Origin of the sequence: Sphingomonas sp. MMS24-J13, from assembly GCF_044905095.1 — a bacterium.
Classification (GTDB): Bacteria; Pseudomonadota; Alphaproteobacteria; order Sphingomonadales; family Sphingomonadaceae; genus Sphingomonas_I.
On sequence record NZ_CP173258.1, the window covers coordinates 1,023,078 to 1,253,763 of the forward strand.

177 protein-coding genes, 2 tRNA genes and 4 pseudogenes (2 of these 183 only partly in view) are annotated in these 230,686 nt (G+C 65.4%); 104 read left to right on the forward strand and 79 right to left on the reverse strand.

Going from position 1 to position 230,686, the window contains the following annotated elements; genetic code table 11:
- Positions 1 to 502, reverse strand: partial view of a 2,4'-dihydroxyacetophenone dioxygenase family protein gene (locus tag AB4Z44_RS04860; RefSeq protein ID WP_404712941.1) — the 5' portion only. It extends 14 nt beyond the left edge of the window; the window shows 502 of its 516 coding nt (coding positions 1-502); the start codon lies at positions 500 to 502; the stop codon falls past the left edge of the window.
- A gap of 254 nt (positions 503 to 756) precedes the next feature.
- Between AB4Z44_RS04860 and AB4Z44_RS04865 the strand changes: the two genes are divergently transcribed.
- From AB4Z44_RS04865 to AB4Z44_RS04885, 5 genes are all read left to right on the forward strand, one after another.
- On the forward strand, positions 757 to 3,660 hold the full coding sequence (locus AB4Z44_RS04865; protein ID WP_404712942.1) for a TonB-dependent receptor domain-containing protein: 2,904 nt from the start codon (positions 757 to 759) through the stop codon (positions 3,658 to 3,660).
- A 145-nt stretch (positions 3,661 to 3,805) separates the two neighbouring features.
- Positions 3,806 to 5,176: an MFS transporter gene (locus AB4Z44_RS04870; RefSeq protein ID WP_404712943.1), complete on the forward strand. Its 1,371-nt coding sequence runs from the start codon at positions 3,806 to 3,808 to the stop codon at positions 5,174 to 5,176.
- An 85-nt stretch (positions 5,177 to 5,261) separates the two neighbouring features.
- Entirely contained in the window at positions 5,262 to 6,209 is a 948-nt protein-coding gene (locus AB4Z44_RS04875) for a TauD/TfdA dioxygenase family protein (RefSeq protein WP_404712944.1), read from the forward strand.
- A complete protein-coding gene (locus AB4Z44_RS04880) occupies positions 6,209 to 7,189 on the forward strand; it encodes a 2-hydroxyacid dehydrogenase (RefSeq protein WP_404712945.1) in 981 nt (326 codons plus the stop codon). Before AB4Z44_RS04875 ends, AB4Z44_RS04880 begins: the two co-directional genes overlap by 1 nt.
- Positions 7,190 to 7,197: 8 nt before the next feature.
- On the forward strand, positions 7,198 to 8,457 hold the full coding sequence (locus AB4Z44_RS04885) for a glycerate kinase (protein WP_404712946.1): 1,260 nt from the start codon (positions 7,198 to 7,200) through the stop codon (positions 8,455 to 8,457).
- 160 nt (positions 8,458 to 8,617) lie between these two features.
- On the opposite strand, the gene AB4Z44_RS04890 is transcribed toward AB4Z44_RS04885, so the two are convergent.
- Together AB4Z44_RS04890 and AB4Z44_RS04895 are read right to left on the reverse strand one after the other, a co-directional pair.
- Positions 8,618 to 8,908: a type II toxin-antitoxin system RelE/ParE family toxin gene (locus AB4Z44_RS04890; RefSeq protein WP_404712947.1), complete on the reverse strand. Its 291-nt coding sequence runs from the start codon at positions 8,906 to 8,908 to the stop codon at positions 8,618 to 8,620.
- The gene (locus AB4Z44_RS04895) at positions 8,905 to 9,147 is read right to left on the reverse strand and encodes a type II toxin-antitoxin system ParD family antitoxin (protein ID WP_404712948.1); all 243 of its coding nucleotides are present in this window, start codon (positions 9,145 to 9,147) and stop codon (positions 8,905 to 8,907) included. Before AB4Z44_RS04895 ends, AB4Z44_RS04890 begins: the two co-directional genes overlap by 4 nt.
- A gap of 129 nt (positions 9,148 to 9,276) precedes the next feature.
- On the opposite strand from AB4Z44_RS04895, the gene AB4Z44_RS04900 reads away from it, so the two are divergent.
- Positions 9,277 to 10,518 (forward strand): glutamate carboxypeptidase, encoded by a 1,242-nt coding sequence (locus AB4Z44_RS04900; protein ID WP_404712949.1) that lies wholly within the window; start codon positions 9,277 to 9,279, stop codon positions 10,516 to 10,518.
- A gap of 155 nt (positions 10,519 to 10,673) precedes the next feature.
- On the opposite strand, the gene AB4Z44_RS04905 is transcribed toward AB4Z44_RS04900, so the two are convergent.
- The 4 genes from AB4Z44_RS04905 to AB4Z44_RS04920 form a co-directional block, all read right to left on the reverse strand.
- Positions 10,674 to 12,128, reverse strand: coding sequence for a carotenoid oxygenase family protein (locus tag AB4Z44_RS04905; protein ID WP_404712950.1), 1,455 nt, complete (start codon positions 12,126 to 12,128; stop codon positions 10,674 to 10,676).
- Positions 12,129 to 12,629 (reverse strand): nuclear transport factor 2 family protein, encoded by a 501-nt coding sequence (locus AB4Z44_RS04910; RefSeq protein ID WP_404712951.1) that lies wholly within the window; start codon positions 12,627 to 12,629, stop codon positions 12,129 to 12,131.
- 1 nt (position 12,630) lies between these two features.
- On the reverse strand, positions 12,631 to 14,094 hold the full coding sequence (locus AB4Z44_RS04915; RefSeq protein WP_404712952.1) for an aldehyde dehydrogenase family protein: 1,464 nt from the start codon (positions 14,092 to 14,094) through the stop codon (positions 12,631 to 12,633).
- Between the two features lie 88 nt (positions 14,095 to 14,182).
- Positions 14,183 to 15,106: a MarR family transcriptional regulator gene (locus AB4Z44_RS04920; protein ID WP_404712953.1), complete on the reverse strand. Its 924-nt coding sequence runs from the start codon at positions 15,104 to 15,106 to the stop codon at positions 14,183 to 14,185.
- Positions 15,107 to 15,282: 176 nt separating this feature from the next.
- On the opposite strand from AB4Z44_RS04920, the gene AB4Z44_RS04925 reads away from it, so the two are divergent.
- Together AB4Z44_RS04925 and AB4Z44_RS04930 are read left to right on the forward strand one after the other, a co-directional pair.
- Positions 15,283 to 15,678 carry a YybH family protein gene (locus tag AB4Z44_RS04925; RefSeq protein ID WP_404712954.1) on the forward strand — a complete coding sequence of 132 codons (396 nt, stop codon included), beginning with the start codon at positions 15,283 to 15,285 and terminating at the stop codon, positions 15,676 to 15,678.
- A gap of 110 nt (positions 15,679 to 15,788) precedes the next feature.
- Complete coding sequence (locus AB4Z44_RS04930) at positions 15,789 to 16,274, forward strand: DUF3237 domain-containing protein (RefSeq protein ID WP_404712955.1); 486 nt, start codon at positions 15,789 to 15,791, stop codon at positions 16,272 to 16,274.
- 109 nt (positions 16,275 to 16,383) lie between these two features.
- On the opposite strand, the gene AB4Z44_RS04935 is transcribed toward AB4Z44_RS04930, so the two are convergent.
- Complete coding sequence (locus AB4Z44_RS04935; RefSeq protein WP_404712956.1) at positions 16,384 to 18,519, reverse strand: PQQ-dependent dehydrogenase, methanol/ethanol family; 2,136 nt, start codon at positions 18,517 to 18,519, stop codon at positions 16,384 to 16,386.
- A gap of 178 nt (positions 18,520 to 18,697) precedes the next feature.
- On the opposite strand from AB4Z44_RS04935, the gene AB4Z44_RS04940 reads away from it, so the two are divergent.
- The 3 genes from AB4Z44_RS04940 (at position 18,698) to AB4Z44_RS04950 (ending at position 21,970) form a co-directional block, all read left to right on the forward strand.
- Positions 18,698 to 19,702, forward strand: a complete 1,005-nt coding sequence (locus AB4Z44_RS04940; protein WP_404712957.1) for a TauD/TfdA family dioxygenase — start codon at positions 18,698 to 18,700, stop codon at positions 19,700 to 19,702.
- Positions 19,703 to 19,780: 78 nt separating this feature from the next.
- The gene (locus tag AB4Z44_RS04945; RefSeq protein WP_404712958.1) at positions 19,781 to 20,701 is read left to right on the forward strand and encodes an alpha/beta fold hydrolase; all 921 of its coding nucleotides are present in this window, start codon (positions 19,781 to 19,783) and stop codon (positions 20,699 to 20,701) included.
- Between the two features lie 93 nt (positions 20,702 to 20,794).
- Entirely contained in the window at positions 20,795 to 21,970 is a 1,176-nt protein-coding gene (locus AB4Z44_RS04950; RefSeq protein WP_404712959.1) for an amidohydrolase family protein, read from the forward strand.
- 162 nt (positions 21,971 to 22,132) lie between these two features.
- Here AB4Z44_RS04950 and AB4Z44_RS04955 read toward each other — a convergent pair whose 3' ends face one another.
- The 3 genes from AB4Z44_RS04955 to AB4Z44_RS04965 all read right to left on the reverse strand — a co-directional run bounded on the left by AB4Z44_RS04955 (position 22,133) and on the right by AB4Z44_RS04965 (position 25,905).
- On the reverse strand, positions 22,133 to 22,702 hold the full coding sequence (locus AB4Z44_RS04955) for a MarR family transcriptional regulator (RefSeq protein WP_404712960.1): 570 nt from the start codon (positions 22,700 to 22,702) through the stop codon (positions 22,133 to 22,135).
- Positions 22,703 to 22,767: 65 nt separating this feature from the next.
- The gene (locus AB4Z44_RS04960; RefSeq protein WP_404712961.1) at positions 22,768 to 24,219 is read right to left on the reverse strand and encodes a carotenoid oxygenase family protein; all 1,452 of its coding nucleotides are present in this window, start codon (positions 24,217 to 24,219) and stop codon (positions 22,768 to 22,770) included.
- A gap of 18 nt (positions 24,220 to 24,237) precedes the next feature.
- On the reverse strand, positions 24,238 to 25,905 hold the full coding sequence (locus tag AB4Z44_RS04965) for a GMC family oxidoreductase (protein WP_404712962.1): 1,668 nt from the start codon (positions 25,903 to 25,905) through the stop codon (positions 24,238 to 24,240).
- A 382-nt stretch (positions 25,906 to 26,287) separates the two neighbouring features.
- On the opposite strand from AB4Z44_RS04965, the gene AB4Z44_RS04970 reads away from it, so the two are divergent.
- The 3 genes from AB4Z44_RS04970 to AB4Z44_RS04980 all read left to right on the forward strand — a co-directional run bounded on the left by AB4Z44_RS04970 (position 26,288) and on the right by AB4Z44_RS04980 (position 28,491).
- A complete protein-coding gene (locus tag AB4Z44_RS04970) occupies positions 26,288 to 26,779 on the forward strand; it encodes a methylated-DNA--[protein]-cysteine S-methyltransferase (protein ID WP_404712963.1) in 492 nt (163 codons plus the stop codon).
- 144 nt (positions 26,780 to 26,923) lie between these two features.
- Positions 26,924 to 27,730 (forward strand): hypothetical protein, encoded by an 807-nt coding sequence (locus AB4Z44_RS04975; RefSeq protein WP_404712964.1) that lies wholly within the window; start codon positions 26,924 to 26,926, stop codon positions 27,728 to 27,730.
- Entirely contained in the window at positions 27,727 to 28,491 is a 765-nt protein-coding gene (locus AB4Z44_RS04980) for a M15 family metallopeptidase (RefSeq protein WP_404712965.1), read from the forward strand. Before AB4Z44_RS04975 ends, AB4Z44_RS04980 begins: the two co-directional genes overlap by 4 nt.
- Positions 28,492 to 28,662: 171 nt before the next feature.
- On the opposite strand, the gene AB4Z44_RS04985 is transcribed toward AB4Z44_RS04980, so the two are convergent.
- Together AB4Z44_RS04985 and AB4Z44_RS04990 are read right to left on the reverse strand one after the other, a co-directional pair.
- Positions 28,663 to 29,493, reverse strand: a complete 831-nt coding sequence (locus AB4Z44_RS04985) for an HAD family hydrolase (protein ID WP_404712966.1) — start codon at positions 29,491 to 29,493, stop codon at positions 28,663 to 28,665.
- Between the two features lie 80 nt (positions 29,494 to 29,573).
- Complete coding sequence (locus AB4Z44_RS04990; RefSeq protein ID WP_404712967.1) at positions 29,574 to 30,560, reverse strand: LacI family DNA-binding transcriptional regulator; 987 nt, start codon at positions 30,558 to 30,560, stop codon at positions 29,574 to 29,576.
- A 214-nt stretch (positions 30,561 to 30,774) separates the two neighbouring features.
- Between AB4Z44_RS04990 and AB4Z44_RS04995 the strand changes: the two genes are divergently transcribed.
- The 5 genes from AB4Z44_RS04995 (at position 30,775) to AB4Z44_RS05015 (ending at position 37,331) form a co-directional block, all read left to right on the forward strand.
- A complete protein-coding gene (locus AB4Z44_RS04995) occupies positions 30,775 to 32,046 on the forward strand; it encodes a NupC/NupG family nucleoside CNT transporter (protein ID WP_404712968.1) in 1,272 nt (423 codons plus the stop codon).
- Between the two features lie 71 nt (positions 32,047 to 32,117).
- The gene (locus tag AB4Z44_RS05000) at positions 32,118 to 32,705 is read left to right on the forward strand and encodes a hypothetical protein (RefSeq protein ID WP_404712969.1); all 588 of its coding nucleotides are present in this window, start codon (positions 32,118 to 32,120) and stop codon (positions 32,703 to 32,705) included.
- Positions 32,702 to 33,658 carry a nucleoside hydrolase gene (locus AB4Z44_RS05005; RefSeq protein WP_404712970.1) on the forward strand — a complete coding sequence of 319 codons (957 nt, stop codon included), beginning with the start codon at positions 32,702 to 32,704 and terminating at the stop codon, positions 33,656 to 33,658. Before AB4Z44_RS05000 ends, AB4Z44_RS05005 begins: the two co-directional genes overlap by 4 nt.
- Positions 33,655 to 34,734, forward strand: a complete 1,080-nt coding sequence (locus AB4Z44_RS05010; RefSeq protein ID WP_404712971.1) for an esterase-like activity of phytase family protein — start codon at positions 33,655 to 33,657, stop codon at positions 34,732 to 34,734. The genes AB4Z44_RS05005 and AB4Z44_RS05010 overlap by 4 nt, the downstream gene beginning before the upstream one ends.
- 98 nt (positions 34,735 to 34,832) lie before the next feature.
- The gene (locus tag AB4Z44_RS05015; RefSeq protein ID WP_404712972.1) at positions 34,833 to 37,331 is read left to right on the forward strand and encodes a TonB-dependent receptor; all 2,499 of its coding nucleotides are present in this window, start codon (positions 34,833 to 34,835) and stop codon (positions 37,329 to 37,331) included.
- 131 nt (positions 37,332 to 37,462) lie between these two features.
- On the opposite strand, the gene AB4Z44_RS05020 is transcribed toward AB4Z44_RS05015, so the two are convergent.
- On the reverse strand, positions 37,463 to 38,158 hold the full coding sequence (locus AB4Z44_RS05020; protein ID WP_404712973.1) for a tetratricopeptide repeat protein: 696 nt from the start codon (positions 38,156 to 38,158) through the stop codon (positions 37,463 to 37,465).
- Positions 38,159 to 38,416: 258 nt separating this feature from the next.
- A complete protein-coding gene (locus AB4Z44_RS05025) occupies positions 38,417 to 40,777 on the reverse strand; it encodes a TonB-dependent receptor (RefSeq protein ID WP_404712974.1) in 2,361 nt (786 codons plus the stop codon).
- A 113-nt stretch (positions 40,778 to 40,890) separates the two neighbouring features.
- Here AB4Z44_RS05025 and AB4Z44_RS05030 point away from each other — a divergent pair, with 113 nt between their 5' ends.
- The 3 genes from AB4Z44_RS05030 (at position 40,891) to AB4Z44_RS05040 (ending at position 43,730) form a co-directional block, all read left to right on the forward strand.
- A complete protein-coding gene (locus AB4Z44_RS05030; RefSeq protein ID WP_404712975.1) occupies positions 40,891 to 41,766 on the forward strand; it encodes a carbohydrate kinase family protein in 876 nt (291 codons plus the stop codon).
- 93 nt (positions 41,767 to 41,859) lie between these two features.
- Positions 41,860 to 43,095, forward strand: a complete 1,236-nt coding sequence (locus AB4Z44_RS05035; RefSeq protein ID WP_404712976.1) for an SGNH/GDSL hydrolase family protein — start codon at positions 41,860 to 41,862, stop codon at positions 43,093 to 43,095.
- Between the two features lie 71 nt (positions 43,096 to 43,166).
- Positions 43,167 to 43,730 (forward strand): NUDIX domain-containing protein, encoded by a 564-nt coding sequence (locus tag AB4Z44_RS05040; RefSeq protein ID WP_404712977.1) that lies wholly within the window; start codon positions 43,167 to 43,169, stop codon positions 43,728 to 43,730.
- Positions 43,731 to 43,843: 113 nt separating this feature from the next.
- On the opposite strand, the gene AB4Z44_RS05045 is transcribed toward AB4Z44_RS05040, so the two are convergent.
- The 3 genes from AB4Z44_RS05045 to AB4Z44_RS05055 all read right to left on the reverse strand — a co-directional run bounded on the left by AB4Z44_RS05045 (position 43,844) and on the right by AB4Z44_RS05055 (position 47,241).
- Positions 43,844 to 45,925, reverse strand: coding sequence for a right-handed parallel beta-helix repeat-containing protein (locus AB4Z44_RS05045; protein WP_404712978.1), 2,082 nt, complete (start codon positions 45,923 to 45,925; stop codon positions 43,844 to 43,846).
- A 261-nt stretch (positions 45,926 to 46,186) separates the two neighbouring features.
- On the reverse strand, positions 46,187 to 46,513 hold the full coding sequence (locus AB4Z44_RS05050) for a hypothetical protein (protein ID WP_404712979.1): 327 nt from the start codon (positions 46,511 to 46,513) through the stop codon (positions 46,187 to 46,189).
- Positions 46,510 to 47,241 (reverse strand): hypothetical protein, encoded by a 732-nt coding sequence (locus AB4Z44_RS05055; protein WP_404712980.1) that lies wholly within the window; start codon positions 47,239 to 47,241, stop codon positions 46,510 to 46,512. Before AB4Z44_RS05055 ends, AB4Z44_RS05050 begins: the two co-directional genes overlap by 4 nt.
- Before the next feature lie 52 nt (positions 47,242 to 47,293).
- Here AB4Z44_RS05055 and AB4Z44_RS05060 point away from each other — a divergent pair.
- Positions 47,294 to 48,230 (forward strand): IS630 family transposase gene (locus AB4Z44_RS05060; RefSeq protein WP_404710065.1). Its coding sequence is split into 2 segments (ribosomal slippage): positions 47,294 to 47,623 and positions 47,625 to 48,230, totalling 936 coding nucleotides; the frame shifts between segments, so codons are not numbered across the junction.
- 12 nt (positions 48,231 to 48,242) lie between these two features.
- Here AB4Z44_RS05060 and AB4Z44_RS05065 read toward each other — a convergent pair.
- Positions 48,243 to 48,395, reverse strand: coding sequence for a hypothetical protein (locus AB4Z44_RS05065; RefSeq protein WP_404712981.1), 153 nt, complete (start codon positions 48,393 to 48,395; stop codon positions 48,243 to 48,245).
- A gap of 150 nt (positions 48,396 to 48,545) precedes the next feature.
- Between AB4Z44_RS05065 and AB4Z44_RS05070 the strand changes: the two genes are divergently transcribed.
- The gene (locus tag AB4Z44_RS05070) at positions 48,546 to 49,478 is read left to right on the forward strand and encodes a hypothetical protein (RefSeq protein WP_404712982.1); all 933 of its coding nucleotides are present in this window, start codon (positions 48,546 to 48,548) and stop codon (positions 49,476 to 49,478) included.
- Positions 49,479 to 49,518: 40 nt separating this feature from the next.
- On the opposite strand, the gene AB4Z44_RS05075 is transcribed toward AB4Z44_RS05070, so the two are convergent.
- Positions 49,519 to 50,220 carry a M24 family metallopeptidase gene (locus AB4Z44_RS05075; protein ID WP_404712983.1) on the reverse strand — a complete coding sequence of 234 codons (702 nt, stop codon included), beginning with the start codon at positions 50,218 to 50,220 and terminating at the stop codon, positions 49,519 to 49,521.
- 131 nt (positions 50,221 to 50,351) lie between these two features.
- Between AB4Z44_RS05075 and AB4Z44_RS05080 the strand changes: the two genes are divergently transcribed.
- Both AB4Z44_RS05080 and AB4Z44_RS05085 read left to right on the forward strand, forming a co-directional pair.
- A complete protein-coding gene (locus tag AB4Z44_RS05080) occupies positions 50,352 to 51,968 on the forward strand; it encodes an OFA family MFS transporter (protein WP_404712984.1) in 1,617 nt (538 codons plus the stop codon).
- The gene (locus AB4Z44_RS05085) at positions 51,968 to 52,651 is read left to right on the forward strand and encodes an HPP family protein (protein WP_404712985.1); all 684 of its coding nucleotides are present in this window, start codon (positions 51,968 to 51,970) and stop codon (positions 52,649 to 52,651) included. Before AB4Z44_RS05080 ends, AB4Z44_RS05085 begins: the two co-directional genes overlap by 1 nt.
- Positions 52,652 to 52,735: 84 nt before the next feature.
- Here the strand turns inward: AB4Z44_RS05085 and AB4Z44_RS05090 are convergent, their stop codons facing one another.
- Positions 52,736 to 53,629: a LysR substrate-binding domain-containing protein gene (locus tag AB4Z44_RS05090; protein WP_404712986.1), complete on the reverse strand. Its 894-nt coding sequence runs from the start codon at positions 53,627 to 53,629 to the stop codon at positions 52,736 to 52,738.
- A 91-nt stretch (positions 53,630 to 53,720) separates the two neighbouring features.
- Between AB4Z44_RS05090 and AB4Z44_RS05095 the strand changes: the two genes are divergently transcribed.
- Complete coding sequence (locus AB4Z44_RS05095) at positions 53,721 to 54,596, forward strand: oxidoreductase (protein WP_404712987.1); 876 nt, start codon at positions 53,721 to 53,723, stop codon at positions 54,594 to 54,596.
- Between the two features lie 10 nt (positions 54,597 to 54,606).
- Here AB4Z44_RS05095 and eutC read toward each other — a convergent pair whose 3' ends face one another.
- From eutC to AB4Z44_RS05120, 5 genes are all read right to left on the reverse strand, one after another.
- Entirely contained in the window at positions 54,607 to 55,335 is a 729-nt protein-coding gene (gene eutC, locus AB4Z44_RS05100; RefSeq protein WP_404712988.1) for an ethanolamine ammonia-lyase subunit EutC, read from the reverse strand.
- The gene (locus AB4Z44_RS05105; RefSeq protein ID WP_404712989.1) at positions 55,328 to 56,668 is read right to left on the reverse strand and encodes an ethanolamine ammonia-lyase subunit EutB; all 1,341 of its coding nucleotides are present in this window, start codon (positions 56,666 to 56,668) and stop codon (positions 55,328 to 55,330) included. Before AB4Z44_RS05105 ends, eutC begins: the two co-directional genes overlap by 8 nt.
- A 312-nt stretch (positions 56,669 to 56,980) precedes the next feature.
- Positions 56,981 to 57,358 (reverse strand): DUF1428 domain-containing protein, encoded by a 378-nt coding sequence (locus AB4Z44_RS05110; RefSeq protein ID WP_404712990.1) that lies wholly within the window; start codon positions 57,356 to 57,358, stop codon positions 56,981 to 56,983.
- Positions 57,359 to 57,428: 70 nt separating this feature from the next.
- The gene (locus AB4Z44_RS05115) at positions 57,429 to 59,408 is read right to left on the reverse strand and encodes a serine hydrolase (RefSeq protein WP_404712991.1); all 1,980 of its coding nucleotides are present in this window, start codon (positions 59,406 to 59,408) and stop codon (positions 57,429 to 57,431) included.
- Between the two features lie 13 nt (positions 59,409 to 59,421).
- Positions 59,422 to 61,611: a TonB-dependent receptor gene (locus AB4Z44_RS05120; protein WP_404712992.1), complete on the reverse strand. Its 2,190-nt coding sequence runs from the start codon at positions 61,609 to 61,611 to the stop codon at positions 59,422 to 59,424.
- A 122-nt stretch (positions 61,612 to 61,733) separates the two neighbouring features.
- Between AB4Z44_RS05120 and AB4Z44_RS05125 the strand changes: the two genes are divergently transcribed.
- Positions 61,734 to 62,423, forward strand: a complete 690-nt coding sequence (locus tag AB4Z44_RS05125) for a helix-turn-helix domain-containing protein (RefSeq protein WP_404712993.1) — start codon at positions 61,734 to 61,736, stop codon at positions 62,421 to 62,423.
- Here AB4Z44_RS05125 and AB4Z44_RS05130 read toward each other — a convergent pair.
- Positions 62,406 to 62,849 (reverse strand): hypothetical protein, encoded by a 444-nt coding sequence (locus AB4Z44_RS05130; RefSeq protein ID WP_404712994.1) that lies wholly within the window; start codon positions 62,847 to 62,849, stop codon positions 62,406 to 62,408. The genes AB4Z44_RS05125 and AB4Z44_RS05130 overlap by 18 nt on opposite strands.
- Here AB4Z44_RS05130 and AB4Z44_RS05135 point away from each other — a divergent pair.
- Complete coding sequence (locus AB4Z44_RS05135) at positions 62,815 to 63,471, forward strand: enolase C-terminal domain-like protein (protein WP_404712995.1); 657 nt, start codon at positions 62,815 to 62,817, stop codon at positions 63,469 to 63,471. The two genes, AB4Z44_RS05130 and AB4Z44_RS05135, sit on opposite strands and share 35 nt — an antisense overlap.
- Positions 63,468 to 64,757, forward strand: a complete 1,290-nt coding sequence (locus AB4Z44_RS05140) for a peptide MFS transporter (protein ID WP_404712996.1) — start codon at positions 63,468 to 63,470, stop codon at positions 64,755 to 64,757. The genes AB4Z44_RS05135 and AB4Z44_RS05140 overlap by 4 nt, the downstream gene beginning before the upstream one ends.
- Positions 64,758 to 64,762: 5 nt before the next feature.
- Here the strand turns inward: AB4Z44_RS05140 and AB4Z44_RS05145 are convergent, their stop codons facing one another.
- A complete protein-coding gene (locus AB4Z44_RS05145) occupies positions 64,763 to 66,682 on the reverse strand; it encodes a nuclear transport factor 2 family protein (RefSeq protein WP_404712997.1) in 1,920 nt (639 codons plus the stop codon).
- 207 nt (positions 66,683 to 66,889) lie between these two features.
- Here AB4Z44_RS05145 and AB4Z44_RS05150 point away from each other — a divergent pair, with 207 nt between their 5' ends.
- Positions 66,890 to 67,789, forward strand: coding sequence for an amidohydrolase family protein (locus tag AB4Z44_RS05150; RefSeq protein ID WP_404712998.1), 900 nt, complete (start codon positions 66,890 to 66,892; stop codon positions 67,787 to 67,789).
- On the opposite strand, the gene AB4Z44_RS05155 is transcribed toward AB4Z44_RS05150, so the two are convergent.
- The 6 genes from AB4Z44_RS05155 to AB4Z44_RS05180 form a co-directional block, all read right to left on the reverse strand.
- Complete coding sequence (locus AB4Z44_RS05155) at positions 67,790 to 68,446, reverse strand: HAD-IA family hydrolase (RefSeq protein WP_404712999.1); 657 nt, start codon at positions 68,444 to 68,446, stop codon at positions 67,790 to 67,792.
- 87 nt (positions 68,447 to 68,533) lie between these two features.
- Entirely contained in the window at positions 68,534 to 69,430 is an 897-nt protein-coding gene (locus tag AB4Z44_RS05160; RefSeq protein WP_404713000.1) for a hypothetical protein, read from the reverse strand.
- A 133-nt stretch (positions 69,431 to 69,563) separates the two neighbouring features.
- The gene (locus AB4Z44_RS05165; RefSeq protein WP_404713001.1) at positions 69,564 to 70,898 is read right to left on the reverse strand and encodes an aldehyde dehydrogenase family protein; all 1,335 of its coding nucleotides are present in this window, start codon (positions 70,896 to 70,898) and stop codon (positions 69,564 to 69,566) included.
- Positions 70,899 to 70,964: 66 nt separating this feature from the next.
- Positions 70,965 to 71,942 (reverse strand): alpha/beta hydrolase, encoded by a 978-nt coding sequence (locus AB4Z44_RS05170; RefSeq protein ID WP_404713002.1) that lies wholly within the window; start codon positions 71,940 to 71,942, stop codon positions 70,965 to 70,967.
- Between the two features lie 15 nt (positions 71,943 to 71,957).
- Positions 71,958 to 72,428 (reverse strand): hypothetical protein, encoded by a 471-nt coding sequence (locus tag AB4Z44_RS05175; RefSeq protein ID WP_404713003.1) that lies wholly within the window; start codon positions 72,426 to 72,428, stop codon positions 71,958 to 71,960.
- Complete coding sequence (locus AB4Z44_RS05180) at positions 72,425 to 74,179, reverse strand: MoaF N-terminal domain-containing protein (RefSeq protein WP_404713004.1); 1,755 nt, start codon at positions 74,177 to 74,179, stop codon at positions 72,425 to 72,427. Before AB4Z44_RS05180 ends, AB4Z44_RS05175 begins: the two co-directional genes overlap by 4 nt.
- A gap of 134 nt (positions 74,180 to 74,313) precedes the next feature.
- Between AB4Z44_RS05180 and AB4Z44_RS05185 the strand changes: the two genes are divergently transcribed.
- The 4 genes and pseudogenes from AB4Z44_RS05185 (at position 74,314) to AB4Z44_RS05200 (ending at position 80,829) form a co-directional block, all read left to right on the forward strand.
- Positions 74,314 to 74,673, forward strand: coding sequence for a gamma-glutamylcyclotransferase family protein (locus AB4Z44_RS05185; RefSeq protein WP_404713005.1), 360 nt, complete (start codon positions 74,314 to 74,316; stop codon positions 74,671 to 74,673).
- 287 nt (positions 74,674 to 74,960) lie between these two features.
- Positions 74,961 to 76,154, forward strand: coding sequence for an efflux RND transporter periplasmic adaptor subunit (locus tag AB4Z44_RS05190; protein ID WP_404713006.1), 1,194 nt, complete (start codon positions 74,961 to 74,963; stop codon positions 76,152 to 76,154).
- 12 nt (positions 76,155 to 76,166) lie between these two features.
- A pseudogene (locus AB4Z44_RS05195) lies at positions 76,167 to 79,354 on the forward strand (efflux RND transporter permease subunit).
- Entirely contained in the window at positions 79,351 to 80,829 is a 1,479-nt protein-coding gene (locus tag AB4Z44_RS05200) for an efflux transporter outer membrane subunit (protein WP_404713007.1), read from the forward strand. Before AB4Z44_RS05195 ends, AB4Z44_RS05200 begins: the two are co-directional and overlap by 4 nt.
- Positions 80,830 to 81,190: 361 nt before the next feature.
- Here the strand turns inward: AB4Z44_RS05200 and AB4Z44_RS05205 are convergent, their stop codons facing one another.
- From AB4Z44_RS05205 to AB4Z44_RS05230, 6 genes are all read right to left on the reverse strand, one after another.
- Positions 81,191 to 83,362 (reverse strand): TonB-dependent receptor, encoded by a 2,172-nt coding sequence (locus tag AB4Z44_RS05205; RefSeq protein ID WP_404713008.1) that lies wholly within the window; start codon positions 83,360 to 83,362, stop codon positions 81,191 to 81,193.
- A 55-nt stretch (positions 83,363 to 83,417) separates the two neighbouring features.
- Positions 83,418 to 83,582: a hypothetical protein gene (locus tag AB4Z44_RS05210; protein ID WP_404713009.1), complete on the reverse strand. Its 165-nt coding sequence runs from the start codon at positions 83,580 to 83,582 to the stop codon at positions 83,418 to 83,420.
- The gene (locus tag AB4Z44_RS05215; RefSeq protein WP_404713010.1) at positions 83,579 to 84,739 is read right to left on the reverse strand and encodes a PepSY-associated TM helix domain-containing protein; all 1,161 of its coding nucleotides are present in this window, start codon (positions 84,737 to 84,739) and stop codon (positions 83,579 to 83,581) included. The genes AB4Z44_RS05210 and AB4Z44_RS05215 overlap by 4 nt, the downstream gene beginning before the upstream one ends.
- Before the next feature lie 123 nt (positions 84,740 to 84,862).
- Positions 84,863 to 85,726, reverse strand: a complete 864-nt coding sequence (locus AB4Z44_RS05220; protein WP_404713011.1) for a Type II secretory pathway component PulK-like protein — start codon at positions 85,724 to 85,726, stop codon at positions 84,863 to 84,865.
- Entirely contained in the window at positions 85,723 to 86,277 is a 555-nt protein-coding gene (locus AB4Z44_RS05225) for a prepilin-type N-terminal cleavage/methylation domain-containing protein (RefSeq protein ID WP_404713012.1), read from the reverse strand. Before AB4Z44_RS05225 ends, AB4Z44_RS05220 begins: the two co-directional genes overlap by 4 nt.
- A 451-nt stretch (positions 86,278 to 86,728) precedes the next feature.
- Positions 86,729 to 86,805: transfer RNA gene (locus AB4Z44_RS05230), tRNA-Arg, on the reverse strand.
- A 170-nt stretch (positions 86,806 to 86,975) separates the two neighbouring features.
- On the opposite strand from AB4Z44_RS05230, the gene AB4Z44_RS05235 reads away from it, so the two are divergent.
- Complete coding sequence (locus tag AB4Z44_RS05235; RefSeq protein WP_404713013.1) at positions 86,976 to 87,479, forward strand: hypothetical protein; 504 nt, start codon at positions 86,976 to 86,978, stop codon at positions 87,477 to 87,479.
- A gap of 207 nt (positions 87,480 to 87,686) precedes the next feature.
- Here AB4Z44_RS05235 and AB4Z44_RS05240 read toward each other — a convergent pair whose 3' ends face one another.
- Positions 87,687 to 88,217 (reverse strand): GNAT family N-acetyltransferase, encoded by a 531-nt coding sequence (locus tag AB4Z44_RS05240; protein ID WP_404713014.1) that lies wholly within the window; start codon positions 88,215 to 88,217, stop codon positions 87,687 to 87,689.
- The gene (gene hemB, locus AB4Z44_RS05245; RefSeq protein ID WP_404713015.1) at positions 88,214 to 89,209 is read right to left on the reverse strand and encodes a porphobilinogen synthase; all 996 of its coding nucleotides are present in this window, start codon (positions 89,207 to 89,209) and stop codon (positions 88,214 to 88,216) included. The genes AB4Z44_RS05240 and hemB overlap by 4 nt, the downstream gene beginning before the upstream one ends.
- A gap of 182 nt (positions 89,210 to 89,391) precedes the next feature.
- Here hemB and AB4Z44_RS05250 point away from each other — a divergent pair, with 182 nt between their 5' ends.
- Positions 89,392 to 89,592 carry a hypothetical protein gene (locus AB4Z44_RS05250; RefSeq protein WP_404713016.1) on the forward strand — a complete coding sequence of 67 codons (201 nt, stop codon included), beginning with the start codon at positions 89,392 to 89,394 and terminating at the stop codon, positions 89,590 to 89,592.
- Here AB4Z44_RS05250 and fdhD read toward each other — a convergent pair.
- Positions 89,575 to 90,360, reverse strand: a complete 786-nt coding sequence (gene fdhD / locus AB4Z44_RS05255) for a formate dehydrogenase accessory sulfurtransferase FdhD (protein WP_404713017.1) — start codon at positions 90,358 to 90,360, stop codon at positions 89,575 to 89,577. The genes AB4Z44_RS05250 and fdhD overlap by 18 nt on opposite strands.
- A gap of 946 nt (positions 90,361 to 91,306) precedes the next feature.
- Here fdhD and atpD point away from each other — a divergent pair.
- The 16 genes from atpD (at position 91,307) to AB4Z44_RS05335 (ending at position 109,216) form a co-directional block, all read left to right on the forward strand.
- Positions 91,307 to 92,767 (forward strand): F0F1 ATP synthase subunit beta, encoded by a 1,461-nt coding sequence (gene atpD, locus AB4Z44_RS05260; protein WP_404713018.1) that lies wholly within the window; start codon positions 91,307 to 91,309, stop codon positions 92,765 to 92,767.
- Positions 92,764 to 93,177 carry a F0F1 ATP synthase subunit epsilon gene (locus AB4Z44_RS05265; RefSeq protein ID WP_404713019.1) on the forward strand — a complete coding sequence of 138 codons (414 nt, stop codon included), beginning with the start codon at positions 92,764 to 92,766 and terminating at the stop codon, positions 93,175 to 93,177. The genes atpD and AB4Z44_RS05265 overlap by 4 nt, the downstream gene beginning before the upstream one ends.
- Positions 93,174 to 93,461, forward strand: a complete 288-nt coding sequence (locus tag AB4Z44_RS05270; RefSeq protein WP_404713020.1) for an AtpZ/AtpI family protein — start codon at positions 93,174 to 93,176, stop codon at positions 93,459 to 93,461. Before AB4Z44_RS05265 ends, AB4Z44_RS05270 begins: the two co-directional genes overlap by 4 nt.
- 8 nt (positions 93,462 to 93,469) lie before the next feature.
- Positions 93,470 to 93,727, forward strand: coding sequence for an ATP synthase subunit I (locus tag AB4Z44_RS05275; protein WP_404713021.1), 258 nt, complete (start codon positions 93,470 to 93,472; stop codon positions 93,725 to 93,727).
- Positions 93,724 to 94,413: a F0F1 ATP synthase subunit A gene (locus tag AB4Z44_RS05280; RefSeq protein ID WP_404713022.1), complete on the forward strand. Its 690-nt coding sequence runs from the start codon at positions 93,724 to 93,726 to the stop codon at positions 94,411 to 94,413. The genes AB4Z44_RS05275 and AB4Z44_RS05280 overlap by 4 nt, the downstream gene beginning before the upstream one ends.
- Entirely contained in the window at positions 94,410 to 94,652 is a 243-nt protein-coding gene (locus AB4Z44_RS05285) for a F0F1 ATP synthase subunit C (protein WP_404713023.1), read from the forward strand. Before AB4Z44_RS05280 ends, AB4Z44_RS05285 begins: the two co-directional genes overlap by 4 nt.
- A gap of 8 nt (positions 94,653 to 94,660) precedes the next feature.
- Positions 94,661 to 95,407: a hypothetical protein gene (locus AB4Z44_RS05290; RefSeq protein ID WP_404713024.1), complete on the forward strand. Its 747-nt coding sequence runs from the start codon at positions 94,661 to 94,663 to the stop codon at positions 95,405 to 95,407.
- The gene (locus tag AB4Z44_RS05295) at positions 95,391 to 96,908 is read left to right on the forward strand and encodes a F0F1 ATP synthase subunit alpha (protein ID WP_404713025.1); all 1,518 of its coding nucleotides are present in this window, start codon (positions 95,391 to 95,393) and stop codon (positions 96,906 to 96,908) included. The genes AB4Z44_RS05290 and AB4Z44_RS05295 overlap by 17 nt, the downstream gene beginning before the upstream one ends.
- A complete protein-coding gene (locus tag AB4Z44_RS05300; RefSeq protein WP_404713026.1) occupies positions 96,905 to 97,753 on the forward strand; it encodes a F0F1 ATP synthase subunit gamma in 849 nt (282 codons plus the stop codon). Before AB4Z44_RS05295 ends, AB4Z44_RS05300 begins: the two co-directional genes overlap by 4 nt.
- A gap of 945 nt (positions 97,754 to 98,698) precedes the next feature.
- The gene (locus AB4Z44_RS05305) at positions 98,699 to 99,097 is read left to right on the forward strand and encodes a diacylglycerol kinase family protein (protein WP_404713027.1); all 399 of its coding nucleotides are present in this window, start codon (positions 98,699 to 98,701) and stop codon (positions 99,095 to 99,097) included.
- A 48-nt stretch (positions 99,098 to 99,145) separates the two neighbouring features.
- Positions 99,146 to 99,586, forward strand: coding sequence for a diacylglycerol/lipid kinase family protein (locus tag AB4Z44_RS05310; RefSeq protein ID WP_404713028.1), 441 nt, complete (start codon positions 99,146 to 99,148; stop codon positions 99,584 to 99,586).
- Positions 99,586 to 99,768, forward strand: coding sequence for a DUF4169 family protein (locus tag AB4Z44_RS05315; RefSeq protein WP_404713029.1), 183 nt, complete (start codon positions 99,586 to 99,588; stop codon positions 99,766 to 99,768). The genes AB4Z44_RS05310 and AB4Z44_RS05315 overlap by 1 nt, the downstream gene beginning before the upstream one ends.
- Positions 99,769 to 99,866: 98 nt before the next feature.
- Positions 99,867 to 101,228, forward strand: a complete 1,362-nt coding sequence (locus tag AB4Z44_RS05320) for a multiheme c-type cytochrome (protein WP_404713030.1) — start codon at positions 99,867 to 99,869, stop codon at positions 101,226 to 101,228.
- A complete protein-coding gene (locus tag AB4Z44_RS05325; RefSeq protein WP_404713031.1) occupies positions 101,225 to 103,198 on the forward strand; it encodes a heme-binding protein in 1,974 nt (657 codons plus the stop codon). The genes AB4Z44_RS05320 and AB4Z44_RS05325 overlap by 4 nt, the downstream gene beginning before the upstream one ends.
- Positions 103,199 to 103,394: 196 nt before the next feature.
- The gene (locus AB4Z44_RS05330; RefSeq protein WP_404714355.1) at positions 103,395 to 105,152 is read left to right on the forward strand and encodes a hypothetical protein; all 1,758 of its coding nucleotides are present in this window, start codon (positions 103,395 to 103,397) and stop codon (positions 105,150 to 105,152) included.
- An 80-nt stretch (positions 105,153 to 105,232) separates the two neighbouring features.
- Positions 105,233 to 109,216 carry a multiheme c-type cytochrome gene (locus tag AB4Z44_RS05335; RefSeq protein ID WP_404713032.1) on the forward strand — a complete coding sequence of 1,328 codons (3,984 nt, stop codon included), beginning with the start codon at positions 105,233 to 105,235 and terminating at the stop codon, positions 109,214 to 109,216.
- 102 nt (positions 109,217 to 109,318) lie between these two features.
- On the opposite strand, the gene AB4Z44_RS05340 is transcribed toward AB4Z44_RS05335, so the two are convergent.
- The 4 genes from AB4Z44_RS05340 to AB4Z44_RS05355 form a co-directional block, all read right to left on the reverse strand.
- Positions 109,319 to 110,143, reverse strand: coding sequence for a phosphodiesterase (locus tag AB4Z44_RS05340; RefSeq protein WP_404713033.1), 825 nt, complete (start codon positions 110,141 to 110,143; stop codon positions 109,319 to 109,321).
- A gap of 19 nt (positions 110,144 to 110,162) precedes the next feature.
- On the reverse strand, positions 110,163 to 111,959 hold the full coding sequence (locus tag AB4Z44_RS05345) for a cytochrome c3 family protein (protein ID WP_404713034.1): 1,797 nt from the start codon (positions 111,957 to 111,959) through the stop codon (positions 110,163 to 110,165).
- 4 nt (positions 111,960 to 111,963) lie between these two features.
- On the reverse strand, positions 111,964 to 112,827 hold the full coding sequence (locus AB4Z44_RS05350; protein WP_404713035.1) for a hypothetical protein: 864 nt from the start codon (positions 112,825 to 112,827) through the stop codon (positions 111,964 to 111,966).
- A gap of 120 nt (positions 112,828 to 112,947) precedes the next feature.
- Entirely contained in the window at positions 112,948 to 115,476 is a 2,529-nt protein-coding gene (locus AB4Z44_RS05355) for a cyclic nucleotide-binding domain-containing protein (RefSeq protein ID WP_404713036.1), read from the reverse strand.
- Positions 115,477 to 115,520: 44 nt separating this feature from the next.
- Between AB4Z44_RS05355 and AB4Z44_RS05360 the strand changes: the two genes are divergently transcribed.
- On the forward strand, positions 115,521 to 116,444 hold the full coding sequence (locus AB4Z44_RS05360) for a tetratricopeptide repeat protein (protein ID WP_404713037.1): 924 nt from the start codon (positions 115,521 to 115,523) through the stop codon (positions 116,442 to 116,444).
- Positions 116,445 to 116,459: 15 nt separating this feature from the next.
- Here the strand turns inward: AB4Z44_RS05360 and AB4Z44_RS05365 are convergent, their stop codons facing one another.
- From AB4Z44_RS05365 to AB4Z44_RS05385, 5 genes are read right to left on the reverse strand one after another with little or no spacing between them, the layout of a single operon-like run.
- The gene (locus AB4Z44_RS05365; protein WP_404713038.1) at positions 116,460 to 127,160 is read right to left on the reverse strand and encodes a hypothetical protein; all 10,701 of its coding nucleotides are present in this window, start codon (positions 127,158 to 127,160) and stop codon (positions 116,460 to 116,462) included.
- Positions 127,157 to 128,950, reverse strand: coding sequence for a ShlB/FhaC/HecB family hemolysin secretion/activation protein (locus AB4Z44_RS05370; protein ID WP_404713039.1), 1,794 nt, complete (start codon positions 128,948 to 128,950; stop codon positions 127,157 to 127,159). The genes AB4Z44_RS05365 and AB4Z44_RS05370 overlap by 4 nt, the downstream gene beginning before the upstream one ends.
- A gap of 14 nt (positions 128,951 to 128,964) precedes the next feature.
- Complete coding sequence (locus AB4Z44_RS05375; RefSeq protein ID WP_404713040.1) at positions 128,965 to 129,699, reverse strand: hypothetical protein; 735 nt, start codon at positions 129,697 to 129,699, stop codon at positions 128,965 to 128,967.
- Positions 129,686 to 131,710 carry a CHASE2 domain-containing protein gene (locus tag AB4Z44_RS05380; protein ID WP_404713041.1) on the reverse strand — a complete coding sequence of 675 codons (2,025 nt, stop codon included), beginning with the start codon at positions 131,708 to 131,710 and terminating at the stop codon, positions 129,686 to 129,688. The genes AB4Z44_RS05375 and AB4Z44_RS05380 overlap by 14 nt, the downstream gene beginning before the upstream one ends.
- Positions 131,710 to 134,775 carry a CHAT domain-containing protein gene (locus AB4Z44_RS05385; RefSeq protein ID WP_404713042.1) on the reverse strand — a complete coding sequence of 1,022 codons (3,066 nt, stop codon included), beginning with the start codon at positions 134,773 to 134,775 and terminating at the stop codon, positions 131,710 to 131,712. Before AB4Z44_RS05385 ends, AB4Z44_RS05380 begins: the two co-directional genes overlap by 1 nt.
- A gap of 108 nt (positions 134,776 to 134,883) precedes the next feature.
- Between AB4Z44_RS05385 and AB4Z44_RS05390 the strand changes: the two genes are divergently transcribed.
- From AB4Z44_RS05390 to AB4Z44_RS05440, 11 genes are all read left to right on the forward strand, one after another.
- Positions 134,884 to 135,639 (forward strand): prepilin peptidase, encoded by a 756-nt coding sequence (locus AB4Z44_RS05390; protein ID WP_404713043.1) that lies wholly within the window; start codon positions 134,884 to 134,886, stop codon positions 135,637 to 135,639.
- Positions 135,640 to 135,699: 60 nt separating this feature from the next.
- On the forward strand, positions 135,700 to 136,200 hold the full coding sequence (locus AB4Z44_RS05395; RefSeq protein ID WP_404713044.1) for a DUF3237 domain-containing protein: 501 nt from the start codon (positions 135,700 to 135,702) through the stop codon (positions 136,198 to 136,200).
- Positions 136,201 to 136,708: 508 nt separating this feature from the next.
- Positions 136,709 to 144,271 carry an Ig-like domain-containing protein gene (locus AB4Z44_RS05400; RefSeq protein WP_404713045.1) on the forward strand — a complete coding sequence of 2,521 codons (7,563 nt, stop codon included), beginning with the start codon at positions 136,709 to 136,711 and terminating at the stop codon, positions 144,269 to 144,271.
- A gap of 24 nt (positions 144,272 to 144,295) precedes the next feature.
- Positions 144,296 to 146,077: a type I secretion system permease/ATPase gene (locus AB4Z44_RS05405; protein WP_404713046.1), complete on the forward strand. Its 1,782-nt coding sequence runs from the start codon at positions 144,296 to 144,298 to the stop codon at positions 146,075 to 146,077.
- A gap of 13 nt (positions 146,078 to 146,090) precedes the next feature.
- On the forward strand, positions 146,091 to 147,467 hold the full coding sequence (locus tag AB4Z44_RS05410) for an HlyD family type I secretion periplasmic adaptor subunit (RefSeq protein WP_404713047.1): 1,377 nt from the start codon (positions 146,091 to 146,093) through the stop codon (positions 147,465 to 147,467).
- Positions 147,468 to 147,496: 29 nt separating this feature from the next.
- On the forward strand, positions 147,497 to 149,041 hold the full coding sequence (locus tag AB4Z44_RS05415; protein ID WP_404713048.1) for a TolC family protein: 1,545 nt from the start codon (positions 147,497 to 147,499) through the stop codon (positions 149,039 to 149,041).
- 27 nt (positions 149,042 to 149,068) lie between these two features.
- A complete protein-coding gene (locus AB4Z44_RS05420) occupies positions 149,069 to 150,538 on the forward strand; it encodes a tetratricopeptide repeat protein (protein WP_404713049.1) in 1,470 nt (489 codons plus the stop codon).
- A 144-nt stretch (positions 150,539 to 150,682) separates the two neighbouring features.
- Complete coding sequence (locus tag AB4Z44_RS05425; RefSeq protein ID WP_404713050.1) at positions 150,683 to 151,750, forward strand: hypothetical protein; 1,068 nt, start codon at positions 150,683 to 150,685, stop codon at positions 151,748 to 151,750.
- The gene (locus tag AB4Z44_RS05430; RefSeq protein ID WP_404713051.1) at positions 151,751 to 152,395 is read left to right on the forward strand and encodes a hypothetical protein; all 645 of its coding nucleotides are present in this window, start codon (positions 151,751 to 151,753) and stop codon (positions 152,393 to 152,395) included.
- Between the two features lie 52 nt (positions 152,396 to 152,447).
- A complete protein-coding gene (locus AB4Z44_RS05435) occupies positions 152,448 to 153,545 on the forward strand; it encodes a hypothetical protein (protein WP_404713052.1) in 1,098 nt (365 codons plus the stop codon).
- Positions 153,546 to 153,587: 42 nt separating this feature from the next.
- Positions 153,588 to 154,655 carry a hypothetical protein gene (locus AB4Z44_RS05440; RefSeq protein ID WP_404713053.1) on the forward strand — a complete coding sequence of 356 codons (1,068 nt, stop codon included), beginning with the start codon at positions 153,588 to 153,590 and terminating at the stop codon, positions 154,653 to 154,655.
- On the opposite strand, the gene AB4Z44_RS05445 is transcribed toward AB4Z44_RS05440, so the two are convergent.
- The gene (locus tag AB4Z44_RS05445) at positions 154,656 to 155,585 is read right to left on the reverse strand and encodes a hypothetical protein (RefSeq protein WP_404713054.1); all 930 of its coding nucleotides are present in this window, start codon (positions 155,583 to 155,585) and stop codon (positions 154,656 to 154,658) included.
- A 9-nt stretch (positions 155,586 to 155,594) separates the two neighbouring features.
- Positions 155,595 to 158,894 (reverse strand): glycosyltransferase, encoded by a 3,300-nt coding sequence (locus AB4Z44_RS05450; RefSeq protein WP_404713055.1) that lies wholly within the window; start codon positions 158,892 to 158,894, stop codon positions 155,595 to 155,597.
- Between the two features lie 280 nt (positions 158,895 to 159,174).
- On the opposite strand from AB4Z44_RS05450, the gene AB4Z44_RS05455 reads away from it, so the two are divergent.
- Entirely contained in the window at positions 159,175 to 160,002 is an 828-nt protein-coding gene (locus tag AB4Z44_RS05455; RefSeq protein WP_404713056.1) for a hypothetical protein, read from the forward strand.
- A gap of 30 nt (positions 160,003 to 160,032) precedes the next feature.
- Here the strand turns inward: AB4Z44_RS05455 and AB4Z44_RS05460 are convergent, their stop codons facing one another.
- Positions 160,033 to 162,849 carry a DUF6473 family protein gene (locus tag AB4Z44_RS05460; RefSeq protein WP_404713057.1) on the reverse strand — a complete coding sequence of 939 codons (2,817 nt, stop codon included), beginning with the start codon at positions 162,847 to 162,849 and terminating at the stop codon, positions 160,033 to 160,035.
- Between the two features lie 912 nt (positions 162,850 to 163,761).
- Here AB4Z44_RS05460 and AB4Z44_RS05465 point away from each other — a divergent pair.
- The 3 genes from AB4Z44_RS05465 to AB4Z44_RS05475 are packed head-to-tail and all read left to right on the forward strand — an operon-like array spanning position 163,762 to position 168,154.
- Positions 163,762 to 166,623: a glycoside hydrolase family 99-like domain-containing protein gene (locus tag AB4Z44_RS05465; protein WP_404713058.1), complete on the forward strand. Its 2,862-nt coding sequence runs from the start codon at positions 163,762 to 163,764 to the stop codon at positions 166,621 to 166,623.
- A 51-nt stretch (positions 166,624 to 166,674) separates the two neighbouring features.
- Positions 166,675 to 167,802: a flavodoxin-dependent (E)-4-hydroxy-3-methylbut-2-enyl-diphosphate synthase gene (ispG, locus tag AB4Z44_RS05470; protein WP_404713059.1), complete on the forward strand. Its 1,128-nt coding sequence runs from the start codon at positions 166,675 to 166,677 to the stop codon at positions 167,800 to 167,802.
- A gap of 10 nt (positions 167,803 to 167,812) precedes the next feature.
- Positions 167,813 to 168,154, forward strand: a complete 342-nt coding sequence (locus AB4Z44_RS05475; protein ID WP_404713060.1) for a TfoX/Sxy family protein — start codon at positions 167,813 to 167,815, stop codon at positions 168,152 to 168,154.
- Positions 168,155 to 168,274: 120 nt separating this feature from the next.
- Here AB4Z44_RS05475 and AB4Z44_RS05480 read toward each other — a convergent pair whose 3' ends face one another.
- Entirely contained in the window at positions 168,275 to 169,360 is a 1,086-nt protein-coding gene (locus AB4Z44_RS05480; protein WP_404713061.1) for a PA0069 family radical SAM protein, read from the reverse strand.
- A 159-nt stretch (positions 169,361 to 169,519) separates the two neighbouring features.
- A complete protein-coding gene (gene moaB, locus AB4Z44_RS05485) occupies positions 169,520 to 170,047 on the reverse strand; it encodes a molybdenum cofactor biosynthesis protein B (protein WP_404713062.1) in 528 nt (175 codons plus the stop codon).
- Between the two features lie 202 nt (positions 170,048 to 170,249).
- Between moaB and pqqA the strand changes: the two genes are divergently transcribed.
- The 5 genes and pseudogenes from pqqA (at position 170,250) to pqqE (ending at position 173,321) form a co-directional block, all read left to right on the forward strand.
- Positions 170,250 to 170,333, forward strand: coding sequence for a pyrroloquinoline quinone precursor peptide PqqA (pqqA, locus tag AB4Z44_RS05490; RefSeq protein WP_404714356.1), 84 nt, complete (start codon positions 170,250 to 170,252; stop codon positions 170,331 to 170,333).
- A gap of 78 nt (positions 170,334 to 170,411) precedes the next feature.
- Positions 170,412 to 171,242: pseudogene (pqqB, locus tag AB4Z44_RS05495) on the forward strand (pyrroloquinoline quinone biosynthesis protein PqqB); the annotation flags it as partial.
- On the forward strand, positions 171,239 to 171,979 hold the full coding sequence (gene pqqC, locus AB4Z44_RS05500) for a pyrroloquinoline-quinone synthase PqqC (protein ID WP_404713063.1): 741 nt from the start codon (positions 171,239 to 171,241) through the stop codon (positions 171,977 to 171,979). The pseudogene pqqB and the gene pqqC, both read left to right, overlap by 4 nt.
- Positions 171,976 to 172,236: a pyrroloquinoline quinone biosynthesis peptide chaperone PqqD gene (gene pqqD, locus AB4Z44_RS05505; RefSeq protein WP_404713064.1), complete on the forward strand. Its 261-nt coding sequence runs from the start codon at positions 171,976 to 171,978 to the stop codon at positions 172,234 to 172,236. Before pqqC ends, pqqD begins: the two co-directional genes overlap by 4 nt.
- Positions 172,237 to 172,253: 17 nt before the next feature.
- The gene (gene pqqE, locus AB4Z44_RS05510; protein WP_404713065.1) at positions 172,254 to 173,321 is read left to right on the forward strand and encodes a pyrroloquinoline quinone biosynthesis protein PqqE; all 1,068 of its coding nucleotides are present in this window, start codon (positions 172,254 to 172,256) and stop codon (positions 173,319 to 173,321) included.
- Between the two features lie 108 nt (positions 173,322 to 173,429).
- On the opposite strand, the gene AB4Z44_RS05515 is transcribed toward pqqE, so the two are convergent.
- Entirely contained in the window at positions 173,430 to 175,190 is a 1,761-nt protein-coding gene (locus AB4Z44_RS05515) for a transglycosylase SLT domain-containing protein (protein WP_404713066.1), read from the reverse strand.
- Positions 175,191 to 175,194: 4 nt separating this feature from the next.
- Positions 175,195 to 175,890 (reverse strand): uracil-DNA glycosylase, encoded by a 696-nt coding sequence (locus AB4Z44_RS05520; protein ID WP_404713067.1) that lies wholly within the window; start codon positions 175,888 to 175,890, stop codon positions 175,195 to 175,197.
- Between the two features lie 133 nt (positions 175,891 to 176,023).
- On the opposite strand from AB4Z44_RS05520, the gene AB4Z44_RS05525 reads away from it, so the two are divergent.
- Genes AB4Z44_RS05525 through AB4Z44_RS05550 form a run of 6 tightly spaced genes read left to right on the forward strand, consistent with a single transcriptional unit; the run spans position 176,024 to position 183,468 of the window.
- Positions 176,024 to 177,655 (forward strand): 4Fe-4S dicluster domain-containing protein, encoded by a 1,632-nt coding sequence (locus AB4Z44_RS05525; RefSeq protein ID WP_404713068.1) that lies wholly within the window; start codon positions 176,024 to 176,026, stop codon positions 177,653 to 177,655.
- A 15-nt stretch (positions 177,656 to 177,670) separates the two neighbouring features.
- Positions 177,671 to 179,335 (forward strand): tetratricopeptide repeat protein, encoded by a 1,665-nt coding sequence (locus tag AB4Z44_RS05530; RefSeq protein ID WP_404713069.1) that lies wholly within the window; start codon positions 177,671 to 177,673, stop codon positions 179,333 to 179,335.
- Entirely contained in the window at positions 179,335 to 180,177 is an 843-nt protein-coding gene (locus tag AB4Z44_RS05535) for a 4-(cytidine 5'-diphospho)-2-C-methyl-D-erythritol kinase (protein WP_404713070.1), read from the forward strand. Before AB4Z44_RS05530 ends, AB4Z44_RS05535 begins: the two co-directional genes overlap by 1 nt.
- Positions 180,174 to 180,902 (forward strand): N-formylglutamate amidohydrolase, encoded by a 729-nt coding sequence (locus AB4Z44_RS05540; protein ID WP_404714357.1) that lies wholly within the window; start codon positions 180,174 to 180,176, stop codon positions 180,900 to 180,902. The genes AB4Z44_RS05535 and AB4Z44_RS05540 overlap by 4 nt, the downstream gene beginning before the upstream one ends.
- A gap of 5 nt (positions 180,903 to 180,907) precedes the next feature.
- On the forward strand, positions 180,908 to 182,278 hold the full coding sequence (locus AB4Z44_RS05545) for an NAD(P)H-hydrate dehydratase (protein WP_404713071.1): 1,371 nt from the start codon (positions 180,908 to 180,910) through the stop codon (positions 182,276 to 182,278).
- Entirely contained in the window at positions 182,269 to 183,468 is a 1,200-nt protein-coding gene (locus AB4Z44_RS05550; protein WP_404714358.1) for a class I SAM-dependent RNA methyltransferase, read from the forward strand. The genes AB4Z44_RS05545 and AB4Z44_RS05550 overlap by 10 nt, the downstream gene beginning before the upstream one ends.
- Positions 183,469 to 183,596: 128 nt before the next feature.
- On the opposite strand, the gene AB4Z44_RS05555 is transcribed toward AB4Z44_RS05550, so the two are convergent.
- The gene (locus tag AB4Z44_RS05555; RefSeq protein WP_404713072.1) at positions 183,597 to 184,646 is read right to left on the reverse strand and encodes a deoxyhypusine synthase; all 1,050 of its coding nucleotides are present in this window, start codon (positions 184,644 to 184,646) and stop codon (positions 183,597 to 183,599) included.
- Positions 184,647 to 184,798: 152 nt separating this feature from the next.
- Entirely contained in the window at positions 184,799 to 186,025 is a 1,227-nt protein-coding gene (locus tag AB4Z44_RS05560; RefSeq protein ID WP_404713073.1) for a type III PLP-dependent enzyme, read from the reverse strand.
- 296 nt (positions 186,026 to 186,321) lie between these two features.
- Between AB4Z44_RS05560 and AB4Z44_RS05565 the strand changes: the two genes are divergently transcribed.
- From AB4Z44_RS05565 to AB4Z44_RS05575, 3 genes are read left to right on the forward strand one after another with little or no spacing between them, the layout of a single operon-like run.
- A complete protein-coding gene (locus AB4Z44_RS05565; RefSeq protein WP_404713074.1) occupies positions 186,322 to 187,167 on the forward strand; it encodes a threonine/serine dehydratase in 846 nt (281 codons plus the stop codon).
- A complete protein-coding gene (locus tag AB4Z44_RS05570) occupies positions 187,168 to 187,965 on the forward strand; it encodes a DUF72 domain-containing protein (RefSeq protein WP_404713075.1) in 798 nt (265 codons plus the stop codon).
- A complete protein-coding gene (locus AB4Z44_RS05575) occupies positions 187,965 to 188,162 on the forward strand; it encodes a hypothetical protein (RefSeq protein WP_404713076.1) in 198 nt (65 codons plus the stop codon). The genes AB4Z44_RS05570 and AB4Z44_RS05575 overlap by 1 nt, the downstream gene beginning before the upstream one ends.
- Before the next feature lie 76 nt (positions 188,163 to 188,238).
- Here the strand turns inward: AB4Z44_RS05575 and AB4Z44_RS05580 are convergent, their stop codons facing one another.
- Positions 188,239 to 189,642 carry a sensor histidine kinase gene (locus AB4Z44_RS05580; RefSeq protein WP_404713077.1) on the reverse strand — a complete coding sequence of 468 codons (1,404 nt, stop codon included), beginning with the start codon at positions 189,640 to 189,642 and terminating at the stop codon, positions 188,239 to 188,241.
- Complete coding sequence (locus AB4Z44_RS05585; RefSeq protein ID WP_404713078.1) at positions 189,633 to 190,304, reverse strand: response regulator; 672 nt, start codon at positions 190,302 to 190,304, stop codon at positions 189,633 to 189,635. The genes AB4Z44_RS05580 and AB4Z44_RS05585 overlap by 10 nt, the downstream gene beginning before the upstream one ends.
- Before the next feature lie 130 nt (positions 190,305 to 190,434).
- Between AB4Z44_RS05585 and AB4Z44_RS05590 the strand changes: the two genes are divergently transcribed.
- The 3 genes from AB4Z44_RS05590 (at position 190,435) to AB4Z44_RS05600 (ending at position 192,076) form a co-directional block, all read left to right on the forward strand.
- Complete coding sequence (locus AB4Z44_RS05590; protein WP_404713079.1) at positions 190,435 to 191,004, forward strand: hypothetical protein; 570 nt, start codon at positions 190,435 to 190,437, stop codon at positions 191,002 to 191,004.
- A 128-nt stretch (positions 191,005 to 191,132) separates the two neighbouring features.
- A tRNA-Leu gene (locus AB4Z44_RS05595) sits at positions 191,133 to 191,217 on the forward strand.
- 181 nt (positions 191,218 to 191,398) lie between these two features.
- Positions 191,399 to 192,076 carry a DUF2490 domain-containing protein gene (locus AB4Z44_RS05600; protein ID WP_404713080.1) on the forward strand — a complete coding sequence of 226 codons (678 nt, stop codon included), beginning with the start codon at positions 191,399 to 191,401 and terminating at the stop codon, positions 192,074 to 192,076.
- A gap of 82 nt (positions 192,077 to 192,158) precedes the next feature.
- On the opposite strand, the gene AB4Z44_RS05605 is transcribed toward AB4Z44_RS05600, so the two are convergent.
- The 4 genes from AB4Z44_RS05605 to AB4Z44_RS05620 all read right to left on the reverse strand — a co-directional run bounded on the left by AB4Z44_RS05605 (position 192,159) and on the right by AB4Z44_RS05620 (position 196,286).
- Entirely contained in the window at positions 192,159 to 193,574 is a 1,416-nt protein-coding gene (locus AB4Z44_RS05605) for an amino acid adenylation domain-containing protein (protein ID WP_404713081.1), read from the reverse strand.
- The gene (locus AB4Z44_RS05610; RefSeq protein ID WP_404713082.1) at positions 193,549 to 193,791 is read right to left on the reverse strand and encodes an acyl carrier protein; all 243 of its coding nucleotides are present in this window, start codon (positions 193,789 to 193,791) and stop codon (positions 193,549 to 193,551) included. The genes AB4Z44_RS05605 and AB4Z44_RS05610 overlap by 26 nt, the downstream gene beginning before the upstream one ends.
- Before the next feature lie 93 nt (positions 193,792 to 193,884).
- Positions 193,885 to 195,060, reverse strand: coding sequence for a tetratricopeptide repeat protein (locus AB4Z44_RS05615; RefSeq protein WP_404713083.1), 1,176 nt, complete (start codon positions 195,058 to 195,060; stop codon positions 193,885 to 193,887).
- 584 nt (positions 195,061 to 195,644) lie between these two features.
- Positions 195,645 to 196,286, reverse strand: a complete 642-nt coding sequence (locus AB4Z44_RS05620) for a glutathione S-transferase family protein (RefSeq protein ID WP_404713084.1) — start codon at positions 196,284 to 196,286, stop codon at positions 195,645 to 195,647.
- Between the two features lie 82 nt (positions 196,287 to 196,368).
- Between AB4Z44_RS05620 and dnaE the strand changes: the two are divergent.
- From dnaE to AB4Z44_RS05645, 5 genes and pseudogenes are all read left to right on the forward strand, one after another.
- Positions 196,369 to 199,885: pseudogene (gene dnaE, locus AB4Z44_RS05625) on the forward strand (DNA polymerase III subunit alpha).
- Between the two features lie 45 nt (positions 199,886 to 199,930).
- Positions 199,931 to 200,845 carry a DMT family transporter gene (locus AB4Z44_RS05630; protein WP_404713085.1) on the forward strand — a complete coding sequence of 305 codons (915 nt, stop codon included), beginning with the start codon at positions 199,931 to 199,933 and terminating at the stop codon, positions 200,843 to 200,845.
- The gene (locus tag AB4Z44_RS05635) at positions 200,842 to 201,312 is read left to right on the forward strand and encodes a GNAT family N-acetyltransferase (protein WP_404713086.1); all 471 of its coding nucleotides are present in this window, start codon (positions 200,842 to 200,844) and stop codon (positions 201,310 to 201,312) included. Before AB4Z44_RS05630 ends, AB4Z44_RS05635 begins: the two co-directional genes overlap by 4 nt.
- Complete coding sequence (locus AB4Z44_RS05640) at positions 201,309 to 202,124, forward strand: ATP-binding protein (protein ID WP_404713087.1); 816 nt, start codon at positions 201,309 to 201,311, stop codon at positions 202,122 to 202,124. Before AB4Z44_RS05635 ends, AB4Z44_RS05640 begins: the two co-directional genes overlap by 4 nt.
- A 164-nt stretch (positions 202,125 to 202,288) precedes the next feature.
- Positions 202,289 to 204,095: pseudogene (locus tag AB4Z44_RS05645) on the forward strand (DUF885 domain-containing protein).
- Positions 204,096 to 204,105: 10 nt separating this feature from the next.
- Here the strand turns inward: AB4Z44_RS05645 and AB4Z44_RS05650 are convergent.
- Positions 204,106 to 204,561 (reverse strand): MarR family winged helix-turn-helix transcriptional regulator, encoded by a 456-nt coding sequence (locus tag AB4Z44_RS05650; protein ID WP_404713088.1) that lies wholly within the window; start codon positions 204,559 to 204,561, stop codon positions 204,106 to 204,108.
- Positions 204,562 to 204,637: 76 nt separating this feature from the next.
- On the opposite strand from AB4Z44_RS05650, the gene hppD reads away from it, so the two are divergent.
- The 4 genes from hppD (at position 204,638) to AB4Z44_RS05670 (ending at position 208,744) form a co-directional block, all read left to right on the forward strand.
- Complete coding sequence (gene hppD, locus AB4Z44_RS05655; protein ID WP_404713089.1) at positions 204,638 to 205,696, forward strand: 4-hydroxyphenylpyruvate dioxygenase; 1,059 nt, start codon at positions 204,638 to 204,640, stop codon at positions 205,694 to 205,696.
- Between the two features lie 128 nt (positions 205,697 to 205,824).
- Positions 205,825 to 207,099, forward strand: coding sequence for a homogentisate 1,2-dioxygenase (hmgA, locus tag AB4Z44_RS05660; RefSeq protein ID WP_404714359.1), 1,275 nt, complete (start codon positions 205,825 to 205,827; stop codon positions 207,097 to 207,099).
- Entirely contained in the window at positions 207,096 to 208,385 is a 1,290-nt protein-coding gene (gene fahA, locus AB4Z44_RS05665; protein ID WP_404713090.1) for a fumarylacetoacetase, read from the forward strand. The genes hmgA and fahA overlap by 4 nt, the downstream gene beginning before the upstream one ends.
- Positions 208,382 to 208,744 (forward strand): Rieske (2Fe-2S) protein, encoded by a 363-nt coding sequence (locus AB4Z44_RS05670; RefSeq protein WP_404714360.1) that lies wholly within the window; start codon positions 208,382 to 208,384, stop codon positions 208,742 to 208,744. Before fahA ends, AB4Z44_RS05670 begins: the two co-directional genes overlap by 4 nt.
- Positions 208,745 to 208,867: 123 nt before the next feature.
- Here AB4Z44_RS05670 and AB4Z44_RS05675 read toward each other — a convergent pair whose 3' ends face one another.
- From AB4Z44_RS05675 to ligK, 3 genes are all read right to left on the reverse strand, one after another.
- Positions 208,868 to 209,566: an alpha/beta fold hydrolase gene (locus AB4Z44_RS05675; RefSeq protein ID WP_404713091.1), complete on the reverse strand. Its 699-nt coding sequence runs from the start codon at positions 209,564 to 209,566 to the stop codon at positions 208,868 to 208,870.
- Positions 209,566 to 210,459 (reverse strand): amidohydrolase family protein, encoded by an 894-nt coding sequence (locus AB4Z44_RS05680; protein ID WP_404713092.1) that lies wholly within the window; start codon positions 210,457 to 210,459, stop codon positions 209,566 to 209,568. The genes AB4Z44_RS05675 and AB4Z44_RS05680 overlap by 1 nt, the downstream gene beginning before the upstream one ends.
- Positions 210,460 to 210,614: 155 nt before the next feature.
- On the reverse strand, positions 210,615 to 211,289 hold the full coding sequence (gene ligK, locus AB4Z44_RS05685) for a 4-carboxy-4-hydroxy-2-oxoadipate aldolase/oxaloacetate decarboxylase (RefSeq protein WP_404713093.1): 675 nt from the start codon (positions 211,287 to 211,289) through the stop codon (positions 210,615 to 210,617).
- A 157-nt stretch (positions 211,290 to 211,446) separates the two neighbouring features.
- Between ligK and AB4Z44_RS05690 the strand changes: the two genes are divergently transcribed.
- The 6 genes from AB4Z44_RS05690 to AB4Z44_RS05715 all read left to right on the forward strand — a co-directional run bounded on the left by AB4Z44_RS05690 (position 211,447) and on the right by AB4Z44_RS05715 (position 216,896).
- Positions 211,447 to 212,370, forward strand: coding sequence for a DUF1932 domain-containing protein (locus AB4Z44_RS05690; RefSeq protein WP_404713094.1), 924 nt, complete (start codon positions 211,447 to 211,449; stop codon positions 212,368 to 212,370).
- A 67-nt stretch (positions 212,371 to 212,437) separates the two neighbouring features.
- Positions 212,438 to 213,463, forward strand: coding sequence for an amidohydrolase family protein (locus tag AB4Z44_RS05695; protein WP_404713095.1), 1,026 nt, complete (start codon positions 212,438 to 212,440; stop codon positions 213,461 to 213,463).
- Positions 213,463 to 213,894 (forward strand): protocatechuate 4,5-dioxygenase subunit alpha, encoded by a 432-nt coding sequence (gene ligA, locus AB4Z44_RS05700; protein ID WP_404713096.1) that lies wholly within the window; start codon positions 213,463 to 213,465, stop codon positions 213,892 to 213,894. Before AB4Z44_RS05695 ends, ligA begins: the two co-directional genes overlap by 1 nt.
- 1 nt (position 213,895) lies before the next feature.
- Positions 213,896 to 214,735, forward strand: a complete 840-nt coding sequence (locus AB4Z44_RS05705) for a class III extradiol dioxygenase subunit beta (protein ID WP_404713097.1) — start codon at positions 213,896 to 213,898, stop codon at positions 214,733 to 214,735.
- Between the two features lie 144 nt (positions 214,736 to 214,879).
- Positions 214,880 to 215,821, forward strand: a complete 942-nt coding sequence (locus AB4Z44_RS05710; protein ID WP_404713098.1) for a Gfo/Idh/MocA family oxidoreductase — start codon at positions 214,880 to 214,882, stop codon at positions 215,819 to 215,821.
- A gap of 64 nt (positions 215,822 to 215,885) precedes the next feature.
- Positions 215,886 to 216,896, forward strand: coding sequence for an aldo/keto reductase (locus tag AB4Z44_RS05715; RefSeq protein ID WP_404713099.1), 1,011 nt, complete (start codon positions 215,886 to 215,888; stop codon positions 216,894 to 216,896).
- A gap of 181 nt (positions 216,897 to 217,077) precedes the next feature.
- On the opposite strand, the gene AB4Z44_RS05720 is transcribed toward AB4Z44_RS05715, so the two are convergent.
- Positions 217,078 to 218,358, reverse strand: coding sequence for a citrate synthase (locus AB4Z44_RS05720; RefSeq protein ID WP_404713100.1), 1,281 nt, complete (start codon positions 218,356 to 218,358; stop codon positions 217,078 to 217,080).
- A 13-nt stretch (positions 218,359 to 218,371) separates the two neighbouring features.
- Positions 218,372 to 219,802 (reverse strand): glutamate--tRNA ligase, encoded by a 1,431-nt coding sequence (gene gltX / locus AB4Z44_RS05725; protein WP_404713101.1) that lies wholly within the window; start codon positions 219,800 to 219,802, stop codon positions 218,372 to 218,374.
- A gap of 29 nt (positions 219,803 to 219,831) precedes the next feature.
- Here gltX and AB4Z44_RS05730 point away from each other — a divergent pair, with 29 nt between their 5' ends.
- A complete protein-coding gene (locus tag AB4Z44_RS05730; protein WP_404713102.1) occupies positions 219,832 to 222,084 on the forward strand; it encodes a ComEC/Rec2 family competence protein in 2,253 nt (750 codons plus the stop codon).
- Here the strand turns inward: AB4Z44_RS05730 and AB4Z44_RS05735 are convergent.
- The 3 genes from AB4Z44_RS05735 to purC all read right to left on the reverse strand — a co-directional run bounded on the left by AB4Z44_RS05735 (position 222,029) and on the right by purC (position 225,524).
- Positions 222,029 to 224,077: a M13 family metallopeptidase gene (locus AB4Z44_RS05735; protein WP_404713103.1), complete on the reverse strand. Its 2,049-nt coding sequence runs from the start codon at positions 224,075 to 224,077 to the stop codon at positions 222,029 to 222,031. The two genes, AB4Z44_RS05730 and AB4Z44_RS05735, sit on opposite strands and share 56 nt — an antisense overlap.
- A 64-nt stretch (positions 224,078 to 224,141) precedes the next feature.
- Positions 224,142 to 224,513: a hypothetical protein gene (locus tag AB4Z44_RS05740; RefSeq protein WP_404713104.1), complete on the reverse strand. Its 372-nt coding sequence runs from the start codon at positions 224,511 to 224,513 to the stop codon at positions 224,142 to 224,144.
- Positions 224,514 to 224,747: 234 nt separating this feature from the next.
- Positions 224,748 to 225,524, reverse strand: a complete 777-nt coding sequence (gene purC / locus AB4Z44_RS05745) for a phosphoribosylaminoimidazolesuccinocarboxamide synthase (RefSeq protein ID WP_404713105.1) — start codon at positions 225,522 to 225,524, stop codon at positions 224,748 to 224,750.
- Between the two features lie 168 nt (positions 225,525 to 225,692).
- Between purC and AB4Z44_RS05750 the strand changes: the two genes are divergently transcribed.
- Positions 225,693 to 227,363, forward strand: coding sequence for a M28 family metallopeptidase (locus AB4Z44_RS05750; protein ID WP_404713106.1), 1,671 nt, complete (start codon positions 225,693 to 225,695; stop codon positions 227,361 to 227,363).
- A 98-nt stretch (positions 227,364 to 227,461) separates the two neighbouring features.
- On the opposite strand, the gene AB4Z44_RS05755 is transcribed toward AB4Z44_RS05750, so the two are convergent.
- Complete coding sequence (locus AB4Z44_RS05755) at positions 227,462 to 227,611, reverse strand: hypothetical protein (RefSeq protein ID WP_404713107.1); 150 nt, start codon at positions 227,609 to 227,611, stop codon at positions 227,462 to 227,464.
- 110 nt (positions 227,612 to 227,721) lie between these two features.
- Between AB4Z44_RS05755 and AB4Z44_RS05760 the strand changes: the two genes are divergently transcribed.
- Positions 227,722 to 228,654, forward strand: a complete 933-nt coding sequence (locus AB4Z44_RS05760) for a LysR substrate-binding domain-containing protein (RefSeq protein ID WP_404713108.1) — start codon at positions 227,722 to 227,724, stop codon at positions 228,652 to 228,654.
- On the opposite strand, the gene AB4Z44_RS05765 is transcribed toward AB4Z44_RS05760, so the two are convergent.
- Together AB4Z44_RS05765 and AB4Z44_RS05770 are read right to left on the reverse strand one after the other, a co-directional pair.
- Entirely contained in the window at positions 228,651 to 229,772 is a 1,122-nt protein-coding gene (locus AB4Z44_RS05765; RefSeq protein ID WP_404713109.1) for an alpha/beta fold hydrolase, read from the reverse strand. The genes AB4Z44_RS05760 and AB4Z44_RS05765 overlap by 4 nt on opposite strands.
- Before the next feature lie 4 nt (positions 229,773 to 229,776).
- On the reverse strand, positions 229,777 to 230,686 hold the 3' portion of the coding sequence (locus tag AB4Z44_RS05770; RefSeq protein WP_404713110.1) for a S9 family peptidase. 1,100 nt of this gene lie beyond the right edge of the window; the window shows 910 of its 2,010 coding nt (coding positions 1,101-2,010); the start codon falls outside the window, past its right edge; its stop codon occupies positions 229,777 to 229,779.

Below are 230,686 nucleotides of genomic sequence, written 5' to 3' on the forward strand. Positions count from 1 at the left end.
GCTTTTCATTGATCGGCAGGCCGTTCGTCTCGCAATATTCGGTATAATGCTTGATGAACCAGAAGACGTCGATCGTCTCCAGATGGTTGCCGTCCTCGTCGAAATGCTCGGCACAGCCCTGCATCCAGCCGAACAATTTCACGCCGTCGGGATGATCGGTGACGAGGGTGTGCGCCTGGCCCGGCGTCTCGGTGATGAAGTCGCCCGGGCCGGCGACCCAATCATATTCCAGATAGCGGCAGCTGCCTTCGAGGCACAGCATCAGCACCGTGCCGTGATGCTTGTGCGTGCCGATCATGCCGGGTTCCTTGATCCACAGCACGTTGCCATACCAATTGCCGCGCACGTCGAACGCCATGTGGCGGATCGCGGCCTTGTCGCCATAGGGAACCCACGGCAATTCGCTCTCGCTGGCGCCGAGGCAATCACCCTCGACCCCGAAGCGCTTGGTGATCTCGGCATAGGGATCCGGGATGCTGGTGATCTTGAACGCCGTCGCCATCAATGCTCTCCATTCTCGCGTGTTCGCGGCTATTGCCCCGTAACGACGCCATTCGCTATCCATCGCGGCCGATAAGCGTTCGCCGAGGCGAGGCCAAGCCTCGCAGCTAAGCCATCGCTGTGTGTGCAGAATGCCACGCTCGCAATATTCCGTACCATGCTACAAAAACCTGTAGCGCCCTATCGAAAAATTCTTTAGCCCCCTACCAAATCGAAGCGACGGAAGATCGCGAAACGACCAACAGGGAGAGGGTAATGAGCCTAACCGTCAAGGTGACTCTGCGTCAGGGAGTCGCGCAGCTCGCATTGGGGGCTGCACTGGTGATGCTGGCAGCGCCGACGAGCGCCCAGAATGCGGCGCAACCGGCCGCCACACCGGATGCCGCCGACGCGGCTGAGATCGTCGTGACGGGTTCGCGCCTGGCCACCGGTTTCTCGAGCCCGACGCCGGTCGCCGTGGTCGGCGCTGCGCGCCTCGAGCAACGCGGCATCACCAACGTTGCCGACGCGCTGAACGAAGTTCCGTCCTTCCGTGCATCGAACACGCCCGCCAGCGGCGAACTGGCGCCGACCGCCGGTTATATCGGCGGTCGTATCCTCGATCTGCGCGGCCTCGGCGCGGTACGCACGCTGACCCAGGTCGACAGCATGCGGTTCGTGCCGTCGACGACGCAGGCGACGGTCGACACCAACATGATCCCGTCGATCCTGCTCAGCCAGGCCGAGGTCGTGACCGGCGGCGCGTCCGCACAATATGGATCGGACGCGGTGGCGGGCGTCGTCAACCTTCGCCTCAACCACAAGCTCAACGGCTTCAAATTCTCCGGTACCAGCAGCATCACCCGCTATGGCGACAACAGCGATCCGGTGATCGGGCTGGCCTGGGGCGGGAAGCTTTCGGACACGGTCCACGTCGTGATCGGCGGCGAATATGAGCACGACGCGGGCGTCGGCGATTGCCAGTCGCGCGCTTTCTGCCGCACCAACACGCTCAATTTCGGCCGCAATCCCGGCGTCACCAACATGCCGGCCAACAACATCCTGTCCGGCATCACGCCCTCGACCGTGCCGTTCAACGGCGTCACCACGCCGCCCGCATCGGCCTACACCGGCAAGAATTTCCCGACGCTGCGCCCGATCGACGGCATCACCTTCTCCCCCGACGGTACCCCGCGCCGCTTCCAGTACGGTACGATCTCCAACAATCTGTACATGCAGGGCGGCGAAGGGCAGTCGGACAATATCTATTTCAAGGACCTGTATATCGTCGCGCCGACCGAGCGTTATGCGATCACGGGCATGCTCGACTGGGATGTGACGCCCAGCATCAAGGCATCGGCGATGGTCAATTACGGCCATCTGCGTGCGGAATATACGGCCCAATATTATCGCAATACCGCGATCACGATCCGCAGCGACAATCCGTTCATCCCGCGCTCGGCCGATCCGACGCTCGATATCCCGACGCTTCTGGCGCAAAGCGGGCTGACATCGTTCACCCTCGGCAAGGGCTTTCCCGAGATCGGGCGGACCGGCCTCGTTACCAATGACGATGTCATCCGCGGCGTCGCCAAGCTGAGCGGCGCGCTCGGCGGGAGCTGGAGCTGGGACGCTTATTATCAGTACGGCCACAACAAGTTCCGCGAGGACGTAAACCACGCGATCGTGGCGTCGAAGATCACCAACGCGCTCGACGCAACCAGCGTCAATGGCGTCGCCATCTGCCGCATCAATGCCGATGCGAACCCGAACAACGACGACGCGGCGTGCGTCCCCTACGATCCGTTCGGCCAGAAGGCGGCGAAGAATGCCGCCTCGATCGCCTATTTCACCACCAACGCTTTCCAGACCGCCGTCACCAACGAGCACGTCGTTGCTGCCAACCTGAAGGGCAATCTGTTCAATCTGCCGGCGGGCCCGGTCGCGATCGCGGTCGGCGGCGAATTCCGTTCGGACAAGATTGCAGGCGACACCGACGCCAACTCGAAAAGGCTCGCGCTCTACTCCGCCAACGGATCGATCATCTCGGGCCAGATCCAGGTGGCCGAGGGCTATGTCGAAGGTGAGGTTCCGATCCTCAAGGATGTTCCCTTCTTCGACGAACTGAGCGCAAACGGCGCGGTCCGCCGCACCCACTATAAGCGTTCGGGCACCGGCAATGATTCGTCGGTCAACGTCACCACCTGGAAGGTTGGCGGCGTGTGGGAGCCGATCCCGGCGATCCGCTTCCGCGCGACGAAGTCACGCGACATCCGCGCGCCCAACATCTCCGAACTGTTCGGTCCGACGACGCTCTCCTCGGGCATCGTCAGCGATCCCGTGAAGGGCCAGACCGTCGTCAACATCCATTCGGGTTCAAACCCGAATTTGAAGCCGGAGCAGGCCAACACCTTCACCGCCGGCGTCGTGCTGAAACCGCAGGGCGGGATCCTCGGCCGCTTCCGCGGCTCGGTCGACTGGTACGACATCAACATCAAGGATGCGATCTCGACGCTCGGCCAGCAGAACATCCTGACGCGCTGCTTCCAGGGCGATGCGGTCAGCTGCAGCCTGATCGTGCGGGACTCGAACGGCTTCGCCACCGACGTGACCGACGTGTTGCAGAACGTGAACCGGCTGATCACGCGCGGCATCGACTTCGAGGTCGATTATCGCCAGCCGCTCCAGCAATATGGCAGCCTCGATTTCCGTATCCTCGCCAATTACGTGAAGGACTTCATCACGGTCGACGCGGTCGGCTCGACCAACCGTGCGGGCCAGACCGGCCTGCGCGGCGGCACGCCCCCGGGCCTGCCCGATTGGCAGGTCGACGGGCTCGTGGCGTGGAATTACCAGCGCTTGACCCTCAGCACGCACATCAAGTGGATCAACAAGGGCTTCTACAATGCGGCCTTCGTCGGCCCCGATCAGGCCGGATACAACATCACGCTGACCAACAGCTCCAGCACCAACTCGGTCCCGTCGCGCACCTATGTCGATCTGATGGCGCAATATCGCCTGCCGTTCGGTTCGTCGCACGACATGACCACCTTCATCGGTGTCGACAATGTGTTCAACACCACCCCCCCGCTGAACCCGGGGTCGCATGGCACGGGCAACGACATCCTGTTCAGTCCGCTCGGCACCACCTTCAAATTCGGCGTGCGGATCAATTATTGATGCTTCCTCTCTGGCCGGACACCTTGCAGGGTGTCCGGCCTATTTTTTTGGCCTGCGCAGCGGATGGTTTGCGTGATAACGAGTGTGAGATGCGGAACCGGCGCCAGAACGACCGCGGCAAGATCAATTCGCTTGCAGAGGTAGGATGATGAACAGGCTGTCGCGTACCGTCGATGTCGCCGCGCTGCTCGATCAGCGCAAGCTTTCGTCGTTCAATATCAAGCTCATCCTGCTGTCGTGGCTGATCACCGTGTTCGACGGGCTGGACATGATGATGGTGTCCTACACCGCGCCCTACATGCGCGACGAACTGGGCCTGTCGAAGACGATGCTCGGCTGGGTCTTTTCGGCCGGCACGTTCGGGATGGTGATCGGCGGCCTGGTCTTCTCGAATCTCGGTGATCGCATCGGCCGCCGGCCGACCGTGATCTTCTGCGCCTTCACCTTCGGCCTGCTCACCATCGCGACCGCCTTTGCCGGCAATTACGAGGTGTTGCTCGCACTGCGCTTCCTCGACGGCCTCGCCATCGGCGGCATGCTGCCGCTCGCCTGGGCGCTCAACATCGAATTCGTGCCCAACCGGATGCGCGGCACCGTCGTGGCGGTGATCATGATGGGCTATACGATCGGCAGCGCCAGCGCGGCACCGCTCACCAACCTGATCGCGCCGCATCATGGCTGGGAAGGCGTTTATCTGTTCGGCGGCATCGGGACTTTGGTCTGCGCGACGGCGCTGTTGATCTATCTGCCGGAATCCGTGCGCTTTCTGGTGGCAAAGGGGCTCAAGCCGGACCTGGTGGCATCGACCCTCAAGCGGGTCGATCCGTCGCTCGACATCCTTCCGGGGGATCGCTTCATCCTCGGTGACGAGAGGACCGCCCGCAAGTTCCGGTTCGCCCAGCTGTTCGAAGGCGATCTCGCCGCCATCACGCCCTTGTTGTGGATCGCCTATTTCGCGAGCTCGCTCGCCATCTATTTCGGATCGAACTGGGGGCCGCTGCTGCTCGAGGAACTGCATATCGCGCGCTCCACGGCGGCGATCGTCGCCTCGATCGGCGGCCTGTGCGGTGCCGTGGCCGGCATGGTGCTGATGCGGATCACCGACAAGCATGGCCCGCGCTCGGTCGCCTTGTTCCCGGCGATCGCGGTGCCCGTGCTGCTGCTGCTCGGGCTGGGCTATGTGCCCGAAGCGCTCTTCCTGCCGGTGATCGTGCTCCAGGCGATCCTGATCGGCGGCGAGCATAGCGCGGTCATCTCGATCTCGGGCGTCTTCTATCCCAGCGCGATCCGCGCCAGCGGCGGCGGTGCCGTCGCGTCGGTCGGCAAGATCGGCGGCGTGTTCGGCGGCTTCGTCGGCGGTTACATCCTGGCGAGCGGGCTGCCGATCGTGCGGAGCTACGCTCTGCTCGCGGTGTGTCCGCTGATCCTGTGCATCGCCATCCTCGGCATCGCGACCGTCGTGCGCGGGCGCGTGGTGCATGAGACGCGTCCGCTCGATGTGGTGCCGGCCGGATGAGCGCGACCTTGGCGATCGAATAGGTAGTATGCTATCTTATTGTCAGAATCGCTGATCTGCTGGATGAACTGAAAGGCCTTTTCCGATGTCGCTAACCGTCAAACCGATCCTGCCGCGCTTCGGCGCCGAGGTTTCAGGTGTCGATCTCACCAAGCCGCTCGACGCGGCGCAGCGTCGCGAGATCGTCGACACGATGGATAAGTGGGGGGTCAACGTCTATCGCAATACCGGGCTGAACGACGAGGGCCACATCGCCTTCAGCCAGATCTTCGGCTATCTGGAGCGGGCGCCCGCCGCGACCGGCCGCAAGACGCGCCACAAATATCGCGAGATCTTCGACGCGAGCAATCTGGATGCCGATGGCAACATCATCCAGGACGAGATGCTGATGCTCCACAAGAAGGGCGATCAGCTGTGGCACACCGACAGCTCGTTCATGGAGATGCGCACCTCCTATTCGCTGCTGCTCTGCTACGAGGCGCCGCCCGAAGGCGGCCACACCTGGTTCGCCGACACGCGCTCGGCTTATGACGATCTGCCGCAGGCGATGAAGGACAGGATCGAGCATCTCGAGGTCGAGCATTCGCTGTGGGAATCGCGCAAGAAGGCCGGCTTCCCGCTGACCGACGAGGACGTCGATTCGCGCCCCAAGGCGCGTCAGCCCCTGGTGATGCCGCAGGCCTCGACCGGCCGGAAGTCCCTCTACGTCGCAGCGCACGCGCGCGACATCGTCGGCATGCCCTCGGACGAGGGACGCGCCCTGCTCAAGGAACTGATCGACTGGGCGACCCAGCCGCAATATGTCTTCTCGGTGAAATATGAGCCGGGCGACATGGTGATCTGGGACAATCTCGCCTCGATGCATCGCGGCGGCGAATATGACAGCAAGAAATATCGCCGTGACATGCGCCGCACGACCGTGCGCGAGGGCACGCCGCCTGAGATCGCCGACGATCCGTTCGCCGAATATTTCAAGGCATCGCTCGGCAACGGCGTGATCGGCAGCAAGCCACAGCCGGCGCCGGCCGCCTGATGTCGTCATCCCCGCGGCCGCGCGTGCTCGCCACGCGTCGCTGGCCCGACGCCGCCGAGCAGCGCCTCGACGCGCATTTCGACGTGGTCCGCAACGACAGCGATGTGCCGCTGTCGCGCGCCGATCTCGCGCAGGCGATGCGCGAGTTCGACGCGCTGGCACCGACGATCACCGACAGGATCGATGCCGAGATGATCGAGCAGCCCGATCGCCGGGTGCAGATCATCGGCAGCTTCGGTGTCGGCTTCGAGCATATCGATGTGGCTGCAGCCAAGCGTGCGGGCGTGGTCGTGACCAACACCCCGGGCGTGCTGACCGACGCGACTGCCGACATCGCCTTGACCCTGCTGCTGATGGCGGCGCGCCGGGCAGGCGAGGGCGAGCGCGAATTGCGCGCCGGCAAATGGACCGGCTGGCGGCCGACGCACATGCTCGGCCAGGCGCTCAAGGGGAAGACGCTCGGGCTGGTCGCGCTCGGCCGGATCGGCCAGGCCACCGCCGAACGTGCGCATCATGGCTTCGGCATGAAGATCGCTTATTATGCCCGCCGCGAAGCGCCGGCCGAAGTGGCCGGGCCGCTCGACGCGACCTGGTATCCCGATCTCGCCGGATTGCTCGCGGTGTCCGATTTCGTCTCGCTGCACATTCCGGGCGGGGCGGAGACGCGCCACTTCATGAATGCGGCGGCGTTCGATCAGATGCAGAGCCACGCCATCCTGATCAACACCGCGCGCGGCGATGTCGTCGACGAGGCTGCGCTGGTGGCGGCCTTGCGCGAGGGCAAGATCGCGGGCGCCGCGCTCGACGTCTATCAGGGCGAGCCCAATGTCTCGCCCGATCTGATCGCGCTCGACAATGTCGTGCTGTTGCCGCACCTCGGCAGCGCCACGACGGAGACGCGCAACGCCATGGGCTTCAAGGTGATCGACAATCTGATCGCGTGGTTCGGCGGCGAGACGCCACCCAACCGCATCGCCTGAGCCGCAATATGCGCGCCTGGACCGACAAAGAGGCGCGCGCCTTGCTGCGCCATCTGTTCGATACGGCGGTGGCCGCGGCCGATCCGCGTACCGTGCTCGCCCGCCATCTGCCCGAAAAGCCCAAGGGGCGCTGCATCGTCGTCGGCGCAGGCAAGGCATCGGCGCTCATGGCGGTCGCGCTCGAGGACGCGTGGCCCGATGTCGCGCTGGCCGGGCTGGTGGTGACGCGCGACGGTTATGCCCGGCCGACCAGCCGGATCGAGATCGTCGAAGCCTCGCACCCTCGGCCAGATGCGCGCAGCGAGCAGGCGGCGCGGCGGATCCTGGATCTGGTGAGCGGGCTTGGCCCGGACGATCTGGTGATCGCGCTGATCTCGGGCGGCGGATCGGCGGTGATGGCACTGCCCGCGCCCGGTTTGACGCTCGCCGACAAGATCGCGGTGCATGACGCCCTGCTCAAATCGGGCGCGACGATTGGCGAGATGAACCTGATCCGCGGCACGCTTTCGGCGATCAAGGCCGGCCGCCTTGCCGCGGCGGCAGCGCCCGCGCAGGTGGTGACGCTGACGATCAGTGACGTCCCCGGCGACAACCCGCAGGAGATCGCTTCCGGCCCGACGGTGGGCGCACCCGCTTCGCACGAGGCGGCGCGCGAGATCGTCGCGCGTTACGGCATGGTCCTGCCGCCGGCCGTGATCGAATTGCTCGCCCAGCCGACCCCGTCGATCATGCCCGTGCCGTCCGACATCCGCATGATCGCTACGCCGCACATGGCGCTCGTCGCGGCGGCTGAGGCTGCGGGAGAGGAGGGGGTGACGAGCCTCATCCTCGGCGACGCGATCGAGGGCGAGGCGCGCGAGGCGGGCACCGTCTTTGCCGGCATCGCCCGCTCGGTTCGTACGCATGGACTTCCTGCCAAGGCGCCCTTGCTGCTGCTCTCCGGCGGTGAAACGACGGTGACGATCCGCGACGGCAAGGCCGGGCGCGGCGGGCGCAACACCGAATTCCTGCTCAGCCTCGCGCTCAAGCTGCAGGGTGCCGAGGGCATCTGGGCGATTGCCGGCGATACCGATGGAATCGACGGCAGCGACGATGCCGCCGGTGCGATCATCGGCCCCGACACGCTGGCGCGCGGCGCGGCGTTCGATCCGCGCGGCGCGCTGGAAGGGCATGACAGTTACAGCTTCTTCGCGAGCATCGGCGATCTGGTGATCACCGGGCCAACCTTCACCAACGTGAACGACTTTCGGGCGATCTTGATCGGTTGAACGGGCCTGAAATCAGCCGCGTCGGCCTGCGCGGTTCCTAGAGCATGACGTGTCAAATCTGACGCATACAGTCCGTTCGTGTCGAGCGAAGTCGAGACACGTCGCGCAGCGTCCCTCGACTTCGCTCGGGACGAACGGGTCACATTTTACGCTCAATGCTCTAAAGATGCCGCGCAACATCCATCGACATGTGCAGGATCCGCTGCACGGTGATGCCGTCGTCCAGCACGTCGTAGAAGATGCGGTGACGCCGGTGCGGCAGACTCCGGATCGGCGGGCGGATTTCTGCGTGGACGGCGCCGGCGCGGGGATGATCGCGCAACAGAACGAAGGCGTGATCGAAGCTGGCGACGTAATCCTCGGCGGCATCCCACCCAAAGGTCTCGCCGCCATAAGCGAGTATATCAGTGAGATCGGCTTCGGCGGCGCGGCTTAAGGCGAGCCGGATCATCCCTGGGCGCGGCGCGCGCGCAATTCCGCGATAATGTCAGTGACCGTCTTGTCGCTAATGCCCGAATTACGCCCTTCGTCTATCGCCGCCTGCAAGCGGCGACGCGCTTCCTCCGCTTCCTGATCGCGGCGAACAAGATCGCGGACATAATCGCTCGTGCTGCTGTAGCGCCCTTCTGCCACACGCGCTTCTGCCCAGCTCTTGAGCTTGTCGGGGATCGAGATGTTCATCTGGGCCATGCACGGCTTATAGGATTTTGCACAAAGACTGCCAAGGCATTCGGACAGTCCGGATGTGCCGAAAGGGGCTGGGCAACCTCCGGAACCCCTTTAAAGTGCCACAAAGAGAAGCCACCAAAGGGGAAATCGATGGATCGCAAGCGGGTAAGTCTGGCGCTGGCCGCCGTAACGATGCTCGGGGCCACACCCGCCATCGCCGCCAGGCCCGACGCGCGCATCTTCAAGGCGGCGACCGACGCGCGCCCGGCGCAGCTCGCCTTGCTCGAAAAGATCGTCAACATCGATTCCGGCACCGGTGACGCCGCCGGCGCGGCCAAGGTGATGGCGGTGCTGGTACCCGAACTGAAGGCGATCGGCGCCACGGTGGAGACCTCGCCGGCCGAGGTTGCAGGGCTCGGCGACAATGTCGTCGCGCGGCTGATGGGCAAGGGCAAAGGCCGCATCCTGATCATCGGCCATATCGACACGGTCTTTCCTGCCGGTACCGTCGCCCAGCGCCCCTACCGCATCGACGACAAGCGCGCTTACGGCCCCGGCGTCTCCGACGAGAAGGGTGGCGTGGTCGAGGCGGTGACCGCGCTCAAGATCCTGCACGATCTCAAGGAAACCAATTATGCCAGCATCACCCTGCTGATCGAGACGAGCGAGGAGACCGGTTCGCCGGGCACGCGCAAGCTGATCGACAAACTGGTGCGCGAGGCCGATGTCGAGCTCAACGTGGAGCCCGGCGATGCGCCCGACGCGGTCACCGTGTGGCGCAAGGGATCGGCCTCCATCAAGATTACCGTCCACGGCAAGGCCGCGCATGCCGGCGTCGAGCCGCAGAACGGGCGCAACGCCGCCGCCGAACTGATCCACCAGATCGCGACGCTCAATTCTTTCCCCAAATCGGGTGACGGGCTGACCGCCAACCTCACCACCTTGCGCGCGGGCGATCGGGTCAACGTCATCCCCGATCTCGCCACCGCCGACATCAACGTGCGCGTCCGCACGCCCGAGCAGTTCGATACGATCCTCGGTGCGTTCCAGGCGTTTGCGAAGAAGACGCTCATCCCCGACACGACGGTCGAGGTGTCGACCACACCATCCTTCCCGCCACTGCCGACCAATCCCGCGACTGACAAGCTGGCAGCCCAGGCGAAGACGATCTACGCCGATCTCGGCCTGACGCTGACGATGGCCGGCAACGGCGGCGCATCGGAATCGGCGCTCGCGGCGGCGGCGGGGACTCCCGCGCTCGACGGGCTCGGCCCGGTCGGCGGCGGCTTCCACAGCGTGCGCGAATATCTCGAACTATCGACCGTCACGCCCCGGCTCTATTTGCTCACCAAGCTGCTGATCCAGCTAGGAGCGACGCCGCCGGCCAGATAGGTGCTATTGATCGAGGCGGGTGGGGCCTGAAAAATCCTCCCCGGAACGGGGAGGGGGACCGTTCGGCGAAGCCGAATGGTGGAGGGGGCGGCGGTCGCAGACCGCCGTCTTCGACGGCGGCCCCACCACCATTCCCCGTGCCGGGGAGGATTTTTTTACGCCGCTTCGGTCAGCTTGTACGGATAGGCCCCGCTCGCCAGCGTCTCGGCCGGCACCCAGGTGCCGTGGAAAGTCGAGCGCACCTTCACCGGCAGTTTGAGCAGAGCCACCGGCCCGGCTTCCAAATTCTGCGCATCGAGGATCGCCAGATCGCTCCGGTTCTTGGACACACGCGAGACCGGCATGATCAGCCAGCCGTCGCCCTCCGGCGCATCGGGGCTGCGCGGCACGAACTGGCATTCCTGCACGGCGTCGCCCGGCCCGGGCGCCCACGTCGTCAATTCGCCGGTCTCATGATCGATCCGGCCGATCGCGCTCGATCCGTCGGCGGCGCGATAGACGATCATGAAGCCGTAGCGATAGGGCCGGCCCTGATAGCGATCGTCGGTGCGCGGCATCTCGCACGGCACGCGCAGCAACGGTGTCTGCGTATAGCCGTCGCCATTCGCCTCCAGATCGAAGGTGAGGCGGGTCAGGATCGGCGGCACGGTCGGGCTGGTCTCGCCCGCCGGGGTGGTGAAGAAGGGAAAGCAATTGCCGCTGTAGAAGCATAGATCGAGGTGGACCTTCGATCCTTCGTGCACGGCATTCATCATATGCCCCGCGCTCGCCGCCGGCCCCTTGAACCAGCGAATGCCCTCGGCAGTGCCGTAACGCGGCACGAGTGCCACATGCACCTCCTGATCGGGGTGCCACTGATAGAAGGGCCCGCCCTGCTTCACGACGTCCAGATCGGTGATGAGCGGGAAGAAGGGGAAGACGATCCATTCGTCGGTGATCGCGAAATCGTGGACGCAGGCGGCATAAGGCGCCTCGAACCACACTTCGTTGACCAGTTTCCTGTCCTTGTCGAACAGGTAGAAGGCGACATCCTTCGTCGCGTCGCCCTTCGCCTGATAGGAAAAAGCGAGCAATTCGTTGGTGATCGGATCGACCTTGGGGTGCGCGGTGAAGGTCTGCGCCTTGAACTGGCCGTCGAAATCGTCCTGCGCGCGCGTCTCCAGCGTGTCCGGATCGATCTCGTAGGGGAGGTCGTCCTCCTTCAGCGCGAAGAGCTTGCCCGCATGGAACATCGCGGTGGTGTTGCCGGTGCCCATGTGGACGCCCTCGACCGAGGGATCGTTGGTGTAGCGGTTGCGATAGCGGCCGAAGAGCGAGCGCCTGGCTTTCTTCTGGAGCTTGTAGCGCGTCGTCTCCACCCAGCGGCTGCGATAATCGACCTGGCCGTCATGGAAGCGGAACATGTGGAACATGCCCTCGCCATCGATGAAGATGTCGTCGGTGCGGCCCGACGGATATTGGCGGTCGGCGCCCAGCCGGTAGAGCGTCCCCTCCAGCCCCGCGGGGATCGCGCCTTCGATCAGCTCGAGCCCCTCGATCGTGGATTCGGAGCGCATCGGTTCGCCCCAGCCCTTGTAGAGCGGGATATCGGGAAAGCGGATCTCGGGCATTTAATTCCCCTCCTTTGCGGGCATCTTCGGACGCCCTTTCATCGTGATATCGCCCTTCCACGGCACCTGATCGGCCTCGGTCCAGGCGTTGACGTGGAGCGTCTTGAACAGCCACTTGCCGCTCTCGCGGCTGAGCGTGTCGTCGCGCGTGCCGATGCCGAACACGAAGTTCGTCCGGTAATCGGTGTTGAACTGGAGGATCTGGAAGAAACAGCGCACCCGGGCGGTGCCCTCCTGCTCCAGCGGATCCATGATGAAATGCGTCATCAGGTGCTGGCGGCCATACCACCAGCTCTGGCGATCGTACCAAAGCGACTTGAGGTTCTCGGCGATCGCCTCGTGGCCTTGAACCTTGCCCTGCCAGAGGTGATCGAACCAGGCATCCTCGGCGAAGGTAGAGAGCGCCATGTCGAGATCGGCGAGATCGATGCCCCACGCATAGCGGGCATAGACCTCCTGGATTTCGAGGCGATCGAGCGCGGAGAGTGACCAGTCGGCCATGTCAGGCGGCCCCCGGGCCGGCGAGGTGGTGATCGCTCAGGATCGAGGCAGGCTCGCCATGCTGGGTCATCAGCGCCTTGCGGCGGACGAAGCGCAGGATCGATTCCGGCCCGGTGCGCGATCCGCCGCCGACGCCCGAGAACCCGAACGAGTTCGTCCCGATCGTGCGGTTCTTGCCGAAGGTGAGGAACGTATCCTGGATGAACACCGCGCCGGCATTGATCCGCGCCGCGATCGGCAGCGCCTCGGCCTCGTCGCCGGCGATCACCGATGCGGTCAGCCCGAAGACGGTGTCGTTGGCCAGCGCCACCGCCTCGTCGATCGTCTTGAAGCGCATCACGGGCAGGACCGGGCCGAACGTTTCGTCGCGCATCAGAACCATGTCGTGTGTGACGTCGACTACCACCGTGGGGCGCATGTAGAGTCCGCCATCGATCGTCTCGACCTCGCCCCCGGTCAGGATCTTCGCGCCCTTGGCGACCGCGTCGGCCAGATGGCGGGCCACGATCGCGGCCTGCGGAGCGAAGGTGAAGGGATGAAGGTGGCCGGCGCGCGGATTGTCGCTGTTGAGGCGGACCTCCTGCGCCTTCTTCACCAGCAGATCGACGAACGCGTCGTGGATGCTCTCCTGTACGTAAATGCGCTCGACCGAGAAGCAGACTTGGCCGGTCGCGTGGACCGCGCCGCGCAGCACCGAAGTGGTCGCGCGATCGAGATCGGCATGCTCGGTGACGATCACCGGATCCTTGCCGCCCAGCTCGAGGAAGCAGGGGATCAGCCGCTCGGCGCAGGCGACCGCGATCTTGCGGCCGGTCGGCACGCTGCCGGTGAAGCAGACCAGATCGACATTGGCGATCACGTCCTGCCCGGTCTTGCCGTCGCCCATCACATAATCGAACACGCCGGCCAGTTCGGGCACCGCGGCGACGGTCTCGAACAGGGGCTTGATGAAGCGCGGGGTGATTTCGGACGGCTTGAGCAAAACCGCCGAGCCGGCGAAGAGCGCCGGCACCGCATCCAGCAGCGCCAGCATCATCGGCGCGTTCCACGGGCTGATCACGCCGACGAGCCCGTATGGCACGAGCTGCGATCGCACCTCGACCTGCGGCATCGATTTGGACGGCCCCTCGACGATCGCGCGCTGCAGCGCCGCCTCGGCATCCTCGATCCAGCCGCCGATATTCCCCATGGTGATATAACCCTGGAGATAGGAGGTGTGGCAGCCGCCCGTATCGTCGGCGTCGGCCGCGGCGATATCCTTGTTGCGCTTCGCCACTTCGCCCAGCCAGCGGCGCATCACGTTGATGCGATCGCCGATCGGCATCGCCGCCCACTTTACCTGATTGGCGCGCAGCTTCGCGGCCTTGGCGGCGACCTCCTCGGTGGAGGAGACGGGAAGCGCGAAGTCGATCGCGCCGGTGCGCGGATTGCGCACGGGAAGCGTGCGGATGCCCAGATCGGCCATGGTCTTACAAAGATCCCCTCGACTCAGCCGCGTTCGGCACGGCGCCTTAAATCGTCCGACGTCGTTGTATTTTTAGGCTCGGATCGAGTCAAGCAACTGTTTGAAGCTCGCCGGGGAAGCGCAGGCGGGGGCTGTGGGCGAAGACGAGCCGCTGCAGATGCGCGATCAGGCGGGCGACCTGATCGCTGTCGAGCGACGCGGTCGTCATCCTTTCGCTGCGATCGACCAAGGGTTGCGCGGCGTGGATCGCGTCAAGGCCGGCCGGCGTGATCGAATGGACGCGCTTGCGCCGGTCGTGCGGCGACACGCGATCGACGATCAGCCCGCGCGCGAGCAGGTTGCGCATGATGAGGCCCGTGGTCGAGGGATCGAGCCCGAACAGGCGCGAAAACCCGACCTGCGTCATGCCCGGCCGCGCCAGCAGGATCACCAGCATCGAGAATTGGCGCGGCGTGAGCGACAGAGGCGCCGCGCAGGCGAGGAAATGCGCCTGCGCCACCTGCAGCGCGCGGCGGTTGAGCAGGCTTGGTGCCGTTGCGAGGAAAGCGGGGGCTTCGTCGGATGCCCAGGGCGGGGCCGGGCCCTCGGCTGATTCTGCGATCAGCCGCAACAATATCGTCAGGTCTTCCGCCGCTTCCCGCGTCAGCGGCTCGGTCAGCTCGCCTTGCAGACCGACGAAGGCCATATGCGCGGCGGCGGCGCGGATGCGGCCCGCGGCGGTCAGCCGCGGGCGCGCGCGACGGCGGTCCTGCGGATCGGCAATGCGTTCGATCAGCCCGTTGCCGGCGAGATTGTCGAGGATCAGGGCGGTGGTCGATTTGTCGACGCCCGCCGCGCGCGACAGCGAGATCTGGTCTCGCTCGTCGGACTGGGCGAGCAGCAGCAGCAATTCGGCCTGTGCCAGCGTCTCGCCACCCGAACGCGCCGCATAGAGCGCGGTGCAGATCTGGTCGACGCGGGCCAGCAGGAAGGCAGGCTTGGTCAGGAACAGGTCCATGATCCCGTCCGTCACAGGCGCCGCCATCCGTGTTGCCATCATCTCGTCCGTTTCGTGTCCCCGCGCAAAGGGTAGGGGGCTCACGAAGCGCTGACAATCTTTCTCGAACTGGTTGATTGATCAACAATGCCGGGCTAGCGACCGGTCAAATCCGGCAGGCCACCGGCCATGCCGCAGCCCGGAGAGACGCGATGAATGCTGCCGATTATGCGGACTATATCGATTGCTTCAACCGCAACGACTTCGCCGGCTTCGGCAAATATTATTGCGACGATGTCGTGTTCGAACTGGGTGAGAAGAAACGTATCGTCGGCCGCGAGGCGATCCTCGATTTCTACCGCGAGGTGAAAGCCAGGATCCGCGAGACCTTGACGATCCTGAGCGTGGCGGCGGGCGAGGACGCGATGGCGGTCCATGTCGCCACCGAATTCTACGCGCTGGAGGATTGGCCCGATTTCATCGCCGGCCCGCTCGCCAAGGGCGACGCGCTCAATATCGAGAGCCTCGGCTATTATTACATCCGCGACGGCAAGTTCGCCCGCATCCTCGGCGCGAGGCTGAAGACCGCGTCGGTGGTGAAGGCATAATTCTCCCGTCATCCCAGCGAAGGCTGGGATCTCAGGAGGTTGGGGCGCGCGCTTGACGCCCGAGACCCCAGCCTTCGCTGGGGTGACGATTGAGGTTGGAGACACCCGGAATGACCGAGACCATCGCCCCCGAACTGATGCCCGGCCTTGAATATGTGTTCGAGATGCGCGTCGAATTCACCGCCGATCGCTGCATCTTCGGCCCGCTCCCGGGCGGCGGCGCACAGGGCTATACGCCGACCAGCGGCGGGCTGATCTACGGGCCGCGCCTGCAAGGCAAGATCGTGCCGTTCAGCGGCGCCGACTTCGCCACCGTGCGCGACGACAGGGTGATCGAGATCAACTCGCATTATCTGCTCGAAGCGGATGACGGCACGAAGATCTACATCAACAATGTGGGTTATCTCGTCCCGTCGAAGCCGGGCGAGGCGCTGATGTCGCACGACACGCCGCAGCCGGCCTATTTTCGCTTCACCCCCAAATTCAAGGTGCCGGCCGGTCCGCACGACTGGCTCGCGCGGACGGTGATCCTGGGAACCGGCTCGCGCCGGTCGAACCCGGATCATTCGATTTTCCGCTATTATGCGGTGAAGTAGGGGACCAACTCCCACCGGTCATCCCGGCCTTGAGCCGGGATCCCGCTTCTTCTGTTTCGTTCGCTGAAGGTAGCGGGACCCCGGCTCAAGGCCGGGGTGACGATGGAAACTACCGCAGCGACGGCGGCAACTGCCCCTTCGCCTCGGCCTCTTTCAGCCGCTCCGCCTGCTTCGAGATGTAGGCCCGGATGCTCTCGACCTGATCGGGCTTCAGATAGTCGCGGAAGCTCGCCATGCCGGCGGGCTCCAACGCGCCGTCGATGACGATCGCTTTCCACGCATCCGCGCTCGGCAGCGCGCCCGAACGGCGCAGGTCGGGATTGACCGGGCCGCCATGGCACATCCAGCAATAGGTGCCGAACCATTTGCCGCCCTCGGCGCGCTGCGCATCGGTGAAGCTGTCGGTCGAGGGATTGGCCGGGGGCAGGGCCTGCTGCTTGTAAGCGGGCAGCTTGGCCGTGCCGTCGAGGCGGAAGACGAGGATCTGGCCGTTGGGCATCTGGAACGGCTTGCCCGGCCATGGGGTCGCCATGCCCATCGATCCGCCATAGCCCGCCATCACCGCGAGATATTGGTGCCCGCCGACCGTATAGGTCATCGGCCCGGCACCGATGCCGCGATGCGTCTCGATCGACCACAATTTCTTGCCGTCGGTCGCGCGATAGGCGGCGAACTGGCCCTTGTAGTCGCCTTCGAAGACCAGCCCGCCGGCGGTGGCGAGCGTGCCGCCATTCCACGGGAAGCCGTGCTCGACCTTCCACAGCGGCTTGCCCTTGACCACGTCCCACGCGATCAGGGTGCCGCGGCTCATCGCGGCCATCGCCTTGGCGCGCGCGGCGGGATCCGCGGGCAGGTTGGGGGCCGCACCGCCCATCGATGTCGCGGTGTTCCAGCGGCCCGGATGATATTCGAAATTGGGATCGTTGCCGTAGATCAGGGGCGCCTGCATCGACGGGATATAGGCGATGTGGCGTACCGGATCGTAGGACATCGGCATCCACGCATGCGCGCCGAGCCCGGAGGGCGTCACCATATAGCTGCCCTTATGATAACGCGCCGCCGCGACCTCCTTCGGCCGGCCGGTGGCGAGATCGTAGCCGGTCGCCCAGTTGGTCTCCACATAGGGATTGGCCGAGAGCAGTTTGCCGTTGGTGCGATCGATCACGAACACGAAGCCGTTCTTGGGCGCGTGGACGATCACCTTCTGCGGGCCGTGGCCGAGATCGAGCGTGGCGAGCGTGATCTGCTGGGTCGCGGTGAAGTCCCAGCTTTCGCCCGGAGTCTCCTGATAATGCCACTTATATCGGCCGGTGTCGGGATCCAGCGCGACGATCGACGACAGGAACAGATTGTCGCCCTTGCCGTCCGAACGGATCTGATGGTTCCATGGGCTGCCGTTGCCGACGCCGAGCAGAAGCTGGTCGAGATCGGCATCGTAGACCATCGAATCCCAGACGGTGCCGCCGCCGCCATATTTCCACCATTCGCCCGCCCAGGTGGGCAGCGCGATCTTCATCGCCTCGTCGGAGGCCTCGTGATCGGGGCCGTTCGCCGGGTTGCCGGGGACGGTGTAGAAGCGCCAGACCTTGCGGCCGGTCTCCGTATCGTAGGCGGTGACATAGCCGCGCACGCCGAGCTCGGCGCCCGAATTGCCGATGACGACCTTGTCCTTGAACACGCGCGGGGCGCCGGTGATCGTATAGGCCTGCTTCTGGTCGGCGGTGACCACCGACCAGACTTCCTTGCCCGTGCGCGCATCGAGCGCGATCAGTCGATCGTCGACCGTCCCGACATAGACCTTGCCCTTCCACACCGCGACGCCGCGATTGACGACGTCGCAGCAGGTGTGGACCGCCTTGCCGCCGATCACGTGCGGATCGTAGCGCCACAGCACGCGACCGGTGGCGGCATCGAGCGCCATCACCTTCGACCAGGCGGTCGAGGTGTACATCACGCCGTCGACCACGAGCGGCGTCGCTTCCTGTCCGCGCGCGGTATCGAGGTCGACCACCCAGGCCGGCTTCAGGCGCGCAACGGTGCGTTCGTTGATCAGGTTCAGCGGGCTGAAGCGGGTTTCGGCATAGCTGCCGCCGTAGGTCATCCAGTTGCCGGGTTCGGACGCGGCATTGTCCAGCCGGTGCTGATCGACAGCCGCCGCTCTGGGGCGCGCGTTGGAGGCGGCCAGCGCCGCTGCGGAAACGAGGCCGAGGCCCAGGACGATGTGACGCAACTTGGCCCTCGGCATTCCTCACCCTTCATTCCGCACGTGATTCGGCGGCACCGGTCTAGACGGTCTGCAGGCTTGTGGAGCAATTTGATAGCATGCTAAGAAAATTGCCTGGGCCGGCTGACCGATGGCGAACCTGCGCTTGAATTGCGGTGGCGACCGGACCAGATCGATCGGGACGAACCTGGAGAGACCTATGAGCGAGACGCTGTTTGAACCGGCCAACGATCCGGCCGCCTGGACCAGCGAAGAGGTGGGCGGCAAGGCGGGGCTGCAGCGCACGCTCGACCAGACCGAGCTGGCGGCGATCGACCGCTTCCTCGCCGACATGGGTGATCGCGAGCCGACCTCGATCACGCGCGACGACGTGACCGATCCCGTGCTTCACAAGATCGCCGACGATGTGCGCGAGCAGATCATGCATGGCCGCGGCGCGATGGTGCTGTCGGGCTTCGACATGGCGACGCACGATCTCAAGCAGTTCGAGCGGATCTATTGGGCGATCGGCATCCAGCTCGGCCAGCCCGTGGTGCAATCCTATCGCGGCGACCTGATCGGCTACGTCCAGAAGGAAGAGAATAACCCGACCGGGCGCGGCTATCTGATGGATGTCGAGCTGCGGCCGCATACCGATTTCCACGAAGTGATGTCGCTGTCGTCGGTGCGTACCGCACCCGAGGGCGGCGAGAGCGGCGTCGTCAGCAGCCTGGGCGTGCACGACATCATCCTCAAGGAGCGGCCCGATCTGCTGCCGGCACTCTATGAGGGGTTCTATCACGCATCGGGCGCCGATTCGGTGTCGGAGAAGAAGGTGCCGATCTTCGCCCGCGTGGATGGCAAGCTCAGCTGCTATTTCCACTCGCTGTTCATCCACCGCGCCGCGAAGAATATGGGCGTCGAGGTTCCCGACGATCTCAAGGAAGCGCTTGCCTTCATGGGTTCGGTGACGCTCCGTCCCGAGGTCCGCGCCTTCTTCGTGCTCGAGCCGGGCGAAATGCTGTTCTGGAACAATTTCACCGCGCTCCATTCGCGCGAGACGTTCCACGACGCGCCCGACCAGAAGCGCCTGCTGCTGCGCCTGTGGGTCCATGCCGACGAAGGCCGGCCGATGCCCGATCTGTTCCGCGAGCGCGCCCGGATCATGGATGCGCAGCATCAGGCGGGCAAGGCGGCGATCAACTATGTGGCCGAGCCGGCGTAACGATCCAGCAACCCGTCACCCTAAACTTGTTTCAGGGTCCACCAGGCGTGCCGCACTGTCCTTGAGGATGCATGGTGGATGCTGAAACAAGTTCAGCATGACGGGGTGGGCAGTTTTCGCACAGCGCTGACCGACACCCTCGAAATCGCGTATCACGAACATGGTGATGCGGCAGGAGCGCCGTTGCTGATGCTGCACGGATTTCCCTATGATCCCAGCGCCTTCGACGCGATCGTGCCCATACTGGCGGAAGATGGCTTCCGCGTCATAATCCCTTATCTGCGCGGCTACGGGCCGACGCGGTTCCGTGATCCGCAAGCTTTTCGCGGCGGCGAGCAGGCGGCGATCGCCGACGATATCATCCAGCTGATGGGCGCGCTTCACATCGATCGCGCTTTGATCTTCGGCTTCGATTGGGGCGGACGCGCCGCCTGCATCATAGGCGCGCTCTGGCCCGATCGGGTGCAGGGGCTGGTGGTGGTCGGTGGCTACCTCATCCAGAATATCGCGCAGGCGACCACGCCCGCGCCGATGCCGGTCGAGCATATGATCTGGCACCAATATTTCCTGGCGAGCGAACGCGGCCGCAATGCGCTCATCGCCGATCGCAAGGCGGTGGCGCTCCATCTGCGCACGCAATGGTCGCCGAAATGGCCGCACCACGATGACGCGATCGAGCGAGCGGCGCCTGCCTTCGACAATCCCGATTTCGTCGATGTCGTCTGCAATTCCTATGCCCATCGCATCGGTGCGGCGGCGGGCGAACCGCGCTTTGCGGCGATGGAAGAAGCGCTCTCGGCCGGGCCCGACATCACCGTGCCGACGATCCTGCTGCGCGGCGGGGGCGGGGGGTTGGGCGGCAGCGCCTCGCCCAAATTCACCCGCCTGATCGATCAGCGCGTGGCCGAAGGCGCGGGGCACAATCCCGCGCAGGAAAGCCCTGCAATAACAGCGGCTGCGATCCGCGATCTGTGGCGGGCGACCATACCAGCCGCTTGACGTTTTCGCCAAATTCAATAGGGTGCTAATGTTTCTGGACGAGTTGGGAGAGGAGCCACGCTCGCCGCGGAAGTCTGTTTCGAAAGGCTGCTTGTGATAAATCTCGACCATCCTCTGATCTCCTGCGACGACCATCTCGATATCAACCAGCTTCCGGCCGATCTGTGGACGAGCCGCCTGCCCGAGCATCTTCGCGAAAAGGGCCCGCGGGTCGAGGAACGCGACGGCAAGCTCGAGTGGGTGTGCAACGGCAAGCGTTGGGGCAGCTGGTCCGGCGGCGACAAGGGCTCTGACGCGCCCAAGCCGATCTTCACCGCATTCGATCGCGCCGGCATCAAGGATCTGACCGCACGCCGCCCCGCCGATCCGGTGCTGCGCCTGGAGGACATGGACCGCGACGGCGTCTATTCGCATGTGATCTTCGGCCCCGTCACCTCGATCAACACCGAGGAAGACGATGAGCTGCGCGACGCCTGCTACCAGGTCTATAACGATTGGCTCGCCGATTTCTGCGCCAACGATCCCGATCGCCTGATCGGCGTGCCGATGCTGCCCGAATTCCCGGAAGCGGCGACGGCCGAACTCTACCGCATCGCCAAGAAGGGCGTGTTCAAGCAGGCCAATCTGCAGATCGCGGTCGCAAAGCCGCGCCTGCATGACGAGCGCTGGGAGCCGTTCTGGAATGCGCTGGAAGAGACTGGCATCATCCTGTCCTTCCACGTCGTCGTGTTCATGCCGCCGGCGGACGATCCCGCGCGCGGCAAGGTTCCGGGCGTGTACACGCACGCCAAGACCTTCATCTCGCAATTCATCGATCCCTTCATCGATCTGTTCGCCTGGGGCATTCTGGAGCGGCACCCGAAGATGAAGATCGTGATCGCCGAGAGCGGCGTGGGCTGGCTGCCCTGGCTGGTCGAGGAGCTCGATTACCGTCACTGGCGCCTGTGGGAAGCCAAGGAGTTCTGGAGCAAGCAGGGCCCGATCCCGCTCGTGATGAAGCCCTCTGAAATCTTCAAGCGGCAGGTCTACGCCACCTTCCAGCAGAGCCCGACGGCGCTGGCCTTGATCAACTTCTACGGCCCCGACAATCTGCTGTGGGCGTCGGATTATCCGCACCCCGACAGCATCTGGCCCAATTCGCGCAAGGTGATCGCCGAGCAGATGGCCGGCCTCGACGCCGAGACCATCCGCAAGCTCACCTTCGGCAATGCCGCCAAGCTGTACGGGCTGGAGCAGGTCGGCAACACGATCCGGATGGCCGCGGAGTAGGAACTCAAGCGATCGCTCTCCCAGAGAGGGCGATCGCTTTTCCTTCTTCGTCATGCTGAACTTGTTTCAGCATCCACCGGCCCACGAGCGTGGACAGTGCGGCATTCCCGGTGGACCCAGAAACGCGTTCAGAGTGACGCGTGAATGGGAGTGAGGACTAGCTCACTCGCCCAATATCGATGCGATCGGGCTGACACCCTTCCTGGCGCTCACGTCCGCCAGATTGCGCCGCAAATGTGCCAGCACGTTGAGGCAGGTGCGCAATTCCTCCTCGGACACGCCCTCCAGCACGGCATCGCGGATCTCGCTGACCTCGGCGTCGATCTGCTCGACCACGGGCTTGCCGCGCTCGGTGAGGTGGATCTCCTTCACCCGGCGATCGTCCGCGCTCTCGCGCCGTTCGATCAGATGCTGTCCTTCGAGGCTGTCGAGGATGCGCACCAAGGTCGGGCCGGAGATGTTCATCCGCTCGGCCAGCTCGGTCTGCTTGATGCCGGGCAGCAGGTGCGCCCACGACAATACGCGCCAGCGCGGCTGGGTCTGGTCGGCGGTCTTCAATCGCTCGTCGACGAGGTTGCGCCAGATCCGGCCGGTGCCGAGCAGCCACCAGTGCAGGCTCAGCCGCAATCCGTTGAGCGAATCCGGGTGGTAGGTTTGCGGGACGAACGGATCCGATGTCAGCGGATCGCCCTCGTACCGTACCTCTTCCAGCTTACCCGGCTTGCGCGCCATAATTCTCCAGCCCTGACTATAATGGGGTAGCTCTACGGCCGGCACGCGCCAAGCTATTCCTCCGGTCAGGCCGGAATATCCTCTTCGCGCACCCAGCTGCCATGCACCTGGTTGCGCTGGCGAAATGGCAACTGGATCCGGGCGATCGGGCCGCGCTCGGGATGTTCGGCATCCAGCAGATGCGCTTCCGACGACAGGGTCGGGTGGATATCGACCATGAACAGCAGATAGCCTTCGTGGCCCTCGGTGCGCGAAGCGATATGGATATGCTCCTGCAGGGTCGTGCCCGGTCCGGGCGAGTAGGAGCGGCGCTCGCCGGTCCTGGTGTTCAGCCGGTGCAGGGTGTTGAAGCCGACGCCCACCGGCCCCGCCACCTGCGGCGGTCCGTTCGCCGGATCGAAGCCCTGATAATAAGAGATTTCATAGGGCTTCATGTGGTCCCTGTCGGCCACACGCGGGAAGTCGCCAGGCGGGGCGAGCTGGGTTTCCCGCCAGGTATTGTCCTGGCCGGCCAGATCGAACGTCCAGCGCACCACGCCGCTGCGATTGCCGCCGAGCTTCGGCTCCAGCCCCGAATCGCGCTGCATGAAGGGGAAGGCGACCATTTCGGACAGGCCGAAGTCGATATTGACCGTATCGCCTTCGTCGAACGCGTTCATGAAATGGAAGCTGATCGCGGGTGCCCCGCGAAACCAGCGGATCTGATCGACCGTCCCGTCGCGCGGCATGATCCCGATCACGGTCTCCTCGTCGAAATTCCAGCGCCAGTGCGGTCCGCCCGCCTTCAGCACTTCGAGATCGGCGGTGACGGGAAAGAAGGGGAAGACGACATGGTTCTTGGTGACCGCGAAGTCGTGGACCATGCCGACATAAGGCGCCTCGAACCATTGCTCGGAGACGAGATTGCCCTCCGGATCGACCACCATGTAGGCGAAATCGCGCGTCGCAAGCCCGCCCGCCTCATAGCCGAACAGGTACATATAGCCGGTATCGTGATCGATCCGGACGTGCGCGGTGACGGTCTCGCTGCGCAGCTTGCCGCCGAAATCATATTCGCCGAGCGTTGCGAGCGTGTTCGGATCGAGCTGGTTGGGCCGCCCGTCCTCCTTGGTCGCAAGCAGCTTGCCCGCATGGAAGACCGGCGTGGTGTTGGACGCGCTTCGCCCGGGCAGGAGGCGCACGCTCTCGTCGTCGGTATAGGGATTGCGGTAGCGGCCGTGGAGCGAGCGCCGCACCGCGCGCTCGCGCTTGAGCCGTTCGGTCATGACGTAGCGGCTCTTGAAGTCGACATGGCCATCCGCGATCGTCAGCATGCTGATCATGCCGTCGCCCGAGAGGTAGGTGTCCTCATAATAAGAGGGCGGATATTGCGGGTCGGGGGTCGCGCGATACCAGCGGCCTTTGATCTCCTCGGGGATCGCGCCTTCCAGCACGACCAGATCATAGACGTCAGCCTCGATCCGCGAGGGCGCGTTGAAGCCCTGAAAGTCCATCGTGTCGGGAAATGGGGTGGTCATCGATCCTGCTCCGCCAAATTAGGCTATCGTATAGGGATATTCGGGCGTCACGACGGCGTTGGCCGCGTCTTCGGCCGGCGGCAGACGCTGGCCACGGATCAGGTCCGCCCCGCGCTCGCCGACCATGATGCTGGGCGCATTGGTGTTGCCGCCGGGGACGGTCGGCATGATCGAGGCATCGACGACGCGCAGGCCCTCGACCCCGTGCACGCGCAATTGCGGATCGACCACGCTCATGCTGCCATTGCCCATCGTGCATGTGCCGACCGAATGGTGCGTGGTGATCAGGATGTTGCGCAGATAGGCCTCGATCTCGGCATCGGTCTGGACGGAGGGGCCCGGCGACAGTTCGTGCGACATCAGATTTGCGAGCGGCGGGGTGTCATAAAGCTGGCGCACGATCTTCACCCCGCGCACGAGCGTGTCGGCATCCCTGCGCGTGCCCATGATGTTCAGCGTGATGCGCGGCTTGTCGGCGGGGTTGGCCGAGGCGAGTTCCATCCAGCCGCGGCTGTCGGGCTGGAGCAGGCAGACGACGGCCGACACGCGATGCTCCTGCCGCTTGCCGATGCCGGGAAACCACGGCTTGGCATCGACCCGCACCGGATTGAAGTAGATCTGCAGATCGGGCTGATCGAGCCCCGGAAGCGAGCGGATCTCGGCATGCGCGCTGTTCGATTGCGACGCGAGCAGGCCCTTGCCGAACAGGGCCCATTGGATCGTCGCAACCGCCAGCTTGTCGGCGCGAATCTCGTTGAGCAGGGTGACCGGGCCCTTGGTCTCGAACTCGACCCAATAGCCGGCATGTTCGGAGAGGTTGCGGCCCACGCCGGGCAGGTCGACGCGCGGCTCGATCCCCATGGACAGAAGATGATCGGCCGGGCCGATGCCCGACAGCATCATCAATTGCGGCGTGTTGTAGACTCCGCCCGACAGAACGACCTCGCGTTTGGCGCGCACCTGCTCGGTCTTGCCCTCGCGCTGATATTCGAGGCCGACGACGCGCTTGTCCTCGAACAGCAATTTGGTCGCATAGGCGTGGGTGACGATCGTCAGGTTGCGGCGGGCTGATTTGATCGGATCGAGATAGGCCTTCGACGCGCTCGATCGCCGCCCGCGCCGGGTCGTGGTCGTGTCGCCGGGACCGAAACCTTCGTGGACGCGGCCATGATGGTCGTCCGTCGTCGGGTAACCGAGCCTGCGCGCCGCCTCCATAACCGGCTCGTGCAGCAATTTCTTCGTGTTGATCTTGCTGACCTGCAGCGGGCCCGAGCCGCCATGATAGGGGCCTTCGCCGCGCCAGTTGGTTTCGGCACGCTTGAAGTAGGGCAGGACGTCGGCGAAGCTCCAGCCTTCGCAGCCCATCTGCCGCCACAGATCGTAATCGTGCGGATGCCCGCGCGAATAGAGCATCGCATTGATGGTCGAGGAACCGCCCAGCACCTTGCCGCGCGGAAGCATGATCCGGCGGCCGTTGAGGTGCGGTTCGGGCTCGCTCAGATAGGACCAGCTCGTATGCGGGTAGCGCCAGCTGTGGAAGCCCAGGGCGAGCCTGTAGAAGAACTGGTTGTCCGCGCCGCCCGCCTCGAGCAGCAGGACCGAGACGTTCGGATCCTCGGTCAGGCGGTTGGCGACGACGCACCCCGCCGAACCTGCGCCCACGATCACGTAATCATAAGTCGCCACGCCTGGCCTCTCGAACATTTGTTATCGTCTGCCACTGGCACGGGCAGCGATCGAGGTCGAGTGATTAATCAAGGAATTCGGCGCGGCCCGGCAAAGCGCTGCCGCTCGGGCAGGTGCTGCCGATGACGATGGGCGCCGATGCAACAAAAATGGGCCGGCGAGCGCATCCCACGCTCCAGCCGGCCCCGTCTCACCCGCTGGGAAACTGGAACGCTGCCGGATCGTCTGGGGGATCGTCCGGCAACGCCCAGCCGGTTTAGAAGAGCATGATAAGCCACGGAATTACGGGAAAATACGGACTGTGCGGCTTTGACAGCAAGCGTCGGGAAGCGGGCCAAGCCGTATTTTCCTATCTGCTCGGCACGGATGCGAGGAGATGATGATGACCTACGTTTTCAAGACGACGGAATCCCCGGTCGGCCGGCTCACGCTGGTTGCGAGCGACGCCGGGCTGACCGCGATCCTGTGGGAGAATGACGATCCGAAGCGGGTCCCGCTCGGCGCGCTGGTAAAGGACGATGCGCATCCGATCCTGATCGAGGCGGAGCGCCAGCTCGGCGATTATTTTGCCGGAACACGCCGGACGTTCGATCTGCCGCTCGATTTCCGTGGCACCGATTTTCAGAAGGATGTCTGGACGGCCTTGCTGGCGATCCCGTTCGGGGAGACGCGCTCCTATGCCGAGATTGCCCGTGCCGTCGGTCGGCCCACGGCCGTCCGCGCGGTCGGCGCCGCCAACGGGCGCAACCCCATTTCAATCGTCGCACCGTGTCATCGCGTGATCGGGTCGAACGGCGCGCTCACCGGTTTTGCCGGCGGCCTGAAAGCCAAGGAGCTCTTGCTCGGGCTCGAGGGACGGCAGGCGCCGGCATGACCGGCGCGACACCTGCGGCACCGCCGATGGAATGCACGTCAAGATGCGTTCGAGAAAATGATAGTTTTGTGCCGGGATGATCTTTCGTGCTATAGTCATGTGTGTCGATAGATGTGTGTTAGTTCAAAACCGTGGGGGCGGGTTATGGATCAACAAAGAATACCACCAAGAATGGACCTACCTGCGCTGGCCGCTTTTGCTGCAATCGTCGTTGGTGGGCTCGCAAATATCGGTTTCATCGGTATTTTCCAAAACCATCAAATGGCGGCATGGATCACCACGCTCATTGCCACCATTGTGCTGACGGCGTGCATCGGCAAGGCGATCAACCACCGCTGGGATGGGGTGATCATCAATGGCCGCAACATGCTGAGCCTGTCCAAGCTCCAGATGGTGGCGTGGACGATCTTGATCCTTTCGACGCTGATTACGGCTGCCGCGCACAACATTCATTCCGGCAATCCCGTGAATGCGCTCGATATCAAGATCGACGAACATTTGCTGATCGTGATGGGGATTTCCACCACCTCGCTGGTGGCGTCCCCTGCGGTGCTCAGCCTCAAGGGCGGGAACGATGGCCAGCCGGCCGTCGCGGTGAACGATGCGCCATCGGACGCGAGTTGGCTCGATATCTTCCGCAGCGATATGGCCGATACCGCGGATGCGCCCGACCTTTCGAAGATCCAGCAGTTTCTGGTCACCCTGGTAATATTGTCGGCTTATGCGGTGATGATCGGAAAGACCTTCGCGTCCTTTGCAGAATGTAGATCGCACGCCTGTCTGTTCTCGACGTTTCCGCCGCTCAGCGAACAGATCGTCTGGCTGATCGGCATCAGCCATGCGGGCTATATCGCCTATAAGGCGGCGCCCAAGCCTCCCGCCGCGAGTACCGTGCAGGCAGCCGCGGCCACGCAATCTGATTCCCAATCCGACGATGGAGCGGTTGGATGACCGATATCGCACTTCAGGTCCGTTCGCGGCTGCGGGTCCGGGACGGCGCGCCGAATTCCGCGGCGCCGATTGCGGCGCGGTTCGAGCCGGGCGAGGTCGTCACGGCCTTGCGCGAAGTGCCGGGCGAGGCGGTTGCGGGGAACGCCTCCTGGTATGAGCTCACCGGCAATCGCTTCGTCTGGTCCGGCGGGGTCACCCCCGCCGCGGCGGGGGTCGCGCCGGTCGATACGGCCACGCTGCCGGTGGCGACCTATCCGAATGGCCGGATCAAGGTCCTCGACGATGCGGGTATCCGCGCGGTGTTCGGCACCTTCGCCTACACCGAAGCCCCGCAACGCGGCGCGATCATCATCGACAAGGTGTGGGCCAGCAAGAACATCACGCAGATCGATGTCCCGACGCTGGCGCATACCGGCCATGGCAAACTCTGGGTCCATGTGTTGGCTGCGGCGCCCTTCAAACGCGTCTTCGCCGCCATCGAAACGGCGGGGCTGAGCGATCGCATGCTGACCTGCGGCGGGACCTTCGTGCCGCGCCACAAGACCTGGGATCCGAGGCGCGGCCTGAGCTCGCACAGTTGGGGCATCGCGATCGATCTCAACGTGGCCTGGAACGGTTATGGCGTGACGCCGCCGGCGCTGGGCAAGATCGGTTCGGTGCGTGAATTGATCCCCTTCTTTGCCGCCGAGGGGTTTGGCTGGGGCGGGGACTTCAGCGAGGCTGACGGGATGCATTTCGAACTGGCGCTGAAGCGGATCTGACCAGCGAGCGCCAATTTCGATCTGGATATGAACGGGCCGGCGGAGCGCGTGACTTCTCTTGGCCGGTCCGTCCACATTACAAATAATCGCCGCCGGAGCTTCCGGGGGTGGCAACCCCGACGACTTGCGGTCCCATTAGTCGTGCCGGTGGGGTAACGACACTACGGATTTTTACGGAACGCGCAATTCGGGCGCGGCTTCGGCGGACAGTTCCTCTTCTTCGGACAAGGGCGGCGGAGGAATCGGCGTCTCGGACATGATTTCGGCGTCATCGCCGGGCCGAGGCTCGGCCAAGTCATCGGCGCGCAAGGCCGCCTCGTGCCCGTCCGCGACGACCGGCGGTCCTCCCAACGGCGAACGATCGAAATGGGCGAGCAAGGCAGCGACATCGCGATAGACCGCGATCGCGCCGGCATCGCGCAGTTGCCGCTCGTCGAACGGGCCGGATGTCACGCCGATGGTGACGATGCCCGCCCGCAACGCCGCCGCGACATCGTAGATCGTATCGCCGATCACGATCGCGTCGTCAGCCGCCACGCTTACTTTCTCGAGCGCCACCGCGAAGATATCGGGCTCGGGCTTGGAGGTTTCGACATCGTCGATGCTGCTCGTCGCATCGATGATACCGTCGAGTTCGAGCAATTCGATATAATGATCGAGTTCTTCCTGTTTGGCCGACGATGCCAGGACGACCTTGCGCCCGCTGTGGTGGACATGCCGCACCAGCGCCGCAGCATCTGCGAATGGCCTGATCTGGTCGAGATAGATCGTCTTGAAATGGGCCCCCTGCGCGTCCGCGATCCGTTGCCGGACATCCTCGGATGCCGTCGGCAGCAAGGCCGGCACGAGCAGATCGCCGCCCTTGCCGATCTGCGCGCGGATGTCGTCGCGTTCCTGGGGATGCCCTTCATCGCGAAACGCAAAGGCCCAGGCGTTGACATGCTGTTCGTTGCTATCGACCAACGTACCGTCGATATCGAAAAGGACCGCTCGTATCGGCATGACGCACTCCCGGAGTCGGATCGCGTTGACGCTCCTGGAGTGATAAAGCGTGGCATCGACGGAAGTTGCCGCCGCCGGCCTCAGTGCGGCACCGGCCCCGTCGATCCACGGACCACCAGGGCGGTATCGAGGATGACCCGCCGGCGCAGATCGGCGCTCCCCTCGATCCGGCGGATGACCGCCTCGACCGCTTCGCTTGCCATATCCTCGATCGGCATCTCGATCGTGGTCAGGGTCGGCGTGCTCATTTGTGCCCAGGGGATATCGTCGAAGCCGACGACCGAGATGTCGCCCGGGATAACCGATCCCTGCGCCTGGAGGTGGCGCATGATGCCGAGCGCGATGATGTCGGCGCCGGCGAAGACCGCCGTGGCGCCGTTCTGATCGAGCGCGCGCGTGACGCTGCCGTCGAGATCGATCGAGAAGCTGTTCTCGACCATGAAGACCAGTTCGCCTTCGGCGCGGACGAGCGCGGCGGCGGCGTCGCAGCGATCGCGCATGCTGGCGATGTCGGTCGGCCCGCACACGATGCCGATGCGGCGGTGGCCGAGATCGAGCAGGTGGCGGATCGCGGCGCGGCCGCCATTGGCATAATCGGCCTGGACCGATTCCAGCCGCGGCAAAGTGCGATCGACGACGATCGTCGGGATATCGCTGGTTTCGGCCTCGGCGGTGTTGACGTCGCGGATCGGGAACCAGACCAGCCCGTCGACACCGCGCTCGGCGAGCACGCGCAACGCCTCGCGCTCCAGATCCTCGACGCCTTCGGTGTCGGTGACGAACACGCTGTAGCCGTGTGCGCGGGCGCGCTGGACCACCGATTGCGCGAGATGCGGGAAGAAGGGATTGGTGAGATCGGGCAGGACGAGACCGATCGTGCCCGTGCGCCCGGTCCGCGTCGCGCGCGCGCTCATATTCTGGCGGTAACCCAGCTCTTCGGCGACGCGCAGGATATGCTGGCGCAATTCCTCGCCGAGCGATCCGGTGCGGTTGACCGCGTAGGACGCGCTGGCGAGCGAAACGCCCGCGGTTTTCGCCACCTCCTTCAACGTGATCCGACGCGCCACGGTCTCTCCTGTTCTGGTTTTCTTGCTATCGCGTCCATGACCCCTTGGCCACCCCACTGGCTTTGAAACGTTTCAGGCTGCCTGGATCCGCCAGTGTTTTTCGTTTGCCGCGATAAATTTGCAATCGGATTGCGGGTCGGGGCAGGGAGAGGGGCGATTTGCCGGCGCGTCATAGCCGGTTGATCTCATGAAACGTTTCATATAGGTCAAATTCATGACAAGCGCAGCCATCGGGGAAGTCGCCAGAGCGCTGGTCGGGGTGATGGCGTTCATCGGTCTCGCCTGGGCTTTGTCGGAGGATCGCCGGTCCTTCGCGCCGCGAACGGTCGCGTTCGGCCTGCTCGGTCAGATCGTCATCGCGATCGTCCTGACCCGGCTCCCTGCGATCGCCGCGGGCTTCGGCGCGTTGGCACGTGGAGTCGATGCGCTGCAGGCGTCGGCGGGCGCGGGGGCGACCTTCGTGTTCGGCTATCTTGGCGGCGGGGCGCAGCCATTCGTGATGGCGCCCGGCAACCCATCCACCTTCATCTTCGGTTTGCAGGTGCTGCCGGCGGTATTGCTGGTGAGCGCCATCGCGGCGGTGCTGTGGCATTGGGGCATCCTGCGCTGGATCGTGCGCGGCGCGGCCTGGGCCTTCGGGCGTGCCTTCGGGGTGAGCGGGCCGGTCGGCGTCTCGACCTCGGCCTGCATCTTTCTCGGCATGGTCGAGGCGCCGTTGCTGGTGCGGCCGTTGCTGCCCTTGCTCAGCCGGGGCGAGATCTTCATCATCATGGTCGATGGGCTTTCGGTGATCGCGGGATCGACGATGATCCTGCTCGGCGCGATGCTCGGTTCGCATCTGCCCGATGCCTTCACCCATTTGCTGACCGCATCGCTGATCAGCACGCCGATGGCGATCGTGATGGCACGGATCATCGTGCCGAGCCCGATCGTGCGCGGCGGGGCAAGCATCCCGCTTGCAAGCCCCTATCGATCGAGCCTCGATGCGATGACGCATGGCACGATCAACGCGGTCAAGGTTGCCGCTTACGTGGTGGCGATGCTGATCGTGTTCGTCGGCACGATCGCGCTGGTCGACAAGATCCTCGCGGCGCTGCCGATAGCGAACCACAGCCTGTCGCTCGGTGGCATCTTCGGCTGGCTGTTCGCGCCCTTCGCCTGGCTGATGGGGGTGACGTCAGGGGATTATGTGGCGGTCGGCAGCCTGCTCGGCACCAAGGTCGCGGCCAACGAGGTCGTCGCCTATGGGCGGCTGGTGGCGCTGCCGCCCGGAACGCTCAGCGCCAAATCGGAGCTGATCGCGACCTACGCTTTGTGCAGCTTCGGCAATCTCGGCAGCGTCGCGATCCTTATCGGCACGCTCGCGGCGATGGCGCCTGAAAAGGCCGAAGAGGTCGTCCAGCTCGGCCCCAAGGCGATCGCCGCCGCTTTCCTCACCACCTGCATGACTGGCACCATCATCGGTCTGCTCGACACCTTGTTCTGACGGAGTTTCCCATCGTTCCTCCCAGCTTCATCGCTTTCACCGGCGTCGACGATCCCGCTTTGGCTGGCGGCTTGCGGGCCCTCTCCGCGCGTTACCCGATCGAGTGGGGCATCCTCATCGACGACGATCGTGCAGGCGACCCGCTCTTTCCGTCGCCTGATCAGCGTGCCGCGTTGTTGGCCCAGCCCGGATTGCGCTGGGCGGCGCATGTCTGCGGGGGCGAGGCGAGGGCGATCGCCAACGATCCTGCCGCCGCGCAAGTGGATCTGACCGGCTTCCAGCGGTTGCAGGTCAATCACAGCTTTGCCGGCAGTAGCGCCGCACAGATCGGGAATGTGGTCCGGTTCGGTCGATCGCGCGGCATCCGGACCCTGCTGCAATGTGCAGGCACCTTTCCCGACGATGCCCGGCTCGACTGGCTGTTCGACACCTCGTTCGGCACGGGCGCCACGCCATCGCATTGGCCCGCGGTCGGCACTTTGGCCTTCGGCGGCTTTTCGGGCGGGATCGGGCCCGCCAATGCGCGCGATGTCGTGGCGGCGATCGCGGCGCCCGAGAGCGCGCAATATTGGATCGACATGGAATCGGGCGTGCGCACCGGCGGACGCTTCGACCTTGCCAAATGCGAAGCGGTCTGCCGCGCGGTCTACGGCGCATGACCGAGCATCGCCTGATCCTCGATACCGATCCGGGCATAGACGACGCGATGACCTTCGCGTTCCTGCGCGGGCGGGAGGATGTCACGATCCGGGCGATCACGACGGTCTATGGCAATGTCGATGTCGGCATCGCGACCCGCAATGCCTTGTTCCTGGCCGACCGGTTCGGCATCGACGCGCCGGTCCATGCCGGTGCTGCCGGGCCGCTGGCGACGCCGCGGAGGCCGGCGCCCGCGCACGTCCACGGCCTCGATGGCTTCGGCGACACGCGTGTTGCGGACCGGTTTGCCGCGGAGGCGGCCGAAGGAAATGCTGCCGAAGCGATCGTGCGGCTGGTGCGGGCCGAACCGGGCGCGATCAGCATCCTCGCGATCGGTCCGCTCACCAATCTCGCTCTGGCACTCGCGCTCGATCCGGGCATAGCCGGGCTGGTGCGCGAGGTCGTGATCATGGGCGGATCGCTCGGCTATGGCGAGCGCCGCGGCAACGTGACGCCGGTGGCGGAGGCGAACGTCGCCAACGATCCGGTCGCGGCGGATCGCGTGCTCGGCGCGGCATGGCCGGTGACGATGGTCGGGCTGGACGTGACGGCGCGCTGCATCCTGCCGGCGGTTCTGTCGGCGCGGCTGGCGGGCGAGGGGGCGATCGGGCGCTTCCTGTACGATATCAGCCGGGATTATGAGCAGCTTTATCGAACCCATGACGGGATCGACGGCTGCTGCATCCACGATGTCGCCGCCGCTGTCCGCCTGGTGGCTCCCGATCTGTTCGAGACGGTCTCCGGCCCGATCCGCGCGGTGACGAGCGGGATCGCCGCCGGCCAGACGATCCTGAAGCCCATCGACCAATCGTTCCCGCCGGGCGCCTGGGACGGCCTGCCGGTGCAGCGTGCGGCGATCCACGTCGATGTCGACCGGCTGCTCGCGCTCTACGAGGCCGCGATCGCGCGATGATGCTGGTCGCGGCCCTTTGGCTTGCGCCGCAGCTGATCGGCATGACCAGCTTGCCGCGCGAGGGGCCTGGGGGGCTGCCGGTCGGCGGGCTTTCGGGGGTGGACCGCGATAAGCGGACCGGGGACTATTACCTGATCAGCGACGATCGCTCCGAACATGGCCCGGCGCGGCTGTGGCGGGCAGCGATCGACTATGACGTTGGTCGCGCGCCGGCTGCGCGGCTGATCGAACCGATCCCGCTGCGGACCCGCACGGGCGGCCATTTTCCGCCACCCGGCACCGGCGCCGAGGCGTCCGATGGCGAGGCGATCCGCGTCGCGCCCGACGGGCAGGGGCTGGTCTGGTCGAGCGAGGGCGATCGCAAGGATGGCTTCGGACCGGCGGTACGGCTGGCAGCGCGCGACGGACGCTGGCTGCGCGATGTGCCGCTGCCGCCGATGTTCCGCTATGACCCGGGCGAGAAGGGCGGACCGCGCCTCAACCTCTCGATCGAGGGGCTGAGCTTCGACGGGCGGCACCTCTGGATCGGGCTCGAGGCGCCGCTGTTCCAGGACGGCCCGCTCGCCGCGTCCGCAACGGGGGCCGATGTGCGGCTGTCGCGGATCGATCCGAAAAGTGGCCGGCTGGAACGCCAATATGCCTATCCGGTCGAGCCGATCGGACCAGTGCCGGCCGGCCGGCTGGCCGACAATGGCGTCAGCGAGATCCTCGCCATCGACGCGCGGCATATCCTGGTGGTCGAACGATCGGGTATCCAGCAGCCCGACGGCGACTTCCGCTACCATGCACGGCTGTGGTGCGCGTCGACCGATGGCGCGAGCCAGGTTGGAACGCGGCGATCGCTGCAAGACCGGGCCTACACGCCGCTGCGCAAACGTCTCGTCTTCGATTTTTCGCGCTCGCCCGATCGGATCGACAGCGTCGAGGGAATGAGCTGGGGCAAAATCCTGTCCAATGGGCATGCGAGCCTGGTTTTCGTGACCGATAACGATTTCTCCCCGCAGCGCGAGAACCAGTTGATTTTCCTCGATATCGGCGCCCGCCGCGCGCGTGCCGCTGCCGCGCTCTGCACCTGATCCTCGGCGCTATTGCAATTCACTCGCAAAAGATTCGTTGACAGCGTTGCGAGTCATTATCATTGCGACCCCTAAGCAATATCACTTAGGGGTCATCAGTGTTGGTCACCGAGAAGAATGCGGCGAGCGCCAAGCCCGCCTTCCTGGCACTTGCCTGCGTCGGCGCGATGTTCTGCCCGTCCCAGGCAATGGCCGCGGATGCCAATGGCGCCGCCGCCGATGCTGCTGGTGCGGCTGCGGCAGCGGATGAGTCGGGCCCGACCAGCCAGATCGTCGTTGTCGGTCATTATGCCACGCCGGATGTCGCCTCCTCCAAGGCGACCGCGCCCCTTCTCAACACGCCGCAAACGATCACCATCATCGATCATGCCACGTTGCAGCAGCAGAATCTGCTGTCGCTGAAGGATGCGCTGTCCACGCTGCCGGGCATCACCTTCGGCGCGGGCGAAGGCGGCGGCGGTTTCGGGGATTCGATCAACCTGCGCGGCTACAGTGCCAATACCGACATCACGATCGATGGCGTGCGTGACAGCGCGCAGTATAGCCGCAGCGATACGTTCGATATCGACCAGATCGAAGTCTATAATGGCGCGAATTCGGTGTTCAACGGATCGGGCTCGGTCGGCGGCACGATCAACCTCGTCCAGAAACAGCCGACGTCGCGCAGCAAGACCTTGCTTACCGGCGGCATCGGCACCGACAATTATTACCGCGCGACGCTGGATTCGAACGTGCGGGTCAACGATCTGATCGCGGTTCGGCTGAACGCGATGATCCACCGCAACGACGTGCCCAGCCGCGACGTCGAATATGCGCACCGCTGGGGCGTCGCGCCCTCGATCACCTTCGGGATCGATTCACCGACCAGCATGACGGTGATGTACGTCTACCAGCATGACAACAATATCCCGCAATATGGCGTGCCTTATTACCCGGCCCTCGGCGGCAAGCCGGCGGGCGTCCCCTACGGCGGCTATTACGGCTACGGGAATATCGATCGCCAACGATCGGACCTCAACCAGGCGACCGCGATCTTCAACCATGATTTCTCGGATCATCTCTCGATCCGCAACCTGACGCGCTATGAGAATATCCGGCAGCGTACGATCGTCGATCCGCCGCAAGGCGGAGTCTATGCGCTGAATAACCAGTGCGTCGCGGGCTCCAGCATCACCAGTGCGCTGGCCGCCAACAATTATGCCTGCCCGTTCGTGCAGGGCACGAATACCATCTATGTCCCGCAAGGCTATTATCTGGCGGGCGGCCCGCGCGGCAATCTGCGCAACACGCGCAACCAACTGGGCTACGACCAGATCGATCTGCGCGCCGAGTTCAAGACCGGCATCCTCGAGCATAATGTCGTGTTCGGGGGCGCCGCGACCTGGGAGCATTATGATCTCGACACCGGCCGCGTCGAATTGAACGCGGACGGCAGCAATCCCTATGCCAATACCGGACTGCCGCTCTTCTACATCGGCGATCCCTCGTCGGTCGTGGCTGGGCCGGCCACCGACGGCCATGGCCATGCACTGGCCTATGGCAGCAACACCTATAGCGGCCCGTACAATTATATACGCTCGGGCCTGTCCTATGGCGAACACACCGATTACGCGACCTATCTGTTCGACACGACCAAGATCGGCCAATATTTCGAAGTGAATTTCGGCCTGCGCTGGGAGCATAGCGAGGGCACGTTCCGATCCGACACGGTCGCGACGACCGGCGCGACGCTCGGCCAGATCACGGTCGGCACGCCGCAGAAGAATTCGAACAATCTCTTCTCCTATCGCGGCGGGCTCGTCTTCAAGCCGACACCGGCGACCAGCCTGTATGCCTCCTACGGCAATTCGCGCACGCCCTCGATCACGAGCGTGAACGGCGGGTGCACCTCGGGTTCGGGCGCGACCCTGGTCAATTTCTGCAGCGTGAAGCCGGAGGGTGCGGAAACCTACGAGGTCGGCGCCAAGGCCGACCTTTTCCGCCACCATCTCCAGCTGACCGCCGCCTTGTTCCGCAACATCCGCAGCAACTTCAAGGTCGCGTCGAACGATCCGACCCTGCCATCGCAGCAGGTGCCCGACGGGCGCGCCAGGGTCGACGGCATCGCACTCGGCGCCAGCGGCAGCATCACGCCCAACTGGACGATCTTCGCCAACTACAATTACCTGAAGAGCAAGGTGGAGCGCGGCGTTTCCCAATATTGCGTCGCCAACCCCACCACCACCGCCTGTGCCTCTGCCATTGCGGGGGCGCCCGAAGCCGGCGGCCCGCTCCAGCAGACGCCGACCAATTCGGGCAGCCTGTTCACCACCTACACCTTCCCGTTCAAGCTGCAGCTGGGTTACGGCGCGACCTATCAGGGCTCGTTCAAGCTCGCGACCACGCCGGCGTCCAAGATCAACGGCGCCTACCCGTCGTCGGACGCCTACTGGACGCATCGCTTCTATCTGGCCTACCCGATCATGCGGAAGCTGCTGCTGCAGGTGAACGTCCAGAACTTCACCAACAGCCACTATTATACGAGCATCCGCAACAATGGCTGGGCCGTGCCGGGGGCAGGGCGCTCGGTGACCGGCAGTCTGCAGTACGAGTTCTAGGAGATCTTCATTCGTCATGCTGAACGTGTTTCAGCATCCACCAGGCAACTTGCACCGACAGTGCGGCACGCCTGGTGGACCCTGAAACGAGTTCAGGGTGACGGATGGAGGAGGTGAGCGGTCGCTTCCCCCTAAAGTTGTGAAGCGATCCTGCGCAGTATTTCATGCGCTGACCCGGCAAAATAGCCCCGCATCACCTCCCGGAACGCCTCGCTGCACGTCTCATTTGCCCGCATCAGCCACATGCGCGCCTCCTCGACCCGCCCGGCATCCGCCAGCATGCGTGCATGATTGAACTGCCCGCGGAAATCCCCGCCCTCCGCCGCCAGGCGATAGCATTCCGCCGCCTGCCGCATGTCGCGCGGCACGAGCCGGCCTTCCTCATGATAATCGCCGACGAAATTGATCGACTTGGCGTGGCCGATCGCGGCGGCTTTCCGGAACCAGCCCAAGGCGGCAACCTCGTCCTTCGCCACCCCCGCACCGAGGCCGAGCGCGCTGCCGTAATTGTACATGCCCCAGTCGAGCCCCGCTTCGGCCGCCGCGCGGTACCAGGCGGCGGCAACGGTGCGATCCTCGGCCACGCCCCAGCCTTTCTCGTAGCAGCGGCCGACCATGTTGGCCGCCATCGCATGCCCTGCTTTCGCCGCTGCGCCGAACCAGCGCACCGCCGCCTCCGGATCGCGCCGCACGCCGCGCCCGTCCAGCAGGATCTGGCCATAAGCGGCTTGCGCCTCGGCCAGGCCGGATCGCGCGCCGGCAGCTATCAAAGCCGCTGCCGCCTCGGGGGATTGCGCGAGTTTCGTCCGCATATCGTCAGCGGACATTGTGGCGGGATCATTACTCAAATCGCAGCCCATCGAATAGATTATCGCGAATCATTATCGATAAGTCGGCACGATGGCCAGCGGATGGTCGTGGGGATTCCATTGTGGAGCGCAGACGCTCGCGTCCTCCACACGTCACGCTGAACTTGTTTCAGGGTCCACCGTGTGTGCCGCACTATCGGTGCAAGTTGCCTGGTGGATGCTGAAACAAGTTCAGCATGACGAAGAAGGTAAACGCAACCGCTCGGCCAGCGAACATCAGAACTTGATCTGGAACGACCCCGTCACGGTGCGCGGCGCGCCGACGAAATAGCGGCCGAGCGAGCGCCCGGGCAGGCCGGTTTCGGCTGCCGTCGCGGTCGCGCTGGAAACCGAGCCGATATAGCCCCTGTCGAACAGATTATCGACGTTGATCTGCACGAAAGCGGATTTGAGCGGCAGCCAGCCGACCCGGTAGCGCGCCGACAGCCCCACCAACGTATAGCCCGGAATGCGCTCGATCCCGATTTCCTGGAACGTGGTGGGGGCGACGATGTCGGCGCCGACGCGGCTGCTGATATAGCGGACATTGGCCTGGAAACGCAGGTCGGCGGTCGGTTTCAGCGTCACCTCGCCATAGGCGCTGTGCTTCGGAATATCGCGCACGCCGGTGCCGGGGATGATCGCGACCGAGTCCAGGTTGAGCCGGTCGCGCGAACCGATCGCGGCATCGTCATATTTCGCCTCCTGATACGAATAGGTCGCGTACAGATCGATCCAGCGGAAGCTTGCCATGCCGGTCAGTTCGACGCCGGTGGTCCGCTGCCCCTTGATCGAGGCGGCGCGGGTGGCGACGTTGCCGCGCTGGATGTCGATCGGATCGGTGACGGTCGGATCGTTGGGGACGATGCCCACGCCATTCTTGAGATGGACGTGGAAGGCCTGCAGCGACAGCGCATAAGGACCCTTGGTGTAGCGTATGCCGCCATCGAAATTTTCGGAGGTGAGCGGCTTGAGGTCGCCCGGCTGGATCACCGCGGTCGATCCCAGGAACGCATCCTCGGAGATGCCCGAGAAGTTGCGCGCATAGCCGCCGAACAGCTCGACATGGTCGATCGGCTTGTAGCTGATCGACACTTTCGGCTGGACCGGCGAATGCTGCGCGAAGCTCAGATGCGCCGAATATTCGAGCGGGGACTTTGCGGTGTAGTGGATGCGATACCAGGTCAGGCCCGCGTCGATGCGCAATTTGTCGGGGATGATCGCGATCGAATCCTGTGCATAGGCTTCGAACGTCGTGATCGAGGTCTGCCGCAGATACTGAACGTAGGAAGGCTTGCCCACCTGCCACTCGATCGAGGTGGTCGAGGGGATGATCGCGTAGAAATCGCGCTCCTCATGACTGGTGCCGCCTTCGTACCAGATGCCGGCGCGCAGCGTGTTGCGCGGGATCAGGTCGGCGATCTTCAACTCGGCGGTCGTGCCGTAGCGCTCGCGATCGCGCGGAGTGACGCGCATGTCGGCAGGGCCGCCATAGAGATTGTTGCCGGCGGTGATCGTGGTCAAAGCCGGCCGGATCGCGCCGCCATTGGCGGCATAACCGATGACGGCATAGGGATCGCCGCCGGTCAGCTGGCGATGGCGGTTCTGGTAGCTCAGCGAATAGCCGTCGAGCGTCTGGTAATATGGATTGGCGGTCAGGGTCACGTGATCGCCCAGGACCAGCCCGCCATTCACGTAAGCGAGGAAATCCTTGCGCTTGCCGCCAAACGTGCCGCCGTAGAGCAGATCGGTGTTGGGAATGCCGGTCAGCGTATCGTTGAGCCCGTCGCCATGCTCGTTGGCGCGGAACTGGGGCAGGGTGACGATGTTGAAATCATTGTCGAACTGCCGGTTGTAGACGACCCGTGCCTTCAGGAAGGAGCCGCTGTCGAACTGCTTGGCGAGCTTCCATTCGGCATGACTGCGCGAATCGTGGCGCCCGTTCGGACCGGCCCAGATGTCGTTCCGCTGGTGCGAGAAGCTGGCATAGGAGGTGAGCCCATGTTCGAGCTCGCCGGTATCGATACGGACATATTCGCGCAGGAAATCGTCCGAGCCGGCACCGCCCTCGACCGTCACGCCGAATTTCTTGGCGGGATCGTCGCTGCGGAAATCGATGAAGCCACCCAGCGCGAAGCGTGACGGCGCGCCGATATCGCCCGCGCTCTGCGAGACGAGGATCGTCCCGATATTGCTCGGCTCGATGAAGCGTTGCGGGGGTGAGCCGCCGTTGAAGCGCGCATCGCCGGTGGGGATGCCGTCGAGCGTGAAGCCGATCTGCTCCTTGTTGAGCCCGCGCAGGAAGATCTCGAACGAGAAGGAGCCGCCGCGCAAATCCCCGCTCGAAACCTTCACCCCGGGCACCTTGGCGAGGCTTTGGGTGATGTCGGCGCCGAGCGGGCGATCCTGGATATCGCTGCGATCGAGCTCGAACGTCGCGCGGCCCTTGCCGGCGCCGAGTCTTGCCGCCGTCACGGTGATTTCACCATCGGCTGTAATAGTCTGATCGGGCGCGGCCTGGGCGGTGGCGGCCGTCGGCCAGGCGAGGCTCAGGACGGTCCCACCGAGCAGCGCCGGAAGGGTTGCGCGTCGAATCATGTTGGTCCCCTGCGTTGGCAACCCGACGGGTTGAAACGTTTCACTAAAATGTTCATACAAGATTTGCTGCGGTGCGCAAGAGAGGCTGACGCGATGCAAGGACGGAATTCTCGATGAGCCGGGTGGCGATCCTCGGTACCGCGACCGCGGATCAGGTCTTCCGCCTCAGCGCCGCGTTCGAACAGGAAGGTACGATCGCCGTCCGCCGCGTTACGCAAGCGCGGGCCGGCGGCGCGCCGGTCTATACGGGTGCGGCGCTCACCCAACGAGGCCATGAGGCGTCGCCGGTCTTCGATCTGGGGGACGATGCCGATGGCTCGATGATCCTGAATGCGTGCCGGCGCGCCGGGATGCCGATCGATGCGATCGCGATCCAGCCGGACGGCAGCACATCCTCCTGCCTGCTCGTCTATGCCGCCGACGGGCGCGATTTCTGCCTTTTCGATCCGGGCCGGCTCGCCAGTGCGCCGCTGACCGACGCTCAGGCAAGCGCTGTCGAGCGCGCCGAGATGGTCGTCATTGCCGCGACCGACGCGTCACGCGTCGAACATATTCTCGATCGCTTGCGTCCCGATCAGCGCCTGGTGTGGATCTTCAAGCATGATCCGAACTGCTTCCCGGATCGGCTGTGCCGGCAGCTGATGCAACGCGCCGATATCGTCTTCCACAATCGAGCCGAAGCGGCGCTGGTCGAAGGCTGGCTGTCTCTCGCCGGGCCGGACATGCTCCGCATTCGCACATCGGGTGGCGATGGCGTGCGGATAGCTTATGGCGCGCTCACGATCGACGTGCCGACACGATCGCTGAGGCTGGCCGACCCGACCGGCGCCGGTGACAGCTTCGCGGGCTATATGCTGGCGGCCTTGCTGGATGGTGCCGATCGGGTCGATGCCGCGCACAAGGCGCTGAGCGCGACCGCTGCCTTTCTGATCGACGATAACCGCTGCGCCGATCCGGCAGGCCGGGGCGAGCGGGAGCAGAATGCGTGAACCCCGCAACCGGCCGTTGACTATGTCCTGTTTGTCCTTGCCGGGCGGGGACGGGGCCTCGTATCATCGTCGAAACAACAGGGAAGGATGACGATGGTACGCGGAATCGCGCTTGCGCTGACGACGACGGCGCTGGTTATGGCCACGCCGGCGGAAGCCAAATGGATCACCAGCTGGAGCGCGGCGCCGGTCAATCCGATCGCAGCCTTCGGCCCGTTCCCGGCGACGCCGTCCTACAACAACCGCACCTTCCGCCAGACCTTGCGCCTCTCGGCCGGTGGGGCTGCCTTCCGTCTTCGCATCAGCAACGCCTATGGCGCCGAGCCGCTCGAGATCGGCGCGGCGCGGGTCGCGCTCCTCGACGATGCCGGCAAGGAAGTGGCGGGCTCCAGCCGCATCGTCCGGTTCGCCGGATCGGCCAAGGCGCTCGTCGAGAAGGGGGCGCTGCTCGTCAGCGACACGGTGGCGTTGCCGGTGGCGCCGCTCGCCCGTCTGTCGGTCAGCCTCTATCTGCCAGGCGATACCGGCCCTTGCACCTGCCATCAGACCGCGATGGAGGAGATGGATATCTCCGCGCCCGGCGATCATAGCGCGGCCCCCTTCGTGGCGGAATCGAAGAGCGCGAACCGCATCGGCCTGGCTGCGGTCGAGGTGGATGCCCCCAAAGGCGCGCAAACTGTGGTGGTCCTCGGCGATTCCATTTCGGATGGCGTAGGCTCGACCAGCGGCAAGAACCGCCGCTGGCCCGATTTCCTCGCCGAGCGGCTGGCGAAGCGCGGCGGCACGCCATGGGGCGTCGCCAATCAGGGGATCAGCGGCAATCGCGTGCTGCAGGATGGCCTTGGGGTGAGTGCGCTCGCGCGGTTCGATCGCGACGTGATCGCCATGCCCGGCGTCTCGGCGATGATCCTGTTCGAGGGCATCAACGACATCAACCTCGCCTTCGGCACCTCGGCCGGCCCACTCGGGGCGGCCAAGGGGCTGTTGCCAATGCGCAAGATCAGCGCCGACGATATGATTGCCGCCTATCGCCAGATCATCGTCCGCGCGCACGCGCAGGGCATCCGCGTGTTCGGCGCGACGATCGCGCCTTATAAGGGGCTCGCCACCTGGAGCGCGGAAGGCGAGGCGGCGCGGCAGAAGGTGAATGCCTTCATCCGCACCGGCGGAGCGTTCGATGCGGTGCTGGATTTCGATAAGGTCTTCGCCGATCCCGCCGACCCGGCGGCGATCCGCGCCAATTATCATATGGGCGATCACCTCCACGGCAATGACGCGTCGTACAAAGCGGTGGCGGAATCGATCGACCTCAGCCTGTTCGGCAAATAGCGCAGACAAACCCCGCATGAGCCGATAGGCAGTCCCCGGTGCAGCTCATCGCATCGGGGGCAGGGGGATCCATGGACTTCGAAATCGTCGAGCGGAAGGTCGTCCACGATCGCTGGTCGCGGCTGACCGACGCGAAGGTGCGGCTGCCCAATGGCGTGATCGAGCCGCGCGTGATCGAGGATCATGGCAATGCAACCACGGTCTTGCTCTACAATCCCGATCGCCGCGTGGCGCTGCTGATCCGTCAGCCGCGCGCGCCGGTGCTGGAGGTCGGCGCCGAAATGATGCTCGAAACCGTCGCCGGCCGCCGCGACGGCAAATCCGACGTGGATACCGCCCGCGCCGAGGCGCTCGAGGAGGCGGGCATTGCCGTGCGCGAACTCGAATGGGTCGCGCGGCTGTGGTCGATGCCGGCCGTATCGACCGAGCAGATCGACCTGTTTCTTGCCGCTTATTCGGACGCCGATCGGATCGGTGCGGGCGGGGGTGCCGAGGACGAGAATGAGTGTATCGAGATCCATGAAGTGCCGCTCCGGGATCTCCGCCGGATGGTCCTGTCGGGCGAACTGGTCGACGGCAAGGCGTTCACGCTCGCCCAGGCGCTGATGCTGCGGCGGCCCGAATTGTTCGAATGAAGCTAATGGTACGACGGCATATTCGTCACCCCGGCCTTTGAGCTGGGGTCCGCTTCTTCCGGTCCGCCGAAACGATAGCGGCATTCCGGCTCAAGCATGAGAACGGACAGACTTTAAGGATTGGGCGCCGGATTTGGCGGCGAAAGCTTTGGCCGGCGCTCCGTGATCACGACGTCTCGCAGCGCAGCCATGTCTCCGTGCGGGCCGGCATTCGCCAGGACGCGATCGATGGTTTGCTGGCCGGTTCCTGCGCCACTGACATGCACGTCGAGCAGACCGGGGCCCACGCTCAGCTGCGCGTTTTGCTTGGCACAGCCGCGGCCACAGGTGCCGACGTCCTGACCAGCGGAACCAGCCCCCGCCACCGCATTGCCCTCGAAACTGCTCGTCGCGTTGGTCAGCGCGCCCTGGAAAGGCTTCGATGAGATCGGGAACAGGGTGTTCCTTCGGAAATCCATCGCCTTGCCACCCCTGTCATGCAGCAAGGTAACCTCGGCCTGTTCCCCGCCGGCCAGCACGTTTCCTTCCGCGACGTTGTCGCGGCCATAATTGATGTGGAAGCCGCCCGAATCGGTATTGACCACGACATTGTTTCGCGCGGTGACACCGCTCGTCCCTTCATCGAGATAGATACCGGCGGCACCCGCGCCGAACCAGCCGCCATATTTCGTATAGGAGCGTGCCTCACGAATGAAATTCTCATTGATCTCGGTGCCGGTCATGCCGCTGAGCGTGTAGATCGCGGCGATATCGGACAGCATTCCCTGGCCGATATTGAAGAATATGTTGCGGTTTATGTGATTGCGCGCCGATACGGGGCCGCCGACAGGCCATTTGCCGCCGATGGATACGCCGTCATTGGTGGTGTTGGCGACGAGATTGTTCTCGAGCCGGTTGTCATTCGACCAGCCGACGAAGATTGCGGGGCCGCCCGGGAAGATTTTGCCGGTCTCGGCGAGGACGTTGTTGGTGACCGTGATATTGTGCGTAATAAGAGCGTCCGAGCCGGGCTGGCCCCCGATGCTGAGCCTGACGGCACCGGCGCCGGTATCGTAAACGACATTATCGTCGATCAGGCTGTCGGAGACGCTCGCGCGCATCCAGATGCCGTAGCCGCCGACGTGTGCGATCAGGCAGTTCCGGAAAGCGATATCATGGGCGAAGTCGGCCTCGATCGCCGCCCCGATCGCAGAAGCCCCCTGTAAATCGACGAAATTGCCCGCGTTCGGCGTGCTTGCGGTATAGAGGAACTGCATGCCCGTGAAGGACAGGTAGCCGACGGGATTAGTCGCCGTGCCCTTGATCTGGATGAGGCGGGGCAGCACCGGGATTTGCGCGGCGGGGCTGCCCGCCTGATCGCCCGACGGGATATAGGTTACCTGGCGGCCGGTGCCGATCCATTCGCCCGGCGCATCCAGCGCCGCGGTGACATTCTCCACGAAGAAACGCTGGCTGTTGCCGAACGCGAGTGGTGCCCATTTGGCCGGGACGGCCAGTTGCACGGCATTGCCGTTCACGGTGAAGTGATGCAGGCTCGACGTCCAGGACTGGTACAGGAACAGTTCGGCGCGCGCGCGATCGTCTGCGGACAGGCCTTGCAACCATTGCAGCGCCTTCGCGTCGGGTATCACGGTCCCCTTGTCTTTCGACCCCGGCTGCACGAGCCAGGTCGCGCCCTCGTTGGGCTGGCGCGCGAGCACGGCACGCTGACCATTCACGAACAATTGCTGGGGAACGCTCCAGTCGACCGTCAGGCTGGCGGGCAGATCGAACGTCATTCGGCGGCCGGCCATGCCCGAAGCCGCCAAGGCAACGCCCCCGCTGATGGTGACGTGCCCAGGGTCATCGGCCACATAGCTGACGGGAAACTTCGCATCACCGCCATCGTCCGGACCGAAAAGCAGTGGTTTGGACAGGGTGTAGGTTCCGGTCGCCACATGGACGACGATCGGCTTTGCGGGCTTCTTGCCAGCGCGGATGTCTGCCAGCAGGGCATGAACGCGGGCCTGTGCCTCCACGAAATTGTGAGCGTCGGCCGACGGGCCAACGCCGTTCGGAGCGAGCGCCACGGTCCAGCTATCCTGCGTCGCGCCGGCGCGTTCCCGGGCGCGACCCCAATGGATGTCGATGGCCTGCGTCAACCAGGCAGGATCGCTTTTGGCCACGGCGCATTGCGGCACCATCGACACGGCCATTGCCGTTGCGACGCACCACAGAGCAGCAGAGTAAGGGAGAGGGCGATCGCCATTCACGCGCATCCGAAGAGACCTCCAAGCCATCTACTTGCATACCCCGAGCGAACAGTCCCGGCTCGAAAAAGCCCGGTGCGTGATGCCCCGTTGGACGATCAGGGCGCCGTAAACGTTATCCAGCGAGCAGGTTAACGAATGCGTCCGGAATGGGATGCGTGGCTTACAACGAGCTTACGAGCCGCGCGTGCGGTTAGAATGGCAGGCTCAAGGGATGTTTGGGCCTTGGCTGCGATCAGTTTGCACGCTCGTCGATTGCCGCTGTTTCCAGTGCATGCGGATCCGCCAGGTAAGCCGGCTCTCATGATGGAAGCTGTGGCAACGGCCTTGCGCGAACAGGTTCCTGTAGCTCAGGCCGTGGACCGGGTGGGCCCGGCTCTCGTGACGGCGAGCGTCGGCGAGGGCTTGCTCGCAGGCTTCGGCGGTCGGAAAACTCGCATCGAGCAAAGCGGCGGCGCTGTGCGGAGTCCAGTCGCTTGCCAGGGTGGGCGTAACGAGCAAAGCGCCGGCGATGAGCGCGATCGCGCTCTTCATCGTGCCGCGAGTTCGGCATCGACGCTACGGTCGGCGGGCTCGAGGCACGATGTCACCATGGTCGCGCCGCCGATCGCGCCGAGCCTGCGTGCCTCGCGCGCGAGCGCTTTGCGGTCGATCGGCCAGCCGATAGCAGCGTCGGTATGGCTGCCGGGGAAGACGACATACACGATGCGTCCCTCGGGCAACCCTTCGCCATTGCGCGGGTTGGGCGTGCCGCCGAGCGCCCGCCAGAAGGCCACAGATGCCTCACCGAACGGCTCGACCGGCCCCTCGTCGGCGATCACGAAGGGGGTCGTGCGGCCATTGTCGAGGTTCATCGCCCAGCCGATATCGCCCATCTCGCCCATGCCGTCGGTGCGATAGATCGGGGCGGGGAGGACGAGATACGGGATGCTGGCGGCATCGACATAGCTTGCGGGGCTGGCCGGGCCCGCGAAATCGGTGTTCCGCAGCGACGTCATCGAAACGTAGAAGCCCTTGTACGGCCCGTCGCCCTGAATGGCGGGCCGATCGGGATTGTCGGGATCGGCGACCAATACCGTCTGCCACCAGGATCCATTGGGGTAGCCGGCTGCCGCGAGGCAATCGATGCCGCGGCCCCGATCGGGACAGGCGTCGGGCTGATCGTCGGGATGATAGGCGTTGGGGGCGCCATCGGCATCGACCAACTTGTGATCGGTCGTGAAATAGAGCGGGATGACGTTTGAATGAATTGGGGGATTCACACGGGTCTGATTTTCTGATTCAAGCTTCGTGCTGGGTTGGAGGCCAGCGACGATGAAACCCTATTCGATGGATTTGCGGGATCGCGCGATTGCGCGGGTGCTGGCGGGGGAGACGGTTCGATCGGTGGCGGAGGCGCTGAGTGTCAGCGCCGCGACAGTGGTGCGCTGGGCGCAGCGATATCGCGGATCGGGCAGCGTGGCTCCGGGCAAGGTGGGCGGCCACAAGATCGGCATATTGTCGGGCGGCAACCGCGACTGGTTGCTGGAGCGGGCAAAGACAGACTTCACCCTGCGCGGGCTGGTGGCCGAACTCGCCGAACGCGACGTCACGGTAGACTATGTGCAGGTCTGGCGTTTCGTCCATGCCGAGGGCCTGAGCTTTAAAAAAAAGCGTGCTCCCCGCCGAGCAGCTACGACCCGCAGTGGCACGGCGGCGCGAGCAGTGGAAGAAGTTCCAGAGCCGGCCTGATCCAGCGCGCCTCGTCTTCATCGACGAGACCTGGGCCAAGACCAACATGGCGCCTCTGCGTGGGTGGGCGCCGGTCGGCAAACGGCTCCATGCCAAGGTGCCTTACGGCCACTGGAAAACGATGACCGTCATCGCCGCCCTGCGCTCCGACCGGATCGATGCGCCGTTCGTGTTCGATCAGCCGATCAACGCCGCCAGCTTCACCGCGTGGGTCGAAACCCAGCTCTGCCCAACGCTGCGCGCAGGCGACATCGTCATCATGGACAACCTCTCCAGCCACAAGACACCCGCCGTCAGGGCCGCCATCCGCGCCAGAGGCGCTCGCCTTCTCTTCCTGCCGCCCTACAGCCCAGACCTCAATCCGATCGAGCAGGTCTTCGCCAAGCTCAAACACCTGCTCCGAAAGGCCGCAGAGCGAACGCACGACGCAACATGGCAGCGCGTCGGAGCGCTGCTGGATCGGTTCCCACCCGATGAATGCAGCAATTACCTGCGAAACTCAGGCTATGGTGCAACTTAACGTCATCAAACTCTAATAAGCCGAGCGATCGGCGCTGAAGGTGATCGGCACGCCCATATAATCGAAGCCTTCTCCCGATGAGCAGGCCGGGCTCGCGGCCGCGATCGATGTCGGCAGCAGGCAACAGGATATGGCGGCGGCGAACACCCGCCGGAACACGGACACGATCGAAAAATCCCTGTGACAGGTTGATGCTTCCGCCCTTGAACGTGGCGGATCGGCTGCCGTTCCTCCGCTCGGCGCAGCAAAGGCTTGGCGTGGGCGCACTTATCTCTAATCGGGGGGACGACGATGAAGTTCGTACAGGGGCATGCGATGAAGATTCTTCCTTTGTTTTTCCTCGCCACGGCAGCGGCCGCGGCGACGCCGCCCAAGCCGATCGATCTGCCGAACGACCGGCTGTTCCCGGAAAGCCTGTCGATCACGCCCGACGGCACGGCTTATGTCGGCAGCATGACCGGCGGGGTGCTGCGCGTCTCGATGAAGACCGGCAAGGCCGAGCAATGGATCGCTTCGGGTGCCTATGGCACCGGCGCATTGTTCGGGGTCTTCGCCGATATGCGCAACCATATCGTCTGGACCTGCACCAACGATTTCACCGCCCGCGGGCTGACCGTGGCGGGTTCCGATCCCGGCTCGGTGCTCAAGGGCTTCGACATGAAGACCGCCGCGCTCAGGATCAGCCTCAAGCTGCCGGGCGAGCATCCCGTGTGCAACGATGTGGCGGTGGCCAAGAACGGGGCGATCTATGTCGCCGATACCGGCGCGCCCAATATCCTGACATGGAAGCCGGGCGGGACTGCGCTGGAAATCTGGGTCACGGATCCGATCTTCAACGCCGGCGGGCTCGACGGTCTGGCGTTTGGATCGGACGGCAATCTCTACGTCAACAATGTCCGCAGCGGCGAGTTGTTCAAGGTGGTGATGGGTGCCGACGGCAAGGCGGGGAAGGTCACCAAGCTGACCCTGTCGCGCCCGCTCCAGTCACCCGACGGCATGCGTGCCGCCGGCGGCATGGATTTCGCGCTGGCCGAGGGCAAGGGCCGGATCACGAAGGTGACCGTCAACGGCGACAATGCCGAGATCACGACCCTCGCCGAGGATATCGCCGAGCCGACCGGGGTCGATCTGTGGCGCGGCAACGTGTGGTATTCGCAGGGATCGCTGTCCTACCTGTTCCAGCCCGCGAAGAAGGACATGAAACCGCCGCTGCCGTTTCATCTTACCCCGGTGCCGTGGAAGAAGTGACCTCGAAAATCCTCCCCACCAAGACCGGCGGGGAGATTTTCTATCGCACCAGCAGCCGCTCGTAAAATCCGCCGAACGCGCCGTCGGGCGAGACCAGATGGATTTCCACGATCCAGTGACGCACCCGCCCCAATCTATCGAGATCGCGCATCCGATCGGGGTTGTCGGGGCTGATATGGTTGCGCTGTTTCGGCCCGGGCAGGCGGGCGTGGGGGAATTCGCCGACGATGTGGCCGGCGATCTTGCCGCCGAAACGCCAGCCGGCTTGCTCGGCCAGCCCGCATGCGAAATCGTAGAGCTCGGCTCCGCTGATATCGGGATGCCCGGCGAAATGATCGCACACCGCCTCGAACTGGAGCGGGAGATCGCGACATAGCGCATGCTTGGCGGGATCGTTGCCGACGGCATAGCTGCGCCCGACATCGGCTTCCCAGTGATCGAGCACCGGGCCGAGATCGAGGAACACCATATCGTCATCGCCGATCGTGCGGATCGCCGGATTGTCGCCGGCGACGGCGAGCGTGTTGAGCCCGGCGCGGACGATGCGCTTGTGCCAGTGGCGCTCGATCCCGAATTCGCGTTCGGCCAAGGCATAGATGTCCTGCTCGACCGCGCGTTCGGTGCGGCCCGGAGCGATCAGCCCGGCCGCCTCGATCCGGTCGAGCAGCGCCAACGCCTTGGCTTCGGCGGCAATCAGTTCGGCGAGCCGCGTGGCCTCGTTGACGGGTGTTGCTTGGTCCATACGGCCTTCTGCGTCAGGCCCGGATAGAGAGCAACGCAGCTGATGCCGCCATCTTTCCAGACTCGACGCAAAGGTGCAGGTGAACGGCAGGCCGCAACAGCCCTGATAATGGCAGTGCAGGAGAGAGCGTGATGAACGGTGCGAATGGTGGCGTACTCGATCGGGCGCGGACGGTGGCCGGGCCGGGCTTCAATCGCTGGCTGGTGCCGCCCTGCGCGCTGGCGATCCACCTTTGTATCGGCATGGCCTATGGCTTCAGCGTCTTCTGGCTGCCGCTGAGCCGATCGATCGGGATCAAGGACAGCGTCGTCTGCAAGAGCATGACGCTGATCGACGCGCTCGCCACCACGACTTGCGACTGGCGCGTCAGCGATCTCGTCATCACCTATTCGATCTTCTTTGTCGTGCTCGGGGCGGCCGCGGCAATCTGGGGCGGCTGGCTCGAGCGGGCAGGGCCACGCAAGGCGGGCGTCGTCGCCGCCTGTTGCTGGTGCGGCGGCATGGGCATCGCCGCGATCGGCATCTCGATCCACCAATTGTGGCTGATCTGGCTGGGATCGGGGCTGATCGGCGGGATCGGGCTGGGGCTCGGCTACATCTCGCCGGTCTCGACCCTGATCAAATGGTTCCCCGATCGGCGCGGCATGGCGACCGGGATGGCGATCATGGGCTTCGGCGGCGGTGCGATGATCGGCAGCCCGCTCGCCGACATGCTGATGAAGCATTTCGCGGGCCCGACCGGGGTCGGCGTGTGGCAGACCTTCCTCGTCCTGGCCGCCATCTACTTCGTCTTCATGATGGCGGGCGCGCTCGGCTATCGCGTGCCGGCCGAGGGCTGGGCGCCGGCCGGCTGGGCCCCGCCCGCAACCGCCAGTGCCCGCATCAGCCGGTTCCATGTCCATCTCAAGGACGCGCACAAGACCCCGCAATTCTGGCTGATCTGGGCGGTGTTGCTGCTCAACGTCTCGGCTTCGATCGGTATCATCGGGGTCGCCTCGCCCATGCTGCAGGAGATTTTCGGCGGGCGGCTGATCGACGCACCGCATGTGCTGTTCACCGCGTTCGACGATAGCCAGAAGAAAGCCGCGGCCGCTGTCGGCGCGGGCTTCGTCGGTGCAATCAGCCTGTTCAATATCGGCGGGCGCTTCTTCTGGGCGTCGCTGTCCGATCGGATCGGCCGCAAGGCGCTCTATTTCACGATCCTCGCGCTGGGGGCCGTGCTGTACGGCGTGGCGGCCCCTGCGCTGGCGGGCGGCAGCATCGGGCTGTTCATCCTTACCTTCTGCATCTGCGCGTCGATGTATGGCGGCGGCTTCTCGACCGTCCCGGCCTATCTCGCCGACATCTTCGGCACGCGCTTCGTCGGCGCGATCCACGGCCGGCTGCTGACGGCCTGGTCGACCGCGGGCGTGCTCGGGCCTCTGGTCGTCGCGAATATGCGCGATCACCGGATCGCCGCCGGTATCCCGCGGGTCGAAGTCTATCAGCCGATTTACTGGACCTTGGCGGCGATGCTGGTGGTAGGCTTCGTCTGCAACCTGCTGATCAAGCCGGTCGACGCGCGTTTCCACATGAAGGACGAGGCGCCTGCGCAGGGGGCGGCGGCCGGCGAACCTGGGCCCTCCGTCACGGCCACGCCGTCGGACCGTTTCGGCGGAATGGTCCTGCTGGCATGGGCAGCGGTGTGCCTGCCGATCGCCTGGGGCGTTTACGAAACGCTGATCAAGGCGGCGGTGCTGCTCAAATAATGACGGCGCTCTCGTTTCTGCAAAGCCAGTCCCGCAACGCCCCGCGCGAGATCGCCCGGGCGAGCATCGGCGCTTGCCTCGGCATCCTCCTCACCGGGCTGGTCAGCAGCTGGTGGTTCGGTTCGCCCGTCGCGGCGCCGCTGCTGATCGCGCCGATGGGCGCATCGGCCGTTTTGCTGTTCGGGCTGCCGGCCAGTCCGCTGGCGCAGCCGCACGCGATCATCGGCGGCAATCTGCTCGCTGCCCTGATCGGCGTCTCGATCGCCAAGCTGGTACCATTCCCGCTACCCGCGGCAGCGCTGGCGGTGGCCGCCGCGATCGCCGCGATGGTAGCGTGCCGCTGCGCCCATCCGCCGAGCGGGGCGGTGGCGCTGACCGCCGTTCTGGGTGGGCCGCACATACTGGCCGCGGGCTTTGGCTTCGTCTTCGTGCCGGTCCTGCTCGAGAGCGTGCTGCTGACGCTGGCAGCGCTGGTCTACAACAATGCGACGCAGCGCTCCTATCCGCACCGGGCGCATCCCGCGCCGCATCCTGGCGAGATCGCGATGCCGGTGCGGCTCGCCGCCAATGATTTCGAGGCGGTGATCGCCGACTATGGCGAGCCGCTCGATATCGGCGCAGAGGATCTCGAAGCCCTGTTCGATATGCTCGTCGATCGCGCGCAGAAAATCGGCCGCCGATAATCTCATTGGATGGACTCTCGCCCGCCGGAGCGCGAAGGCGGGAGGTACGGCGATCGCTGAAACCTCGCCCCGGAACGAGTTCCGTTATCGCCGGATGAAATCGATGAAGGCCCGCAACGGCGTCGGCAGATGGCGCCGTCCGGGATAATAGAGAAACGGCCCGGAAAAGCTCTGCCACCAATCCTCCAGCACCGGCTCGAGCGCGCCGCTGGCGAGGTGGGGCTTCAGCCAGTCCTCGAACAGGTGAATGATGCCGAGCCCCTCGATCGCCGCCGTCAGGTTCAGATCGAACGCCGCGCCCTGGCGCACGACAAGCCGTCCCGGCGGATCGAGCCGCACGATCTCGCCGTCGCGTTCGAACTCCCAGACGGCGGTGCCGCCGCCCGCGAAACGACCTGTCAGGCATGCATGGTCCAGCAGATCGCGCGGATGCTGCGGACGGCCATGCGTATCGAGATAGGCCGGCGCGGCGGCGGTCACGATCCGCTGGGTGCGTGGGCCGATCGGCACGGCGATCATGTCCTGCTCCAGCCGCTCGTCATAGCGGATGCCGGCGTCGTACCCTTCGGCGAGGATATCGACGAAGCTGTCCTGGACGGCCACCTCCATGCGGATATCCGGATAGGCTTTCAGGAACGGCGGGACGATCGACGGCAAGACCGTGCGCGCCACATTGGCGGGCACGTTGATCCGCAACGTCCCCGCCGGGCGATCGCGGAAGGCGTTGACCACATCCAGCGCCAGATCGACCTCGCTCAACGCCGGCAGCAGCCGTTCGAGCAGGCGCGTGCCGGCTTCGGTCGGCGCGACGCTGCGCGTGGTGCGGTTGAACAGCCGGACGCCGAGCTTGGCCTCGAGCCGCCGCACCGCCTCGCTCAGCCCGGAGGCCGAGCCGCTGGTGGCACGCGCGGCTTCGCGAAAGCCGCCCGCACGCGCGACCGCGACGAAGGCGGAGAGATCGCTGAGTTCCACATCCATTGTGCGGGATATCGCACGGACCGTGCGGCTTTGCATGGATTAAAGGCGAAGTGGGTCGGGCGCATATGGGTGGCCTCACATGGAGGTTCGCATGACGACCACGCAGAATGACGCCGGCACGTTCAAGCTCGGTGATATCACCGTCAACCGGCTGGGCTATGGCGCGATGCAACTGGCCGGCCCCGGCGTGTTCGGCCCGCCGAAGGACCGCGCCGCCGCCGTCGCGGTGCTGCGCGAGGCGGTCGCGAGCGGGGTCGACCATATCGACACGAGCGATTTCTACGGCCCCCACGTCACCAACCAGATCATCCGCGAGGCGCTCCATCCCTATGAGGGGCTGACGATCGTGACCAAGGTCGGCGCGACGCGCGGTGACGATGCGTCGTGGATCATGCAGCGGCGGCCGGAGGACATGGTTTCGCAGGTGCATGACAATCTGCGCAATCTCGGCGTCGAGCGACTGGATGTCGTCAACCTGCGGGTCGGCGACGTGGATGCGCCGAACGAGGATTCGATCGCCGCGCCGTTGGCGGCTCTGGCCGACCTCCAGCGCCAGGGGCTGATCCGGCATCTCGGTTTGAGCAACGTTAGCCTGAAGCAGATCGAGGAAGCGGCGCCGATTGCGGACATCGTCTGCGTCCAGAACAATTACAACATCGTCCACCGCCACGACGATGCTCTGATCGATCATCTGGCGGTAAAGGGCATCGCCTACGTGCCGTTCTTCCCGCTCGGCGGCTTCTCGCCGATCCAGTCGGGTGCGCTTTCGCAGGTGGCCGAACGGCTTGGGGTGTCGTCGCTGCAACTGGCGCTGGCGTGGCTGCTCAAGCGCTCGCCGAACATCCTGCTGATCCCGGGCACGTCCTCGGTGGCGCATCTGCGGGAGAATCTCGCCGTGGCGCAGATCGAACTGACGGCGGAGACGTTCGGGGAATTGTCGGCAATCGGCGCGGCGGGAACCGCGTAAAAGGTCGCGCTCACGCGCTCGCCAGCAGCGGCCCGCCATCCTTCAAATCGACGCCCGTCATCCGCTGCTGTCGGGCCGCACGGAGCAGGCGCGCGATCACATCCGCAGCCCCCGCATAGCTCAGGCCGTGCGGGGGCCGGATGTTGGAGACACAATTGCGCTCGCTGTCGCGCCGCCCGATCCGCGGCTGCCAGGTGAGATAGGCACCCAGAGAGTCGGGCGCGCTCAGGCCGGGCCGCTCGCCGATCAGGACGACGACCAGTTCGACCCCCAAGGCCTCGCCGATCGCGTCGCCCAGCGCGACCCGCGCCTGCCGCGCCAGTACGATCGGCGCGATGCTCCAGTCGGGCAGGCGATCGATCAAGGTCGTGACGAGCGGGGCGGCATGGGCGTGGATCGCGGCAGCCGAGAGACCATCGGCGACGACCAGGGCGAGCGTGGCGTCGCTTCGGCCGAGCTTCGCCGCATCGTCGGGATTCAGCATTCGGCCAAGATCCGGGCGCCGGAGATAATCGGCGCGATCCCTCGCGCGGCTTTGCACCTCGATCACCGGGCGTCCGATCGCTTCGGCAAAGCCTTCGGTTTCCAGCGGCGTGTGCACCGCATCGCGGGCGCGGGCATGGTCCAACTGGAAATCGAGCAATGCGGCGGTCGGCAATCCTTGTCCGGAACGGCCGAGCGCGACCCGTGCCTGGGTCAGCGCGCCGAGGCGATCGCGGAGCGAGGGAAGGTCAGCCACGTGCGTCCCTCAGCGCGGGGATGCGATCGGCGGCGAGACGCGGCGGCGCGCGATCGAGGATGCGGCCTTCGGATGAAAGCAGGCCGATTTCCTCCAGCCAGGCTTCGAATTCGGGCGCGGGCCGCAGCCCCAGCACCTCGCGCACATAGAGTGCGTCGTGAAAGCTGGTCGACTGGTAGTTGAGCATGATGTCGTCGGCGCCGGGCACGCCCATGATGAAATTGACCCCTGCGACGCCGAGCAGGGTCAGGATCGTATCGGTATCGTCGCCATCCGCCTCGGCATGGTTGGTGTAGCAGATGTCGACCCCCATCGGCAGGCCGAGCACCTTGCCGCAGAAATGATCCTCCAGCGCAGCACGCGCGATCTGCTTGCCGTCGTAGAGATATTCGGGGCCGATGAAGCCCACCACCGAATTGACCAGCAACGGCCGGAATGTGCGCGCAACCGCATAAGCCCGCGCCTCGAGCGTCTGCTGATCGACGCCATGATGGGCATCGGCAGACAGGCACGATCCCTGGCCGGTCTCGAAATACATGACGTCGCTGCCGACTGTGCCGCGCTTCAGCGAAAGGGTCGCCTCATGCGCCTCGGCGAGCAAAGCGAGATCGATGCCGAAGCCGCGATTGGCCGCCTCGGTACCGGCGATCGATTGGAAGCAGAGATCGACCGGCGCACCGCGCCGCACCAGTTCGAGCGTGGTCGTGACATGGGCGAGCACGCAGGATTGGGTCGGGATCGCATAAGCCTGCCGCACCTCGTCGAGCAGGTGGAGGAGGGTGGCGGTCGTATCGACATTGTCGGTCGCGGGATTGATCCCGATCACCGCATCGCCCGCGCCCATCAGCAGCCCGTCGAGGGTCGAAGCGGCGATGCCGGCCGGATCGTCGGTCGGGTGATTGGGCTGGAGCCGCACCGACAGCCGGCCGGGCAGGCCCAAAGTGTTGCGGAAACGGCTGACCACCCGCAGCTTGCGCGCGACCGCGATCAGATCCTGGTTGCGCATCAGCTTGGAAACCGCCGCCGCCATTTCGGGCGTGATGCCGGGCGATGCGGCGGCGATCGTCGCGCCGTCGGTTTCGTTCGACAGCAGCCATTCGCGGAACGCGCCGACGGTCAGGTGCGAAATGCCGGCGAAGGCGGCGGTATCGTGGTTGTCGACGATCAGCCTGCTGACCTCGTCGGTTTCATACGGGACGACGAGTTCCTCGACGAACGTCGCCAAGGGCAGATCGGCCAACAGATAGCGCGCCGCCACCCTTTGCTCGGCGCTCTCCGCCGCTACGCCGGCCAGCACGTCGCCCGAGCGCAAAGGGCTGGCCGCGGCAAGCACGTGGGGGAGACCCGCGAAGCGGTGGCGCGTCCCGGCAATGTCAACGCTATAGACCGGCAGCGCGCATCTCCCCGGATCAGGTTCGGAGCAGAGCTTAACGGCCTTGCCGCATCCTGACGAGTCGCAGAAGTCCTCCCCGTGCCGAGAGGCAATTGCATTTGGCCGCTTGAGCGCAATCGCTCGAATATCCACTCGTCACCCTGAACTTGTTTCAGGGTCTACCAAGAGTGCTGCACTGTCCTTGCGGATGCCTGGTGGATGCTGAAACAAGTTCAGCATGACGAAGAAAAACCAAATACAATTGCTCCCTGCTTACACGGGATTTTGAGGGTTTGCATCCCGCCCCGTCACCTGGATCGGCTGGAAGCAGCCGAGAATAAGCCTTCGGGCGTCGAACGGCGGCTCGCCGGCCGCGTCCATCCGTGGATCCTCGTGCATCTTCTCTTCGGCCAGATAGAAGCTCTCCTTGTCGGGCCAGATCTGCCAAGACAGCACGATCTTCTCGCCGTCCTTGGCCGCAACAGCGCGCCGGAAGTCGGTCTGTTTGCCTTCGGGGATATTATCGCCCCAGGAATTGACCACCTCGATGCAGCCATATTCCTTGAAGAAGGCCGCGCTATTCTCGGCCCATGCGCGATAGGCGTCCAGTCTGTCCTCGGGGACCGGGATCACCAGAGCTGCGACATACATGGTTCAGCCTCCGTCGGATGGTCATGTGCGCCTGACCATCCGACGATAGCATGACCCGTCCCGCGTCACGCTAATAATTGAGCGAGAGCGTCACCGTCCGCATCGTGAAGAGTAGCCAGACGAGGAACAGGCCTGCCAGCGCCACCAGCACCGCCCAGCCATATTTCCACCAGCGCCGGTCGTGCGTGGTGACGGTGGCGTAGGCGTTCCAGCAGGCGAGCACGGTACCCGCCGTCGCCACGAGCGTCAGCAGCTGGAGCAGGCGCATCCAGATATCGAGGCCGCCGTTGAAGGCTTCCAGATTGCTGTCGATCGACATCACGATGATCATCCACCCGGCGGCGATGATCAGGAACAGCCACGCGGTGACACGGGTCGCGCGATGAAGCTGGAGCCCGCGCCCGGCCAAGGCCGGCCGATAGCCGTAGCTGCGGCGGATCAGCGCCACGACGGGCCAGCCGAGCGCGGTCAGCAGCATGATCGCCAGCGCGCCGATCAGCGCCGGGATCAGCCAGGCGGCATTCATCGATACCGGCGCGGGTTCGAACAGGAAAACCTGCGGCAGGTCGCTGCTAAGCATGCTTTCGACCTTGCCGTCCCTGACGACCGCATGGAGCCGGCTGACGCCGCCGACCTCCTGCCATTGCCACGGCGCGACCTCGCGCCATTTCTTGGGATTGCCGGCCGCATCGACGAACGAACTGACCGTGATCGTGTCGTCCGGGTTGAGCGACACCGTGCTCTCGCTGATTACGCCGATGAACTTGAGCCAGTTGGTCAGCGATCCGCGCGTGTTGAGATAATGGCCTGCCATGGCCGCGCCATGATCCCTGGCGGTGGCGATCGTCGTCGCCTGCACGACGGGGGCGGGGAAGTAGCGGTCGGTGAATTCCTCGAACAGGCGCGTGCGCACCAGATGCGCGGCGGCATTCTTGCCGGGGCTGTTGAACGACACGAACAGCCCGACCCCGTCCTCCAGATAGAGGTGGAGATCGGAGTGGAAGTAGATCGTATCGCCACCATGGCCGACGATCGTGCGTCCGTTGCGATCCTCATGATAGAAACCGAGCGCCATCGCCGGCAGTCCCGGGACGGGCGCATTGGCGGGCGCGACCATCTTCGCTTCGGTCGCGGGGCTGAGCAGCGCTCCACCATGATCGAGATGCGCGATCATGAACTTGGCCATGTCGGCCCCCGTCGACGACAGCGCGCCGGCAGGGGCGAGCGGAATGATCTCGAACGGGCGCGCGTCCTCGTGTCCGGCTTCATACCCCTTGGACGACAAAGGCGCGAGCGAGGCCGGCAAGGGCTGGCGGAAACTCGAATGCGTCATGCCGAGCGGGCCGGTGATGTGACGATCGATATAATCGTCGAACGGTTCGCCCGAGACGCGCTCGACGATATAGCCCGCGAGCGACGCGCCGTAATTCGAATAAGCGGGCACGGCGCCGGGCGCGTAGATCCGCGTCGGCACCCAGCGCTTCAGCGTCTTGTCGAGCGGCAGCACGATCTTCGGGTTGGCGGTGATGAGATATTTCACCGTCTCTTCGAAGCCTGCCGTGTGCGTCATCAGGTTGCGCAAGGTGATCGGCTTGCCGAAGGCGGGCGGAATCTTGAAATCGAGGTAGGCGTTGACGTCCTTGTCGAGATCGAGCTTGCCCGCCTGGACGAGCTGCATCACCGCGGTCCAGGTCAGCAGCTTCGATGTCGATCCCGGGCGGAACAGGGTCAGATCGGGATCGACCGGCTTCATCGCCTTGCGATCCGCATAGCCGAAACCGCGCTTGGTCAGCACCTGTCCGTTCTTGACGACGACCACCACCGCGCCGGGAATTTCCCCCGCCGCAATCGCGTAGGGCATGAAACCGTCGAGCCAGGCGTCGACATCCGGCTTGGTCAGATTGGCGGGCCCGGCCGGGGCGATCGCTGGCGACGTCGCCGTGGCCGGCTTCGGTGCCAGCAATGTCGGCCTGAGTTCGGTCGGCGCCTGCGCAAAGGCCGGCAAAGCCAGCGCGGCGAATGCGAGAGCGAGCTTGCGGATGATATGCATCGCTGCGTTCCTCCTAGTAACGGACGCCGACGGTCAGTCCGAACGATCGTGGCCGCACCACCGCCGCGGCGATCGCACCATTGGGTGCGGACCCAAGAGCGCCGACATTGGTGATCCCGCGGCTGTCGGTCAGGTTACGCACGAAGGCGTCGATGCGGAAGCGATCGAAGCTGACCCCGGCATGCGCATAAAGCTGCCCGAACGCGCCGAGCGGATGCTGGCCGATCGACGCGTCGAAATCCGAGCGGCGCCGGCCGGTATAACGCCAGCTCACGCCGAAGGCGGCATCGGCCCTGCTGCCGATCGCATGCATATAATCGGCGCTGAGTGTGCCCGACCAATGCGGATTATAGGGCAGGGGATCGCCATCGAGCCCGCCCACCAGCGCCGGGGCATCCTCGGTCAGATGGGCATCGATATAGGCCCCGTTGGCGGCAAGGCTCAGGCCTGCGAGGGGCGTGAGCGTGGCCGATAGCTCGACACCCTTGCTGCGCGCCTTGCCGCCATTGGTATTGACCCCAAAACCGCCGACATCGGCGAGCAGCTGGATGTCCTTCCAGTCGATCCAGAAGCCGGTCAGCTCGATCGAGAGCAGGCGATCGATCAGCTCCGATTTTACCCCCACTTCATAGTTGAGCGTGGTCGATGGCGCGAATTCGCGCGGCACCGCGTTCGGTGCGGCCGGTGGCAGCGCATTGGGCCCGCCGGGCTGATAGCCGCGCGCGATCCGGGCGTAGATGGTGAGATGATCGTTCGGCTTGAACGCCGGCGCGATCGCATAGGTGAAGACATGGTCGCGCGAATGGCCCGTGACCTGACTGTCGCCGCCGACCAGCGCACCGCCCGACGTCGAGACGTCATTCTGGCGATTGTGGCTGTAGCGCCCGCCGACCGTCAGATCGAACTGACGGGTGAAATGGAAGGTCGCATTCGCGAACGCGGCGAGCTCATGATATTTCGAATGTTCGCCTGCGGTGGCCAGTGGCGAGAACGCATCGACGCGGCTGCCGCTATTCCCGTCGATCGCATCGAGCGTCTGATCGATGGCGTTGCGCTCGCGCGTGTAGAAACCGCCGACGGTCCATTCGAACCTGCGCTTGCCCGATGATGCCAGCCGGACCTCCTCGGTGAAGCGGCGCTGGAGAACGCCCTGGTTGACCAGCGCGCCGAGCGGCTGACCGAATGCGTCGGTGAGCAGCGGGCCGTACAGGCCGCTCGCATCCTGGATCGCGGCCTGATCGAGCGTGCCCCAGCTGGAGGAAGAGATCAGGTTCACGCTGCCGAGGTCGTAGGCCGCCGTGGCATTGTAGATGCGGTAATCGACGTTGTTCGGCTCGGCGACGGTACGGCTGTGCGCCAGCCGGCCAACGATCGGTGTCAGCGTCACCGCATCGACGTCGATCGTATTGCTCCCGTTGCTCCTGATATTTTCCAGGAAGGCGGTCCCGCGCAACGTGAGGCGATCGGTCGGCTTGACCAGCAGGCTGACGCGCCCGCCATAGGTCTTGCCGTCATTGACGTCCGATCCGAGCTTCGGATCGTCGATATAGCCCGGATCGTGGCGGTAGAAGCCGCTGCCGCGGATCGCGATGGCATCGCCCACGGGAAGGTTGAGCGCGGCGCGGCCCGACCAGCCGGTACTGCCATGATCGACGCTCTCGACCCCGGCTTCGCCCGCAAAGTGGATCGCGTCGGTCGATGGCGCCACCGTCACATATTTGACGAGGCCGCCGAGCGAGTTGGCGCCGTAGAGCGTGCCCTGCGGGCCGCGCAGCACCTCGACCCGCTTGAGATCGAACGGATCGATGTCGGGGGTCAGGATCGCCCCGTTGGCCAGGCTGGTGGCCGATCCGTAGGGCGTCTCGTCGACGTAGGTCGCTACCGTCGCGCCGACGCCGCCGGTGTTGATCCCGCGCAGGATGAGGCGGGTCTGGCCGGCCTGGTCCTCGACAATATTGGCGCTGGGCAGGCGGGTGAAATAGTCGGCGAAGCGCTCGGCATGCACCGCCTCCAGCGCTTGCGGGGTCAGCACCGAAACCGATTGCGGCACATCGATCAGCCGCTCTTCGCGCTTCTGTGCGGTGACGACGATCTCGCCTTGCTGGTCGCCGTCGGCGGCGCTCGTTTCGGCGGGCGAGGGCGATGCCAGCGCGATCGCCGCGCCGGATGCCAGCAGGACAGCCCTGACTCGGAAAATCATCATGTGCCCCTTGCGATGAAATCATGGACATAATGACCCATGTTTCTCACATAGCAACTGGTTTCTGAAACAGCCGCGGCAGTTCCTGTTCGCGTCTGTGTGCGCTAGGATGGCTCGAGGAAAACATGAAGAAGACTGGCAGAAACGATCCGCACCCCGGCCTGGCGCTGCGCGATGCCCGCGTGAAGCAGGGGCTGACGCTGCGCGCGCTGGCCGCCCGGATCGGTCTTCCCTTCTCGACCCTGTCGAAGCTCGAGAACGGCAAGATGGCGATGACCTACGACAAGTTGGTCAAGCTGGCGCAGGGGCTCAACGTCGACATCGGGTCGCTCGTTTCGGCCGGGCCGCCGCCCGAGGCGCCGCCGCCGGCAGTGGGGAGACGGAGTATTGCGCGAGCGGGGCTGGAGCCGGAAGCCGCCTCCGACCGCCATACCCACCATTATCCGGGCGCCGAATTGCTCGGCAAGATGATGGTGCCGATCATCATCGAGGTGAAGGCGCGCAGCGTCGATGAACTGGGTGGGCTCGTGCGCCACAGCGGCGAGGAATATCTCTACGTCCTGAGCGGCGCCATGGAGCTGCATTCCGATCTTTATGCCCCGCTGCCGCTCGCCCAGGGCGACTCGGTCTATTTCGATAGCGGCATGGCGCATGCTTATATCCGCACGGGCGACGAGCCGTGCAGGGTGCTGGCGGTATGCGCTGGATCGGGCATGCAGAATGTTGCAAATTCGGCCGGACAGAGCTGGAATCTCGAAACCTCGCGCGGCAAAGCGGCCTCCGCTGGCATGCATGTTTCAGCTATTGAAACATGAGATCGCGTGTGGGATGTGGTGGCGATGGCCGCCATCATCCCCCCTGTCCGTCACGCCCTGTCGCTGACGTATCGCTGCGATCCGCTGCGGATGCGCGAGCCGTTCCGGATCTCGGGCTATCTGTTCGAAGGCATGCCGGCCGTGGTCGTCACGCTGGGGGATGGCGTGCATCGCGGACGTGGCGAAGCGGCGGGCGTCTATTATCTCGGTGACGATCCCGCATTCATGGCGCGGGAGATCGAGCGCGTGCGCAATGCGATCGAGGCCGGCGTGGACCGCGCGGCGCTGCAGGATCTGCTGCCGGCCGGCGGCGCGCGCAACGCGGTCGATTGCGCGCTGTGGGAGCTCGAACTCGCTGCGCGCGGGCGTGCCGGTGTGGCAGCTGGCCGGCGTGCCGGCGCCCCGGCCGCTCGTCAGCACCTTCACCCTGCCGGCCGAGGATCCGGCCTATCTGCTGGAACGGCTTCCCGCATTCAGCCACGCCCGATCGATCAAGCTCAAGCTCGACGGCGATCTCGCGGCGGACAGCGAGCGCGTGCGGACGGTGCGCCGGGCGCGCCCCGATGCCTGGATCGGCGTCGATGCCAATCAGGGTTTCGCCGCCGACGACCTCGATGCGCTGGCGCAGATGCTGGTCGAGCAGCGTGTATCCCTGCTGGAACAGCCGATCCGGCGCGGCGAGGAGCAGGCCTTGGCGGGTTGGACATCGCCGGTCCCGGTCGCCGCCGACGAGAGCATCCTCACGCTCGCCGAACTGGAAGAACGGGGGCACCTGTTCCAGGTGGTGAACATCAAGCTCGACAAATGCGGCGGGCTGACCGAGGCCCTGGCCATGGCGGCACTGGCGCGGCGGATGGAGCTCAAGGTCATGGTCGGCAACATGGCGGGATCGACGCTTTCGACCGCGCCGGCCTTCGTATTGGCGCAGCTATGCGATCTGGTCGATCTCGACGGCCCGGCCGCGCTCGCCGACGATCCGCTCGCGGCGCACATCTATCCGGGTGATGGCACGGTGATGGTGCCGGCGGGTCTGTGGGGGCATGGATGACCAGCCCATCGGCGGAGACCTTGCCGGGCACGAAGCGCTCGCTATTCGGTCATCCGCCGGGGCTGACGATCCTGTTCCTCACCCAGATGTGGGCCGAATTCTCCTATTTCGGTCTGCAGGCTTTGCTCGTTTACTACATGACGCAGCAGCTCGGCTTTCCGCAGGCCAAGTCGTCGATGATCTACGGCATCTATGGCGGTGCCGCATTCTTCAGCCCGTTCTTCGGCGGGATGATCGCCGACAAGTGGCTCGGGCGCACGCGCAGCGTCGTGATCGGCGGGCTGCTGATGATGTGCGGTCATTTCGCGATGGCCTTTCCCGGATTGCTGTTTCCGGCGCTCGCCTTGGTCGCGATCGGCAACGGCCTCTTCATGCCCCCGCTCGCAGTGCAGGTCGGCAGCCTCTATGCCGACGACGATCCGCGCAAGGCGCATGCCTTCAGCGCTTATTACATGGGGATCAACCTCGGCGGGCTGCTCGCGCCTTTGGTGTGCGGGACGCTGGGCGAGATGGTCGGCTGGCATTGGGGCTTTGCCGCGGCCGGGATCGGCATGCTGTTCGGGCTGATCGTCTACCTTGGCTTCCGCCGCCTGCTTCCGGCCGATCCGCGCACCGCAAGGGCAGAAGCGACGGCGCCTGCCATCCCGATCGACAGGCGCAACGTGCGGCTTTTGATGGCGATCGTCGCGGTCGTGATCCTGTTCCGCATCGGCTACGAGCAGAGCGGCAACGTGATCGCGCTGTGGGTCAAGGATTTCACCGATCGCAGCCTGTTCGGCGGCGCATTCACGATCCCGGCGACATGGTTCCAGGCGATCAACCCGCTGCTGATCATCGTGCTCACCCCGCTGCTGATCCGCCATTGGGGCAAGCGCGCGGAACGCGCCGGCCCGCTGGTGCAGATGCGCCGGATGAGCCTCGGCTGCGTCATCGCATCGGCGTCGATGCTGGTGATGGTGCTGGCGGCGATGGTGGCGGCGCGCACCGGCCAGCCGGTCAGCGCCTGGTGGACGATCGTCTATTTCCTGCTGCTGACGATCGGCGAACTGCTCGTCATCCCGGTCGGGCTGGCTCTGGTCGACATGCTTTCGCCGGCCGGCTTCGCCGCGACCGCGATGGGCGCCTGGTATATCGCCAAGTTCCTCGGCAGCGTGCTGGCCGGCATGATGGGCAGCTATTGGGGTGATATCCCCGCGACGTTGTTCTTCGCGATCGGCGCGGCGGCGGTGCTGGTGGCGGCCGGCATCCTGAGATTGATGGGCAAGCCGGCATTGCAGCCGGCTTGAGGCGCCTACGGCTGCGGCAGCGGATATTTCGGCATCAGATAGGGCGGCTCGCGGCCGCTGACCGGGTTGCGATAGTGGAACCACATGTGCGGCAGCTTCGGGAAGGATGGTTCGGTGTCGCCCGCGCCCGGCGCGTCGAACTTGACGCCGGCGACACTGGAGAGCGGCGGCGATCGTTTCGCGCCCTCGCCCTCGGCAATGTGGGTCCAGCCGTCCTTGTAGCTGTGCGTGTAGAGCAGGTGGTCGATATCGGCGCGCTGGATCCGCCACCGGCCATTTTCGAACACGACGTCGTCCTCGTACATGCCGGTGATGATCATCGGCTCGCGGAACGGACCCGTTGCGCCGTTGGGGGCGATCACGAACTGGAGCAGGCGGGTGCGCATCTGGCCCTTCCGGCCATCGGGCGAGAGGTCGATCACCGGCTGGGTGCGCATATGCATATTCTGGGCGATGCGGTGCGGATTGTACGGGCCGTAGCGCTGGCGCGAGAAGGCGGCGATGCGCGCGGGCGTGCGGATGAAGCCGCCGCCGGCTGAATCGCGCTCGCCCTGCGCGGCGAAGAGCTGGCCTAGTTCCTCCCAGTGATTGTCGTCGAGATACTGGCCATAGCCGCCGGCAAGGTTCTCGATCGCGTCATAGGCCGCGGCGACGAAGACCGATTTTTCGGCCTGGGCGAGGCTCATCCCCGCCTGTGGCCGGGCGGCTTCGGTATGCTCGATCTCCCACAGCGGCGGCAATGTCGCGGGAGCCGGGCCGGCAGGCTGCAGCTCGGGCGGGGCGATGCCAGGGCCGGTCCAGCTCTTGCCCCAGCCTTGCGCATAATCGGTCTTCATGCCCACTGCCTGACGCATCGTGTCGAACCGCCAGATGCCGTCCTGCTTGACGAAAAGATTGTCGAAGCTGGTCACCACCCAGTAAGCGCTGCCCTCGTTGCGGCCGATCATGCCGATATCGATGCCGCGCGCACGGGCATGTTTGCCGTCGGGCATGACGTCGACGATCAGATCGGCCTGAACATGATCGTTCATCTCGCCGTATCGGAGACCATCGGGGCCATCGCGTTCGAGCGCCTGGCGGATGCCGACCTTGCCGGCATAGCGACCGACGCCCGATATCTCGATACTGCCATTGGCGGCGAACAGATCGGCGACGTCGACCCACATCTTCTGGTCGACATAATAACCGTAGGCATCCTGCAGGTTGCGGATCGCCTGTTCGTCGCGCAGCGCCCGGATGCGTCCTGCGAGCGCCGAAAGCGTCGCCTTGGTGGCGGGTGCCCCGACTGCCGGCCCGAGCACCGCCGACGTGCCGACATCGTCCGGCTGGAAATGGTAAGGGAACACCGGCAGTTCCGGATAATAAGAATGCCAGCCGGTCTCGTAAGGACCGGTCATCGTCGGCTTGAAGACCTGGCCGCCGATCTTCCACGCACCGTTCTGGCGGACATAGACGCATTCGAACACGCCGCCCTCCCAGCTCGCTTCCCCGCCGAGCGCGCCGCGCATGGCAACGGCATGCCAGCGCCCTTTGGCGGTATTCCCGTCCGCGCTCAGCGTGACGATCGGGGTGACCAGAAAAGGTGTGTGGATGGTGTTGGGGGGCAGGCCTTCGATGCCCTTGCCGATCGCGCGGCGGAAGTAAGCGGCGATCGCCGTCTTTCCGCGGAAACGGTCCTCGGCATGGATCAGTTCGGCATCGTCGGCAAACAGGTCGGCAGCGCGCTGCCATTCGCCCGTGTCGATATAGTGCGCCCACGCCGTTTCGAGGCGTTTGACCGCGCGGATGCTTTCGGCGCGATCCACATCCCGCGCCAGTGCCGCCAACCGGCCCGCGTCCGAAACAGGTCGGGCGGCGATCAGCGCGGACGGCGAACAGGCGATCAGCAGGCCGGCCAGGAGGGCAGGGGGCAGCAGTCCGGCCATCGTCTTCCTCTCCCGTGCGGACCTCTCCTGGATCCGTCGTCTCGCCGTCGGGCGGACGCGCATGGATAAACGGCGATTCTGCACGCGTCTCGCCTTGTTGCAGGCGCGGGGCTTCTCGCGCCATTCCTGGCAAATAAGGCTGCCCTCCCGGTCAAGTTCGGGGTCGGACGGCTTGTACCTGAATCACGTCTTACCCGGAGGATCGAGATGGCGAACGCAGAGGTCCCCGCACGCGCCGTGCGCAACCAGCCCCCGGATCCCGACCCGCGCCCGCCGCGACACGCCGTCCCGGCGCTGGGCTGGGATTGCCACATCCATCTGTTCGGCCCGGCGAGCCGGTTCCCGTTCGATCCATCGAGCCCCTACGTCTCCGACGATGCCTTGCCCGAAGATTATCTGGCGACGCTCGACGTGCTCGGCCTGAGGCATGCCGTGGTCGTGAGCGCGGGCGGCTACGGCAAGGATTACCGCCACATCCAGAGCGTGCTCGAACGCTTCGGCGATCGCCTGCGCGGCATCATCCTGCCGCGCGACGATTTCCGCGCCGACGAGGCGGCGATGCTGGGCAAGCTCGGGGTGCGTGGCGTGCGCATGTTCGGCGCGCCGGCGGGGCATGAATGGAGCCATCTGCCGCGGCTCGACCGACGGATCGCCGCCGTTGCGGAGGATGCCGGCTGGCACGTCCAATATCATAGCGTCACCTGCGACGACATCGCGGATGCGGCAGACAGCTTGCTGGCGCTGCCGTGCCGGGTGGTGCTCGATCATTTCGGCATGTTCGATCCGCGCCTCGGGCTCGATCAGCCGGGTTTCCAGGCGATCCTGCGCTTGCTCGACAGCGGCCGGGTGTGGGTCAAACTGTCGGGACCGATGCGCGCCGCGCGCGACGAGGACTATCCCTACCCCAGTATGACGCCGTTCGCGCGCGCTCTGGCGGCGCATGCGCCCGAACGGTTGGTGTGGGGATCGGATTGGCCGCACGTGCAGATGAACGGCCGGATCATGCCCAATGACGGCGATCTCATCGACCTGCTCGCCGAATGGGTGCCGGACGAGGCGACGCGCTTCCGGATACTGGCCGAGAACCCGGTCGAACTCTACGGATGATCAGGCGCGCCGGAAGCGGAGACCGGCCTCGGTTTCGGCTACCTGCAGCCGTTCATAGTTGCGGGCCGAAATCCGGATGTCCGCCATCGCCTTGGCATGGGTCTCGGTAATCACCAGCACGTCGGCGCCTGCCGCCTCGCCGGCCTGGATGCCCGCTGGCGCATCCTCGAAAACGAGGCAGTGGTGCGAACGGAAGCCGAGTTGCCCGGCCGCCTGGATATAGCCATCGGGCGCGGGTTTTCCCTGCGCGACATCCTCGGCGCAAACCAGGACCGGCGGGATCGGCAGGCCCGCGGCGCGAATGCGCGCAATCGCCAGATTGCGCGGCGCCGACGTGACGATCGCCCACCTGCCGTCCGGCAGCGCGCGCACGAAGGCTTCCGCGCCCGGAATCGGCCTGACATCGGAGACGTCCTCGATCTCCTCCAGCGTGATCGCCAGCGCCTCCGCCTCGGGATCTACGCCGGGCAGAGCGAGGTTGCGGATCGTGTCCGCCGATCGGATGCCGTGGATGGTGGGCAGGAAGGTCGCCACGTCGAGTCCGTGCCGCTCTGCCCAGCGCGACCACACCCGCTCGGCCGATGCGATCGAGGTGAGCAACGTCCCGTCCATGTCGAACAGGAAGGCGGCGTAAGAGCGCTCGGAAAGCTCGATCATTCAGCGGTCCTCGGTGGCATGGAGCCGTCGCGCCATAGCGGCGGGACCGCGGGACCGGAAATGGGGATTGCGGCCTCCGCCGTGCGATTATTCGCCCTTTGCGGCCTTCTTCACCTCATACGCCACCTGCGTGATCTTGGCGCTGCCGGGAAGGTTGGGGATCTGCCCGTAGACCGCGCGCAGATAGGCCAGATCGAACGTCGTCATTTCGAGGGGCGGGATCGCGCCCTTGTCGAACAGGCTGAGGATCGTGCCGACCTTGCCGCGCTGGCCCGGCGGACGGGTCTGGGCGAGCCCGCGCATCGCGACATAATCGGCCACCTGGCGGACATGCAGCCCGTTGAGTGCAGGGATGTCGATCAGGATCACCGATGCGACGATGTCCTGCCTCGCCGCCAGATAGATGTGCGATTGCGCATTGGCGGTCTTGAGCATCGCCGGTTCGTCGCCATCGCCGCGCCCGCTCAGCATTTCGCCGAGGCGGCCACGCGTCTCGGTGCTCACCCAGACGTGGACCGGCCCGGGTTGCGCCGCGAGTTCCCTGAGGTCGGGATCGGTGGCGAGATCGTACAGTTCGGCCCGGTCGATACCTTCAAGCGGCCAAGGACGCTTGTTCCGTATGTCCTGCAATGCCGCCTGGCCGCCGGGGGTGAAGATGACGAGCAGGTTGGCCTTGCACTTCTCCCGGTCGAGCCGAACCTTGGCCATCTGCGCGACGGCGCGGATCCGCGCGATCATCATGGCGGCATATTCGGGCGGCATGCCGATGACGCCGGGGCAGACCGGCGTCTGAAACTGCGCGAGCGGCTCGTGATAGAGATCGCGATGCGGCGTCATCGCCCACGCGGTCTGCTCGATCTTGCGTGGCGTATCGCGGGTGCCGGTGACGACGATGTCGTCGGTCGGCCGCGGCGGTGCCGATGGCGCTTGTGCCAGCGCGGCCGACGCGATCAAGGCCACCATCGGCCATGCGGGCCTGATCATCACCATCTTCTCCGAACGCCTTTATTTATGGCGTCGGTATAGCATCGCCGGAAGTCGGGACCAAGACGCGGTCAGGTGCGTAAAGTCGTGATGGTCGATCGGGCCTGTCCCGATGGACAGGCCCGTAATCGCCTTATTGATGCCGATAGATGGCGCGCTCGTGCGAGAAGGCCTTGAAGCCGAAATAGCCGTGATAGCTGCCCATGCCGCTCTGGTTGACGCCGCCGAAGGGAAGCTGGTTTTCCAGATAATGCGAGAAGACGCCGTTCACGGTCACGCCGCCCGACGAGGTCCGGCTCAGGATCTTATCAACATGCGCCGGATCGTTGCTGTAGATGTACAGAGCGAGCGGCTTGTCGCGCGTCGAGACGTGGGTGATGACCTGGTCGAGATCGTCGTAGGTCATGACCGGCAGCACCGGCGCGAAAATCTCTTCCTGCAGGATGTTCATGTCCGGCGTGACGTCGGTCAGCATCGTCGGATGGATGGTGAGATCGGCCTCGTCCAGTTCACCGCCCACCGCGACCTTCGCGCCCTTGGCGACTGCATCGTCGAACAGTGCTTTGACGCGGGCGAAATTGCCGGCGTTGACGATCTGGGCGATGCTCTCTTTCTTGATCTTGCCGTCCGAATAGAGATTTTCCGCCACTTTCGCCTTGAACGCCGCGACGAGATTGTCCCGCTGGTCTTCTTTGACGAACACATAATCGGGGCAGATGCAGGCCTGGCCGCCGTTGAACTGCTTGGCGCCGGCGAGATCGGCGGCGATCTTCGCGATATCGGCGCCTTCGTCGATGATCACCGGGGATTTGCCGCCCAGCTCCAGCGTGACGCTCGCCAGATTCTTGGCGGCCGCCGCCATCACGAGCTTTCCGACGCGGGTGCTGCCGGTGAAGAAGATGTGGTTGAAGGGCAGTTCGAGCAAGGCGGTCGCCACGCTGACATCGCCTTCGAACAACGCCACCTCATTCTCGTCGAAGACCTCGCGGACGATGATGCCCGCGAGACGCGCGGTGGCGGGGCAGAGATCGGTCAGCTTGACCATGCAGCAATTGCCCGCGGCGACGGCGGCGGCGAGCGGGCCGAAGGTCAGGCCGAGCGGGAAGTTCCACGGCCCGAGGATGAGGCAGACGCCGCGCGCCTCATAGACGATCTGCGCCTTGTCGTTCGGATTGAGCGAGGGCGTGATCTCGGTCGGCGCCATCCAGGCATCGAGATTGTCGATGTTGCGCTGGATGTTGGCGGTGATGTTGAGCACCTCGGTGACGCGGATCTCGCCGGCGGGCTTGCGCGTGTCGTCCTGCACCGCCGCGACGATATCGTCGGAATGCGCCTCGACCGCAGCCTTCAGCTTCGCCAGCTTCGCTTTGCGCACCTCCGCGCTCGACGCTTTGACGTCCCACTGATGCGCCTGCTGGAGCGCGAAAATGCGCTTGATGTCGGAGGCGTTGGGCGATGCGCTGGTCATGGGCTGGTCCGTCTCTTGTGATCGATGGCAATGGTCAGCCCTGTAGATCGTCCGTCCGTACCTAGGCTAGGGACAATGTTTGCGGATGAACCGCGCCACCTCCCGGTCCACCGCGGCGTTTTCGGGCGAGGGGCCAAAGCCGAAGCCGCCGTGCGGCATCGCCTCCCAGACATGGAGTTCGGCTTCGATGCCCGCTTCGCGCAATTTGCGGTGGATCAGCACCGAATTGGACAGGAACAGATCGCGCGTGCCGGATTGGATCATTGTCGGCGGGTAGCCGGCCGTGAAATCGGCGAACAAAGGCGAGAGGTAGGGATCGGTCAGGTCATGCCCCGCCGCGTAGAGCGCGTTGCACTCGGGCAGGCCCTTCTTGAGGATGACGTCCAGCGCGATGTTGGTCTGGAACGTGTCGCCCGCCTCGGTCAGGTCGATCTCGGGCGTCAGCAGGATGACGGCGGCCGGCTGGGGCAAACCTTGATCGCGGATCATCAGCGTCGTCGCCGCAGCGAGGTTGCCGCCGGCCGAGCTGCCGCCGATGACGATCCGCGCAGGATCATGCTCGGCGATCAGCGCGCGATAGACGGCGAGGCAATCTTCGGGCGCGGCGGGGAAGGGGTGGTCCGGCGGCATCCGGTAATCGACCGACACGGTGACGACGCCCAGTTTCTCGGCCGCGAGTGCGCCCTGGGCGCGGGCGAAGGCCCCGCCGCCGAACACGAACGCGCCGCCATGGATGTAGAGATAGACCGGCGCGTCGACCGCATCGGGCGGTGTCGACACATAGCACGGCACCCCGGCGATCGCGCGTGTCTCGATCGAGGCGGTGCAGGTGGCGAGCATACCCTGGGCCAGCACGCCCCAGGTCGCATCGCTCTCGGCGATCGCTTCGCGCCACGCGGGCAGGTCGGCCGGATCGTGGCGGGGCAGGTTGGGCAAGGCGGCACTGTCCGACAAGGCCCGGCGCGCGGCATCGGAAATGGTGGTGGGCGGCGGGATGTCGCGTCCCGGGACGGTCACCGGCACGAGGGTTTCGGCATCGCTCATCGGACAGTCCTCGGATCAGGCAGTGGCGAATTCGACGCGCGCGATCGTCCAGCCGTAGCGCGTCTTCACATAGTCCGCCGCCACCGTGCGACGCTCGGTCCGCCGGACGAAGCCTTCGCCCTGCGCATGCGCCATCTGCTCGAGCGTCGTCTCCTGCGACAGCGCGGTCTCGATCTCGACCGCGCAATCGAACCGGCCGGCGGCGCGGTGACCGTCGCCGGTGATATCGATCGACTCCGCTGCGCCCTCATGATCCGCGGTGATCCGCCGCACCGTCTCGCCCGCCCGGGTCCGGGCAACCTTGCGGCCGCTATTGATGTCCCGCAGCCAGGCCTGGTGAAGCACGCGGATCGCCGCTCTGTCCTCATGCGCGGCCAGCTCGGGATCGCCGCCGATCGCGGCGACAGCGGGAGCCGCCATCGGCGCGGCCAGTACGGCGCCTGCCTTCAGGAAGGAGCGTCGGGTGGAAATCGTCTCCGTGCTCATGCCTCGTCCTTCTTCGTCTTGGGCTGATAATATTTCAGGATGTCGAACTTGCCGGCGTGGCGGGCATGCGCGCCGATCTGGCTCATGTTCAGGCCCTCGGTGCCGCAATGATAGCCGACGCCGGCATCGTGCATGGTGCGCAGGTTGATCGTGATCGTGCCGAGCGTGCCGTTGCAGGCATCCTCCAGCCAGTAAGCGAAATAGAGGCCATCGCGGATCTTCACGAACGCGCCTGGTCCGCTCCACTCCATCCCGCCCGCGCCGCTTTCGGTGAAGATGATCCACGAGACCGTATTCGGGGTGGAATAAAGGTGCATCGAGGTGAGCCCCGGCGCATAATTCCACGTGATCGCGCTGCCGACCAGATCGTCGGTGAAGTGATGGCGCCGCCGCCGCGGCGGGACGATCCCGTCTGCCTCGATCACTCCGAACCAGGTCTTGGCCGCCGCCTCGTTGGCGAAATACGGCGTGTTCAGGGTGCCGTTGAAGCAGGTCGCCAGTCCCTGGTCGAAATCGACCACCACCATATGCCCGTCATGGTTGGGCGTGCCTTCCAGCAGATGACCGAAGATGAAGGCGGCGGGCGCGGCCTCCCACGCCCGATAGCGCGCTTTGGTCCAGGGGCCATCGCCGGCGAAGCGCCAGTGGAGCGTCTCGGCATCCGCGAACCTGTAGTCCAGCGCCGGCCCGTCGTCATAGCGCAGGGTTATGGCCTTGCCGGCCAGTCTGTCCGACGGCGCCGCGCCGTTGGTGGCCATGCCCGCAGCGCCATTGCCGGCGGTGGTGCGGTTCACGAACACGCGGCTGTTCTTAGCGACCGCCGCATCGACCTCGGCCCTGGTCATCTTCGGCATCGTCTGGAGCGGGCGATAGACCCGGCGCGATCCCTTGTCGGGCGAAGGGCGGGGGACCGGGTTGCCGGCGACATCGCCGAACTTCTCGAACTGGGCGATCTGGCCGAGCCATTCGCCGGTGCCGCGGAAGAGATAATATTCGAGCGCGTCGTGCGGATCGAAGCCGAGCCTCAGTCCGATCTGCTCGACCCGGTTGAGATCCATAACGTAGAGCGTGAACGTGCCCGAAAACTCGCATTCGGTACGGGCGTAGAGATAGAGTTCGTCGCTGATCCTGATGTAATCGGACGGTGCGCAATAGCCGAACTCGCCGCCTTGGCGCGACAGCTCGACGAAGTGCGAATAAGCGGCGGAAGGATAGAATTCGAGCGTCTCGGGCCCGGCGTCCTGCTTCCAGAAGAAGCCTTTGCCCTCGATCCGGTTGGTGGTGCCATGGCGTGCGGCAGGTGCATCCTGACCGGGTTGTTCGACATAACCGTACCAGATTTCGCGCTGGACCTCGCGATTGTCCCGATAGCCGCTGAACCACAGTTCGACGACGGTCGTGAGGTTGGTCGCGCGATCGATCGCCACCGCGAAGCCGCGCTGCGTGCCGGGGATCAGGTGCGCGAGCAGGACGATCGTGTCGAGCGTCAGTGCGCCATAGCCGGCCTGGATCGCCCTGCCGCCATTCTCGGTGAGGGACAGGCGGTCGGGGCTCGCGAATTTGTAGGTCAGCTTCGGACCGTTGTCGGTGGCGATGCGGATCGTCTTGCCGGCAAGTGCGTCGGAGATCGGAGAGGCGCTGGACGGGCCCGCGCGCGCGGCGGGGCCGAGCCTGGCCAGGATCTGATCCGGCGAGAGCTTGGTGAAGGCATGCCGGTACATCGGCTCCTTCGGATAGGCTGTACCCGGCATCCATTCCCCTCGTTGCCGCTATTTTTTGCGACATTAACAATCGGGAGAATGCGCATTCTCCCGCGATCTGTCTATCGGCTTTGGCATGCCGGCCTTATCCATTCTGGCACAATGTCTGTTCCGGAAAGGCGGTCATGACGGACGATCGGATCGTTTGGCTCTTCTCCTACGGCACCTTGCGCCAGCGCGAGGTGCAGACCGCTTTGTTCGGCCGGTTGCTCGACGAGGAGCCGGATAGCCTGCCAGGCTTCCGGATCGATACGATCGAGATCGCCGAACCGGACATTGTCAATCTCAGCGGCAAGGCCACCCACCTGATTCTCCGCCGAGTCGGCGAAAGCGAGCGCGACTCGGTCATCGGAGCGGCGTTGCGCCTCCGAGAAAGCGAGCTTGCGGCTGCCGACGATTATGAAGGCGACAATTATCAGCGCATCGAAGTGGCCCTCGGATCGGGGCGCCGCGCGTTCGTTTATGTCGCGCCTGAGAGAGCGTGAGCGGCCATCGGTCGCATTTGTTGCGCTTTTTGCACGCAAATATCTCGCAATTGTTGCCCGGCGCGAGCTATGGACGCTCGCATTATGCCGTGTATGGTCGGGACGAACGGTGACGCGCTCGCGGATCCGCTTCCAACGACAGCCAGCCACCTCATCGTCCGGAGAAGATTCGCCATCGTGTTCCTGAAATCCGGAACAGCGATCGAAGAAGTCCGCTCGCGGTTCGCGGGCAATGTTCCAGCATATCTGACGGTGCCGGCCCGGCCGGCCCGATCGCGGGGTTGATTATGGATTTGCAACGATCGGCCGGTCTGGGCCGGACGGCTCTGTTGCTTGGTTTTGCCGCGCTGGCCGTCACCGGCTGCGCGAAGAAGAAGGACAAGCAGGAGACGACGCCGGAGGCGGGCTATATCGTCGTGAAGGCCGAGGCGGTCCCGATCGTCGTCGAGCTTGCCGGGCGGACCGCCGCCTTCGAAACCTCCGATGTGCGCCCGCAGGTTTCGGGCGTGATCAAGGCGCGGCTCTTTACCGAGGGCAGCATCGTCCACAAGGGCCAGACGCTCTACCAGATCGATCCCAGCCTCTATCGCGCGGCGGTCAATCAGGCGCAGGCCAATCTGCAGTCGGCCGAGGCCAATCGCGAGAGCGCGGTTGCTAAGGCCGATCGCTACAGGCCGCTCGCCAAGATCCAGGCCGTCGCCCAGCAGGATTATACCGACGCCGCCGCTGCCGCCAAACAGGCGGTCGCTGCGGTCGCGCAGAACCGTGCCTTGCTCGATACGGCGAAGATCAACCTCGCCTTCACCACCGTACCCGCGCCCATCACCGGTAGGATCGGCCGATCGCTCTTCACCACCGGCGCGCTCGTCACGACCGGGCAGACCGATCCGCTCTCCTCGATCCAGCGGCTCGATCCGATCTACGTCGATATCCAGCAATCGAGTGCCGATCTGATCGCGCTGCGCCAGGAGCTGGCATCGGGGGGCGTCGTCCCGTCGGCGGCGACGGTGAAGCTAAGGCTCGAGGATGGCAGCGATTATCCGCTCTCCGGCAGGCTCGAATTCGCCGAGGTCGTGGTCGATCCCGCCTCCGGCGCCGTAACCCTTCGCGCGCGCTTCCCCAATCCGCAGGGCCTGCTTTTGCCGGGCATGTTCGTGCGCGCGATCCTGTCGCAGGCGACCAAGGCCAACGGCATCCTCGTCCCCCAGGCCGGCGTCGCGCGCGACCCGCAGGGCAATGCCACCGTCATGCTGGTCGGACCGGATAATATGCCCGTCTCCAAGGCGGTGACGGTCACGCAGACGGTCGGCCCCAACTGGCTCGTGACGAGCGGGATCAATCCCGGCGACAAGGTGATCGTCGAGGGCCTCGGCAAGATCAAGGCGGGCAAGGCGATCAAGCCGGTTCCCGCCGGATCGAAGCCACCGCCTCCCCTGAAGGGCAAAGACGGCTCGGGCAGCAGCTCGCGTAGCGGCGGCTAAGGGTCGGGCGCCATGATCAGTCGGATCTTCATCGATCGCCCGATCTTTGCGTGGGTGATCGCGATCATCATCATGATGCTCGGCATCGGCGGCGTGCTGACGCTGCCGACCGAGCAATATCCCGATATCGCCCCACCGCAGGTGAACATACGCGCCAACTATCCCGGCGCCTCGGCCGACATCCTCGAATCCTCGGTAACGCAGGTGATCGAGCAGCAGCTCACGGGCATCGACGGGCTGACCTATTTCCAGTCCTCGTCCAACTCGTCGGGCGGCGTCCAGATCACGGTGACCTTCAACAAGGGCACCAATCCGGACATCGCGCAGGTCCAGGTGCAGAACAAGGTCCAGCAGGCGCTGCCCCGGCTGCCGCAGCAGGTCCAGCAGCAGGGCCTGGTCGTCACCAAGTCCAATCCGGACTTCCTGATGGTCGTCGCGGTCTATGACGAGTCCGACAAGAGCTCGAGCATCGACGTCAGCGACTATCTCGTCAGCCACCTGCAGGACGGCCTCGGCCGCCTGCCGGGCGTCGGCGATTTCAACGTGTTCGGCACGCAATATGCGATGCGGATTTGGCTCGATCCGTACAGACTGCGCAGCTTCAACCTGCAGCCGAGCGACGTGACCGCGGCGATCACGGCGCAGAATACGCAGATTTCGGCGGGGCAGGTCGGCCAGCAACCGATGCCCGACAGCCAGATGCTGAACGCGATCGTCACTTCGCGCTCGCGCCTCACCTCGATCGATCAGTTCAAGCAGGTGGTCGTCAAGGCGCTGCCCAACGGATCGAAGGTGCTGTTGCAGGATGTCGCGCGGGTTACGCTCGGCAGCGAGAATTATTCGTCGGTCGTCAACATCAACGGGCATCCGGGATCGGGCATCGCGGTACAGCTGGCACCCGGCGGCGACGCGCTGAAGACGTCCGAGATCGTCCGCAACTACATCATCCAGTCGGCCAAGAGCTTCCCGCCGGGCTATCGTTACACCTTCCCGCAGGACAGCACCGATTTCATCCGGCTGTCGGTAAAGGAGGTGGTCGTCACGCTGATCGAGGCGATCGTGCTGGTCGTGATCGTCATGTTCGTGTTCCTGCAGAGCTGGCGCGCGACCTTGATCCCGGCGATCGCGGTGCCGGTGGTATTGCTCGGCACGTTCGGCATCCTGGCCGCAGCGGGCTTCTCGATCAACGTGCTCACGCTGTTCGGCATGGTGCTGTCGATCGGCTTGCTCGTGGACGATGCGATCGTCGTGGTCGAGAATGTCGAGCGCGTGATGGAGGAGGAGCCCGACATCACCCCGCGCGAGGCGACGATCCGCTCGATGAGCGAGATCAACATCGCGCTGATCGCGATCGCCCTGGTCTTGTCGGCGGTGTTCCTGCCGATGGCCTTCTTCGGTGGATCGACCGGCGTGATCTATCGCCAATTCTCGATCACGATCGTGTCGTCGATGATGCTTTCGGTGGTGGTCGCTCTGATCCTGTCGCCCGCGCTCGCCGCGACCTTGCTCAAGCGGTCCGACAAGGCGGCGCGGGAGAACGGCAATGTCGTGGCCCGCAAGGCGCACGATTATGGCGAGCGCTTCAACGACTGGTTCGGGCGCACGTCCGAGAAATATCGCAGCGGCGTCGCGTGGCTGATCGAGCGCACCGCACTGGCGATGATCGGCTATGCCGTCGTCGTCGTCGCGCTCGTTCTCTTGTTCAAGCTGCTGCCGACCAGCTTCCTGCCGGTCGAGGATCAGGGGCGCACCCAGCTCCAGTTCACCCTGCCGGCGGGCGCCACCCAGGCCCGCACGATGGCGGCCGCCGCGACGGTCGCGCGTTATTATCTGGGCAAGGACAAGGCCGATACCGCCGCGATCATGACGATCGTCGGCAGCAACCAGAACGGCAACGGCCAGAATGCCGCGCGCGGCTTCCTCGCGCTCACGCCCTGGGACGATCGCAAGGGCGATGCGCATAGCGCGGGCACGATCGCGAGCCGCTCGACCCGCGATCTCAATCGCGAGATGCGCGACGTCGAGTTCTTCGCGCTCAACCCGCCGGCGGTGCGCGGCTTCGGCCAGTCGAGCGGCTTCACGCTCGAGCTGCTCAATACGGGTGGTCTCAGCCGCGTCGAGTTCAAGCAGCGTGTCGATCAGCTCGTGAGCCAGGCCAAGGCCGATCCCAAGCTGGCGCAGGTGCGCCTGAACGATCTGCCTTATACCTCGACCCTCCACGTCGATATCGATGCCGACAAGGTCGGCGCGCTCGGCGTCAGCCAGAGCGATGTCGATGCGACCCTGTCGACGGCGTGGGGCGGCAGCTATGTCAACGATTGGGTCGATCGCGGTCGCGTCAAGCGCGTCTACGTGCAGGGCAATTCACCCTATCGCTCCCGGCCCGAGGATCTCGGTGCCTGGTACATCCGCAATGCCAGCGGCACGATGACGCCGTTTTCGGCCTTTTCCAGCCAGAGCTGGACGCAGGCGCCGAACACGCTCAGCCGCTTCAACGGCAACAGCTCGTCCGAAATCCAGGGGCAGGCGGCGGCGGGGGCAGCTCGGGCGACGCGATGGATCGCATTGCCGAGATCGCATCGACCTTGCCGGGCGTTTCGGTCGCCTGGGCGGGCATCTCCTATCAGGAGAAATTGTCGGGCGGGCAGGCGCCGTTGCTCTATGCGATCTCGCTGCTGGTGATCTTCCTCTGTCTTGCGGCCCTTTATGAAAGCTGGTCGATCCCGTTCGCGGTGATGCTGGTGATCCCGCTGGGGCTGCTCGGTGCGGTGCTGGCGGTGACGCTGCGCGGGCTCACCAACGACGTCTATTTCCAGGTCGGCCTGCTGACGACGATGGGCCTGTCCGCCAAGAACGCGATCCTGATCGTCGAATTCGCCGAACAGGCGGAGAAGCAGGGGTTGAAGCCGCTCGATGCCGCCCTGGAGGCGGCACGCATCCGCCTGCGCCCGATCGTGATGACCAGCCTGGCCTTCATCTTCGGCGTTTTCCCGCTTTGCATCGCCAGCGGTGCCGGCGCGCAAAGCCGGATCGAGATCGGCACCGCCGTGATCGGCGGGATGCTGACCGCGACGATCCTCGCCATCTTCTACATCCCGCTCTTCTTCGTGCTGGTCCGCCGGATCTTCCGCGGCCACCATGCGAAGCCCGAAGACGAGAAAAGTGAGCGCGGCGGCAACGCGGTGGCGGAGCCGGCATGATGCGTCGAACCATATCCCTTGCGACGATGATGGCGCTGTCGGCCTGTACGATGGAGCCGCATTTCGATCGACCCAAGCCGCTGGTCCCGCCGGGCTGGCCGGTCGGCGACGCCTATCTGCGCCAGAACGAAGCGGCCTTGCCCAGCGTCACCTGGCGCGACGTGTTCAAGGATCCCAACCTCCAGGCGATCATCGGCCAGGCGCTTGCCAACAATCAGGATCTGGCGATCGCGCTCGCCAACGTCGCCTCGGCACGGGCACAGGCGCGCGTCCAGCGCGCTGCGCTTTTTCCGCAGATCGACGCCAATGCCGGCGTGACCGAACGGCGCAATTCGTCCAACGGGACCAGCAATGGCGGTACCGGCGCCAACGGCAGAACCACCACGACGTATGAGATCCAGGGCGGCACCAGCGCGTGGGAGGTCGATCTGTTCGGCCGGCTGCGCAGCCTCAGCCATGCCGCCTTCGCGACCTATCTCGGCCAGGAAGCCGCGGCCCGCGCCGCCCGGCTGACCTTGGTGGCGGGCGTCGCCAACGCCTATCTGCAATATGCCGCCGACCGTAGCCTGCTGGCGACGGCGATCGACACCGAGAAGAGCGCCCAAAACAGCGTCAGCCTGACCAGATCGCGGCTCGACGGTGGGGTCGCGCCGCGATCGGATCTGCGCCAGGCCGAGACGGTGCTGGCCACGGCGCAGGCCGACAAGGCCAGCCTGATCGCCCAGGTGGCGCAGGACAGGAATGCGCTCGAGCTGCTGGTCGGCGCGCCAGTGGCGGAAACCCTGTTGCCGCAGGGGATCGAGATGGTCGACGGCATGCTGGGACAGGTTCCGGCCGGGCTCGATTCGACGATCCTGCTGCGCCGTCCCGATGTCGTGCAGGCCGAATATGAACTGCGTTCGGCCAATGCCCGGATCGGCGCGGCGCGTGCGGCCTTCTTCCCCAATATCTCGCTCACCGGGCTTGCCGGCCTGTCCAGCACCGCATTGTCGAGCCTCTTCACCGGCGGCGCCTTCACCTGGACGGTCGCCCCGAGCGCGAGCCTGCCGATCTTCGATGGCGGCGCCAATGCCGGCAATCTGGCCTACGCGCGGGCGCAGCGCGATTTGGCGCTCGCGACCTATCAGAAGGCGATCCAGAGCGCCTTCCGCGATGTCGCCGATGCGCTCGCGCGCGCGGGCACGATCGACGACGAGCTTGCCGCCGATCGCCTCAATCTGGCGGCGGCCGACGATGACTTCACGCTGAGCCAGGCACGCTACCGCGAAGGCATCGAGCCCTATCTGACGACATTGGATGCGCAGCGCACGCTTTACGGCGCGCGGCGCACCTTGAGCGCGGCGCGCCTGATCAAGGCGCAGAATCTGGTGGCGACCTATCGGGCACTGGGCGGCGATCAGCTGCTGGCCGATCTGCCGGGCAGCGATGCGGCGAACAGCACGCTCGCGACGCAAAAAGTCGGCGGTGATCGGTAGGCGCGGGAACTCCCTGCCGGCTAACGCATTTTAAGCATAGGTCGATCGGGCAACCGATCGGATGTGGAGTACCAAGCGCCTCGCCCGGTTGCGTATCGGCGGGGCGCTTTTCGTTTGTCGCGCCCACGCCGGCTCCACGCCCGCCGACGCGCCCCAACCTTCCTGCCGATGAAGGGAGTGAGTGGCGCCTTGGCAGCCGGGGGTTAGGTCCGCCAAGGCGTCACTCGTTTTTCCAGCGAGGCGTGACTCCCGTGGAGGCCGATTAACCATCTCGCCGGAGAATGGTTTCCGCTTGCTGACCGAGTGCCCGAAATACGGGACGAGGGGAGGCGTGCCTCGCCCGTCGAGCGTACTGGCGGGATCAAAAGTCGATCGACGCCGACGCCTTGAACGTCCGCGGCGCACCCTGCAGCAGCGCCGCACTGAAGCTGTCATACGCCGATGCCCAATAACGCTTGTTGGCGACGTTATCGACATTCACCCGCAGGGTGACCGGCTTGTCCTGGACCAGCACGACATAGCGCGCGCCGAGATCGAAGCGCGTCCAGGCGGGGATCTGCAAGGTGTTGGCGGCATTCACCTCCTGCCTGCCGGTCTGGACGATCCGTCCGGTCACGGTCGCGCCATGGACGAAGGGCAGGTCCCATTCGACATTGGCATTGGCGAGATAGGTCGGCACGCCCTGCGCGCGGTTGCCGTCGTTGGTCCCGCCGGCAGTCTTGCGCAATTTGGCGTCGTTGATCGATCCCCCGGCGATGACACGCAATCCCCTGGCCAGCTCGCCATCGACGCTGAGTTCGATGCCGCGATTGCGCTGTTCGCCGAACAGGCCGTAGCGCTGGAGCGACGATCCCGTCGCGATCGGCACGGCATAAGCGCTGGGCTGTTTCGTCTGATAGACTGCGAGGCTGGTGTTGAAACGCCCGATCGCGAGCTTGCCGCCAAACTCATATTGGGTCGATTTGTACGGCGCGAATATCTCGCCCGGATTGACGATGGTCGCATCGACCGGCGCGGTCGGGCCCTGCACCAGCCCCTGGATGCGGTTGGCGAAGAGCGACAGGTTGGCCGTCGGCTTGTAGACGATGCCGACGACCGGGGTGACCGCATCCTTCCTGTAGCGGCTCGTGCGGGACCCATCGGCATAGGAATAGCCGCGCACTTCGATCCCCTGCAGACGCGCGCCGCCGGTGATCAGGACGCTATCGCCGAACAGCCCGATCGTATCGGATGCGAACGCGCTGCGCAGATCGGTGCGCGAGACCGGGAAGGGATCGTCGAGATTGCCCCCGACCAAGGACGAACTCGGCAGCGCGACCGAAGGCGTATCGTAGAGGTTGGTCGCATAGCCGGCGAAACCCGGTCCGTAGCGGAAATCATAGGCGTTGCGATTGACCTGCCAGACCGACGAACCGCCCACGTTCAGCTCGTGGCTGATCCCGCCCGACCTGAACCTGGCGCGCAGGCCGACCTGCGCCGCCTCGTTATTGTCGGTGCGTGGCACGTAGAGCGCATTCCCGGTCGCGGCGCCGGTCAGCGCATCGGTGACGGTGATCCCGTCGTAAATGCCCTTTTCCGATCCGTCCCGCGCGCCGAACGAGGCATAGGCCATGACGTTCGAGGTGATGTCCCACTCGCCGCGCACGATCCCGAACAGGTCGCGCAGGATCGAGTAGGTGAAGCCCTGGGCATAATTGTGCGAGGCCCTGGGCACCGCCGAAATCGTCGTCGTCGCGATCGTCACCTTGGGGCGCAGGTTGCGCACCTTGACGCGCTGATAGTCGAGGTCGAGCGAGAGGCGGACGTCGCCACCGCGATAGTCGAGCGCACCGCCCAGCACCGCGGTCCGGCGATATTCGTTGTCGGTCGCGACATCGCCGCTGCGGAAGGCGCCGTTGAGCCGCAGCCCGATCGCGCCGTCGTCGAAGCGGTGCGACACGTCGAAGGCGCCGCCGACGTGCGAGGAGCCGGTATAGTTGGCGGTGATCCGGTAGAGATCCTTGTCGCCCGCGCGCTTGGGGACGAGGTTGACGCTGCCGCCGATGCCCGATCCGCCCGGCGCCGCGCCGTTGAGGAACGCGCTCGCGCCGTTCAGCACCTGCACCTGATCGTAGAGTTCGGGCGCGATCAGCTGACGGGGAGTGACCCCATAGAGGCCGTCGAGCCCTATATCGTCGCCATAGAGGGTGAAGCCGCGGATCACGAACTGCTCGGCGGCATTGCCGAAGCCATAGGTGGTGCGGATGGTGGGGTCGTTTTCCAGCACCTGGCCCAGGGTTTGCGGCTGCTGGTTGAGGATCAAGGCGCTGTTGTAGCTCTTGATGCTGAACGGCACGTCGGACGCCGGCTTGTCGCCGAGGATGCCGACCTGGCCGCCGCGGATCACCTGCGTCTGGTTGGCACGCTGCGCCGTGACCACGATCTCCTGTGTCGTGTCCGCTGCACCATCCTGCGCATGGGCGGCGGCGCCCGCGCCGAGCGCACAGAGGAGGGCAAGCGGGGAGGCGGTGCGGCGGATGCTACGAACGGTCACGTACTGGTCCCTTTGATGGCATGGGCGTCCGATCCGGGACGCGGCGGGTCTGGTTTCAGCTTGGTCGGGCGATCCGCGCCCAGACGACGGCGGCGATCGGGATGGCGAGCGCGACCCACGCGATCGCATCGCGCCAGCCGTCGCCGGTGAGCGCGCTGACCAGCCCGATCAGGCTCGCCAGCGCGATCAACGTCGGCAGGAGGAAGGTCGAGCGGATCATGCGGCAGCGAGCCCGCCGGTCTCGACCTCGCGCAGATGCGCATCGATCGAGGTGCGGCGCCTGCCGAGCCACAGATAGAGGCCGGTCGCCAGCACCGCGATCGTGAACAGATCGAGCAGCGCCCACAGGATCTTGAGCGGCCACCGCCCGTAATCGCCGAAGTGCAACGGCTGCGCGAGCGACAGCGCCTGCATATACCATGGCATCGGGCGGACGTCGGTCAGTTGCCCGGTCTCGGCATCGATCAAGGCCGGGGTCAGCAGTCGCTCGGTCAGCGGCGTGTCGCCTTGCAGGAACACGGCATAATGATGCTTGCTGCTGTAGGAGCCGCCCGGGAAGGCGATGAACTGCGGGTTGTTGCCCGGTCGCGCCGCCCGCGCCTTCGCCATGGCCGCGTCGAGCGACGAATAATGCGCGGGCAGCACCGCCGGCTTGCCCGCGTAAGCGCGGGTCATGTCGGCCAGCTCGTTGGCCTGCCAGATGGCGGTGAGCGGCTTGGCCAGCGCGTTGATCATGCCGGAGACGCCGACGACGGTCATCCACGCCACGGCGACGATGCCGAGCAGGTTATGATAGTCGAGCCACTTGACCCGCGCGCTGCGGCGGGTGCGCACGGTGCCGAAGGCGAGCTTGCGCATGAACGGCGCGTAGAGGACGACCCCCGATACGATCGCGACCACGAACAGCAGCCCCATGAAGGCGAGGAACAACTCGCCCGGGAGACCGAGGAACATGTCGGTGTGGAGCTGGAGCAGGAAGGCGGTGAGCCCGGTGTCGCTCTCCTTTCCGGCGAGCGCGCCGGTCGCGCGATCGAAGATCTGGACGGTCATTTCGGGCCCGCGCGCGTCGGCGCGGGGGCCGGTGGTGATCGTCATGAGCGGGCGCTCGTTGTCGAACGCCATGAACAGGGGCACTTCGCCCGGCCGCGCTTTCAAGGCCTTGGCGAGCATCACATCGAGCGGGAGCAGGCCCGCACCCGTGCCGGACGATCCGCGCCCGACCATAGCCTCGCCCGGCGCATGGCCGAGCGCGGAGTCGATCTCGTCATGAAAGATGAGGGGCAGGCCGGTGACGCACAACATCAGCAGGAATGCGGTGCACACCAGGCTCGTATATTTGTGGATCAGATACCACCAACGGATCGTCTGGCGGGTCACCCGGACTGGAGCCGATAGACGTTATTGAGACGCATTCGCATTATCTAACGAATGCGGGGATATCGGACAAGTCCCGCAGCGGGATTTCCGACGAAGCGTGTACGAAGGCGGGAGCGGCTCCGTTCAGTCGGGCAAAGCGGGAGCCTGCGCCGGTGCCGCCGATCCCCGCCACCGGCCGATCGCGACGACCTCCGCCCCGCCGGCGCGGAGCGGGCGGCGCAGCAGAAGGCTGGTGAGTTCCTGCCCCGCACCGCCGATCGTCGCGCGGGCGCGCACCCAGAAGAGGGTCGAGGCGAAGCCCGTGCCGGCGGGCAGGGCGACGCGCTCGAGCGCAAGATCGTCGCGCGTCAGTTTGCCCGTCCGCGCGCGCCGCGCGATCAAGCCGCGCGCCGCGACGGGATTGTCGAGCAGCAAGGCGAGCAGAGGCTCGGGCGTGGCGTTGAGGTTGATCGTGGTCCCCTGCGGCAAGGCCGTCGTCATCGTGGCGAGGCGCGCGATATCGGGTGCAGACAGGCCGATCGCGGCGAGCTGGTCGAGATCGGACAGCGGCCCGGTGACGCCGATGAAACCGGCGATATGATCGGCCGTGTCGCGCGGCAGGCGCAGGGCGTTGGCCACGATATCGAGCCGCCGCCGGGTCAACGGATCGCCCTGGACGAGCCGGTTGAGGTTCAGCTTGCCCTGCGCATCGCCGATTGCGAGCTGGAAACGGCCGCCCGCGATCGGCGAACCGCGATCGGCGATATTCGCCCACGGCTCGGCGGCATTGTCGTTGGCGAGATCCCCGTCGCGGCGCAGCGCCGTGATGGCGGAAAGCTCGCCCGCGCGGGCGATGGCGCGGGCGCGGGCCGCATTTCCCATCATCGTCGCCCGCTGGAGCGCGGCATCCTCGCCCGACATCATGATCGCCAGCGCCGCCCCCGCCACCGCGAGCAGCAACAGCACCATCACCAGCGCCATTCCCTCTTCGTGCGGCTTCGGCGTCATGGTTTGGCCGGCAGCGTGACGACCCGCCGCACCGTGCCGCCCGGCGCGCCGCCGGCGGGCGCGAGGCGGAGGGTCAGCGCGATCGCGTCGGCCGGATCGATATCCTCGCGTCTGGGCGGCTCGGCGGTCCAGCCTCCACTACGGTGGAAACGCCAATCGACCGACGTCACGTCGCCGATCAACGGCCGCGCCGTCGCGCCGTAGAGCCGCACCAGCGCCCCGCCGATCGCGGCATAGCTGACCAGCACCGGGCCGCCGGCGGCATTGCGACGGATCAGGATCGCATGGTCGGCCTCGTACGGTCCCTCGATCGTCTGCCCGAAATCGCTGTCGATCAGATAAAGCGCCCGTTCCAGCCCGGCGAGCCGCTCCAGCCGCCCTTCGGTGCGGCGCTGGGCGACGAGGACGGTCTGGATCAGCGCGAAGCCCGCGAGCGAGATCAGCGCGAGCAAGGCCAGCGCGACCAGCATCTCGATCAGGGTGAACCCAGCGTCGCTGCGCCCCGCCTTTTCAGGGAGGGCGTTGGAGGGGGGAGGCGGCCGCCGGTGCATAGGCCGACCGACCCTAACAGAAGGCTTCCGAATCCCTCAATCGGGCGCGGGTAAACTGGGGCAGAGCACCTTACCGGTCAGGCCGAAGCCGGACGGCACCGGCCCCACTTCACATCGGTCGAAAGGAGCCTGCGGATGAAAAGACGCCCCGCCCCGAACTGGGGGCAGGGGCGGGGCGCCACCGGCGGCATAGCTTCGGGGAATGCGCCAGCCAGGCTCCAACGAACAAGGCGTGCCTTCGCCGCTAAATCCATGTTAAATCGAAAAAAGAAATGCTCGATCGATAGGCGGATCGACGCCCGAACAGGCGCAATTCCGCCATGGCCTGCGGCGGCATCGGCATGCGCTCAGACAAGCTACAGATCAGAAAATCCGGGTTTTGGTCATCGCCTGGCGTAGGAATCGCCCAGTCTCGGCGGGCCCATTTCTTCGCAAGAATGTTTGAAAGAAATGGCGCGCCCGGAACGATTCGAACGTCCGACCCTCAAATTCGTAGTCTGATGCTCTATCCAGCTGAGCTACGGGCGCGTTGGCGATTTCTCGCCGATTTTCACCGCCACCCGATCCTGTCGGTCCAGCGAAAGGATCGCTGTAACCTCGGTACCCGGCGGGGCGAGGGCGCGTCTCTAGCGAGGCTTTTCGAGGTGCGCAACCCCATCCCTGCGTTGCCCGAAAGATGGCGTGGGACTAGGGCGTCGATGATGCGCAACCTCTTCATCCCGGCGGCATTGTCCGGCCTGCTCCTGCTTCCCGCATGCGGACCGGAGGTGAACGCGCCTTCGCTCGCGCCGCGTGCGATCGAGAAACAGCCGATCGATCTGCCAGCGACCGAAGGCGAACCGAAGACGCCGGTCGATCCCGCGCTGGCCGGGCGAATCGCGCCCTTGGTGGCGGCGGCACAGGCGGGCGACCGGGCCTTTGCCCGCCAGCGGGCCGAGACCGAGGCGGCGATCGCCAAAGCGGCCGGCACCGCGCCGGGCGGCGAGGCGTGGATCGTCGCCCAGCAATCGCTCAGCCTGCTCGATGCGGCGCGCGCGCCGGTGCGCGATGCGGTCGCGTCGATCGAGGCGATCCGCAGCGAACCCGCCAACGCCGCCAGCGGCAACCGCGCCGCCATCGAGGCCGCGGCGAGCACGATCGAGACGATCGACGATGCCGAGGCCTCGGTGGTGGCGGCGTTGGGAGCGAAGCTGGGAGGGTGAGGGGGCTCCCGCTCCCGACGGGCAGGGCCATCGCATCTGCTTTGTTCGTCATGCTGAACTTGTTTCAGCATCCACCGAGCCTCCGCACGGACGGTGCGGCACGCATGGTGGACCCTGAAACGAGTTCAGCATGACGACCATTTTGGGCTGCGGGACCACGACATCCATAAATTCAAATGCGATGGCCCTGCCCAAAGGGAAAGGCGCTCAGGCCGGTCGCTCGATCCCATAGGTGATGTGCGCGTGCAGGGGGTGGCCGGGCTCGAAGCTCGGGTGGCCGAAATCGAGATCGGGCCGGCGGGTCATGCCGAGCCGCGTCATCAACCCCCAACTGGCCGTATTGGCCGGGACGGTGATGGCCATCACCCGATCGACGGGGAGATTGGCCCACGCCCAGGCGAGGCTCGCTTCCGCGCCCTCACGCGCATAGCCCTGGCCCCAGGCATCCTCGCGCAGCCGCCAGCCGATCTCGATCTCGCCGTCGATCGGCCCGACATTGCCGATCTTGAGCCCGCAAAAGCCCAGCAGAGCCCCGTCGGCCTTGCGTTCGACGATCCAGAAGCAATGGCCATGCTCGGCCTGCATCGCCTGCTGGCGCCCGCATGACGCGGCCAGCCGCGCCGGATCGTCGACCCCGCCGAGATGCGCCATCACCGCTTCGGTGTTGGTGACGCGCACGAACTCGTCCGCATCCGCATCGCGCCACGGGCGCAGGATCAGGCGCTCGGTCTCGATCATCCGTTGAGCAGGCGCGCGGCATGGGCCGCATGGTAGGTGAGCACGCCCGAGCAACCGGCGCGGCGGAACGCAAGCAACGTCTCCAGCACCAGCGCGTCGCGATCGCCCGCGCCGGCCGCGGCCGCCGCCTCGAGCATCGCATATTCGCCCGATACCTGGTACGCGAAGACAGGGACTTCGAACCGTTCCTTCACGCGACGGATGATGTCGAGATAGGGCAGGCCCGGCTTCACCATCACCGTATCGGCGCCTTCGGCCAGATCGAGCGCGACTTCGCGCAGCGCTTCCTCGCCGTTGGCCGGATCCATCTGGTAGCCGCGCTTGTCGCCCTTCAGCAGGCCGCCCGATCCGACCGCGTCGCGAAACGGGCCATAGAAGGCCGAGGCATATTTGGCGGCATAGGCCATGATCTGGACGTCGTGGAAGCCTTCGCTTTCCAGCGCCGCGCGGATGGCGCCGACCCGGCCGTCCATCATGTCGGACGGGGCGATGATGTTGGTGCCGGCGCGGGCCTGCACCAGCGCCTGCTCGACCAGCACCGCCATCGTGGCATCGTTGAGCACGCGGCCCCGATCGTCGACCAGCCCGTCATGGCCGTGCGCGGTGTAGGGATCGAGCGCGACATCGGTCAGCACGCCGATATCGGACACCGCATCGCGAATCGCGCGGACCGCGCGGCACATCAGATTGTCGGGGTTGAGCGCTTCCTCGCCCCGCTCGGTACGCAGGTGGCGCGGGGTGTTGGGGAAGAGCGCCAGGCACGGGATGCCGAGCGCCGCCGCTTCCTTCGCGCGCGCGACGATGCCGTCGACCGACCAGCGCGACACGCCCGGCAGGGTCGCGATCGGCTCTTCGACCTCATCGCCTTCGGTCACGAACAGGGGCCAGATCAGGTTGGCGGGGGACAGGCTGGTCTCGGCCACCATCGCCCGGCTCCAGGGAGCGGAACGGGTGCGGCGCAGGCGCAAGGCGGGGTAGGGGGCGTGGGTCATGGCATAGCGCTTTAGTGGCGATTGAGGCGCCGGTGAACCCTGTCGGACCGGCGGTGCATGGCATGCGACCGGACGCAAGCGCGGCGCGCCTGATCGGCTTGATTGCACTGCAGCATTGTAGCATCACCGCGCGACGGCCCAGAACGGCTTGGGCCTGAAAAAGTTCCGGTGGAATTGCCCAGATGTTTGAACTTGCTGCTATAACCTACGGTGTGCTGGCCAGCTTCGTGATGGCGAGCCTCACGCGCAACAAGCGTGCAGCGCGGCGCAACCCGCCGATCCTGGCGTTGTTCGCCTGGGGCCTCGCCGGCTTTTCGCTCGGCTCGGCGATCATGCTGATCGGCTATGTCGGCATCCACGCGCTCTCAGGCGGCGCCGCCTGACGCCAGCATCGCGTCCGACCGGGCCAGCGTGATCAGCCTGAGCCCGGCCTCGGCCGCACGCTCGATCGCCAGGCTCGTCGCCATCGATACGGTGACGAGCAACGGGCACCCCGCCAGCACCGCCTTCTCGACCAGCTCGTAGGAGCAGCGCGCCGACAGCAGGGCGAAGCCGCCGTCCCATCCGAGCCCGTCGCGCGCCATCGCGCCGATCAACTTGTCGAACGCATTGTGGCGGCCGACATCCTCGCGCGCGATCCGGATCGTCCCGTCGGCGGCGCAGAGCGCGGCCGCGTGAACGGCGCCGGTGGCGGCGTTGAGCGGCTGATGCGCGCGCAGGCCTTCCAGTGCGCGAAAGACGGCGGCGGGCTCGGCCGTGCTGGTGGCCACCAGCGTCGGCAGCGGCCGCAGCGCCTGCTCCAGATTCTCGATCCCGCACAGCCCGCAACTGCTTTCGGACACGCGATGGCGGACGCGTTCGAGCACGCGCTCGATCCGTTCCGGGATCAGGGTGATGCGGAGGATCGTGCCCCGCTCGGCATCGTGCGTCTCCACATCGATCACGTCGGCGCCGGCATCGATCAGCCGTTCGGACAGGCAGAAGCCATAAGCGAAGTCGGCGAGATCGGCCGGCGTCGCCATCATCACCGCATAACCGAGCCCGTTGACCTCGATCGCCACCGGCGCCTCGATCGCGACCTCGCGCTCGATGTGGCGGCTTGTGCCGTCTGCGGCGAGGCGGGTGAAGGGGAGGGGGAGCGCGCCGTCCATGGCGGCGTCTTGTGCCCGCTTATTGCGCATGTCGAGTGTTGCGATGTGAGAAAGACATGACCTGGCACGGCTGGAATGCCGAGTGAAGAGCGCGTCGCGGTGTCGAGCGGTCTGGCCAATTTCGCTCGTCGCAAAAGCTGCCACTGGCTCGCTTGTCTGGCGAGGCGCGGAAGCGGTTGGGAACTTTGCCGTCAGCCGGCTTTACGCAGCACCCCGGCGGGCGGACCCGAGCTACGGTGCAACGGTATGGGCAACAGGGTTCCACGCGCAAATTTCGCTGTTTATCGAAGATCGAGCTTCGCTGGCGTTAGGTATCGACCAATGCGGGACGTTGATCACAGACCTCGTGGAGGTCCGCTCCTAACAGAAGCGGCCGCTAGGACGTCACGAACCGGACCATCGGCATCGCGCCTGATTCCGGTCAATCGGAATGGCGCCCCCGATCGCGAAAGCCGCCGTCCGTTCATCTGGCAGATCATCGTCCGGTATATGAAGATCGATGGGCTTTAGAACCCCGCTCGGCCTGCGTCCGACGAACGCGATCGAGATACTGAACGAAGTCGTTTTCAACCGCCGGGCTGCCACTTCCGCCTCGAAGCCCGCGGCAAGTTCGAGAGCGAAATGGAAGCGTCAGGAATCTGTTGATCTGGCCGAGCACGAGTACGGTCTGCAGCGCGCGCAGCAGAATATAGGCAGCGATGGCCCGCGACCGTGCCCCAACGTGTTGCGGCCTGCCTCACTCGCCGGCAACGCGACGAATAGATGCCGGTCATTCTTCTGATCATTCGCTTCCCAGACGGATGGAGAGTATGTCCTTCGTATTGCCAGCGGACTTCGAGCATGCTGCATCCGGCGGCGCCGATCCGTCCGGAGAACGCGGTCGGCATCGATGGCCGACGTCGAAAATGAAGGATCTCACCGGTCGCAGGATGAATGAACGGGAACCATGAAGGGCGGCGGTACGGTGGACGATGTCATTGCAGCAGCGGAGCCTGGACGGGTCGTGGCGGTGCGGGGACCGGTCGTCGATGTAACCTTCGACCCCGACAGGCTTCCGGCGATCAACGAGGCCCTGCGGATCGAAGGCATCTCCGGCGACCTGATCGCCGAAGTGCAGAGCCACATCGACGAACATACGGTGCGTGCGGTCGCGTTCCAGACGACCAGCGGCCTCGCGCGCGGCGTTTCCGCGCACGCGACCGGCGCGCCGGTGACCGTCCCGGTGGGCGATGCCGTGCTCGGACGCCTCGTCAACGTCACCGGCACCATCGGCGACGGGGGTGCGGCATTCGCGCCGGACGTGCCGCGCCGGCCGATCCACCGCGCACCTCCGCCGCTCGACGAGCAGAGCGCGGCGACCGGCATGTTCGAGACCGGCATCAAGGTGATCGACCTGCTCAGCCCTCTCGCGCAAGGCGGCAAAGCGGCGATGTTCGGGGGCGCTGGGGTCGGCAAGACCGTGCTGGTGATGGAGCTGATCCGCGCGATGGCGACACGCTATGCCGGCGTCTCCGTCTTCGCGGGGATCGGCGAGCGTTCGCGCGAGGGGCATGAGCTGCTCACCGACATGCGCGACTCGGGCATGATCGACAAGACGGTGCTGGTCTTCGGCCAGATGAACGAGCCGCCGGGCGCGCGCTGGCGCGTGGCGATGACCGCGCTCACCGTCGCCGAATATTTTCGCGACGAGCAGAGCCGGAACGTCCTGCTGCTGATGGATAACGTGTTCCGCTTCGTCCAGGCGGGCAGCGAGGTGTCGGGTCTGCTGGGGCGGCTGCCATCGCGCGTCGGCTACCAGCCGACGCTGGCGAGCGAGGTTGCGGCGCTGCAGGAGCGGATCGCGTCGGTTAAGGGCGCCTCGATCACGGCGATCGAGGCAGTCTACGTACCGGCGGACGATTTTACCGATCCGGCGGTCACGGCGATATCGGACCATCTCGACAGCAATATCCTGTTGTCGCGCGCGATGGCGGCAGAAGGCATGTATCCTGCGATCGATCCGCTCGGATCGACCTCGATCCTGCTCGATCCGCTCGTCGTCGGCGAGGCGCATTATGCCATCGCGCAAGGCGTCCGCGAGGCGATCGCCCAATATCGCGGGCTGCAGGATATCATCGCGCTGCTCGGCATGGAGGAACTGGGCAAGGACGACCGCCTCGTCGTCAACCGCGCCCGCCGGCTGCAGCGCTTCCTGACCCAGCCATTCGCCGTCACCGAAGCCTTCACCGGTCAGCCGGGGCGATCGGTACCGCTGGCCGATACGCTGGAAGGCTGTCGCGCGATCCTGGCCGGCGAGTGCGACGATTGGCCGGAAAGCGCCTTCTACATGGTCGGCGATCTCGCCGAGGCGCGCGGCAAGCAGGCGGGCTCCGCGCCCAGGCCGGCGCCCGAACCCGTGCCGGCATGAGGCTGCTGATCACCGATCCCGTCGCCATCGCCGTCGACGCGGGCGACGTGGTGTCGCTCCGCGCGGAAGATGCCAGCGGCGGCTTCGGCGTGCTTGCCGGCCATGCCGATTTCCTCACCGTGCTCTCGATCTCGGTCGTGTCGTGGCGGCACGCCGATGGTCGCGCCGGCTATTGCGCAGTCCGGGGTGGCATCCTGACCGTCTCCGGTGGCAGCGACGTCTCGATCGCGACGCGTGAGGCCCATGTCGGCGACGATCTCGATCAGCTGGAGACGGTAGTCCTCGCCGGTTACCGCGCGCATATCGAAAGCGAGCGGATGGAACGCACCGCTTCGGCCCGGCTGCGCATGCAAGCAATCCGCCACATGATCGAGGCGCTCGACGGCGCGCCCAAAGCGATCGATTTGTGAGCGAGGAGCTTCCGCCGCCGAAGGCCGGCCTGATCGATGCCGTACGCCTGCGCGCCGCACGAAGGCGGCAGGCGAGGGCGAAGCGGGGTCCCTCGCTCGCACGCAATCTCGGGCAGATCGGCGCGCTCGGCTGGCAGATCGTGGTGCCGGCGCTGGTCACCCTCGCGATCGGCCGCTGGCTCGACCACCGGTTCGCAACCGGGATCTTCTGGACGGCACCCTTGCTGTTCCTGGGCGTGGGGCTCGGTTGCTGGTCCGCCTGGAAGTGGCTGGGACGGCAATGAGCGCGGGTATGATATTCCCATTCGCGTTGCTTGGCGCCGCCGCGGGTACGGTCCACTTCGTCGCGATCTCGCGCGATGCCAACCTGCTGGCGCGCGGCGGATCGCCCCTCGCCGCGTTCGGCCTGCGGCTCGGGCGCGCACTGCTGACCCTCGTGGTGCTCGTCGCCGCCGCACGGCAGGGCTGGCCGGTTCTGCTCGGTGCCGCCGGCGGATTCATGGTCGCGCGGCAGATCGTCCTGCGCTGGCTCGGCACGGTGTCGCCATGATCGCCTCGCCGCTCGTGACCCGCACGCTGTTCGTGGTCGGGCCGGTTCCGATCACAACACCTGTCATTACCACCTGGGCAATCATGGCGGTGCTGACGATCGGCTCCTGGGCGGCCACGCGTCGGCTGGAACTCCGCCCGACGCGCGTTCAGGCCGCGCTGGAAGTGATCGTCGATACGATCTCCGGACAGATCCGCGAGACAATGAACGTGGCCCCTGCGCGCTACCTGCCGCTGATCGGCACATTCTTCATTTTCGTTCTGGTCGCCAACTGGTCGTCGCTGATCCCGGGAATCGAGCCGCCGACCGCAGCGCTGGAGACGGACGCCGCGCTGGCGCTGATCGTGTTCGGGGCGACCATCTTCTACGGGATCCGTGCGGTCGGTCCGGGCCGCTACCTGATGACCTTCGCCCAGCCATCGATTTTCATGGTGCCGCTCAACGTCGTGGAGTTGTTCACCCGCAGCTTTTCGCTCACCGTGCGCCTGTTCGGCAACGTGATGAGCGGGGTGTTCATGATTGGCGTGGTGCTGAGCCTGGCGGGCCTGCTTGTCCCGATCCCGCTGATGGCGCTCGAGCTGCTGACCGGCGCCGTCCAGGCCTATATTTTCGGCGCGCTCGCAATGGTCTTCATCGGCAGCGCGATCGGTGAAGCGTCCGACCCACAATCAGAGGCAAAGACATGAACTGGATTCATCTGGCGAGCATCCTCGGCGCGGCCTTCGCCATCTCGATCGGTGCGATCGCGCCAGCTCTGGCGCAGGGCCGCGCGGTCGCCGCCGCGATGGACGCGATCGCGCGTCAGCCCGAGGCTGCCAGTACGGTTTCGCGCACACTGTTCGTCGGGCTCGCGATGATCGAGACGATGGCGATCTACTGTCTCGTCATCGCGCTGCTGCTGCTTTTCGCCAACCCGTTCGCCTGAGCGAAAACGTGCGTATCAACTGGTGGACGCTCGCGCTTCAGACGATCAACGTCCTTGTCCTCGTGTGGCTGTTGAGCCGCTTCCTGTACAAGCCGATCGTCGCCGCGATCGCGGCGCGGCAGGCAGCCGTCGACAAGCTGCTCGCCGATGCCGAGACGGCCAAGGCCAACGCGACGACACAAGAAGCGGCGTTGAAGGCGAGCAACGATGCCTTCGCGGCCGACGTCGAGTGCCGCCGCGCCGAGGCGCAGGCGAGCGCCGAGGCCGATCGCGCGAAGCTGCTCGACCAGGCCAAGCAGGAGGTCGCCGATCTCCATAAACAGGCGGAGGCGGCCGCCGATGAGGAGGGTACACGCAGGGGTGCCGCGCTGGAGGCCGAGGCGGCTGTGCTCGCCGGACAGATGGCGGAGAAGCTGCTGGCGCGCCTGCCGGCGAAAGCTGTCACGGAAGCAATGTTCCAGGCACTCGTCGATCGTCTCGGGAAACTGTCGGACGAAGATCGTCGTCGCCTCGCATCGAGCCCGCTACAGGTTATCACGGCCAAGGCGCTCGGCGAGGATGAAGCACGATATGGCAAGGCATTGACGGCGGCGCTGCCGGGCCTGGCGAATCCGGCATTCGTCGTGGACCCAGCGCTGATCGAGGGGTTCGAACTTCGGAATGCCGAGTTGGTGCTGCGCAACAGCTGGCGTGCCGATCTCGATGATCTCCTGCACGGCCTGCAGGAAGGGGAGACCCATGTCGGGATCGGCTGAGGACTGGCTCGCCCGGGCCGGTGCGCGGATAGACGCCGTCGTGCTGGAGCCACGGCTCCAGCACGTGGGTCGCGTCGAATTGATCGGGGATGGTGTGGCGCTGATCTCCGGACTCGCCGACGCCCGCCTCGACGAACTGCTCCATTTTGCCGGGGGCCAGTCGGGGTTCGTGCAGACGCTCGATCGCGACAGGGTCGGCTGTGTGCTGCTCGACGATGGCGAGGCGGTGAAGGCGGGCGACCAGGTTGCGGGCACCGGCGAGGTCGTGCGCGTCGCCGTCGGCAAGAGCCTGCTTGGGCGGATCGTCGATCCGCTCGGCCGGCCGCTCGATGGGGGCGCGGAGATCGCCGACGAAGGCCGCGAACCCGTCGAACGCGCCGCTCCGGGAATAATCGACCGCGACCTCGTCATCCAGCCGGTGCAGACGGGCACGCTCGTCATCGATGCCCTGTTCGCCATCGGGCGCGGGCAGCGCGAGCTCCTCCTCGGCGACCGCGCGACCGGCAAAACAGCGTTGGCGGTCGATGCGATCATCAACCAGCGATCGAGCGACATCATCTGCGTCTATGTTGCGATTGGCCAGAAATCATCGAGCGTCGCGCGTGTCATCGATCAGGTCCGCCGCCACGGGGCGGCCGAGCGCTGCATCTTCGTGGTCGCAAGCCCGGCGGGGGCGCCCGGTCTGCAATGGATCGCCCCCTTCGCCGGCATGACGATCGGCGAATGGTTCCGCGACCGCGGCCAGCATGTGCTCATCGTGCTCGACGATCTCACCAAGCACGCCGCCACGCACCGCGAGATCGCGCTCCTTACCGGCCAGCCGCCGGGGCGCGAGGCCTATCCGGGCGACGTGTTCTTTCTCCACTCGCGCCTGCTCGAACGCGCCGCCAAATTGTCACCGGCGCTCGGCGGGGGCTCCCTGACCGCACTGCCGATTGCCGAGACCGATGCAGGCAACCTCAGCGCTTACATCCCGACCAACCTGATCTCGATCACCGATGGCCAGATCGTGTTCGATGCCAGGCTGTTCGCCGAAGGGCACAAGCCGGCGGTGGATGTCGGCACCAGCGTCAGCCGCGTCGGCGGCAAGACCCAGGCGAAGGCGCTGCGTGACGCCACCGGGACGCTGCGGCTCGAATATGCGCAGTTCCTTGAGCTCGAAATGTTCACCCGCTTCGGCGAGCAGCCCGACCCGCGCGTCAAGGCCCAGATCGAACGCGGTCGCCGCTTGCGCGCACTGCTCCGCCAGCCGCAGTTCCAGCCGCTGCGCGCGGCGGACCAGACGGCGCTCGCTTTGGCGCTGGGCGGGGGCTTGTTCGATGCCGGCCCGGCAACGGCGATTTCGGCGATACGATCGGCATTGCCGGCCTGGCTCGACGCCCATGTGCCGGATCTCATCACGGCGATCGACGCGGGTGACCGGATCGATGACACGCAACGCAAGGCGCTGCTCGCGGCCGTTCGAGCGCTGGTCGACGGTCTCCCGAAAGCCGCGGCATGACCGAGCGGCTGGCTGATGTCAGTCAGCGGATCGGCACCACGCGACAGCTTGGCGCGGTGGTGAACGCGATGCGGGGCATCGCGGGCGCGCGCGCCCAGCAGAGCCGGGCACTGCTCCCGGCGGTGCGCGCTTTTGCCGAGATTGCCGCGCGCGCCATCGGGCAAGCGCGGTTGTTGGAGGCTCCGGGAACGGCCGCCGCATCCCGGACGCAAGCGACGGGTAAGCCCGGCCTGTTGGTGTTCGGGGCGGAGCAGGGCTTCGCCGGCGCCTTCGTCGAGCAGGTGCTCGATGCGGCGGAGGCCGGCTTCGGCGACGCCCACGTCTTCCTCGTCGGCACGCGATCGGCCGTGCTCGCCGCCCAGCGGCAACTCGCCGTCGACTGGCACGGCGAGTTGCCGAGCCGTGCAAGTGCGATACCCGATACCGCGACCCTGATCGTCGATGCCCTCTACGCCTATCTCGGGCAGGCCGGCGCGGTGCCGATCGCGATGGTCTATCCGGTCTGGACCGTCGGCCGTGGCGTCGCCGTCACCCGCCGCGCCCTCCTGCCCTTCGACCCGAAAGCCTTTCCGGTCGCGGCGGGCACGGCTGGCCCGCTCACCAACCTCCCGGCGGCGGATCTCATCGCGCGGCTGGGCCAGGAATATGTGTTCGCCCAGGTCTGCGAGGCGGCGCTGGAAGCGTTCGCTGCCGAGAATGAGGCGCGCATGGCGACGATGGCGGCGGCCAAGACCAATATCGATAGCAAGCTGACAACGCTGCAAGCATTGGAACGCCGCATCCGCCAGGAGGAAGTCACTGCCGAAGTGGTCGAGCTTGCCGCGGGAGCCCGTGCCCGCAATTGATCTACGCGCGGAGGGAAAACCTGAACTGAACGAAGGGCAGCTTTTTTCGATTTTCTTCCTATCGCTGCCCGCCCGCCAACGGTCAGTCTTATCCGCTATCTGACCTCGCTTTGATCAGATTCGGAACGTCCGGTGTTCGGTCGGGAGCCGCCGTTCGCGGCTCAACACGGGAATGACGGCAACGTCTCACATGCGGCCGTTCGCTCCTATCAATAGTAGGATAATTCTCATCGGCCTCGCCAAATCGAGATGCCGAAAATAAGCGCTTGCTGATGCAATAAAATTGCCCATTTCTGTGCAAGTCGAAAGCCCGGTAGCTTCCGCTCAGCGATAAGGCCGATCGTTCACCGACAGAGCGTTGTTTTGAATTGGCGACCATGGGTGGGCCGAGCGGACCCGCGCCCGCCCATCACCCCGCCGATATACAAGCAGGTCCTTCTCGCCAGGATGCGCGCAAGCTCAGATCTGGTCCACCCGATGCCGCCCGTCCCGTAACAGGCGGTCGTCGGCGCACAGGGTCGGGTGGCCGTTGTCGAAAAAGAAGAATTGGGCGCGGCGGGAGGAGCTTGAGAATGAAAGTCCGCTCAATTCCGGGTAAAATGGCGGCGCGGGACGATCCGGATGGAAGAGCCCGCCTGCTCTTTGACATGTGAATTTTCGAACGATCGGCGCCCTGTTCCGCGGATTTTCGTCCCTGTTCCGTCGCCCTGATCTTTCCCTGTTCCGTGCGACAGGGAAAGCGACACAGGATTGCGCGGATTGTCGCGGCTTCTCAGCGATATGGGCGCTGGCGCAACCGGTGGCGCGCACGGCCCGCGCAATCGAAAAACCGGAATTTTCCCTGTTCTTTGCAATTAACAGGGAAATAACAGGGAAAATGGCGTGCCCGGGGCAGGCCTCCGACCCGCTACGGCACCGAAATGGCCCGGCCCGCGTTAGGATGCTGTGACCACCACAGCCCCCCGCCGCGCCGCCCTCATCGTCAACGCCAAATCGCGCCGGGGGCAGAAGGCCTTTGCCGAGGCGCGCCGGCTGCTCCAGGAGGCGGGCTTCACCCTCGTCATCTGCAAGGCGCTCAAGAATCCCGAACGGCTCGAGCGCGAAGTGAAGAAGGCGGTGGGGACTGGCGTGCCGCTGGTGATCGTCGGCGGTGGCGACGGATCGATCTCCTCCTCGGTCGACCATCTCGTCGACAAGGATACGGTGTTCGCCCTGCTGCCGCTCGGCACCGCCAACAGCTTCGCGCGCACGCTCGGCATCCCGCTCGACGTCGCCGGCGCGGTGCGGGTGATCGCCGAGGGCCAGACCAGCCTGATCGATCTCGGCATGATCGACGGCGATTAATTCGCCAATTGCGCCGCGATCGGCATTGCGCCGCTGATCGCCGAGACGGTGCCGCACGGTCTCAAGAAATGGTTCGGTCGGCCGGGCTATCTCGGCTGGGCGGCGGTCCAGATGGCGCGCTACAAGCCGTTCGGGCTGACGGTCACCGATGCCGCCGGCAAGAGCACGACGATGGACGCGCTGGAGGTGCGGATCGCGAACGGCGCTTATCATGGCGGCTCGGAACTGGTGCGAACCGCCGTCGACGATGGCGACATCGTGATCCAGGCGATCGAAGGCACGTGGCGCACCAAATTGCTGTGGAGCTGGGGGCTGAGCCTGATCGGGCCCGATCATGTGCGCGGATCGGTGCGCGAGTTCCGCGGCAAGGAATTCCGGATCGAGACCGATCCGCCCTTGCCGATCTCGATCGATGGCGAACTGCTGGCCGAAACGCCGGTGACGGCGAAGCTGGCGCGGCGCGTGATGCACATGATAGTGCCCGCCTGATGGGAGACGTCGTCAACCTGCGCCGTGCCCGCAAGGCCAAAGCGCGTGATGCCGCTGCGCAGGCGGCGGCCGAGAATCGTGCCCGCCACGGGCAGGCCAAGAGCGTTCGCGAAATCGATCGGCGGGAGGCGGCGCGGGAGGCGCATCGCCTCGAGGGGCATCGTCTGACCGACTCCGAATAGTCGCGTCCAGCGACTTATTTGCACATTGCGTTCGCGGTTCGCTTTTACGCGGGGGCCGATATCGCTATCGGGGCCGTGAAGCAGGGGTAAGGGGCGGCGTGAAACGGCATTGGGGGCAGCGCTGGGGTGTGGGCGCAGCCGCGTGTCTGCTGCTGATGCTGCTCGTCCTCGGCCAGCGCGCGCCTGCGGCCAATTCGGCCGTGGGCACACATCTGGGCGTAGCCTCCTGCGCCGGATCGACCTGCCATGGCCGCCAGGAGCCGACCGGCGCGATCGTCCGCCAGGACGAGATATCGCTGTGGCAGAATGCCGCCAGCCAGGCGGGCGCGCATAGCCGGGCCTGGGCGGTGCTGGGCGGGGCGCGGGGACGCGCGATCGCGGCCCGGCTCGATCTGGGCGATCCGCAGAGCGCGCCTTTGTGCCTGGGCTGCCATGCCGATCCGGCGCCGGTGCGCGGGCCGGCCTGGCGCGTGTCGGACGGGGTCGGGTGCGAGGCCTGCCATGGGGCGGCGAGCGCGCCCTGGCTGGCGAGCCATCGCGCGACCGGCGCCACCCATGCGTCGAACATCGCCAACGGCCTCTATCCGATCGACCAGCCGAAGGCGCGCGCGACGCGCTGCCTCGATTGCCACCTCGGCAGCGGGCGCGACGGGCAGTGGGTCGATCACCGCATCATGGCGGCGGGCCATCCGCGGATTTCGTTCGAGCTCGAGCTGTTCAGCGCGCTCGAGCAGCATTGGAACGAGGATGGCGATTATGCCCAGCGCAAGGCGCGATCCGCGCCGGTGCGGCTGTGGGCGGTCGGGCAGGCCGCGGCGCTGGAGCGCGCGCTGACCGTCTATGCGGGGCCGCGCGGGCAGCAGGGGGTCTTTCCCGATCTCGCCTTCTTCGATTGCCATGCCTGTCACCGCCGCATCGGCGACCAGCCCGATTTCAAGCCGAGCGCGCTCGCCAATCCGGGGCGCCCGTTGCCGCCGGGGTCGCCGCCTTTTCAGGACGAAAATATCATCATGCTTTCCGCCGCGGCCAAGGTCGCTTCGCCCGCATTGGCCGCGCGCTTCGATCGCGATGCGCGGGCATTCCATCTCGCCATGGCGCAGGGCCGCCCCCAGACCGTGGCCGCCGCCGGGACGCTCAGGGCCAGCACGCGCGCGCTGGGCGATGTCTTTGCCGCGCGTACCTTCTCGACCGCCGATACGTTTGCGGTGATCGATGCCGTCGCGGCCGGGGCTGCGGCGCGCTACACCGATTACGAGGCGAGCGCGCAGGCGGTGATGGCGCTCGACAGCCTGCTCAATTCGCTGGTGAAGCAGGGCGCGCTGCCCGCCGCGCGGGCGGCTTCGATGCGTGGGTCGATCGATGCGGCCTATCGCGCGGTGCGCGATCCCAATCTCTACCAGCCGCTCGAATTCCAGAGCGCGATGGCCAGGGCCGCCGCGGCGATCCGGGGGCTCCGGTGAGAAGCCGTCCCATCATCGCATGGGTCGCAGGACTGTCGCTGCTGCTCGCCTCGTGCGGCGGGGGCGGGGGCTCGGGCACCGCGACCAACACCAGCACCGGCACGACCACGACCACCGGCGGCAACTACACCGCGCCGGCGCAGGAAGCCCTCACCGCCGCCGATGTCGGCCAGGTGATCGCGCAGGCGGCGACCGAGGCGAAGGCGCGCGGGCTGCCGTCCGTCATCGCGGTGAGCGATCGGGTCGGCAATGTCCTCGCGGTCTTCCAGATGAACGGCGCGCGCGCGACCGCGACGATCCCGACGCCGCCATCGGGCGTCAATCTCGATGCGCAGGGCGTGACCTTCCCCGCGGCCGCGGGGGCGATCGCCAAGGCGATCACGGCGGCCTACCTTTCCAGCGGGGGCAATGCCTTCACCACGCGCACCGCATCGCAGATCGTGCAGCCCGAATTCCCGCCGACGCCCGCCGCGGTAGGGCTGGAGAGCGGGCCGCTCTTCGGGGTCCAGTTCAGCCAATTGCCCTGCTCGGACCTGTCCGCACGCTACAATGCGGCGGGTGGGGCGGGGGCGCTGATCGGGCCCAAGCGTTCGCCGCTCGGCCTGGCGGCCGATCCGGGGGGCATCCCGCTCTACAAGAATGGCGTGCTGGTCGGCGGGATCGGGGTGATGGGGGACGGGGTCTATGGCCTCGATCCCGATCAATCGAATGTCGATGTCGATGACGAGGAATATATCGCGCTGGCGGGCACCACCGGCTTCGCCGCACCCGATACGATCACCGCCGACAAGATCAGCGTCGACGGCACGACCTTGCGCTTCATCGACGCGACCGCGGCGGGGCTGAAATCCAGTCCGGCATCGGCACCGGCTTTCGCCAACGTCGCCGCCAGCCTCGGCCAGCTCGTGCCCGTGCGGGGTTACTATGCCGAGACCGGCACGCCCGCCTTGCTCGCCGGGCAGCCGCTCGGCAGCGAGGCGTCGGGCATACGCGCGTCGACCAGCGCCGAATTCTCGATCAGCGATGCCTTCGTGCTGACCAACGGCGCTGGCGCGAACCGCTTTCCGATCGTGGCCGCGACCGACGGCGGCGACGTCGCCCAGCCGCTGACCGCAGCCGAGGTGCGCGCGACCTTGGAGGAAGCGTTCAAGATCATGACGCGCGCCCGCGCCCAGATCCGCCGGCCGCTCGACAGCCGCGCGCAGGTGTCGATCGCGGTGGTCGACACGCGCGGGGTGCCGCTGGGCCTGGTGCGGGCGCCCGACGCTCCCATCTTCGGCACCGACGTGGCGCTGCAGAAGGCGCGGACGGCGGCCTTCTTCTCGGGGAACAAGGCCGGAAGCGATCTGAGCGCTTCGGGCAGTTCGGACGTGCGTGGCTTCGTCGCAGCCGCGCGTGGCTTCCTCAGCGATCCGAACGCGCTGACCGGCCAGTTTGCCTTTACCGATCGTGCCGGCGGCAATCTGTCGCGGCCCTATTTCCCCGACGGTCAGGTGGGCCAGCCGAACGGGCCTTTCTCGCGCCCGATCAGCCAGTTCAGCCCCTTTTCGACCGGGCTCCAGTCGGCTCTGATCATCGGCAATATCGGCGCGCACCTCAATTACGTCTCCGGTGCCAGCGCCACCGATACGCCGCAGCGCTGCACCGATCTTCCCACCACGGCCGGGACCGCCCGCATCCAGAACGGCATCCAGATCTTCCCCGGATCGGTGCCGATCTATCGCGGCAGCGTGCTGGTCGGCGGGATCGGCGTGTCGGGCGACGGCATCGACCAGGACGACATGATCTCGTTCCTGGGCCTCTACAATTCGGGACTCCGGGTGGGCTCGATCGCAAATGCGCCCGCGGCGATCCGCGCCGACCAGATCGTGGTGCACATGCCCGCGGCCGATGTGCGGCTGCGCTACATCAGCTGCCCGTTCGCCCCCTTCCTCGATACGAGCGACCAGGATGTCTGTTCGGGCAAGTAGGCCTGTCCTGGCGTTGACGCTGATGCTGGCGGCGCCTGCGCATGCGGGCGGGCTCGCTGCGGCTGATCCCGTGCGTGATGCTGTAACCACAGGCGCGGCGCGCCCAAAGGGATCGGATGTGCCGGTACCGCTGCCTGAGGCGCAGCTTGAGTCAGCGCCGCCTGCCATCGACCACAAGGCGCTCGAACCGCAGGCGATGACGCCGAGCGCGCCGGTGACAGACCGCCGCCGGCCAGGCATCCGGCCCAGCCTCCCACCTGCCGAGACGATCCTCGTCGATCCGTCCGCCGTGCGCGCGCCGCCGCCCGAAGCCTTCCCGCAGGACGAGATCCCGGTCCCCGATCGCTGGCGGCTGATGACGACGCTGTGTCGCGACAAGAATTTCGTCGCCGCGCAGGCGGTGTGCCGCTCGCCGCTCGACCCCTATCACCAGAGCATGTTGAAGGGCGACCGGCCGATCGATCACCGCAAGATCCCGTTCCCGATCAAGGGCGACGACTGGTTCCTTTCGCTCGGCGCGATCTCCGACACGGTGGTCGAGCCGCGATCCTTCCCGACGCCGATCGGGGTGCAGACCAGCGATCGGCCGGGCAGCCTCGATACGTTCGGGCGCTCGTCCAGCCTGGCGCTGTCGCAGACCGTGATCGCGAGCATGGCGCTGATCAAGGGCTCGACTGCGTTCATGCCGCCCGTGATCGAGTATCGGCTGACGCTGGCCTACAACTACAATTACACCAACGTCAGCGAGAAGCGGATCCTGTCGGTCAGGCCGACCGATCCGACGCACCGCACCGACAGCTTCGTCGGCGTGCAGGAGGCGTTCGTCGATTATCACCTGCGCAACGTTTCGGACCGCTACGATTTCAATTCCGTCCGGGTCGGTATCCAGCCGTTCCAGGCCGATTTCCGCGGCTTCCTGTTCAACGACAATCAGCTCGGCATTCGCTTCTTCGGCAATCGCGACAATAACCGCTTCCAGTATAATCTCGCGGTGTTTCGCCGACTGGAGAAGGATACGAACAGCGGATTGAACGACTTAGGCCAGACTCCTCGCAAGGATTATGTCTTCCTGGCCAATCTCTACCGCCAGGATCTGCCGGTGCCGGGCTTCACCTCGCAGGTGCTGGTGGCGTGGAACCGCAACCGCGAGGGCGGGGAGATCCATGTCGATCATAACGGCTTCCCGGTGCGCCCGGCCTTGCTCGGCGATTTGCGCGGGCACGATTACGACGTGGTCTATCTCGGCTATAACGGCGACGGGCATTTCGGCCGGCTCAACCTGACGGTGTCGACCTATGGTGCGCTCGGCCATGACAGCCATAATTTCCTGACCAGCCAGCCGGCGCGTATCCGCGCCTTCTTCGCCGCAGCCGAGCCATCCTATGACTTCAACTGGATCCGCCTGCGCGGGTCTTTGCTCTATGCCAGCGGGGACGGCAATCCCTATGACCGCACCGAAACCGGATTCGATGCCATATTGGAGAACCCTATCTTCGCTGGGGCCGACACGAGCTACTGGATCCGCCAATCGATCCCCTTTGCCGGCGGTGGCCGGGCGATCGCGATCAACGGGCGCAACGGCATCCTCAATTCGCTGCGGTCGTCGAAGGATGAGGGGCAATCCAACTTCATCAATCCGGGAACCGTGCTGGCCGGCGCGGGCGCGGATTTCGATCTGCTGCCGACATTACGGGTATCGGCCAATATCAATCATTTGTGGTTCGATACGACGAGTGTGTTGCAGGTTCTGCGGGTCGAGGGGAGCATCCCCAAATCGATCGGCTGGGATTATTCGGCGGCTGTGATCTGGCGGCCACGCATGACGCAGAACATCGTGTTTCGGCTGTCGGGCGCGGTGCTGGACGCGGGATCGGGCTTCCGTGACCTCTTCACCCAGTCGAACGGATCGGGGCGTTATTATTCGGTGCTGTTCAACACGGTGCTGAGCTTCTGATGCGCTGGCCCCGCATCCTTGACCGGCGCACTGAACTCGGTTCAGGGTCCACCGGACGGCCAGCGCTGGTGGCCCGGTGGATGCTGAAACGAGTTCAGCATGACGGGGTGGCGAGGCTGGCGATCCTGACTCCCCTCCTGATGCTGATAGCCATACCGGGTCGATTGATCGCCTCCGAGGGCGAAAAACCCCAGGCGGTCACCTACGCCGCGACGCCGCCAGCCCCGCAATCCCAGACCCCTGAACAGGCCAAGGCCAAAAGTGCCGGCTGCATCTCCTGCCACTCTGCCTCCGACGCGTGGACGATGCACAAGAGCGAGGCGGTCGTGCTGGGTTGCGTCGATTGCCATGGCGGCAATGCCGGCGTTTTCGCGCAGGCCGGGCTGAAGAAGGACGACCCCGCTTATGTCGCCGCACGCGACAGGGCGCATGTGCTGCCGCGCTATCCGCATGCCTGGAACTGGCCGAGCTCGGCCAATCCCAAGCGCAGCTACACCCTGCTGAACCGCGAGGCGCCCGAATTCATCCGCTTCGTGAACCCGTCCGATTACCGCGTCGCGCGCGCGTCATGCGGCGCGTGCCATCTGGAGATCATCGAGGCGTCCGAGCGCTCGCTCATGTCGACCGGCGCGATGCTGTGGGGCGGGGCGGCCTATAATAACGGCATCCTCCCCTACAAGAGTTACGTTACCGGCGAAGCCTATACGAAAAGCGGCGATCCGGCGAAATTGCTCTCGCCGGGTAATCCTCCGGGCACGGTGACGCCGCAACAGGCGGCGCGCGGGGCGCTGCCGGCGCTCTATCCACTGCCGACCTGGCAGACGGTGCCCCCGGGCGATATCTTCCGCGTGTTCGAGCGCGGCGGGCGTACGATCGGGACGCAATTTCCCGAAATCGGCCTGCCCAATCCCAGCGGCAGCATCCAGCGGCTGGAGGAAGATGGCCGGCCCGATCTCAAGCAGTCCAATCGCGGGCCGGGCACAGGATTGCGTGTCGCGATCCCCGTGCTCAACATCCACAAGACCCGGCTCAACGACCCCTATCTGTGGTTCCAGGGCACCAATGATCAGCCGGGCGACTATCGCCAGTCGGGCTGCGCGGGCTGCCATGTCGTCTATGCCAATGATCGCGATCCCAAGCACAGCCTGACCTGGGCGCCCTATGGCCGCGACGGGCAGACGGGCACGCTCGATCCGACCATATCGGGCCTGATGCAGAAGGCCGCGAGCGATCTCCATGGCGTGCCGGCCGGGCATCCGATCACCGGCGAGAAGGAAAGCGGCCACCCGATCGAGCATGCCTTCACCCGCGCCATTCCGACCGCGCAGTGCATGGTCTGCCACATGCATCAGCCAAACATCTTCCTGAATTCCTATCTCGGCTACACGATGTGGGATTATGAATCCGATGCACCGCTGATGTGGCCGGAAAAGCAGAAATATCCGACGGCCGCCGAAGTCCGCGAAGTCGAGGATCGCAACCCCGAAGGCGCCAGCCCGCGCGGCAAGTGGAGCGACGTGGACTTCCTCCGGCACGTCTATGACGATGTGAATCCGAAGGCGAAGGATACCCAATTCGCCGACTATCACGGCCATGGCTGGAACTTCCGCGCGATCTACAAGCGCGATCGCGAGGGCAATCTGCTCGATGCGGAGGGCGAGGTGGTCGCGTCCGATGATCCCGAGAAGTTCAAGAAGGCGGGCATGCCGGCCTTCGCGCCGGTTGGCCAGCAGGCGGGCAAGGCGGTCCATCTGATGGACATCCATGCCGAGAAGGGAATGCAGTGCGCCGATTGCCACTTCGCGCAGGATGCCCACGGCAACGGCCTGATTTACGGTGAAGTGGCCAACGCGGTCGAGATCGGATGCAAGGATTGCCACGGCACCGCCGACGCATTCCCGAACCTGCGCACCTCGGGCCCGGCGGCGCGTCCGGGCGGGACCGATCTGTCGCTGCTTCGCAATTCCGACGGCAAGCGCCGCTTCGAATGGAGCACGGGCGCCGCCGGCGAGCGCATCCTGATCCAGCGCTCGATCGTCGACCCCAAGATCGAATGGCGGGTGTCGCTCGTCCGCAATTCGGTCGATCGCTCGCTGCCCGAATTCAACGCCAAGGCGGCGCGGGCCAAGTTGATGGGCAAAGCCGGCGTCGAGACCGGCAACTTCGCCTTCGGGCCGGGGGTCAAGGCGGGCGACCGCGCGCACGATCCCGACAAGATGGCCTGCTTCACCTGCCACCTGTCGTGGACCACGTCGTGCGGCGGCTGCCATCTGCCGATCGAAGCGAACTGGAAGACCAAGTCGCACCATTTCGGCAAGGAGGGCGAGGAGGAAACGCGCAACTTCGCGACCTACAATCCGCAGGTGGCGCGCGACGACATGTTCCAGCTCGGGCTGCACATGACGACCAAAGGCAATGAGATCGCGCCGATCCGATCGACCTCGGCGCTAATATTGTCGTCGACGAACATCAATCGCGAGCGGATCTATGTCCAGCAGCCGCCCATCTCGGCGATCGGCTTCTCGAGCCAGGCCTTCGCTCCGCATTTCCCGCACACGGTGCGGACGACCGAGACGAAGACCTGTTCGGACTGCCATCTGTCGGCCGCGAACGACAATAATGCGATCATGGCGCAGCTTATGCTGCTCGGCACCGGCAGCGTGAACTTCGTCGGGATGAACGCCTGGCTCGGGCTGGAAGGTGGGATCGAGGCGGTGCGGGTGACCGAGTGGCAGGAGCCGCAGGCGGTGATCGGGTCCTACCTGCAGAAATATGCCTATCCCGATTATTACCGGCTGCATGTCGATCGCAACAAGCGCGAGCTGATCAATTGGAATCGCGGTCGCATCCTCGACAAAAAGGGCTCGGGCGAGCGCGATCCGGTCGAGCCGTTCCGAAATATCGTCCAGGGCGGCGGCCTTGCCGGCTGCATCCAGATGCGCGGCGAATATATGTTCGTGGCCGAAGGCACGCGCGGCTTCCGCGCCTATGATGTCGCCTCGATCGCGAACAAAGGCTTCTCCGAGAAGATCGTGACAGCGCCTTTCTCGCCGCTCTCCAACAGCACGCATGTCGCGAGCAGCAACGCAACCTGCATGGCGCTGCCGACCAACCAGCCGATCAATCCGCTGCGCAACACGCCCGCGATGCGCGCGATGAACCAGGAGCAGGCGTTCGATCCGATCTACCATTATGCGGCGGTGACCGATGCGAAGGAGGGCCTGATCCTCGTCAATGTCGACACGCTGGCCGACGGCGATCCGCGCAACAATGTCTTCAAGCGCGCGGTGACGTGGAATCCGGGCAATGTGCTGGCGGGCGCGCGCCACATCACGTTGGCGGGCCACGTCGCCTATATCGCGGCGGAGGCGGGGCTGGTCGTGGTGGATCTCGCCGATCCGCTGCAGCCGAAGCTGGCCGCGACCGTATCGTTGCCGGGTGCCCGGGCGAGCGCGATCCAGTTCCGCTATCTGTGGGTGACGACCGCCGAGGGGCTGCGCGTGCTGGATATTACGCACATGCTCAAGCCCCGGCTGCTGCCGGCGTTGGTGCCGCTCGCGGATGCGCGGCGCGTCTATGTGGCGCGCACTTATGCCTATGTCGCGGCGGGCAAGGACGGGCTGGTGATCGTCAACGTCACCAACCCCGAGGCGCCGCTGGTCTATGCCAGGGAGACGTTCGGCGGGCAGATGACCGATGCGTCCGACGTGATCGTCGGTTCGACCAACGCCTCGCTCTTCGCTTATGTCGCCGACGGCAAGGCCGGGATGAAGGTGATCCAGCTGACGTCGCCGGCGAGCCAGCCCAATTTCTACGGTTTTTCGCCGGCACCGAAGCCCGAACTGATCGCATGGGCGAAGACACCGACTCCGGCGCGCGCCATATCGCGCGGGCTCGATCGTGATCGCGGTGTGGATGAGACGGGCGGACAAATCGCCGTGTTCGGACGGCTGGGATCGCGCCCCTTCACCCGGCCCGAAATGGAGCGCTTCTTCCTCAATTCACGCGGCGTGCCGTGGAAGGTGAGCGATGCGGCGGATTTGAAGGATTGGGCTCCCCGATAGTCTCGTCAATCCCGCGCAGGCGGGAATCCCTGTTCTCCGAAATGTGAGAGTCAGGGGCGGATCGGAGTTTATGGATTCCCGCCTGCGCGGGATTGGGATAGCTTATCGTTCCGGCACGCCCTTCAGCTCCGCAACCACCGGCCCCGGCGGGGCGCCAAAATGGGTGATCAACCGCTCGCCGGTCCAGCGATGGATCGCGAAGCCCGGTTCGCCCTCCAATATCGTTAGATGCCCGTTTTCGGGATGCGCCGGATCGGCCGGCGTGAAATCGAGACCGACTTCAGGCGCGCTCGAAGGGCAGATCGTCAACGCCAACCCCTGCCAAGGCAGGCTGATCGGCCGATGGACATGGCCCGCCAGCAACGCGACAATGTTGTCATGGCCACGGATCGTGTCCGCGAGCAGGGCGATCCAGGGCGCGGCGGGATCGGGGTCCATCCAGGCGATTCCAACCTCCACCGGAGGGTGATGCAGGATGATGATTGTCGGCCGATCGGGCTGTTCGGCCAGCCGATCGGCCAGCCATTGCGCGCGCGCAGCGCAGAAGGCGCCGCCATGCCGGTTCTCGTCGAGCGTATCGAGCACCAGGCAGCGCAGCGGCCCGTTTTCGATCGCATATTGAACGAAACCGTCGGCATCGGGTGCGTCCGGAATCGCGCCGCGAAACGGTGCGCGCCGATCGTGATTGCCGAGCGCGTAGTAAGACGGGAAGGGGAGGCGTGCGAGCGTGCTCTCGAGCCGGCGGTAGGATGCTTCGTCGCCATGCTCTGTCAGGTCACCGCTGGCGATCAGCAGATCCGGTGCCGGGTTTAGCCCCGCCAGCGTATCGATTATCCGCTCGAGCCTCAGCAGATTGGGTTCATCGGCCCGGTCACCCGAAAAGCCGATATGCAGGTCGGTGATCTGCGCGATCAGCATCGAGCCCATGTTCTCCCCTCGCACGGCTTCAACTCCCGCTTTTCATGCGCCGCATCGGCGGGGCCTCCCCGGGCGCCGCCCTGCGACGGTCAGCGCTTGCCGGCAGGCTGGGGTCGCGGTGATAGACGTGACACATTGCGCAGCTCGATGCCACGGGCGCGGCGCGCGTCGCATGCTCGCCGGCATGACAGGTGCGGCATTCCGCGATCTTGGGCTGCATGACGTCGCTGGCATCGTTGGACACGTTCGCCGCGTGGCAGCTTGTGCAATTCTGGGTCGCATGCGCGCGGTGATCGAACCAACCGTCGGTGAGATAATGGGTCGGCAGCGTCACCGGCGCGATGCCGTAATCGAGCCCGGCCGGGCGCGACGGCGGCTTAATCGTATGGCAATCGAAGCAGGCACCGCCGCGTGAGAAGAGCGCGCGGATCGCCTGCGGCGCGCCATTTGCGCCCGTCGGGGAGGCGGCGATATCGCCCGGACGGCGGCGTGCCATGCCGGAAAGATTGGCCTGCGCCGTGCCGCCATGCGCGGCGAAATAATCGCGCAACACCGCGCGTGCCTCATCGGGATCGCCATGACGCAACGTGCGCGGCACCCCGTCGTTCGATGCGAAAGCGAGGCTGTGGCAGGATTGGCAATCGGCTTCCATCGTCACCGGCTTAAAGCCGCCCCCGTTAGGATCGGGTTTATGGCAGGCCGCACAATCGAGCCCCTTGCCGTTAGGCGCCTGACCCAGGGTCTGCGCCATTCGCGCCACCCCGTTGACCGCCGAAACATGCAGCGCATGCGGGAATTTCAGCCCGGTTTCCTCGCGTGGATTGGCGTCGAGCGAGGTGCGTGCAAAGCGGGGATATCGGCCCGGCTGGAGCATGATCGCTGGCGTGAATTGCGGATGGTCGGTGCCAAAATCGCTGGCGTTGGGCAGCTTCGTATCGGGCAGCTTGGCCTTCAGCGCGGCATGGCAATCGGCGCAGAATTTCTGCGCGGGCGTCGGCATCGCCTGATCGCCCTGATGCTCGACATGGCAATCGATGCACCGCCCGGCAGGCCGGTTGAAGCTGTGCGCGATCGTCAGGCGCAAACGGCCCACCCAGTCGTCGGGCGCCAGCGCGCGCGCGAGGCGGGCCGGGTCGGCATGGTCATGCGTTTGGGCGTGACAGGTCCGGCACGTCTCGTCACGGACCGAAACGAAAGCCTTGGCATGGCAGGCGGTGCAATTGCGCGCCAATGCCGCGTGCGCGGCCGAGAGCGGCCCGGGCGACCAGCTCGCGTCGGCCACGTGCGAAACCTGGGTAAGCTGAGCCGGCGTAAGGCGGGCGCCTTCGCGCTGGTGGAACGACCAGATCGGCCAGGCGAGGAACATCGCCAGCACCAGGAGCGCGCCCGCCCACGACATGATCCGCCGGCCGGGTATCTTGCCCGCCAATGAGAATGCCGCGCGTTCGCCCCTGGTTTCGATCGACCGCGCAAGCAGCCCGAAACGCTCGGTCAGGATCGCGACGGCTTGCGCATCCGCGTCCCAGGAAATCGTCAGCCGGAAACTGGCGATGCGGATTTCGGCACCGGTCTCCACATCGATCTCTGCGCTCTCGGTCGAGCGGCCGTCGATCGAGAAGGGCAGGCCGGCAATTGCGGTGACCATGATCCGGCGCGGCGCGATGCGATGGATCAAGGCGTGGTGGAGCGCCGCCCCCAGATCCTCGAGGTGGATGTCGCTGGCGGGATCGCGGCCGATCGACAGACGGTCGCTGTCCAGCCGGTGCTCGCGCACGATATCGCGGCCGGTGGCGGATTGGGAAATGGAACGGAGCAGGAAGGCCATGCCGCTACCAGTAGAAAAAGACGGCGACGATATGCGCGATCAGTGCCGCGATCAGCGCGATGGTCATGGGCACATGCACGTATAGCCAGATTTCGAGCAAGGCGCGCAGGTGGAGATGGCGGTGGATCCGCGCAATCAGCCCCTGCTTTTCGCCCAGCAGCGCGCGGACGCGGCCGACTGCGTCGGCGGGCTGGCCGATCGCGACCGCGCCCATCGTCAGTCGGGCTTCGGCAGTCGCTCCGTGCGGCTCGGCCGACGAAAGGCGACGCCACAGGCTGGCGCCGAAGGCGTCCTCATCGAGCGATGCGCGCACGAGATCGGCCGCGCCGCCGGTCAGCGGCTGGGCTGCGCTATGGAGCTGGCGATCGAGCGCGCGCAAAGCCTCCAGCATCTGGGCCTCGGTCAGTTCGCCGCGATTTTCTGACAGCCGCTGGGGCAGAACCGCGTAGACCGTCACCCCGAACAGGCCCGAGAAGATTACCAGCATCATCAGCCCGTAAGCGAGCGTGTGGACGTTCATGCCGAAGTGAAAGCCGGTGTGGAGTGTCCCGACCACGATCAGGCTGAGGCCCAGCCACACATGCGCCGAGGTCCATGCCTTCAACGACCAACGGCCGCGCGTCATCGTTCGTTTGCGTATGCCCAGCGCGGTCAGCCACAGGATCAGCAGCACGCCGATCGTGCCGAGCGTGTAGCCATAGATCGTGTCGCCCTCTGGATGCGGCGAGGGATCGTCGAACGCGTAGATCAGGATGAGGGTAAGGCACAGCAGCGCGGAGACGCGCGCCCAGCGGCCATTGGCATGCCGCAGGAAACTCTCGTGGAGCGATGCGCGTGTACGCCGGGTCTGGCGGGAGCGAGTGGCCATATCAGGCAGCCAAACCTGTCATCCCCGCGAAGGCGGGGATCCATAACCTCCAAACTATCTGGCTCTCACGCTCCAGAGAATATGGATTCCCGCCTTCGCGGGAATGACGGGGAGGCCGGGTCACCGTTCCCCACCCAGACGTGCGACCGTTAAAAATTCCTCGGGTGCCACGCGGATCGCCGCCCCGGTCGGGCAGGCCCGGACGCAGGCGGGACCGCCCTCGATACCCGAACACATGTCGCACTTGATCGCCTTCTTCGGCTTCTCGACCCCGGCCTTTGCGTGCTTTGCCGACCATGTCTTGTCGGGTTCGCCCGGCCCAGGTCCATGTCCGAACAGCATCCACGACAGCAGGCCCGGCTTCTTCGGCGGCACCTTGTCCATGCGGATCACGCCATAGGGGCAGTTGCGCTGGCAATTGCCGCAGCCGATGCAGCTGTCGTCGATGAACACTTCGCCATCCGGCCCGCGATGGATCGCGTTGGGCGGGCAATCGGCCATGCAATGCGGATGCTCGCAATGGCGGCATGAGGTGGGGACGTGGAGATGGGCGTAGGTCCGCCCCGCCTCGCGATCGAGCCGCGACAGGCCTTCGTGGCTGTCGGCGCAGGCTTTTTCGCAATTGTCGCAGCCGACGCACAGTTTCTCGTCGATCAGCAGCACGTCGGTCGCCTCGCCGATGCCGTTGTCGATCAGGAAGCCCGCGACGCTGGAATAGAGATCGACCGCGCTGGCGAAGCTCTCGCGCCGATCCTCGATGAAGGCGTTGAGCTTGCGGCGCGAGACCATGTCGGTCGCGGCGCGCTCGCGCAGCGCCGGGTTGCGCGCCAGCAGCCTGGCGAAGGCGGGGCCATCGATGCGGATCACCTCGGACTTGATCGCCGCGCGCACGGTCGCAGTGCGGGCCGATCCGTCGATCAGCGCCATCTCGCCAACATAGCTGCCGGCGGGGAGGTAGGAGAGGAAGATCGGTTTGCCGCCGATCAGCTTCTCGACGATCATCGATCCCGATCGGATGACGAAGATGTCGTTGGCGTCGTCGCCCTCGCGGATGATCGTCTCGCCGGCGCGGATCGACTGGATCTCGGATTTCTCCAGCACATCGACCAGGTCGGCGGGCTGCAGGCCCGATCCGAACATCTGGAGCAATTGCCGCTCGGTCGAGATGCGGGTGATCGCGCGGCCGGCGGCGGGCACCTGCGCCATCAGCTTGCGCGCGGCCGAGCGCGGGGTTTCGAGCAGGATCGCGTCCTGCGCGGCGCGCACGGTCGAGCCGCGCCGGCGGCCCGAAATCAGGCCTACTTCTCCGAAGATCGAGCCCTTCGGGATGGCGACCTGTCGGCCGCCGCCGACATCGACCGCTACCGATCCGCCGGCGATGGCGAGCAGTGACGATCCCGGATCGTTGCGGTTGAAGACGATCTCGCCGGCCGGCACAATCCGCACTTCGGTGTCCAGCATGAACTCGCGCATCTGCAGAGGCGAGAGATCGTTCAGGATGGTGACCGTGGTGCGCAGATAATCGAGCCATCCGGCGACGCTCTGGCCATAAGGCATGTTCGCGAAGCGGGCCTCGAGGATCGGTTCGTCGGCGGGCTTCAGCTCGGTATTGCCGGTGATGAACTCGATGACGTCATAGCCCTGGTTCATGCAATGCTTGATCAGCGGATAGCCGGCGAGCGCGCCGATCACGTAGATGCCGGGCACGGTCGATTCGAACGTCGGTGAAAGTTTCGGGTAGGAGACCCGATCGGCGCTGGTGAATTCGATACCGGTGCCGGCGATGATCGCCTTGCGCCCATCCTTGCTCTCGAATTCGGCGCAGCAGGCCTCGACGAAGCTGCGCGGCGGCGCCGAGCCCATGCGGGCGATGACGCGATCGCACCGCACCTCGATCTCGCCGTCGCGGGCGTCGAAGCGGATGCGGCCCTTGCGAATTTCCGACGTGGTCGTCTCGCGCATCACGGTTACGCGGCCCTCCGCCTCGGCGGCGAGCAGCGCCTTGACGTTGGCGTCCTTGGCGGTCGAGAATTCGGCGCCGCGATTGACGAGCGTGACCGTATTGCGCTGCGCCGCATCCGCGGCAAGGCCGAGCGCATTCTCTATGCCGGCATCGCCGCCGCCGATCACGACGATATGCTCGTCGATATATTCGGCGGGATCGTCGAGCGTATATTGCACCACCGCGCCTTCGCCGACCGGGCATCGCACCAGATTGGGATTGCCCTGGGTGCCGATCGCCAGCACGATCGTCTCGGCGCGGACGATGCGGCCATCGGTGATGGAGATCGTCAAATCGCCGGCCACACCGCTGATCGCCTTTACCTCGGCATCGAACATCACGTTGACGCCGCTGGCGGCAATCCCCTCGTTCCAGGTGCCGAGTATGGTTTCGCGCTTGCCCGCCTCGAACGACAGATCCGAGCGCAGCACGAGCTGGCTCGGGGTCGCCATGACGTGCTTGCCCTTCTGATATTTGTAGATCGTGTCGGAAAGGTGATCGGTCTTCTCGATCAAGACATGATCGAGCCCGCGGGCCGCAGCATGCGCGGCCGCGCTGAGGCCAGCCGGCCCCGATCCGATGATGGCGACACGATGTCGCTCCGTCAAAACCCCAACCCCCACGCGTTGCCCCGGACGCCCTAGCATCTTCGGGCGCGGACGCTAGAGCATGCGCGAGCAGGCAGGAAGGCATGGATAAGATACAATCGACCAGGCCGATCCGGATCGGTCGTTATGCGCTGGTGACTGCGGCATTGGTGGCGATCCTCGCCGTCGCTTTGCGCTATCGGCATCCCGCAGGAGAATCACCGGCGCCCGAACCCGCAGCTATGCCGGGCGAGCATGCGGTCGCGCCGATGATCGCGGCCCTGGAGGCTAAGCTCAAGGCGAATCCGGGCGATCTGCCGGGCTGGCGGATGCTCGGCCAATCCTATTTCGCGCAAGGGCGTTTTGCCGAGGCGAGCAAAGCGATGGCGCGCGCGACGGCGCTGGCGCCGCAGAGCGCGGACGATTGGTCGGCATTGGGCGAGGCGCTGGTCTATGCGCACCGCAACGGGGTCGATGCCGACGCTGTGCACGCCTTCGAGCGCGCCGTTGCGATCGACCCGAAGGATGCCCGTGCCCGTTATTTCCTGGGCGTGCGCAAGGATCTGGCCGGCGATCACAAAGGTGCGATCGATGACTGGATCGCATTGCTCCGGGATGCGCCGCCGGGCGCGGCGTGGGCGCAATCGGTGCGCACCTTGATCGATCAGGTTGCCACGCGCGAGAAGATCGATGTGAGCGGGCGCGTGCCTGCACCGGTTGCTGCTCCGGCGCAGGATGTCGCGACCGACGCGATTCCCGGCCCATCGCCGATGCAGATGACCGATGCGGCGCGGCTCAGCCCATCGGAGCAGGACAAGATGGCGCGGGCGATGGTCGATCGGCTGGCCGCCCGGCTGGCGCAGAATCCGCACGATCTGGATGGCTGGGCGAGGCTGATGCGCGCGCGGCTGGTGCTGGACGATCGTGCCGGGGCGGGGCAGGCTTATGCCTCGGCGCGACAGGCGTTCGCGGGGGACGCAGGTGCCCTGGCCCAGTTGAAGGACGCTGCCGCGGCGCTTGGCTTGTAGCAACCTTCCCAGCCGTCAGCGCCCGCCATTGTTATTGATATTGCCCACGCCGATCGCCGGTTGATCGATCCACAGATCGTCGTTCGGGGTTCCGGTGACGGGCTCGTCAATGATCGAGCCGAAGCCGTAGGGGTTCGCCCGCACGATCGTGATCAGCGGCCGGTTGATGCCCGCCCCGCTCTTGGCGGCGCTGCCGTCCTTCGACTTCTTGTCGTCATCGCCATTCGATCCGTCGTCCAGCATGCCGATCACATCCTGCTGGGGGAGGATCAGGCCGAGCAGGGTTTCGGTTGAGGGCGTGGTGTTGCAGCCGGTGCTGACGAGGCACCCATTGACTGTTGAACCGTTGGCGAGGACCGGCGTGAAGCTGCCGTCCGCCGCCGCGACGCGGATCAGCCCGGCGAAAGCGGCGCTGCTCAATTGGCGGCCGTTCAGGATGATCTCGGGCGTGCCGGGGGCCGTGACGCCAATGTCGATCCCGCCCGCGCCCGCGGTAATTCCGCGCCGATCCTCCGGCGCGGTGCCGCCGCTATTCTGGACATCGAGTATGGTCGCGATGCGGAACGCCAGCCGATTGGCGGCGAGATAGCCCTGATCGGTCACCGGCCCGTCATTCGTCGCGAGCCGGCTGCTGCGGGCGTCGGTGCCGCTGATCGAGGCCAGATCGGTCAACGCGCTCTGGCTCGCGACGATGATCCGCTGGGCGGCGAGCATCAGGTCGCCTGTCGCGGTGCCGCCGCTATCGGTCATCAGGATCGCGCCGGTCGGCGTCACGACGTCGATCTCCGGGCCGGCGATGATGCTCGCGCTGTTGGTCGGGGCGAGATCGGTCAGTTGCAACTTACCGCTGATGCGGACGCGGCCGGGGGTGTTGATCGTGAAGCTGCCGATGGAGGTGAGGTTGGCCAAGGTCCCGGTGGCGGTGCCGGTCGAGCCGTGCAGGGTGAGATCGTTGATCGTCACATCGGGATTGGCGGCGCTCCCATCGGCGGCGGCGGGCAGGTTGAGCGTGATCGCGTCGGCCTGAACGCGGCCGAGGCCGGCTGCGGTGAGCAGATAGCCGTCGCCGCTCGTGCCGCCGACGAAGCTGCGGCGGGTGCCATTGTTGGTGAAGGTGACGGCGGTGGTGGCGCCGGCCTGGCCGATGCGAGCACTGGCGCCGATGGTGATGCCGCGCGTGGCGAAACTTATCGTCCGGCCGATCACGCTGCCGGTCACGTTGGCGCTGGCGGCGCTGACCCTGATCGCGCCGCCGGTGCCGATCGTACCGTCCAATGTGGCCGCCGTCGCGGCATCGATGGCGATATCGCCCGAGTTGGTCGCCGTCGCGGTCAGGCTGCGCAAGGTCTGCACGCCGCCGACGCTCGCGTCATGAACATTGACTGCCCCGCCGGTGCTGACGAGGCTGATCGATCGCGTGGCCGATCCCGAGAGCAAGGTCAGATCGCCCGCTGCCCGGGCGATGAGATCGCCGGCGGAGGCGGTGGCGCTGGTCAAGGTCAGCGCGCCCGGCGCGGTGAGATCGATGCTGCTTCCGGCAGCGGTGACTCCGCCCCCCGCGCTGATATCGCCCGACAGGATCGCGCCGGTCGCGATCAGGTGGGCGGCGCCGGTCGCCGACAGGTGCGTGCCGGTGATGCCACCGTTGAGCGCGGTCAGCGTGAGGTCGCCGCCGGTGGCGGTCGCATTCGTCAGCGAGAGGCTATTCGCCGCCTGGATCGTCACGCTACGTCCGGTGGCCGAGAACAAGCCGGCGACAGCCGCATCCTGATGGATGGTGAGGGCGTCGGCGGCTGTCAGGGTGGCGCCGCTGCCGGCGGTAAGCGTGTCGATTGCGACGCTGCCGCCGCTGGTCAAGGCGACGCTTCCGGTCGCGCCGCCATCACCCAGGGTCAGGCCGTTCCCCGTGTGGACGACCAGATCGCCGGCATTGGCATGCGCGCTGGTGAGGCTCAGCGGGCCAGTCGAAGTCAGCGCGACGCGGCCGCCCGAGACCTTGAACGCACCGGTGACGGCGATGTCGGTCGTGATGGCGAGACTACCGCCGGCTTTCAGTGTCGCGCCACTGGATGCGGCGATGCTGTTGCCCTCCAGCATGCCACTGGAGGCGGAAAGCGTAAGCGTGCGACCCGAGATGCTGGTGAAGCCGATGTCGGTCGCCGCGTCGATGCTGACATCGCCCTTGGCGCTGATCGCGCCGGTCGAGATTGCGCCGCCGCTGCTGGCGAGATCGATCGTGCCATTGCCATTCAGGTCGCCGAGGGTAAGCGTGGCGGCAGAGCGAAGTGACAGGTCGCCTCCGGCGGCGATCGACCCGTTCAAACTGCCTTGCAGGCTTGTCGCCCGGACCGCCCCGGTCGCGCCGCCGGCGGTGATGACGAGATTGCCGGCCGCCGTGATGTCCAGATCGCCGGCGGTGGCGAGCGCCGCGGCGACCTTGAGTGAGCCCGGTGCCGCGAGCATTACACTGGTGCCGCTTGCGGTGACTCCGGCCAATCCCGTGACGAGACCGGATGCGTTGACGAGGCCGTTGCTGGACCGGATATCGATGCCGCCGCTCGCTATGCCTTGCGCGAGCGTGAGATCGCCGCCGCTGCGTAGCTGGATAGAGCCATTGGTCGCCCCGACATGCGCCAGCGCCAGTGCGCCGACGCTGGTCAGCGTGACACCGCTGCCGTCGACCGAACTGCCCGATCCGGTCGCGAAATCGGTGCCGATCGATATTGCATCGCTCGCAAGCAGCGTCGCCGCCCCGGTGGAGGTTAGGGTGCCGCCGCTGATCGCGTTACCCTGCGCACCACCCTGCGCGGTTAATTGGACGGTGCCACCGCTAATTTTGGTAAAGGCGAGGCCGCCGGTCGCGACCGCCTTGAACAGTCCGCCAGTGCTCACCGTACCGATCGTGATGCCGCTGCCGGTGAGTTGGACGCCGCCAGTCGCGCTGCCCGAGGTGAGGGTCAGCGCGCCACCGTCGTGGATTACGAGGTCGCCGGCCGTGGCGACGGCGTCGTGTACGGTGAGCGCGCCGGGCGCGGTGAGCGCGACGCTACGGCCGGCGACGTCGAACTGCCCCGCGACCGTAACGGTGTTACCGATGACGAGCACGCCGCCGGCGTTGAGCGTTGCGTCACCGGCTGCGGTAATGCCGCTTCCTGTCAGCGTCCCGCCGGTGGCGGTGAGCGTCAGCACGTTGCCGGAAACGGTGGTGAAGCCGAAATTGGTCGCGGCGGTCACCTTGATATCGCCACCCGCGCTGATGGCGCCGGCGCCGATCGCCCCCGCCGTGCTGGCAAGATCGATAGTGCCGGTGACGGTGAGGTTGCCGATTGTGAGGTCGTTCGCCGCACGCAGCAGCAGATCGCTGCCGGGCGTAAGTGTCGTCGCGGAAAGGCTGCCTTTCGCGCTGCTCAGCCGGATCGCGCCGCTTGCCGATGCACCGGTGACGGTCAGATTGCCGGTCGTGTCTACAATGAGATCGCCAGCAGTGGCAGCGGCGTTTGCGACCGTCAGCGCGCCGATGGAGCCCAGGGTCACGCCGGTACCTCGCGCCGTCACGCCGGGCGATCCAGCACTGAGGCCCGTGGCGCTGATGAGGCCATTGGCCGACCGTATATCGATCGCACCGGATGAACTTGCGTCGGCGAGCGTGAGGTCGCCGAGGCTGTGCAGGGTGATATCGCCGCCGCTCGCGCCGACATGCGCCAGGCTCAGCCCACCGAGGCTGGTCAGCGAGACGCTGGAGCCATCCACCCGGCTGCCCGAACCTGCGTTGAAATCGGTGCTCACGGTGGCGCCGTCGCCCGCTAACAATGTGGCAGGGCCGGTCGATGTGAGGATGGCACCGCTGATGGCGTTGCTCTGTTGCCCGCCCTGCGCGGTAAGTTGGACAGTGCCGCCGCTGACGTTCGTGAAGCCGAGATTGCCGGTCGCGACGGCCTTGAACAAACCGCCCGCACTGGCGGTGCCAATCTCAATGCCGCTGCCGGTCAGGTCGACTCCGCCGGTAGCGCTGCCCGACGTAAGGGTCAGAGCGCCGCCGTCGTGAATCACGAGATCGCCGGCGGTGGCGATCGCGCTCGTCACGGTGAGCGGGCCGGCAGCGGTGAGGGTCACCGCTGTGCCGCGTGCGATGAGCCCGCCACCCGCGGTGAAGCCAGACGCATTCACCGCGCCGCCCGTCGATTGGATATCGAGCGTGCCGGTCGCGTTCGCCTGGGTGAGCGTGAGAGCCCCTGTGCTGCGCAGCGTGATCCCACCATTGGTGGCGATGATGTTGGCAGGCGCGAGCGCGCCGGTCGTGGTCAGCGCGACGCTGGCGCCCGTCGCGGAGAGCGGGCCGGCGACGGCGACATTGGTGTCTACGTTCAGCGCGCCGCCGGCGACGAGCGTTGCGCCGTCGCTCGCGCCGATGCTGTTGCCGCTCAGCGTGCCGCTGGTCGCGGTCAGGCTCAGCGTGCTACCCGAAACAGTGGTGAAGCCGAGATTGGTCGCAGCCTGGGCCGAGACGGTACCGCCGGCGGTGATCGGCCCGATATCGATGGCCCCCGCGCTGCTCGCCAGATCGAGCGATCCGGACAGGGTCAGCCCGCTTAGCGACAGGCTGTCATGCGCGTGCAGCAGAAAATCGCTGCCGATCGACAGCGAGCCGAAGGTCACGGCGCCATTGTTGCTGATCAGGCGGATCGCGCCTGTGGCCGATCCGCTGGTAACGGCCAGGTTGCCGCCGGTCGTGACGGCGAGATCACCCGCGGTCGCGGTGGCGCTCGCCACGGTAAGCGGGCCGGCGGCGCCCAGCGTTACGCTGGTGCCGCGGGCGGTTACGCCGGGCGAGCCGGTAACGAGACCGGTGGCGTTGATCAGGCCGTTGGTTGACTGGATGTCGATCGCGCCGGTCGCGTTCGCATCGGTCAGGGTGAGATCGCCGCCGCTGCGCAGGGTGATGCCGCCCCCGGTCGCGCCGATATGCGCCGGCGCGAGCGCGCCGATGCTCGTCAGTGAGACGCTGCGGCCGTCGATCGAACTGCCGGCACCGGTCGCGAAATCGGTGCTGACGGTTATCGCATCGCCGGCGAGCAGCGTCGCCGTGCCGGCGGAGGTGAGGGTGCCGCCGCTGATCGCATTGCCCTGCGCGCTACCCTGCGCGGTCAACTGGACGGTGTTGCCGCCGATGCTGGTGAAGGCAAGGTCACCAGTCGCGACCGCTTTGAACAGTCCGCCAGCGCTCGCCGTGCCGATGGTGATGCCGCTGCCGGTGAGATCGACACCGCCGGTCGCGCTGCCGGATGTGAGGGTCAGCGCGCCTGCGTTGTGAATCACCAGATCGCCGGCCGTGGCCACGCCGCTCGCGATGCTGGTGGCATTCCCCAACGTCAGCGCGACGCTGCCGCCCTGCACGCTGATCGCACCGCCCGCGGTGAGATTGGTGTCGACCTGCAGCAGTCCGGCGGCGTTGAGGCCGAGCGTCGTCTGCGCCGAAAGGCTGCCGGCGCCGAGATTGCCTCCGCTGGTGAGCGAAAGCGCGCCCGCGGCGCTGGCGCTGGGGACGGTCAACGCGCCGGCCGCATTGACATCGACATCGCCGCTCGTGCCGATCAGGCTCGCGAAGGTCAGCGCACCGAGGCTCTTGATCGATACGCTGGCGCCCTGCGCGCTGACCGCGCCGGCCGAGGCCAGGTCGGTCGTCACCTGCACCGCGCCGCTGCCATTCAGGCTGACCGGGCCGGCCGAAGCGAGCTGGCCGATGGTGATGGCGCGGCCGCTGATCGAGGCGCTGGCGGCGCTGCCGATCGTGCTCGCCGAACCGTCGGTGATGGAAACGTCGGCGGTGCTGCCCGAAGCGAGATGGAGCGCGACGCCGTTCGCGGTCTTGAGGCGGTTGATCGAGATACCAATGGCGTTGATATCGAGCGGCCCGGCGCCGGCCTGGAGCGTGCCGAGCACCGTGAAGGCGCCGTTGAGCGATACGGGTGAGAGCGAAGAACCGGGGCTGGCGATCCGCCCGGCCGCGATCGCATCGGACAGGCTCACATAGCGTCCAACCGAAAGGAGCAGATTGCCGCCGGCCTGCGCACTGAGCGCCGGCGCCGCGACCAGATAGGTCGAGAGCAGGAGATCGCCCGCCGTGGTGAGTGTCGTATTTCCCGCCGTCGATATCGACCCTGTGCCCACCGTCGTCAGGGAGCCCTGACCTGTGGAATGGATCGTGATCGGTGCCTGGGAGTTGCCCAATACCATGAGATCGCGCGCCCGGAGGTTCAGCGCGCCCGCATCGATGTTGCCGGCCAGCACCAGGTTCGCCGGCGTGGCGCCGGTCTGGCCGATATCGAGTGCGCCCGTGAGCGTCACCCCACCGAGACAGATCGAACCGCCGGTGCAATTGCCGAAGAGCTGGCCGCCGTCACTGTCGAGCGGCGATCCGTTGAACGGGACGGTCACCAGGGTGGTGGTGAGCGAGCCGCCCCTGATCGTGCCACTATCCGCCTGAATGGCATCCGCGGTGAGGGTGACCGGGGCGGCGAAGCCGTCGAGCGTCCCATCGAGGATGATCGAATGCACGCTGGGCTGGGGCGTCTCGCCACCACCGGCCGTAAGCGCGAGCGATCCGCTGTTCGCGTTGAGCGGCACCGCGGCGCCCGTGACGTTGGCACCGGCGCGAACGAGTATGTCATTTCCGGCGACAAGCTGCGTGAGGTTGTTCGACCGAACCGTGGCGCCGCCCGCGACGATGATATCGCCGCTGGCGGACAGGTTTACGGTGCCGGAGGCGGTCGCTCGCTGATTGATCGTGATATCAGCCGCATGCATGCTATCGCCCGCGTTGATGCTGACGCGGGCATGGCTGGGATCGAGCGTGCCAGTTGCGCCGAGGACCGCCGTGCCCGAACTGAACACTCCACCGATCTGGACGCCCTGAACGCCGGTCAGATTAACGACATCGCCCGAGGTGGCGGAATCGAGCGTGATCGCGCCGGTTGCGTTGATCGACAGCGAGGTCGTCGTGTCGATGGACGTGCCTGCGCCGCTGGTGAAATCGCCGACCGAGAAGGTCGCGTTGGCGGCGTGCAGCGTCTGCCCGGCGGGCTGACTGTGGGACAGAGTGACGGTGCCGGGCGTGGTGACAGTGAGGTCGCCGTCGACGGCGATCCCGCCGGCGCCGCTGGCCGTCAAACTCAGGTTGCCTGATGTCCGAAACTGCGTCGTGCCGAGGCTATGGACCTGGGCGCCGAGCCCGCTGACGGCGATACGCTCGGCGGTCGTCGCGTCGCCCAGCGCATGGGCATCGAGGCTGGCGAACGTAATGCCGCTGGCCGATGCCTGGATGGTGATGCCGCCCGCGCCGGCAACGCTGCCCGGCACGCCGTCGACCGACAGCGTCGTATCGGCCAGCGACAGGCCTTGCCCGCCGGTGGTCGTCAACCCGATCAGGCCGCCAAAACCTCCGCCGGTGCTGCCGATCCCCGATGCATCGAGATCGACCGCGCCCGTGAACTGGATCGCCCCGCTGCTGGTCAGCTGGATATTGCCACCCGATACCGATGCGTTCGCGTCACCGCCGGTACCGGCGGCGCCGATCGTCAGCGCGCCGCCGGTGATCGTGCCGCCGCTTGCCACGATCTGGGCGAGGCCGGCCGCGCCCTGGCCGCCGATCGCCGCATTGCCGCCGCCAGCGGCGCCAACGAGCAGCGAGGTCGAAGTGGGCAGGGTGATCGTTGCCGTATCGTCGGCCTCGATCTGGATCGATCCGCCGGTGGCCGCCCCGCCGACATTGACGCCGTGTGCGTTGCTGCCGCCCTTCGCGCTGGCATCGGCGACGATCTGCGCGCCGCTGAAGGTGATTCGGCTGCTATCCTGCGCCTGGATCAGGATCTGGCCGGCCTTGCCGCTGTTCGCGTCGATATAGCCGTCGCCGCCACGTCCCGCCGCGGAAAGCGATGCTTCGCTGGCGGACAGCATGCCGGAGCCCGACGCCTTGAGCGTGATCGATCCGCCCTGGCCGGCGCCGGCCTCGAGCAAGGTGGTCGATGCCTCGCTCACCTTGCCTATGCCCGATGCGTCGAGGGAGAGCGTCCCGAGCGAGAGAGACCCGCCGCTCGTTTGGGTCAGGATCGATCCGCCTGTGGCGTTTCCGGCGCTCCCCCGGAAATTGTCCCCGCGATTGCCGCCGATCCCACGTAGCGCGGTTGCCGCCAGCGACGAGGTCGAAAAAGAGACATCGCCGCCCGTCTGCGCGATTTCGATCGCGCCGCCGGTCGCGCTGCCGCCGGCATTGGTGACGGCCTGGTTGGTATAATCGCCGCCGTCGCCGCCGGCGGCTGTGGCATCGATCGTCAGCCGATCGAGCTGGACCGACGCGCCCGTGCCGATCTGCAGCCGCGCGACGGTGTTGGCGAGGTGCCCGGCAGCGCCGCCATTGCCGCTGTTGCCCATTTCCGACGATCCGCCGTTGCCCCCGACCGCGCTGGTGTGGATCGAAAAGCTGTTGCCCCCCTCGCCGGAAAGGAGGAGGCTCGTGCCCGCTACCTGGATGCGCGCGTCACCACCCATCGCGGCGCCGCCACTGCCGGCATTGCCTGTACCGCTCGATTGGCCCCCCTCGCCGATCAGGGCATCGCCGCCCTGACCACCCGTGGCGCTCGCAAATGCGCTGCTGTCGCCGATGGTCGCCGTACCGCCGCTCAGGTCGATCAGCGCGGTTCCGCCGGTGCCGCTGCCGCCGTCGCCGCCGTTGGAATAGCCCCCCTGGACCTGGCTTGGACCGGCGCCGATCAGGCCGGCGCCTCCCTGGGCGGAGGCGATCGCGAGCAGTTGCGGGGCGGCGATCGTGCCGGCGGACATGGTGACCCGCGCGGTGCCGCCCAGGCCCGCGCCACCCGTCGCGCCGGCGGCATAATAAAGGAGGTCGCCATCGTAACAATAATAGCAGCTCCCCGCGCCGCCGGTGCCGGTCGCGCTGGCAATGATGCTCGTATTCGCCGCCAGGGAAGGCGACGTGGACGCTCCCTTCAGCAGCCTGATTTCCGCGGTGCCGCCGTAGCCGGCGCCTGACGCGGCCTCGATGCTCTCCGATCCGCCGCCCAGACCGTTGGCCGTGGCAAGCACGGTGCTGCCGAGGATCGAACCGCCGTTCATGACGATCGAGGCCGTGCCGGCGTTGCCGTCGCCGCCGCCGACATAGCCGCCGCCGCCGAGCCCATCAGCCGTCACGACGATCGGGCCTGCGCTCAGGACGGTGTTGCCATTCTTGCCGCCGTTGATCGTTCCGTCGTTCACGGTCAGCGTCGCCGTGCCGCCCGTACCCGACGTTCCGTTCTGCTGCTCGACTGCCTGGCCGAGCGGCGAGTAGCCTTGCCCGCTCGCATCGACGGTGAGCGCGCCTCTGATCGCGAGCGTGGCACCCGATCCGATCGTGAGCGATGCGGTGCCGCTCTCCTGACTGCCGATATTTGGATCGGTCAGCCCCCAGCCTTGCAGCGCGAGATCGCCGCCCACCGTAGCGGTTCGCCCCGCCGCGATCGTCATCGACGCGTCGTAGACGCCGCGCAGCGTGGCATTGCCCGCGAAGGTCAGGTCGGCCTGCGCGGAATCGACCGTCAGATGGCTTGCGACCGCGGTGACGTTGTTGCTGAAGCTCGCGTCGCTGATCTTGATCGTGCCGGGCAGATCGATCTTGCTGGTGGAGGTGAACGTGCCGTTGTTGACCGTGGTGCCGCCCCCGGCGAGCAGGAGCGTCCCGTCAGACAGCGTGGTCGCCGACTGGGCGGTGTCGTAGCCGATCGACCCGCTGATCAGCATCGTCACGGCATCGTTCTTGGGAACGGTGACCATGTAGACGTTGCGCCTGCGGTCGGACGCGTCGGTCGCGGGGCCACCGGTCGATCCCGTATGCGTGATGCCGACACCATCGGTCCCGGTCGTGATCGATATGCCGAACAGGCCGCCGTTGAGCGGCAGGCTCATGTCGACGGCCTCGGCCCCGACATAGGCGATCTCGCCGTTGGCGCGGACCGTACCCCCTTGGACGATATGCGGCGCGATCAGGGCGACGTAATTGGAGGCGTTGATCTGCGCGCCGGGGCTGATCGTGATCGTCCCGCTGCGGCCTTGTTCGACGTTGAAGCTCTGGCTCTGATTGTCGAATTCATGATTATAACCGTCTTGCGACTGGGGATCGTACGCGCCGTCGGGGCGGTTGGCCGTCAGCAGCAGGCTGCCGACATCGAACCGGGCATTCGCCCCGACGAGAAATCCGTTACGGCTGTAGAACCAGACGGCGCCGCCGGTCGTCATCCCGTTGGCGCCGTCGGAAACCTTGCTCTGGACCGTGCCGTTGAGGCCGATAACGCGCGATCCCGGCGCGTTCACGATGTTGAGAACCGTGAAATCGGTCAGGAACGTGCTGCTGAACGTTGCGGTCGTGCCCACGGGCTGGAAATCGACCGGCGCGGTGGCGTTGATATCGGCGTCGCTCGGATTCCACTCGATGATCGCGCGGTTACCGAAGATGTTGACGTCGGTGGTGGTCGCCGTGGTGGAGATGTTGGCGTTGACGCTGGTGGCGACGCTGCCTTGGAAGCTGCCCGACGCAGCCCAGCCCGGAGGCGCCAGGCACAGGGCCGCGGCCAGCGCACCAATCCCACCGGTCGCCATCAATTCGATCCGCTTGCGGCTGGCCGAGAGCCGGCGCGGGCGCGGATAGAAAGGGTCGCGGCGCTTCATCGGATGGTCCATGGCAAAAGCCGCGTGGTCAGCGAGAGGAGGACGCGAGCGCCTTCCTTGCGTTCTTGCGTCGCGGGGCGATGCAGTGGTGCCGCGCCGAGCAGATCGATCCGCGCATGATCGCCCCAGGCGATGCGGATGCCCGCGCCGGCGGAGAGCAGCCGGTCGCGTTCGGTCACCGCGCTGGTGGCGTCATGGTTCCACACCCAGGCTGCATCGACGAAGCCGTAGGGCTGGAAGGCGAGCGACCGGCTGCTGCCCGGCGTGACCTCGCCGAAGCGTATTTCCGCCGACGCGCCGGCACCGCTGTCGCCGACGACCGCGCCCGGATCATAGCCACGCCCGATCGTGTAATTGCCGCCCGAATATTGCTCGTAGGAGAGCAAGGGCGTGAACGAATATTGCAACCGCGGGCTCAGCGCGAACGAGATATAACCGCCAGGGCGCAGTTCGGCCTGGCCGCTGAACCGCACCAGCGTACCCTGCGGGTTGCCTTGGATGCGACTTGGCGTCGGTCGCACCGTGCAGGCCACGTAAGGCGCCGGCCCGCAATCCCGGGTTGCGTCGAGGATGCCGAGCCCGTGGCGGAATTCCAGCGAACCTGTCAGCCGCCAGCGCGGCGCCACCGCCGACAGGCCGCGCAGACCGGCGATGCTGTCGGGATCGACGGCCCCGAAATCGAGCCGCGCATAAGCGACGCGCAGACGATCGCGCGTCAATGCATTGTCGAGAAAATCGAGGTCCTGATTGATGAGGTCGATGCCGCCGGCACCGCGCACGTCGATCGACTGGCTGCGGCGGAAGGGATAGCTTGCCTCCAGCGACGCCACCAGGGTGCGCGATTTCAGCGGATGCTCGTCGAAGCCGAGATCGGGCCGCGTCCAGGCGTATGTGAAGCGCCCCCCCAGCGTGAGTCCTTCGCCACCGACGCGAACGTCATAGCCCGCCTGCAACACGGTCTGCTCGTGCGTCTGGACGGTGTTGAACAGGCCGAGCGTAAGCCGGTCGCCCATGCCGATCACGTCATTGGCCTGGCCGGTCAGCAAGGCCCCCCAGCGGCCGACCGAATGCGAGCCGTAATTCTGGATGTTGGCGCTCAGCATGAACGGCTGGCGGGTGACGCTGACCTCGCCGACGACTTCGCCCGGCACGGTTCCGGCCGGGCGCAGCACCAGATGGACGTCATAGCCGGGCAGATCGCGCGCCAGCAGCAGATAGCGTTCGGCATCCTTTTCGTTGAACAAGGGCTGGCCGACCAGCTTGTCGAGGTACGCGGCGAGGAGCCGTTCCGATCGCCCGGCATTGCCGCGCACCTGGACGCGGACGAGTTTGGCCATCAGCACATCGAAGTGGACGATGCCGTCGGCGATATGCTGCGGCGGCACCTGCACCGCGGCAAGATAGCCCGCGCGGCGCAGGATCGTCGCAGCGGCGTCGCGCATCTCGCAAATCGTCGCGATCGGCACGGTCTTGCCGATCAGCGATTCATAGGCGGGTGCGAGCGCTTCGGGTGGAAGCCCGCGCAGATTGTCGAACTGGGCGCCCTTGATGGTGAGCGTGACGTTGGCGAAACGCGGTTCGCCGAGCGGGCAGGGCGCGCGTTCGACCCCGCCTTCGACGGTCAGACGCGATGGCGGGAGCGCCGATGGCGCAGCGTTGCCACGCTGCACCTCTTCGCGCGTCGGCGGGGCGATCGATGTAGAGGGCACGGTCTGGGCGAAAGCCGGCATTGCCAGCGCGACCAGCCCCAGACCGCCGATCTGCTTCGTGACCCCCATCAGAATGTTCACCCCCCGGTTTCGCACTATTGGCCGGCGGCGTCGGCGGCGTTTGTCGTCGTCACAAGCAGGTCGAGCTGGGCGGTGCAGCCATGCTTGATCAGCACCTGCGCCATGTCCTGCAACTGCTCGGGCGGCGTGCCGACCAGGCTGATCTTGATCGCCGCCGGTGCGCCCGCGATCCGATATTGCGCACCCTCGGTCAGCGGTAGCGTCTGCGGCCAGGGTTGGATCGCCTGAGCGGCCCCCCAATCGATCGTGGCGGGGGTCCCTGCGGTCGGCGCGACGGACACGCTGGCAGGCTTGTCGGGGTTGGGACGCCAGATCATCGCCTGCGCGGGATCGGCGATGCAGACAGTCCCGCCGCGGCTCGAATCGATATACCAGATATTGGGCGGTCGCTGATCGGTGCCATCGACGGTGCGCACCGCTCCGATGCGGACCCGCCGGTCGCTCCTCTGATCGACCAAAGCCGCCAGCGCGGTGCCGTTCGAGGCCGCGACCGAGGCGGTGGCAAGCGCCGAGAAATTGCCCGGCCCGCGCAATGTCCGCGTACCCTTGTTGTCCAGCAGGACGACCTCGTCATTGGCTTTCAGGACGAGGTGCGCCGTGTCGGGCAGCATCTTGCCGGGCGGATAGGTCGTTGCCGAGGGGCCCGACGCGCGTACCACCAACGAGGTTGCATCGGCGACCCCACCCAAGGCCGCTGCCGCCGCGGCGCCGAGCCCCAGCAAACGTACCGAACATCTAATCAAGCGCAAAGCAACCTCCCCGGCCGGCCGTTTCTACACGTTTCACCAAATGGGCGAGCGCGGCATCCGCCGGACGCTCGGCCGCGAACATCTGGAGGGCCGACAATGCAGACCTATCGCCCTCGTCGAATCGCCGCAACAATTCCACGAGCGTATCGATTTCGGCTCGTGGCATATTTGGTACGGGCTCGAATATCTCGAGCGGCATAGCGCGGCCGCGCACGGATACCCTGCCCATCGGACGGAAACAATCAAGGGTCGTGCGATCGACCACTTCGCGGCTGGCAAGCAGAGCCGTCTTGAGTTGCTTGTTCGCGCTTTCGAGCCGCGATGCCGTGTTCATGCTGTCGCCAAGCGCGGTATATTGGATGCGCCCCTCGCCGCCAAAATTGCCGACGACCGCCTCGCCGCGATGGACGCCGACGCGCGTGCGGCCGACTGGCGGGATGCCGGGGCGTTCCGCCGCACGAAAATCCTCGCCGGCGCGATACATCGCGATCGCGGCCTTCACGGCCCGATCGGCATCGTCGGGCCGGGCGATTGGCGCGCCCCAGAAGGCGATCACCGCATCGCCCACGAACTTGTCGAGCGTGCCGCCATGGGCGAGCACGACGTCGCTCATGATGTCGAGATAGGCGTTGAGCATCGAGGCGACCTGCTCGGGCTCGATCTGGTGCGAGAGGTGGGTGAAGCCTTCGAGATCGGTGAAGACGACGATGATCTCGCGCTTCTCGCCGTGGAGCGAAAGCCGGTCGGGATCGCGCAAGATCTCGGTCGCGATATCGGGTGGCAGATACTTGCCGAGCGCCGATTGCGCGAAGCGCTTCTGTTCGGATCCGAGCGCGCGCGCAGTCGATCCGGCGGCGATGAAGGCGAGCGTCCAGCCGCCGATCCAGCCGAACATCGGCAGGTGCTGGGTATCGAAGCCGCTACGCTGGAGCAGCAACGGCAGCGCAATCAGCACGACCAGGGATGCGGCAATGACGAACGCCGCGCGCCATGCCGACAGTTCCGCCATCGCGGCCAGCGTCGCGCCGGCGACGACGGCGATCGCTGCGAGCCACATCGACCATCCGGGAATAGTCCGGGGCAATCGGTGGTCGAGCAATTGCGCCAGCATGTTGGCATGGATTTCGAGGCCGGGTGTGGTTCCCGACGAGCCCTTGTCGCTGATCCGCGTGGCGGGCGTGTCGAACTGGTCGATGTCCGAAATGTCGCCGCCGATCAGAATATAGCGGCCCTGGATCTTGTCTTTCAGGAAGTTCGCCGTGACCGGATTGGCGAACAGCTCGATCGACAGTTTCGCGAAGACCGATCGGTCCTTGAACTTGGGTTTGCGATACAGCAGGCTGCCCGAATAATCGGCGAAATCCTTCGCCTGCGGCACCAATGCGTTGGAAAGCAATGGCGGCAGACCCGCTGGGCGGCTCGGCCAGCTGCGCATCACGCCGTCCGAATCCGCTTCGATGCGGACGCTTGCGGGCGTGACATTGCCGGGTTTGAGGCTGGCGAGAAAGTGGCGCATGAACGCCTCCTGCCAGGGCTGGACGTAGGTGCTGTTGGTGGCGTTCGCCGCGAAACCCAGCTTCACCGGCGTCTTCATGTGCCGAAAGGCGTCGATCAGGATCGGATCCTCGGGCTGGGCCTGATCGATCAGCATATCGATTGCGATGCCTTTCGCGCCCATCGCATCGATATTGGTCAGCGCGTTGGCCAGCAGCTTGCGATCGAGCGGTGAAATGTGGCCGGTCTGCTCCAGCGTCTGATCGGTATAGACGACCATGACGATGCGATCGTCTTCCACCACTCGAGGCGCGGTGATCAGCAAGCGCACGTCATAGAGTGCGCGCTCGGCATCGATCCCCAACGGCAGCGACCACGAATAGCGCGCGAACAGCAAGGCGATCAGCAGCAAGGCCGCCGTCGCCGCCAGCCGCCCGGCACCGACGCGCCGCACCGTCCGCGCGAGATCGCGCGAATGGCGCTGCAGCGGCGATGCCGTAAGCGCGACGCTCGCCATCAGTTCCGGGCCACCAGCGGCCGGCTGCCGTCACCGACCAACGCGAAAGCCGACCAGTAATAAGGGTGCGACGTATCGGGCTGGTCCATCAGCCTGAGTTCGGCCTGGCGCAGCGCATCGGCGATCGGGGTGCCGGCGGGGGCTTCGAACAGCGCGGTGATCAGTCGCTCGGTCGCGTGATAATCGTCGGGCGCAACCCAGTGGGTCGCCAGCACCGAACGACTGCCCGCCCCGACGAACGCGCGCACCAGCCCGTCGAGCGCCCGGCCGCCGCCCGAGGTGACGCCTGCCTCGCGGGTCGCCGCGACCGACGCGCTGCCCGCCGTGTCGCAGGCGGACAGGATGACGATGTCGGCATCGAGCTTCAGATCGTAGATCTCGGAGAAGCTCAGCAGCCCGTCCGATCCGCTCTTGCCCCACGAGGTGAGCAAAGCGGGGCGGGCCGGGCAACCGGCGCGCGGGGCGGCGACCAGGCCATGCGTGGCGAAGTGGATGATGCGGTAACGCGACAGATCACGGCGCTCGCGGATGGCGGTGTCGGTGAAGTCGGCGCCGAGAATCAGGCTGCCCGGCGAGGCGCCGATCACCTTGGCGGCGGTCACCAGTTCGCTCGGCGCGATCGGGTGGTTCCATGCATCGAACGGCCACGAACAATCGAGCGTGCCAGCCGGTGCGGGCGGTACCGTCAGCTGGCGGATCGCGGGCACCGGCGCGTTCCGGCCGAGGCCTAGATAGGGCAGGGGGGCGGCCGAAGCGGCGGTCTTGCGCACATCCTCGAACGAGCGGGCCGAGACCGACGTGCTGATGTCGGCGCTGCGTCCAAGCCAGGCGACCCCGGTCAGATCGAACGCATTGCCCTTGGGATCGGCGATGCGTGCGAGATAGGCATCGACGCCGCGCTGTTCGGTGATGAGCAAATTGGCGGGCAGCCGCAGCATGGCGCCATCGGGTTCGAAGATCAGATTGCGGATGCGGGGCAACGCCGCTTCCTCGGGGCCCGCCAGCGCGAGGTAGAGGTTGCGCGCGGCATCGGCGTCGAAGGGATGCGTTTCCTGATGTCCGTCGACGGTCATCGTGATGCTGTTGCGGATCCGATCGACCGCCTGGCCGAGCGCGTCGGCGTTGAGCGGCACTTGCCACACCGACGCTCGGGTCGGTGTGGCCAGGAAGGCGAACGTTTCACCGCCCGCCGAGACCAGCTTCCAATAGCCCTCGTCGGGCTTCAGCGTCTGCTGCAGTTCGGCGAGCGTCGTGCCCCTTGTCGATACGGCGCGGTAGCGCGGATATTGGGCAAGCCGCGCCTGCACCGCCGCCTGATCGCCCTCGATCTGGGTAAGCGCCTTGCGCGCCTCCTCGGTCCCGGCCACGTCCGCCGGTGTGGGGTTCGCAATCCCGGCCATCCGCCCAAGCTCGACGCGGCGGCGCTCGACTTCGCGCGACAGCGTGACCGATTGGCGGAAGAGCGATGCCGCCTCGTCGGTGCCGCCCGATAATTCGCGTGTCAGGATCGCCTGGGTTTCGGCCAGGCCCGGGCGAACCAGCGTCTGGCTGGCAAGAAAGAAATCGGCGGCCAGAGCGGGCTGCCTCGGCGCCTCGGCGGCAAGCAGGGCCAGATACGGCCGGAGCATCACATCGATGCCGGGCATCGCCGCGCCGTCGGCGGCGAGCTTTGCGACCACGCCGCGATAGAGCGCCAGCGCCTCGGCAGTGCGGCCGGTGCGCGCGAGGAAGGCTGCCAGCCGCGCATTGCCGGCGGTGACCGAGGCCGAACCCGGATATTCGATCGCCAGCATGTCGGTCGCGCGGCGCAGCAGCACTTCGGCGGTCGCCCGGTCGCCACGCACCTCGGCGATCGACGATTGTTCGGCGAGCGCCTGTGAACGCAGCCGCGTGAGCGAGCTCACGTTACCGCCGCGGATCGCCGCGATTTCGACGAACATCTGTTCGAACGCGGCGTTCGCGCCGGCCAGATCGCCGCGCCGGCGCAGGATGCTGCCGCGCAGGCCGGTCGCCTGCGCGTCGAGGATGGCGGCGCGTTCCTGCGGCGTGAGTTGATTGGCAGCCGCGATGCCGAGACTCCGGGCTATCGGGGCTTCGCTGTTCATCGCCGCCGCCACGCCGGGCGGAATGAGCGCGGCGCTGGCGGCATTCCCCTCGATCGGTTTTACCGGGCGATCGAGCAGGGCCGTCGCCTGATCGAGCCGCGCTTGATTGAGATGGTTGATCGCTTCCAGATTGCGGCGCAGCCGGAGCTCGACCGGATCGCTGGTCGGGATGCGGCGCGCTTCGTCGAAAAGGGCATCGGCTTCGCCGAACAGGCCGAGATCCGATTTCTGCAGCGCCTGATTGGCGACATATTCGCCATAATGGCGGTTGGGATCGCCGCTGCCGAGCCGGCGCTGGAGCAATGTATCGAAGAATTCGGCGGCTTCGGCATAATTGCCGCTATTGTTGCGACGATAGCCCTCGGTCAGTGCCTGATCGAGGTCGAGGCTGCCCGCCTGGACGCGCGCGAACGCTGCGGCGTCACCCGCCTCGGTCAGCGCGACCGAGACATCGCCCGGCACGATCCGATCGAGCGCCACCGAACGCAGAGCAAGCCTGAGCGCGGAATCATAGCCCGCCAAACCTTCGGCCGCGAAGACCGTGCGGCCGCGCTGGATGGCATAGTTGCGATAGCGTACGTCCCGGCCCGATCCCTCGCATTCCATCACCGTGACCGCGCCGAGATCGGCTAGGCGCGCTTCCGCAGACGGTATACAATCGAGTTTGTTCCGCCGCAGACCGACAAGTCGTGCCGTCACGTCCGCTATTGCGCCCCGCAATGCATAGATGTGCCCGACCGGGGCGGCGGCATCGCGGCAGGCGAGCGACCAACTCCGATCGAACATCGTCCTGAATGCCGGATCGTTGGAAATGCTTTGCATCTGGCAGAGGCTTGCGCCCCCCGTGCCGACGCGGAAGCTGTCGACGAGCGAAGGCTTGGTCGTCGGCGATGCAGCCTGTGCACCGCCCGCCAGCAGCATCGCGGCCATCGTCACCGTCGGCCGAACCATCGTTCGCATCGCTGTCCCCCGCACACGGCCCGCGCATCGTCTCTTCTCCGCGGCCCCAAGCTGCAATATCCCGCGGATCGCTATGGGTAAACCACGCCGCGCAGGGGATTATACGGGATGACGATCGCCTGGGTTGCAGCAGGGATCGTGCTCGGTGCGCTGGCGGGCAGTTTTGGGGCCACATTGGCTCTCCGCTGGGCGCGCGACAACTCGGTCGTTCATGGTCGGTCGCACTGCGACACGTGCGGGATTCGGGTTCCGGCTCATCGGCTGGTCCCGATCCTGAGCTTCGTCGCGGCGGGCGGTCGATGCGGATCGTGCGGCGGAGCGATCGATCGGCGCCACCTCGCCATGGAATGTGCCTGCGCCCTGATCGGCGGGGTGGCGCTGGCTATTCGGCCCGATGCGGCCGGGCTGGCAGGCGCGCTGTTCGGCTGGATGCTGGCGGTGCTTGCCTTGCTCGATCTCGATCATTTCTGGTTGCCCGATGCGCTGGTCCTTCCGCTGGCGCTGATCGGCGTTGCCGGCGGGGTTGCCGGGCTCGATCCTTCGCTCGCCGACCGGCTGATCGGTGCGGCGAGCGGCTTGCTGGCACTGGGCCTGATCGCCTGGAGCTATCGACGGCTGCGCAAGCGCGTCGGGCTGGGTCAGGGTGATGCGAAGCTCGTCGGCGCGATCGGGGCATGGCTGGGCTGGCGCGCGCTGCCGTGGGTCGTGCTGATCGCGGCGCTGATCGGGCTTGGCTGGTGTGCCTACGCGATCGTCCGCGGACGGCGGTTCGGGCCGACCGATCGATTGCCGCTCGGTACCTTGCTCGCCATGGCGGCCTGGCCATTCTGGCTGTTCGACGCGGCAGCTTCAGGCGGTGGTTGAAAGTCTCCCTCCGCGCTTTCATAGACGTTGCTGAATCAATGAAATCCGGAGGATTGCCCCATGGCCGAGGATTCCGCACTGGCACTTACCCATTGTCACGTGTTCGACATCAGGATCAATTTCGATAAACGCTGGACGTTCGGGCCGATCTCCGGTGGCGACATGCATGGCTATACGTCAATCGGAGAAGGTTCCACGGTTAGCGGACCCCGGCTCAACGGCAAGCTGGTCGATTATAGCGGTGCAGATTGGCCGGTGGTGCGCCCCGACGGCGTGGTCGAACTCAACGCACATTATATGATCGAGGCGGACGACGGCACGCCGATCTACATTCGCAATCTCGGCTATGTGCATGGCCCGATCCGGGCCGCGGGGCAGGGGCCGGACGAGGCGCCGGCGATCGCGCCCTATTTTCGTTGTACGCCCTATTTCCGTGCACCGATCGGCCCGCACGACTGGCTTAACCGGACTGTGATCGTAGGGGTTGGCAAGCGAGTGCCCAAAATCCTGCCCGACGATGCGCCGGATCATTCGCTGTTCCGCTACTACGCGGTGACTTGATATATATTCGCTTCGGCGACTTGTTTGCGACGCAGCGCGTAAAATGCTGCGTCTGCGTAAGGGGGGCGAACGCCCATGCGAGACGGGGCTGTACCCGCGCGTGGATTCGCCGGGCGAATCGGGCCCTCACGTTGCTCTGCCTCCCAAACGGAGGGCCTCATGCGCGGAACTGCTTTACTCCGCCCCCAAGTTGATGGGGTGTGGAAGAAAGTTAAAGTTTTATAAACTATTCCGAAATCGAGGTCTCACCGTGCCCGCGCACGGCATAATCGCCTGAGTAACAGTATTTTACGCCATTTTAGCCCCTCTGCGGCACGGTGGCTGGAAGGCGCATGCAACTTTGATCGGCATATCGGAATGGCCCGAACCGAAATTAACGAAATCTAAGGTTGCGTTGCAGCAATAAGCGATGGTAGCGACAAGCTAGAACACAGGATGCGGAGCGTGTTCAGATCGGCCCCACCCGGGGAAGGTTTGCCGCATCAGGTGACAGTTCCGGGGGTGTAAAATGGCGTCGAAAGCTCGACTTCCACGTAAGCGTTTCTTTAAGCTCAAGGGGAATCAGGTTGAGCTGGCCGTAGGCCTGCTCCTTGTATCGATCCTCGAAGCCAAATCGGCAGATGCGACGGTCGTCCGCGACGGTCTGACAGGCAATGCGGCCCCGGCGCCCGATGTGCCGACGCCTCCTCCGTCTCTCGAGAAGATGCTTGGTGTCGCACCCGACGCCGTCAAGACCATCTCGATCGAAGAGCTCAAGGCGCACCTGACCAGCTCGGTGCTGGCCAGCCTCGGCCTGGACGACAAGATCCTCGATCTGCTCGATCACGATCGCGCTGCGGCAATCCGGGAGCTTGAAGAGGCCTATCGCAAGAAGCTCACGATGCTTGCCGGTGACGGCGGCCATCTTGCTGCTGTCGATGGCGATGCGACCGCGCAGGCGGATGATGCGCAAAGTGGCGGTGACTCGGCGCAGGTCAATGGGGATGACTCGGGGGATCAGGACGCCGGCTTCCTAGGTATAAGTCACGATTTCCTGCCGCTGTTCATCCTAGCGGGGGTTGCAAGTGTCGCGGCAGCGGGTGTTGCCGCAACGAGCGGAGGCGGTCACGGTACTTCAGCGGCGGAGAATAAAGCGCCGGTGGCGACCAGCGACGCCTTCACGACCAACGAAGACACGCCGACGACGTTCGATGTTCGCACCAACGACACCGATGTCGACGGCGATGCGCTGACGGTCACGCAGATCGACGGCACTGCCATCGATGCGACGCATCCGGTGGCGGTTGCCGGGGGAGTGATCAGCCTCGGCGCGGACGGCAAGCTGACCTTTACCCCGGCCGCGAACTATAACGGCACGCCGAGCTTCACCTACACTGTGTCCGATGGCCACGGCGGCACGTCGACCGCTACCGTCAATCTCACGGTCAATCCGGTCAACGATGCGCCGGTGGCGACCAGCGACGCCTTCACGACCAACGAAGACACGCCGACGACGTTCGATGTTCGCACCAACGACACCGATGCCGACGGCGATGCGCTGACGGTCACGCAGATCGACGGCACTGCCATCGATGCGACGCATCCGGTGGCGGTTGCCGGGGGAGTGATCAGCCTCGGCGCGGACGGCAAGCTGACCTTTACCCCGGCCGCGAACTATAACGGCACGCCGAGCTTCACCTACACTGTGTCCGATGGCCACGGCGGCACGTCGACCGCTACCGTCAATCTCACGGTCAATCCGGTCAACGATGCGCCGGTGGCGACCAGCGACGCCTTCACGACCAACGAAGACACGCCGACGACGTTCGATGTTCGCACCAACGACACCGATGCCGACGGCGATGCGCTGACGGTCACGCAGATCGACGGCACTGCCATCGATGCGACGCATCCGGTGGCGGTTGCCGGGGGAGTGATCAGCCTCGGCGCGGACGGCAAGCTGACCTTTACCCCGGCCGCGAACTATAACGGTACGCCGAGCTTCACCTACACTGTGTCCGATGGCCACGGCGGCACGTCGACCGCTACCGTCAATCTCACGGTCAATCCGGTCAACGATGCGCCGGTGGCGACCAGCGACGCCTTCACGACCAACGAAGATACGCCGACGACGTTCGATGTTCGCACCAACGACACCGATGCCGACGGCGATGCGCTGACGGTCACGCAGATCGACGGCACTGCCATCGATGCGACGCATCCGGTGGCGGTTGCCGGGGGAGTGATCAGCCTCGGCGCGGACGGCAAGCTGACCTTTACCCCGGCCGCGAACTATAACGGTACGCCGAGCTTCACCTACACTGTGTCCGATGGCCACGGCGGCACGTCGACCGCTACCGTCAATCTCACGGTCAATCCGGTCAACGATGCGCCGGTGGCGACCAGCGACGCCTTCACGACCAACGAAGATACGCCGACGACGTTCGATGTTCGCACCAACGACACCGATGCCGACGGCGATGCGCTGACGGTCACGCAGATCGACGGCACTGCCATCGATGCGACGCATCCGGTGGCGGTTGCCGGGGGAGTGATCAGCCTCGGCGCGGACGGCAAGCTGACCTTTACCCCGGCCGCGAACTATAACGGTACGCCGAGCTTCACCTACACTGTGTCCGATGGCCACGGCGGCACGTCGACCGCTACCGTCAATCTCACGGTCAATCCGGTCAACGATGCGCCGGTGGCGACCAGCGACGCCTTCACGACCAACGAAGATACGCCGACGACGTTCGATGTTCGCACCAACGACACCGATGTCGACGGCGATGCGCTGACGGTCACGCAGATCGACGGCACTGCCATCGATGCGACGCATCCGGTGGCGGTTGCCGGGGGAGTGATCAGCCTCGGCGCGGACGGCAAGCTGACCTTTACCCCGGCCGCGAACTATAACGGCACGCCGAGCTTCACCTACACTGTGTCCGATGGCCACGGCGGCACGTCGACCGCTACCGTCAATCTCACGGTCAATCCGGTCAACGATGCGCCGGTGGCGACCAGCGACGCCTTCACGACCAACGAAGACACGCCGACGACGTTCGATGTTCGCACCAACGACACCGATGTCGACGGCGATGCGCTGACGGTCACGCAGATCGACGGCACTGCCATCGATGCGACGCATCCGGTGGCGGTTGCCGGGGGAGTGATCAGCCTCGGCGCGGACGGCAAGCTGACCTTTACCCCGGCCGCGAACTATAACGGCACGCCGAGCTTCACCTACACTGTGTCCGATGGCCACGGCGGCACGTCGACCGCTACCGTCAATCTCACGGTCAATCCGGTCAACGATGCGCCGGTGGCGACCAGCGACGCCTTCACGACCAACGAAGATACGCCGACGACGTTCGATGTTCGCACCAACGACACCGATGCCGACGGCGATGCGCTGACGGTCACGCAGATCGACGGCACTGCCATCGATGCGACGCATCCGGTGGCGGTTGCCGGGGGAGTGATCAGCCTCGGCGCGGACGGCAAGCTGACCTTTACCCCGGCCGCGAACTATAACGGTACGCCGAGCTTCACCTACACTGTGTCCGATGGCCACGGCGGCACGTCGACCGCTACCGTCAATCTCACGGTCAATCCGGTCAACGATGCGCCGGTGGCGACCAGCGACGCCTTCACGACCAACGAAGATACGCCGACGACGTTCGATGTTCGCACCAACGACACCGATGTCGACGGCGATGCGCTGACGGTCACGCAGATCGACGGCACTGCCATCGATGCGACGCATCCGGTGGCGGTTGCCGGGGGAGTGATCAGCCTCGGCGCGGACGGCAAGCTGACCTTTACCCCGGCCGCGAACTATAACGGTACGCCGAGCTTCACCTACACTGTGTCCGATGGCCACGGCGGCACGTCGACCGCTACCGTCAATCTCACGGTCAATCCGGTCAACGATGCGCCGGTGGCGACCAGCGACGCCTTCACGACCAACGAAGATACGCCGACGACGTTCGATGTTCGCACCAACGACACCGATGTCGACGGCGATGCGCTGACGGTCACGCAGATCGACGGCACTGCCATCGATGCGACGCATCCGGTGGCGGTTGCCGGGGGAGTGATCAGCCTCGGCGCGGACGGCAAGCTGACCTTTACCCCGGCCGCGAACTATAACGGCACGCCGAGCTTCACCTACACTGTGTCCGATGGCCACGGCGGCACAGCCACCGGCACCGTAAACCTGAACGTGACTGCAGTTAACGACGCGCCGGTGAATACGGTTCCGGGCAGTCTGTCGGCGAATGCCGGCTCGGTTTTGGCAGTCAGTGGGCTAGAGATTTCCGACGTTGACGGCGGCAGTGGTTATACCACCACCCTGAAGGTCGGTAGCGGCATTCTTTCGATCATCGGCACCGTCACCGGCGGCGCGGCCGTCGTTGGAATCGGCAGCGATACTCTGGTGCTGACGGGAACGATCGATCAGATCAACGCCACGCTCAAGGCGATCGGCTACACCAGCGACGCAGGTTTTGTCGGCAGCACGACGCTGACGGTTACGACCAGCGACGGCACGTTGACCGATACGGACACGTCGACGCTGACGGTCTCGACCGTTGTGAGCGGCGTCGTAGCTGACGGTTACATCGCCGGGGCCAAGGTCTTCATCGACGCCAACGGGAACGGGAAGTTCGACGCGGGCGAGCCGACGGCGACAACCGATGCGAACGGCCGGTTTGCCTTCACCAGCGACAAGCCAGGCAACATCCTGGTCATCGGTGGTACCAACACCGATACCAATCTGCCCAACACGCTCGTTCTGAGCGCGCCGATGGGCTCGACCGTCATCAGTCCGCTGACAACGTTGATCGTTGGCCTGATGACGAGCGGTCTGTCGCTTGCCCAGGCAAATGCGGCTTTGGCGAGTTCGCTCGGCCTGTCGCACTCGGTCGACTTCACGCATTTCGACTTCCTGGCGCCGAGCGATGACGCCGACTTCTCACTGGCGGTGCAGAAGCTCGCGGTCGAAGTGTCGACCATCATGATCCTTGCCGGCGCTGCCGCCGGTGCGAATGCCGGCAGTGCGGAAGCGTCGGTACTGGCGAATATCGTTGCGGCGATCAACGGTGGCGGTCACGTCGATCTGACCGATCTCACGACGATCCACAATCTCCTGGCAGGTTCTGGCCTGACCGACAGCCAGATCAATTCGATCACGGCGCAGGCTTCGGCGATCAACACATCGATCGATGCGGCGGCGAGCAGCGACGATATTGCCCACACGGTTGTCGAAACGTCCCCAGGGCATTCGGCGCCGACGGTGGACGGCGTGCTTCCGGTTACCCAGGCCACCCTCGGCGACGTGGTGGCGCATATCGGCGACTATACGGCGCTGGGGATCACCACGCTCGACGCTATCGATAATAACATCTCGTTGACCGACGCGCAGGCCGATGCGCTTGTCCACGCCGGCATTCACTTCGTCGATAGCGACATCGTCACGGTCGGTAATGAAGGCACGCATCTTTCGACCTCGCTGAAGGGGCTAGAGAGCCTGCATGTCGATACGGTGATGATCACCGGCGCTGCTCTGACGATCGAGGCCGGCTCGGGGCTCGATGGCATCAGCGCTGCGGGTCTCCCGCAGTTTGTCCACCCGGCCGGTACAACGGTATCGGTGACGCTCGATGTCACGGCCGGCACGGTCAGTCCTTCGCTTGATCTTACCGATCTCGCGAAGACCCTGCATAGCGACGGTATCGATCACATCGGCGTGACCGGTGGCGAGTTGATCCTGAGCGATGATCAGGCGCACCAGCTGGTTGCGGGTGGCCTCGACATCGTGGCGTCGGCTGATGTCGGGCTGACGGCCACCGCGGACGAGGTCCACGCGCTTGCGCTGGATCCGACCTTCCTGGCTAAGGCCAGTGTCGATCACATCGATGTCACCGGCGACAATATCACGCTCTCCGACAGCGAAGCGCATGCGCTGGTGACGGCGGGTGTCGATTTCGTTCCCGAGGACAACGTCCAGGTCAATGCCGAGGGCACGCATCTCTCGACCTCGCTGAAGGGTCTCGAGAGTCTTCACGTCGACACGGTGATGATCACCGGTGCAGCGCTAACGATCGAGGCCGGCTCTGGCCTCGATGGCGTCAGCGCTGCAGGTCTTCCGCAGTTCGTCCACCCGGCCGGCACGTCGGTAACGCTCGATGTCACGGCAGGCACGGTCAATTCTTCGCTCGATTTTACGGATCTCGCGAAATCTCTGCATAATGGCGGCATCGATCATATCGGCGTGACCGGCGGTGAGCTGGTCCTGACCGACGATCAGGCTCATCAATTGGTTGCGGGTGGCCTCGACATCCTTCCGGCGGCCGATGTGGGCCTGACGGCAAGCGTGGATGAGGTCCACGCGCTTGCGCTGGATCCGACCTTCCTGGATAAGGCCAGTGTCGATCACATCGATGTCACCGGCGACAATATCACGCTCTCCGACAGCGAAGCGCATGCGCTGGTCGCGGCGGGTGTCGATTTCGTGCCGGCGGACGACGTACGGGTCAATGCCGACGGCACGCATCTTTCGACCTCGCTGAAGGGCCTTGCCGATCTCCATGTCGACACGGTGATGATCACCGGCGCTTCGCATGCGGTGATCATTGATGCGGGTGCGTCGCTGGCGGCGCTTTCGACCGAGACGCTGCCGCACTTCGCTGCTTCGGGCGGGATCAACCCGGACGTGACGCTGAACATTGCCGGCGGCACGATCGACGCGACCACCGACGTAGCCTCCATCGCGCACACGCTGAGCGGTCTGGGTGTCGATCATATCGGCGTCAGCGGCACCGATGGTCTCACGCTCACCGCCGATCAGGCGATGGCATTCCATGATGCGGGACTGAACTTCGCCTCGGCGGCCGATATCACGCTCGATCTGACGGCGGATCAGCTGGCCAGCCTGGTGATTTCCGATCCGACGGCGGCTCACGATTTCGGCGTCGATCACCTCAACGTGGCTGGTGCGGTATCCCTGAGCGATCACGATGCCAGCGCGCTGGTCGCGGCCGGTATCGACTTCGTCGCCAGCGACGATGTCCATGTCCACGCTGCCGGAACGCATATGAGCAGCTCGCTCAGCGATCTCCAGGCGCTCCATGTCGACTCGATCTCGGTCGATGCGGGGATTACCGATCTCCATATCTCCGGCGGCGACCTGTCGCTGGTCACCGCGGCCAGCCTGCCGCAGTTCGATGTCGATCAGAGCGACACGTCGCTGAACGTCACGCTTCATGTGGATCGGACCCAGCTGTGGGATCTGGATCGCCTCGGCACTTCGCTGCGTGATGCGGGTATCGATCACTTCGGTGTCGATCAGCCGCTCGATACCTATGATGCGGCGACGCAGGCGTACATGACGCAGATCACGCACGATACCGGCATCAGCTTCGTCTATGATCCGCAGCCGGGTAACCCGATCGCTTATTCGGGCTTCGGCCAGGATGCGGTGCACGCACTCGGCGTTGACGCATCGTCGACTGGGCTTGATGACGGACTGGTACAGTCGATCGTGACGGCCTTCCAGGAACTGGAAGACCATGGTCACGGCGGCCAGGTGATCGTGCAGGACGACGTTATCCCGGCACTGGCCGAATCGGGTGCTCTGCGGGCCTATACTGCCGATACTCTGGTGGTGGATGGTCAGCATTCGGGCGATCTGCTGCTCACGACGCTCCAGGACATCGCCCAGCTTGGCGTCGACCATGTCGTGGTAAGCGATACGGGCGGCCCGGCCTATGTCGACATCGGCAGCTTGAGCGGCTTTAGCGGCGACGAGTTGACCCAGGTCAAGAGCCTGTTCACAGAGTTGAGCTCCAACGTCACCGGCACCAAGATTTTCGAAGGCAGTTCGAAGGTCGCGCTGGTGGTCGACGAGAGCGTCGCGCACGCGCTGTCGCAGGTCGATGGCAGCATGGAGAAGCTGGCCTCGCTGGGCTTCACCGAAGTCGACGTGCTGATGAATGCGGGTTCGACTACGCCGCCGATTACGAGTACCGCGGTCGAGGTGAAGCTGATTGGTCAGGATGATGATCTCTACAAGCACCTTCACCACGACTAATTTCCTGGCGTGGGAGTAGTGTCTATGGCGAGCGCTCCGGAAGTGGCGGGGCGGAATGGGGCGCAGTGGCCGATAGCTCGGCTACTGCGCGAGTATCGCCATTCCTTCTACCTGATCCTTATATTTACGTTCATCACCGAAGCATTGGCGGTAGCGCCGATCATCTACATGATGAGCATATATGATCGTGCGATGGGCACGCGCAGCCTGGTTACGCTGGCGTCGCTGACTTTGCTGATCCTGGGTGTGTATCTGTTCGGTGTCGCCATCGAATGGATGCGTACGCGGCTGATGGTGCGCATCTCTTTGCGCGTCGATTGGGATCTTGCCGCGGACGTCTTCGACGCCTCGTTTCGGCGTTCGGTCGGGCGTCGCAAGGTGAACATCCAGCAGTTGATGGGCGATCTGCTCGCTTTGCGGCAGTTCCTTACCGGCGGCTCGGCAATGTCGCTGCTGGCGGCGCCTTTCGCGATCATCTTCGTGATCGTCGGCGCCCTGTTTCACCCTTATCTCGCCGTCTTCATCTTCGTCGCCGTGATGTTGATGATGATCTCGGCCTATGTTTCGCAAAAGGTCTCTTCGCCCGTGCTGAAGCGCGCGAACGATGAGAGTTCCGAATCGATGCGCATCGCTGCGACCAGTCTCGATCAGGCGGAAACGACGCTGGCGTTGGGGATGATGCCTGCGGTTCGCAAGCGCTGGTACGAGCGCCACCGCGTGTTCCTCCAGCTTTCGGTCAATGCCAGCGAGGCGAGTGGTCTCGTCGGAGGCTTTTCTTCCTTCCTGTCCAAGGCGCTGCCCTCGTTGCAGATCGCGCTCGGCTGCTATCTGGCGATCGAGGGGCTCATCACCGGCGGTATGGTGATCGCGGCGAGCATGCTGATCTCGCGCGCCGTCCAGCCGATCCAGCGTCTGCTCGGCAATTGGAGTTCGATCGTTTCGGCGCGCCAAGCCTATGAGCGCCTCAACCTGCTGCTGATCGAGGATCGTCGTTTCACCGATCGCATGGCGCTGCCAGCGCCGCTGGGCCGGCTCGACGTGGCTGCCGCTGCAGCGATCCCGCCGGGCGCGCAGCGGCCGGTCGTCGGCGACATCAGCTTTGCGGTTCGTCCGGGCGAGGCGGTGGCGATCATCGGCCCGAGTGGATCGGGCAAGACTTCGCTGACGCGCATGCTGGTCGGGGTGTGGAAGCCGGCACTTGGATCGGTCCGTCTCGACGGCGTCGAACTGTCCGAATGGAACCATGACGAGGTCGGGCCTTATATCGGCTACGTTCCGCAGGAAGTCGTCTTTCCCGAAGGCACCGTAGCCGAGAATATCGCCCGCCTTGGCAATATCGATGCCGAGAAGGTGGTCGAGGCGGCGCAACTGATCGGCATGCACGAGACGATCCTCGCCTTCCCGGAAGGCTATGAGACCCGATTGGGCGGAAGCGGCTTCCAGCTTTCGGGCGGCCAGCGGCAACGGCTGGGAATTGCGCGCGCTTTCTACGGCAATCCCAGATATGTCGTGATGGACGAGCCCAATGCGAGCCTCGATGAGGTTGGAGAGACTGCATTGATGCGCGCAATCGTGACGATGAAGGAGCGCGGCACCAGCTTCGTTCTGACGACCCATCGTCCGCGGCTGATGAGCGTTGCGGACAATATGCTGGTGCTCCGTCAGGGGCGGCAGGTCGGCTTCGGTTCGGCTGTCGAGATGATTTCTGCTATCCGCCACCTGCAAATCGCAGCAGGTGAGGGCGCGGCGCCGGATAGGGCGCCGTCGAAGCCGGCGAGCACGGGTTCGGCCACTGCCGGCTCATAAGGATTACATGGGTATGGAAACGGCAACGGACGGCGAGAGCCTCGGATTGTTCGGTCGTATGGATCGCTTTTTCGAGCGGATCATATCGGGCTGGAACCCCTACCATCCGAGCAAGCTTACCAAGCACGATCTCGAACCGGTCAAGATCGAGGAATTGCCGATCCGCCGACGTGGAACGTGGGTCATCGTTATCGGGGCGGGCGCCTTCTTTATCTGGGCAATCACGGCGCCGCTAAACCAGGGTAGCGTGCTGAACGGCCAGGTGACGGTTGCCGGCTATCGCAAGGCGGTGCAGCATCCCGGCGGCGGCGTGGTCACGCGCGTGCTCGTCGGCGAGGGCACTCACGTGCAGCGCGGCCAGGTGCTGGTGAAGATCAACCCGCTCGATACCGACGCCAATGTCGCCAATCTCGAGCAGGAATATATCAATACCTTGGTGAGCCAGTCGCGCGCCCGTGCGGAGCTGCTCGATCGCCCGATCGTCTGGGATCCGGAGTTGGCGACGCTGACGCCTCGCCGGGTACAGGAGGCCAAGGCGATCCAGACGACGCTTTATCAGAACCGCCGTGCGGCCTTCCAGGAGCAGATTCGCGGGATGGAGGCGCAGCTCGCCGGCCAATCCGCCGCAATGAAGTCGCACCGGGTTCAGGCCGATACGCTCGCGCAGGAATTGAAGAGCGTACAGGAATTGTCGACGCAGGGGTTCGTGCCCAAGAGTCAGGTCAACACGACGCTTCGCAGCCAGGTCGAGCAGCAGGCGGCGCTTGAGGATTCGCAGGCGGAAACGGGTCGCATCCGCGCCCAGATTGCTGCCACCCGTTCGCAATATCAGACCGATATCGCCAAGGAGCTTGCCGAGCTCGACAAGAATTGGGATTCGGTCGCGCCGAAACTGCGTGCAGCGCGCTTCAGCCAGTCGCTCAGCGAGATTCGGTCGCCGGTCACCGGTACGATCGTCAACCTGAAAGTCTTCACCGAAGGCGGCGTGATCACGCCGGGTGAGACGTTGATGGAGGTCGTACCCGACAATGGCTTGCTGATCGTCGAGGCGAAGGTCCCGCCCCAGGCGATCGATTCGGTCGAGGTCGGTCAGATCGCCGACGTTCGCTTCACGGCGTTCAATTCTTCGATCACGCCGGTGGTGCAGGGTACGGTCAAGGCGGTCGGCGTCGACCAGCAGAAGGCCAAGCCCGGCGAGGCGCTGAAGCAGGACGAGGATTATTATCTGGCGCAGGTCGAGGTATCGCCCGAAGCGCTGAAGGTGCTCGATGGCAAGGTGCTTCACCCCGGCATGCCGGCTGACGTGCTGATCAGGAAGGGCCAGCGGACGTTCATGAGCTACATGCTCAAGCCGCTGACGGACAAGCTGGCACGCGCATTCCGCGAGTGATGGTGCGTCGGGGCTTTCGAGGGGGACAAATGGTGAAGAGCGCTGCGCTGGTAGCCATGATTGCGTGCGCGCCGGCGGCGTTCGCGCAGTCGAGCACGCCTGAGGCGGGCATCAACGCGGTGCCCTCGCCAACGCCCCCGCCGCCGGTGGTGACACCGTCGCAGCCGGCAACCCTGCCGTTGCCGCAGACCACCGAAGGCGGTCGCGTCGCGTCGTTTCCCAACGCCGATCCTCCGGCCCCGCCAAGCGTTCCGGGGCCGCTGCCCCTTGCAGGAACGGTGCCCGCCGATCGCAGCATCATGCCTGGGCCGGCCAGAGCGGCCTCACCGATCGCGCCGGTCGGGCCGGTCCCGCAGAAAGGGCGCCGGGCCACGCAGGAGTCGATCGCGGCGGGTGGCCTGGATATCCTTTCGGCCTACGAGCTCGGCCAGCGCAACGACGCGACCTTCCGTGCGGCGCTCGCGGAACATGATGCCAATCGCGAAATCGCCAATCAGACGATTGCCGGCTATCTACCGACGGCCGGCTATAATTATCAGAACATCCCGACCGAGTCCGGGGCGCGTCACGTATTGTCGGTCACCCAGCCGGTCGTCAGCCTGAGCGGTATCGCCACCCTGCGCCAGCGGGGGCCACGCCGGCGCTATGCCGAAGCCACGCTGCAGGTGCGCGCCCAAGACCTGGCGACGCGGTTGATCACTGCGGTCACCGACATCATCAAGGCGAACGAGGCGACCACTCTCAACGACGTCAAGATCGATTCGCTGAAACAGCAATCCGATCGCGCCGATCGACTGTACAAGCGCGGGCTCGGAACGGTTACCGATGCGCGCGATATCGAGGTCCGCTACGAACAGGCGCTCGCCAACCGGGCCTTGCTGAAAAGCGATCAGATTGCGGCCGCTGCGCGGATGCGTTCGATCACCGGCACCGCCCCCCCGGACAAGGCCTTCCTCCTGCCTCCCCAACTCGGCCCGATCGAATTGTCGTCGGTCGATGCCTATCTCGCCCGGCAAGGGGAGGATAACCCGGCTCTGGCTGCGGCACGGGAGACCGAGCATATCAGCAAGCTCGAATCCGATCGGATCCGCGGTTCCTTCCTGCCGACGGTCGGCGTGAGCGCGACCTACACGCGTTATCAGGGCCAGAATCAAAGCTATGTCGGCCTGTCGGTCAATGCGCCGCTCAACGGCGGCACCTTCTTCCAGGCGAGCCAGGCCGCTGCCACCGTTCGGCGTTCCTATGAGGAGCGCCGTCAAACCGAGGAGAAGGCGCGAACCGAACTGCAGCGGCTCCACGCACTTGTCGATGGCGGCTATCAGGCGCTGCTGATCAGTGCCAAGGCGATCGAATCCGCCAAGCTCAGCGTCGAGGCCAATTCGAAAAGCTATGAGGGCGGTGTCCGCACCAGCGTCGATGTCGTCAACGCGATCCAGACGCAGTTCGAGGTGCAGAACGCTTATGTCCAGTCGGCGACAACGCTTGCGGAGAATTATCTGAACCTGCTGCTGCTGGCGGGCGAGGATCCGGAGGACGCGCTGCAGGCAGTGCAGAAGTTCCTGCTTGCGCGGTAATATACGCCGTATTCTCCGGCCGATCGCGTGACGATCGAGGCCGAACTTCATTCGATGCTGCTCGCGGCGCAGGCCCGGCGTGATGCGGGGCAGTGGGAGCAGGCCGCCCGCCTGTTCCGTCGCGCCGAAATGCTCGCGCCGGGCGCAGCCGACATCAAGCATAATCTGGCGCTGGTCTGTTTCGCCAAGGGCGATCCGCTCGGCGCACGCGCGGCGGCGGAGCGCGCCGTCCGGCTGAAACCCGAATTGTGGCAGAGCCACGCTCTGCTCGCGCGCCTTTACCAGGGCGCCGGCGATCCCGGCGGTGCCGAAATAGCGTGGCGGACCGTGCTGAAGCACAGCCCCGGCAACGGTACCGCGCTGCTGGGCCTCGCCGATCTGACGATGAACGAATTTGCCGATCCGGTGGCGACGATCGCATTGGTCGAGCCGTTGGCGCACAATCCGGCCTTTGCCGCCGATGCCGAACTCACGACATTGATGGCGTTGCTCTATCATGGCGGCATCAGTGCGGAGGCGCTGAGCGCGCGGCTGATCGCTTTCTCGCGCGCGAATCTGCGCCTGCCGCAACTGCCGCAGCGCAGGCCGCGGGCAGGGCGGCGGCGGATCGGCATCATGTCGCCCTTTCTATCGGCATCGCCCGCTTATTATCTGGCCTATTCGGGGCTGCAGGCGCTCGCGCAGGCGCATGATCTGATCTTCTTCACCCGTGGCACCCGCTTCGATTGGGCGACCGAGCGCCTGCGCGCGCTCGGGCAATGGATCGAGGCGGCGCATGTCGAGCCGGGCCAGCTCGCGCAGCGTATCGCCGATGCCGATATCGACGTGCTGATCGATATGGGCGGATGGAGCGATGTGCCGGGCCTGAAAGCGCTTTCGGCCAGGCCGGCGCCCCGCATCTACAAATGGGTCGGCGGCCAATCGGCGACCACCGGGCTCGACATGATCGACGGATGGATCGGCGACGGCTGGCAATGCCCCCCCGGCGTCGAAGCGCTGTATGCCGAACCCATCGTCAACATCGCTGGCGGCTATGTCGATTACTCGCCGCCCGATATGCTTGCCGCGCATGCCGGTTTACCCAAACGGGGCGTGGCGCTGGTCGGCAACCCCGCCAAGATCGGCGAGGCGACCTTCGCGAACTGGCCGTCCGGGGTCGATCGCGTCATCCTGATCGATCGGCGTTATGCGCATCCCCGCGTGCGCGATCGGATCACCGAGTTGCTGGCGCGCCATGCCATTGCGGTCGATCGCATCGTCACCCCACCCAATCACGAAGCCTATCTACGCGCGATCGGCGGCTGCGAGGCGATCGTCAACACACAGCCTTATGCGGCGGGCCTCACGGCGGTGGAGGCACTTGCCCTCGGCGTGAAGCTGCTGAGTGGGGGCGTGCCGGGCGGCCTGTTTTGCGCGCGTCACCATCTATCGCATCTGCAGACCGGCGGGCGCAATTCCACGCTCGGCGCGCAATTGCGCGATCTGGTGGCGCGATAGGGCGGGGTGTGGCGATTTCACGCCGCCAACGCGGCTTGACCCGTCGCGCCTTGACGACAAGAGATGAACGACATGCTGGCGCCGTACCGGCGTCGGGGATCTGACGGGGAGTTCTCCATTATGGCCGGGGCGGGCAAAAAGGGGATGAATGGAACGGCGGCAGCCAGGCCTGCCCGTGCAGCATCGGCCAAACGTGCCAAAGCGGCCCCCGTACCGGTGGTGGAGCAACAAGCGGTCGAGGCCGATATTGCCGTCGCCCCGGCTAAAGCCGCACGCGCGTCGTCACGCAAGCGCGTCAAGCCGGCCCACGAGACGGATGCTTCCTCGCCCGCGCCGAAGCTGGACATGCCCACCCATCCGGCGCGCATCTTCCAGATTTTCTTCGATGCCTGGCAACGCCCGCTGGTGGATGCCAGATTCGTGCCGCTCGACAATAGCGGGCCGCCAACCGAGCATCTCGAATTCGATCTGTTCGAGAGGCTGTCCATCTCGGAGCATGTCAAGGACGTGCCGCTGTGGGGCGCCTTGTCGTGGCGCTTCACCGAGAAGACCGGCGTGTCGGGCGCCGATCTGTTCCGGATCATCGAGGAAAATCCGGGCAACGACATCTATTTCTGTAATGCGCTGCCGCAGCATGAGGCGCTCTATCACAATCTGTGGGTGCAGGGCGAAACCGCACATCCGCGCTTCCTCGAACTGGTGCGCGCCTTTCTGAAAGCCGCCGGATTGCCGGACGATACGCGCGATCTGCTGCCGTCGAGCTTCTACTCGACCGCCAATTATTTCATCGGTTCGCCGGCTTTCTGGTCGGCCTATCTCCCGTTCGTGCGCGGCGCGCTGGTCCGCGCCGATCGCAATCTGCCGCCCGAACTGCGCGCGGAACTGCACAGCACCGCTGCCGACGATCGCAATGTGCATGGCGGCAGCACCTATATGCCGTTCATCGTCGAACGCCTCTTCCCGCTGTTCATGCGCACGGCAGGCAAGGGACTGAAAGCTTTCAAGCTGCCGCTGACCCTGCCCGAGGAGGAGATGAACGTTCACCTCAAGCTGCTGCGCGAGATGAAGGATATGGCGTGGCGCAACAAATCCCTTTGGCTGGCCGCCTGCTGGGTGAACTACCGCAACCTCTATCTCACCCAGCAGCACGGGCATGACTGGACGCGGCGTTTCCTGCGCAACATCACCCCGCCCGAGATCAAGTTCGCCTGAATGGCAGATCGGCTCGATGTTGCGTTCGCGACGTTGGATTCGCTTCCGCCGACGCTGGGCCGTGAGGATGCGCCGCTGATGGTGATGCCCTTCATCGATGCGGCAATGGCGAACCGGGCAGCACAATTAATGGCGCGCCGGGCGGCGGCGCCGGGCGACATTCTTTGTATCCATGATGTCCACCGCGTGGGTTTCATCAAGGTCGTCAACACCGCCTTTCGCCGGTCGATCGCGCCCCAATTCGGCTATGTCGCGCAGGATGCCTTTGCCGGACGCCGCTGGCTGGCGCTCGCGCTCGACTGCCTTGCCGAGAAGAATGGCGGGCTGCTCGCCTTCAACGATGGCAAATGGGGCGGTATGCTGGCCGCGTTCGGGCTGGTGTCGCGCGAATGGGCGCTCGGCAATTACGACGGCGATCTGTTCTGCCCGGATTATGCCAGCCATTATGCCGATGTCGAACTGACCCTGATCGCCATGCAGCAGCGCAAATTCCAGTTCGAGCCCTTGTCGCTGCTGGTGGAAGTCGATTGGGACAAGGACACGCGTCAGGTCGACGCGCGGGATCGGCTGCTTTATTATCAGCGAGGTCAGACGGCCTTTGGTGGCAAGGTCACCAATGCGAGCCTCCGCCGCTTGTTCAAGTGAGGGCCGTCCAGGGCAAGCTTGACTATCGGGCTGTCGACCGCACAACGGCCGGATGGCGCATCGGGTGGCGATCATCGGGCAATCGAACTCGATCCTGCATACGGGATTCGTCGCGCACCTGATGCATCGACCCGAGATCGAGCTCGGCCATATGGGGCGGATCGGCGGCAGCCCCTTGAATCTTCTGCCGTTTTACGCGACGCCCGAATGGCTTGCCGGTCACGATGTCTGCATCCTCGACATCGCGGTCGCGGATCAGGTCTTCCTGTGGGCCGATGCGATCGATCCGGCCGCGATCGCGCAATATCTGGGTTATGCACTCCAGATGATCCATGCCGCCGGTTGTCTGCCGCTGGTGCTGATTATCCCGCACAAATCGGTGCTGCCGCATGTCGCGGGCGGCGGTAAAGTACCGTTGCTCCACCAGATCTATCGCGCGGTCGCGGCGCGCTACGATGCAATGCTGCTCGATCTGACCGACGGTCTCGATCATCTCGGTCGCCGCTCCCGCGCTGCGCTGGAGGCTGCCTATGCCGATCCCAACCATCTGGCGGAAGCGACCCAGCGCGATGTGGCCGACCGGATCGTCGCGTTGATCGCCGAGGCTGCCGCCACCTCGATCGAACGGCACCGCGTTTCGTCCGCCATCCCCAATTTCGACAGGCTCGGCCTGGCCGGCCTGTGCCCGCAGGCGCCGGCAATCCTCCAATTGACCAGCCTCTACAAAGCCCGCTTCACGGTCATCTCTCCGGGAGACCGGCTGGCGCTCCCCACCGGGCAATTCGATCAGCTGCACGCCGTTCTGGTCAATCGATCGAGGTCCAACGCCAAGCTCGTGATCGAAGGCAACCAGACAGTGGTCAAGGCGATGGGCACCGGGAACGAGCGCAGCCAGCCGTTCGTCGCGCAGCTCTGCCCCGTCACGACCCCGGTGCGCGATCGGGACGGCATCATCGCGTTGAGTTTTGCGCATCCCAATGCCGCGGTGACGGAGGCGAGTTTCGATCCGCTCGAAGACAATGGCGGCACCGTCGAGATCAGCGAGCTGTTGGTCGAGCGTGGCTGGCGCGTCATCGATTTCGATATGCCGTCGCTGCCGCCGTCACTCGCGCTGCCAGCATGGCAACCGAGGCTGCTCGGCCATTCTTGACTATCCGCGCTCAGCCCGCACAACGGCCATATGGCGTATCGGGTGGCGGTCATCGGGCAATCGAACTCGATTTTGCAGAATGGCTTCGTCGCGCATCTGAAGCAGCGGCCCGAGATTGAGATCGGGCATATGGGCCGCATCGGTGCCAGCCCGTCGGTGCTCCTGCCTTTCTACGCGGCGCCCGAGTGGCTGGCGGGCCATGATGTCTGCATCCTCGACGTGGCGATCATGGACCACATCTTCCTTGGTGCGGAGGCGATCGACCCGGCCTCGATCGCACAATATCTCGGCTATGCGATCCAGATGATCCACGCCGCAGGCTGCCTGCCTTTGCTGCTCGTCATCCCACGCAAGTCGTCGCTCCCCTGTATCGCGGGCGGCGCGAAGGTGCCGTTTCTCCATCAGATTTACCGAGGTGTGGCGGCACGCCACGATGCGATGCTGCTCGATCTGATCGATGGGCTCGACGATCTGGGCCGCCGTTCGCCCGCAGCGCTCGATGCCGCTTACGGCGATCCCAACCACCCGGCGGAATCGATGCAGCGCGCCATTGCCGATCGGATCGTGGCGCTGATCGGCGAGGCCATGAGCACGCCGATCGAGCGGCGTCGGGTTTCGGTCGCGATTCCGAATTTCGAACGGCTGAGCCTGGCGGGGCTGTGCCCCGAAGCGCCGGGTATCCTGCAGATGACGAGCCTCTATCGGGCGCGCTTCACCGTGATTTCCCCGGGCGATCGACTGGCGCTGGCAACCGGGCACTTCGATAGGTTGCACGCTTTACTGGTCAATCGATCGCGATCGGGTGCGAGGCTGGCGATCGAGGGCGATCGGACGGTCGTGAAGATCGTCGGCACGAAGAATGAACGGGAACACGCGCTGGTGGTCCAGCTCTGTTCGGTCGTGACTCCGGTTCGGGATCGCGATGGTATGCTCGTCCTCAGCATTGCCGATCGGAGCGTTGCCGTAACCGAGGAAAGCTGCGACCCGTTCGAAGAGGAGGGCGGCCATATCGAGCTCGGCGAAATCCTGATCGAACGGGGCTGGAGCGCATGGGATTTCGCGCGGCCGTCCCTGCCTTGGTCGCTCGCGCGGCCGTATTGGCGGCCTTGATCAGACGAACGGGTCGTCCTCGCCGAAATTGAGCGCGTCGCGCATCGCCTCGAGGAGTTCGGGGCTCAGCGGCTTTTCGGCCGGGGCCGGCGGGTTTTGCTGAATGAATTTCACCAGCTGGATCGGGGAGGGCCTGTTCGGCGCGGGCCGTTGCGATTTGCGCGCGCGCCATGCCGAAACGCGGCTCGATGCGGTTGACTCGGCAGGTGCGGGAGCCGGGACCTCAGCCGCGCGCGGCGACGGAATGGCGGGGGCGGGGCTGGACGCAGCGGCGGCCGGCTGGGCAGGGGCCTGTGCCGAATAGAGCGTGCGGCTGGTGTTCACCAGCACCGGCGCTCGCGCCATACCCGGGCGGAGATCGTGCAGCGGTACCCCGTTGGGCTCGAACACGCACATCAAGGCGGCGGTATCGATCCGGTGCCAATCGGGCAGCTTGCGCAACTCGAATTCGAATCCATAGCGCCCGTCGCCCACGCCGGCGCCAAGCAGATCGGCCCGCCGGCGATCGGCGGTGACGCGGCCGATGATGGTCTGGCTGTTTCGGATCAGGACGTCGACCCGCTCTTCGGGCATCCACGAATGCCACGCCCAACCGGTGATCAGCGTCCCCGAAATCTGTTCGAGCACGCCCTCGTAGCGCGCTGCCTCGACCATCCCGGGAAGCTTCGCGTTCGCGCCTACGATCCGCACTTCGGCCAGACGCAGATCGAACATCGTCCCTGCGGGTACGGCCAGCGAGAAACCGATATTGGCGGAGCTGAGACCGAGCGCGCCGAGATCGGGCCGCGGCTGCACGGCCCGTGTGGCGGCGACGCGCCGGCCGCCCACGACCAGTTCGACCGCGGCGGGTGTCGTCGGCTGGTCGAGATCGACCGCCCAGCCACGGACCTCGGACCGCGTAAGCATCTCTACATTACCGCGCAGATTCATTTTCGCCCCTTACTCCGCGGCAGCCGCGAGCGCGAACGGCATATGATCAGCCGATCCCGCGCGGGTAAGCAACAATTCGATATCACGCAGCGATTCGCGCGGCACGAAGCCTTGCGGCGCACCACCGTCCGACGGTCTCATTTGCGGCAGGTTAAGCGCGTCCAACATCGCTGAAAATTGCAAAAGCCCGTTTTCGAGCGAAAAACGCTCGCGTATCGTCGCAAGGCCTCGCTGCGATCGCTGATTCCACAACGGATCCGAGGTGAGCAGCTCCGATACTTGCTCGATCCATTCGCCCGGCGTCCCTGCGATTCCCGAATCGGAGCCGAACGAAATCGGCATGCCCTCGGCCGCGACCGGGCTCAGCACCGTCGGGGTGCCGCTGTTGAACGCGTCGATGACCTTGCCCTTCATGCCCGCGCCGATCCGCAACGGCGCGACCATCACCCGTCGCTGCGCGAGAAACAGGGAAACATCCTCGACCCAACCGATCACCTTGATCGACTCGTCCGGCTCCTTGAGCTCCAGCCGCTCGAACCCGCTGCCAGCCACATAGAGGATCGCGGCCGGATTGCGCGCGCGGATCTGCGGCCAGCATTGATCGATGAATGCCTCTATGGCGTCACGATTGGGCGGATGATCGTAGCTGCCGATGAAGCAGACACCGTCGCGTTGCCCCAGCGGAACGGCGGCGCCCGGATCGGCGGCGATCCACGGCGTCAGATAGACCGATCCCTCGAGATCGAGGAAGGTTTCGATCACCGCCTTTTCGGTCTCGCTGTAGGTGAGGACGGCGTCCGCCTCGCGGAAAACCTTGATCTCGGCCTCGCGTGTGCGCAGCGCTTCGTCGAAGGCGTCCTGCGATCCGGCTATGCGCGCCGCGCGCATCTCGCGCAGGAAATGGACGTCGGCGCAGTTGAGCAGCACGCGTGCCTGCGGCGCAAATTGGCGGATGAGCGGGATCAGACCGAGCCCGGTCGTATAACGATGGATATAGACGAGATCGAACTCGCTGCCGCGCCGTTCGAGGATTTCGGGCAGGCTCGAAAAGAAAGGCGCGTGGAGATGCTCGACCCCGATCCGCTCCAGCGCCTCGGTATAGAGATCGAGATAAGCGAGGTTCGATGCGGCGAACGTGACCTTGTAGCCCAGGCCCTGAAGCAGCCGGATTTCCTGCGTGATGGCGAAGCTGCCCGCATCCTTGTCGAATGACGGGGTCTGATAATCGAACAGCAGCGCTCGGCCGACGATCCCGCGATCCTTCTCCAGATCCGGTCTGTCGCCTTCGTCCGAAAGCTGGCCGAAAACCGGCCGCCATTTGTCTTCGAACGTCTTGCGGTTGACGAGCTGATAGCGCTTCAGCCCCTCGCCCTCGATATCGCGCCCGTTCGAAATGCCTTCGTAGTGGACGATAATCGCCTTGGGGGCATAGACGACGCGCCGATCGTTGGCGCGCAGCTTGAAGGCGATGTCGGTGTCTTCGTAATAAGCCGGCTTGAATTCGGACGAGAAGCCGCCGCACTCGGTCCAGGCCTCGCGCGAGATCATGATCGCCGCGCCGGAGCAATAATCGACCTGCCTGGTATAGCCGTAGCGCGGATCGGCGGCACTGCCGTCGCGGCCGTAATTCCACGGCTTGCCGTTATTCCAGATGATGCCGCCGGCTTCCTGCAGCCGCCCGTTCGGATAGATCAGCTTCGCGCCGGTCAAGCCGACGCGATCGAACAGTTCGAACGGCAACTGCATCTCTTCCAGCCAGTTGCCGACCACTTCGGTGTCGTTGTTGAGGAAGATCAGGTAATCGCCGAGCGCGGCCGCTGCGCCGGCATTGCACGCCCCGACGAAACCCTGCGCCTCGCGATGGCGGACGACCCGCACGCCATCCACGATCGCCTCGATCGATGCGGTCTGGTCGCTCGACCCGTCATCGACCACCACGACTTCGAACGGCAGGCCGGCGCAGGTGTAGATCACCGCGCAGAGTGCGAAATAGGTGAAGTAGAATTTGTCGTGAACGGGGATGATGATCGAAAAGCGCGGCCGGGTGCCTCGTGGAAGGACGAGCGGCGCGAAACGCACCGCATTTTCCTGCGGGCCCTTCAACACCAGCGCGTGGCACAGGCTGATCTGCGCGAGGATCGCGGGATCGACCGTGCCGGCATTGCCGAGCCGTTTGATCGTCGCGATCAGGGCCTCGTAACGCAGGTCCGCCAGCGGCAGCAACGCCGGGCGCTCGATCCGCGTGACATGGCGCTGGAATATATCGGGCGGCGTCTGCATCGCCGACAGGATGATGGACGAGCGATGGCGGAGCTCCCCCAGCGTGCCGCCGCGTATCTCGATCATGTGCGGCTGGTTATCGAGCAGGTCGAGCGAGAGCCGGAGCAGCGTGGTCGAGCCCGCCGCGCCGGTGCGCAGCTGGATATGCCCGGCGAGGATGCCGTCGACCGTCACGACGCTGGCCAATTCGCCGTCCCAGAAACCGGCTGCGAAATTGATGTCGAGATAGGCACCATGACTCGTCACGGTGAGCGGCGGCGGGTCCGGACGGAGCTTTGCCCGGAGATCGGGTAGCGCGATCCGGACAGCGGCATCGCCCACCTCCAGCGGCCCCGCATGTTCGCGCACCGCATCGCCGATCGGCAGGAGCGCGACCCGGTCGACATCCTCGGTCGGTACCTGCCCGTCGCCGGCCACGATCGGCCGATGGCGCGGATCGCCCATCGTCAGCCGCGGGTTGCGGAAGAAGGCATAAGCGTCGGGCTGGACGGTCGGCGGCCCGTGCATCAGGATGATACGCAGCCCGGTCGCATCGGGCGGGCATTCGTCGTGGATCAGGAGCGGGCTGTAATCGGCCGGATTGGGCCCGCCCATCGGCCCGAACTCACGCCAGACCTCGCGCCGATCGATCGATTGGCCGTAAGGATCGATCCATTCCATCACGAGGCCAACCCCGCAGCGATGCTGCGCCAGGTCGAGCGAGAAATAATATTCCTCACCGGGCGCGATCAGCATGCGCTCGATGCCGAGCGCCCTGGTCAGATCGTAGCGCGTGACGCGGACGTCGCCGGTCTCCTCGCGGAAACAGAACGGCGTGTCCTCGCCAGCCACCGACCAGCCTTCGCTGACGTTGGCGCCCCAGCCCGCGCGCGTGATCTGTCCTTCGATCACGGTGATCTCGGCGATCGAGGCCAGAAATTGGCGTTCGTCGATCAGGTTCAGCAGGGGGGTGCGATTGGGGGCGAAGCGGATCAGCGGCTGTCGCGCAACGTGGATGCCGGCGCTGAATATGTCGAGCTCCGTCGGCATCGTGGCGGCATCGCCCCAGCGAAGGAGCGCCCCACCCAAGCCAATACTCGCCAATTCCATTGTCAGCTCGGGTCCGTACCTGCTCGCTCAAGAAGAGATAGCGACCGTCCCAAAGAAACCGGCGCCCTGCAAGGCCTATCGCATAGCAGGGTGAAGATGGCCAGCAATGGCGGATCGACCAATCCGAGACGCGCAAGACCATTGTTCCGGCCCGGTGATGACCATATGGCTGCACGGCGCATCACGTTCATGCGGGGTGCGGGTTGATCGAGGAGGGTGTTTGGCAGACGATAATCCTCCCGACCGGTTCCGGAAACTGGTGGCGATCATCGCGCCGCCGCGATCGGGGACCACGGTCGTCACCGCCGCACTGAGCGTTCATTCCGACGTGGTGGCGGTCTTCGAGCCCTGGAACGCCAACATGGAGCGCATCGACAGCACCTGTGGCATGACCTTCGATGGCTTCGTCGAAACGTTCGTACCCGCCGGACGCCCCGGTTCGGTCCTCGTCGTCAAGGAAACGGCGACGTATCTGCGCTATATCGATCGGATCGAGGAATTGGTGGACGGCGCGCCGCCGACCGTGACGCGCCATCTGGTCGTGATCCTGCGCAATCCGTTTCACGCTTTCCTGTCCGAAGTGCAGGCGCGTCGCGAGTGGTGGGGGGCAGCTGACCTGGAGATCGATGCGCAGACCTTTGCGCTTTGGGCCAAGCGCATGCTCTCGAGCTGTCGCCGGATCGCCGATTTGGCAGAGAGCCAAAAGGCCCTGCTGCTCGGCTACGATGCGTTCGGGCGCGATATCAACGGTATGCAAGCACTGACCCGGATGGTCGGGCTGGAACCGGAACGCGCCCAATTCGAATTCGAAAAGCATCTCGATCGTTCGAGCGTGCGCGGCGACCTGCATGTGTCGAGCGAACCGCGCCCGATCTCGCCCCGTTCGATCGACCGGCGCGAGATCGAGTTGGCGAGCGTCGTTGATCGCTTTTCCGCAACGCCCGAATATCCCGCGATCGTGCGGCTGGCGGAGGCTTTTGCGACCCTGCCGAGCCTGTCCTTTGCGCGGCAGCAGCCCGCTATCTTGTCGGCCATGCGCGGCGGTTGAGTGCCAGAAGCAAGCGGTTCGCGCCGCGTATCATCGCTCTGAATTGAAAGCCCGCTTCCACAGCAGCAGATCGAACGCATTGGCCGCGCACAGGCGATCGTACAGCGCCTCTCCCAATTCCTCGCGGACCATGTCTTCCGTCGTCGTGAGGTCGATACCCTCGTCAGCGGCGGCATTTTCGAGATAGGCGAGCAACCTCAGCCGGGGGAAGGTGAGGTGCAGCGCGCGCTCGATCCGGATCAGCGAGGCGTCGAAATCCTCGATCGTTCCGACCGCCGCGGTCGACAGCAACGTCTTCGCCTCGTGGAAGTTGCGCAGGGTGATCGCGTGGTTCCAATGGTCCATGCGCGTGCCGTTGTTGGTCACCGAGCACAACCGCGTCTGGAGGTTCGCGATCGGGCCGGAGGCGATCGTGTCGCTCAGGCACCATTCGACCCAGCCCCGAAAATCATGCTGGTTTGCCATGCGGGTATGGAAGGCATCGGAATGCGTGCGCTGCTGCTCGCTCCGCTCGAAATCGTAGACCGATCGCGCCCGCACGATCGGATTGCGGAGCAGCAGGAGCGGTTGAAAGCGCAGGCCTTCGCGTTCGGGGAGGGGAAAACGCATCTGATGCGCGGAGATTGCCTGCAGACCGGCGTCGCTTGCGGCAGCCTGGACGACGGCTTCGCCTCCAGCAGCCGGATCGGGGGCCGAGACGGTCCGCCATTGATGGTCGAAGCTTTCCTGCAGCGCACGATCGATCGCCGATCCGGCATTGCGATGGATGTGCATGTGCACGAGGATGGCGCGCGGCTGCGGTGCCTGCTCTGCCCGGGGGCGACCGGACGAGCCCATCAATTGCCTGACTGCGGGCATCAATATGGTTGCGGCATCCTCGTTCATCTCGGGCGAGGGATAATAATGGTTATGTTCGCGCTGGTGGACGTTGGGGAAACGGTCTTCGGGCCACATCATGATCGGCGCGCCGCTGCTCATGTCGAACAAGGGCTGCGGGATACCGCGTTCGGTTACGACCTCGGCATAATGATCCGCGAACGGGATCAAGGTCTCGACCACGTCGCGGTTCACGAAGTGCGGGAAATCCCCCCAGTAATCGGCGAGATTGTCGAGCCCTTCGCTATAGTTCACCGGTCGCTTGGACCAATAGAGCAGGATCTTGGGCCGTTCGATCCGGCCGAGCAGCGCCTGCATCTCGGTGACGTAATTCTCGCGATTCTCCGCGCGGAGCTCAGCCAGTTCGGCGGGGCTGAGCGTGTTGAGCAGATGACGATAGATGTCCTCGGCGTAATAGGCCGACGCGTCGGGGTGATCGCGCAGCCACATCACCCCCTGATTGTTGGCAAGCACCGCGCGGCTGTTGCTGATCGAGCGGCCCGACATGAACTGGACGATCACGAATTCGGCGCGATTGGCCGCGGCGATCATCTCCTCGCGCTGGAGGAAGAAGGACGGCCCCGCGCCCGACATACCGAGGTTGAGCGCTGCCATGCCGATCTGCTCGGCGATCAGATCGGGAAAGGGTGTCGGTACGAAGCGGCCGAACACCTGGGCCGCGCCGATCGCCGCGAAATAGGGCCGGTCGCGATCCGGTTCGGGCCCGCGCAACTGCTGGTCGCCGAGCTGCCAGAGTTCGTAATCGACGATGTTGCGGTCGTCGCGCTGATAGCCGGCGTTGACCGCCCCGGATCCGGTGCGCGGCACGCCCCCGGGTGGGGGCAGCGCCTTGAGCGCAGCGGGCTCCGCCGGGGTGGGGGCAGGGCGAGGCGCCAGGACCGGGGCCGGGCGGGGCGCGGGCCGGTTTGTCGCCAATGCCGCCCAGATATCCGTCGAGATATCCAGCGCATCGTCGAGATCGAGTTCGGCCGGATCCTCGACCTCGGGATAAGAGTTGAAATTGTCGTCGAACAGTCTGTCGAAACTGGCGAAATATTCCTGCCGCACGGCTTCGTTCGATGCTGTCCACGTTTCGTAGAAGGCACGCGCCGTCGCCCTGGATGGGCGCCGGCCGGGGCCGCTGCCGATTGCCGAGACATAGCTCTCGATATCCCCGCGGCGCGGGTTCAACGCGCCGGCAACGAAGCGTGGCAGCCGCTCGTTGACGCGGCGCAGGAACTCCTGATGCGGCGGTCGGAGCGATTCGTTGCGCCGCATGTCGATCTGGCGAAGCTTGGGGATGCGCATCCGATTACAGAAATCGGGAAGGATCGATCCCCCGACCAAATTCGATGGAATATAGCGCGCGACGACCATCTTGTCGCGCCCGAACACGCTCGACCAGCGCGCCAGCAGCGCGTCATAATCGTAGAAACGGCGATCGATCATCGGCGGATCGATCACATGGACGCCGGTATAACCGGCCTTCATCACGGTCGAATAATGGCTGACTGCCACCTGATCCTGGCGACGCAGATAGACCAGAACCACTATGTCTTTGAAGAATCGGCGCAGCAACGTGTAAAGCCGCTCGACCTCGCCGGGATTGATCAGCCGGCTCTGGCAATGCTCGTTCGAATAGATGAATACGCTGTTCGGTGCTGCAGCGGCAACTTCATCCGCCATGATCTGCTCGACAGTCTCGCGAAACGCCGCCAGCTTCCCCGGCGTATCGATGCCGGCACCCATCCGCAGATCGTCGGTCAGGTCGTCGTCCTGCGCATACATCGCCAACGCCGTGTGGTTCTCGCCGTTGGGAAGCGACGAATAGATGATACCGGCCTGGCGCAGTTCCGCACGATTGCCCGCCAGATAGGCCTGAATTGCCGTCGTCCCGGTTTTCTCCGTGCCGATATGGAGGATCGCGCGCGCCATGTTGCCCCCGTCATTGTGCAGCGCGGCGGGTGCCACGGCTGCGGATAGGCATCAAGGGGGGTTGCGGTGGGTACCTCCGTCAGGCCAAGTGCCGCACCATGGATGGGGTTCGAGTGGGCTGTCGCGCATGCGATGATCGGAGGGCATGATGGCGAGCGAACTCCGCCGGCTGCCCCTGACCCCGCTTCAGCGCAAGATCGAGCGCCTGTTGCGATCGACCAACGCGTTCAGCCCGGTCTTCTATGCGCGGACCAATCCGGAGGTCGAGCGCAGCGGCATCGACCTGATCGATCACTATATCACGATCGGCGAGAGCCAGAACCGGCGCCCATCGCCCTTCTTCGATCCCGCATGGTACCGTCTGCAGGTCCAGCGCCTGCCCGAAGGGCATTGCCTGCTCGCCCATTATCTCACGATCGGTGATGCCGAGGGGATCCAGCCGATGATCGGCTTCGATCCTCCGTTCGTGCGCCAGCAGATGGGGGGTGGCGCGACCCCGGCTCTGGTCGGTTTCATGAAGGCGGTCGAGCGCGGCGCGCGCTACAATCCCAACCGCTTCTTCGACTACGCCTATTATCGCGCGGCCCACGCCGATGTGACGGCGGCCGGGGTCGACGCCTATCTCCACTTCATCCGTTCGGGGGCGGACGAGGGCCGGCTGCCGTCGGAGGGCTTCAGCTGGCTCGAACTGCGCGAGCGCTACCATCTTTCCGGCAGCAACATGCAGATGTTCCGCGAACTGATGCTGCGCTGGCGCCATCTCAACGTCGAGAGCGTGGCTGAAGACGTGCCGGCGATCCAGCTGATACAGGACGAAATCCGCGCCAACCATCGCCCGTCACGCGCCGCCGAGGCGCAGGCGGCGCCATCGCCCGAGGGCACGCGCCGCGCCTGCGACGTCTATGCTTTCTACCTCACCCAATATCACCGCGTGCCCGAAAACGACGCATGGTGGGGGAAGGCTTCACCGAATGGCACAATGTCGTGCGCGGGGCGCCGCGCTTCGTCGGCCATTACCAGCCGCGCATTCCGTCGGCGCTCGGGTTCTACGATCTCGACAATCCGGGGGTGATGGAGCGCCAGGTGGCGATGGCGCAGCAGGCCGGCCTCGCGGGCTTCGCTTTCTATTATTACCATTTCGGCAGCCGGCGCCTGCTCGAGAAGCCGCTCGAGCGCTTCCTGGCCGATCCGTCGCTCGACACCGGCTTCTTCCTGATCTGGGCCAACGAGACATGGTCGCGCCGTTGGGACGGTAGCGCGTCCGAAATCCTGCTGGAGCAGACCTATCCGCCGGATATGCCCGAAATCCTCGCCGAGGATCTGGTCCGGCACTTCCGCGATCCGCGCTACCGCCGGATCGATGGCCGGCCCTTGCTCGCCATCTACCGCACCAGCATGATCCCGGACGCAGCCCACTGGCTCGATCAGCTGCGCGCGGCATTCGCCCTGCTCGGCGAGAATCCCCTGATCTACATGGCGCAGACGTTCGAAGACGAGGATCCGCGCGCGTTCGGCTGTGACGGCGCGCTCGAATTCCCGCCGCACAAGATCAGCCGCACCTTGCGCCTGAACATGCCCGAGCGCGGCTTCGGCAATAATCCTCTGCTCAAGGTGTGGGACTATGACGCGATCGTCGATCGCGCGCTCAACCTGCCCGAGCCGCCTTATCCGATCATCCGCAGCTGCTTCCCGTCATGGGACAATGACAGTCGCCGCCAGGGTGCTGCGTCGGTGGTCCATGGATCGACCCCCGAGAAGTTCCGCCGCTGGCTGCAGGCGCTGGTCGAGGCGGCCGAGGATGATGCCGGCCGGCCCCCGATCGTGTGCATCAATGCCTGGAACGAGTGGGGCGAGGGGGCCTATCTCGAACCCGATCGTCGTTTCGGCCATGCCTATCTCAACGTCGTCCAGAGGGTGCTGCATGCCGAGAAGAAGGGCGTGCGGCGTCAGATCGTCCTGATCGGCCACGACGCCTTTCCCGCCGGATCGCAGACGCTGCTGCTCAATCTCGGCCGCACGTTGAAGCAGGATTTCGCTGTCGACGTGCTGTTCCTGCTGCTCCGCGCAGGGCCGGGTTATGACGGGCTGCTGCGGGCCTATCGCGATGTCGCGGAAACGCAGGTGGTGCATGGCGATGCGGCTTTGCTGGCCGCGACCTTGGTCCGGCGAGGCTTCACCGACGCGATCGTCAACAGCGCCGCCTCGGCGCCGATCCTGGGCGCCCTGGCCGCGGTGGGAATCAAGGCGATCCAGCTGATCCACGAGCTGCCCGAAATGTTCGCTTCGCTCGATGCGGCACCGGCGATGGTGGCCAATGGCAATCGGGTCCGGCGCTTCGTGGCCTCGACCCCGGCGATGACCGGAATGCTCGAGGGGGCCGGTATTCCCCCGGACAGGATCATGGTGCGATCGCAGGGCCAGTACCGGCGGGTCGAGCGGCTCGATGCGACGGCTGCTCGCGCCGAAATCGGGCTCGCACCAGGGCCGTGCGTGGTCGCCGCGTTGGGCTATGCCGATCATCGCAAGGGCGCCGACCTGTTCGTCGCGACCGCCGAGGCGGCGCGCAATGCCGGCGAGGCCATGATCTTCGTCTGGCAGGGTGATTGGGATGGCCGGACCCAGGCTATGTTGGAGGCGCGCATCGCCGACCTGTCCGCGAGTGGCCACCTGATCCTCCTGCCCAACCGTGTCGAAATCGAAGCTTTGATGGGCGCGGCCGACGTGTTCCTGCTGCCCTCGCGCGAGGATCCGTTGCCTTCGGCGGCAATCGAGGCCTGGTCGTGCGGGCTGCCGGTGGCGGCGATCGCCGCCACCGGCGGCATTTCCGATCTGATCGGCGCGGATGCGCAGCTTGGCATCCTCGCCGCGACGGGCGATCCGGCGGCGTTGCTCGACGCGGTGCGCGCGGCGCGCGCGCTCGGCCGGTCCGAGGAGCGCGCGCTATGGGCGGCCGAGCAATTCGACTGGCCGATCTATGTGCGGGATCTGCTGCGCGAGCTTTATACGCCGCCGGTGGTCGACGTGGCCATCATCGGCCATAATCATGGCCGCTTCGCCGAGAGCCGGATCGGCAGCATCGCGCGGCAGACATTGTCACCGCGTGCGGTCACCTATTTCGATATCGCCTCGACCGATGGCGGCGATGTCGGCATCGCCGAGGTGGCCGAGCGGCTGGGCGTGCGGATGGTCGAAGCGGCGGCTAATGACGGGCGGCTGTTCGTCACCTGGGCCGAGATCGCGGCCACGTCGGACGCCAAATATCTGCATATCGCCGAAGGCGACGACTGGGTCGCGCCGACGATGATCGAGCGCTGCGTCGAGGCGCTCGAACAGGCGCCTGGAGCGGCCTATGCTTTTGTCGCGGTCGAATGGATCGACGTGAACGATCGCATCATCGCCGATCATAGCGATTATCCCGCGGGCGTGATCGGCGCGAACATCGCCGGCGGCGGCGAGATCGCGGCCGACCGGCTGCTCGCCTCCGATTTCGTCGTCAAGAACCCGATCCTCACGATCAGCTCGGTCCTGTGGCGGCGCGAGGTTTTGCTCGACCTGATCCGCACCAATGGCGACGCGCTCGAAAAGCTCGGTTTCGCGTTCGATTGGCTGCTCTACCTGCGCGCCGCAGCAGCGGGGCGCAGCGCGGTGTTCGTCCCCGATTTGCTGTGCCGCCACCGCCAGCATGCGGAGTCGTTCGCGTCGCGCGAGGATATCGGCTGGCACATCGCCGAGATTCGGACGGTGCATGATCTGCAGAGTGCGCATTGGGCCGCCGATCGGCGCGCCGAGTATCTCGCTTCCTTGGGGTGACTGGCGATCTTCGCCGGCCTATATAGGCGCCGATCCACCACGAGGGCCCTTATGTCGTCCGTACGCCCCTGGCGCGATATCGCGCGCCGCCAGTCCCGCCAGATCATGGTCGGCAACGTGCCGGTCGGCGGCGATGCTCCGATCTCGGTGCAGACCATGACCAATACCCCGACCGAGGATATCCGCGCTACGGTCGATCAGATCCGGCGGTGCGAGGAAGTCGGTGCGGACATCATCCGCGTGTCGTGCCCGGACGAGGCCTCGACCGCAGCCCTCAAGCAGATCGTGCGCGCGGCACGCGTGCCGATCGTGGCCGACATCCATTTCCACTATAAGCGCGCGCTCGAAGCTGCCGATGCCGGCGCTGCCTGCCTGCGCATCAATCCGGGCAATATCGGCTCGGCTGCGCGCGTGAAGGAAGTGGTCGATGCGGCCAAGTCCAACGGCTGCGCGATCCGGATCGGCGTCAATGGCGGCAGCCTCGAGCGCGACCTGCTCGAAAAATATGGCGAGCCGTGCCCCGAGGCTCTTGTCGAAAGCGCGCTCGATCATATCAAGCTGCTGCAGGATCAGGATTTCCACGAATACAAGGTCGCGGTGAAGGCGTCGGACGTGTTCCTCGCTTCGGCCGCCTACCAGCAGCTCGCCGAAGTGGTCGATTGCCCGCTTCATCTGGGCATCACCGAGGCCGGTGGCCTGATCGGCGGGACCGTCAAGTCCTCGATCGGTATGGGCTCTTTGCTCTGGTTCGGGATCGGCGACACGATCCGCGTCTCGCTCTCGGCGGAGCCTGAGGAAGAGATTCGCGTCGGCTATGAGATTCTGAAGGCGCTCGGCCTGCGCCAGCGCGGCGTGCGCGTCATCTCTTGCCCGTCCTGTGCGCGGCAGGGTTTCGACGTGATCCGCACCGTCCAGGCTCTGGAGGAACGGCTCCAGCATATCCGCGTGCCGATGTCGCTGTCGGTGCTCGGCTGCGTCGTCAACGGCCCGGGCGAGGCGCGCGAAACCGATATCGGGCTTACCGGCGGCGGCAACGGCAAGCATATGGTCTATCTGTCGGGCGTCACCGATCATACGGTGCAGGACGCCGATATGATCGAGCATATCGTCAAGCTGGTCGAGGCCAAGGCGTCCGAGCTGGAAGCGGCCGACGCGGCGGTGGCGCAAGCTGCGGAGTGATGAGGGGCTCGTGAGCGTCGACGCCGGCCTCGTCGAGTGGATCGCCGAGGCCATGGCGCCGATCGGGCATGTGACGATGCGCCGCATGTTCGGCGGGGCCGCGCTCTATTGCGACGGCACGATCTTCGCTTTGCTGGCGATGGACGATCTGTGGTTCAAGAGCGATGCCGAGAGCAAGCCGCTCTGGGACGCGATGGGCGTCGACCATTTCACCTACCCCAAGAAAGGCGGGATGGTCGGCATCACCTCCTATCGCCGCGCGCCATCGGATGCGCATGACGATCAGGATGCGATGCGGCATTATGGCGAGCTTGGGCTGGCCGCGAGCTTGCGGAAGGCGCGGCGCGGGTAAAGCAATGGTTCCACCCTTTTCGTCACCCCGGGCTCGACCCGGGGTCCCGCTTCTTGTTCCGCTGGAGGCAGCGGGACCCCGGCTCAAGGCCGGGGTGACGATCCAATTTTCAGAGACCCCCTAAAACAACCGCATCTGGTCGCCCTCGGGCGGCCTGAACAGATCGGTCCGCAGCACGATCCGTTCGCGGTTCAGCCGCAATCTCTTGCACGCGATCGCGAAGCGGGTGCGCAGCAGCTCCGCCCATGGCCCCTGGCCGCGCATCCGCGTCATGAAATTGGGATCATTGTCGCGCCCGCCCCGGATCGACTGGATCGTCGCCATCACCTTGCCCGCGCGATCGGGATAATGCGCTTCCAGCCATGCACGGAAGAGCGGCGCGACTTCATGCGGCAGGCGGACGGGAAGGAAGAAGCAGCCGCGCGCACCGGCCGCCTTTGCCGCCGCGAGGATATCCTCCATCTCGTGGTCGGTGATCTGCGGTACGATCGGGGCCAGGCTGACGAAAGTCGGCACGCCGGCATCGATCAGCGCCCTGACCGCGGCGATCCGCTTGGCCGGGCGCGGACAACGCGGCTCGAGCGTGCGGGCGATCGCCGGATCGAGCGAGGTGATCGAGATCACCACCGCCGCCAGCCCCTTGGCGGCCATCGGCGCGATGATGTCGATGTCTCGCACGACGCGATCGGATTTGGTGGTGATGGTGAAAGGGTGCCGGGATTCGGCCAGCACCTCCAGGCAGGCGCGCGTGATCCGCCATTTGCCTTCGATCGGCTGATAGGGATCGGTGTTGGTGCCGAACGCGATCGGGCGGACGACATAGTTGCGCCCCGCCAGTTCGGCGCGCAGCAGGTTGGGCGCGTCGGGCTTGGCGAACAGCCGCGTCTCGAAATCGAGCCCGGGCGAGAGATCGTGGAAGGCGTGGGTCGGCCGTGCGAAGCAATAGATGCAGCCATGCTCGCAGCCGCGGTAGGGATTGATCGAGCGATCGAAGCCGACGTCGGGCGATTGATTGCGGGTGATGATCGTGCGCGGTTTCTCGATCGTGACGGTGGTGCGGACGGCCGGCTCCTCGCCGTCGATCTCGTCGCGGGCGTCGAGCCAGTCGCCATCCACCTCGCGCGCCTGAAGGTTGAAACGCTGAGGCGTCGCGTTGACCGGCGCCCCTCGGCCGGGGCGCGGTGGGAGGCGAGGAGGGGAGCTCATGCGGCGAAGCTAAGGTGAGGATAAGAACATTACAAGAACATTTGCCCACCCATCATTCCCGCGCAGGCGGGAATCCATAACCTCCGAACCATCTGACTCTGGCGCTTCAGAGAATATGGATTCCCGCCTGCGCGGGAATGACGGGTGGGGGAGGGGCCTTCACCGCTCCATCAACCGCGGCATCAGCTCGACGAAATTGCAGGGCTTGTGGCGTATGTCGAGCTGGGTCGCGAGGATGCCGTCCCAGCCGTCCTTGACCGCGCCGGTCGATCCCGGCAGCGCAAACAGATAGGTGCCGCGCGCCACTGCGGCGGTGGCGCGCGACTGGATCGTCGAGGTGCCGATCTTGGCATAGGAGAGCCAGCGGAACAGCTCGCCGAACCCCTCTATCTCCTTGTCGCGCACGCGGGCGAAGGCTTCGGGGGTGACGTCGCGGCCGGTCACGCCGGTGCCGCCGGTGGTGATGACGCAATCGACCTCAGGATCGGCGATCCAGGCCGAAAGGCGCGCCACGATCGTCTCGACATCGTCGCGGATGATCGCGCGATCGGCGAGGATATGACCGGCGCCGGTCAGGCGTTCGACCAGAGTGTCGCCCGAGCGATCGTCGGCGGCGGTGCGGCTGTCCGAAACGGTCAGCACGGCGATGCGAACGGGTAGGAAAGGAATGCTGGTATCGATGGACATGACGCCTGTTTAGGCATCGAAAGCGCTGTGACCAAGCATAACGGCAATACCGTTTATTTCGGCACCGCTACGGTCTGTCTCTCGGGAGGGGCGTTTGGTCGCAGGCTACAACGGTCTGTCGTTAGCATGCTTCCGGAGGTGCCGGCCTGCGTCTACATAGACGAAGGGACGCGGCCAACGCGCCCGACCAGGAGAATGACCCATGGCTTGGAAGACCCCGAAGATCGTCGAAATCGCCCTTGGTGCCGAGATCAACTGCTACGCTTGCGCCGAGCTGACCGCCTGAAACCAGCGTGAAGGCCGTGGTCCTGGGGGCGGCCGCCGGCGGCGGTTTCCCCAATGGAATTCCAATGCCGATGGATGCAGGCGCGCCCGCGCAGGCGATCCTTCGGCGCTCCCCAGGACCCAGGCCAGCCTCGCGGTGAGCGCGGACGGCGAGCGCTGGTTCCTGCTGAACGCCGCGCCCGATCTGCGTGAACAGATCGCCCGTACCCCGGCGCTGCATCCGCGCGAAGGGTTGCGATCGACCCCGATTGCGGGCGTGATCCTCACCGGTGGCGATGTCGATGTGATCGCGGGGCTGCTGACGATGCGCGAGCGTCAGCCATTCACCCTCTACGCCACCGCGCGTATCCATGATGTGCTCGGCGCCAATCCTATCTTCGAGGTGCTGGCGCGCGATATCGTCACTCGGCAGACGGTCGCATTGGATGAGCCGATCGACCTTGGCGGCAGACTGACGATCGAATTGTTCGCAGTGCCGGGCAAGGTGCCGCTCTATCTGGAGCAGGGTGATGCGATGCCCGCGATCCAGGCCGACGAGACCACGGTTGCGGCGCTCGTCTCGGATGGCACGCACCGCCTGTTCTATATCCCAGGCTGCGCCGCGATGACGCCCGAACTGGCCGCGCGGCTGCAAGGTGCCGACGCGGTCTTCTTCGACGGGACCTTGTGGTGCGATGACGAGATGGTCGTTGCTGGGCTCAGCCCGAAGACCGGGCGGCGGATGGGACATATGAGCTTGTCGGGTCCCGACGGCACGATCGCGGCCTTTCGCGATATCGATGTCGGCCGCAAGCTGATCATCCATATCAACAATTCGAACCCGATCCTTCTCGATGACTCCCCCGAGCGGGCGGAAGCGGAGGCGGCGGGCTGGACCGTCGCGTATGACGGGCTGGAACTGACCCTGTGACCGACGAGCTGCTGACCCCCGAAGGCCTCGAAGCCGCTTTGCGCGCGATCGGGGCCGAGCGTTACCATATCCATCACCCGTTCCACCGCCTGCTCCACGACGGCAGGCTGACCCGTCCGCAGGTGCAGGCGTGGGCGCTCAATCGCTATTATTATCAGGCGAGTATCCCCGCCAAGGACGCGACCCTGATGGCGCGGCTGCCAACCGCCGAGGAGCGGCGCGAGTGGCGGCGTCGGATCGAGGATCATGATGGCGACGGCAGCAAGCCGGGCGGGATCGAACGTTGGCTCAAGCTCGCCGAGGGCGTCGGGCTCGATCGCGACCTCGTCATCGGCACCGGAGCGATCCTTCCGGAGACGCGCTTCGCGGTCGATGCGTACGTCCATTTCGTGCGCGATCGCAGCCTGCTCGAGGCGGTGGCATCCTCGCTGACCGAACTCTTCTCGCCGACGATCATCGCCGAGCGCGTGTCGGGCATGCTCTCCCATTACGACTGGATCACGCCGGACACGCTCGCTTACTTCACGCCCAGGCTGACGCAGGCGCCGCAGGATAGCGATTGGGCGCTGGCTTACGTCAAACGCCATGCCGATACGGTCGAGAAGCAGCAGGCGGTGCTCGCCGCGCTGCGCTTCAAGTGCGACGTCTTGTGGTGTCAACTCGACGGGCTTTACTACGCTTATGTCGCGCCGGGCCTGATTCCGCCGGGCGCGTTCGTGCCCGAGGCGTCGGCATGAGCGTACCCCGCTTCAAACGCGGGGTGAAATTCCGCTTCGATGCGGTGCGCGAGGCGTGGGTGCTGCTCGCACCCGAGAAGTTGTTCATGCCCGATGAGATTGCGGTCGAGATATTGAAGCTGGTCGACGGCGTGCGCTCGCTCGACGCGATCATCGACGATCTCGCCGCGCGTTTCGATGCGCCGCGCGATCTGATCGCAACCGATGTCGGCGCGGTATTGCAGGATCTGTCGGCGCGGGGTGCGGTGGCGCTATGATGCCGCCGGCGCCACCGATGGGGCTGATCGCGGAGCTCACCCATCGCTGCCCGCTGCAATGCGCTTATTGCTCGAACCCGCTCGCGCTCGATCCGCCCGAAAGCGAACTGGCCACCGCCGATTGGCTGCGCGTGCTCGACGAGGCGGCGTCGATCGGCATCCTCCAGGTCCATTTTTCGGGCGGCGAGCCGATGGCGCGGCGCGATCTGGTCGCGCTGGTGCGTCATGCCGCGTCGCGCGGGCTCTACACGAATATCATCACGTCGGGTGTCCTGCTGACCGACGCGGCGATGGCAGAACTGCTCGATGCCGGGATCGACCATATCCAGCTGAGCTTCCAGGATTCGGGGCCGGAGAATGGCGACCGGTTCGGCGGCTATCGCGGCGGCCATGCGAAGAAGCTGGAGGCGGCGCGGCGGATCCTCGAGGCCGGGCTGCCGCTGACCGCCAACTTCGTGATCCACCGTCAGAATGCCGAACGTGTCGGCGAGATGATCGCGCTCGGTGAGCAGCTCGGCGCGGAGCGAATCGAGATCGCGCACACCCAATATTATGGCTGGGGCCTGCTCAACCGGAACGCCTTGCTGCCGACCTTCGCGCAGCTCGAAGCGACCAACGCCATCGTCGCCGCCGCGCGCGATCGGCTGCAAGGGCGGATCGTGATCGATTATGTCGTCCCCGATTATTACGCCGCGCGGCCCAAGGCGTGCATGGGCGGCTGGGGCAACCGCTTCATCAACATCTCACCATCGGGCAAGGCCTTGCCCTGCCATGCGGCGGAGACTTTGCCGGGGTTCGTGTTTCCCTCGGTGAAGGAGCACTCGCTGAGTGCGATCTGGATGGGATCCGATGCGTTTCTGCGCTTCCGCGGGACCGACTGGATGCCTCCGGTGTGCGAGAGTTGCGATCGCAAGGAGATCGATTGGGGCGGTTGCCGCTGCCAGGCGCTCGCGCTTGCGGGGGATGCGGCCGCAGCCGACCCGGCCTGCGCGCGGGCGCCGGATCATCATTTGATGGGTGTGGCGATTGCTGAGGCGGACGGGGCTACGCTGGATCTGGTGCCAAGGCGGTTGAAGCACGCTTGAATTCTTTTCGTCATGCTGACCTTTTTCAGCATCCACCGTCCATCCGCACGGACAGGGCGAATTGCCTGGTGGATCCTGAGACAGGTTCAGGGTGACGAAGGCGAGCTTTTAGTTCCCCACCACCGCCGGCGCCATCGCCCCCGCCGAACCGCGCGATGCGGTCGCGCCCGCCCGATCCGGGAAGCGCGGCCACTGGCCCTGCGCCAGCGCAGTCATGCTGGTGGTCGAGGCGCCGACCTGCCGCTGGTACATCCAGTAATTGCGCATCACGATCGCGACATAAGCGCGCGTCTCGGCGAAGGGGATCGCCTCGATGAACAGCAGGGGATCCTGCTGGACGTTGGTCTTGAGGTTCCACAGCGCGACATTGTTCGGGCCGGCATTGTAGGCCGCGATCACCTTGGGCAGCAGCCCGCCGGTGCCGGCATTGCCGGCCAGTTCCTCGAGATAGGATTGGCCATATTCGAAGTTGAGCGCCGGCTCGGTCATGCGATCGGCCATGTCCATCGGATCGCCGCGATGGCGCGCGACCAATCGCGCCGTGCCGGGCATGAGCTGCATCAGTCCCTTGGCGCCGGTACGGCTGACGGCGTCGCTGCGGAACTGCAATTCCTGCAGCGCGTGCGCGTAGAGTAGCGCGCGATCGACCCGCCAGCCGCCGCTCGGCGCCCAGGCGGGCATCGGATAGCGCGCCATCGGGGAGGTCTGCGCGCCGGCGGGCGCGTTCTGGGCGAGCCAGAGCTGGGTCGCGGGGAGGCCCATCCGCCCGGCGAAGGCGATCAGGGCATCATGTTCGGATGCCGCACCGATCCGGGCCTGCTGGCGTATAAGCTGATCGGCCAGCCCGGTCTCGCCGATTTCGACCAGGGCGGCGGCGGTGCGGATATTGGCGTGGCGCAGCAGGCCCTCGCTCGCGGTGAAGGCCGGATCGAGCAAGGGGGCCGCCGGCGCGGTGCCGAGCGAGGCGCTTGCGAGCAGGCCATAGAAGGTCTCACCATAGCGCGCGGCCGATCGCAGGCGATAGGCGACCTGATCGGGCTTGCCGCCGGCGGTGGCCGATCGCGCTGCCCAGAAATAGCCGGCCGCGATCGTCTCGCTATCCGCGCCGCGCGACGCAACGCGATCGAAAGCGGTGCCCGCGGTGGCGTAATCGGCCTGGCGCCATGCGGCGAGGCCGTCGACCCAGGCGGCCTGCACGGCCCAGTCGCCCGCACCTTCCTTGGCGATTTCGGCAAGGCGGCGGGCCGAGGTATCGTCGCCGATCTGGAAATAGGCCCAGGCGAGACGGGCGCGCCATTCGGATTGCGCTTCGGGCGTCAGCTGGCTCGCGGCCATCTCGACGAGTGGCTCGGCAGTCGCGGGGTCGTTGGCCTTGAGCAGCGGTTGGACCTGCGTCGCGAGCTTCTGGGCCACGGCGTCGCTGCGGGTCGCGCGGACCATCGTCCGTTTGCTCGCCCCGGCGACGCGGACCAGATCGTGCTGGATGGCGAGCGCGGGCAAGGCCGTCGCACCCTGCGCTACCGCAAGCTTTGCCAAGGTTGGGCATTGCGGCAGATCGGGCATCGCCGCGAGCAGGGCGGTCAACGCGGTCAGGTCTGCCTTGGGCGCGCCTTTGGCGGCGAAGAGTTCGGCGCGGAAGACCGGGGTGAGCGCACCATTGGGTAGCGCGTCCAGTCCACTCGAAGCCGTCGCCCAATCTCTGGCGCGTAACGCTGCCGCGATCTGGCGATAGGCGGCGCGATTGGCGTCGTTCAGCTGGCGCGACAAAGCGTTCACGGACGGCTGTTCGACCAGTTGCACCGTGCCGGCAAAAGCCGGCGCGGTGGCGACGATCGCGGTGCCGAGGGCAAGAATATTACGGATAAGCATATCTTTACAGCGCCATAAACATTTGGAGGTCGGCCCAGGCCGGCTTTCGATAGTCCGGCCGCTCGAGCACGAAGCGCGGATGGAATGAAGCGATGGTTGGGATATGAAAACCGGCGATTTCAAGGCTCCTGGTCTCGCCACGCGCTTGCGCCAACGGCTTGCCAAGCAGGGCCTTGGTCGGCGCATCGCCCATAAGCAACACTCTTTTCGGCGCGGCAAGCGCGATATGCTGGCGCATCAGGGGGGCCAGTGCCGCGCAATCGCTCTCGCTGAGACGCCCGGTCGCCGATCGTGCGGGCGAGAAAGGCGCCATGTAGATGGCCGCGCGCTCGAGCTTCATCGCGGCGAGCATGCGATCGAACAAGGCGCCGGCATCGCCCGAAAGTAGGGTGCCGCTGGTGCGGTCGGCCGCCTCGGGCATATCGACGATCACCATCGTCCCGCTCGCCGGATTGCCGATCGCGTCGATCCTGTTGTTCGCCGGGCCGGGGATGGGAGCGTCGGCGATCAGCCAGCGGCGAAATTCGGTGAGGGTCGCGGGGAGGGCGGCGGCGACTGCAGCGGCGGAAGCCGGGGTGGCTGGCTCGGGCGCAACTGGGCTGGTTGCCGCCAGCCAATCGTAGGGAAGGTCGCCGACGATCGTGTCGACTCCTGCTTCCGCCCACCAATCCAGCGCGCTTAGCGCCAGCCCGTCGGTCACCTGCAAAAATCCCCGCTTGCCCGGTACAAATAGAGTCCCGGTTGACGCAGGGGTCAATCTGCGCGCACGCCTTTCATGACAAGACGTTCGGTCCGTACGACGACCGGACGCCAATATGGGATATGAAGGATCGATGTCCGAACGCGAGTCCATGGAATATGACGTCGTCATCGTCGGCGCAGGGCCCGCAGGGCTCTCGTCGGCGATCCGATTGAAGCAGCTCAACCCCGAGCTTTCCGTCTGCATATTGGAGAAGGGCTCGGAGGTCGGCGCGCATATTCTTTCGGGTGCGGTGATCGATCCGATCGCGCTCGACGAGCTGATTCCGGACTGGCGCGACAAGGGGTGCCCGCTCGATACGCCCGTGGTCGAGAACCATCACTGGATCCTGACGAAGAAGGGCAAGTGGCCGATCCCGCATGTCCTGATGCCCTCGTTCATGAGCAACAAGGGCACGTTCACCGGATCGCTCGGCAATTTCTGCCGCTGGCTGGCCGGCCAGGCGGAGGAACTCGGCGTCGAGATCTTCCCCGGTTTCGCGGCGGCCGAGGTCCTGTTCAACGATGACGGATCGGTCAAGGGCGTCGCCACCGGCGACATGGGTGTCGCGCGCGACGGCGAATACAAGCCCGATCACCAGCCGGGCATGGAGCTCCATGCCCGCTACACCTTCTTCGCCGAGGGCGCGCGCGGCAGCCTGACCAAGGAGGTCAAGCGCCAGTTCGATCTGGAGCGCGATTGCCAGCCGCAGGTTTACGGGCTCGGCATCAAGGAATTGTGGGACATCGACCCGAAGAAGCATGTCGCCGGTCGGGTGATCCACACCCAGGGCTGGCCGCTCAATTCGGAGGTCGGTGGCGGCTTCCTCTATCATCAGGCCAACAATCAGGTGGCGCTCGGCTTCGTCGTCGGGCTCGGCTACAGCAATCCCTATCTCTCACCGTTCGAGGAATTCCAGCGCTGGAAGCAGCATCCGGCGATCCGCGCGGTACTGGAGGGCGGGCGCCGCGTCTCCTACGGGGCCCGCGCGATCAACGAGGGCGGGTGGCAATCGGTGCCGACGCTCGCTTTCCCAGGTGGCGCGCTGATCGGTTGTTCGGCCGGTTTCGTGAACGTGCCGCGCATCAAGGGCACGCACACCGCGATGAAATCGGGCATGCTCGCGGCCGAGGCGGTCGCGGCGGCCATCGCCGCCGGGCGGAGCGCCGACACGCTCGAGGCCTATCAGCCGTCGGTCGAGGCAAGCTGGATCGCGACCGAGCTCAAGAAGGTCCGCAATGTCGAGCCCTCGATCGCCAAGTTCGGGCCGCTGCTTGGGACGTTGTGGTCGGGGATCGACATGACGATGCGGCAATGGGGCATGGGCCTGCCCTATACCTTCCATCACCACCGCGATAATGAGGGCCTGTGGCGCAAGGACATGGCGCGCAGGATCGACTATCCCAAGCCCGATGGCGTGATCAGCTTCGATCGCCTCTCCTCGGTGTTCCTGTCGAACACCAACCATGAGGAGGACCAGCCCATTCACCTGACGCTCAAGGATGCGAGCGTACCGATCCGCATCAACCTGGCGCTCTATGACGCACCCGAGCAGCGTTACTGCCCGGCCGGCGTCTACGAGATTGTCGGGGAGGATGATCCGCGGCTGCAGATCAACGCGCAGAATTGCGTTCATTGCAAGACGTGCGACATCAAGGACCCGACCCAGAATATCAATTGGGTGGTGCCCGAAGGCGGGGGTGGACCCAATTACCCGAATATGTGAGCGATGCGCCGACGCATGAAACAGACCTTGCCGATCTTCGCCGTGATGGCGGCCCTGCTCGCACCGCCGCCGGCGATGGCGTCGAGCCCGGTGCGCGTCATATCGCCCAGCATCCTGTACATGCGTGCCCGCGCGGCCGAAGCGGCCGGCAATCCGCGCATGGCGAGCGAAGGGTTCGCGGCGTTGATGACGCGCGATCCGACCAACGTCCTGCTCGCCCAGCGCGCCTTCAGTCAGGGGATATCGAGCGGCGATCTGCCGCTGGCATTGCGGGCAGCACGGTTGCTGGAGAAGCAGAACGTGCTTCGGCCCGACAGCCGGCTGCTGCTGGCGATCGAAGCGGTGCGCACCAGCAATTGGGCCGAGGCGCGCGCGAATGTCGCCAAGGTGGAGCAGGATCGTCTGTTCAGCTTCCTCGTGCCGATGCTGCGCGCCTGGATCGCGCTCGGCGCGCACGACGGCGATCCCCTGGCGTTGATCGAAGCCGCGAAGACCAACCCGATCGCCCAGCCTTATTACGGCGAACAACGCGCTTTGCTGCTGATCGCGATGGGGCGGAGCGAGGAAGGCGTCGCCGCGTTGCGCGCGGCCAGCCTCAATCGTCCGATCTCGCTGAGACTGCGGCTCGTCGCGGCGCAAACATTGGCAGCAGAAGGGCAGAAGGATCGCGCGCTGACGCTGCTCGATGGCGACGAAGCGACGCTCGTGACGGCACGCGCGATGATCAAGGCCGGCCGGAAGCTGCCCGAACAGATCGATGGTGCCCCGGGTGGTATCGCCGCCTTGTTTGCACGCGTCGCGAACGATTTCGGTCAGCAGCAACTGGCACCGCTGGGCCTGGTGCTGGGTCGCTACGCGACATTCCTCGCGCCGCAGGATGGCAGCAACTGGTTGGCGGTCGTCGACCTGCTCGGCTCGATGCGCCGGACCGACGCCTCGCTCGAAGCGCTGTCGCATATCACGAGCGACGACCCGCTCGCATCGACGGCTCTTGCCTTGCGTGTGGCGCTGCTGAGCCAATCGGGGGACAAACAGGCCGCCCTCCAGGAAGCGCTCAAAGCCGCCAAGGCACCGGGTGCTGGCAGCGACGAATGGGGGCGGCTGGGCGATGTCTATCAGGCGCTGACCCAGCCGAAGGACGCGGCGCAGGCTTATGCCAAGGCGGCCTCGCTTGCCGAAGCGGCCAAAGCGCCCGACGAGTTGATGTGGCCGCTCTGGCTGCAGCTTGGCGCGGCGCTCGATCAGGCCGGCGATTGGGCGGGATCGAAAGCGGCAATGCAGAGGGCGCTTGCCATCGCACCCAACCAGGCGATGGTGCTCAACCAATATGGCTATTCGCAGATCGCGCACCGCGAGAATGTCGCCGATGCGAGCGTCATGATCGAGCGGGCGAGCAAGCTGCGGCCCGACGATCCCGCAATCACCGACTCGCTCGGCTGGGTCTATTTCCTGCGCGGCAGGGTGGGTGACGCGGTGCCTTTGCTGGAGAAGGCTGCCGCCGGCGATCCGGCCGAGCCGACGATCAACGAGCATCTCGGCGATGCTTACTGGGCCTCGGGCCGGATTTTCGAGGCGCGCTATGCGTGGCGCGCCGCTCTGGTCACCGCCGAGGACAAGGATCGCGGACGGCTGTCGACCAAGATCGATACCGGGCTGAGCGAGGCGACGGCGTCGCCCTGATGTCTGTCGCTGAAAATGCCGTCGAGACGGCTTATGCCAAGATCAACCTCGCGCTCCATGTCCGCCGGCGGGAAGCCGATGGCTATCATGCGCTCGAAACCCTGTTCGCCTTCGCCGACGACGGCGATCTGCTGGAATTGACCGATCGGCCCGGACTGGAACTGACCGGGCCATTCGCGGGCGCGTTGGCAGGGGCCACCGATAATCTGATCCTGCGCGCATCGCGCGGATTTGCCGAACTTTTTGGCCGGGGCGGCGAGCGTGGCTTCCGGCTCGACAAGCGGCTGCCGGTCGCCGCCGGGATCGGCGGTGGTTCGGCGGATGCCGGCGCCGCGCTGCGATTGCTGTGCCGGGTTTACGCGGTCGATCCGCAGGATGCAGGCCTGATGGCCTTCGCATCCTCACTGGGTGCCGATGTCCCCGCCTGTTTCGTCTCGCTGCCGACGCGCGGCGTCGGGCGGGGCGAGCAGCTCGAACGCATCGAAGGCGTGCCCTCGGGCATGCCGTTGCTTCTGGTCAATCCGATGGTGCCGCTCGCGACCGGCCCGGTCTTCGTTGCGTGGGACAAGGTCGATCGCGGACCGCTGGCCGGGGGCGATCCGCTCGCCGCGGCGCTGGCCGGTCGCAATGATCTGGAGCCCCCCGCAATCGGTATCCTGCCGGTGATCGGCGAGGTGCTTGCGCTGCTACGGAAACAGCCGGGAACGCGGCTGGTGCGGATGTCCGGATCGGGCGCGACCTGCTTCGCCTTGTTCGAGGACGAGGATGCGCGCGATGCGGCCGATGCCGCGATCGGTGCGGAACGGCCCGATTGGTGGCGCATGGCGACGAGGCTGCGGTGAACGAGGCGTGGAACGACATCAAGGGCAACACGGCCAGCGGCTTGCTGCTGATCGGCGACCATGCCTCCAGCCACGTGCCGGGCGGTATCGATCTCGGCGTATCGACCGAATTGATGGGCCAGCATGTGGCGATCGATATCGGTGTGGCCCCCCTGGGCGAGGCGCTTTGCGTGGCCCTGGGCTGCCCCGGTGTGCTCGGCGGCATCTCGCGGCTGGTGATCGATCTCAACCGTGAGGAGGACGCCCCTGGGCTGATTCCCGAGGCGAGCGACGGCAATCCGATCCCTGCCAATGCCGGTTTGGGCGCCGAGGAGCGCGCCCGAAGGATCGCCGATTATTGGCGGCCCTATCACGATCATATCGCAGATCTCATCGAAACAACCAAGCCGAAGCTGCTGATTTCACTGCACAGCTTTACGCCGCGTCTCGCCACCAGCGATGAAGCGCGGCCATGGCAGATCGGCATCCTCTACAATCAGGACGAGCGCGCGGCGCGGATTGCGCTGCCGTTGCTGGCACAGCGCGGGATCGTCGCCGGCGACAATCTGCCTTATTCGGGCAAGGTGTTGAACGCGACGATGAATTGGCATGGCGAGGCCAATGGCATCCCCTATCTCGGCATCGAGGTACGGCAGGATATGATCGGTAACGCCGCCGGCGTGGCGCGCTGGTGCGCGCAACTGGCGCCGGTCATCGGCGTCACCTTGGCGGGGCTGGGGAGTTGAAACCCGTGAGGCGCATCGTCCTGACCGCCGCCGAGACGCGTGCCGCCGAAGAGGCCGTCATGGCCACGGGCGTTTCGGTCGAGACTTTGATGGAGCGCGCGGGGGCTGCCGTGGCCGACGTGGCGTGGCGGGTCGCGGGGCCGATCGAGACTTTGATCCTATGCGGCCCCGGCAACAATGGGGGAGACGGCTACGTCGTCGCCCGGCTTTTGGCGGAGCGGGGTGCTCAGGTACGGGTGGCGTGCCTTGGGGCGCCACGAACCGAAGCCGCCCGTAAAGCCGCTGCGCGGTGGACCGGCCCGATCAGCGATCTCGCCGAAGCGAAGCCGGCCCCTTTGCTGATCGATGCGCTGTTCGGGACGGGGCTCTCCCGCGGGCTGGACTCCGATGTCGCCGCCGTCCTCGATCATATGGTCAAGCGAAGCCAGCGCAGCATCGCGGTCGATCTTCCGAGCGGTGTCGATACCGACAGGGGGCGGCTGCTCAGCGCGGTGCCGGGGTTCGACATGACGGTGGCGTTGGGCGTCCTCAAGCCTTCTCACCGGCTGCTGCCCGCCGCCGGCACTTGCGGGCGCGTCGTGCTGGGCGAGATCGGGCTTGCGGCAGCGGAGCCGAAGCTCGGCGAGATCGCGCGGCCACGCCTCGCCAGGCCGTCGGTCGATGATCATAAATATAGCCGCGGCAAGGTGCTCGTGGTCGGCGGCGCGATGGGTGGTGCGGCCCTGCTCGCGGCCACGGCCGCGCAACGCGCCGGGGCGGGCTATGTCGAACTCGCGGGCGATTGGGGCGGCATCGCACCGCATTCGCTGGTCCGGCACGTCTGGGACGACAAAGCGCTCGAGGATGAGCGGATCGGCGCGATCGTCATCGGGCCCGGCCTTGGCCGGGACGGCGATGCCCGCGCCCGGCTCGACGCCGTGCTGGCGAGTGGCCGCAAGCTCGTGATCGACGCCGATGCGCTGACCTTGATCGGCAAGGCGCGTCACGATCGGCTGAAGGGGGCGATCCTGACTCCGCATTGGGGCGAGTTCACCCGGCTTTTCGGCGACGACGGCGGTGATCGCTTGAGTCAGGCGCGCGGCGCGGCTGCGGCAAGCGGCGCGATCGTCATCCTCAAGGGCGCCGACAGCATCGTCGCGCACCCCGATGGCCGCGCCGCGATTGCGCCGCTCGCGCCAACCTGGCTCGCCAGCGCCGGGACCGGGGATGTGCTGGCGGGAATAGTCGGTGCGATGCTCGCCGGCGGGCGCGATCCGTTCGAGGCGGCGCAAGCCGCCTTGTGGCTTCATGCGGAAGCCGCGCGACTGGCCGGGCCGATGCTGCTCGCCGACGATCTGGTGGAGAAATTGCCACACGCCGCTATGGCCTGCCTGTGACCACCATCATCAGACTAGCCGGGCGCGGCGACGGCGTGACCGACGATGCGCGCCATATCGCTTTTGCCGCGCCCGGCGACCGGATCGCCGCCGACGGCACGATCGAACCCGGCCCGCATCATGCGACGCCGCCCTGCCGCCATTTCCCGCGCTGCGGCGGCTGCCAGCTCCAGCATGTGGACGATAGCGCCTATCGCGATTTCCTCACCGATCGCGTGACCCATGCTCTGGCCGGGCAGGGGCTCGCCATTCCCGAGATGCGCGAGCCGCACCTATCGCCGCCGCGTACGCGCCGCCGTGCGTCGCTGCGCGTCGAGCGAATCGGGCGCAAAGTCGTGATCGGCTTCAACGAAGGCCAGAGCCACCGCATCATCGATATGCGCGAATGCCATATCCTGCGGCCCGAATTGTTCGATCTGATCGATCCGTTGCGCCGCCTGCTCGGCCCGATGCTCAAGGAGAAGCGCCAGGCCAATGTGCGCATGACGCTTGCTGACCAGGGCGTCGAGCTCGCACTGGAAGGGGTTACCGCCGAGGGACTTGCCGCGAGCGAAAGCCTGACCGCCTTTGCTCAATTGCACCGTCTCGCTCGCCTGTCGATCGACGAAGGCTATGGCAGCGAGCCGCGCTGGGAGCCCGAGCCGGTGACCGTCACCCTCGGCGGGGTGGCGGTGCCGCTGCCCGCCAACGCCTTCCTTCAGGCGACGGCGGACGGTGAGGCGGCGTTGCTGGCGGGCGTGACCGAGGCGGTCGGAGGGGCAACCACGATCGCCGATCTGTTCGCCGGGCTGGGCACCTTCGCGCTGCCACTTGCCACCCATGCCCGGGTGCTGGCGGTGGAAGGCGCGCGTGAGCCAGCGCTGGCGCTCAAGATGGCGGCAAACCGATCGCAGCGCCCGCTGATGGTCGAGCCGCGCGATCTCTTCCGTCGCCCCCTCGACGCGACCGAGCTTGGCCGCTTCGAAGCGGTGGCGATCGATCCGCCGCGGGCCGGCGCGAAAGAGCAGATACCGGCTCTGATCGATGCAAAGGCCGTCGCCCGGATTGCCTTCGTTTCGTGCAACCCTGGCACCTTCGCGCGAGATGCGAAGATGCTGGTCGATGGCGGCTGGCGGCTCGATTGGATCAGGCCGATCGGCCAGTTCCGTTGGTCGACCCATGTCGAACTTGTCGCGGCCTTGACGCGTTAGGCGGGCAACGCTCCGCATCCGGCTCGATCCGGAAGGTCTGGCCTTTCGATGCAAGCGCCGCCCAATGTTAAAGCGGGGAACGGGCTTGATTGAACCGGCCGGCACCCCGTGCCGGCCGGTATACGCCATTACGCGAACAGCTTGGCCCAGCCGCGCTTCGGGCGGTCCTTCCAGTGGCCGCGATGATAGGCATCCGAGGTGAGGAGAGGGATGACCGATCCGGCTTCGGCGAACACCATCTGCTCGAGCGCGGTATCGACCTTGCCCCAGCTCGCCGCTTCCTTGAGCGTCGACGAGGAGCAGGCGCCGTCGCGGACGTCGGCGACGGTGATCTGCACCGCATATTTGTGCATCTCGACATCCTCGTGGCCCAGGATCTCGGCGCAGACGACGGTGTCCTGCACGAAATTCTTGGGCACGCCGCCGCCGATCATGAGCAGGCCGGTCGTGCCCGCCTTGATCTTGATGTCGGTCAGCTCGCGGAAATCGGCGATCGCATCGAGCACCAGGTAGGGCTGGCCAGCCTTCATCTTCTCGACCTGATGCTTGACCAACCCGAAGCCGGCCGAACTGTCGACGAAGGCCGGGCAGAAGATAGGCACGTCATGCTCGTAGGCGAGCTTGACGAGGCTGTTCTCCTTCTTGCCCTTCTCGCTCAGATATTTGCCCATCTCGCGGATGAAGGCACGCGAGCTGTACGGCTTGGCCTCGAGGCCCTCGGCGATCTCGAAGATCGTGTGATCGCAATCCTGGAGCTGCTCTTCATCGATATAGGTATCGTAGATACGATCGATATAGAGCGAACGTAGAACATTATCATCCGGAATTTCAAGCGCTTGATAGTGCTTGTGGCCAAGGCCTTCGAAGAAATCCATGTCGACGATCGACGCGCCGGTGGCGATGATGCCGTCGACCATGTTCGAGCGCACCAGCTCGGCATAGGCATCCATACAGCCGCCGGCCGAGGTCGAGCCCGCGATCACCAGGAAGATGGTGCAATCCTTGTCGGCCAGCATCTGGTTGTAGATGCCGGTCGCGCGCGCGAGATCGCGGCTGGTGAAGCTCATCTTGCCCATGGCGTCGATGATCGGCCGGGCGTCGAACTTGGTGATGTCGACATGCTCCACCACGGTGGAAAGCAGTTCGGCCTTGCGGGTGTCGTTGATCTGGTCGGTCATTCGTGGAAGTCCTCGAAAACGCCGTCATTCCCGCGGAAGGGCACCCCACAAAGTACTACTTTGTGGGGATCCCGGGCGGGAATCCATAACCTCTTGGTCCAGAGCATATGGATTCCCGCCTACGCGGGAATGACGGTCTTCTTGTCGTTTGGTTACAGCTTGACGACGTTGCTGCCGATCTCGCGTTTGGCGTCCGCCTCGACATAGAGGCTCGCCATCGGTTCGTCGCCCACCATCACGGTCTCGCCGGCGGTGAAGCCGTTGAAGCCGGTGCGCATGGCCGAACCATAAGCGCCGAGCATGCCGATCTCGATATAGTCGCCGACACCGATATCGGCCGGGAGCATGAACGGCCCCGCCATATGGTCCATATCGTCGCAGGTCGGGCCGTAGAAGCTGAACGCCATCTTCCTGGTCGACAATTCCTCGTCACGCAGCAACGTGACCGGGAAGCGCCAGGCGATATGCGCCGCATCGAACAGAGCGCCATAGGCCCCGTCGTTGATGTAGAGCTGATCGCCGCGGCGACGCTCGACGCGCACCACCAGGCTCGAATATTCGGCACAGAGCGCGCGGCCGGGCTCGGCCCACAGCTCGGCCGAATAGCTGATCGGCAGCGCTTCGAATGCATCTTCGATCGCGTTGAAGTAGGATTCGAGCCGACCCGGCTCCATCCCCGGATAGACCGAGGGGAAGCCGCCGCCAACGTCGATCACGTCGACCGTGACCGCCGCCGCGACGATCGCGTCGCGCACGCGGCCCATCGCCTGGACATAAGCCTGCGGGCTCATCGCCTGGCTGCCGACGTGGAAGCAGATGCCGAGCGCATCGGCCGCCTGACGGGCGGCGAACAGCAATTCCTTGCTGTCTTCCGGCGCGGCGCCGAACTTGGCGGCGAGACTGAGCTTGGCGTGATCCGACGGTACGCGCAGCCGGACGCACAGCGTCAGGTCGGTCGCGTCGTTGGTCGCGCGCATGATCTTCTCCAGTTCCTCGATCGAATCGAGGCTGAAGGTGCGCACGCCGTAATCGGCATAGGCTTCGCGGATCGCTTCCTCGGCCTTGACCGGGTGCATGAAGCAGAGGGTCGCCTCCGGCGCGGCGGCCGCAACCAGCTTCACCTCGGCGATCGAGGCGACGTCGAAATGCGTGATGCCGCTTTCCCACAGGAGCGCGATGAGCTCCGGCGAGGGGTTCGCCTTGACCGCATAGAGCGAGCGGCCCTTGAACTTCTCCACGAAGAAGCGGGCAGCGCGCCGGGCGGCGTGCGGACGAACGAGCGTGACCGGCTGAACCGGACGACGCTTGGCGATGTCGAGGCCGGACGAGGCCTTGACGGAGGCGGTAGCTAGCCCCAGCGCGCTATGATGCTTGTGCAATTCAAGGGACCTCCAATGCCGCGGGCGAACCCACGGTCTACAGTTGAAATTCACTGCCTTGCGGTGGAAGTCCCATGGGGCAGCGGAGGCGCTACATAGGGGGGGGGTACCCCCCTGTAAAGTTGGAATTGTCCCGACATTTTTTTCGATCGCGATCAACAGGATAAACCGTGTCTTTTCAGGGATATAACGTTGAAGGCTGGCCATCGCGCCGGGGGGTTCTGGCGGCGTCGGAACGCCTCGCCGGGATAGTGACTCGCACACCGCTCCTGCCCGTACCGGGCGCGGAAGGGCGCGTGTGGATCAAAGCCGAATCGCTGCAGCGCGGCGGAGCGTTCAAAATGCGCGGTGCCTATAACCGGCTCGCCCAAATCCCAGCCACCGAGCGTCATCGCGGTGTGGTCGCCTTTTCCTCGGGCAATCACGCGCAGGGGGTGGCACGTGCGGCGGCCCTGCTCGGGATGCCGGCGACGATCGTGATGCCGGCCGATGCGCCCAAGGTGAAGCTCAATGCTACGGCCGCATTGGGCGCGGAGATCGTTACCTATGATCGCCACAATGAAAGCCGCGAGGCGATCGCGGCACGGATCGCAACCGAACGTGGGGCGCCGTTGGTGCCCTCGTTCGACGATGTCGATGTGGTCGAGGGGCAGGGCACGGCCGGTCTCGAAATCGCCGAGCAGTTGGGACGCGCGCCGACGCGGATCGTGACGCCCTGCGGCGGCGGTGGACTGGCGGCGGGTCTCGCGCTGGCGCTGCCCGAGAGTCAGGTTTTCGTCGCCGAGCCGCAATATTGGGATGATATGGGCCGCAGCCTCGTCGCCGGCGAGATTCTCGAAGTGCCGGCCGACGCGCCTTATTCCGCTTGCGATGCGCTGCTGACGCGGCGGGTGGCGGACATGACCTTCGGCACGCTCCATGCCGCTGGCGCAAAGGGTGTGTGGGCGAGCGAGGTGGAGGTTCGCGCTGCGATGCGCTTTGCTTTCAAATTGGGGCTGGTGGTCGAACCCGGCGGTGCCGCCGCGCTCGCGGCGTGGCTGGCGGGCAAGATCGACGATAAGGAAGGCACGACCGTGATCGTCTGCTCGGGCGGCAATGTCGATCCGGATGCGTTCGCGGACGTTTTGAAGGGACAGGATTAGATGCCCGGAAAGATCAGGGTCGGGATCGGCGGCTGGACGTTCGAGCCGTGGCGCGAGACCTTCTACCCGCCCAAATGGCCCAAGGCGCGCGAGCTGGAATATGCTTCGGGGCGGGTCACCGCGATCGAGATCAACGGCACCTTCTACTCGACCCAGAAGCCCGCCACTTGGGCCGATTGGGCCCGGCGCACGCCCGACGATTTCGTCTTTTCGATCAAGGCCTCGCGCTTTTGCACCAACCGGCGCGTGCTGGCCGAGGCCGGCGAATCGATCGACAAGTTCGTCAATCAGGGGCTGGCCGAACTCGGGCCCAAGCTGGGGCCGATATTATGGCAGTTTGCCGGCACGAAGAAGTTCGACCCTGAGGATTTCGGTGCTTTTCTGAAGCTTCTTCCAACCAGCGTCGGTGGCCTGCCGTTGCGCCATGCGATCGAGCCGCGGCATGAAAGCTTCCGCGATCCGGCCTTCGTCGCGATGGCGCGCGAGGCCGGCGCCGCGATCGTCTTCGCCGATGCCGAGGATCATCCGCAATTCGCCGATCTGACAGGCGCCTTCGTCTATTCCCGGCTGCAGAATGCGCATGAGGAGGTGCCGACCGGCTATGATGACGCAGCCCTCGATCGCTGGGCGGAGACGGCGAGGGACTGGGCGGCGGGGAGAGCGCCCGAAGGCTATAACTATATCGAGACCCCCAAGGGTGACGGACTCGCGCGCGACACGTTCGTGTTCATGATCAACGGCGCCAAGGTCCGCGCGCCCGCGGCGGCAATGGCGCTGATCGAGCGGGTCGGCCGCTGATGCGTACCGTGTCCGACGAGGTATCGGTTCGCCTCTATCATCTCGACAGCGAGGGTGGAGCGACCACCACGCTGTTCTACGGCACGCTGACCGAAGCACTCCGGCGCGCCGAGCAAGAGCCCGAAGAGATACAGGACGGACTGTTCCTTCAGACGAGCAATGATGTGGTGGCCTACCTCGATTTCATCGAGGGCTGACCCCGTCTCTGAAGGAAGGGCGCTGCGGACGTGTCTGCGCGCCGAAAGACCGTATCGCTCGCCTCAATTGCTATCGTCATCCAGGCAAATGCAACGTCGCGATCAGACCGCCGGCGGTCCCGTTGGCCAGCATCAGCCGGCCACCGTGCAATTCCGCCAGCTCGCGCGCGATCGACAGGCCGAAACCGTGGCCCTCGCCCCTTTCGTCCAGCCGCCGCCCGGGCTCGATGGCGCTCGCCAGCAACTCTTCGGATATGCCGGGGCCATCATCGGCGATCGCGATGGCGATCATTCGCCCTTCCGGGCCGGCGGTCACGCGCACCTCGGTCCGCGCCCACCGCCACGCATTGTCCAGCAGGTTGCCGATCATCTCATCGAGATCCTGCGGATCGCATTGCACCATCAACTCGCTGCCGACGGTTACGATCGGTCTGATCGCGCGATCGGCATGGATTCGGCCCAAGGCATCGATCAGATCGGCGACATGGGGCGCGAGCGGGGTCAGCACGCGTCCCGCACCCGCCGGGCTGGCGGCGCGGGCGCGGCCGAGGTGGTGGCGGATCTGTGCCTCGATCCGATCGACATGCACCGCCAGGCGATCGCTCGATCCCTCGGCCAGATCGAGCTTGAGCGCGGCGAGCGGTGTCTTGAGGCCGTGTGCGAGATTGGCGACATGGCCCCGCGCCTGCTCGAGCGCGGTACGGTTGGCCTCGATCAACCCGTTCAATTCTTCGACCAGCGGGCGCAATTCGCTCGGCTCGGTCGCGTCGATCCGCGTGCGGCGTCCGGCGCGGACATCGGCCACCATCGCCTGCATGTTGGCGAGCGGGCGCAGCCCGATACGGAGCTGGATCAGGATCGCCAGCCCCAGGCCTGCCCCCAACAGCAGCAGTGACAGGAGGAGAGGCGTCATCGCCGCGCGCAGCGGCCGCTGGACGACGGCGCGCGGGCCGGTGGCGAGGATTTGGGCGTCGCCACGCGCGGTCGGGATCGTCAGCATCCGGCCATGCACATTGTGCAGAAACCGGCCGGGGGTGCCGTCGAACCGATCGTGGTGGGGTCCATGTGGCCCGTCATCGATATCGTCCGGCCGATCGTCATGACCGTCATAGGGCCGGGGTTCGCTGGTATCGCGGAGTTCGGGCGGTGGCGGCGGCAAAGGTGCCGTTACGATCTCGCGCCCGCCGAGCGAGGCCGATCGCAACGTCCCGCCCGGCGCCCGTACTTCCCACGCCCATCCGCTGCCGAGCCGGTCGAACGGCGGCAGATCGGTTGCGCGCGCAGGATCGAGGCTGCCGTCGGACCGTACCGCACGTGCGACGATCGCGATCTGCGCATCGAGCCGCTCGTCCAGCCCATGCATCACGAAGCGTTCGAGCACGTTGCCGATCGCGAACCCGGCGAAGATCAACGCCACGAGCAACGCCACCGCGGCGGTGCCGAGCAGCCGCCAGAACAAGGATCGCGGCATCAGGCGCATGAGGCGTGTTCGGTCAGGCGATAACCGCGCCCGCGCACCGTCTCGATCCGGTCGGGGCCGATCTTGCGGCGCAGTCGGCCGACGATCACCTCCAGCGAGTTGGAATCGACGTCGGCATCGCCCTCATAGACGCGTTCGAGCAGATCCAGCCGTTCGACCACGATCTCCTTGCGCAGCATGAGGCACGACAGCACCCGCCATTCGAACGCTGTCAGCTTGAGCGGCATGCCGTCCAGTTCGAACTGACCGGTCTGCGCGTCGAACGCGATCGGGCCACAGCGGATGATGCTGGCGGCATGTCCCGCCGCGCGTCGCACCAGAGCGCGCAGCCGCATCACCAGCTCCTCGACGCGGAACGGTTTGACCAGATAATCGTCGGCGCCCGCCTTGAACCCCTGCACCTTGTCCGACCAGGCATCGCGCGCGGTGAGGATCAGGACCGGGAGGGTGCGCCCGGTCGCGCGCCATTCGGCCAGGATCGAGATGCCGTCGCGGCGCGGCAGCCCCAGATCGAGCACCGCCACGTCGTAAGCTTCGGTGGAGCCGAGATGGCCACCATCCTCGCCGTTGGTGGCGACATCGACCGCGAAATGCTCGGCGCGCAGCGCCCGGGCGATGCCGGCGGCCAGATCGGCATCATCCTCGACCAGCAATACGCGCATCGATCACATCTCCACCGTCAGCGTGGCTTCGCTAGGACCATCCACTAAACCCAATCTGAACGGCGTAGTTCAGCGGGCGACGGGATCTGCAGCGTAGAAGCAGGCCATCCAAGCAGAAGGAGCTTCTACCATGAGTCATATCGACACCGGCAAAGGATCGCGGCGCTTCGGGCTGTCGCCCAGATTGGGGCTGGCGCTGGGCGGCGCGGCCTTGCTGGCGGTCGGCGGGGTCGCCGGCACGGTCGCCGGCCACACCATGCAGCCGCCGATCGAAATGGCGCCGCTCCACCCGGTTGCGATCCGCGCGCTGACGTCCGACGGCGACGTGGTCACCACCAAGGGGCGCGTCGCCGAAGTGTTCGGCAACAAGTTCGTGCTCGATGACGGGGCAGGGCGCGCGTTGGTCGATACCGGCCCGGCGGGCGAGAGCGGCTCGCTTGCGCCGGTCGGCGCGCCCTTGACGGTGCAGGGCCGCTTCGATCGCGGCATCCTCCATGCGCACTTCCTGGTCGACGCCGGGGGCAAGGTTACGGCGCTCGGCGGAGCCGAGCGCGGCCGCCACGGCCCGCGCGAGCATGGCCGCGACGCCGGCCCCGAAGACGATCGTCGCGGCCCGCCACCGCCGCCGCCGGGCAATGCGCCACCCCCGCCGCCTCCGGGCGACGTTGCACCCCCGCCGCCGGTGGCGCCGGCAAAATGAGTTGGCCCCGGCGGGAGCAGCCGTAGGGCGGCTCCCGCCGCTGCTATCCATTGCGAGCGAGGTTCAAACACCTCTTGCGATCATGACGATTGGCTTTAGGGAGAGCGGCGCCGTAGAATCATGGCCGTGCGGGCGTGGTGGAACTGGTAGACGCGCCGGACTCAAAATCCGGTTCCGCAAGGAGTGTGGGTTCGACCCCCACCGCCCGCACCAATTTCTTGTCAGGGCCGGCCAGCGGCGGACGTCCCTTGGCATGGTCTGCGATGCCGAACTTTCCGGCGATGCGGTCACCATTCGCGCCGCCGTTCAGGAAACGTAACGCTCCAGCATCACTTTGTTACAGAGCGGCCGATATGGGCGGGGACTTCAATCCTATCTCCCGAGTGACCGCGTCTTGTTCAAGCCCGCCATTGCCTTTGCCGCCACGCTCGCGGCCATCGCTCCCGCCTCTGCCCAGACGGTCGTCGACCAGCAGGTCTGGCTCAACGCCACGCTGATGGGCACGTTCGGGCCGAAGCTCGCCTTCTTCGTCGAGGTCCAGCCGCGCACGGCGGACGGGGCCGAACGCGTCGGCGCGCTGCTGCTGCGTTCGGCGGCGGGCTGGAAATTCTCCGACGCGCTCACGCTCTACGGCGGCTATGCACGGATCGTCACGCCCGTACGCCATGGCGCTGACCGGCACGAGAACCGCATCTTCGGCCAGGCAAGCTGGACCATCGGCCGGATCGGCCGTGGCACGCTGTCCTCGCGCACGCGAATCGAGCATCGCCAGCGTCTCGATAGCGATGATGCAGGCTGGCGTCTGCGCGACATGATCCGCTACGTCCACCCGATCACGACGCCCGAGGCGCCGCGCGCTTTGGTGTGGGCCGAGCCCTTCGTGGCGTTTGACGACACCGATTGGGGCGCGCGGAAGGGCTTCGATCAGCTACGCAGCTTCGCCGGCGTCGAAATCCCGGTGAAGGGCAAGTCGACCGTCGAGGTCGGCTATCTCAACCACCTCGTCAACGATGCCGGCGGACGGCAGCGGATGAACCACGTCGCTTCGATCACGATGTTCTGGCGGCTGTAGCGAGGCCACCTTGAAGCGCAGCCGTCGCGATGTCCGTCGCCGGATCTTCCAGATAACCAGAACTGCGCGGAAATTGCCGGTCTTAAGCCTCCAGCAGGGTTGCGCGCAGGCTGTTGAGATCGACCTTGGCCGATTGCGTCATCGGGAAGCTCGCCACCGCAATGAAGCGCTGCGGGATCATGTAGGTCGGCAGATCGGCGCGTAAGGCCGCTTCCAGCGTGTCGAGCGCGATGCCGTCGGCGACGAAGCAGACGAGTTCGCCATTGTGGACCACCACGAACGCATGGCCTGTGCCCGCTAGCCGGCGGATCGCGCGCTCGCATTCCTCCAGTTCGATGCGGTGACCCTTGATCTTCACCTGCCGGTCGCGCCGGCCGACGAAGACGTAGCCCACCGACGGATCGCGCCGGGCAAGGTCGCCGGTGCGATAGAAGCGCGCGCCATCCCGTTCGAAGAAGCGCTCTGCATTGGCTTCCGGCAAATTCCAGTAGCCGCGGCAGATTTGTGGGCCGGCCGCGACCATCTCGCCGACGTCGTCCTCGGCATCGGCCAGCTCGACCCGATGGTCGGGCCAGGCGCGGCCGATCGGCACGCCTTCATGATCGGCGGGAATCTCATCGATCGGATTGTGGGTCAGGGCCACCGTACCCTCGGTCGGGCCCCACAGGTTGACGAAGCGGCAGTCGGGCGCAGCCTCGTGGAGCAGCCGCACGACTTGGCCGGTCACGAGTTCGGCGCCGAGATAGACACGGCGCAACGCGGGGAGGGAGCCCGACTTGAGCAGTTTGGCCTGATGCGCCAGACGCACCTGCGACGGGACGAGCAAGGCCGTTTCGATACCGAGATTGCGGAAATAGCGTGGCCACATCAGCACATGGCGGGTCGGCACTACGCACAAGGCCGCCCCGGCCGACCATGCCCCGAATGTTTCGTGCACCGATGCGTCGAAACCGAGATCGGCGATCTGACCGGCCTTCGCCCCCGGAGCCAGGGGATAGTGGCGCTGGACGTTGTCGACATAGGACTGAAGATTGTCGAGCGTGACCAGTACGCCCTTGGGCACACCGGTCGAGCCCGACGTGTAGAGCAGGTATCCGGGGGGCAGGTCCGTCGCTTCGGACGTTGCGGTACCAAGCGGCGTGATGCCGCCGTCGGCGGACAGCAGCAGTTGCGCGCCGGAATCGGCGGCGACGGTCGCCCGGCGTGCCGGAGGAGCCTTCTCGCCGAGCGGAACATAGATGCCACCGGCAATCAGCACCGCCAGAAGATTGACGAATTGTTGCGGGAGCCGCTCACCCTCGATCGCGACACGATCGCCGCGGCGCACCCCGCGCCGCTGCAATTCGCCCGCGTGGTCGAATGCGCGGCGCCACAGCTCCGCATAGGAGGTTTCCGATCCCTCACAGACAAGCGCGATCGCCTCGGGCGTTTCCTCCGCATGGCGTTCGATCCGCCCGATCAGCGGATGGAGATCAGCCGATACGGGTGACAATGGCATCTTGCAGGTCTCCGAACGAGCGGATTGAATCGATTTCGGACGTGTCGAATTCGAAACCCCATCGCTCCTCGCATCCGAGCAGGATCTCGACATTGGCGAACGAATCCCAGCGCGGGTGCGCGCCGGTGACCATATCGCGCGTCAGCACCAGATCCGGGGTCCGCAGCACGCGGCGGAACAGCGCCTCGAGCTCGTCATGGACTTCTTGCTCACTCATGGTCGTTCCGCTCCGTTGCGACCGAAAATCGCGCCGGGGGCGGACGCTTCGATGAAGCGCCCTCCCCGGCGGGGCATGGCCCTGTCAGGCTGTTTAGCTGTTGCGCAGGAACTGATCGTAGGTTGCGATCGCGATCTTGCTCCACTCTTCATACTGGATGGTCGGCATGACCGACGACAGATACGCGACGGCCCGGCCCGGCGACACGATCGAGACAGTACCGGCCTTGTCGGGTTCCTGGGTGGGCATCACGAACAGGACGTGGCGAACGCCGAGACGGTTCAACTGCGCCTCGATCCCCGTCATCTGTTCTTCGGTAAGCGGATCATTGCCCTTGTAGGTGAAGATCTTGCGGCTCTGTGCGGCGTCGGCGAGGAATTTCCGCTTCAGGAAGCCCTGCCGCCGGATCAGACGATCGAGGAATTCTTCCTTCGGGATATCGCCGTCATAGACGCCGGTATGCGATTTCGTGCCGAACAGGCTCTCCGAGAGGATGAACTCGCGTTGCGTGTCGCCATGGAGCGTGTAGATATCGGGGCGCTCATAGCCTTCCAGATCGCAGGCCAGGATCTCGATCAGCTTTTCCGGGGAGATGAACGTCCACCGGAACAAGGAGAGCGGCTCTGCGCCGCTGCGCCGCTGAACGAAGCCCAGCTCGCAATTGGCGCCGCAGGATTCGAACAACTCATAAATAAGCCGCAGCGAATAACCCTCGCCTTCTTCCTTGATCTCAAGCTCGAGCATGTCCTCGGGATCGAGCTTCCGTAGCTCGGCTGAATCGTACAGCGACAAAGCCTTCTGGCGAAGCTTCTCGATCGCGGTGTCGAGCCGACGCGGCGGCGTGCGATGCTGAAATTCCTGCCGCAGCACAGCAATAGCAGCCGCCGGCCCCTGCTCGGTCAGCAGCTGCGCGAGGTAATTGCCCAGGATCGAATTGTCGTTCGGGTAGGCCTTGCGCGCCTCGTCGAGCGACTTGAGCGCTTCGGCGCGCTGACCAAGCCCGGCCATGCATTGCGCACGCAACACCACCGCTGCCGAATTGCTCGGCTCCATGCCGACAAGCCGCGTCAAAATGGTCTCAGCTTGGGCGACATCGCCTTGAGCGTTCAGAAGCTGGGAATAGAGGAACATGAACTTGGTATCGATCGAAAGGAGGCCCTTGTACCGATCAAGGATCGCCAGGCCGTCTTCGAGCTTTCTTTTGTCGAACGCGGTCTGAGCGCGCTTCATATCGTCTTCGAAACCGCGGAAGAGGCTGAGAGTGGACATACGGAATTGTCCCGATGAAGAGATGTAGGTCCGTCCCCCGCCGGATCGTCGCCGAAATGGCGCCGCGCCTAAGCTCCTGCTCGGATGAACGCCAGATTGATGGAGTTGCAAGCGCGGCGGGCTCGTGGCGCCGGTCATTCGGAACGCCTTCGCGAGTGCAGCAATTATAGCGCGATGCGCGTCCCGGCACCGCGATTCAGGCATCGGAAAATGGTGGTGCGGGCGGGGGACTTGAACCCCCATGGGCAAAAGCCCGACGGATTTTCTTACCCTCCACGGCTTTCGCCGCCGCCGGCCAGGCACGAGTCGCGGCCGGGCGTTCGGGGTCTGGACTATCCCTTCACCATGCCCCGAAGCCGGGGTTTAGGTGCTGCCCGTCTAGTCTCTACACCTTCCTTCAGGGCGCGAACCCCAAAGGCTTGGCTCGGGATCGCCATTTCACAGGGTTCCCCGAATTTGAGCAGTTCTGCATCGCGGGTTTCCCCGCGAGCACTCAATTGGCCTTAAGTCCGTAGCGTCTACCGATTCCGCCACGCCCGCACAGCCGCATCCCCTATAGAGCGATGCAGCCCCGGCTCAAGCGATCAGGCATGTTCGGCGAACGCCGCCATATGATCCGCCAACGCTTTGCGGAAAGCCGGGCGGGCCTCGCAGCGTGCCTGATAGGCGGCGAGCTGGGGATGCGGATCGAGCAGCGCGCCGATCCGCAGGATGCGGAGCACGCACGTCATGAGGATATCGGCCGCGGTAAATCGCCCGCACAGATACTCCTTGTCGCCCAGCGCTGCGACCAGCGCCTTGAGTCGCAGCTCGACCTTCTCGTTCAGCGGCTTGCGGATCGGCTTGCCGACATTCTTGTAGGCTGGAAAGTGCTCGATCTCCCGCAGGAACTGGATCGCGGGTTCGATCGAATTGAGCGCGGCGAACATCCACATCCGGGTCTGCGCGACGCCCTCTCGATCAATCGGCATCAGCACTTCGGATTTCTCCGCGATGTGCAGCAGGATCGCGCCCGTCTCGAACATCTCCAGACCGTCTTCGATATAGACGGGAATCTGGCCGAACGGCTGGAGCGCGCGGTATTCCGCCGTGTCGCGATCCGGGAAGGTAATATAGCGGACGGTGTAATCGAGCCCGATCTCCTCCAGCGCCCAGCGCACGCGCAGATCGCGCCCCAAACCCTGCGCAAAGGACGGCACCCAGCCGAATGTCACGATCTCGATCATTTTTTCCCGCCTGAACCACTAAGCTGTGGATAGCATCGCCGCCGTGCTTTCCAAATGCAGCGCCGTGGGCCTACATAAGGGCATGGCCACACCCTTTGTGCCGCTCCGCATATTTTCCTGTTATACGATGCTCGAGGGCGCGATCGAGCCCAAGGCAGTGGCTGGCCGCGCCAAAGCGCTCGGCTTTCCCGCGGCGGCGATCGTCGATCGCAACGGCCTCTATGGCGCGATGGCGTTCAGCGATGCGGCGAAGAAAGCCGGAGTGCAGCCGATTATAGGCACTTTGCTCGGCGTGGCGCGACCGAATGTCGCCGACGACAAAGGTCCTCGGATCGACTGGCTTGCGCTCTACGCACAGGACGAGAAGGGTTACGACAACCTCTGTTCGCTGGTGTCTGCCGCCCATCTCGATCGCCCCGTGCATGAGGATGCGCATGTGCCGATCGACGCCCTGGAGGGGCGCACGGGGGGGCTGATCGCGTTGACTGCAGGCGGGGAAGGGGCGCTTGCCCGCCTGGTCGCTGGCGAACAGATGGCCGAGGCGCGGCGCTACCTCGATCGGCTCCAGGCGCTGTTTCCGGATCGTCTCTATATCGAATTGTCGCGCCGCGGCGATGCGACCGAAGAGGCGGCCGAAGAGGCGCTGATCGATCTTGCCTATGCGCGCGATCTGCCGTTGGTCGCCACCAACCCCGCATCCTATTCCGAAGCCGATTTCCATCCGGCACACGATGCCATGCTATGCATTGCCAATTCCGCCTATCTCGTCGCCGACGATCGCATCCATTCCTCGCCGGAGACGTGGATCAAGTCGGGCGAGACGATGGCGGAAATGTTCGCCGATCTTCCGGAGGCGCTGGCCAACACTCTCGTCGTGGCGCAGCGTTGCGCGGTGGCGGCGCCGAGCCGCAAGCCGATCCTGCCCAGCCTCGCCGGCGATCGTGCCGCCGAGGAACAGGCGCTGCGCGACGACGCCGCCGCCGGGCTCGAAGCCCGGCTCGACAAGGTGGCGATGCCAGAGGCCGATCGCATCGCCTATCGCGAGCGGCTCCAGTTCGAAGTCAACGTCATCGTCCAGATGGGATTTCCGGGCTATTTCCTGATCGTCGCCGATTTCATCAAATGGGCGAAGGAACAGGGCATCCCGGTCGGTCCCGGCCGCGGATCGGGCGCCGGCTCGGTCGTCGCCTGGGCGCTGACGATTACCGATCTCGATCCGCTCCAGCTGGGGCTGCTGTTCGAACGCTTTCTCAATCCCGAGCGCGTGTCGATGCCCGACTTCGACATCGATTTCTGCGAAACGCGGCGCGGCGAGGTGATCAACTACGTCCAGCGCAAATATGGCCGCGACCATGTCGCGCAGATCATCACCTTCGGGCGGTTGAAGGCGCGCGCCGTGCTCAAGGATACCGGCCGCGTGCTGCAGATGAGCTATGGCCAGGTCGATCGCCTCGCCAAGCTTGTCCCCAACCACCCGACCGATCCCTGGACATTGGATCGCGCGCTCAACGGCGTGTCCGAACTCGCTGCCGAGGTGAAATCGGACAAGCAGGTTAGGCATCTGTTCGATCTGGCGATGAAGCTGGAAGGCCTGCCGCGCCACAGCTCGACGCACGCCGCCGGCGTCGTGATCGGGGATCGCCCGCTCGACCAGCTCGTGCCGCTCTATCGCGATCCGCGCTCCGACATGCCGGTCACCCAGTTCGACATGAAATATGTCGAGGGCGCCGGGCTGGTGAAGTTCGACTTCCTCGGCCTCAAGACCCTGTCGGTGCTGCAGAAGGCGGTCGAGATGCTGGCCAACAAGGGGGTCACGCTCGATCTGCTCGCGCTGACGCTCGACGATCCAGCGGTCTACCAATTGCTCCAGAAGGGCGACACGGTCGGCGTGTTCCAGCTGGAATCGGAGGGCATGCGCCGCACGCTGGCCGCCGTGCGCCCGACCAATTTCGGCGACATCATCGCTCTCGTCTCGCTCTATCGGCCTGGCCCGATGGACAACATCCCGATGTTCGGTGATCGCAAGAACGGGCGTGCGTCGATCGAATATCCGCATCCCTTGCTCGAAACGATCCTGGCCGAAACCTACGGCATTTTCGTCTATCAGGAACAGGTGATGCAGGCCGCGCAGATCCTTGCCGGCTACAGCCTCGGCCAGGCCGATTTGCTCCGCCGCGCGATGGGCAAGAAGATCAAGGCGGAAATGGACGCGCAGCGCGCGGGCTTCGTCGAGGGCTGCTTCACCGCCAACCAGATCGAGCCGGGCAAGGCCAACGAGCTGTTCGATTTGATCGACAAATTCGCCGGCTACGGCTTCAACAAGAGCCACGCGGCCGCCTACGCGTTGCTCGCCTATCAGACGGCGTGGCTCAAGGCACATCACAAGCCCGAATTCTTCGCGGCATCGATGTGCTACGATCTCAGCCTGACCGACAAGCTCGCTATCTGGGTGGATGATACGCGCCGTTCGGGTGTCGAACTCCTCCCCCGACATCAACCATGCGCAGGCCGAATTCAGCGTCGAGAATGGCGCGGTCCGTTATGCGCTGGGCGCGCTCAAGGGCGTCGGCGAGAAGGCGATGGAACAATTGGTCGCGGAGCGAGCGGCGAGCGGTCCGTTCAAATCCCTCGACGAGTTCGCCGACCGGATCGATCCGCGCCTGCTCAACCGTCGCCAGCTCGAAAGCCTCGCCGCGGCCGGCGCGTTCGACGCGATCGCGCCCGATCGCGCAGCGGTGTTCGCTGCGGTCGAAACGATCCTGGCCGAGGCATCCAAAGCACACGAGCAGCGCGAGACCGGGCAGGGCGGGCTGTTCGGGGCTTTGTCGGGCGGCGATACGCCGCACGCGCATATTCGCCTATCGTCGGACGCGCGCTGGACGATGCCCGAGAAGATGGCGGCCGAGAAAGACGCGTTCGGCTTCTATTTTTCGGCGCACCCGACCGATCGCTACCGCTTTGCCGCACAGGCGGAGGGAGCCCGCACCTATTCGCAGGTGCTGCTGATGAACGTGCCGGTCGAGGTTGAACGTGACGAGCGCGGCCGCCCTGGCGAGCGCCCAAAGGCGCGCATCGCCGCTTTGATCGAAGATGCGCGCTGGCGCACCTCGGCGCGCGGCAATCGCTATCTGATGGCAACCTGCTCCGATTCGACCGGACAGTTCATCCTGAGTTGCTTCGACGAGGTCGCCGCCGAGGCGATGGAGGCGGCGGCGCGCGCGAGCGAATGTCTGCTGCTGCACGTCGAACTCGATCGGCGGCCGGGCGAGGAGACGCCACGCCTCGCGGTGCGCGCGACCCAGCCGCTCGATGCCCGCGCGACCAGCTTGCGGCTGCGGATGGAGATCGCAGTGCTCGACAAGAGCGGCCTGCCGGCGCTGGCGCAATTGCTGGCCGATGCGCATGGCGGGCGGAGCGAGATCGATCTGGTCGTTGCCGCCGCAGGGCAGGAGGTGCGGCTGCGGCTCGGATCGGATTTCAAGGTCGATGCCGAACTGGCTTCGTCGGTCGAGCGGCTGCCGGGCATGGGGGCGGTCCAACTCGATCGGCTGGTCGGTTCCGAACCGGCAGCACCACCCAAGCTCTACGTCGTTCGCTGACGATCGCACCTGACAGGCGCGGTCTGTCCCGCTAGGGCACCCGTCATGGCCAGCCTGTCTCCGCGCGCGCCGATGCGCGGCGCGGCTATTCCCATCCTCGTCGCCGCGATCGGCATCGCGACCTTCTCGTGCATGGACGCGGTGATGAAGGGGCTGTCGATAGCGATCGGCGCTTACAATGCGATGCTATGGCGATCGATTGCCGGCGCGGCGATGAGCGGCATGCTCATGCTCGTGATGCGCGTACCCTGGCCGTCGCGCAGCGGGCTGCTCCTTCATGTCAAACGCAGCGGATCGGCCGGGATTTCGGTCCTGCTCTTCTTCTGGGGCCTCGTGCATGTGCCGATGGCGGAGGGCGTGGCGCTGACGTTCCTCTCGCCGGTCATCGCGCTGATCCTGGCGGCGCCGATGCTGGGCGAACGCATCGGACGCAGCGCGATCGTCGCCTCGGTGCTGGCCGTGGCCGGCGTGATCGTGATCGTGCTGGGCAAGGCGCACGAGGGTGCCGGCCCGGAGGCGATTCATGGCGCGCTCGCCATCGTGCTGGCCTCGTTCTTCTATGCCTACAATATCGTGCTGCTACGCAAATCGGCGCTGGTAGCCGGGCCGATCGAGATCACCTTCTTCATGAATCTGGTCTTCGCCTGCCTTTATCTGCCCGCCGCCCCGGTTGCAGCGGTCGTGCCGCCGTTGCATCAGGCGCCGGTGTTCATCGGCGCAGCGGCATTAGCGATCGTTTCGTCGTTGCTGCTCGCCTGGGCCTATCGCCGGGCGGAGGCGCAATTGTTGGTGTCGGTGGAATATACCGCCTTCGTGTGGGCGGCGATTTTGGGAGCGATCGTGTTTGGAGAGAAAGTGTTGCCGGTAACGATAGCGGGTGCGCTGTTGATCGTCGCAGGCTGTTTCATCGCAGCGCGCGGGCATGCCACGCCCGGGCCTTCGACGGAGGCAGCATCATGATCGTCCGTACCGCCACCCCGGCTGATGTTCCCGACATCCTGCGCCTGATCCGCGCGCTTGCGACCTACGAGCATGAGCCCCATGCGGTGAAGGCGACCGAGGAGTCGTTGCACCGAACGCTATTCGCACCCGATGCGCAGGTGTTCGGCCATATCGCTGAGAGCGAAGATGAAGTCGTCGGGATAGCCGTGTGGTTCCTCAACTATTCGACATGGACCGGGCAGCCTGGGATCTACCTTGAAGATCTGTTCGTCACCGAGGCCGCACGCGGCACCGGCGCAGGGCGTGCCTTGTTTCGCGCGCTCGCGCAGGAGGCCCAAAAGCGAGGCTGCGCCCGGATCGATTGGGCCGTCCTCGACTGGAATACGCCGGCGATGGATTTCTACCGCGCGATCGGCGGACGTGCCCAATCCGGCTGGCAGCCATGGCGCCTGGACGGGGCCGCTTTGGAGGCGATGGCGCGATGAACGAAGAACTGCTCGCCCGTATTGCCGCCGCGCTCGAACGGCTGGCACCGCCGCCACCCGAAACCGCCGATCCGCTCGCTCATCCGGCCTATATCTGGCGCCAGAACGTGCTCCAGCCGGCGCGCGCGTTCGAGCCGTTGGGGCTCGATCTGCTCGAAGGTATCGATCCTCAAAAGGAGGCTCTGGTCGGCAATATGCGGCGCCTCGCTGCCGGGCTGCCGGCACATGACGTGCTGCTGTGGGGCGCGCGCGGCACCGGCAAATCGGCTTTGGTCAAAGCCGGCGTTGGCGCAGTGCAGGGGGAGGGTGGCAACCTCGCGCTGATCGAGATTGCCGGCGATGCGCTTGCTTCGCTTCCTGCATTATTCGCCGCGATCGCCGATGCCCCGCGCGCCTTCGTGCTGTTCATCGACGATCTGGGCTTCGCCGAGCCGAGCGAGGCACCACGGCTGCTGCGCTCGATGCTGGAGGGTGGCGCCGAGGCGCGGCCGGCCAATGCCAGGCTCCACGTCACCGCCAATCGCCGCCATATCGTGCCGCGCGACATGTCCGAGCAGGAAAGCGCGATCAATCCGCGCGATGTGGCCGACGACAAGCTCGCGCTCGCCGATCGCTTCGGGCTGAGCCTGGGATTCCATGTCGTCGACCAGCCGACCTATCTGGCGATCGTCGAAGGCTACGCGCGTGAACACGGTTTGAGCTTCGACCCGCACGATGCGATCGGCTGGGCCACCCAGCGCGGCGGTCGGTCGGGCCGGGTGGCATGGCATTATGTCGTCGAACTGGCGGGGCGCGAGGGCAAGCACCTTTAATCGTCGGCCCTGCGCAGGCGGGGCCCCATGTCTCTTACAACAAAAGCCAGCTTGGAGATTGGAGAGATAGGCCCCTGCCTGCGCAGGGGCGACGGGTGGTTGTGTCTGCAATCACGCAGGCTAAGCTGCTCGCATCTTCTCCCCCAAATATCGGACCCCGCCTCATGGATCGTCGCGTGTTCCTCACCTCTAGCGCAGTTGCCACGCTGGCCGCCTCCATCCCGATGCGCCTGCTCGCGCAAAGCCCCGACGTGGACCTCAACACGCTGTTCGACGCAATCTTCGCCGACAATATCCGCCATTCGCCCGAGCAGGCGAGTTCGCTCGGGCTCGACAAGGGCGATAACGCCGCCGCCAAGCACAAGCTCAACGATCGCTCGGCCGCAGACGATATGCGCGAGGCGGCGCGGATCCATGGATGGCAGAGCAAGCTCAAGGCGCTCGACCCGACGAGATATTCGCCCGCCGGTCAGCTCAATATCGAGGTGATCGCCTACACGCTCGCGAGCCGCACGGCATCGTATGACCGGTTCGGCCTGGGCTCGGCAATTCGGCCCTACCGCATCTTTCAGCAGGGCGGCGCATATTTCGAAATCCCCGATTTCCTCAACGCGACCCACAGCATTGCCACCAGCGAGGACTGCGAAGCCTATCTCGATCGCCTCGCCGGTTTCGCGACCGCGCTCGATCAGGACACGGCGGTGCAGCGGGCCGAAGCGGCGCGCGGTTTCCTCGCACCCGATTTCAGCCTCGATCTGACGCTCGGCCAATTGGCCAAGCTGCGCGGGCAGCCGGCGGCATCGAGCGGGCTGGTGCAGAGCGTCGCCACCCGCGCCGCTGCCAAGGGCGTCGGCGGCGATTGGGCGGGGCGCGCCACCAGGATCGTCGAACAGCAGGTCTATCCCGCGCTCGATCGCCAGATCGCGCTGATGACCTCGCTGCGACCGAATGCGAGCAAGATCGCGGGCCTCTGGCGCCTCCCGAAGGGTGACGAGATCTATGCGCTCGCGCTCGAACAGGCGACCACGACCAAATTGTCGCCTGCCGAAGTGCACAGGCTCGGGCTCGAACAGGTCGCGCAGATCAGCGCCGATATCGATGCGATCCTGAAGGGGCAGGGGATGACGCAGGGCAGCGTCGGGGCGCGCCTGACCGCGCTCAATGCCGATCCCAGCCAGCTTTACCCCGATAGCGTGCAGGGGCGCGCCGATCTGCTCGCCAGCCTCAATGCGGGGATCCAGGATATGTATGCCCGCCTGCCGCGCGCCTTCGCCGATCTGCCGCGGGCGCCGCTGGAGATACGCGGCGTCCCGGTCGACATTCAGGACGGCGCCTCGAACGGTTATTATCGCCGCGCGACGCTCGATGGATCGCGCCCGGCCATCTATTTCATCAACCTCAAGGATGTCGGCGACTGGCCCAAATATGGCCTGCCCTCGCTGACCTATCACGAGGGCGTGCCGGGGCATCACCTCCAGATCTCGATCGCGCAGGAATCAAAGGATATCCCGATCTTGCGCAAGACCGGTGGTTTCTCGGCCTATACCGAGGGCTGGGCGCTCTATGCCGAGCAGCTGGCGAACGAGCTCGAACGCCTATCGCAATCCGCTGGAGAAAGCCGGCTACCTCCAGTCCTTCCTGTTCCGCGCGGCGCGGCTGGTGGTCGATACCGGTATCCATGCCAACAAGTGGACCCGCGAGCAGGCGACCGATTACCTCGTCGCCACGACCGGTTTCGCCCGGCCGCGATCGCAGCGCGAGGTCGAGCGTTATTGCACGCAGGCGGGGCAGGCGTGCAGCTACAAGGTCGGCCACATGGCGTGGACCGCGGCCCGCGCGCGGGCGCTGAAGGCGTTGGCGGCGAAGTTCGACCTCAAGGAATTCCACAAGGTGCTGCGCGACGGCGTGATGCCATTGACGATCCTCGACCGGGTGATCGATGCGCGGACGGCGGCGGCGCTAAAGGCGTAGTTTTTCCCGTTTAAACTTCCGCCCGCACCGCCAACGTCGCCTCGTCCATGCGCGCCAGCATTGCGGTGAAGGTCTCAATCTCGTCAGCGCTGAACCGCGCCAGGATTCGGCGCTCCAATTCCAGCGCCTTGGGCGCGACCTGCGCATGGAGGTTCCGTCCGTCGACGCTCAGATGCAGCCGCTGCGAGCGTCGATCCTCGGCATTGGGCCGTCGCTCGATCAACCCGCGGCCGGCGAGCGCAATCGCCGCGCGGCTCACCGTGACCTTGTCCATGCGGGTGCGCTGGCCGATGCGTTGCTGGGTGGCGCCTTCCTCCTCCGCGATCACCGCGATCAGCCGCCACTCGGGGATCGTGAGGCCGAACAGCGCCTGATAGGTGCCGGCGATCGTCTCGCTCACGAGGTTCGACGTGATCGACAGGCGAAAAGGGATGAAGTCGTCGAGACGGAGCAAGTCATCGGCCATGCGCGTTAGTATCATTTGACACCATCTCCGCAAGCCGGCATTGATGGTATCAATTGATACTTGTTTGGAGAGTGTCGTGAACGCGCCCACCGCCAATCCCAATCCGCCCAATCCCAATCCACTGGGCCTCAACGGCTTCGAATTCGTCGAATTCACCTCGCCCGACCCGGAGGGCATGGGACGCCAGTTCGAGCAGCTGGGCTTCACCCCGACGCACCGTCACCCGACCAAGAACGTCACCCGCTACAAGCAGGGGCGGATCAATCTAATGCTCAACCGCGATGCCGACGGCCGCGTGGCGGCATTTCGCGGCGAACATGGTCCGTCGGCCAGTGCGATGGCGTTCCGCGTCGCCGATCCCGAAGCGGCTCTGTTCTGGGCGCTGGCGCATGGCGCCAAGGCCACGCAGGAGGACGATACCGTCATCCAGGGGATTGGCGGGTCCTATTTGTATTTCATCCAGGACGGCACCGATCCTTATGCCGATTGGGCGGAGTTTCCGGGCTGGCGCGAGGCGGAAGCCGCGAATTCGGTCGGGCTCGATCTGCTCGATCACCTGACCCACAATGTCCGGCGCGGGCAGATGCGGGTCTGGTCCGAATTCTACCGCACGCTGTTCGGCTTCGAGGAGCAGAAATATTTCGACATCAAGGGCAAGGCGACCGGGCTGTTCAGCCAGGCGATGATCGCGCCCGATCACGCGATCCGTATCCCGCTCAACGAGAGTCAGGACGATCATAGCCAGATCGAGGAATTCATCCGCGAATATCATGGCGAGGGCATTCAGCACCTCGCACTGACCACGAACGATATCTACGAAACCGTTGAAAAACTTAAAAGCCGTGGCGTCGCGCTGCAGGACACGATTGAAACTTACTACGAACTGGTCGATCAGCGTGTGCCGAACCACGGCGAGGATCTGGAGCGGCTTCGCAAGAACCGCATCCTCCTCGACGGCAGCACTGAAGAGGGCATACTGCTCCAGATTTTCACTGAGACGATGTTCGGGCCGATCTTTTTCGAGATCATCCAGCGCAAGGGCAATGAGGGTTTCGGCAACGGCAATTTTCAGGCGCTGTATGAATCGATCGAACTGGATCAGATTCGGCGCGGCGTGATCAAGGTGGACGCGTGATATGAAGCCGTCATGCTGAACTTGTTTCAGCATCCACCATGCATCCGCACGGATGGTGCGGCACGCCCGGTGGACCCTGAAACAAGTTCAGGGTGACGGGTGAAGGAGGAGAGGCCGTGACCGACTATCTGACCGGCTTCGGAAACCATTTCGCCAGTGAGGCGGTGCCCGGCGCGCTGCCGGTCGGGCAGAATTCGCCGCAGAAGGTGCCGTTCGGCCTCTATGCAGAGCAACTGTCCGGCACCGCCTTTACCGCGCCGCGTGCCGAGAACCGGCGCTCGTGGTTGTATCGTCTACGACCGACGGCCAGCCATCCGGCTTTCCTGCCCTGGAAAGGCGCGCCTCTGTTGCGCGCGGCGCCGTTCGACGAGCTCCCGCCGAGCCCGAACCGGATGCGTTGGGATCCGCTTCCGCTACCTGACGAGCCAGTCGATTTCGTCGATGGCCTCACCACCTATGGCGGCAACGGCGATGTCGCTACGGCGTCCGGCATAGCGGTGCATGGCTTTGCCGCGACGCGGTCGATGGCGAAGCGCGCTTTCCAGAATGCCGATGGCGAGTTGTTGATCGTGCCCCAGCACGGGCGGCTGGCGATCCTCACCGAATTTGGCAGGATCGAGATCGACCCCCTTCAGATCGCCCTCATTCCCCGCGGTGTGCGCTTCCGCGTCGAATTGCCCGATGGCTGGGCCCGCGGTTATATCTGCGAGAATTATGGCGCGCCGTTCAGACTGCCCGATCTCGGCCCGATCGGCGCCAACGGTCTTGCCAATCCGCGCGACTTCGAGGCGCCGGTCGCCGCGTTCGAGGATCAGGACGAACCGCATGAGATCGTCTGCAAGTTTCAGGGACGGCTCTGGACCACCAAACTCGATCATTCGCCGTTTGATGTCGTCGCCTGGCACGGCAATCTCGCGCCGTGCCGGTATGATCTCCGGCGCTTCAACGCGGTCAACACGGTCAGTTTCGATCATCCCGATCCGTCGATTTTCACCGTCCTGACCTCGCCGAGCGAGGTGGTGGGGACTGGCAATTGCGACTTCGTGATCTTCCCGCCGCGCTGGATGGTGGCGGAGGGCACGTTCCGCCCTCCTTGGTTCCACCGCAATGTGATGAGCGAGTATATGGGGCTGATCGAAGGCGCTTATGATGCCAAGGAGGGCGGCTTCGTGCCCGGCGGCGCGTCGCTCCACAACCAGATGGCGGGGCATGGGCCCGATCGGAAAAGCTACGAAAATGCGGTAGCAGCCGATCTCAAACCCATGAAAATCGACGGAAGCATGGCGTTCATGTTCGAAAGCCGCTGGGTCATCCGGCCGACCCGCTGGGCGAGCACGACGCCGTTGATGCAGCTCGATTATGACGATTGCTGGGCGGGCTTTACCAAGGCGCAGCTGCCATGAGCGCCATCGACGAGACCCACGATCCGGCCCGGATCAGCTGGGTCGCGAGCGCGAACGGGCATTCCGATTTCCCGATTCAGAATTTGCCGTTTGGTATCTTCGCGCCGAAGGGCGGGCATCGACGGGCAGGCGTGGCGATCGGGAATCATATCCTCGATCTCGCCGAGATAACCGAGTTGCTACCGGCTGCTGCCGCATCGACCCTGCAGGGCCCGGCCCTCAATGCGATGATGGCGCTGCCCAGGGCCGATCGGGTCGGGCTGCGGCAACGCTTGTCCGAACTGCTCTCGGACGAAGCCCATCGCGGCGCGGTCGAGCCGTCTCTCTACGACGCTGCTACATGCACTTTGTATCTGCCCGCATCGATCGGGGATTACAGCGATTTCTACGCCGGTATCCATCATGCCGACAATGTCGGCCGGCAGTTCCGGCCTGATAATCCGCTACTGCCCAACTATAAATATGTGCCGATCGGCTATCATGGTCGCGCCTCGTCGGTGCGGCCTTCGGGAATCGAGGTCAGGCGTCCTAACGGCCAGCGCAAGCCATTGCATGAGGATGTGCCGAGCTTCGGGCCGTCGCGGCGGCTCGACTATGAACTCGAACTCGGCATCTGGATCGGGCGGGGCAATGCGCTCGGCGAAGCGATCCCGATCGGCACCGCCGCGGATCATATCGCCGGTTTCTGCCTGCTCAACGATTGGTCGGCGCGCGACATACAAGCGTGGGAATACCAGCCTTTAGGCCCGTTTCTTGCCAAGAGCTTCCAGACGACTATCTCGCCCTGGCTGATCACCGCCGAGGCGCTTGCGCCGTTCCGTATCCCGCAACCTGCACGGCCTGCGGGCGATCCCGCGCCATTGCCTTACCTGTTCGATGAAGCCGACCAACAGGCCGGAGCGCTCGCACTCGATCTTGAGGTGACGCTGTCTACGGCCGCAATGCGGGCGAACGGTGAGCAGCCGGTGTCGCTTAGCCGCGGCCCGGCGAGCAACCTGTATTGGACCGCCGCACAGATCGTCACCCACCATGCCTCGAGCGGCTGCAATCTCCAGCCGGGCGACCTGATCGGCACCGGCACCATCTCGACGCCGAAGCCCGGCGGTTACGGCTCGCTGCTGGAGATCAGCCAGGGCGGCAAGGCACCGATCACTCTGCCCAACGGCGAGACGCGCACGTTTCTGGAGGATGGCGACGAGGTCACGCTCCGTGCGATCGGCCGGGCGGAGGGCTCTGTGTCGATTGGTTTCGGCGAATGTCGCGCGGTGATATTGCCCGCTTCATGAGCGATGGCGCACGGCTGACGGAAACCCCGCCCGGGGTGAAGATCGGGCAACTCGACGACATCGCCGACGGCGCGGCGCGTAACTACGTGCTGGAGTTGAGATCAGGGCGCTTCCACGGTTTCGTCGTGCGCAAGGGCGATGCGGTTTTCGGCTATCTCGATCGCTGCCCGCATGCCCTGCTGCCGCTGACGTGGGAGCTCGATCAGTATCTCACGTCGGACAAGCGCCTCATCAATTGCCGCTGGCATGGGGCACTGTTTCGGATCGAAGATGGAAAATGCGTGGGTGGGCCATGTATGGGCGCGCGGCTTACGCCGTGGCCGGTCGAGGTGAGAGACGGGGCGGTGTTTACGGCTTAGGGCATGACTGCGATAAACAGGCCTAACGACTTTCGTTCGTGTCGAGCGAAGTCGAGACACGTTAGCGCGGAACGCCCCTCGACTTCGCTCGACACGAACGCATCATAACTCGCGATCGAAGTTCTAAGCGAGCCACTCGCGCATCGCGGCGGCGACCGCTTCGGGCTGCTCGATCGGGGCCATGTGGCCGGCATTCTGGACGATCACCAATTTCGCATGCGGCACCATCGTCAGCATTTCCTCATGCTGCGCCGGCGGGCTCCACTGGTCTTCGGTGGCGCTCAACAGCAGGGTCGGGACGGTCACGGTCGCGAGCGCCGCCTCGGCATCGGGGCGCTCGACCAACGCCTTGATCTGGCGGGCAAACGTTTCCGGGGTCGAATGCGAGATCATCTCTTCCAGCCGCGCCATCAGCGTCTGATCGGCCAGCCCCTGCTTGCCCATCATCGGTGGCAGCCATTCCTTGCCGGCGGCGGCGATGCCCTCGCGAAATGCCAGATCGGTCAGCACCGCGCGCTTCTCGGGTTCGCCCTGGCGCAGTTTGTGCGTGCCGGTATCGAGCAGAGCCAGCCGCTCGATCCGCTCAGGCCCGCGCGCCCACGCCTCCAGCGCCACGCGCGCACCCATCGAATGGCCTGCCAGCGCGAAGCGGGGCGGGGCGATGGTAAGCAACTTGTCGGCCATCGCGCCGATCGAATCGAGCCCGATGAAGTCGACGATCGTCACATCGGCGATATCGCTCAGCAGATCGGCGATCGGCTGCCACAATATCGCATCGCACAGCAGGCCTGCTGCGAGGACGAGCGGGGTTTTCTCCGTCATCAGAGCTCTTCGGGCCAGTAGAGCCGCATCGGATTGGTGATCAGCAATTTGCGTTGGAGCTCGACCGTCGGCGCGATCTGCGGGATCACGTCGACCAATCCGCCATCGTCGGGCAGCACCTTCTCCATGTTCGGGTGCGGCCAATCGGTGCCCCACAGCACGCGATCCTGATAATCCTCGACCAAGGGCGCGACCGAGCGGACGAAATCGGCATAAGGCTCGCCCGCCGGATCGAGGCGATCGGGGCAGGTCGTCTTGACCCAGATATCGTCGCGGCTGTCGAGCAAAGCGCGGAACGCTTTCATGTCGGGGCCGTCGGGGCCCTGGCTGACATTGGGGCGGCCCATATGATCGATCACGACCGGCACCGGGATCGCGGCGAGGAAGGGGCGCATCTCCTCAAGGATATCCGCCTCGAAATAGACGACGACGTGCCAACCCGCAGGCAGGCGGCCGGCGACCTCGAGGAACTTGTCCTTGGGCGCATTGTCGACGAGGCGCTTGAGGAAGTTGAAGCGCACCCCGCGCATCCCGCCTTCATGCAGCGCCTGCAGATCGGCATCCGAAATAGCGGGATCGACCACCGCGACGCCGCGCGCCTTGCCGTTCGATTTGGCGATGCCGTTGAGCGTAGCGGCATTGTCGGTGCCGTGGCAGCTCGCCTGGACGATGACGTTACGTGCGAAGCCAAGCTTGTCGCGCAGCGCGAACAGCATGTCGGGTCCGGCATCCTGCGGCAGATATTTGGCTTTGGCGCTGAACGGGAAATCCGCCTGCGGGCCGAAGACATGGCAATGCGCATCGATCGCGCCGGCCGGCGGGACGTAATGCGGGGTGGAGGGCGTCAGCGTCCAGCTGCGGATGCGGCCATCCTGATCGATCACGTCGCTCATTGGTGACTCCGTATTCTAATCCTCCCAGGAACGGGAGAGGGGACCATGCGCAGCATGGTGGAGGGGGCCCACCACCTGCGAATCCTATGCCGAGGGCCCCCTCCACCACGCCGCTTCGCGTCGCGGTAATCCTCCCCGTGCCGGGGAGGATTTGATTAGATATACTTCAAACCCATCTGCTCGAGCTTGCCGCGCATGTCGTAGATGTCGAGGCCCAGCACGCCGGCAGCGAGCTTCTCGCGCTTGTCGGCTTCGTTGGCTTCGCGGGCCTGCGCTTTCTTGAGCACCGCGGCGGCATCGGCACGCTTGACGACGCAGACGCCGTCATCGTCGGCCACGATCACGTCGCCCGGCTCGATCGCGGCATTGGCGCAGACGATCGGCACGTTGACCGAACCGAGCGTCGCCTTGACCGTCCCTTGGGCGAACACTGCACGCGACCAGACCGGGAAGTTCATTTGGGTGAGATCGCGCACATCGCGCACGCCGGCATCGATCACGAGGCCGCGGCAGCCGCGCGCCTGTGCCGAGGTGGCGAGCAGATCGCCGAAATAGCCGTCGAAACAGGGGCTGGTCGGCGCAAGGACGAGGATATCGCCCGCCTTCAACTGCTCGACTGCAACGTGGATCATCCAATTGTCGCCCGGGGGCGCCGAAATGGTGACCGCTGAACCCGCAATGCGCGCACCCGGATAGATCGGGCGCATATAATGCGCGAGCAGCCCGATGCGGCCCTGCGCCTCGTGCACGGTGGCGACACCGGCGGCGGCGAGGCCGTCGATCACGTCCGCATCGGCACGCTCGATATTCTGAACGACAATACCGGCCATTGCTTTTCTCCTGCCCATGGGGCCCGGCGGCCCGGCTGACTTGGCGCCAGCCCTTAGGGTCTCGGGATGCGCCGGGCAATAAGCCAAAAAAATTGTATGTGTTGCGTCCTATTTTTGGACTGGCATACGCCCGAGTGCTAGGCTAGCGCCGATCGTCATGAACACGCCCGATATCGTCTTTGTCGGACTGGGCGAAGCCGGCCAGGCTTTCGCCGGACAGCTCGCTTGCGCGGCGCGTGGCTATGACCGCAAACAGGATGCGGCCAAGCGCACCGAGTTCGATGCGAACCATGTCGCCTGGACGGGGAGCAATGCCGAGGCGGTGGCGGATGCGCCGCTGATCGTGTCGCTCGTGACGGCGGATCAGGCGCTGCTGGCGGCGGAGGAAACCGCCCGATCGATCGCGCCGGGCGCGTTGTTCTGCGATCTTAACAGCGTCGCTCCCGATACCAAGCGCGCGGCCGCCAAGGCGATCGAAGCGGCGGGCGGCCGTTATGTCGATGTCGCGGTGATGGCGCCGGTCCATCCGCAACGGCTCAAGGTGCCGATGCTGGTCAGCGGGCCGCATGCCGAGGCGGGATCGGCTGCGCTGAGCGGACTCGGCTTCAACACCCGCGTCGTCGGCAAGGCGATCGGCGACGCCTCGGCGATCAAGATGATCCGGTCGGTGATGGTCAAGGGGATCGAAGCGCTCTCGGCCGAATGCGCGTTGGCTGCACATGCCGCGGGCGTCGAGGCCGAGGTGCTCGCCTCGCTCGACAAGAGCTGGAAAGAGCAGAGTTGGGCCGAACGGTTCGATTACAATCTCGATCGCATGCTGATCCACGGGCTGCGCCGCGCGGCCGAGATGGAGGAAGTGGTCAAGACGCTCGACGGGCTCGGCACCGGCAGCGAGATGACGCGCGGCACCGTTCAGCGCCAGCGCGCGATCGGGGCGATCGGGCAGGGGGCTCCGGATGGATTGCGGGCCAAGGTCGATCTGATCACCCTCCACGTCATGCCAGCGCAGGCTGGCATCTCGGGAGGTGAGGGTGTCACCGAGACGCCTGAGACCCCAGCTTTCGCTGGGATGACGGAATAGGTTTAGGAATGCGGTTTGAGCGGGGTCAAAGCCGCACGGTTGAATCAGGGATAAGGCGAGAGGACGAATGACGCTCATCATCGATTGCCACGGCCACTACACCACCGCGCCGCCACAGCATGACCAGTGGCGCGACGCACAGAAGGCCGCGTTCAAGGCCGGCGAGACCCCGCCGCCTTACCCCGTGATCACAGACGACGAGATCCGCGAGACGATCGAGAAGAACCAGCTCAAGCTCCTCAAGGAGCGTGGCGCTGACATGACGATCTTCTCGCCGCGCGCGTCGACCATGGCGCACCATGTCGGCGACGAGGCGGTGTCGAAGCAGTGGGCGCAGGTCTCGAACGATCTGATCGCGCGCGTCGTCGGGCTCTATCCCGAGATCTTCGCCGGCGTGTGCATGCTGCCGCAATCGCCCAAGGCCGATCTGCAGGGCTCGATCGACGAGCTTGATCGCTGCGTCAACGAGCTCGGCTTCATCGGCTGCAACCTCAATCCCGATCCGGGCGGTGGCCATTTCGAATTCCCGGCGCTGACCGACAAATATTGGTACCCCTTCTACGAGAAGATGGTCGAGCTGGACGTCCCGGCGATGATCCACGTCTCGGGCAGCTGCAATCCGGCGCTGCATGCGACCGGCGCCTTCTACATCGCGGCCGATACGATCGCGTTCATGCAGCTCATCCAGGGCGATCTGTTCAAGGATTTCCCGACGCTTCGCTTCATCATCCCGCATGGTGGCGGCGCGGTGCCCTATCATTGGGGGCGCTATCGTGGGCTGGCGGACATGCTCAAGCAGCCGAGCCTCGATACGCATGTCATGAACAACGTGTTCTTCGACACCTGCGTCTATCACCAGCCGGGCGTGAACCTGCTGGCCGAGGTGATCGAGACCAAGAACATCCTGTTCGGGTCCGAGATGGTCGGCGCGGTGCGCGGTATCGATCCCACCACGGGCCATTATTTCGACGACACCAAGCGCTATGTCGATGCGCTGCCGGTCGACGACGAGAAGAAGCACATGATCTTCGAGGGGAATGCGCGCCGCGTCTTCCCGCGCCTCGATGCCAAACTGAAGGAGCGTGGACTCTGATGTCCGACAGCATTTCCTACACGCCCGGTGAGATCGATATTCACCAATATCTCGCCGAATTCGACGACATCCCAGGCACGCGAGTCTTTACCGCGCAGCGCGCGCGCAAGGGCTATCACCTCAACCAGTTCGCGATGAGCCTGATGAAGGCCGAGAATCGCGAGCGCTTCAAGGCCGACGAGCGCGCCTATCTCGACGAATGGCCGATGAGCGAAGCCGCCAAGCAGGCGGTGCTGGCGCGCGATTACAATGCTATGATCGACGAAGGCGGCAACATCTATTTCCTGTCGAAGCTCTTCTCGACCGACGGCAAGAGCTTCCAGTTCGCGGCCGGTTCGATGACCGGCATGACGCAGGAAGATTATGCGCAGATGATGATCAATGGCGGCCGCTCCCCGCAGGGCCAGCGCTCGATCAAGGGAGGATATTGAAATGGCGCGGATCACCGCAGGCCTGACGTCGAGCCACATTCCGGCGCTCGGCGCCGCGATGCAGACCGGCACGACCGGCAACGATTATTGGAGCCCGGTCTTCCAAGGCTACAATTGGGCCAAGGAATGGCTCAAGGACAACATGCCCGACGTGGTGGTGCTGGTCTATAACGACCATGCCTCGGCGTTCGACATGAACATCATCCCCACATTCGCGATCGGCTGCGCCGAAAGCTTCAAGCCGGCCGACGAGGGCTGGGGCCCGCGCCCGGTGCCCGACGTGATCGGCCACCCCGATCTCGCCTGGCATATCGCGCAGAGCTGCATTCTCGACGAATTCGACATGACCATCATGAACAAGATGGAGGTCGATCATGGCTGCACCGTGCCGCTGTCGATGATGTTCGGCGAGCCCGAGGCATGGCCGTGCAAGGTCATCCCGCTCGCGGTCAACGTGGTCACCTATCCGCCGCCATCGGGCAATCGCTGCTATTCGCTCGGCGAGGCGATCAAGCGCGCGGTCGAGAGCTATCCCGAAGATCTCAACGTGCAGGTCTGGGGCACCGGCGGCATGAGCCACCAGCTCCAGGGCCCGCGCGCAGGGCTGGTGAACAAGGAATTCGACACCGCCTTCATGAACGACATGACCGCCAACCCCGAGCGGCTGCGCAAGATGCCGCACATCGAATATCTGCGCGAGGCAGGGTCCGAGGGGATCGAGCTGGTGATGTGGCTGATCATGCGCGGCGCGCTCGGCAAGAATGCGCACGAGATCCATCGCTTCTACCATATCCCGGCGTCGAACACCGCACTGGGGCAGCTGGTGCTCGAACCGGCTTGAGCCGCATTTAAGCCCTCTCCCCTTCAGGGGAGAGGGTTGGGAGAGGGGGAGTCCGGCCTAAATCGTAGCGCTTTCGCCGCTACGTCGGCCCCTCTCCCCGACCCTCTCCCCTGAAGGGGAGAGGGAGTTAGAAAGGACCACCTTATGAAAATCGCACTCGCCGGCGCCGGCGCATTCGGTGAAAAGCATCTCGACGGGCTGAAGAACATTCCCGGCGTGGAGGTGATCTCGGTCGTCGGGCGTACGCTCGAAAGCACGCAGAAGACCGCCGACAAATATGGCATCGGCCACGTCACCACCGATCTTGCCGAGACGCTGGCTTTGCCCGGTCTCGACGCGGTGATCCTCGCCACGCCGACCCAGATGCACGCCGCACAGGCGATCCAGTGCATGGAAGCGGGCAAGCATGTGCAGGTCGAGATTCCGCTGTGCGACAGCCTCGCCGATGGCGAGGCGGTGTTCGCCAAGCAGCAGGAAACCGGCCTCGTTTGCATGGCCGGCCACACCCGCCGCTTCAACCCGAGCCATCAATATGTCCACAACAAGATCGTCGCGGGCGAGCTCAATATCCAGCAGATGGATGTGCAGACCTATTTCTTCCGCCGCACCAACATCAACGCCAAGGGCGAGCCGCGTTCGTGGACCGATCACCTGCTCTGGCACCATGCCGCGCACACCGTCGATCTGTTCGCCTATCAGGCCGGGCCGATCGTCGAGGCGCATGCGCTGCAGGGGCCGAAGCATCCCGTGCTCGGCATCGCGATGGACATGTCGATCCAGCTCAAGGCTGAGAGCGGCGCGATCTGCACGCTCAGCCTGTCATTCAACAATGACGGCCCGCTCGGCACCTTCTTCCGCTATATCGGCGACACCGCGACCTATCTCGCGCGCTACGACGATCTGCTGACCGGCAAGGAAGAGCCGATCGACCTGACCGGCGTCACCGTTTCCAACAACGGTATCGAACTGCAGGACCGCGAGTTCGTCTCGGCGATCCTCGAAGGGCGCGAGCCTAATGCGAGCGTGGCGCAGGTCATGCCCTGCTATCGCGTGCTGGGTGCGCTGGAAAAGCAGCTCGAGGGCTGACCTCGGGCTAAACGCTGTCCGTCATACCAGCGCAGGCAGGGATGGCGGACGTTGAAGGACAGACATGACCGCTATTCCCACGCGCGCGATCGGCCCGTTCACGGTGACCGCGATCGGGCTCGGCTGTATGAATCTGAGCCATGCCTATGATGTAGCGCCGAGCGAAGAGGAGGCTTCGCGCCTGCTCAATCATGCGCTCGATGCCGGCTGCACGTTCCTCAATTCGGCCGCGCTCTATGGCGAGGGCGCGAACGAACGGCTGCTGTCGAAGGCGGTGATGCATCGCCGGCAGGAGTTCACGCTCGCCAGCAAGTGCGTGCTCGATCTGATCGATGGCAAACGCGTGCTCGATGGGCGGCCCGAAACGATCAAAGCGAGCTGCGATCGCTCGCTTCAGCGGCTCGGCACCGACGTGATCGACCTCTATTACATGCACCGCCTCGACAAGAATGTGCCGATCGAGGATTCGATGGGCGCGATGGCCGAACTGGTGGCAGCCGGGAAGATCCGTGCGATCGGCCTGTCGGAAATGTCGGCCGCGACGATCGAGCGGGCGCACAAGGTGCATGCCGTGGCGGCGGTGCAGAGCGAATATTCGCTCGCGGTGCGTAACCCGGAAGTGGCGGTGCTCGATGCCTGTGAGCGGCTCGGCATAGCCTTCGTCGCGTTCTCGCCGCTGGTGCGCGGGATGATCGTCGGCTCGGCGTCAAAGGACGATTACAAACCGGGCGACATCCGCCTGAACATGCCGCGCTTCCGCGAGCCCCAGCTGGCGGAGAATTTGCCGCTGATGACGCGCTTCGCCGCGATCGCGGATGGGGCTGGCGTGACGCCGGCGCAACTCGCGCTCGGCTGGCTGCTCGCGCAAAAGCCGTGGATCGTGCCGATCCCGGGCACGCGCAGCATCGCCCATTTCGATGATGATTTCGCGGCAGCTTCAGTCAAGATCGATCGGGATGCGATCGCGGCGGCGGATGCCTTGTTCCCGCCGAACGCGCTCAAGGGGCCGCGCTACAATGCGTTTGCGCAGTCGCAGATCGATACCGAATTGCTGCCGGACGAAGAGCTGGCCTGAGCCTTGCGGTCAGGCTGATTACCGGCATTGTCCGCCCGCCACCCTGAGCTTGTTTCAGGCGCCATCGGGCGTGCCGCACTGTCGGTGCAAGTTGCCTGGTGGATGCTGAAACAAGTTCAGCATGACGATGACGTCAAATGCGAACGCCCTCTCTCTGCATAGGAGAGAGGGCGTTTGAGCTTTACCTATTCTCGAGCGCCACGTAATCGCGCTGCGTCGGGCCGGTATAAAGCTGGCGCGGGCGGCCGATCTTCTGCTCGGGATCGGCGATCATCTCGTTCCACTGCGCGACCCAGCCGACCGTGCGGGCGAGCGCGAACAGAGCGGTGAACATCGAGGTCGGGAAGCCGATCGCCGACAGGATCACGCCCGAATAGAAATCGACGTTCGGGTAGAGCTTGCGCTCGATGAAATAATCGTCCTTGAGCGCGAACTGCTCGAGCTCGCGCGCGGTGTCGAGCACCGGATCGCTGATGCCGAGCTTGTCGAGCACTTCGGTCGCAGCGACCGACAGCACCTTCGCGCGCGGATCGAAATTCTTGTAGACGCGGTGGCCGAAGCCCATCAGGCGGAACGGATCGTCCTTGTTCTTCGCGCGCGCGATGAATTCGGGGATACGATCGGGGGTGCCGATCTCGCGCAGCATGTTGAGCGCGGCCTCGTTGGCGCCGCCATGTGCCGGGCCCCACAACGTGGCGATGCCGGCGGCAACGCAGGCGAAGGGGTTCGCGCCCGACGAGCCGGCGAGACGCACGGTCGAGGTCGAGGCGTTCTGCTCGTGATCGGCATGGAGGATGAAGATCTTGTCCATCGCGGACTCGATCACCGGATCGACGACATAGTCCTCGGCCGGCACGCCGAACGTCATGCGCAGGAAATTGCCGGTGTAGGACAGGCTGTTGTCGGGAAAGAGGAACGGCTGCCCGATCGAATATTTATACGCCATCGCCGCGAGCGTCGGCATCTTGGCGATCAGCCGGTGCATCGAGATGGTGCGCTCGACCGGATCGTTGATGTTGGTCGAATCCGGATAGAAAGCCGAAAGCGCGCCGACCACGCCGCACATGATCGCCATCGGATGCGCGTCGCGACGGAACCCACGGAAGAAGGTCGCCAGCTGCTCGTGCACCATCGTGTGGCGCGTGATCGTCTTGGTGAACTTCTGATATTCGTCGCTGCTCGGCAGCTCGCCGTTCAGGAGCAGGTAGGCCACCTCCATGAACGACGATTTTTCGGCGAGCTGATCGATCGGATAGCCACGATGCAGCAGCACGCCGGCATCACCGTCGATATAGGTCAGCCCGCTCTCGCAGCTCGCGGTCGAGGTGAAGCCTGGATCGTAGGTGAAAACGCCGGTCTGGCCGTAGAGCTTTCGAATATCGATGACGTCGGGTCCGGTGCTGCCGGACAGAACGGGTGTCTTGAATTCCTTGCCGTCAACGCTGATCGTGCTCTCGGCCATACGCCTGCTCCAATTAAGCAATCCCTGGCCGGTCGATCTGATCGGTCAGCCGTGCAAGACTTTCATCGCGCCCGATGAGCACCAGCACATCGAAAATCCCGGGCGAGGTGGTGCGGCCGGTCAGGGCTGCGCGCAAGGGTTGCGCGAGCTTGCCGAGCCCGACATTCTCCTCTTCCGCCACCGCACGCACCGCCGCTTCGAGCGCTTCCACGCTCCACTCGGAGGCACCTGCGAGGGCATCCCGGGTACGCGCCAGAACGAGGCGCGCCGGCGCATCTAGCAGCTTCGTCGTAGCTTCGTCCATGTCGATCGGGCGGGTGCGAAACAGAAATCCCGCACCGTCGGTTAACTCATTGATTGTCTTGGCTCTTGCCTTCAATCCGGGCATTGCGCGGCGCAGCAGATCGAGCGATTCCGAGTCGTTTTCGCGCCCCATTCGGCCCGCCACCAGACCGGCCAGCCGCAGGTCGTCCGCCTCGCGGATATAATGGCCGTTCAAATTCTCGAGCTTCTTGAAATCGAAGCGCGACGGGGAGCGCCCGACCGAATCGAGATCGAACCATTCGATCGCCTGCTCGCGGCTGATGATCTCGTTATCGCCGTGGCCCCAGCCGAGCCGCAGCAGGTAGTTGCCGATCGCCTCGGGCAGGAAGCCGAGCTCATCGCGATAGGCCTCTACACCGAGAGCGCCATGACGCTTGGACAGCTTGGCGCCATCGGCGCCGTGAATCAGCGGGATGTGCGCATAGACCGGCTCGTCCCAGCCCATTGCGCGGACGATGCCGAGTTGCCGGAAGGCGTTGTTGAGATGATCGTCCCCGCGAATGACATGCGTGACGCCCATGTCGTGATCGTCGACCACGACCGCGAGCATGTAGGTCGGCGTGCCGTCCGAGCGGAGCAGGACCATATCGTCGAGCTCGGCATTCTTCACCGTTACCGCGCCCTGGACGCGATCGTGGATCGTCGTCTCGCCCTCGGTCTCGGCCTTCAGCCGGATCACGAACGGTGCGCCTTCGGGTGCCTCCTCCGGATCGCGATTACGCCAGCGTCCGTCATAACGTAGCGGCAGTTTGTTCGCGCGCTGCTGGGCGCGCATCTCTTCCAGTTCCTCGGCCGTGGCGAAGCATTTGTAGGCATCGCCTTGCGCGAGCAGCTGGAACGCGACCTCGGCATGGCGGGAGGCGCGGGCGAACTGATAGACCTCGTCGCCGTCCCAATCGAGCCCGAGCCAGCGCATCCCATCCAGGATCGCGGCGATAGCCGGTTCGGTCGAGCGTGCGCGATCGGTATCCTCGATGCGCAACAGGAACTTGCCGCCGTGATGGCGGGCGAAGAGCCAATTGAACAAAGCTGTACGTGCGCCCCCGATGTGGAGGTAACCGGTCGGCGAAGGCGCGAATCGTGTTACGACCTGCGCGCCCGTGGCGGTGCTTGCGCCCACGGCGCGTGTCTCCCAAGCTGAAGGCCGTCATGGCCAGTGAAGTGATCGCCGCCCCTAGCATAGCGTTGCGTGACCGCAAGCCGGGCGGCCTCGGCGCGCGGCCGCGGGAATGGGCGGCTGCTCTTGAATATTGGCTCGAGGCTGAGCGCGATCAACTGCCCTTGTGGCTGCCGGTGGCGCTGGCGCTCGGGATCGCCGCGTGGTTCGCACTGCCCGATCGCAGCGAGTGGGTCGCCTTCCTCGTCATCTGCGGCGGTGGTGCCGGGTTGGCGCTGGTGCTCGATCAGGGGGGCAGGGCGACGCGGTGGGGAGCGATCTTCTGCCTGACAGCGCTGATCGGCTGCTTGCTGGCGTGGGGCCGGAGCGATCAGGTCGCCGCGCCGGTGCTGACGCGCGCGGCCGTGGCGCAGGTCAGCGGGAAGATCGAGGAGGTCGATCCGCTTCCCGCACGCAAGGCGGTGCGGCTATGGGTCGCGCTCGCTCCGCAGCCTGGCCTGCCGCCGCATGTTCGGATCAATGTCGATGCCGACAAGGCGCCGAAGGGGTTGGCGGCGGGAGCGACGATCACGGTGCGAACGCGGCTGATGCCGCCGGCACCGCCCGCCATTCCCGGCGCTTATGATTTCGCGCGCGTCGCCTGGTTCTGGGGCGTGGGCGGCACCGGCAAGGCGCTCGGGCCGGTCGCGATCGTCGCGCCCGCCCCGCCGAACAGCGGCTTTATGAACTGGCTCGCCGATCGTCGGGTCCAGCTGACCAACCATATCGAGGCGCAGCTTGCCGGCAGCGCCGGCGGCGTCGCGGCGGCGTTCGTCACCGGCGACACCGGCGCGATCACGCAGGACGATAATAACGCCTTCAGCCAATCGGGCCTGGCGCATCTGCTGTCGATCAGCGGGCTCCACGTGACGGCGGTGATCGTTGCGACGATGCTGATCGTGCTGCGGCTGCTGGCGCTATCGCCCTGGCTGGCGCTGCGCCTGCCGCTCCCGCTGATCGCGGCCGGGGCCGGCGCAGCCGCAGGAATCGGTTATACCTTGCTCTCGGGGGCGCAGGTGCCGACGGTGCGCTCGTGCGTCGCCTCCTTGCTGGTGCTCGGTGGCATGGCGCTGGGACGCGAGGCGGTGACCTTGCGGTTGGTCGCGACCGGGGCGCTGGTCGTGTTGCTGGTGCGGCCCGAGGCGTTGGTGGGCCCGAGCTTTCAACTCAGTTTCGCGGCCGTGACCGCAATCATCGCGTTCCACGAGCATCCCAAAGTCCACGCGCTCGCGATGAGGCATGAGGAAAGCTGGCCGCGTCGCATCGTGCGCGAGCTGTTTGCCTTGCTCGCGACCGGCTTCCTCGTCGAGATCGCGCTTGCCCCCATCGCGGTCTATCATTTCCATCGCGCCGGCTTGTACGGCGCCTTCGCCAACATCGTCGCCATCCCGCTCACCACCTTCGTCATCATGCCGCTTGAGGCGCTGGCGCTGTTGCTTGATATGATCGGACTGGGCGCGCCAGCCTGGTGGCTGGCGGGCAAGGGGCTGCTGTTCCTGCTCTGGATCGCCCGGACGGTCGCGGCGCTGCCCGGAGCGGTGACCGCGATCCCGGCCATGCCCGAAGCCGCGTTCGGGCTGATGATCGCGGGCGGGCTCTGGATTGCGTTGTGGCGCACCCGCGCGCGGCGGCTCGGCATGATCCCGCTCGGGATCGGCGCGTTGTGGGCGGCGCTGACGCCTGCGCCTGATCTGCTCGTCACCGGCGACGGCAAGCATCTCGCGGTCCGCGCCGACGACGGCCTGCTCTATCTGCTGCGCGAGCGCGCCGGCGACTATGTACGCCAGCAATTGTCCGAAGGATCGGGCATTCGCACCGAGGCGCGTGCACTCGACGCATTGCCGGGCGCGCGTTGTACCGATGATCTGTGCATGACATCGATCGCGCGCGGCGGGCGGCACTGGCATCTGCTCGCCACCCGTACGCCCTACTTCCTCGACACGGCGCAGCTCGTGAAGGCGTGTAGATGGGCCGACATTGTCGTCAGCGACCGGCGATTGCCCGCAAGCTGCCATCCACGCTGGCTCAATCTCGATCGGCCCGGTCTGTCGGCGACCGGTGGAGCTGCGATCAATCTAGCACGTGGGATGATCACCACCGTTACCGGCGACGACCGTCATCCGTGGGTGCCGGTGCCAGCGATCCACTTAAATCGTCACCCCGGCTCAAAGGGCGGGGTGACGGATAAAATCACCAGACCCGCGCGCGTTGCTCCGGGGCGATATAGAGCGCATCGCCCGGTTTGATCCCGAAGGCGGCATACCAGCCGTCGATATTGCGCACGATGCCGTTGACCCGGAACTTGCGATAGGAATGCGGATCGCTGGCGGTCTGCTTGGCGATCGCCTCGGGACGCATTTTGCCTGCCCAGGCTTGTGCCCAGCCGAGGAAGACGCGCTGGTCGCTGGTCAGCCCGTCCACCACCGGCGCCTTTTTGCCTTTGAGCGAGGCGTGATAGGCGTCGAGCGCGATCGAGAGCCCCCCGAGATCGGCCAGATTCTCGCCCATCGTCAGCTCGGGGTTGATGTGCATGCCGGGCACCGGTTCGTAAGTTGCGAACTGATCGCCCAGTGTCTTGGCGCGCGCGCGGAAGGCCGCGTCGTCGGCGGGCGTCCACCAGTCGCGCAGCGCACCGGTGGCATCGATATGCCGGCCCTGATCGTCGAAGCCGTGGGTCATCTCATGCCCGATCACCCCGCCGATCGCGCCGTAATTATAGGCAGGGTCGGCCGCGGCATCGAAGATCGGTGCCTGCAGGAAGGCGGCCGGGAAGACGATGTCCCGCAGCGAGCCATTGTAGGCGTCGTTGGTCTGGGGCGTCATGAGCCAATCGCTCTGGTCGACCGGCCCGTCGCTGCGGCCCAGCTGAAACGCCCATTCATACGCCGCTGCACGGCGCATATTGCCGACCGGATCGTCGCGCTTGACCACAACGCCCGAATAATCGCGCGGCCTGTCGGGATAACCGACCTTGACGACATAGGTGTCGAGCTTCTTGAGCGCCTCGGCCTTGGTCTTGGGGCTCATCCAGGCGAGCGTCTGGATGCGGTGCCGAAACGCGCTCTTGATGTTGGGGATCAGGGCCTCGATCGTCGTCTTGGTCTCGGGCGGGAAATAGCGCGCGGTATAAAGCTCGCCGGTCGCCCAATCGAGCGTGCCGAAGCAGCTTGCAGGATCGGCGCCGCAGTCGCCGCCGCCGGTGGCGAGGATCGCGCGCTTCCAGCGGGCCTGCTGTTCGGCCTGCCCCTGCAGCGTGTGGCCGTGCAGGTCGAAATGGGCATCGGCGAAGGCCTTGGCCATGTAAGGCGCGGCGAGATCGGCGGTGCGAAATGCCATCCACGCCTTCAGCGTCTCGATCGGGGCCGACGCGACGATCGCGGCGAGCTTGGGCAGTGCGGTGTTGGTGGTGACGATCAGGGTCGGCTTCTTGTCGAGCCCCGCGCCGGCGAGAAACGGTGCCCAATCGAAGCCGGGCGCATAAGCCGCGAGTTCGTCGGGGCTCATCGGATTATATTGGGTGGTCGGATCGCGTTGCTGGGTCTTGCTCCAGCTTGCTTCGGCCAGCTTGGTCTCGAAGGCCAGGATATCGTCGGCCGCGCGATCGGCATCGCGCCAGCCGATCAGGTCGAGCAATCTGGCGGCATAGTTGCGGTAGGCGGTGCGCTGCGCCTCGAAATCGGGCGTCAGATAATAATCGCGGTCGGGAAGGCCGAGATCCTTCTGGCCGAGATAGGCCGCATAAGCGCCGGGCTTCTTCTGATCGCTGTCGATATAATAAGCGAAGGGGGAGGGGTAGAGCCCGTATTGCCCCATCAGCCCGGCCAGGACCGCACGATCGGGGGCTGCACGAATGGCGTCGATCTCGGGTGCGATCGGCTTCGCGCCCGCCGCTTCGATCGCGGCTTCGTCCATGAACGCGGCATAGAAGGCGCCGACCTTGCCTTTGGTGTCGGTCGGTTCGGCGGGGGCATCCTTCGCCGCATCCTCCAGCGCCTCGTGGAGATGGGCCTCGGTTCGCACCGACATTTCATAACGGCGGGTCGCCAGCGTCTGATCGGCCGGTATTTTGGTGCGCGCGAGATAGGCGCCGTTGGCGTGGAGGAAGAAGTCGTCGCCCGGCTTCACGGCGGGATCGATCGCGGTCAGATCGAAGCCCGAGGGCGGGTAGATCGGCTGAGCCGCCTGCAGCGAGACGGCAATGGAGATGGTCGCGGCGAAATTGGCGGCGCGAAAGCGCATGCGGGGCTCCTGACTGATTCACGACCCATAAGGCCAACCGGCCCCGGCGGAAATCAGTTGGGGATCAGATCGAGTCTGCTGACGGGCGGGGCACGCAGATGGTCGTATCCTCGCCATTGGGCAGAACGATCGGCTCGCCCTGCGGCAATCGGAAGATTTCGCGAACCATCGCCGATGGCGCGTTGGACAGCATCATCACATTGTGCGTGCGGTTGAATTTGACCTTGTGGCGTTCGAGCACGACGGCTGCTGCATCAAGCGAATGCGCCGGCTCCAGATCCTTCAGGATCGCATGATCGAGCTGCCCCGCGACATTGATCGCATCGCAGGCGAGTTGCAGCGATTCCGTCTGGTCCGGCGCGGGGCGCGGAGATGCGGCCTGCACGGGCGCGGCCGCGAGGAGCAGGAGGGGAGCAAGATAGAGCCTGATCGACATGACCGCAAAAACTCCCGACGGCCGAGTATGGCACCATCGTTCACCCGAAGAAGGTCGGTATCAAGCGCATATTTGCAATAGGTGGAATAATGTCCGGCGCTACGGGCAATATTGTTTCGTCACCACGGCAAGGATGCCAGCAAATCGGCACTCGCGGCGCGTCCGAGCGCTGGGATCTCGCTCGATACGACCCGGCGCCGCCCAGACGGAGGACGACGCGCGGGCATCGCTCGCTTACTTGCCGCGATTCTTCCGGTGCTCGGCCATATCCAGCACGGTATTGTCACCTTCGGGTAACAGGCCCAGCCGGCGCGCAATCTCCTGATAGGCTTCGACTTCGCCGCCCAGATCCTGGCGAAAGCGATCCTTGTCGAGCTTCTCGTTGGTGGTCATGTCCCACAGACGGCAGCAATCGGGGCTGATCTCGTCCGCCAGGATGATACGGGCATAGTCGTTGTCCCACAGGCGGCCGAATTCGAGCTTGAAATCGACCAGCCGGATGCCGACCCCGGCGAACAGCCCGCTCATGAAATCGTTCACGCGGATCGCCATGTCGGCGATGTCGTGCATCTCCTCCTGGCTCGCCCAGCCGAAGCAGGCGATATGCTCGTCGGTGACCATCGGATCGCCGAGCGCATCGTCCTTGTAATAATATTCAATGATCGTGCGCGGCAGCTGCGTGCCTTCCTCGATCCCGAGCCGCTTCGAGAGCGAGCCTGCGGCGACGTTGCGGATTGCCACCTCGATCGGAATTATCTCAACCTGACGAATGAGTTGCTCGCGCATGTTGAGGCGGCGGATGAAGTGCGTCGGCACGCCGATATTGCCGAGCAGGGTGAAGACATGCTCGGAAATGCGGTTGTTGAGCACGCCCTTGCCGCTGATCGTGCCCTTCTTCTGGGCGTTGAACGCGGTCGCATCGTCCTTGAAATACTGGATCAAGGTGCCGGGCTCGGGGCCCTCGTAGAGGATCTTGGCCTTGCCTTCGTAAATCTGGCGGCGGCGGGTCATCGTGTTTCCCAAATTATGCCCAGAGGGGCCGCAAAAGAGAAGCGCCCCGGACGCGGCGTTGAGGGCGCGCATACGGGGCGGATGTCCCGTCTATACCCCAAGCATGGGCGGTTCGCAACGCGAAGGGCGGGGCTGGCGAGGGCGATGAACTTCGCGCAAGAGGAGCCGATGGAGACCATCGCAATGCGCAAATTATCCTTTCTTGCAGCCCCTTTGGCGCTGGCGCTCGCCAGCGGAGCGTCGGCTCGATCGGCCGGACCGGTCGATCCGGCCCAGCTTTCCGCCACGGTGAAGACGCTCGCCGGAGACGATTTTCAGGGCCGGGCGCCCGGAACGCCGGGCGAGACGAAGACGGTCGATTATCTGATCGGACGCTTCAAGGCGCTCGGCCTCGAGCCGGGCGGGGCAGGCGGAAGCTGGACCCAGCCGGTGCCCCTGGTGCGCACGAAGATCGGGGCAGGCACGATCGCAGCCCATATGGGGGGCGCGGTGATCGGCTACACGCAGGGCAAGGACATCTACGTCAACACCGTTCGCCCGGCGGATCGGATCGCGATCGCCGACGCGCCGATGGTCTTCGTCGGCTACGGTGTCACCGCGCCCGAGCGGCAGTGGGACGATTTCAAGGGCATCGACCTCCACGGCAAGATCGCGGTCTTCCTGATCAACGACCCCGATTTCGCGGCGCAGGCGGGTGAGCCCGTCGCCAACACGTTCGGCGGGCGGCGCGAGACCTATTATGGCCGCTGGACCTACAAATATGAGGAAGCCGCGCGGCGCGGCGCGATCGGCGCGCTGATCGTCCACGACTCGCCGGGCGCCGGTTATGGCTGGTCGACCGTGACCGCGCCAGGCGGAGAGAATTACGATATCGTCCGCGCCGCCGATGCGCCGCGCGTGGCATTGCAGGGCTGGATCGAGGGCGAAGCGGCCAAGGCTTTGTTCGCCCGAGCCGGACTGGATATCGAGGCGCTCCGCGTGAGCGCCCGCCGCGCCGATTTCCGGCCCGTTCCGCTCAAGGGCGTCACCTTCTTCGCGGATCTGGCGGTGGCCCACGACCAGGTCGAAAGCCGCAACGTCATTGCCAAGCTGACCGGCACCACGCATCCCGACGAGACGATCATGTTCGGCGCGCATTGGGACGCTTACGGAATCGGCGCACCCGATGCCGCCGGGCGCGTGGTGCGTGCCGGTGCGGCCGATGACGGGATCGGCGTCGCCGGCGTGCTCGAACTGGCGCGCGCCTTCAAGGCAGCGCCGCGCACCGAACGGACCTTGCTGTTCGCCTTGTGGTCGGGCGAGGAGCGCAACCTGCTCGGCTCCGAGACCTATGGCGCGCACCCGCTCTATCCGCTGGAGAAGACCGTCGCCAATCTGACGATGGACGTGCTCCAGACCGCCGGGGCCGCGCACGATGTCGTGCTGGTCGGCAACGGCCAGAGCGACCTCGACGATCTCCTGGCGAGCGCCGCCGCCAAACAGGGTCGCACGATCACCCCCGAGGCGCTCCCCGAGCGCGGCCTGTTCTTTCGCGCCGATCATTTCTCGGTGGTGCGGCGCGGGGTGCCGTCATTGCTGCTGATGGGAATGAGCGGCGGGCACGATCTGGTGCAGGGCGGTCGCGCCGCCGGCGACGAATGGCTCGCCGATTATATGAAATGCTACCACCAGACGTGCGACCTGTGGTCGCCCAAGTGGGATCTGCGCGGTGCCGCGCAGGATGTAGACCTGTTCTATGCGTTGGGGTTGGAACTCGGGAACGGCCGGGTCTGGCCGAACTGGAAATCGGGATCGGAATTCAAGGCTTTGCGCGATAAGAGCATGTCGGAACGTAAGTAAATTGAGTCACCATTCCCGCGGAGGCGGGGACCCATATCCTCTGAAGTTCGGAGTTTATGGATTTCCGCCTTCGCAGGAATGACGGGTGAACGTAATCATCAACGCAGGCGACCGATCCGGGGCTGCTCGTTGGCGGGCCAGGCGCGGTGTTCGCCCCACCAGATCACGAAATTGTCGGTGGCAGCGAGCAGCTGGACCATGCGGGCAAAGAAGCCGCTCTGCGGCTTCGACGTGGATGTGTTCGACATGATTGGCCTCCTTTCATCCGGCGAGAGCGTCTCGCCGGGGCCCGTCCCTCATGATCGTTTCGGACCCTCAACTCCAATCGAAGCTTGCACATGAATCATAAGGGTGGCTTATGTATAAAACCATGCGCCGCCTGCCGCCCCTTGCTGCCGTCCGGGTGTTCGAGGCCGCTGCGCGTCACCTGAACTACACCGCGGCCGCGGCCGAATTGGGGATGACCCAGGCCGCAGTCTCCTATCAGGTCAAATTATTGGAAGAGCGGCTCGGCGTCGCCTTGTTCCGCCGCGAGGGGCGGGGCGTGCGGCTCACCGCCGCCGGCGAACAGGCGGCGCCGCAGATCGCGCGCGCCTTCGATACGATCGATGCCGCCTTCGGCCGGCTGCGCAGCGAGACCGAGGCGATGCTGAGCGTCTCGACCACGCACACCTTTGCCAACACCTGGCTGGCCTGGCGGCTCGGCGGCTTCCAGATGGCCAATCCCGGTCTCGGCGTGCGGCTCGTCACGGGGGACCAGGTCACCGATTTCGCGCGTGAGGAGGTGGATGTCGGTATCCGCGCCGGGGTCGGCCCCTGGCCCGGCTTGGCGCGCGACATGTTGTTCCCGATCGATTTCACCCCGATGTGCAGCCCCGGTTTCCTTGCCCGCCACGGCGGCACTATCCGGCCCGAAGATCTGCTGACACTCCCAATCATCAGCCCGCACGATCCATGGTGGCCGCACTGGCTGAAGGAGGCCGGGGTGGAAGTCGACGAGGATGTGATCCGTCCCGGCGTTCGCCTCGACAGCCAGGCGCACGAGGGTCATGCCGCAATGGCGGGGCAGGGGGTGGCGATGCTCACGCCGTTCCTGTGGCGCAACGATCTCGCCGAGCGACGGCTGGTGCGGCTGTCGGATCTTACGTCGACCCGTGGCTATGGCTATTGGCTGGTCTATCCCGAGGAACGGCGCGCTGTGCCCAAGATCAGGCGTTTCCGCGAATGGCTGCTCCACGAAATCGGCAAGGATCACGCCGCGGCGGATTCCCCGGCCGGGCGAGGGCTTTAAGGGAGATCCCTCCCCGCGAGTGGGCGAACCTCGTTTTCCAGCAATTTCAGCATCCGCCCCGGCTCCTCGATCATCGGCAAATGGGCACTGTTCTCAAACAGGAAGGCCGTCTTAGACGGCGCCTTGAGCCGCGCCAGCCAGTCGGATGCGATCTGGGGCGGAGTCGTCGTGTCGTGCCGGCCGAGGAACAGAAAGACCGGCACGTCGAGGGTCCGCACCCGTGCGAACGAGATCGTTCCGAGCTTCGGCCATAACCGGCGCATCGTGAAGTCGCTGCTCGCGTCCCACGCCTTTCGGTCGGCCAGCCCATATTCGGGCGAGAGTCGACCCAGATGGAAGTAGAAATCGCCGTCGCGCCGTCCCGCCGCCAGCCCGCCGTAATAGACCGACCATTTACGCTCGACGGCGGTCTTGTCGATGCTCAGGGATGTCCCGCCGGGATAGGGTGCGATCGCCTCCAGCTGCTTCACAGCTTCGATATTATGATCGCGCCGGGCCTGATCGAGCACCATCGCGTAGCTGCTTTCCTCATTCGCCTGAAAGTCGATCAATTGGCCCATGCCGAGATACGCGTAGAGTAAATCCGGCCGCTTGATTGCCACCGACAGGCCGACGACCGATCCCCAGCTGTGACCGAGCAGGAAGATCTTCCGTTTGCCGTAGCGTTTGCGCAGCAACTCGATCAGTTCGATCGCATCGTCGCGATAGCGATCGGGGGCGAGGGTCGGCTCGATCGCTTTGGGATCGTTGAGCGGGAAGGATTTGCCCGCGGCGCGCTGATCCCATTGCACGACCGTGAAGAAATCCTCCCATGGGCGCTGGAACGACCAGGAAATGGGCAGTTCCACCGAAGCCGGACCGCCATGGACGTAGAGCAGGATCGGGTTGTGCCGATCGGCACCGCGCACGCTCACATATTGGCGTGCGCCGCCGAGCGTGGCGACGAAGCTTTCCTGCACGCCGTTGGGCGTCACGATCCGATCGAGATCGGCGACGAGCCCGCGGCCGGGCGCATAATCGTCGGCCGGGATGGCGGCCGTAACCGGCTCGACCTCTTGCGCCGGGGCGGAGACCGACCCGGTGAAGATGGCCAGCGCCAGGATGGCTCGACGTATCACTGGCCTATTTCAGTGCGGCCGCCAGCCCGGGCACACCTGCGGCGCCCTCCTTCACCTGCGCCGACGAGGGCTTGAGTGCGTCGCCGATCGGCTCGGCGCGACCGCCGAGGCAGGTGGCGAGGAAGTTCTCTGTGATCGCGTTGAAAGCGATATTGTTGACCGGTCGCGCGAAGCCATGCCCTTCGTCGGGGAAGACGACATAGGTGACCGGAATGCTCTTCGCCTTCATCGCGTCGACGATCTGCTCGCTCTCGCGCACGTTGACGCGCGGATCGTTCTGCCCCTGGCCGATCAGCAGCGGCACCTTGATCTTGTCCGCCATGAAGAGCGGCGAACGCTCGCGGAGCAAAGCCTTGCCTTCCTCGGTCGTCGGATTGCCCATACGCTGGTAGAATTGCTGCTTGCCGGCCTCCCAGTAAGGCGGGATCGTCTGCAGCAAGGTGAACAGGTTCGAGGGGCCGACGATATCGACCCCGCAGTGGAATGCATCGGGGGTGAAGGCGACGCCGGCGAGCGTCGCATAGCCACCATAGGAGCCGCCCGCGATCGCTACCTTGTCCTTGGTGGTGATGCCGCGTGCGACCGCCCAATCGACCGCGTCGAGCAGATCGTCATGCATCTTGCGGCCCCATTGCAGATCGCCCGCGCTGGTGAATTTCTTTCCGAAGCCGGTCGATCCGCGATAATTGACCGCCAGCACGGCGTAGCCGCGATTGGCGAGCCACTGGTGCCATGACGCATAGCCGTAGCTGTCGCGCGCCCATGGCCCGCCATGGACGAACAGCACCAGCGGCACCGGCTTGTTCGGCTTGCCGTCGCCATCGGGATCGGTGCCCGGCGGCAGCGTCAGGTAGGAGACGAGCGTCAACCCGTCGCGCGCCTTGATCGGCACCGGATACATCGCGACCAGTGGT

Bases quoted from the DNA above. Each gene is read 5' to 3' on its own strand.
- AB4Z44_RS05555 (WP_404713072.1), bottom strand. From the start codon at position 184,646: ATGACCGACCAGATCAACGACACCCGCAAGGCCGAACTGCTTTCCACC.
- AB4Z44_RS05715 (WP_404713099.1), top strand. From the start codon at position 215,886: ATGACCGCTATTCCCACGCGCGCGATCGGCCCGTTCACGGTGACCGCG.
- AB4Z44_RS05120 (WP_404712992.1), bottom strand. From the start codon at position 61,611: ATGATGATTTTCCGAGTCAGGGCTGTCCTGCTGGCATCCGGCGCGGCG.
- AB4Z44_RS05590 (WP_404713079.1), top strand. From the start codon at position 190,435: ATGAGTCATATCGACACCGGCAAAGGATCGCGGCGCTTCGGGCTGTCG.
- AB4Z44_RS05330 (WP_404714355.1), top strand. From the start codon at position 103,395: ATGACGCCGAGCGCGCCGGTGACAGACCGCCGCCGGCCAGGCATCCGG.
- AB4Z44_RS05640 (WP_404713087.1), top strand. From the start codon at position 201,309: ATGAACGAAGAACTGCTCGCCCGTATTGCCGCCGCGCTCGAACGGCTG.
- AB4Z44_RS05605 (WP_404713081.1), bottom strand. From the start codon at position 193,574: ATGCCATTGTCACCCGTATCGGCTGATCTCCATCCGCTGATCGGGCGG.
- AB4Z44_RS04980 (WP_404712965.1), top strand. From the start codon at position 27,727: ATGACCGATATCGCACTTCAGGTCCGTTCGCGGCTGCGGGTCCGGGAC.
- AB4Z44_RS05445 (WP_404713054.1), bottom strand. From the start codon at position 155,585: ATGAATCTGCGCGGTAATGTAGAGATGCTTACGCGGTCCGAGGTCCGT.
- AB4Z44_RS04865 (WP_404712942.1), top strand. From the start codon at position 757: ATGAGCCTAACCGTCAAGGTGACTCTGCGTCAGGGAGTCGCGCAGCTC.
- AB4Z44_RS05410 (WP_404713047.1), top strand. From the start codon at position 146,091: ATGGAAACGGCAACGGACGGCGAGAGCCTCGGATTGTTCGGTCGTATG.
- AB4Z44_RS04970 (WP_404712963.1), top strand. From the start codon at position 26,288: ATGACCTACGTTTTCAAGACGACGGAATCCCCGGTCGGCCGGCTCACG.
- pqqE (WP_404713065.1), top strand. From the start codon at position 172,254: ATGGGGCTGATCGCGGAGCTCACCCATCGCTGCCCGCTGCAATGCGCT.
- AB4Z44_RS05285 (WP_404713023.1), top strand. From the start codon at position 94,410: ATGAACTGGATTCATCTGGCGAGCATCCTCGGCGCGGCCTTCGCCATC.
- AB4Z44_RS05585 (WP_404713078.1), bottom strand. From the start codon at position 190,304: ATGCGCGTATTGCTGGTCGAGGATGATGCCGATCTGGCCGCCGGCATC.
- AB4Z44_RS05110 (WP_404712990.1), bottom strand. From the start codon at position 57,358: ATGTATGTCGCAGCTCTGGTGATCCCGGTCCCCGAGGACAGACTGGAC.
- pqqD (WP_404713064.1), top strand. From the start codon at position 171,976: ATGAGCGTACCCCGCTTCAAACGCGGGGTGAAATTCCGCTTCGATGCG.
- AB4Z44_RS04905 (WP_404712950.1), bottom strand. From the start codon at position 12,128: ATGCCCGAGATCCGCTTTCCCGATATCCCGCTCTACAAGGGCTGGGGC.
- AB4Z44_RS05070 (WP_404712982.1), top strand. From the start codon at position 48,546: ATGAAGATTCTTCCTTTGTTTTTCCTCGCCACGGCAGCGGCCGCGGCG.
- atpD (WP_404713018.1), top strand. From the start codon at position 91,307: ATGAAGGGCGGCGGTACGGTGGACGATGTCATTGCAGCAGCGGAGCCT.
- AB4Z44_RS05435 (WP_404713052.1), top strand. From the start codon at position 152,448: ATGGCGCATCGGGTGGCGATCATCGGGCAATCGAACTCGATCCTGCAT.
- AB4Z44_RS05050 (WP_404712979.1), bottom strand. From the start codon at position 46,513: ATGAAGAGCGCGATCGCGCTCATCGCCGGCGCTTTGCTCGTTACGCCC.
- AB4Z44_RS05035 (WP_404712976.1), top strand. From the start codon at position 41,860: ATGGTACGCGGAATCGCGCTTGCGCTGACGACGACGGCGCTGGTTATG.
- AB4Z44_RS05620 (WP_404713084.1), bottom strand. From the start codon at position 196,286: ATGATCGAGATCGTGACATTCGGCTGGGTGCCGTCCTTTGCGCAGGGT.
- AB4Z44_RS04875 (WP_404712944.1), top strand. From the start codon at position 5,262: ATGTCGCTAACCGTCAAACCGATCCTGCCGCGCTTCGGCGCCGAGGTT.
- AB4Z44_RS04925 (WP_404712954.1), top strand. From the start codon at position 15,283: ATGAATGCTGCCGATTATGCGGACTATATCGATTGCTTCAACCGCAAC.
- AB4Z44_RS05365 (WP_404713038.1), bottom strand. From the start codon at position 127,160: ATGAAGCGCCGCGACCCTTTCTATCCGCGCCCGCGCCGGCTCTCGGCC.
- AB4Z44_RS05280 (WP_404713022.1), top strand. From the start codon at position 93,724: ATGATCGCCTCGCCGCTCGTGACCCGCACGCTGTTCGTGGTCGGGCCG.
- AB4Z44_RS05575 (WP_404713076.1), top strand. From the start codon at position 187,965: ATGCGTACCGTGTCCGACGAGGTATCGGTTCGCCTCTATCATCTCGAC.
- AB4Z44_RS05145 (WP_404712997.1), bottom strand. From the start codon at position 66,682: ATGGCCGGACTGCTGCCCCCTGCCCTCCTGGCCGGCCTGCTGATCGCC.
- AB4Z44_RS04910 (WP_404712951.1), bottom strand. From the start codon at position 12,629: ATGGCCGACTGGTCACTCTCCGCGCTCGATCGCCTCGAAATCCAGGAG.
- AB4Z44_RS05635 (WP_404713086.1), top strand. From the start codon at position 200,842: ATGATCGTCCGTACCGCCACCCCGGCTGATGTTCCCGACATCCTGCGC.
- AB4Z44_RS04915 (WP_404712952.1), bottom strand. From the start codon at position 14,094: ATGGCCGATCTGGGCATCCGCACGCTTCCCGTGCGCAATCCGCGCACC.
- AB4Z44_RS05225 (WP_404713012.1), bottom strand. From the start codon at position 86,277: ATGCACCGGCGGCCGCCTCCCCCCTCCAACGCCCTCCCTGAAAAGGCG.
- AB4Z44_RS05515 (WP_404713066.1), bottom strand. From the start codon at position 175,190: ATGCTTATCCGTAATATTCTTGCCCTCGGCACCGCGATCGTCGCCACC.
- AB4Z44_RS05425 (WP_404713050.1), top strand. From the start codon at position 150,683: ATGAATGGAACGGCGGCAGCCAGGCCTGCCCGTGCAGCATCGGCCAAA.
- AB4Z44_RS05415 (WP_404713048.1), top strand. From the start codon at position 147,497: ATGGTGAAGAGCGCTGCGCTGGTAGCCATGATTGCGTGCGCGCCGGCG.
- AB4Z44_RS05570 (WP_404713075.1), top strand. From the start codon at position 187,168: ATGCCCGGAAAGATCAGGGTCGGGATCGGCGGCTGGACGTTCGAGCCG.
- AB4Z44_RS04945 (WP_404712958.1), top strand. From the start codon at position 19,781: ATGCTGAAACAAGTTCAGCATGACGGGGTGGGCAGTTTTCGCACAGCG.
- AB4Z44_RS04895 (WP_404712948.1), bottom strand. From the start codon at position 9,147: ATGGCCCAGATGAACATCTCGATCCCCGACAAGCTCAAGAGCTGGGCA.
- AB4Z44_RS05580 (WP_404713077.1), bottom strand. From the start codon at position 189,642: ATGCGCCTGATGCCGCGATCCTTGTTCTGGCGGCTGCTCGGCACCGCC.
- AB4Z44_RS05030 (WP_404712975.1), top strand. From the start codon at position 40,891: ATGAGCCGGGTGGCGATCCTCGGTACCGCGACCGCGGATCAGGTCTTC.
- AB4Z44_RS05650 (WP_404713088.1), bottom strand. From the start codon at position 204,561: ATGGCCGATGACTTGCTCCGTCTCGACGACTTCATCCCTTTTCGCCTG.
- pqqA (WP_404714356.1), top strand. From the start codon at position 170,250: ATGGCTTGGAAGACCCCGAAGATCGTCGAAATCGCCCTTGGTGCCGAG.
- AB4Z44_RS04940 (WP_404712957.1), top strand. From the start codon at position 18,698: ATGAGCGAGACGCTGTTTGAACCGGCCAACGATCCGGCCGCCTGGACC.
- AB4Z44_RS05430 (WP_404713051.1), top strand. From the start codon at position 151,751: ATGGCAGATCGGCTCGATGTTGCGTTCGCGACGTTGGATTCGCTTCCG.
- AB4Z44_RS05735 (WP_404713103.1), bottom strand. From the start codon at position 224,077: ATGCGCTTTCGCGCCGCCAATTTCGCCGCGACCATCTCCATTGCCGTC.
- AB4Z44_RS05730 (WP_404713102.1), top strand. From the start codon at position 219,832: ATGGCCAGTGAAGTGATCGCCGCCCCTAGCATAGCGTTGCGTGACCGC.
- hemB (WP_404713015.1), bottom strand. From the start codon at position 89,209: ATGACCCACGCCCCCTACCCCGCCTTGCGCCTGCGCCGCACCCGTTCC.
- AB4Z44_RS04975 (WP_404712964.1), top strand. From the start codon at position 26,924: ATGGATCAACAAAGAATACCACCAAGAATGGACCTACCTGCGCTGGCC.
- AB4Z44_RS05395 (WP_404713044.1), top strand. From the start codon at position 135,700: ATGGCCGAGGATTCCGCACTGGCACTTACCCATTGTCACGTGTTCGAC.
- AB4Z44_RS05125 (WP_404712993.1), top strand. From the start codon at position 61,734: ATGAAGAAGACTGGCAGAAACGATCCGCACCCCGGCCTGGCGCTGCGC.
- AB4Z44_RS05675 (WP_404713091.1), bottom strand. From the start codon at position 209,566: ATGACGGAGAAAACCCCGCTCGTCCTCGCAGCAGGCCTGCTGTGCGAT.
- AB4Z44_RS05525 (WP_404713068.1), top strand. From the start codon at position 176,024: ATGTCCGAACGCGAGTCCATGGAATATGACGTCGTCATCGTCGGCGCA.
- AB4Z44_RS05610 (WP_404713082.1), bottom strand. From the start codon at position 193,791: ATGAGTGAGCAAGAAGTCCATGACGAGCTCGAGGCGCTGTTCCGCCGC.
- AB4Z44_RS05185 (WP_404713005.1), top strand. From the start codon at position 74,314: ATGACGGACGATCGGATCGTTTGGCTCTTCTCCTACGGCACCTTGCGC.
- AB4Z44_RS04955 (WP_404712960.1), bottom strand. From the start codon at position 22,702: ATGGCGCGCAAGCCGGGTAAGCTGGAAGAGGTACGGTACGAGGGCGAT.
- AB4Z44_RS05335 (WP_404713032.1), top strand. From the start codon at position 105,233: ATGCTGAAACGAGTTCAGCATGACGGGGTGGCGAGGCTGGCGATCCTG.
- AB4Z44_RS04890 (WP_404712947.1), bottom strand. From the start codon at position 8,908: ATGATCCGGCTCGCCTTAAGCCGCGCCGCCGAAGCCGATCTCACTGAT.
- AB4Z44_RS05040 (WP_404712977.1), top strand. From the start codon at position 43,167: ATGGACTTCGAAATCGTCGAGCGGAAGGTCGTCCACGATCGCTGGTCG.
- AB4Z44_RS05025 (WP_404712974.1), bottom strand. From the start codon at position 40,777: ATGATTCGACGCGCAACCCTTCCGGCGCTGCTCGGTGGGACCGTCCTG.
- AB4Z44_RS04995 (WP_404712968.1), top strand. From the start codon at position 30,775: ATGACAAGCGCAGCCATCGGGGAAGTCGCCAGAGCGCTGGTCGGGGTG.
- AB4Z44_RS05340 (WP_404713033.1), bottom strand. From the start codon at position 110,143: ATGGGCTCGATGCTGATCGCGCAGATCACCGACCTGCATATCGGCTTT.
- AB4Z44_RS05630 (WP_404713085.1), top strand. From the start codon at position 199,931: ATGGCCAGCCTGTCTCCGCGCGCGCCGATGCGCGGCGCGGCTATTCCC.
- AB4Z44_RS05095 (WP_404712987.1), top strand. From the start codon at position 53,721: ATGACGACCACGCAGAATGACGCCGGCACGTTCAAGCTCGGTGATATC.
- AB4Z44_RS05155 (WP_404712999.1), bottom strand. From the start codon at position 68,446: ATGATCGAGCTTTCCGAGCGCTCTTACGCCGCCTTCCTGTTCGACATG.
- AB4Z44_RS05670 (WP_404714360.1), top strand. From the start codon at position 208,382: ATGAGCGATGGCGCACGGCTGACGGAAACCCCGCCCGGGGTGAAGATC.
- AB4Z44_RS05010 (WP_404712971.1), top strand. From the start codon at position 33,655: ATGATGCTGGTCGCGGCCCTTTGGCTTGCGCCGCAGCTGATCGGCATG.
- AB4Z44_RS04870 (WP_404712943.1), top strand. From the start codon at position 3,806: ATGATGAACAGGCTGTCGCGTACCGTCGATGTCGCCGCGCTGCTCGAT.
- moaB (WP_404713062.1), bottom strand. From the start codon at position 170,047: ATGTCCATCGATACCAGCATTCCTTTCCTACCCGTTCGCATCGCCGTG.
- AB4Z44_RS05275 (WP_404713021.1), top strand. From the start codon at position 93,470: ATGATATTCCCATTCGCGTTGCTTGGCGCCGCCGCGGGTACGGTCCAC.
- AB4Z44_RS05170 (WP_404713002.1), bottom strand. From the start codon at position 71,942: ATGAGCGATGCCGAAACCCTCGTGCCGGTGACCGTCCCGGGACGCGAC.
- AB4Z44_RS05045 (WP_404712978.1), bottom strand. From the start codon at position 45,925: ATGGCCGTGTCGATGGTGCCGCAATGCGCCGTGGCCAAAAGCGATCCT.
- AB4Z44_RS05160 (WP_404713000.1), bottom strand. From the start codon at position 69,430: ATGATCAGGCCCGCATGGCCGATGGTGGCCTTGATCGCGTCGGCCGCG.
- AB4Z44_RS04885 (WP_404712946.1), top strand. From the start codon at position 7,198: ATGCGCGCCTGGACCGACAAAGAGGCGCGCGCCTTGCTGCGCCATCTG.
- AB4Z44_RS05705 (WP_404713097.1), top strand. From the start codon at position 213,896: ATGGCGCGGATCACCGCAGGCCTGACGTCGAGCCACATTCCGGCGCTC.
- AB4Z44_RS05265 (WP_404713019.1), top strand. From the start codon at position 92,764: ATGAGGCTGCTGATCACCGATCCCGTCGCCATCGCCGTCGACGCGGGC.
- AB4Z44_RS05740 (WP_404713104.1), bottom strand. From the start codon at position 224,513: ATGTCGATCAGGCTCTATCTTGCTCCCCTCCTGCTCCTCGCGGCCGCG.
- AB4Z44_RS05090 (WP_404712986.1), bottom strand. From the start codon at position 53,629: ATGGATGTGGAACTCAGCGATCTCTCCGCCTTCGTCGCGGTCGCGCGT.
- AB4Z44_RS05150 (WP_404712998.1), top strand. From the start codon at position 66,890: ATGGCGAACGCAGAGGTCCCCGCACGCGCCGTGCGCAACCAGCCCCCG.
- AB4Z44_RS05720 (WP_404713100.1), bottom strand. From the start codon at position 218,358: ATGGCCGAGAGCACGATCAGCGTTGACGGCAAGGAATTCAAGACACCC.
- AB4Z44_RS05005 (WP_404712970.1), top strand. From the start codon at position 32,702: ATGACCGAGCATCGCCTGATCCTCGATACCGATCCGGGCATAGACGAC.
- AB4Z44_RS05405 (WP_404713046.1), top strand. From the start codon at position 144,296: ATGGCGAGCGCTCCGGAAGTGGCGGGGCGGAATGGGGCGCAGTGGCCG.
- AB4Z44_RS05210 (WP_404713009.1), bottom strand. From the start codon at position 83,582: ATGATCCGCTCGACCTTCCTCCTGCCGACGTTGATCGCGCTGGCGAGC.
- AB4Z44_RS05385 (WP_404713042.1), bottom strand. From the start codon at position 134,775: ATGCGAACGATGGTTCGGCCGACGGTGACGATGGCCGCGATGCTGCTG.
- AB4Z44_RS04960 (WP_404712961.1), bottom strand. From the start codon at position 24,219: ATGACCACCCCATTTCCCGACACGATGGACTTTCAGGGCTTCAACGCG.
- AB4Z44_RS05535 (WP_404713070.1), top strand. From the start codon at position 179,335: ATGTCTGTCGCTGAAAATGCCGTCGAGACGGCTTATGCCAAGATCAAC.
- AB4Z44_RS05180 (WP_404713004.1), bottom strand. From the start codon at position 74,179: ATGCCGGGTACAGCCTATCCGAAGGAGCCGATGTACCGGCATGCCTTC.
- AB4Z44_RS05380 (WP_404713041.1), bottom strand. From the start codon at position 131,710: ATGGCGAGCGTCGCGCTTACGGCATCGCCGCTGCAGCGCCATTCGCGC.
- AB4Z44_RS05315 (WP_404713029.1), top strand. From the start codon at position 99,586: ATGGGAGACGTCGTCAACCTGCGCCGTGCCCGCAAGGCCAAAGCGCGT.
- AB4Z44_RS04985 (WP_404712966.1), bottom strand. From the start codon at position 29,493: ATGCCGATACGAGCGGTCCTTTTCGATATCGACGGTACGTTGGTCGAT.
- AB4Z44_RS05165 (WP_404713001.1), bottom strand. From the start codon at position 70,898: ATGACCAGCGCATCGCCCAACGCCTCCGACATCAAGCGCATTTTCGCG.
- AB4Z44_RS05480 (WP_404713061.1), bottom strand. From the start codon at position 169,360: ATGAGCTCCCCTCCTCGCCTCCCACCGCGCCCCGGCCGAGGGGCGCCG.
- AB4Z44_RS05250 (WP_404713016.1), top strand. From the start codon at position 89,392: ATGTTTGAACTTGCTGCTATAACCTACGGTGTGCTGGCCAGCTTCGTG.
- AB4Z44_RS05355 (WP_404713036.1), bottom strand. From the start codon at position 115,476: ATGCTAGGGCGTCCGGGGCAACGCGTGGGGGTTGGGGTTTTGACGGAG.
- AB4Z44_RS05295 (WP_404713025.1), top strand. From the start codon at position 95,391: ATGTCGGGATCGGCTGAGGACTGGCTCGCCCGGGCCGGTGCGCGGATA.
- fahA (WP_404713090.1), top strand. From the start codon at position 207,096: ATGAGCGCCATCGACGAGACCCACGATCCGGCCCGGATCAGCTGGGTC.
- AB4Z44_RS05755 (WP_404713107.1), bottom strand. From the start codon at position 227,611: ATGTCGAACACATCCACGTCGAAGCCGCAGAGCGGCTTCTTTGCCCGC.
- AB4Z44_RS05080 (WP_404712984.1), top strand. From the start codon at position 50,352: ATGAACGGTGCGAATGGTGGCGTACTCGATCGGGCGCGGACGGTGGCC.
- AB4Z44_RS05350 (WP_404713035.1), bottom strand. From the start codon at position 112,827: ATGGCCACTCGCTCCCGCCAGACCCGGCGTACACGCGCATCGCTCCAC.
- AB4Z44_RS05750 (WP_404713106.1), top strand. From the start codon at position 225,693: ATGGAGACCATCGCAATGCGCAAATTATCCTTTCTTGCAGCCCCTTTG.
- AB4Z44_RS05390 (WP_404713043.1), top strand. From the start codon at position 134,884: ATGACGATCGCCTGGGTTGCAGCAGGGATCGTGCTCGGTGCGCTGGCG.
- ispG (WP_404713059.1), top strand. From the start codon at position 166,675: ATGTCGTCCGTACGCCCCTGGCGCGATATCGCGCGCCGCCAGTCCCGC.
- AB4Z44_RS05235 (WP_404713013.1), top strand. From the start codon at position 86,976: ATGATGCGCAACCTCTTCATCCCGGCGGCATTGTCCGGCCTGCTCCTG.
- AB4Z44_RS05345 (WP_404713034.1), bottom strand. From the start codon at position 111,959: ATGGCCTTCCTGCTCCGTTCCATTTCCCAATCCGCCACCGGCCGCGAT.
- AB4Z44_RS05760 (WP_404713108.1), top strand. From the start codon at position 227,722: ATGTATAAAACCATGCGCCGCCTGCCGCCCCTTGCTGCCGTCCGGGTG.
- AB4Z44_RS04880 (WP_404712945.1), top strand. From the start codon at position 6,209: ATGTCGTCATCCCCGCGGCCGCGCGTGCTCGCCACGCGTCGCTGGCCC.
- AB4Z44_RS05190 (WP_404713006.1), top strand. From the start codon at position 74,961: ATGGATTTGCAACGATCGGCCGGTCTGGGCCGGACGGCTCTGTTGCTT.
- AB4Z44_RS05240 (WP_404713014.1), bottom strand. From the start codon at position 88,217: ATGATCGAGACCGAGCGCCTGATCCTGCGCCCGTGGCGCGATGCGGAT.
- AB4Z44_RS05360 (WP_404713037.1), top strand. From the start codon at position 115,521: ATGGATAAGATACAATCGACCAGGCCGATCCGGATCGGTCGTTATGCG.
- fdhD (WP_404713017.1), bottom strand. From the start codon at position 90,360: ATGGACGGCGCGCTCCCCCTCCCCTTCACCCGCCTCGCCGCAGACGGC.
- AB4Z44_RS04935 (WP_404712956.1), bottom strand. From the start codon at position 18,519: ATGCCGAGGGCCAAGTTGCGTCACATCGTCCTGGGCCTCGGCCTCGTT.
- AB4Z44_RS05020 (WP_404712973.1), bottom strand. From the start codon at position 38,158: ATGTCCGCTGACGATATGCGGACGAAACTCGCGCAATCCCCCGAGGCG.
- AB4Z44_RS05115 (WP_404712991.1), bottom strand. From the start codon at position 59,408: ATGCATATCATCCGCAAGCTCGCTCTCGCATTCGCCGCGCTGGCTTTG.
- ligA (WP_404713096.1), top strand. From the start codon at position 213,463: ATGTCCGACAGCATTTCCTACACGCCCGGTGAGATCGATATTCACCAA.
- AB4Z44_RS05085 (WP_404712985.1), top strand. From the start codon at position 51,968: ATGACGGCGCTCTCGTTTCTGCAAAGCCAGTCCCGCAACGCCCCGCGC.
- AB4Z44_RS05450 (WP_404713055.1), bottom strand. From the start codon at position 158,894: ATGCCGACGGAGCTCGACATATTCAGCGCCGGCATCCACGTTGCGCGA.
- AB4Z44_RS05530 (WP_404713069.1), top strand. From the start codon at position 177,671: ATGAAACAGACCTTGCCGATCTTCGCCGTGATGGCGGCCCTGCTCGCA.
- ligK (WP_404713093.1), bottom strand. From the start codon at position 211,289: ATGGCCGGTATTGTCGTTCAGAATATCGAGCGTGCCGATGCGGACGTG.
- AB4Z44_RS05710 (WP_404713098.1), top strand. From the start codon at position 214,880: ATGAAAATCGCACTCGCCGGCGCCGGCGCATTCGGTGAAAAGCATCTC.
- AB4Z44_RS05680 (WP_404713092.1), bottom strand. From the start codon at position 210,459: ATGAGCGACGTGATCGATCAGGATGGCCGCATCCGCAGCTGGACGCTG.
- AB4Z44_RS05465 (WP_404713058.1), top strand. From the start codon at position 163,762: ATGGTGGGGGAAGGCTTCACCGAATGGCACAATGTCGTGCGCGGGGCG.
- AB4Z44_RS05615 (WP_404713083.1), bottom strand. From the start codon at position 195,060: ATGTCCACTCTCAGCCTCTTCCGCGGTTTCGAAGACGATATGAAGCGC.
- AB4Z44_RS05075 (WP_404712983.1), bottom strand. From the start codon at position 50,220: ATGGACCAAGCAACACCCGTCAACGAGGCCACGCGGCTCGCCGAACTG.
- AB4Z44_RS05200 (WP_404713007.1), top strand. From the start codon at position 79,351: ATGATGCGTCGAACCATATCCCTTGCGACGATGATGGCGCTGTCGGCC.
- AB4Z44_RS05400 (WP_404713045.1), top strand. From the start codon at position 136,709: ATGGCGTCGAAAGCTCGACTTCCACGTAAGCGTTTCTTTAAGCTCAAG.
- AB4Z44_RS04930 (WP_404712955.1), top strand. From the start codon at position 15,789: ATGACCGAGACCATCGCCCCCGAACTGATGCCCGGCCTTGAATATGTG.
- AB4Z44_RS05175 (WP_404713003.1), bottom strand. From the start codon at position 72,428: ATGAGCACGGAGACGATTTCCACCCGACGCTCCTTCCTGAAGGCAGGC.
- AB4Z44_RS04900 (WP_404712949.1), top strand. From the start codon at position 9,277: ATGGATCGCAAGCGGGTAAGTCTGGCGCTGGCCGCCGTAACGATGCTC.
- purC (WP_404713105.1), bottom strand. From the start codon at position 225,524: ATGACCCGCCGCCGCCAGATTTACGAAGGCAAGGCCAAGATCCTCTAC.
- AB4Z44_RS05695 (WP_404713095.1), top strand. From the start codon at position 212,438: ATGACGCTCATCATCGATTGCCACGGCCACTACACCACCGCGCCGCCA.
- AB4Z44_RS05220 (WP_404713011.1), bottom strand. From the start codon at position 85,726: ATGACGCCGAAGCCGCACGAAGAGGGAATGGCGCTGGTGATGGTGCTG.
- AB4Z44_RS05140 (WP_404712996.1), top strand. From the start codon at position 63,468: ATGACCAGCCCATCGGCGGAGACCTTGCCGGGCACGAAGCGCTCGCTA.
- AB4Z44_RS05690 (WP_404713094.1), top strand. From the start codon at position 211,447: ATGAACACGCCCGATATCGTCTTTGTCGGACTGGGCGAAGCCGGCCAG.
- AB4Z44_RS05300 (WP_404713026.1), top strand. From the start codon at position 96,905: ATGACCGAGCGGCTGGCTGATGTCAGTCAGCGGATCGGCACCACGCGA.